Genomic DNA, 230,686 nt, shown 5'->3' with positions numbered 1-230,686 from the left:
GGCGCGCGATCGCCGGATGGCACGAGCGCGACAAGGAGCATCTCGTCGAGTCGGCAAAAGATGGACCGGCCTGAGGTCTGATGACGCGCAGCTTCCCGGTTCGTTGACACCATGGCGTGAAATCTTTTAGATAATACACGCAAAGCGAGAACATTACCAACCGGAGAGGGCGCTCATGTCGAGACGATCGATCCTGTCCATCTGCCTGGCGGCACCACTCGTCGCGTTGTTTTCCATGGCCGGACCGGCGGCTTCCGATCCTGCCTATGATCGGCGCGACATCGCCGAGTTCTTCGTCAAGTCCGCCAATGAGGTGAAGGGCCTCGGCAAGTCGCGCTCCATGCGGATGGCGGGAACGCGGGGCATCTGCGTCGGCCTCGAATCCGAGTGTGGAAAGGCCGAGCCACGTCCTACCGGCTGGGATCTTCTGATCAACTTCGACTACGATTCGGCCATGCTGACGCCAACGGCGCGGGAGAACCTTCGGGAGATGGCTGCGGCGCTGACCGATCAGAGGCTGCGCGCGGTCCAGTTCGTCATCGAGGGGCATACCGATGCTCGCGGCGCCGACTGGTACAATCAGGACCTGTCGCGCCGCCGCGCCGAATCCGTCCGTGCCTATCTTCTGGCTCACGGGATAGAGCCGGGCAAGATCTCGGCGCTCGGCCTCGGCGAGCGCGTGCCGCGGGTTTCGAACCCTTTCGATCCCGTCAATCGGCGCGTCGAGATGCGCGTTAGCGTTCAGTAATCGCGCACACAATCATCGAAACCAGCGAGGCGCGGGATGGTCGATCAGGCGGCATTGCTCGAACCCCTGTTTGACGACGAGCCTTGCGGTCCCGATCTCGTCGCAGCCGGAGACCCTGATTTTCTGACGTTTCGCGACCGGATCGAAGCGCTCTTGCCGACCAGCTTTCCGGGCGGCCTGTTGACGCGCGATGACGGTCGCGCCTTCGAGCCACGAGAGATCAAGCTGCGCGACGGGCGCGAGGCGATCGCAGCCCTCCTGTCTCGCTCCCGCGATCTGCGCTTCGTGCTGTTGGAGGCGCGGCTCCTGCTCCTGACCGGAAATATCGGGGGCTTTGCCGGCGCGATCGAACTTTCCGCAAAGCTCCTCGAAGCCCGCTGGAACGACGTTCACCCACGCGCGCCCTCGCAGCGGCGGGCCGAGTACGAGGCTTTCGATCCGCCTGCCTTCGGCCCCATCCCCCTGCAATTCGTGCCGCTTGTGACCGACCGGCGTGCCGGCGTCATCCGCTTTCGCGACTTCCTGATCGCGATCGGGGAAGCGCGTGCTCGCGCGGACGAGACGACGCTCGATGAAACGAGGATCCGCGCCGTCCTCGCCGATGCTCAAAACCTGAAGGCGGTCGAAGCGCTTCGCGGGTACGTCACGACGATCAAGGACAGCCTCGAAGCGATCAAGGCGACCTTCGTCGCCAATGGCGAGGCTGGCGAGGCACCGCAGATGAAGGCTTTTCTCGGCACGGTCGCGCGTATCGCGGCGCTGCTCGACGAAGCCTCAGGCAAGACGCCCGATGCCAGCGAAGACGCCGCGAGCGTCGCGGCTGGCGCAGTTTCGAGCTCGCCGCAGCCGCCTCCCGGACTTTCGGCGCTGGCGACGATCCCGATCGGCCATCACGGCGAAGCCCGCCTGGCTCTCATCGGGGCCGAACATTACTTTGCCGGATCGGAGCCGTCGTCCCCGGCCCTTCTCCTCGTCCATCAGGCCCGCATGCTGCTCGGACGACCGCTGATCGAAGCCTTGCAGATTCTGGCACCGCAGCTGATCGGCTCGGCCACGCTGACGATCGACGGCCCGCCGGGGCTCGCGCTCGATCTTGAACGGCTGCAGGCCTTGAACGACAGCGCGATCTCTGCGGCAGACATGACGGCCTCCGCGACAGCGACGCCTGCGGCACCGGCCGACCCGCGCTTCGTGGCCAAAAACCGGGACGGCGCCGCATCGCTGATCGCCAGCGTCGAGGCCTATGTCCGGCTCGCCGAGCCCTCCAGCCCGGTCCCGATCCTGCTCGCCCGCGCGCGCGGTCTCATCGGCAGCGACTTCCTCGCCCTGATGCCGCATCTGTTCCCGTCATCGTTCCCGAAAGGCGAATGAGACCGACACGAACGGCGCAGGAAAACCCTTATAGGTTTTGTTTGACTTTCTTATACAACTCTGGCTTGCTTTCAGATATCGCAACGTCAGGGAGCAACGTCCATGGCCTCCGATTCCGCTCAGGACTTCATCGGGCGCAACCGCCGTCCGCGCGTGCATATCTCCTACGAGGATCCGCACGATGCCAACCGCCGGGTCGAACTGCCCTTCGTCATGGGTGTGATGGCGGACCTTTCAGGAAACGCGCCAGAAGTCGAGAAGCCGCCGGTGGGCGAGCGCAAACTCGAACAGGTCGACATGGAAACCTTCGACGAATTCATGGGCATGGTGAAGCCAGGCGTGCGCTTCGCCGTCGAGAACAAGCTGGGTGAAGGGGGCAGCGACCGCCTCTCCGTCAAGCTCGACTTCCGCTCCATGGACGACTTCAGCCCGGCGAAGATCGCGAAGAACGTCGAGGCTCTGAACCGTCTTCTCGAAGCGCGCCAGCAGCTCTCGAACTTGCGCAGCTACATGACTGGCCGCGTCGAGGCAGAGAACCTTTTGCGGAAGCTTCTGTCCGATCCCGCGCTGATGGCGACGATCAAGGACCGCCGCGTCACCGGCTGGACGGCGGCTGGCAACGGCCACGCCGCCGAGAGCGACCAGTCCGGCGACGGCGCCTGAACCGATGCGACCAGAGGAGAATGGGCAATGAGCGATACCCAGTCCACCGCGATCGAGATCGAGGCCGAGACCGCCTATCTGGAGGAAAGCGAGGGCGACGCCTTTGCCGAGCTCTTGAAGCAGAGCATCAATCCGACGAAGTCCGAGGCGAGGGAAAAGGAGGTCGATCGCGCCTTCGACACCCTGATCGCGGAGGCTCTGGAGCACGCCGACCTCGTCGATTCCGACGTCTACAAGACGCTCGACGATCTGATTTCCCGTCTCGACAAGACACTGTCCGCGCAGGTGAACGCGATCATCCATCACCCCACTTTTCAGGAGATCGAGAGCGCCTGGCGGGGTCTGGAATATCTCGTCACCAACTCCGAGACCGACGCGAGCCTGAAGATCAAGGTGATGAATGTCGGCAAGACGGAGCTCTACAACGAGCTGGAAAGCTATCGCTACGGCCGCTGGGACCAGAGCCCGCTCTTCATGGAAATCTACGAGGCGGAGTTCGGCCAGCTCGGCGGCCAGCCCTTCGGCGCGATCATCTGCGACTACTATTTCGAGAAGTCACCGACCGACATCGCGCTTCTGCGCCATCTCGGCAAGATCGCTGCGGCTTCCCACTGCCCCTTCATCGCCTCCGCCGGCCCCGCCCTCCTCGACATGGAAAGCTGGAACGAGCTCGGCAAGCCGCGAGACATCTCGACCCTCATCGACAGGCCGGACTTCGCCGACTGGAAATCCCTACGGGCCTCCGAGAACTCCCGCTATCTCGGCCTTTGCATGCCGCGCGTCCTGTCCCGCGAACCATACGGCGCGAAATCGATACCCGTCGAGGCCTTCGGCTTCGAAGAGGAGACCGACGGCCATACCGGCCAGAAATATGCGTGGATGAACGCTGCCTACGCCTATGGAGCCAACATCAACAGGGCCTTCAAGGAATATGGCTGGACGGTCCAGATCATGGGCGTCAATTCCGGCGGCGAAGTCTCGGATCTTCCCACCCATGCCTTTGCGACCAGCGATCCGACGGGGAGTTCGGGCAAGATGCTCGACCTCAAATGTCCGACCGAAGTCGCAATTCCCGACCGCCGCGAGGCGGAGCTCAACGCCGCCGGGCTGCTGCCGCTGGTTCATCGCAAGAACACCGACAGGGCTGCCTTCATCGGTGCTCAGTCGCTGTATCAACCGAAACTCTACGAAAACGACGCCGACGCCACCGCCTCGGACAAGCTGTCCTCCCGGCTCACCTACATGTTCGCGGTGTCGCGGTTCGCCCATTACCTCAAGCAGATGGTCCGCGACCACATCGGCACCTACAAGGAACAGGAGAAGCTGCAGAACTGGCTGCAGACCTGGATCTACCAGTATGTCGACGGCGACCCGCGGAATTCCACGGATGCGGCCAAGGCCAAGCGGCCGCTCGCGGAGGCGCGGGTCGACGTTTTCCCCGACGAGGAAAACCCCGGCCATTACGGCGCGAAATTCTATCTGCGCCCGCATTTCCAGCTCGAATCCGTCGATATCGGCCTCAGCCTCGTTTCGAAGCTGCCCAAGAGCGACTCGGCCTGAGGCCTTCGCGACCTGAACCTTTGCACGGCATCGCCCGGCCGAATTCCAGCGGTGACGCCGCGCAAGGGACGAAGCCAGTCAGACATCGCTATCGCTGGACGGACTGTCCGAGCACCACTGGAGACGCGAAATGGCCGTCGACATTTTTCTGAAGATCGAGGGTATTCCCGGAGAATCCCAAGACGCCACGCATGCGGGCGAGATCCGAATTCTCGCCTGGAGCTGGGGGCTCGCCCAGAGCGGCACGACTCACATGGGCCCCGGCGCCGGCTCGGGCAAGGTCGCGGTGCAGGACATCACCTTCACCAAGAACTGCGACAAGGCGACGACGAACATCCTGCGGTTCTGCTCCAACGGCAAGCACATTCCCCAGGCGCTCCTGACCATCCGCAAGGCAGGCGGCGACGCGCCGGTCGAGTATTTCAAGCTGATGATGACCGACCTCATCATCTCGTCCTACGCTACCGGCGGGTCGGCCGACGGGCTCGATCAGCTCCAGGAAACGGTGACGCTGAACTTCCGCAAATTCACCGTCACCTATACCGAACAGACCCGGCAGGGCACGCCCGGCGCAGCGACCGAGGCGACGTGGGACATCGCCGCCAATGTCGGCCACTGACAGAAAGGCGGCTACGCGAAGCACCGTCAACGCCGCCATCCCGCGCGCCGATACCCGTACCCGCCGATACCCTTACCCGATGAGATCTTTCTGAAGTCACGGCCATGCCGGAGATGCCCGATGCCGCCCCGATCCCCGCAGGACCGCTACCAGGCCCCGCTGATGCTGGTCTTCGCAAAGCCGCATCAGGGCAAGCACGAACGGCAGCCCGGCCGCGTGAACCAGCGTGAGCGCGGTGCGAGCGAACCGGACAGGCTCACGGCGCCAGGACGCACCGCGACCCGGCAGGACATTCTCAGGAGCTTCGTCGCCGGCCTCGACGCCCTCGTCAACACCGTCGATCTCGCATCTTGCGTCGATCTCTCCGACCATCCCCGGACCGCCGCCTCGATCCTCAATTACGGTCTTGCGGACATCACCCGCCTGAGCGCGGAGCCGGGCGCGCTCGACGAGCTTGCCGTCAGTCTGCGGCGGGCGCTTCTGCGGCACGAGCCACGGCTGATCGCAGACAGCCTCGTGGTCGCCGCGTCCCACAGCGCCAATCCGGCCGATGCCGGCGGTTACGAGGACGTCTCGCGGCGGCTGCGCCTCGATGTTTCCGGCGAGATCGCCTTCATGCCGCAGCCCATCGCCGTCGCCTTCCATGCCGATCTCGACGTGACTGCCGGCAGGGTTCGCATCGACGCCCCTGCGCTTTCGCCCTGAGCCCTGCCATGGACGACCAGCTGCTTTCATCCTTCGAAGAAGAACTCGCCATCCTCTACGAGCGGGCCGCCGATTTCGCGGCGGAGTTTCCAGGCGTCGCCGAACGGCTGGGCGGCCTCAACCGCGAAACCGCCGATCCCGGCATCAAGGCGCTGCTCGAAGGCGCCGCTTTCATGGCGGCCCGGGTGCAGTTGCAGCTCAAGGCCGAGTTCGCGACCTTCACGAACGAGCTCCTCGACCAGCTTCTGCCCGGCCATCTGGAGCCGGTGCCCTCCTGCGCCCTCGTCGAGGCGGAGCCACTGCCTGGCGGTGACGCCTCCTCCGGGCCGCGCATTGCCCCGGCCGGCGCGATCATGGAGAGCACGCATCGCGACGCCAAGCGCGGCGTCGCCTGCAGGTTTCGGCTGGCGAGCCCGATCAGCCGCTGGCCTCTCGCGCTCGAGGCGGCCGCTTATCTGCCCTCCACGGCGTCGATGCAGGCCCTGCACGCCGGCGCCGGACCGAGCGTCATGGCGGGCCTGAAGATCACGCTGCAGCGCCTTGATTCCTCGGGATCGCAGGTCGGCGGCAAGAAAGGGTTCGCCGCTCTCGGAATCGACGATCTCACCTTCCACATAGTCGGGGCACGCGCTGAGCGCGACGCGATCTACGAACAGCTCTTTGCAAGGCTCGAGGGGATCGCGATCCGTCACGTCGACGACAATGGCGATCCGCGCTTTTCTCGTCTGCCGTTGACCGCAATCGAGCCGATCGGCTTTTCCCGCGACGAGAGCCTCTTTCCCGCCGACGATCGCGTTTCGCCGGGGCTTGCGCTGCTGCGCGAATTCTTCGCCTTTCCAGACAAGTATCTCGCCTTCCGCCTGACCGGGCTTTCGTGGGCTCTCAAGGGGGTCTCGTCCAGCGAAATCGACCTCGTCTTCGAGTTCTCGGACGTCGATCCGACGCTTGCCGCGCGGGTGTCGGAGCGAAGTTTCCGACTTTACGCAGCGCCGGCGGTCAATCTCTTCGAGAAGCACTGCGATCGCATCCGCCTGTCTCCGGAGCGTTTCGAGCACCAGGTGGTGCCGGATCGAAGCGCGCTTCTGGAATACGAGCCGCACCGGGTGACAAGGGTCTCCGCGATCTACGCAGGCAAGGCCGAGGGCGCCGCCGTCCTGCCGCTGCATGCGCCCGCCGCCGCGCCCGACGTCGCAAGCGAAAGGGCAGCGCCCGCGTCGGGCGGGCCTTCTGGTGCGGCGTTGACCTTCACCACCCGGCGCCTGCCGCGGCGACTGACCGACCAGGAGCGCCGACACGGTTCGGGACCGGTCTATCGCGGAACCGATCTGTTCCTGATGCTGGGCGAGAGCTCCACCCTTGAAGCCGATCGTGCCCCGCGGGAACTCGCCGTCACCGCGCTCTGCTCCAACCGCCACCTCGCCGGCGAGCTGTCGCGCCTGCCCGATGGCGGCCAGATGCGGCTCTACGGCGACAGCGAGACGCCGCTTCGAGCCATCGTCGGGCCGACCGAGCCACGCCGGTCGATCGTCGCGCATCCGCAGCCGGGCGGCGGGCCCGAGCGCGGCGAAAGCCTGTGGCGGCTGATCGGTTTTCTGTCGTTTTCCCACAGCGGCCTCGCCAGCCATGACCCGGCAGCCGGTGCCGAGGCACTGCGTGCGGTCCTGTCGCTTTATGCCGACCTGTCAGAGGCGGCCACCGAGCGCCGGCTGCGCGGTATTCTGGCGCTTTCCTGCCAGCCGGTGACCCGGCGGCTGCGCCGGCCGGACGGCTTTCACGGCGCACGCGGCATCGCAGTGACGCTGCGGCTCGACGACGCCGCCTTCGAAGGCGTCGGAGTGATGCTGTTCGGCGCCGTCATGGAGCGGTTCTTCGCCGATCTTTCCAGCGTGAATTCCTTCACCGAGACGGTGATCACGACACCCGCCCGAGGCGTCGTCAAACGCTGGCCTCCACGCTCGGGAACCGGGGCGGTGTTTTGAGCGAGCCGCCCCCCGTCCCGCCCCTTTCGCCGGAGCCGGCGGAGACAGCGCCCGGCGAGGCCATCGCACCGCCAGACGGTTCGCTCGCGGCACGCGCCCGCAAAAATCCCGACGCCATCGATCTCATCGTGCTTTTGCGCGCCATCGAACGCGGCGCCGGCGCATTGCCCCGGATCGGAAAGAGCCGCACGATCCGCGAGGACTGCGTGACGCTCGGCCAGGAGCCTTACGTCGAATTTCCCCTCGGAAATCTGGCTTCCATCGAGGATCACGCCGGCCGCCCGCATGTGATGACGCGATTTCTCGGCTTCTTCGGGCCGCAGGGGGCGCTGCCGCTTTCGACGACGCTGGAAGCGATTGCCTGGCGGGATGCGCAGGATCCGTCCTTCCTGCGCTTTTCCGAGATCGTCTCGAACCGCTTCCTGCAGCTTTTCTTCCGGGCCTTCGCCGATGCCCGCGCGATCACCCAGAACGACCGGCCGACCGAGGATCGCTTCGGCTTCTACCTGGCGAGCCTTTCGGGCGGCGCAGCCGAAGACGGCCGTGCCTCGCCCATGAGCAAGGCGGCGCGCCTCGGCTTTGCCGGCCTTTTGTCGAAGCGGGCAAAGACGCCCGCGCAGCTTTCGCAGCTTCTGTCCGGCGCGCTCGGCATCAGGGCGACCATCGTCGAGCGGGTGCCGAGCTGGCTGATCTTCGAGCCGGACGAACAGACGGCGCTCGGTGTCGGACGATCGAGCCTTGGGCGCGACACGGCGATCGGGACGCGCCAGCTCTCCCTCGCCGACAAGATAGCGATCGAGATCCGGGCGACAAATCTCGCCGAATATCGCGCGCTTCTGCCCGGCGGGCGGCTGGCCGGCGCGCTGGCCGAGCTCGTCTTCCTCGCCCTCGGCCGGCGCGTCGAGGCGGAAGTCCGCCTTGGCATCCCCGCCGGGCTGACGCCGCCGATGTGCCTCGGCAAGTCCGGCGAACTCGGCCTCACCGGCTGGGTCGGGCCGCCGCCCGATCCGGCCGCCGGGACCCGGGACGACGCGCCCTATCGCTTCGACGCCCGCTACGTCCCCGCCCTGAAAGCCACCGCTTGCAGCATCGGCCCGAAGATCGGAATCGATTTTCGGAAAGCACGATGCGGAGATTCAATGGTTTAGAGCGTCCTTTGTGCCTCCCGTCGGACACACGGCGCTCTAAGGCAAGGAGAATCCGGCATGACCGAGATCAGCTATGCCGACCTGTTGGGGCGCCTTTCGTCCCCCGCCCGCAAGGCGTTCGAGGACGGTTACAATCACGCCAAGAATGCCGGCCACAGGGACGCCGAGCCGGAGCACTGGTTCTATCACCTGCTGGCGGAGGATCTCACCGATGTCAGCCTCAGTCTCGATGAAATAGGCATCGATCGCGATCTGGTCCTGAAAGAGCTGGCCGAAGCGATCGGCGACCTGCGGGCAAACATCACCCGCAAGCCATCCGTCGGCACGGCACTGAATGCCGGCCTGCGCGCCGGCTGGCTCTATGCGTCCCTTCTCTTCGACGAAACGGTGCTGAGAAGCGGTCATGTCCTGATCGGCATGCTGAAGGACGAAGCTCTGAGAAAGGCCCTGCGGCGGTGTTCGCCATCTCTCGGCGATCTCGATCCCGACGCCCTGCTCCGGATTGCCGAGCGGACATGGCCACGCTCGGCCGAAGCCGTGAGCGATCGGGCGGCGCCGAGGGGAGCAACGTCGACAGCACCCAGATCCCGGCCGTCGGGAGATTCGGCCCTTGCCCGCTTCGCCACCGATCTGACTGGGGAAGCCGAGAGCGGCCGAATGGACCCCGTTGTCGGCCGCGACCACGAGATCCGCCAGATCGTCGACGTCCTCCTGCGACGGCGCCAGAACAATCCGTTGCTCACCGGCGAGGCCGGCGTCGGCAAGACCGCCGTCGTCGAAGGATTTGCCCAACGGATCGCGAGCGGCGACGTGCCGCCCGTCCTTCGCGGTGTCCGGCTGTTTTCCCTCGACGTCGGACTGATGCAGGCGGGCGCCGGGGTTAAGGGCGATTTCGAAACGCGTCTGCGGGCGCTGATCGATGAGGTGCAGGGCTCGCCGGAGCCGATCATCCTCTTCATCGACGAGGTCCACACGCTGATCGGCGCCGGCGGCGCCAAGGGCACCGGCGATGCCGCCAATCTCCTCAAGCCGGCGCTGGCGCGTGGCACGCTGCGAACCATCGGCGCAACGACATTTGCCGAATATCGTGCCCATATCGAGAGCGACCCGGCCCTGACGAGACGGTTCCAGCCGATCGAGATCGGCGAGCCGGACATCGCCCGCGCCGCGATCATGCTGCGCGGGCTGGCTGTGCCGATGGAACGCCATCACAAGGTGCGCATTCTGGACGAGGCCGTCACCGCCGCCGTGGCGCTCTCGGCCCGCTATATTCCCGCCCGCCAGCTTCCCGACAAGGCCGTCAGCCTTCTCGATACCGCCGCCGCCCGCGTTGCGATCAGCCAGTCGACGACACCGGCGGCGATCGCCGATCTTTCTGCCGCCATCGAAGCCCTGGACGCCGAGAGGCACGCGCTCGGCCGGGAGGCCGCTATCCGGCCCGTGAGCGAAAGGCCCGTCGCCATCGAAGCTGCGATTGCCGAAAAGACGGCGCTTCGCGCCGATCTTGTCGCCGCGCATGAAGAGGAGGCCGAGCTGGTCGGACGCATCACTGCGCTGACCGGCAGGCTGGCCGTCCAGACCGACCAAGCTCCTTCGACCAATGCACCGGCGTCCGAGCCGGGCGAAGCGCCACAGGCTTCAGCAGACATCCGGGCGGCAGAAGAAGAGCTCGACGAAGCCCTGCGCGCCCTCGCCGCCATCGATCCCGACCGGCGGATGATCCACGCTCATGTCGATGCCGACGCCGTCGCCTCCGTCGTTTCCGACTGGACCGGCATTCCGGTCGGCCGGATGATGCGCGACGAGATCGCGACCGTGCTCGGCCTCGCCGACCTTCTGAAAAAGCGCGTCGTCGGCCAGGATCACGGGCTCGAAACCATTGCACGGCGGATAGAGACGAGCCGCGCCGGCCTCGACGATCCGAGCAAGCCCGTCGGCGTCTTCCTGCTTTGCGGCCCCTCGGGTGTCGGCAAGACGGAGACGGCGCTGGCGCTGGCCGAAACGCTCCATGGCGGCGAGCAGAACCTCGTCACCATCAACATGTCGGAGTTTCAGGAGGCCCACACAGTCTCGCTTCTGAAAGGCGCGCCGCCCGGCTATGTCGGCTATGGCGAGGGCGGGCGGCTGACCGAGGCGGTGCGGCGGCGGCCCTATTGCGTCGTCCTGCTCGACGAGGTCGAAAAGGCCCATCCCGACGTCCACGAACTGTTCTTCCAGGTCTTCGACAAGGGCTGGATGGAGGACGGAACCGGCCGGCGCATCGACTTTCGCAACACGCTGATCATCCTCACCTCCAATGTCGGCACCGAGGTGATCATGCAGGCGAGCGACGCGGGCCTGCGCGACGTCCCGGCCGAAAGCCTAGACGAGATGCTTCGGCCGGAGCTTCTGACCGTCTTCCCCCCGGCCCTGATCGGCCGGATGGTGACGGTGCCCTACCGACCGCTGTCGCCGAGCATGCTGGAGGAGATCGTGCGGCTGCAGCTCGCCCGCATCGTCAGGCGGGTCGAGGAAAGCCGGGGCGCGGCGCTCACAATCGACGACATCGTGGTCACCGCCATCGTCGAGCGCTGCCGCGATCCGCAGTCCGGCGGCCGGATGATCGACCGGATCATCACCCAGACCCTGTTGCCGGAGCTGTCGCGAAAATTCCTCGACCGTATGGTGTCCGGCGATAAGGCGAAAACGGCGCGCGTGGGGCTCGGCGAGGACGGGGCATTTGTGGTGGAGGTGGAGTGACGCGGAGCTGGATCTCAACGCCTTTGCGGCGCAGTGGGCCCACGTAATCGCAGGCTACGAGGACGAAGAGGCGCCGTCTGCCTTCACTCCGCGAGAGGAGGCATCTCCGTCGATGTCGCACGAGGCATGCCAACAATAGACATCACCGGAATTCGCCTCCTCTGGCAGCTCCCGCAGATAGGCGGCGATCACCTCCGCCGGCTTCCTCTCGCCGAACACCCACCGATGGCTTTCGCCCAGCGACACGTCGAAGCCGGCAAAGCCGAGCCGCCGGGCCTCCTCCAGCGCGCGCAAGGCCGGCACGCGGTCCATGGTGACGAATTCGAAGGAGAGCGCCCGTGGCGCATTTTCGCGCGAAAGCCCGGCCAGCACTTCGGCCTCGAAACCCTCGACGTCGATCTTGACGAAAGCCGGTCTGCCGAAGCGGGCCGCAAGATCGTCGAGCGTCGTGGAATCGACCGCGATCGTCTCGTCCCAGACCTGCCCCTGCCAGCCGCCGCTCCCGGCGCTCGCCGCAGCGACGAAGCTGGACGAGGCCGAGGCGACGGTCGGGTTTTTGGTGTTGAGCCGGAGCGTCAGCCTGCCCTCTTCTCGCCCGACGGCGGCGGCCACGACCGTCACCCGTGGGTTGCGCCGGAACTGCCAGCGCAAGAGGCTGGCAAGCCTTGGCTGCGCCTCCACGGCTATGACCCGCGCGCCGAGCCTGGCGAAAGCTGAGGTACGGTCGCCGACATGGGCGCCGATGTCGAAGACGAGGTCATCGGGGCCGACGATGTCTTCGGCGAAGCGTTGCAGACTGCCGCGATGCCGGCGGTCGAGGCGGTAGGTGGCCAGGCTGCGCGCGATCCCCAGCCAGGCCGCGAGCCGTCCGGCAAGGCTCACGCCCCCTCGCCTTCCGCCATCAGGCGCTTGTCGGCGGAGGCCGCCAGCGGGCCGGCCTCGCTCGCGCGCCGAAGCGGCCGGCGCCAGCGTCGCGCCGCCATCGGCACGACGCCACGCAGCACCGGCGGAAGCACCGTCTCCTCGGGAATGGCAAAGAGCCCAAGGCGCGCCGTCAGCCGCCCGAAGCCGGGCGCTGCGGTGGCGACCGTGAAGGGCACGGCGAGAACGAGGCCAGACAGAAAGGGCAGCGCCAGTAGAACCGCCGAAAGATTCGCGCCCAAGAGAAGCGCCAATGCGAGCCCGAGGCCGAGAAGCGTCTGCGGGACCAGGGCCACAAGCGCGGTTCTCCATGGGATGCCGAGCCGATCGCGGTTCTGGCCGTTCCAAAGCACCGTCTTGCCGAAGAAGAGCCCGGCGAGAAACACCGAGACATAGACCGCAACGAGCGGCGCCAGCAGCATGGAGGCGAGAAGCTCGAGCATTGCCGAGACGAGGAAGCGCAGCGCGCCGCCATAGGACCTCACCGCACCCGGCGTCGCCAGGACATCGAGAACGCCGGCGATCTTCGGCGCGACAGACATGACGAACAGAAGGACGAAGAGCCCCATGCCGAGCTGAAGCATCGCGGGATCGTAGCCACCGGTCAGCGCTTTCGCCGTCGCAGCCATCGTCATCAGGATCCAGGCGAGCGGCGCGACATACATCAGGATCGCCTGCAGGATCTGGAACCGGCTGACCGGCCTCAGGCCCTTTTCGAACAGAAAACGCCAATACTGCATGTTGCCCTGGCACCAGCGCAGGTCGCGCTTTTGAAACTCGAGCAGCGTCGGCGGATTGGTCTCGTAGCTGCGGGTCTCGATCGGAATGACGCGCACCTCGAAGCCGGCACGGCGCATGAAGACCGCCTCGAGCTGATCATGGGAGAGCACATGGCCCCCCAGCGGCGCCTTGCCCGGCAGGACGGGAAGCTCGCAGGATTCGACGAAGGGCTGCGTGCGGATCAGCGCGTTGTGGCCCCAATAAGGACCGCAATCGGCACTCCACCAGGCCGACCCCATGGTGAAGGCTCGCATGCCATGGCGCATGCCGAACTGGAACAGCCGGGCAAATCCGCTTTCCGCCGGCATGCCGACGACGAGGCTTTGGAGGATTCCGATCCGCGGGTTCGCCTCCATCGCCTCGACCATCGCGACGATCACCGCACCACCCATGACGCTGTCGGAATCGAGCGGCAGAAAGAAGTCGGCCTCGCCCTGCCGCGAAAGCAGGAAGTCGCGCAGGTTGCCGGCCTTGAAACCGGCATTGTCGCTGCGGCGCCGGTAGACCGGCTTTTCGGTTTCCGGCCGGTGTTCATAAAGATGGGCGAAGCGATCGAATTCCCGGCGCTCTTCGGCCGCGACCATCAGATCGGATGTGTCCGAAAGGACCGCGAAGCGGAAATGGTGTGATTTTCCCGTCGATTCGAGACTGCGGCGCATGGCCTCGAGGCGGGCGAAGATCGGCGCCGGGTCTTCGTTGCGCAGGAAGAGAAGGAGATCGGTCCGGCTGGCGAGCGCCCGGCCACCCGGCCGCGCACCGGCCATCGGGTTGGGTGCCTCGAAATAGGGGTGGACGCTGTTTTCCGGGCGGCCGAAATGGATGACGCAAAAGCCGATGACGGCGTTCCAGAAGCCGAGCACGGTCCAGGGTGTGGCCAGGAGAAAGCCGACGAAGATCACCCAGTCGATCGCCCCGATCCCGTTGCTGCCGAGGACCGTCAGGACGGCCGCTGCGAGCCCGGAGATCGTCACGGCGTTGAGGCCGAGAACGAGAAACCTTCGCAGCGTGACCGGCAGTCCCTGTCCCCGACGTTCGGCCGGCCGTTGCGCCACCACGCCGGGCGCACCGGTGGCGGGTCGATCGACGTCAGTCGCTCGGTATGGGGTGATCGGGGCGGATGGGGGGCCGAACATCGACGGTCTCCAGAGACTGAAACTATTCGCAACATAGGTACAAGCCTGCGGCGTGCATCGTCCGTTGCTACACGTTCCAGATCACTTCGTAAGTGATCACCATCACAGCCGAATGGGCAAAGCGAGCGCCGGCCCTAACGCCCCCTGCATCAGCCGTCAATTCGCCGGGCCCTGGGCGCAAGCGACATTCAGTTCGGCGAAGACGCCGCCGGGTTCGACTGCGCCGTCGTCTCCGGCAATTGCGGCTCTGGCCGATCGGCATCGGGATACCAGTAGCGGGCGGCGTCGGCGCCCCGTTCGATCAGGACGAAGTTGTCAGCGAAGACCCGGTAGGGGTGGCTCCACTCCCCGTCCGGCCACTGCACACGGATCTCCGCCCGCTCGGCGGTGCCGAGGCCGACATGGACGAAGCCCGACGTCCCCGAGGCATGTCCGCCGCCGAGCTGGATCGTGCGGTTCAGCGTCGCCGCGCCGATCTTGACCGCGAGTTTGGCGCCGATGGCATCGCGGTTGCCGCCCTTTTGCGTGAGCTTCACCTCGACGAAGTTGCCCAGTGGCCGTGTGCCGAAAGCCGCCTTGCCGCCGAGATTGCGGAAAAGGCTCGCCTTCTGGCCGCGATTGACGACGACAAGGTCCATGGCTCCGTCGAGATTGAAGTCGGCAATGAGTGCCCCGCGGCCCTTGGTCGGCAGAGCTATGCCGGCCTGATCGCCGACTTCGGTGAAGCGACCGCCGAAGCCGCCCATCAGAAGGTTGTCGGGATCATAGGCCGCGAAATCCGGCATCGCCTCGACATTGCCCTTGGCGATGAAAAGGTCGAGGGCGGTGTCGTTGTTGAAGTCGGCGAAGCCCGCATGCCAGCCGGTGGAGGGCTTGCCGGCATCGTGGACGTAAGGGCGGTGGGCCGTCGCGCCGCGCTGATAGGCCTCGTCGCGATAGGTCGGCGCGTCCTCGAATTCCCGGTCGAGGAACTGCAGCTTGGTGTCGCCCATGGAGGTCAGGGCGTAGTCGGGATAGCCGTCATTGTCGACGTCGCCCTCGGCGATCCCCATGCCCCAGATCGACAGATGCTGCCAGCCGTCGGCCTTGCGATAGGGCCGCGGCGCCCGGCCTGGCTCGACCCGCCAGAGCTGCTCCTCGCCGCCGCGATAATATTGCCGGTCATTGGTGATGCGGAGCGACGGCTCGCCCGAGCGGTTCCAGTCGGTGAACAGCATCGAAAGCGCGCAATAGCCCGGCGACAGAGCGAAGGGCTCGGAATAGTCGGGGCGGCCGTCCTCGCCCGACTTCGGCCGGATCAGCACGTTGTCGGCGCAGGTGCCCCAGGGCGACCCCGGCGCGGCGCGATCGACATAATTGCCGAAGGCAAGCGTCGGATAGGCCGCGCCCGGCTCGAAGATCGCGGAGAACGCCGTGGTCCAGGCCCGGCCGCCATCGAATTGCCAGGAAAAGTTCGCCTTCTCGAAGCGGCATTGCGGCAGCCCCTTCAACAGGATGTTGCCGCCGACGCGCAGAAGAACGAGGTCCTGCCGGCCGTCCTGATCGATATCGAGCGGATAGGCGCCGGTGACGTTCTGAAGGTCCTTGGGATCAAGATCCTGCGCCACTTCTTCGAAGGCGAGCCGCCCGCCGGCCTGGGATCGATTGACGTAGAAGGTTCCCGCATTCTTGCCGCCAGCGAGAAAAACGTCCGGAAAGCGGTCGTCGTTGCAGTCGAAGGCCGCACCACCGCCGCCGACGAAGAACTCCCATGGGCCGCCATAGACGTGGTCGATGCCGGCGGCTTGGGCCTCTTCGTGCATGAGTGGGATGTCCCCGGCGAAGGGTTTGGGCGCGGGGTCGGCGGCGAGGGCCGGGGTGGAGAGCTGGGCCACCCATACCATGAGTGCTGCAAGCGGCATCAAAGCCGATCGAGGACTGGCCGCAACTTTTCCCCTGACGTCATCCTCGGGCTTGTCCCGAGGATCTCCTGTCGGATGTGAGATATGATGCCTTTGCGGAAGCACGTTCCGTGAAACGCTTTTGAGCTTCGATGGCAGTAGATCCTCGGGACAAGCCCGAGGATGACGGCGCGTCGCGGTTTGTGCCCGTACTTCTCCCGGAATTGATGTCGCTGGATGAAAGGACGTCTCCGTTCGACTCATGGGGTGGGCGGAACACCGCGGCGGCCCGGCGCGCGGCGCGCCCCCCTCTGTCCTGCCGGACATCTCCCCCACAAGGGGGGAGATCGGCTGCTGCGGCCTATGGCAACGGCTCGTCGTCGGTTGCGCAATATTATGGCCTTGGGGAATGGCCGAGTCGTTTCCGCGAGATAGATCTCCCCCTTTGTGGGGGAGATGTCCGGCAGGACAGAGGGGGGTCCGCGACTTATCCACCCGCACACGGCCGAAAATATTAACCATCCCCCTCACTCCCCGACCTTCAGCGTCTTCAGCCAGGCGATCAGCGCCGAGCGGTCGGCATCCGGCAAGGCCGCATAGGCCCGGCCGCTCTTTTCGGCCTCCGCGCCATGGGCGCGGATGACCTCGTCGAGGGTCGTCATGTCGCCGCGATGGCCGTAGGGCGCCGTGTCGGCGAGGCCCCAGAGCTCGGCGGTGACGAAGACGTCGCGTTCGACGAAGCGCTGGGCGAGCGTCTCGTTGCCGAGCGCGGGGGTGCGGCTGTCGGCGATGCGGTGGCGCTTCAGATCGCCGAAGAGCGGCACCAGCACCTCGCCCTCGTCGTTGCGCGGCAGCCGCTTTGCCCATTCCAGCGTCGCGAGATCGTACACCGCCGGCACCTCGACGTCGGCGTCCCGCAGCGTCCCCGCCATGTCGAGCGGGCCGGGATCCTCGAAGGACAGGCTTTTCAGCGGCAGCGCCGGGCGGTGGCAGCTTTCGCAGCCGAGCTCGGTGAAGATCGCCCGTCCCCGTTGCGCGGCCTCGGCCCAGGCTTCGTCCGCCGGCCGCTTCTCGCGCGGCGGCGCCAGCGTCGCCTGAAAGGCGACAAGCGCCGAGACCTCGCCGGCGCCGAGTTCGTCGGCGTGGTCGTCACCGTCGAAATCGGCCGTCCCGGTCCAGCGTGCACCAAAGCGCTCATCGGCCTGCATGCCGTGATGCTGGTTCATGGCGTTGACGGTGAACTGGCGCAGCGACGTCATCACGCCTTTCTGGGTGAACGGACGCAGCACGAGATCGTCGTCGACGCCGTCCAGTTCGGAGAGGTCGACAGAGCCGTCCGGCAAGGCGGTGATCCGACCGAAGTCGACGCCCTTGGAGGACAAGCTTGCGCGAACCGGCTCTCCCGTGTCTCGCGCCTGCCGGAGCGCCGCGCGCCGCTCGGCCTTCAATTCGGCCGCCATCTCCCTCGCCAGAAGCTCGACCAGCCCGGCGCCGAAAAGATGGTTCGTCCCGCGCTCGTTGGAGAACTGCGCGTCGAGCGTGTCGAAATGGGCGCTTTCGAAGCCCTCGGAGACGAAGGCGTTGACGACGAAGCCGCCGGCCCCGCCGGTCACCGGCTCATTGTGGCAGGACGAACAGGCATTGGCGTCGGGCCCGGCAAGCCGTTGGAATGCGGCTTCGGCGGGACGGCGGGGCGCGGTCGGGACGATGGCCTGGGTGGCGTTCGGCCGCCCGGCTCCGTCGAGCACGGTAAAGCGCGCCTCGAACAGGTCTTTGCCCTGTTGCGCCAGCTTTTCGAGCGCTGCGCCCGCAATCCTGCCCGAAACGCTCTGCGGGTCGATCCGCTGCTTGATCGCCTTCTCGCTCCAGAGCGGCTCTGCGGCATATGCCGTCGTGGCGAGCACCACGCCGAGTGCCGCCGAAATCGCGAAGGGTTTCAGAACTACCGTCGTCATGCCGCTTCCGTCGCCTCCACTGCCGAGCGCGAAAACTCGCCATCGAGGGCGGCAAGTCCGTATGCCGTCCCCGCGTCGTAGACCAGCGCATCGGTGTCTTCCATCAGGATCAGCGGCGCATCCGCCCCGAGCCCATCGACCGCGCTTTCGCGGATGCCGTTTCTGATCGCCGGCTCGAGAAGGTCGATCGCCCGTGCGCCGGAGCCGGTCATCACGATCGGCAGGGGATCGATCATGGTGAAGACTCGTCCGAGACCGTAGCCGATGGCGTTGCCCGCCTCCTCGAAGGCCGTCCGCGCGGCTTCATCCCCCTGGCGCGCAGCATCGCCGAGCCGCAGCATGGTCTCGTCGGCGATCCGGTGCGCCGGAATCTCGTCGCTGCCCGTCGCGCGCCGCAAGATGGCGTAGTCGCCGGCATAGGCCTCGACGCAGCCGCGATTTCCGCAGCGGCAGAGCGCGCCGCCGGGAAGGTGGTTGATGTGTCCGAACTCGACCGCCGAGGAGTGCTTGCCCTGAAAGGTCGAGCCGTTGAGTCTCAGCCCCATGCCGACACCGAAGCCGACGAACAGCGTGGCGAAGTCCAGACCGATGAAATCGGGCCGCCAGCGGAAGGCCTCGGGCATCAGGGAACAATCGTTGAGGACGCTGACATCGGCGAGAAGCCGCTCAGAAAGCGGCGCCGCGATACCGATGTTCCAGTGCTTGAGAGCCGGTGACCAGACGATGCCGGACAGGTCGCTGTGGGTCTTGCCCTGGATGGCGACGACGACCTTGTCGATCTTCATGGGAGCGTCGCCGGCCCCGCCTTCCCCTGTCCCCGGCTCGATGGTGCGTGCTAGAAGGTCTTCGGCGAGGTCGCCAAGAAGCACGACCAGCGTGTCGCCGGTCTGGCCAGAAATATCCACCTCGCGCCGCGCTTCGGCCAGCGGTGCGCCGGCGTAATCGCTGATCCTGCCGCTGATCTCGCCGACGGCGATCTTCAATGCCGCGACCCGCGCGGCGCCGCCTCGAAAGGCCAGGCTCTTGCCCGGCCGGCCCCGGCGGATGGAGCGGCCGTCTTCCTCGACCTCTTCCAGAAGACCGCTTCGCAGAAGGGTTCCACAGATCGCGGAGGCCGCGGAAACCGAAAGACCGGTCGCCTCGCTGACGGCCTTGCGCGTCGTCACGCCGACCCGTCTCAAATGATCGAGCACCGCGAGCCGATTGTGCACACGCACCATGTCGGCGTCGGTCTTCGCCAGCCTGCTCAACGCGTTTCTCCTCCCTTCCGTCCCCACGCTCTCTGGCGTGTTTGGCCGGGTATGCTCAGACACGTTGACATGGATCAGAATTGCTGTCACCATTTTTTACGAGGCTTGGAAAAAGTCTTGACCGGCGCCACGTCGCCGGGCTCCGTGACGCGAGGGCGCCATGGGCGCCATGGGAGGAAATTCATGACGATTTTGAAATTCGCGCTTGCCGGCGCGATGTTCTCGATGGCTGCGATCGGCAGCGGATCTGCCTTCGCGCAGGACGGCAAGGACATCACGGTTGGTGTGTCCTGGTCGAACTTCCAGGAGGAGCGCTGGAAGACCGACGAGGCCGCCATCAAGAAGGCGCTCGACGCGGTCGGCGCCAAGTATATCTCGGCCGACGCCCAGTCGTCCGCCGCCAAGCAGCTGACCGACGTCGAATCGCTGATCAGCCAGGGCGCCAACGCCCTCATCATCCTCGCCCAGGATTCGGCCGCCATCGGCCCGGCTGTCCAGACCGCCGTCAACAACGGCATTCCCGTTGTCGGCTACGATCGCCTGATCGAGAATCCGGACGCCTTCTACATCACCTTCGACAACAAGGAAGTCGGCCGCATCCAGGCCCGCGAAGTCGAGAAGGTGGCGCCGGAAGGCAACTACGCCTTCATCAAGGGCTCGTCCGCCGATCCGAACGCCGATTTCCTGTTCTCCGGCCAGATGGAAGTGCTCAAGCCCGCCATCGACGCCGGCAAGATCAAGAATGTCGGCGAGGCCTATACCGATGGCTGGCTTCCGGCCAACGCCCAGCAGAACATGGAACAGATCCTGACCGCCAACAACAACGACGTCGATGCTGTCGTCGCCTCGAACGACGGCACGGCGGGCGGCGCCATCGCAGCGCTCGCGGCTCAGGGTCTTGCCGGTTCCGTCCCGGTCTCCGGCCAGGACGCCGACCAGGCGGCGCTCAACCGCATCGCACTCGGCACCCAGACCGTGTCGGTGTGGAAGGACTCGCGCGAGCTCGGCAAGCGCGCTGCCGAAATCGCCGTCGAGCTCGCCGGCGGCAAGAAAATGAACGAAATCGAAGGCGTCGAGGAATTCGACAGCCCGAACGGCATGAAGCTCGAATCGATCTTCCTCACCCCGATCGCGATCACCAAGGACAATCTGGACAAGGTCATCGATGCCGGCTGGGTGTCGAAGGAGACCGTCTGCCAGGGCGTCAAGGAAGGCACGGTTCCGGTCTGCGGCTGATTTCGCGGAACGGCTGACAAACATGGCCGCGGCGCATTGCTGCGGCCATTTTTCGAAAGCGCCGCTCTCGACCGACGGGAGCAACTGATCCATTCTGCCATTCAAGATGCAGCGATGGTCGAAAACACAGGCCGGTGAAACGGCTTCAAGAAAACACGACCCCGCGAGACCTGCCCGGACGGCCATGCCCTCCTAGCGCCTCTCGCGACCAGGGAGGCGGAATTGAGCGAGGCGACCTCGGATTCGTCCAGGGCGACATCCACCCCGACGCTGAGCGCGGGTGGCGGTTTCAAGGGATTTTTGCGCGCGACCGAAATCGACACGCGCATGCTCGGCATGATCGGCGCGTTGGCGGTCATCTGGATCGGCTTCCACATCCTGTCGGGCGGCACGTTTCTGACGCCGCGGAACCTGTGGAACCTGTCGGTTCAGACCGCCTCGGTCGGCGTCATGGCGACCGGCATGGTGCTGGTCATCGTCACCCGCAACATCGATCTTTCGGTCGGCTCGATCCTCGGCGTCACCGGCATGGTGATGGCCGTCGCGCAGACCCAGTACATCACGCCGGCCCTCGGCTATGATTCCGGCCTCGTCTGGATCCTGACCCTCGCCGTCGGCATCGTCTGCGGTCTGGCGATCGGCGGGTTGCAGGGCTTCGTCATCGCCTATCTCGGCGTTCCCGCCTTCATCGTCACGCTCGGCGGCCTGCTCGTGTGGCGCGGCGCGGCCTGGTGGGTCGCCTCGGGTCGAACGATCCCGCTTACCGACGACAACTTCAAGCTCATCGGCGGCGGCAGCGACGGCTCGATCGGCGCCACCTGGAGCTGGGTGGTCGCCGCCGTCGCCATCGCGTTCCTGCTTCTCGCCGCCTTCAGCGCGAGGAAGCAGCGCAAGAAGTTCAACTTCGCAGTCAAGCCGATGTGGGCCGAGGCCGTGACCGTCGGTCTTGCGGTCGTCGCCGTCGTCGCAGCGACGCTGATCGTCAACGCGTACCTCCTGCCCGGCCCCCTCGCCCGCCGCTATGCGGAGGCCAACGGCATCGCGGTGCCGGACGGCGGCCTGGAGATCTCCTTCGGCTATGCGATCCCGGTGCTTCTCTTCATCGCCGTCGGCATCGTGATGACCTTCATCGCGCGGCGCACCCGCTTCGGCCGCTACGTCTTCGCCATCGGCGGCAATCCGGAGGCGGCGGAACTTGCCGGCATCAACACCAAACGCGTGACGCTGATGGTCTTCGCGCTGATGGGCATGCTCGCGGCCATCGCCGCGGCGATCTCCACCGCCCGACTGTCCTCGGCGACGAACGCGCAGGGAACGCTGGACGAGCTCTACACAATCGCCGCGGCCGTCATCGGCGGCACGTCGCTGGCCGGCGGCGCCGGCACCATCTTCGGCGCCATGCTCGGCGCCCTCGTGATGCAGTCGCTTCAGTCAGGCATGGTGCTTCTCGGCCTCGACACGCCGCTGCAGAACATCGTCGTCGGCGCCGTCCTCGTCGTCGCCGTCTGGCTTGATACCCTCTACCGCAGGAGGTCCGCATGAGCACCACGATGGACGAAATCACCGATCACGGCCCTGCCCATCACCACTCGACCGTCGACCGCTCGGGCACGGCGCTCATCGACATGCGCGACATCTCGATCGCGTTTGGCGGCATCCACGCCGTCGACGGTGCCTCGATCGATCTCTATCCGGGCGAAGTCGTCGCCCTGCTCGGCCATAACGGCGCCGGCAAGTCGACGCTGATCAAGATCCTGTCGGGCGCCTACAAGCGCGATTCCGGCGAGATCTACGTGCGCGGCGACAAGGCCTCGATCGGAAATCCGCGCGACGCGAAAGCCTACGGCATCGAGACGATCTACCAGACCTTGGCCCTTGCGGATAACGTCGATGCCGCCGCCAACCTCTTCCTCGGCCGCGAGATCATGACCCCCTGGGGCACCCTCGACGACGCGGCGATGGAGGCTGAAGCGCGCAAGGTGATGGGGCGCCTCAACCCCAATTTCCGCCGTTTCAAGGAGCCGGTGAAGGCGCTGTCCGGCGGCCAGCGCCAGTCGGTCGCCATCGCCCGGGCGATCCTCTTCAACGCCAAGATCCTGATCATGGACGAGCCGACCGCAGCCCTCGGCCCGCAGGAGACCGCCCAGGTCGCCGATCTGATCAAGGAGCTGAAGAAGGACGACATCGGCATCTTCCTGATCAGCCACGACATCCACGACGTCTTCGACCTCGCCGACCGGGTGGTGGTGATGAAGAACGGCCAGGTGGTCGGCGGGGCGAAGACCGAAGACGTCACCAAGGACGAGGTCCTCGGCATGATCATCCTCGGCAAATGCCCGCCCGGCGCGACGCCGGGTCCGGGGGCGATGAAGGAGTAGCCCTCCGCGGCCTCAGTCTGCCGCGAGCCGCTTCACCAGCCGCTCGCGGCCGATCAACGGCAAGAGCGGCCCGAGTTCCGGTCCGTGATCCAGCCCGGTGATCGCCCGGCGCAGCGGCAGGAACAGCGCCTTGCCCTTGGCGCCGGTTTCCGCCTTGATCGCTGACGTCCAGGCCTTGAAGGTCCCGGGGCCGATCTCGCCGTCCGGCAGCAGTCGAAGCGCGGCGGCCCGGAATGCCGCCTCGGCATCATCCTCGGGCGCGGGCACGGCGATCTCCCCGAAGACGACGTCGGCCCAGCCTCCGGCGTCCGGCACCTTGTCGCAATTGGCCCGCACGGCCAGCCAGAAGTCCTCGGCTTCCTCGCCCGCGATGCCCATCGCCGCCAGCCGATCGGCGGCTGCATTGTAAGACAGCCCGTGGACGATCTCGCGGTTCAGCCGGCCGAGTTCGGCGGGGTCGAACTTCGAGGCCGAATTCGAAACCACCGCAAAATCCAGCCGCTCGCCCAGCGCGCCGAGATCGGCCATCGGCTCGATCGATCCCGCCATGCCGACGAGGACGGCCAGCGAAGCGGCCGCCATCGGCTCGATGCCCTCCTCGCGCAGGCTCTGCAGCGACAGAGCGCCGGAGCGCTTCGACAGCCCCTCCCCGCCAACAGTCGTCAGGAGATTGTGATGGCCGAAGCGCGGCATCGCGGCTCCCAGCGCCGCGAAGATCGCCGCCTGCACCGCCGTGTTGGTGACGTGGTCGTCGCCGCGGATGACGTGGGTGACGCCTGTCTGCGCATCGTCCACCACCGAGGGCAGCGTGTAGAGATAGCTGCCGTCCTCGCGGATCAGCACGGGATCCGACAAAGAAGCGAGATCGATCGTCGTCGGCCCGCGGATCAGGTCGTCGAACGAAAGCTCCGTCCGCTTCGGCGTGAAGGGATCGGCGTCGAAATTCGGCAGGAGGAAGCGCCAATGCGGCTTGCGCCCCTCGGCCTCCAGCGCCGCCCGCTCGTCCTCGGACAGTTTCAGCGCCTCGCGGCCATAGACCGGCGGCAGCCCCCGCGCGGCAAGACGCTTCCTTTTGCGGTCGAGTTCGTCCGGCGTCTCGTAGCAGGGATAGAGCAGCCCGACCGCCTTCAGCGTCTCGGCCGCAGCGTCGTAGAGCGCGATCCGCTCGGACTGGCGGATGGTCCGGTGCGGCGCGATGCCGATCCAGGCAAGATCGGCGGCGATTCCGTCGGCGAATTCCCGCGTCGAGCGCTCGCGGTCGGTATCGTCGAAGCGCAGCACGAACTGCCCGCCCTGCCGGGCCGCGAACAGCCAGTTGAACAGCGCGGTGCGCAAGTTTCCGATGTGAAGCCGGCCGGTGGGCGACGGGGCGAAGCGGAGGATCGTGGTCATAGGCTCGCCCTACACCAAAGCGGCGGGGGCCGGAAGGCTGGGGCGGCCGCCCTCGCCGCCGCGGCGTCGTTCTCGGGCCTGCACGGCCGCTGGTGGAGGCACCGCCCTCCCCACTTCATCGTAATCGGGTGTCCCCATGTTGCAGGCGCCGCCCTCATCACTTCGTCGTTCTCGGGCCCCGTCCCGAGAACCCAGGGGCGGTTGCAGCAGATGCTGGATCACGGGACGTACGATGGACGCCGGCGCCCGACGACGCCTGGATTCTCGGCACGGGGGCCGAGAATGACGACGCGTCGGGGACGGCGCCTGCTTTCTTCAGCGCATCGATCCAAGGCCGAGAGACACTCATATGGCCGAGATCGATGCCCACCCCACGGCTCGTTTGCGCCACCGCGAGCGGCGTGTCGCCCCGCCCTCAGCGGTCGTGAACCTGCGGATCGACCCGGTCGATGCCGCGTTCGGCGAGCCCCGCCGTCGCCGCGCTCGCCCTGTCCACCGCGCGCTGGCGGAGGGCCACCAGCGCCATCACCACCGAGATTCCCATGCAGTAGAGCCCCATCGTGCCGATCTGCAGCGGATAGGAGACCTGCCAGTCGATGAGGACGCCGGTCACCCCCGGCCCGAGCGCCGAGGCGAGCACCATCAGCGCCACCGTCACCGAGCGCACCGAGCCGAGATGCTTGGTCCCGTAAAGCTCCGGCCAGAGCGCACCGAGCAGCGTCGAGGAAAAGCCGTTGGAAATCCCGAGCAGCACCATGAAGACGAAGATCGCCGCGACGGCGGAAAAGCCTCCGATGACGAAACAGGCGAGCGCCATCGGGATCAGGAAGAAGGGCAACAGCCGCACCGCCGAAAACCGGTCGACCAGCGAGCCGCAGAGGAGCGCGAAGACCACCGTCGTCGCCGACATCACCGCGAAACCCGAGGCGAAGACCTCGATCGGCCACCCCCTGAGCTCCGTCAGATAGACCTGGTGGAAGAAGATCGTCGTGCCGATGAAAGGCGGCGCGAGGACGGCGGAAGCAACCAGCCAGAAGGTCGGCGAAGCGACGACTTCCTTGAGCGTCCAGTCCCGCACCGCCGGCCGCTCGCGCGTCTTCGGCTCCGATTGCGGGTCGCGGTCCCTGTAGGTCGTCCAGGCGACGACCGGCAGGGCGACGACGAGGAGAACCGCGCCGCAGGCGAGCCACGTCCCCCGCCAGCCAAGCCAAGCCGCGACGACGACGAAGACCAGCGGGAACAGCCCGGTGCCGATGTGAAAGCCGAGCGAGATCAGCGCCATCGCCCGCCCGCGATTGGCGGCGAACCAGCGCCCGGTCGCCGTCATCGCCGTCTCGGTCATCATCCCCTGGCCGAACAGCCGCAGCATGTAGAGCGCAAGGACGAGCAGCGGCAGGCTGGCGGCGAGCGACATCACCGCCGTCGCCAGCGAAAGGCACAGCACCGTCGCCGCCGCCACCTGCCAGGCCTTGAACCGGTCCAGCGTCCAGCCGAGCGCCGGCAACGTCGCCGCGCTCGCCAGCGTCGCCGCCATGTAGATCAGCCCGAAATCGCCATTCGACAGATCGAACTCGCGGCGAATGTCGCCGTTGGAGAGCGAGATGTAGAAGGTCTGCCCGAAGGACGAGAAGAAGCAGAGCAGGAACCCGCCGGCGAGCCAGCGGGCGTTCCGGCCCATGAAGGTGAGGAATTGCATTATGAGGTCCGGTGGGGCGCAGGGCGCCGACAGGAGAGGATTGGTTTGAGTAGCATCGAATGAAGGAGACGTGAAGCTGGCGCGGACCGAGGATCGTGATGCCGTGTGAAGGCAGAAGCCCCTAATCCTGAGGTGCCGCCGCACGCGGCCTCGAAGGACAAGGGGTGCTTCAGCTCAACCGTTTCGTCTGGATATGTTCCATTTCCTCCTAAAATTGAAATGTGTAAAATTCCCCTTAGATAAGGGATCGGTCGTATTCGCGCATTCCTGCCGCTTTGAATGAAGCAGCAGACGAAGGAAATGGGACATATGTCAGAGAACTTCAATTATATCTCGTTCGGTAATTGGGACCGTGTCGAGGGGAATATCGATCGCATCACAATAAGCCGGGGTCGAATGTTCGAATATACGCCGGCCGACACGGAGAAGCGACTTGAAAGCCTAGATCAAAAATCGGTCGCCTTTCTTGAGACCCTGCCAACGTTTCTGTGCAGCGAGATCAGTACGGACAGAGACGGCTCCTCCATGCTCATCAAATATGGCCGGATCTCCGACATCACCTCCGATCGAAGGGAGGTCTCGGCGATATTCGAGCTGCAAATCGACTTTGGCGAAGTTAGGTTCGACGACATTGAACTGGCCGGTTCGGTATTCGGCGCGGATCGTTTCCAGCTTTACCGAACGCACTGGGCAGTCCGGGAAGGCGATGCGCAAGACGTTTTAGGCCGGCTCGTCGAGCTTAAGCCCGATCTTGCTCATTTCATCCCGGAACCAGGAACACATGCCGATGACAGTTCAGAGGTAGAGCCCCCCCTGCGCGACAAGAAAATCCTTGGCGTCGCAGACAGCGTCGAATCGTTCCTCAAACTGCTCTACAATTCACCGGCTGGGGCATCGACCGAAACCTTTTTTCGGGGTCATAGCGATGCCCGGTATGAACTTACGCCATCCCTGCTCCGCAAATGGGACAACGGCGACTGGCAATTTATGCCGAGTGAGGACCGTTTATGCAAGGAACTGCTCATCGCGCATCATGATGAGTTCCAGGTTGATCAGTATTGCTTTGATCGCCTTGTGCGAATGCAGCACTACGGCCTACCGACTCGGCTGCTGGACATCTCCGGAAACCCGCTAATAGCGCTCTTTTTTGCGTGCTCGTGGAAGCCTGATCAACCTGCCATAGACGGCGAAGTAATTGTATTTCAGGTCTCATCGAACCGGGTGAAATACTACGATTCTGATACGGTCAGCTGCATTTCTAATCTCTCTAACCTGACCTATGCGCAAAAAAACGAAATTGACCTCAGAATGGAGATAGACACCTTCAATGGAACTGACGTAGCAGGAAAGTTGCTTCATCACATCAAGTCAGAAAAGGGCTTTTTCGAGAAGCGCATCATCCCAGATGATCTTGGGTCGATCGTTTGCGTGAAGGCAAAGCGTACCAACACGCGTATCAGATCGCAATCTGGCGCCTTCTTGCTGTTCGGGCAAGAGGCAGCGTTGCCCGATGCCGGCCAAGACGGGATCGAAATCAGCAGGGTCACTATACAGAACAAAGCGCACATCATCGCTCAGTTGAACCGCATAAACATAAACGGTACGACAGTCTATCCTAGTATTGACCAAACTGCGGTTCACCTCCGGGATCAATACAAGTCGCCGCCGACTATCAGGAGGTCATCCGCCACTGCAGCCGACGAAACTGCAATGTGACGGCGGAACGACCTTGGACATCCTGAGGCCTCTCGACAAAATTCAGCCGTAAAGCAAAATTAAGATTTATCCTCCCTCACCCTATCACGCCCCATCCCGAAACCGGTTCGTGATCGGATACCGCCGATCCCGCCCGAAATTCTTCTTCGTAACCTTCACGCCCGGCGCCGACTGCCGACGCTTGTATTCCGCGATGTAGAGGAGCTTTTCGATGTGGGCGACGGTCTCGCGGTCGAAGCCCTGATCCACCAGCTCGTCGATGCCGCCGTCATCGTCCACCAGATGCTGGAGGATGGCATCCAGCACGTCATAGGGCGGCAGGGAATCCTCGTCCTTCTGGTCTTCGCGCAGTTCCGCCGAGGGGGGCTTCACGATGATGCGCTCGGGGATGACCTCGCCTGAGGGGCCGAGGAGGCCGGCGGGGTGGTTCTGGTTACGCCAGCGGGCGAGGCGGAAGACTTCGGTCTTGTAGAGGTCCTTGATCGGGTTGAAGCCGCCATTCATGTCGCCGTAGAGCGTCGCGTAGCCGACGCTCATCTCGCTCTTGTTGCCGGTCGTGACCACCATCGCGCCGAACTTGTTGGAGATCGCCATCAGGATGACGCCGCGGGTGCGGCTCTGGAGGTTTTCCTCGGTGATGCCCGACGGCGTGCCCTCGAACATCGGCTTAAGCGCGCTCAAAAAACCCTCGACGGGCTCGGCGATGGGAACCGTATCGTAGCGCACGCCGAGCGCCTTGGCGCAGGCGGCGGCGTCCTCGAGGCTGTCCGACGCGGTGTAGCGATAGGGCAGCATCACGCAGTGGACGCGGTCGGCGCCCAGCGCATCGACGGCCATCGCCGCACAGACCGCCGAATCGATGCCGCCGGACAAGCCGAGGACGACCGACTTGAAGCCGTTCTTGTTGACGTAGTCGGCCAGGCCGAGGACGCAGGCGCGCCACACCGCCTCGTCGTCGCCGGGGATCTCGGCGACGTCATGGCTGTCGCAATGCCAGCCCTCGCCGCTCCTCACCCAGTCCGACAGGAAGACGCCGGTCTCGAACTGCGGAACCTGGAACGCCATCGAGCGATCGGCATTGAAGGCAAAGGAGGCGCCGTCGAAGAGGAGGTCGTCCTGGCCGCCCACCTTGTTGGCATAGACCATCGGCAGATCGGTCTCGATCACCTGCCGCAGCACCACCTGGTGGCGCACGTCCAGCTTGCCGCGATAGAAGGGCGAGCCGTTCGGCACGATGAGGAGTCCGGCGCCCGATTCCGCCAGCGTCTCGCAGACCCCGAGATCGCCCCAGATGTCCTCGCAGACCGGAATGCCGAGGCGGAGGCCGCGATAGTTCACCGGACCGGGCATCGGCCCCGGCTGGAACACCCGCTTTTCGTCGAACTCACCATAGTTCGGCAGGTCGACCTTCGAGCGCCAGGTGACGATCTCGCCGCCGTCGAGGACGGCGACGGCGTTGTGCAGCCCCTCTTCCGTCCTCAGCGGACAGCCGATGACGACGCCCGGCCCGCCATCGGCGGTGTCTTTGGCGAAATCGGCCACCGCCGCCATGCAGGCGGAAACGAAGGCGGGCTTCAGGACGAGGTCTTCCGGCGGATAGCCGGCGATGAAGAGTTCGGTGTAAAGGACGAGATCGGCGCCCTTCGCCGCGGCCTCCGCCCGCGCCTCGCGCGCCCGGCGCAGATTGCCGGAAACGTCGCCGACGGTCGCGTCGAGCTGGGCGACGGCAAGCCGGAAACGATCGTTCAACTGGGCCATCGGACCACCTTTGCGGCTCAACGCCGTCTGCTGCTGCACCGGGCACCGGATCGACGTCCGGCAGGCACGATGCGGAAAATCAGGAATCAAGGAGCGCTTGCGCCACGTCCTAGACGACGCGCGACGCCCTATCTAGGCATACGGTTTCAAACCCCGCACCGGGAGAGATAGCAAGACCACCGCCTGCTATCGAGACCCGATCCCATCAAGACGGACAGAACGATGCCAAGCCATTCCCCTGAAGACGGCGCTGAGCGCTGGTTCGGACGGTCGGCGGAGACGCTGCAGCCGCGCGAAAGACGCATTCTGGAACTGATCGGCCTGCGCCGACCGATCTCGGCGGAGCTGAAGCCGCATCCGGCCGATCGGGCGACACTCGGCGACCGGCTGGCCGACCGGATCGCCGAGATCGGCGGCTCATGGGGCTTCATCGTCTCGTTTCTCCTGTTCCTTCTGGCCTGGGCCGGAATCAACACGGTGATCCTGAGAAGCGCAGCTTTCGATCCCTATCCTTTCATCTTCCTCAACCTCGTCCTGTCGATGCTGGCCGCGATCCAGGCGCCGATCATCATGATGTCGCAGAACCGCGCCGCTGCCCGCGACCGCCGCGAGGCCAGCCGCGACTATGCCGTCAATCTGAAGGCGGAAATCGAGATCATCGCCCTCCACGACAAACTCGATCGGTTGCGGGACCTTGAAATCGTCGAGGTGAAGCGCCTTCTTGGCGAGATCGCCGGGCGGCTTGACCGGCTGGAAGTCCCGGGCCGCCGAACCGAAACGTGATCGATCTTGGGAGATCCGTGGCCGCAATGCCGATACGGCAAACATATCGCCACTTTCTTGTGCCGCAAAGTTCTGAAACAAAGCGCATGGCGAAAGAACCCGCGGTTCCATCTCGGGGAAATCCCGAGGATGATCCGATCATCGCGGAAAACGACCAGCCAGCGGATTGCGAGAATACGTGTACGAAATCCTGTCCCTGATCGCCCAGTTCGGCCCGGTCATCGTTCTGGCCGGGACGTTTTTCGAAGGCGAGGTCTTCGCGATCATCGGCGGGTTCCTGGCCTATCGGGGCTCCTATCCGTTCGAGATGATGATCGCGCTCGCCTTCACCGGATCCTTCTGCGGCGATCTCGCAGTGTTCCTGTTCGCGCGGTTTTCCTCGAACCATCGCTGGGTGCGCGCCTGGCGCGAAAAGCCGCGTTTTGCCAAGGCGCTTTCCCTCGTCGAGCGCTATCAGGCGTATTTCGTCATCGTGAACCGCTATGTCTACGGGCTGAGGATGCCCGGCCTCGTGGCGCTCGGCATGTCGCGGATCTCGCTGTTGCGCTTCACGATACTGAACCTCTTCGGGGCGGCGCTTTGGGCGTCGATCTTCACGACGATCGGCTTCGTCTTCGGTTACTCGATCTGGTCGGTGTTCGAGAACCTGCAGGTGTTCGAGCAGGGTGCGCTCTACGTCCTGTGCGTTGCGGCTGTTCTGATCGCAATCTATTTCGGCTGGCGCCAGTGGGGCCCGATCCTCGTGTCCTGGTGGCGGCGCCCGCTCAGCGACGAGGACGGAACGCGCGCGCCGCGCCCCGGCCTGCTGCGCCGTATCGGCCTCATGATTCGAGGGCCGCGTCTCCGCGATCAAGGATCAGAGGAATGATCAGGTCCTCCTCGTCGCCGAGGTGACGCAGGAGCCGCTTCAGCAACCGTTCGCTGGCCTCCGAATAGGCGTCCCGCGCCCGCTTCGAGGCGTCGGAAGACGCATCGCCCCCAGACGTCGCCTCGAGAAAGGCATTGGCCGTCTCGGCAACCCGCTCGAGATCGTCGTGGATCGTCACGTGATCGGCGTCAAGCAGCTCGAAACCGCGCGCCAAGCGCGGTTCGGCCCGCTGATAGGCGGGAAAGTAGTGCATGTCTTCGATCTGGTGATGGCCGTTCAGCTCGTTGAGAAAGAAGCCGAGCCGCGGCACGAACCATTGCTTGAATGGTTCGATCGCCACCTGCCCTTCCCGCTCCTGCCGCAGAGCCTCGCTCAATGCGCGCCCCAGCTCGCGAAACATGTCGTGACGCGAGAGCCAGAAACGGGCCGTCCCCTCGATATTGGCGTGGCCGTCCCAGGTCTCGCGCGGGTATTTTTCCAAAAGCCGTTTCAGGTCTTCGGGCAGCCCCGGCCGCAAATCGAGGTCGAACGTCGCGTCCATGATATCCTTTCGATTGGTCCCGGGACTTTCAGATCGAGGCTTCAGGCCGCTTTGAGGAACGCGAAGGTTTCCATTGCGAGAACCCCGAAGTCCCGGCTTTGATGGAGCATTGCCGCCGATGCCTGACGGCCCGCAGCGCCCAGCGCCACGTAGAGCGGCATCAAATGCTCGTCGGTCGGATGGTTCTCGCGAGCAAAGGACGCCTGCCGCCGGTAGTCGAGCAAGGCATCGACGTCACCCGCCGCCAGTCGCTCGCGGATCCATGTTGCGAAGGCCTCGACCCACTCGGGCACATCCACGGAGCGCCGACCGGCGCGAAGGTTGGGGAAGGCCTCGCGCAGATTGTGCGTCAGAGACCCCGATCCTATCACGAGAACGTCGCGCTCCGGCAGTCCAGCCAGAGCCTCTCCGAGGCGATAGTGATAGGCCGCGTCCTTCGCCGGGTCGATGGAGACCTCGATCACCGGAATATCGGCCTGCGGAAAGGCGAGGATCAGCGGCACCCAGGCGCCGTGATCGAACCCCCGCCCCGTCGCCATGCCGGACGAAAAGCCCGCCGCCTTCAGCGCCGAAACGATCTCTGACGCCAGCGCCGGATCACCGGGCGCCCGATAGCGCATCTCGTAGAGCGCGGGCGAGAAGCCGCCGAAATCGTGGATCGTCTCCGGCTTTGCGTCACCCGTCACATAGACACCGCCCTCAGCCTCGAAATGCGCGCTGGCAACGACGATCGCCCGCGGCCGGGGCAGGCTTGCGGCGAGGCCTCGCAGAAACGTCGTCGCCGGCGTCTCGGCGATGGCGATGTCGGGAGACCCGTGCGAAATGAACAGTGCAGGCAGCATGGCGACCCTCCGGGGCAACAGTATCCCGGAAGAATAAGCGCTGAGGGTCGATGCGTCATGCCGCCCTGGCCCGACGCATCGTTCACCGATCGGACGATCCGATCGCCTCGATGTGAAGGCGAAGGCTCAACCTGTCGCCCGCATCCTGGCGTTGGCAGCGCCGGCATCCTTCTTCAGAAGCTCGGCCACGAGGAAGGCCAGCTCCAACGCCTGGTTTGCGTTGAGGCGCGGATCGCAATGGGTGTGGTAGCGATCCGAGAGATCCTCGGCGAGGATCGGGCGCGCACCGCCGGTGCATTCGGTCACGTCCTTGCCGGTCATCTCGACATGGATCCCGCCCGGATGGGTGCCTTCGGCCCGGTGGACGTCGAAGAAGGCCTGGACCTCGGCGAGGATCCGCTCGAAGGGGCGGGTCTTGTAATGGTTGAGCGTGATAGTGTTGCCATGCATCGGATCGCAGGACCAGACGACCTTCCGGCCCTCGCGCTCGACGGCCCGGATCAGCTTCGGCAGGCATTCCTCGACCTTCTCGTGGCCGAAGCGGGTGATCAGCGTGAGCCGGCCGGGGGTGTTGTCCGGGTTGAGCTTGTCGATCAGCCGCAAGAGCTCGTCGGGCTCGGAGGTCGGGCCGCATTTCAGGCCGAGCGGGTTCTTGATGCCGCTGCAGAATTCGATGTGGGCATGATCGAGCTGGCGGGTGCGGTCGCCGATCCAGATCATGTGGCCGGAGGTCGCGTACCAGTCGCCGGAGGTCGAATCGACCCGGGTCATCGCTTCCTCATAGCCCAGAAGCAAGGCCTCGTGGCTGGTGAAGAAGTCGGTCTCGCGCAGCGAGGGGTGGCTGTCGGATTCGATGCCGATCGCGCGCATGAAGGCGATGGTCTCGGAAATCTTGTCGGCCAGCGCCTGATAACGCTCCGCCTCGGGGCTGCCGGCGACGAAGCCGAGCATCCACTGATGGACGTTGTCGAGATTGGCGTAGCCGCCCTGGGCAAAGGCGCGCAAAAGGTTCAGCGTCGCCGCGGACTGCCGATAGGCCATGATCTGGCGCTCGGGATTGGGAATGCGCGAGGCCGCGTCGAACTCGATACCATTGACGATGTCGCCGCGATAGGCCGGCAGAGTCTGGCCGTTCTTGGTCTCCGAGCCCGATGAACGCGGCTTGGCGAACTGGCCAGCGATGCGGCCGACCTTTACCACCGGCTGGGCGCCGGCGAAGGTCAGGACGATCGCCATCTGCAGGAAGGCGCGGAAGAAGTCGCGGATGTTGTCGGCGCCATGCTCGGCGAAGCTCTCGGCGCAGTCGCCGCCCTGCAGGAGGAACGAGCGGCCGTTGGCGACTTCGGCCAAGGAGCGCGTCAGCTTGCGCGCCTCACCGGCAAAGACCAGCGGCGGATAGCTGGCGAGCCGCCTCTCGGTTTCGGCGAGCGCGGCGGGATCGGGATAGTCGGGCATCTGCAGGACAGGCTTGTTGCGCCAGCTCGACGGTGTCCATTCCTTCGCCATGACATTCTCCCCTGACCGGGCCAGCCGGTCATTCCTCGCCTCGGTTTCTGCTTGATTTTCTCGCGCAAAGAGCGGCGCTCGAGCTGCTTTTGCCACGTGTGAGCGGCCTTTAAGCACTTATCAACCGCTTTGTCATCACCGCCGCAAGGCGAGCTCACGGGGCCGTCCCACGACCGGTCCCATGATGCGTCCGCAAGACGACCCGTTCGCTCGTCCCTCTTCGGGGCTCAGCCTGTGATCTCGTCCGTCCAGACTTCGAAGCCGTTCAGCGTGTTCGGTCCGAAGGTGTGGGTGAGCGGCACGTCGGCGGCATCCCGCCCCTGGGCGATCAGGACACGGCCGATCCGCGGCTTGTTGTTGCGCGGATCGAAGGTCCACCAGCGACCGCCGAGATAGACCTCCATCCAGGCGGCGAAGTCCATCGCGCCGAAGGGCGGCGTCTCGCCGATGTCGCTGATATAGCCGGTGCAATAGCGGGTCGGGATGTTCATCGCCCGGCAGAAGGCGACGGCGAGATGGGTGAAGTCCCGGCAGACGCCGCGCCCTTCCGAATAGGCTTCGGCGGCGGTCTTGGTCGGCCGCGAATATTCGTAGCCGAAGGTGATGTGGTTGTGGACGAAATCGCAGATCGCCTGCACCCGCGCCCACCCTTCCGGCGTCTGGCCGAAAAGCCGCCAGGCCTCGTTCGAGAGGACGTCGCTTTCGCAATAGCGGCTCGGCAGCAGGAACAGGATCGTTTCCGCCGGCAGGTCCTCGACCCGGTGCTGCATCGCGCCGAAACCCTGCTCGTCGGCAAGGCCAGCGTCGTGGATCACCGTGTCGGTGCCCATCACGAAATGGCCCGCCGGCGCGACCAGCCGGTTGCACCAGTTGCCGAACGAGTCGCGATAGCTTTCGACGGGAACGTGCGGGGTCGTATCGAGATGGTCCGGCCGCTCCAGCTGGCCGACGCGGGAATAGTGGACGTTGAGGATGACGATCATCGGCGTCGGCGCGGGAAAGTCGTAGGTCAGCCGGCAACCCAGTCGAATGCGCATCAAAAAGGGCTTTCTCGGGCTTTCATGCCCGCATCGAGGGAGCCAGCCCAATGCTGCGCCGAGCCGACGTCAGCCAGTTGGCCGAATGTAAGGTCGCACGACCTTCGATGCGACAATGACAGAGCCGGGCGCGAATGACGATAGGGGAATGACGGCCGCCGGCACCGCCAGGGGCGGCACCCCGCCGCGATGCCGGGGGTTTGGTCCGGTCAGATCGGAATGGTCTTCACGCCCCGCGCGGCAACCAGCTGGTCGAACAGCTCGGCCTCTCCCGTATCGAGCGCCACCGGCCGCGCGTAGCGGGGCACGGCGCGATCGGCCGAAAGCTTCGTCTCGAAGCCCTCCGTCTCCCTGATGAAGCGCTGCAGTCCCTCGTCGCCGTAAAGCGCGCGAAAGCCCTGCATGACCGCGTCGAGATAGCTTTGCAGGATCGCCGACTGGCGATCCTCCGCCGTGGCCGCCCCCGCCTCGGCTTCGTAGATATAGACGGGAATATCGACGATCGGCGGATTCTCGATCGCAAGGCGGGACAGATCGACGATGCGCCGGGCATAGCCCGCCTCGCGCTCGTCGACCGCCGGCAGATGATCGGCCAGATCGTAGACGACGACGCCGTGAACCGTCGCCGCCTCGTCGCGCTTCACGGAAAGAAGCGACATTTCCTCGTTTTCGCTTCGCGGCAGCCAGACGCGTCGCCAGCCGGCGGCCTGGGCGCGCCTGATTCCGAGAAACTTCGTGCGCAGCGTGCGCGGATTCACCAGCGAACCATAGCCGAAATACGCAACGACGCGGCCCTCGGCTGCGAGATCTGCAAGGTCTGGATGGTCGTCATGGATTTTCATGGGCCTGCCATACCGCAAGATCGCGGCCAATCAAGATACCAGGGAGCGAAGCTGAGGGTCTTTCGCGGGAAGCTGCGGACCGGCGGGGCGATCTCCATCCGATAGCGGAGGCAACACCACGAAGCAGGTCGCTGCTAGGATCATGACGTCCCGGCAACGGCTTGACGTGGACGTAAGCGTCAGCCAGCATTCGCACCGTGCCAGATTTCACCCATCGTCCCGGCGCCACCGCCCAGGCCCCTTTCTTTCCGGTCTCCCAGCGCGAGCTTGCGATCGAGACCGAGGACGGCGTGCGATTGCCCGCGACACTCTTCACCGGCGAAGGCCCCTCCCCGGCGGTTCTGGTCTCGGCTGCCGCCGCCGTCGAGCAGCGGTTCTACCGGGCTTTTGCCAACGATCTCGTCGAACAGGGCGCGCGGGCTGTCCTCACCTACGACTATCGCGGCGTCGGCGCGGCGGCCAAGACCGCCGAGGCGAAGCGCTATCGCATGAAGGATTGGGGCGTGCGCGATCTTCCGGCCGCCCTCGCAACGCTCGAACGGGAAGGCGGCAAGGGCCCCGTCGTCGGCATCGGCCACTCTTTCGGCGGCGTCGCCCTCGGCCTTTGCGGCGTCGCCGACCGCTTCGAGCGCTACTGCCTCGTCGCCTCGCTCAACGGTTACTTCCGCCGCACGTCAGAGCCGCTCACCGTCTTTGCCCGCATGAACGTCGCCGGCCTCGCCGCCGGCCGGCTCTTCGGCTACATCCCCGCCTCGATCGGTCTTGGAACAGCGCTTGCCGGCCCGATCTTCCGCGACTGGGCGAGCTGGTGCCGGACGCCGGATTTCTTCTTTTCCGACCCAGCCGTCCCCGAATCGAACCGCTTCGCCGACGTCCGCCTGCCGCTCCTGTCGATCGGCATCACCGACGATCCCTGGGGCACCCGCGAGGCCGTCGCAGCCCTCATCAGATACTTCCCCAACGCGGACATCGAGGACCTCTGGCTGACGCCCGAGGAGGCAGGCGATGCGATCGGCCATATGGGCTTCTTCCGCCGCGAAATGCAGGATACGCTCTGGCCCGTCGCCAAGGCGTTTCTGCTGGAAGGCAAGTCCGGCCGGCAAGGCCTCGAAAACCGCCAGATGCTATGAGCGGCGCCGGCTCGCCGAGGCGTCAGGCTTCAGCGTTTCGTTCCCCTCGGCTCGGCTCGCCCAGGACGAGCACGGCCGATCCAGCGATCAGCATGATCCCGCCAAAGCCGAGAATGCCCGGCGTTTCATTGAAGAGGAGGGCACTCCAGAGCGTGGCGAAGGCGAGATAGGCATTGTCGAAAACGCCGACAACCGGCGACGGCGCCGCCTGATACGCCTTTGCGACCGCCGTTGCGATGATCGCCATAAACACGCCTAGAACGACGATCCAGGCGGCGTCCATGATGCTCAGTCCAGGCCAGACGGACAGGACGAAGGAAGACCGCCCCGCCCCGGTGGTCACCGGCGCGAACAGGACGAGGCCCGCGATCGCAACCGCCGCGGCGAGCGCAAGGACCAGGTTGAGATTGAGCGCCATCGCGAGCGGTGCCTCGCGGGCGCAACGGCTCCGCGTCACGATTGCGGCCAGCGCGTAGCAGGCTGCCGCAAAAAACGGCAGCAAGGCCGTTAGCGAAAGGTTCGTGGCGTCCGGCCTGAGAACAAGGAACACACCACAGAGGCCGCCTGCGAGTGCCAGAAAACCTCGCCGTCCGATCGGCTCACGAAGCAGGCAGGCAGAGAACAAGGCCATCATCACGGGTGCGGTGTAGAGCGCTGCAGCCGCCAGCGCGAGCGGCATTGCGGGGAGCGAACCATAGTAGCTGGCCCACATGCCGGCCAGCAGGAGGCTTCGAACCGTCACCCACACCGGACGGTGCAGCCGCCACCCTTTCGCACCGAAGATGCCGGTCGCGCACATCAGCATGCCCGCGGCGATGAGGGAGCGCAGGAAGATCAGTTGCGCGAGGCCGAAGCGATCGCTCGCGAGCTTCACCAGCGCATCAGACAAAGACAGGAGGAACACCGCCAGCAGGATGGCGGCTATGCCGATGCCAGGAGACGCTTGCCCCGAGCACCGCAGAGGGGCGTAATGGATCAATTTCATGAGGTCATTCAAAACGTCGGCGATCCGTGCGACAAATGGCCTTTCCTTTGATTTGCATGAGCTGACGTCATGAAACGATCGCGCCGCACGCTGCCGCCGCTTTCGGCGCTCCGCCCTTTCGAAGCGGCGGCCCGCCATCAAAGCTTCACGCTCGCAGCCGACGAACTCGCCCTGACGCAGACGGCCGTGAGCAAGCAGATCCGCATTCTCGAAGACGATCTCGGCACCCGGCTTTTCGTGCGGCGAAACCGGGCCGTGTTCCTGACGGAGGACGGGCGTCGTTTTGCCCAGGTGGTGGCAGCCGCCCTCGGCGACGTGTCGGCCGAGGCTGCCCGTCTTCGCGGCGCGTCCCGCGCTGACGAGGTCGTCCTGTTCTGCCAGCTCTGTGAGGCCTTCTACTGGCTGACGCCGCGGCTCTCCCGCTTTCACGCCGCCCATCCCGAGATCGCCGTGCGGCTGCAATCCTCGGTCCAGCCGCTGACGGAAAGCCGGGAATCCTTCGATGTCGCCATTCAGACCGCGGGCCGTGCCTCCGGTGCCCATGCCCTCGCGCTTGCAGTCGGTGACGAGGTGTTTCCGGTCTGCAGCCCGTCGCTCTTGAAGGGCTTGGATACGCCCCTTCCCCTCGCAAAACTGCCGCACTACCCGCTGCTCTCCCACCGCCCGACACAGCAGGATTGGCTCGACTGGGACGATTTCTTCGCTCTGGCCGGCGGAAAACGTCGCGGCGGGATCGGCGCCAGAGCGTTCGACAGCTATCCGTTGGTCCTCCAGGCCGCGATTGCAGGTCAGGGAATCGCACTGGGATGGCGCCGCACGGTCGAGCGGCTGATCGCCGACGGCGCGCTTGTCCGTCCCTGCGGCGAGAGCCTGAAGCGACCTGGCGAGTTCTGCGTCTATGTCAGCCCGGCGAGCCGCGACCGTGCCGAAACCCTCGCGCTCGTCGACTGGCTGGCACAGGAACTCGGCGAATGAGGCCCCGCCGCGAGACATTTTGGCATCACGTGCCGCAATTATGCCGTTTCGTTCGCGTTGATTACATTGACAGTTGCTGGAGGGGTTCAGCGCTCAAACCTTATGATGGTCGAAATGCAGCCGGTTCGCTTGTCGATCAAGCGGCTGCATTTCGCCTCTTAATCGCCGGTTCGGCCGAGGCCCGACCGACCTTTCGGCCTGGCATAGTCGGGCCGAAATAAACCTGAAGCGCGGATCGGCAGACCATTGCCGATAAGTCTGGATGACAGGAAGTTCGTCGGACGAAAGGAATTGGTTACCAAGATTCGCAGATGATGCACGAAACGATCGGCGCGTCGGCAGGGGTTGTCGACGGATGGCTTGGGGGCCTTCGCCGATCATCGAGACGAAGAGCGAATGGGGGACGCGGTTGACCGCAGAGAACTTTCAGGGGGTATGCCCCGAGGGGTGCCAGCCATCGCGCATGTCGCGAGGTGCCAGCCGTCGAGCATTATGGACAGGCGCCGTCGCCCTGTCGGCAACGGCAGCGATCGTCGCGACATCGATGCTCGATCTGTCGGGCGCGGCAACAGGCCCGGTGGCGCAATCCGGACAGGCAGCGAGGCAGGACGGGCCGTTGAGGCTTGCCGCTCTCGACCAGCGCTCCAGCCGACATTCGGCCGAGGACGATCGCACGTCCCGGCTGTTCACGCTGGCGCTCTCAGGCTCGCCACAGTCGAAAGCGCCCGTCCTTGCAGGACACGAACTGGCGGAGCGGGGCGGCCGGCTTTTCCATATGGCAACCGCAACGGCAAAGCCCGGCAAGACAGGTTTCGACGTCGCGGCCCTGACGAAGCAGCCCGAACGTTCGGCTGACGCACGTCTGCGCTCCATCCCGAAAGCCATTGAAGCGGAGGTCGCGGCAGACACGGACAGGACCGGCTCGATCGCCGTCAAACCCTCCGTGCCGCCGGTCAGATCGTCCGATTCCGAGCCGAGCCAGAACGCGCTTGCCCGCCTCGCCTCCTTCGATCCGCAGCCCTCGAGCCGCGCGGCGCTCGCCGGCACCGGTGTGGCCGCCTATCAGGCATCGCCCGATGTCCCGCGCCCGTCGCTGCGGCCGGAGATCGAAGCCGAGATCGCGACCGAGGCCGCCGAACCGGCACAGGCGGATGTGATAGCCTCCGTTCCGCTCCCCGTGTCGCGGCCCGAAACCCAGCCCGGCCGTGAGGTTCGAGTCGCCAGCCTCGAACCGGATGACATGCCCGGCCCGCTTGGCACGGCCACGGAGGAGATGACGGAGCTGGCCGTGCCGCTGCCCGAGCGCCGGCCGAATTACCAGCCGCCGGTCGTGGCCAGCCCGCAGGCCCAGCCGCAGCAGGCCACGCGCCCGGCTGAACGCCAGGCTCCGGCGGTCGCAAGCACGCCGCCGAGCGCGCCGGGCCGCGATGTCGATACCGGCGGCAGCTTCTTCGAAAGACTGTTCGGAGGCGGCGGCACGGCAAAGCTCCCTCCGGCTCATCTCGGTGTCGCCGTCTACGATATCTCCGCTCAGACGGTCTATCTACCCGGCGAGGGCAAGCTCGAGGCGCATTCCGGCCTTGGCCACATGCAGGACAAGCCGCGCTACGTCGCCCAGAAGAACCGCGGCCCGACGCCGCCCAACGTCTACAATCTGCGGATGCGCGAAGCCCGCTTCCACGGCGCCGAGGCGATCCGCCTTCTGCCGGCGGACGGCCGCAAGAAGTACAATCGCGACGGCCTCCTCGCCCATCCCTACATGTATATCGGCGGTGGCGATCGCTCCCAGTCCAACGGCTGCGTCGTCTTCAAGCACTACGATCGCTTCCTCGCCGCCTTCAAGCGCGGCCGCATCAAGAAGATGATCGTCGTTCCCAGCCTCGACGAACTGCCGACCTACATGGCGGCACTTTAGGGCCTTCTGCGTCCTTCCGGACGCAGACCCCGGCTCCCCCTCACTGGGGGGAGCCCGCCCCGTTCCGACGGGCGCGCCGCCCCGGACCGATGCCTCATCACCGGGCGTCCGCGGCGCATATTCCGGCACAATTTCGCGGCCAAACTTGATTGGACGCACAATACGTTCTAAGCTCACCGATATATCATATATCGATGCCGTCCAATTTGCGTTCGCCGCGCCGGCGGGCCCAAAAGCAACCGTCAGTCGTGAGTGTTTTTGTTGCTCAGTTTTACGCTTCGACAGATCCTGCTTTCCATTTGCGTTCTTGTATCAGCAATCACCATCATCTTCTGCCTGATATATCTCGTGCCGGGCGATCCGGCGACGATTGCTCTGGGCCCCCGCGCCAGCGAGGCGCAGAAAGTCGCCTTTCGCCAGGAGATGGGGCTCGATCAGTCACTGCTGGTCCAGGGATGGCATTTCGCCGGCAATGTCCTTCGCGGTGATCTCGGCACCGACCTCCTGACCCGCCAGCCGGTGCTGCAGCTGGTGATGAGCGCGCTGCCGCACACCGCCATTCTTGCTCTTACCGGTCTCGGCTGGGCGGTTATTCTCGGCATTCCGCTCGGCTGCCTGTCGACGATCAAACCCAATGGCTGGCTCGATCGGCTGATCGGCCTCTTCTCGACCAGCGTCATCGCGATGCCGGCCTTTCTCCTGGCGATCTACGCGCTGATCATCTTCTCGGTGACGCTGCGATGGTTGCCGGCGATGGGCGCCGGCGACGGCGGTGATCTCGGCGACCGGCTGATGCATCTGATTCTCCCGGCACTCGCCGTCGGGCTCGCCTGGGTCGGCTATATCGCCCGGCTCGTGCGAGCTTCGCTGCTCGAGACCCTGCAGGAAAATCACGTCCGCACCTACCGGGCCTTCGGCATTTCCAATTTCCGCATAGCGCTCCGGTTCGCCCTGCCGATCGCGATGATCCCGGTGGTGGCGGTCATCGGCGTCGGCCTCGGCAATCTTCTGTCCGGCGCGGTGCTGGTGGAGGTGGTGTTCGCCCGCCCCGGCCTCGGCTCGCTGGCTCAGGATGCGGTCGTCCAGCGCAATTTTCCGGTGCTGCTCGGTACGGTCGTCGTCACCACGGCGCTTTATGTGATCGCCAACTTCACCACCGACATGATCGCCGCCTTGATCGACCCGCGCATCCGGAAGGAGAGCTGATCGATGGCGATCGCCGAAGACAGGGCAGCACCGCCCGAAACCCGCCGCCCCCTTGCCGAAAGCCCGTTCGCCAAAGGCTTCCAGCGGATGGTTTCGAGCCCCCAGGGCGCGATCGCCTTTGCCGTCGTCGCGCTCCTCGTTCTTGGAGCGGTCTTCGCCCCGCTCATCGCCCCCTATGATCCCATCGCGATCGCGCCGCGGATCCGCTTCGAGGGTCCGAGCTGGGCGCATCTCCTCGGCACCGACCAGATCGGCCGCGACCTCTTCTCCCGCGTCCTTTACGGCGCCCGCGTCGCGCTGAAGGTTTCGCTCTTCGGCACGACGGCGGCGCTCAGCCTCGGCGCCATGCTGGGGATCATCGCGGGGCTCGGGCCGCGCTGGATCGACAGCGTCCTCGTCATCTTCTGCGATTCGGTGCGCTCGCTGCCGATGATCCTCTTCGCCCTCGCCGTCGTCGCGATCTACGGTCCGAGCATGAACACGCTGATCGGCGTCATCGCCTTTTCCATGGCGCCCGGCTATTTCCGCGTGGTGCGCAATCAGGTGCTGGTCTTGCGCGAGACGGATTTCGTCACCGCCGCCAACGCCATGGGCGCCTCCAGGCTGAGGGTCGCGCTGACCCATCTCGTTCCCAATCTGATCGGCCCGCTGATCGTCCTCATCGCCATGGACATCCCGGCGGTGATCGGCATCGAATCCGGCCTGTCCTTTCTCGGCCAGGGCATCCAGCCGCCGGACGCCAGCTGGGGCACCATGCTGTCCGATGGCTACAGCTACATTCGCAAGGCGCCCCACATCGCCGTCGCCGCCGGCCTTCCGGTGATCGTCGCCACCGTGGCCTTCACCTTTCTCGGCGAAGCGCTGCGCGACGTGTTCGATCCCAAGAGCGGAAAGGGGCGATAGCGGATGGAAGACGTCGTGAAGATCGAGAATGTCTCGATCACCTATGCCGGCGACAAGGAACCCGTGCCCGCGGTGCGCGACATCGATCTTGCGGTCGGGCGCGAGCGCATTCTCGGTCTCGTCGGGGAATCGGGCTCGGGCAAATCCTCGCTCGTCGGTGCGATGCTGTCGCTTCTGCCGGCCTCCAGCCGGATCGACGGCCACATCCTCATCGACGGGGCCGACCTCTACGGGCTGACGCCGAAAGAGCGACGGGCCATGCGCGGGCGAACCGTGGCGACCGTCTCGCAGGACCCGTTCACGGCTCTCAATCCGGTCGTCAGCATCGGCCGCCAGCTTCTCGAATTCCAGCACCGGCTTGCCGGCTCGCGGCGTGAAAAGCTGGAGAACGCCAAGAAGATGCTGGAACAGGTCGGCATTGCCGACGCCGACGTGCGGATGAAGCAATATCCGCATCAGCTCTCCGGCGGGCTGCGCCAGCGCGTCGCCATCGCCGCCGCGCTTCTCGTGCGGCCGCGGCTTCTCATCGCCGACGAGCCGACGACGGCGCTCGATGCCACCACCGAGGCGGAGGTGATCGAGATCATCCGCGACATGCGCGGCGCCGTCGACGGGTCGATCGTCTTCGTCACCCACGACATGGGCGTCGTCTCGCGGCTCTGCGACGACGTGGCGGTCATGTATGCCGGCGAGCTGGTCGAATCCGGTCCGGTGGCCGAGGTGATGGAGCGGCCGCGCCATCCCTATACCGCCGCGCTGCTCGCCTGCGATCCGAGCCGCATCAAGACGACCTCCGGCGATCTTCCGACCATTCCGGGAACGGTACCGAAGCCCACGGACCTGCCCCCGGGCTGCATCTTTTCGCCCCGCTGCCCGAAGGTCTTCGCCCGGTGCCGGCGCGAAGCCCCCGCACTGACCGCCGCCGGCCCTTCACGTGTCGCCTGCCATCTGATCGAGGAAGCCGATGCCGCTGCTTGAGGTGAAGGATCTGGTCGTGCGTTACCCGTCGGGAACCATTTTCGACCGGCTGAAGGGCGCGCCGGGCGAGGTCACCGTTCTCGATGGCGTCAGCATCGCGGTCGAGGCCGGCGAAACACTCGGCCTCGTCGGCGAATCGGGTTCGGGCAAGACGACGCTCGGGCGAGCGATCGCCGGGCTTGCTCCTCTGTCGGGCGGCAAGATCGCGCTTGCCGGCGACACGGTGACGAGCCGGCGGGACCGGGCCTGGAAGACGCTGCGCCGCAATGTCGGCTTCATGTTCCAGGATCCCGTCGCCGCCCTCGATCCGCGCATGCGCCTCTCCTCGGCCATCACCGAACCCCTCGCCGTCGATGCCGGCCTGCTCCACCCGATCTCCGGTCGCAAACGGCGACGGCGGGCCCGCGAGCTTCTCGCCGAGGTCGGTCTGACAAGCGATTTCGCCGATCGCTTTCCCCATCAGGTTTCCGGCGGTCAGGCGCGGCGCGTGACGGTGGCGCGCGCCCTCGCCATGCGGCCGAAGCTCGTAATCGCCGACGAGCCGACCGCCGGCCTCGACCTTTCGGTCCAGGGCGAGCTCTTGAATCTTCTCAATGCCATCCAGGCGGCCGACGACATCAGCTTCCTGTTCATCACCCACAATCTCGCCGTTGCGCGGCACGTCACCCACCGGGTGGCGGTGATGTATCTCGGCAGGATCGTCGAGACCGCGCCGACGAAGACGCTGTTTTCCGATCCGGCGCATCCCTACACCCACGCGCTGTTGAACGCCCATTCGCCCGGCAAGCCGGCGACCCGGCTGAAGGGCGAGGCGCCGAGCCTGAAGATTCGGCCGACGGGCTGCGAGTTTCACACGCGCTGCCCGATCGCCCGCGACATCTGCCGGCGCGAGGCTCCGCCCGCCCGTGAGCTCGGCGCGAGCCACACCGTGCGCTGCCATTTCCCGCGCGGCCACGAAGACCTCCATGTCGAGCGCGAGGCGAAAGCCGCCTGACTTTCGCCCCGCGCTCACCAAACCCGAACGACCCTTACGGAGACTTGATGACTTTCACCCCGATGAACCGCCGCACGATCCTGAAAAGCCTTGCCATCGGCACCGCCGGCCTGATCGGCGCCGACATGCTCGGCCCGAAGGCCGCCTTTGCGATCGAAGGCAAGACGCTGAAGATCCGCAATGACGGCGACATCCGAAACATCGATCCGGCAATGCGCTCCGGCTGGTACGACGAGACGATCATGTTCGCGATCTTCTCCAGCCTGATCCAGTACAAGGCCGGCAAGGAATGGGAATACGAGCTCGACGCCGCCGAGAGCTTCGACGCGTCCGATCCGATGGCGATCAAGTTCTCGCTGAAGCCCGGCATGAAATGGACCAACGGCCATGGCGACGTGACCGCCGAGGACGTGAAATACTCGTTCGAGCGGTTCAAGGACGAGAAGCTCGATGCGATCTATGGATCCGACTGGGCAGCCCTCGACCATGTCGAGGTGACGGATGAGCTTTCGGGCATCATTCACATGACGAAGCCCTTCGCCCCGCTCCTGGCCAGCACCCTGCCCCGCGCTTCAGGCATCATCGTGTGCAAGAAGGCGCTGGAGGAAAATGGCGGCAAGATCGAGACCGATCCTTTCGCGACCTCCGGCCCCTACACCTTTGCCGACTGGCAGCCGCGCCAGCGCATCACGCTGAAGCGCAATCCCGATTTCGTCGGGCCTCAGCCCTATTTCGAGGAGATCCAGCTCTTCCCGATCCAGGACAAGATCGCGGCCGAAACCGCCTTCGACGCCGGCGACCTCGATTGCACCCAGATCCAGATCTCCTCGATCGCCGATCGCAAGGGCGGCAAGGCGACACTGACGGTTCGTCCGGCGCTCGCCTACACCTGGCTCGGCATGAATGTCGAAAATCCCAAGCTTTCAGACGTCAAGGTGCGCCGCGCGATCCAGCGAGCGGTGAATGTGCCGGAAGTCGTCTCGGCCACCTTCGGCGACGCCATCGAGCCGGCTCACGGCCTCGTTCCGCCGCCACTGCTCGGCGCGCGCGACAAGGTGCTTTATCCGTTCGACCAGGCGGAGGCGAAGAAGCTTCTCGCCGAGGCCGGCGCCGAGGGCCTGTCGCTGACCTGCGTGCTCGGCATGGATTCCGACCAGCTGATCGCCGCCCAGGTAATCCAGGCGCAGCTCGCGGCGGTCGGCATCAATCTGAAGGTCCGCCAGATGGACGACGCCACCATGGACGCCCAGATGCAGGACAAGAACGGCGGCTGGAAGACCAGCGAAGTTTGGATCGACACCTTCACGACGGCACCCGACCCCAGCTGGGTGACGGAGTGGTTCACCTGTGGCCAGGTCGGCGAATGGAATTTCCAGCGTACCTGCGACGAGAGCTGGGACGCGGAAAACGCCAAGGCCGTCGAGGAGACCGACGAGACGAAGCGCGCGAAGATGTATCGCGACCTTCAGGACAAGCTCGAAGAGACCGGCGCCTATGTGCCGCTCTATCACGGCGTCAACGCCTGGATCTCGGCCCCCGAGCTGACGCCGGCCTTCACGCCGGACGGCCAGTGGCCGGTGCTGCGCGAGATGGCCGTGAAGAGCTGATCGGCATCGGCTGACAGACCCAGCCGCCGCGACGCGTCATGCGCCGCGGCGGCGCTCTTCCTTTTCAGGACGAAACCCTATCCTGCCCGGTGTCCCGGCCAGTGCTTGCCGCTGACGGCGGCGCCGGCGACCGCTCGCTCAAAAGACGCTTTCCATGGAAAACACCCATTCGGGCCAATCGCCCGCGCCCTTTCGCCAGATCGTGATCCCGCTCTCGGACGGCACGCGGCTGACCGCGCGGCTCTGGCTGCCGGAGCTTCAGCCCGGCCGGACGGCGCCGGTGGTGATGGAGTGGATCCCCTATCGCCAGTCGGATCTGACGGCCATCTGGGATTCGATGATGCACGGCTATTTCGCTGAGAACGGCATCGCCGCGATCCGCGTCGATCTGCGCGGTTCGGGCAATTCCGAGGGGCTGCTGCGCGACGAATATCTGCGCCAGGAGCAGGACGATGCCCTGGAAGTCATCGCCTGGCTCGCCGGGCAGGACTGGTGCAACGGCAATGTCGGGATGATCGGCATTTCCTGGGGCGGCTTCGCCGGCCTGCAGATCGCGGCGCGTCGCCCGCCGGCGCTGAAAGCCATCGTCACCTGCTGCTCCACCGACGACCGCTACAGCGACGACGTTCACTTCATGGGCGGCGGCCTCCTCATCGACGGCATCCAATGGGGCGCCGGCCTGTTCAGCCAGCTCGGCCGGCCGGCCGACCCCGCCCATGTCGGCGATCGCTGGCGCGAGATCTGGCAGAACCGCCTCGATCATCTCGAACCGCCACTGGCAGGCTGGCTCGCCCATATGGAGCGGGACGAATTCTGGAAGCACGGCTCGATCTGCGAGAACTATGCCGACATCGAATGCGCCGTCTACGCCGCCACCGGCTGGACCGACGGCTATTCGGACCCGGTGCTGCGGCTGATGGAAAACCTCTCCTGCCCGCGAAAGGGCCTGATCGGCCCGTGGACCCACATCTATCCCAACTGGGGCATCCCCGGCCCGAAGATCGGCTTCCTCGACGAATGCCTGCGCTGGTGGAAGCACTGGCTCTGCGGCGAAGACACCGGCATCATGGACGAGCCGCGCCTCAGGCTGTGGATGGGGGAGGATCTCGTTCCGCATCCGCGCAGGCCGGAGATCGGCGGCGGCTTCGTTGCCGTGTCCGGCTGGCCGGCCGAGGGCGAACCGGCGGTGTTTCACGTCGCCGACGGCCGGCTGACGTCCGCCGCGGCCGCCGAAACCGACCCGATCCGCATCGACACGCCCCAGACCCTCGGCGCTCTCGGCGGCGAATGGTGCCCCCTCGATGGCGGCGGCGACGGGCCGGAGTTTCAGAGCGACGGCCGGATGGACGACGCGCTGTCGGTCTGTTTCGACACCGAAAGGTTGGCGCGCCCGCTCGAAGCGTTCGGAATTCCCCGCCTCCGGCTCGATCTTGCCATGGACGGCGACAAGGCGACGGTGATCGTCCGGCTGAACGAGATCCACGAAAGCGGCCGCTCGGCGCGCGTCACCTTCGCCATTCGTCGCATCACCCGGCCCGAGGGCATCGCCGCGGGCGAACGGTTCTCCGCCGAGATTCCTTTGAAGGGCGTTGCCTATCGCTTCGGTGAGGGCCGGCGAATGCGGGTGGCGATCTCGACCAGCTACTGGCCGATGGTCTGGCCGGAGCTGAAAGCCGGCGCCGTGACGCTTTACCCTGACGCGACGTCGCTGCTTCTGCCCTCGCGGCCGGATGACGCGGTCGAAGAGAACGCCCCCTTCGGCCCGCCGGTATCGGCAGCGCCGATCGCCAGCGAGACGATCGAGGCCGGCGCGATCAGGAGAACGGTCACGATCGAAGCCGAGACCGGCCGCACGACGGTGGAGCAGAAAGGCGGGCCGAAGCTTTGGCGACAGGAGGGGCTGACCCTCGGCGACGTCACCAATCACGGCTACACGATCCTGCCGGACGATCCGACCTCGGCGCGGGCCTATTTCGAGAGCATCCAGCGGTTCGAACGGCCGGGATGGGCAGTGAGGCTCGAGGCCCTGACGGAAGTCTCCGTGATCGAAGGCCGGCTGCATCTCAAATCCAGCTACGACGCCTTCGAGAACGACAAGCCGGTCTTCTCCAAGACCTGGCACCACGAATTCGACTATTGAGCGAAGGCCAGCATCCGATGAGCACGCCCCCCATCGTCACCACCGTCAAGGCCCGCACCGGCGGCAGCGTTGCCCTGAAGGCCGGCGACCATGTCAGCGTCGTCAACGTCCATGGCGGCCAGGTGGTCGATAGCTGGGCCTTCCCGACCAGCGGCGAGGACCCTTATGAATACATGTCGATGGAGCATTCGCGCATCCATCACTACCGGCTGATGTTTCGGCCCGGCGACGCGCTGGTCACGAACCGTCTGCGCGAGATCCTGACCTTCGTCGCCGACACCTCGCCGGGTGTCCACGACACCCAGTGCCCCGCCTGCTGCGACCGAAGCTACCGGCTGTATTACGAAACGACCGACTATCACGCCAATTGCAGCGACAATCTGCGTGCGGTGATGAAGGCCAACGGCCGAGAGCTCGCCCACGTGCCGACGCCGTGGAACCTCTTCATGCACACGGTGGTCGAGGACAATGCCGTCTTCAAGGACTATCCGAGCAAGGCCGAGCCCGGCGCTGCCGTCACCCTGCGCGCCGAGATCGACTGTCTGTTCGCCGTCTCCGCCTGCCCGCAGGACATCATCGCCATCAATGGCGACGACGCCGTTCCGCGCGACATCGAACTCCACCATTTTCCCGCGGCCTAAAGGGAACGCTGACGATCAGGCGGTCTTGGACGGCCGGCCGGCGGCCCTTGCAACGCCTCTTCTAGACCCGGTTGCCGTCCTTCAGGCGATAGCTCGGCTGGTACATCGTCACCAGCTCCTCGGCCGCCGTCGGATGCACCGCCATCGTGGCGTCGAACTGGTCCTTGGTCAGCTCCGCCTTCACGGCGATGGCGAGCACCTGGGCCAGTTCGCCGGCGTCGGCGCCAAGGACATGGGCGCCGAGAACCCGGCGGCTCTCACCATCGACGACGAGCTTCATCAGCATTCGTTCGCTGCGGCCGGAAAGCGTCGCCTTCATCGGCCGGAAGGAGGCCCGATAGATCTCCACGTCCGCGAAGCGCTTGGCGGCTTCCTGCTCGCTCAAGCCGACGACGCCGAGTTCCGGCTGGGAGAAGACGGCCGTCGCGATTGCGCCGTAATCCGGGCTTGTCGGCTTGTCGCGATAGAGCGTGTCGATCAGGCACATCGCCTCGTGGATCGCGACGGGCGTCAGCTGCACACGGTGGGTGACGTCGCCGATGGCGTAGATGTTTTCGGCCGAGGTGCGGGAATGCTCGTCGACGATCACCGCGCCGCGCTCGTCGAGTTCGACGCCGGCCTTTTCGCAGCCGAGATTTTCCGTATTCGCCGTGCGGCCGATCGCCAGCATCACCTGATCGACGATCATCACCTCGCCGCTCTTGCAGGTGGCCGCGAGCGTGCCGTCGCCGCGCATCTCGACCTTTTCGAACGTGTCGCAGCAGTGGACGCGCAGCCCCTTGCGCTCCATCGCCTCGTGCAGCTCATGGCGCAGATCGTCGTCGAAGCCCTGGAGGATTTCCTTGCCGCGATAGACGAGCACCGTCTCGACGCCGAGGCCATGGAAAATGTTGGCAAATTCCACCGCGATGTAGCCGCCGCCGAGGACGGCGATCCGCTTCGGCAGCTCGGGCAGGTGAAACGCCTCCTCGGAGGTGATGCAATGCTCGGCGCCCGGCATGGCGGGAAAGCGGTTCGGCCGCCCCCCGGTGGCGATCAGGATCTTGTCGGCGGTGACCGTTCGACCCGAGCCGACGAGGCGGATCTCGTGCGGACCTTCCAGAACCGCACGGTCGGTGATCGTTTCGGCACCCGCCTTGCCGGCATTGGTCTGATAGAGACCTTCCAGCCGCTCGATTTCCTTGTCCTTGGCCGCCATCAGCTTCGACCAGTCGAAGCGGCTCTCCCCGACCGACCAGCCAAAGCCCTTGGCGTCTTCGAAATGCTCGGGGAACTGCGAGGCATAGACGAACAGCTTCTTCGGCACGCAGCCTCGGATCACGCAGGTGCCGCCGAAGCGGTATTCCTCGGCAATCGCCACCCTCTTTCCGAGCGATGCGGCGACACGCGCCGCGCGCACGCCGCCCGAGCCACCACCGATGACGAAGAGATCGTAGTCATATGCGGGCATGGTTTGCCGTTCCGCTCGCTGGCCCGCAAATGTCGCGCGGGCAAAGAAACACTGCCCAAAAGGGCGGGACTATCACCGGATCACGGGAGCCAGCACCGACGAATCCGTTCAGCGCCTGCATGCTGGCGCGCCCCTGAGACGACAGGCGACCGGGCCTTGCCTCATGCGACGCACCGGCAGATCGCCGTCAAAGCCGGAGCCGTCCCCACCGCGCGGCCCGCGTCCCGGCGAACCGTCAGTTCTGGCCGCCCGCAGAGCCATCGGCCGCGGGCGCCTCGCCACCGTTCATCTCGCGGAACCCGTCGAAGGCGGTCTGGCGCAGATCGCGCACGATGCCCCGGCTCCAGACCTCGGCCGCGCGCAGCATGCTGCGGGTCGCCTGCGGTCCCTGCTCGAGAAGCTTCTTTCCGGGCTCGGAGGTGTAGAAGCTGGCAATGCTCTTCAGCTCGTCCTCGGTGAACATGCGGGCGTAGATCCGGGCGATCTCCGTTTCGAGGTCGGCACGCCGGCTCGCCAGCTTGAGGGCGGCGTCATCGACCATGTCGGAGATCTTCGCGTCCATGTCGGGACGGTTGGCGATCAGCTCGGACTTGATCTGGGTGGCCGCGTTCGGAAGGATCTCGTCGAACTGGTCGGTCGCGTGGATCGCCGTGATGGCGGCCCGTGCGGCGTTGAGGTGGCTTTCGCTGATGTTCTCGTCGGCGGCGTCCTGCCCGGCAGGCGTCTGGGCTGCGGGTTCCTGGGCGACGGCTGCGGCCGGGACGAGAATGAGCGCGGTTGCGGCGGCAAGAATGCCGCGCCGCATCGACTGACTGAAGATCATCGGTTTCGTTCACTCCGTTGGTTGATCTCTACCCGGATGCCGGCGGGTGCTTCGCCGAATGCGGCCAGATCCGTTCAGTCCATGAAAGGATCCGGTGCGCCGCCCTGAATCGAAGGGCACGCCGCGCATGTGGACCCCGCTGCTTTCCCGCGCGACGTAGCGGCTTCGCCCGGCCCGTGCAAGCCACCGCCGGCTCGTCGGCCCTGTCGAGACCCAGGCGACGAGCCTCAGGCCGTCAGATGGCGAACACCGCTCGCCGTCGCAACGAGCGCTTCATCGGCAAGGCCTAGAAACAGACCATGTTCGACGACGCCCGGCACCTTCAGAAGCGCGTTTGACAGCGCATGTGGATCGGGAATGCGGCCAAAGGATGCATCGAGGATCAAATGGCCACTGTCGGTGATGAAAGGCTCCGGTCCCCTCCGCCGCAAAATCAGTTCGCAGGAAAGGCCGAGCTCGCCCACCGCCTCCTGGATCGCAAGATAGGTGGCGATCATGCCGAAGCCGTTGATCTCGATCGGCAGGGGAAAGGCGCCGAGCGTCTCCACGAGCTTCGCTTCGTCGGCGATGACGAGCATCTTCCTGGATGCCACGGCCACGATCTTCTCGCGCAGAAGCGCGCCGCCGCCGCCCTTGACGAGCCGAAGCGACTGATCGATCTCGTCGGCTCCGTCGATGGTCAGATCGAGCTTCGGCAGTTCCTCGAGCGTTGCCATGGGGATCGAGAGTTCGCGGCACAGCCGTTCGGTGCGCTCGGAGGTCGCGACGCCCGTGACCTGCAGCCCGTCACGGACCTTGTCGGCGAGGAGACGGATGAAGGCTTCCGTCGTCGTCCCCGTCCCGATGCCGAGGTTCATGCCGTCCTCGACGTGAGAAAGCGCCGCCTCGCCCGCTGCCCGCTTCAATTCGTCCGCCGTCGCCATGCCGCCCGATCCTTTCGCGTTTTGCGATTTCGTCTAGCAGGCTCGCCGCCCCGCCGATAGGTCGGGCGGTCGGCCTTTCCCGACACGATCGACTAAAAAAGGCCCTCAAAGGGGCCTTCGAAGAGCGCGGGCGGACATCGGGGAGAAAGGCCGCGGTAACGGCCTTTCGTCAGTTTCCATAAGATCGGACTGGCCGACCGAGCCGTGATAGGCCACGGCCGACCTCACGCCTTCGTCAGGCCACGAGTTTTGCGGCGATCTCGGCGATGTGTTTGCCCTGGAACTTCGCGCCGTCGAGCTCGATCTGGCTCGGCATGCGCGAGCCGTCGCCCTTCGCCATCGTCGTCGCGCCATAGGGCGAGCCGCCGACGATCTCGTCCATGTTCATCTGGCCAGCGAAAGCATAGGGCAGACCGACGACCACCAGACCGTGGTGGAGCAGCGTCTTGTGGGCGGAGAGCAGCGTCGCCTCGTTGCCGCCATGCTGGGTGGCGGAGGAAGCGAAGGCGCCGCCGACCTTGCCGATCAGGGCGCCGTTTGCCCACAGCGGTCCGGTGCGGTCCCAGAATGCCTGCATCTGCGAGGCCATGTTGCCGTAGCGGGTCGGCACGCCGATGATGATGGCGTCGTAGTTCGGCAGCTCCATTGGATCGCATTCGGGATAGGGATGATCGGTCTTGAAATGGGCGGCCTCGACCACTTCCTGCGGCGCCGTTTCGGGGACGCGCTTGATGTCGACGGTCGCGCCGGCGCTCTCGGCGCCCTCGCCGACGGCCTTCGCCATGGTCTCGATGTGGCCGTAGCTGGAATAATAAAGGACGAGAACCTTCGCCATCGCATGAGCTCCTTTGCTGGTTTTGCGGGTCGCCGCCCCGGCGGCGGACTGACCATGCACATAGGAGACCGAGGGTCGCATGGCTCGTCGATTTCTTGCGACGCACCGTCACGTCAGTAGCAACAGTGGCACCTTGCGTCGCACCCTCTTGCTTTCCGCCGAGCCCTCACGCCTATTCAAGGCGATTATTGCCGGAGAAACCGCAGAATGCCGAATGAAACCGCCACGGCCGCGATGCTCGCCATCGGCGACGAACTCTTGTCAGGCCGGACGAAGGACAAGAACATCGCCCATCTCGCCGAGGTGATGACGCTTCTCGGCATCGACCTGAAGGAAGTGCGCATCGTCGGCGACGAGCCGCACATGATCGCCGACACGCTGAATACGCTGCGGCGGAGCTACGACCTCGTCTTCACCTCGGGCGGTATCGGCCCGACCCATGACGACATCACGGCCGATGCCGTCGCGGCGGCTTTCGGCCTGCCGGTGATCGAGCACCCGGACGCGGTGGCACGGCTCGAGACCTATTATGCCGGCCGCCAGATGGAATTCACGCCGGCCCGGCGGCGCATGACACGCACGCCGAAGGGTGCGAGCCTGATCGACAATTCGGTCTCGGTGGCGCCGGGTTTCAGGATCGACAATGTCTTCGTCATGGCCGGCGTACCGGGCGTCTTTCAGGCGATGCTGTCGAGCCTTCTCGACGTCCTGCCCGCCGGGGAACCTTTGAAGTCGAGGGCCGTCCCCTGCCCGTTCGGCGAAGGCGACATCGGCGATGCGCTCGGCGCCATCGCCAAGCAGCACCCGAATGTCGTGATCGGCTCCTACCCGAAATTCGACGGGGAACGCTATTCCACCGAGATCGTCATCCGCTCGCGCGACGAAGCCGCGCTCGATGCCGCGGCCCTGGCGGTCGGGGAGATGCTGGAGACGATCGCGCGGTCGCGGGGCGACTAAGTGGTGAGCCTCGGGCCGGCGGCTCGGGCGGAGCTTTGGGTCAGGCCCGCCGGCCCGAATGGCTGCTGCGGCGTTACGAACGCCCCTTGCGCGCCGCGTCGATGCTCGAGGCGCCGGCGCCAGTGAAAACCAAGAGCAGGAAGACGAAGCAGTAAAGGATCGCCGCATCGCCGCCATTGTTGACGGGGAACGGGTTTTGCGGGGCGTGAGCCATCCAGTAGGCGACGGCCATTTCGCCCGAACAGACGAACGCGGCAAGCCGGGTGAATAGCCCGAGGGCGATGAGCAGCCCGCCGACGAGTTCGATGGCGCCGGCAGCGCCGAACAGCGACATGAGCGCCACGCCGGCATGTTCGCCGGCCGGGAAGCTCAGAAGCTTCTGCGTGCCATGCTCCATGAAGATCAGACCCGCGACGATGCGCAGGAGCGACAGGGCATAAGGCTGATAACGGTCGAGATTCACGGGTCACGTTTCCTTTACGGATTGGAACGACGGGAATCGATAGCGGGCTAAAGAACCCGCTTCCAGCACCTGGACGTTGACAAGCTGTCGCCGCCCTGCGGACGCGGCCGGGTCGAGAGTCTTTGGATGACCGCTGATCGCGATCGGGTCGAAACTTGCGCTCTTGGGCGATTTCGATCTATCGGGACGCGTCAGTTCCTGCCAAGCGAAAGAGCGCGATGTCGATGGTGGAAAAGTCCTTCCCCGTTTCCTGGGACCAGTTTCACCGCGACGCGCGGGCGCTTGCATGGCGGTTGGCGGGCGTGCGCGAAGAATGGCGAGCGATCGTCTGCATCACCCGGGGCGGCCTCGTTCCGGCCGCGATCATTTCTCGCGAACTTTCGATCCGCCTCATCGAGACGGTGTGCGTCGCCTCGTATCACGAGTATTCCGAGCAGGGGGAGCTGAAGGTCCTGAAGGAAATCAGCCCGGAACTCCTGACCGACGACGGCGACGGCGTTTTGATCGTCGACGACCTGACCGATACGGGCAAGACCGCCGGCGTCGTGCGCGCGATGCTGCCGAAGGCGCATTTCGCCACCGTCTATGCCAAGCCGAAAGGGCGTCCGCTCGTCGATACCTTCATCACCGAGGTCAGCCAGGACACGTGGATCTTCTTCCCGTGGGATCTCGGCCTGACCTTTCAGGCGCCCATCGGCAAGGGGTCTGCCGGCTGATACCGGCAAGCGAACCGGCCATCGTCCCCGCATCCGGTCTCGGCCCGGGCAATCCGCAGGCCGGCGGCCAGGCTGGCGGTCCGACCGGCACTCAGGCAGGCACGGCGCCGAGCTGGACGCTTGCCGTGAATATGAGCCCTCCAGGCGTCAGCTCTCGCGACATCTGGCCACGCATCTGGCGCAGGACAAGCGTCTCGAGCAGTTCCGTTCCAAAACCGTAGTCGCCCTCCTCACGCCCCTGGCGCGGCGTCGGGCCGCCGCCGAACCATTCCTCCCAATGAAAGGTCAATGCTCTTCGGGCGTCCAGCTCGCGGGTCTCCCAGCGCATGGAAACCCCGCCCCTTCCGCGGAGCGCCAGCGCACCATGCTTGGAAGCATTGGTGGCGAGCTCGTGAATGATCATCGAGATGGAGACCGCGTCGTCCTTGCCGACGAGCAGCTCCGGCCCGTCGATCCAGACATTCGTGCCGATGCCGAAATGCTGGAGTTCCGCGGCGGCGATGTCGGCGAACATCGCGCCCTTGCCATCGCGATCGGCGAGAAGCGACTGCGTCTTGGCGAGCGAGGCCACGCGCTCCAGGAGATCGGCCCTGATCTCGGAAGCGCTCTGTCCATCGCGCACCGACAAGAGGATGATCGCCTGAACCGTCGACAACGAGTTCTTGATCCGGTGCTCCATCTCCCGCGACATCAGGAAGGATCGCTGCTCCAAATTCTGGCGCAGCTTGACCTCCTGGCGCAGAGCGAATTCGCCGGCCAGAACCGCAAGGAGTTCCTCCAGAATGTCCCGATTCTCGGACGACCAGTCGCGGCGGTTCTCGTCGATCGCGAAGAAGGCTCCCACGACCGTGCCGTCGGGCAAACTCACGGGCAGGCCGAGACATGCGCCGATCCGCAGCGACTTGACGATCTGGCAGCCTGCAAAGCGCGGATCGGCCGCGACATCGGCGATTGCCAGAGGCTCACCGGTCTCTGCCACGAAACGGCTGATCGAACCGGGTTCGAACGACAATCGCAGGCCAGCCTCGTCTCGCGTGGCCGCCGGGGGAAGGCCAGCCTCGCTCTTGAAGGTCTCTTTGTCGGGGTCGACGATCACGATGAAACTGGCCGAAACGCCGAGAAGTCGCTTCGCCAACCGCGTGACGCGATCGATTGCCTCCTCTACACCGGCGGCGAGTAGATCCGCAGGGGCGAGCGTCCACGTCGAATGCTCAGGCCGAGACAAACACGGTCCTTCCAAAATAACCGGCACCGGCAAACCTGATTCGAAAATCTCGATGGTTCGCCAGCATGACCGACCCGCGATCTCGCGCGGCGGAATGCATAAAAAAGAACGTAAGGTGCTCAGGCGCCGATTTTCAAGGCTTTGAGCCGTCCCAACGGAAGTTTGTACACAGTTTGTCCACGCAGGCCCGGCCCGGACTGTGACCGCGGCGCAATTGACGCTCGCCCCGGACTCACCCTAGCCTGCGGTCGGCGAGAGGCCCTGCCCGGGTCGCAGATGCGAACGGGAATCAGTCGCGCCCTAAAGGCTCCGGTGAATCCCGTTGATAACTCACCGACTTCGATAAAAATCCGACAGTTTAAGCTTCGCTTAACCCTCGCCAGACACTATATATAGGGTCACCCGACGCCATCGCCACTAGATGCAGGTCGGACGCGTAATTCATGGAGTGCTGAGGGAGTGCGTCGCCGACTGGCGTCCATGCCTCGCGCTCCAGTCTGAGACAATCAATCGAGGATGGGTTTTTCGATGGGCATGAAGTTCGAGCGCCGCTACACCAAGGCCGGCGAGAGCCCCTACGCCACGATCGCCTTTCGCAAGGCGACGAGCGAGATCAAGAACCCGGACGGCTCGATCGTCTTCCGGCTCGAGGGAATCGACGTTCCCGAGCAGTTCAGTCAGGTGGCGTCGGACATCCTCGCGCAGAAATATTTCCGCAAGGCAGGCGTCCCGGCCCGGCTGATGAAGATCGAGGAGCACGACGTGCCCTCCTTCCTCTGGCGCTCAGTCGCCGACGAGAAGGCGCTCGCCGAGCTTCCCGAGGACGAGCGCTATGGCTCGGAGATGGATGGCCGGCAGGTCTTTGACCGGCTCGCCGGCACCTGGACCTATTGGGGCTGGAAGGGCGGCTATTTCGAAACGGAAGAGGACGCCTCCGCCTTCCGTGACGAGCTGGTCTTCATGCTCGCCACCCAGAAGGTCGCGCCGAACTCGCCGCAGTGGTTCAACACCGGCCTGCACTGGGCCTATGGCATCGATGGCCCGAGCCAGGGCCACTACTATGTCGACTACCGCTCCGGCCAGCTGACCCGCTCGGCGACCTCCTACGAGCATCCGCAGCCGCATGCCTGCTTCATCCAGTCCGTCGCTGACGACCTCGTCAATGACGGCGGTATCATGGATCTGTGGGTGCGCGAGGCGCGGCTGTTCAAATACGGCTCGGGCACCGGCTCGAACTTCTCCTTCCTGCGCGGCGAGGGCGAAAAACTCGCCGGTGGCGGCAAGTCGTCGGGCCTGATGTCCTTCCTCAAGATCGGCGACCGGGCGGCCGGAGCCATCAAGTCCGGCGGCACGACCCGGCGCGCGGCCAAGATGGTCGTCGTCGACATCGACCATCCGGACATCGAGGCCTACATCAACTGGAAGGTCCGCGAGGAGGAGAAGGTCGCCGCCCTCGTCACCGGTTCGAAGACCGTCGCCAAGCACATGAAGGCGATCCTGTCGGCCTGCGTGAACTGCGAGGGCCCCGGTGACGACTGCTTCGATCCGATGAAGAACCCGGCGCTGAAGCGCGCCGTGCGCGACGCCAAGAAGGCGCAGGTTCCCGAAAACTATGCCAAGCGTGTCATCCAGTTTGCAAAGCAGGGCTACACCCAGATCGAATTCCCGGTCTACGACACCGACTGGGACAGCGAGGCATACCTCACCGTATCCGGACAGAACTCCAACAACTCCGTCTCGCTGACGGACGACTTCCTGCGCGCCGTGGAAAACGACGAGGAGTGGAACCTCATCCGCCGCACCGACGGCAAGGTTCACAAGACCGTCAAGGCGCGCGAATTGTGGGAGCAGATCGGCTACGCCGCCTGGGCGTCGGCCGATCCGGGCCTGCACTTCAACACCACGATGAACGACTGGCACACCTGCCCCGAGGCCGGCTCGATCCGCGCATCGAACCCGTGCTCGGAATACATGTTCCTCGACGACACGGCCTGCAATCTCGCCTCCTTGAACCTCATCCAGTTCCAGGAAGCGGTGAAGGGCGAAGCCGGCAAGAAGGACACCAAACGTTTCGACACGGCCGCCTTCGAGCATGCCGTGCGCATCTGGACCGTCGTCCTCGAAATCTCCGTCCTGATGGCGCAGTTCCCGTCGAAGGAGATCGCCCAGCGCTCCTACGACTACCGCACCCTCGGCCTCGGATTCGCCAATATCGGCGGTCTGTTGATGACCTCCGGCATTCCCTATGATTCCAAGGAAGGCCGGGCGATCTGCGGCGCCATCTCGGCGCTGATGACGGGCGTCGCCTACAAGACCTCGGCCGAGATGGCCGGCGTCCTGTCGCCCTTCCCGGACTATGAGCGCAATGCCGAGCCGATGCTGCGCGTCATGCGCAACCACGCCCGCGCCGCCCATGGCATCGCCAATGGCTACGAGGCACTGGCCGTCGATCCTGTGCCCCTCGACCATGCCTCGCTGACCGACAAGCGCCTGTCCGGCCGGGCCAAGGTCGCCTGGACGGAGGCCGTCGAGCTCGGCTCGAAGAACGGCTTCCGCAACGCCCAGGTCTCGGTCATCGCGCCCACCGGCACGATCGGCCTCGTCATGGACTGCGACACCACCGGCATCGAGCCCGACTTCGCGCTCGTGAAGTTCAAGAAGCTTGCCGGCGGCGGCTATTTCAAGATCATCAACCGCGCCGTGCCGGACGCCCTGCGTACCCTTGGGTATTCGGAAGCCGACATCGCCGAGATCGAGGCCTATGCCGTCGGCCACGGCAATCTCAACCAGGCCCCGGCGATCAATCCGGGTTCACTTAAGGCCAAGGGCTTCGGCGACGACCAGATCGCTGCTCTCAACGCCGCCATGGGCTCGGCCTTCGACATCAAGTTCGTCTTCAACAAGTTCACGCTGGGCGAAGACTTCTGCAAGACCGTCCTCGGCTTCACAGACGAGCAGCTGAACGACTTCACCTTCGAGATGCTGCCGGCTCTGGGCTTCTCGCGCAAGGACATCGACGCCGCCAACATCCATGTCTGCGGCGCGATGACGCTGGAGGGCGCCCCGCATCTGAAGGACGAGCATCTGCCGGTCTTCGACTGCGCCAATCCCTGCGGGCGAATCGGCAAGCGCTATCTCTCGGTGGACAGCCACATCCGCATGATGGCGGCGGCGCAGCCCTTCATCTCGGGGGCGATCTCCAAGACCATCAACATGCCGAACGACGCGACGGTCGAGGATTGCACGGCGGCCTACATGCTGTCCTGGAAGCTAGCCCTGAAGGCCAACGCGCTCTACCGCGACGGCTCCAAGCTCTCCCAGCCGCTCAACGCCTCGCTGATCGCCGACGAGGAAGACGAGGACGAGACGGTGGAAGAGGTCGCCGCCGCGCTGATGGCCTCGCCACCCGCCGCCCAGGCGACGCAGGTCGCCGAGCGGATCGTCGAGCGCATCGTCGAGAAGGTGGTGCGCGACCGTGAGAAGCTGCCGAACCGGCGCAAGGGCTACACCCAGAAGGCAATCGTCGGCGGCCACAAGGTGTATCTCAGGACCGGCGAATTCGACGACGGCCGCCTCGGCGAGATCTTCATCGACATGCACAAGGAGGGCGCCGCCTTCCGTGCGATGATGAACAACTTCGCCATCGCCATCTCGCTTGGCCTGCAGTTCGGCGTGCCGCTGGAGGAATATGTCGACGCCTTCACCTTCACCCGTTTCGAGCCGGCGGGCATGGTGCAGGGCAACGAGGCGATCAAGAACGCCACCTCGATCCTCGACTATGTCTTCCGGGAGCTCGCCGTCTCCTATCTCGACCGGCACGATCTCGCCCATGTCCAGCCGGAGGATTTCGGCGGCTCGACCATCGGCCGCGGCGTCGCCGGCGACAAGCCTGCCCCGCTGCCGATCTCGTCGGGCATGGTGCGCGGCCAGACGGCCAAGTTCCGCCTCGTCTCCTCGGCCGAGCCGCAGGGCGCGGCCAAGGTCGAGGCCCCGGCCAAGCCCGCCCCTGTGACGGCAGCGGCCCGCCCGGCCGCCGCCAACGCCCCGGCCAAGGCCGCCGCCGCTCAGACCCCGGCCGCGCGCTCCGGCGCCACGGTCACCGCCCTCGGCGGCGCCCAGGCCACGGCCTTCAAGCGCGACTACGAGACGGCGCCCCTCGACATCGAGCCCCTGGACGCCCCCGCCCCGACCACCGACGCCTCGCCGGCGCAAGGACTGTTCGACCAGCCGCTGGCCTATGAGGCGACGGCGAAGGACAACGCCAACGTCTCGCAGGCCCCGCAGGCAACGAGCGCCGAACGCCGCTCCATCGCAATGATGAAGGGCTACACCGGCGAAAGCTGCTCGGAATGCGGGAATTTCACGATGGTGCGGAATGGCACGTGTTTGAAGTGTGACACGTGTGGATCGACGAGCGGGTGTAGCTGAGGGGTAGCTGCCGACGTTCCGGCGCAAAAGGGACGGCTCATGCGGCTAGTGCAGCATGAGCCGCCAGCGTTAGGCGATACAGCCACCGACACGACTCTAAAAGGATTATTAAAACTTTCAGTTGTCTTCGCTGCACCTGAGCTATAGAAAAGATACTGTCAATAATGTGTCTCACAAAAGGGATTAAAGCCGTGCCAACGATTTTACCGACCTTCGGAGAGATACGGATTGGTGAGCCAGACGCAAACGCGGAGCATTTTAACGCCCTCCGCGCCAAGGAAAATCCCGTTTTTTTGGATGCCTTCTTTTCGCTGCCAAGCTTTCCTTTTCAGGATTTTGAGAAGGGTCAGAAGTTCCTTGTATACGGTCAAAAGGGCACCGGAAAAACAACCGTGATGCGCTATTTGGAGAATAGCCTCAAGGAAAATTTTACTACTCATTTTCTTCTGTTCAAGAGAACATTTATCGAGGAGAGCGACCTTCAAGACATCAGTAACGTCCCTCTTATGCTTGACGAAAGAAGCATCGAAAAATTCAGACATTATATGCACTCTATAAAAAGGATTCTTTTATTTATATTAATAAAGCAAAGTTACATTGATACCGAATCCACTGACTCCGAGATTCCGCCTCTTGAGAAGTCGTGGATTGAAAAACTGCGATCATCGTCTATTGGAGATGCAATCGGTATTGGATTTGATTCTCTGAGGTCGATCTGGTCTTCAGCAGGCGTCGACACAAAAAAAATTACAAATGATGCACTCGTATTGAACGCCGGTCGGGCGGTTAAACGTAGCAATGATGACCTATTGAAATTTTTTATTAAGCGCGCGCGGCGAGTAGGCCTAAAGAGCTGTATTTTCGTTGACGAAATACATTTCGCGTATCGCAGCAAAGAAGCCCTACAGCAGGATGCGATGCTAGTCCGGGATTGCATCCTTGCAATACAAACACTGAACGATCGATTCTCGGAAGAAGCGGTAGATGTGAGAATTTATTCCGCCGTGCGTTCCGAATATCTCGAACACCCTATCATCGCATCGGCAGATATAAATCATTCAGTCGAAAGTATCGGACACGGCCTAGTATGGTCAACATATCCACATAATAGAGAACACCCATTATTCCAACTTTTGTTTAAAAGATTTCAACTTAGTATGGGCTCTGACGTCAAGTTTCGTGACTTTTTCGGGACATACTTTAAGAATATGCCAGCAGAAATGTTTCTGAGTAGAACTTGGGCGAAACCGCGAGACTTCATCCGTTTTTTTAAGTGCGCAAAAGATCTGTACCCTCAAAAATCGCAGCTTTCTCAGTCTGAGCAAAATGCATTGTGGAGGCGATATTCAGAAGTCTCATGGAATGAACTAAAATCCGCAGCAAGCGCCTTTCTCAACCCTCCGGCGATCGAGACATTGGAAACGATTTTTAAAAAAAATATTCCTCTGATCATCGACAAACACGTAAAATATAATCAACCTGAATTCCGCGCGGTATTAAGACCTGTATACAATTCATCAAAGGGAGACCATACAAATTTCTACAGCGAGGACCATTTTATGGAGTTAATGTATATCTTGGGTGTATTTGGCACGCGCCGAGCTTCCGCTCACGGCGGTGACGTAATTCAAACTTACCATAGAGGTAATCGGACATTCCATAGGGATGGAATAGTTCATGTTCATCCATCAATTCTGAAGGCTTTTGGATGACGCAACATATGTGGCCGAACACACGACAATTCGTGAAAATCTATAATCTTCCGCACTAGCTTTAGAAGCAATCGAAATATATATCGCTGTAATGAGATTTGTTGCTACTCCTGGTCGTTATCCTCGTGCGCGAGCACGGGGATCCATGCCAAAACGGCGACGCGACAGTCAGGCGCCGGAAATGCGCCCATCCTGAACCCAACCGCCAGCGGCACCGCAGAGGCATGGATCCCCGACCCTGCGGGCGGAGGATGACGAAGCGTCGAGGTCGCGGCCAATAGCGATCATTCCCGGGCTGCTGGGCCTCCGGCACGGACGCCCTCTCTCCCCCTTGTGGGAGAGAGTGAAGAGCGCTCCGAGAAGCGGATGAAAAGCGACGCTTTTCAAGCGATGAACGCCCGGAGCGCGAGCGGAGGGCCATTCCAAGGAGTTGGACCGAGCGCAGCGAGGACCAAACCTTGAGAATGACAAGAGAGGGGTTTTACCGCTGACGCTGACGCGCACGTTGACGAAGCGAGCGATGCGAAAGCCGCAACGCCGCCGGACAGCGCGGCCCCGGTGAAATCCCTTGCGATTTCCATCACGTGGCTTCGCCAAGACGATGAAATCGCTTTCTCTCCCACAAAGGGGAGAGAGGGCGCCTAGATTTCTGCCGCCCAGCGTGTAGCGGACGGCATGGCGCGGCACCCCAGGCCGGTCGTCATCCTCGTGCGCGAGCACGGGGATCCATGCCGAAACGGCGACGCGACAGTCCGGCGCCGGAAGTGCGCCCCGCCTGAACCCAAACGGCAGCGGCGCCACAGAGGCATGGATCCCCGACCCTGCGGGCCGAGGATGACGAAGCGTCGAGGTCGGCATCCCATCATCGAGCGGCGTTGCGTGAGACGGGGTTGCCATTCGCATGCCGATTGCCATCCTCCTGCCTTCGACGTTGTCGAAATCCGGATTGGCGAGTACCAATTCGACGTTCATGGAGCGTGCCATGCCCGAGACGACTGTCGATCGGAGCTTTCTTGCCAAGCAGGTCCAGACCCTGATCGAGGAGAACCGTCATCTGCGCAAGGATGTCGCCGAGCTGCGGCAACTGACGTTGCAGAGCTTCGAATTCACGCGCCGCGTCGAACGTCGGCAGGCGGAACTGCGCGACGATCTGGAAATCACCATCAAGATGGAATTTGGCGGTGGCTTCGCAAATTTTCAGACTGCGGTGGAAGCGTCGCTTGGGCGGATCGAAGGGAAAATCTGATCCGATTGGGTTCGGGGAATTTGGCCCGCTTCCCAAAGCGACTGGCAGCCTGAATCCAAGATTCACCCGGCGACCGCCTTCTGCTGCTTGAGCGCCGTTGCCCCCTGTCGGGGGTTCCGCTGCTTCCATGTCGATCAGCCTCGCATCGCTCACGCGAGCACCCGCAAGTCGGCCTGGTTGCGGAGGAGAGAGCTCTCCGACATCGTGCGAAAGGCCAGAGCTGCCGTTACCATGGCCCAGGACATGACGAGGAGGACGCAACGATGACCGACCACAGCCACGATCACGACCAGGCGGGCGAACCTCGCTGGAAGCACGACGGCGTGCGCGTCATCAAGGGCGACGCGCTCGATGCCAATACCGCCCAGACGCCCGGCATGTTCCGCCAGGCCGCGATCAATCACGCCCGAGTGGGCGCGCAAAAAATCTGGGCGGGAACGGTGACGATCGAGCCGGACGCCAAGACCGGCGTCCATCACCATGGCGAACTCGAAAGCGTCATCTTCGTGCTTCGCGGCAAGGCGCGGATGCGCTGGGGCGAGCGGCTGGAGTTCACCGCCGAGGCGGGGCCCGGCGACTTCATCTTCGTGCCGCCCTTCGTGCCCCATCAGGAGATCAACGCCGATCCCTCAGCGCCGCTCGAATGCGTTTTGGTGCGCTCCGACAACGAGGCGGTGGTGGTCAACATCACCGATGTCGATCCGGTCGAAAAGCCCGAAAGCGTCTATTGGGTCGATCCGATCCACCAGCAGCCGGAGTAGCCGGCCGCTGGCGCGCCAAGCGTTCGACACAGCGCGAAAGGACGCGCTACCTCACTTCGATCCGCGCTCTGGGACTCGGTCGCATTTGCGGGAGCGCCGGCGCACAAGGCGCCGGGGCGGTCATTCCCACTCGATGGTGCCGGGCGGCTTCGAGGTCACGTCGTAGACGACGCGGTTGATGCCCTTGACCTCGTTGATGATCCGCGTCGCGGCCGCGCCGAGGAAGTCCATGTCGAAGGGATAGAAATCGGCCGTCATGCCGTCGACGGAGGTGACGGCTCTCAGCGCGCAGACGAATTCGTAGGTGCGCCCGTCGCCCATGACGCCGACGGTCTGGACAGGCAGGAGAACGGCGAAAGCCTGCCAGATCGCGTCGTAGAGCCCGGCCTTGCGAATTTCCTCCAGATAGATCGCGTCGGCCTCGCGCAGGATCCGCAGCTTGTCGCGGGTGATGCCGCCCGGACAGCGGATGGCAAGACCCGGGCCCGGAAAGGGCTGGCGGCCGACGAACTGGTCGGGCAGGCCGAGCTCCTTGCCGAGAATGCGCACCTCGTCCTTGAAGAGCTCGCGCAGCGGCTCGACGAGCTTCATGTTCATGCGCTCGGGAAGGCCGCCGACATTGTGGTGGGACTTGATCGTCACCGACGGCCCGCCGGTGAAGGAGACGCTTTCGATGACGTCCGGATAGAGCGTGCCCTGGGCGAGGAAATCGGCGCCGCCGATCTTCTTGGCTTCCGCCTCGAAGGTCTCGATGAACAGCCGGCCGATGGTCTTGCGCTTGACCTCCGGATCCATCTCGCCTTCCAGCGCGTCGATGAAGGTATCCTGCGCCTGCACGTGGACGAGCGGGATGTTGTAGTGGTCACGGAACATCGAGACCACTTCCTCGGCCTCGTTCATCCGCAGCAGACCGTGGTCGACGAAGATGCAGGTCAGCTGGTCGCCGATCGCCTCGTGGATCAGGACGGCCGCGACGGAGGAATCGACGCCCCCCGAGAGGCCGCAGATCACCTTGCCGTCGCCGACCTGGGCGCGAATGTCCGCGATCGCCTTTTCGCGGAAGGCGGCCATCGTCCAGTCGCCCTTCAGACCGGCCACGCGGTGGACGAAGTTCGACAGAAGCTTGCCGCCGTCGGGCGTGTGGACCACCTCCGGGTGGAACATGATGCCGTACATGCGCCGCTCCTCGCTGCCGAAGACGGCATAGGGCGCGCCGGGCGAGCGGGCGAAGATCTCGAAGCCCTCCGGCATGTCGATCACCCGGTCGCCGTGGCTCATCCAGACCTGATGGCGGGTGCCCTCAGGCCAGATACCCTCGAACAGGGGGCAGTTCTTGTCGATCTCGATGAAGGCCCGGCCGTATTCGCGATGCGTCGAGGGCTCGGCGCGACCGCCCATCTGAACGCACATGGTCATCTGGCCGTAGCAGATGCCGAGAACGGGAATGCCGGCTTCGAAGATCGCCTGGGGGGCGCGCGGCGCGTCGATGTCGCCGGTCGAGGCTGGAGAGCCGGACAGGATCACCGCCTTCGGCTTGAGGCGCTGAAAGCCCTCTTCCGCCGACTGGAACGGCACGATTTCGGAATAGACGCCGGCCTCGCGCACGCGCCGAGCAATCAGCTGCGTGACCTGGGAGCCGAAGTCGATGATGAGGACGGTGTCGGGGTGCGCTGTCATGGCGGACTGATAATGAAATCCGCCCTGCTTGAAAAGGATTTTTGCAATGCAGCGTCAAATGCCCGGAAGCAGAGCCGTTTTCGGCGGCGTCAAACGGCAAGACGCCCCGAATCGACAGCGGCGGCCAGCCGGTCGATCGCCTCGGCGAGCTTCGCGTCGATCACATGCAGAAGCGTCGCCCAGTCGTCATAATGATGCAGGTCGGCCGCGCCGTCCGAGATGCCGCGCAGGCCGACGAGTGGCACATTGAAGCGCTGGCAGGCGCGCAGGACAGCGAAGGTCTCCATATCGACCATGTCGGCATCGATCGCATCATAGGCGGCGCCCGAGACGATGTCGGAGCCGGTGGCAAGCCGCGCAGATGGAACGCCCGCGATCGGTGTCGGCATCATGGTTTCGACCGGATGGTCGAGGAACGGCGTCACGCCCTTGGTAAAGCCCAGTGGCGAGGCGTCGATGTCGCGCCAGGAGACCGAGGCGACCTGATAGACCGCGCCCTGCTCCAGCGTCCGCGAGCCGGCCGAGCCGAGCGAGATGACGAGGTCGGGACGTGTCCCGCGATGCTCAAGATCGCTAAGCGCGATCCCTGTGTGCAGCGCCGCCTCGATCGGGCCGACGCCGGTCATCAGCGGGCGGATGCGCGCCTTCAGCCTGTCGCCATATTCCGCCTGTGCGGCCATGACGAACAGCACCCGTTTGCCGCCGAGCGTCTCCAGCGCGAAACCGAGCTTGCCCGGGTCGAAATCGGTCATGATGCGCTCCGGCTGAACATTCCGCCTCCCCCTAATTCAACCACCAGAGAGCGGCGTTGAGAAGGCTCGCATAGGCGACCCAGGCGAGATAGGGGAGGAACAACAGCGCCGAGGGCCGCTCTCGCTGCCATGTCTGCGCGATGAAGAGAGTGATCGCGGCGATCAGCGCCAGAATGACGACGAGGCCGACCCCGAGACGATGGGCCGCAAAGAAGATCGGCGGCCAGACGAAGTTCAGCGCCAGCTGCGCCCACCAGAGCGTCTGGGCTTTTCCCTCGCCCGCCCGCCAGACCCGCCAGCCGGCAATGCCGATCAGGATGTAGAGCGTGCCCCAGACCGGACCGAACACCCAGTCCGGCGGATTGAAGCTCGGCTTGGCGAGCGCCGCATACCAGCCGCCGGTCTCGACCGAGAGCCCGATGAGCCCGCCGCCGCCAACGGTGACCAGCAGGAACAGCGCGAGGGCGAGCTTGGAGTTCATCGCTTTTCCAGCATGGCAAAGAAGAAGCCGTCGGTGCCGGTCAGACGCGGCGTCATGGTGATCACCGTTCCCCCGGAAAGTTCGCCGACGCGGCATTGACCGGCCGCGTCCGGCAGGAGGTCGGCCCAGCGCGCTCCGGCATCGGCGACGCCGAACCCCTTGCCCGCCTGGCGATCCAGAAACGCCGCGATGCGCCCGGCGTTTTCCTCGGCAATGAGCGAGCAGGTGACGTAGGCGAGCCGGCCGCCGGGCTTGACGAAGCGGGCGGCGCGATCGAGCACCGCGTCCTGCTCGGCCATGCGCTTATCAAGCGCCGCCTGCGACAGCCGCCATTTGGCGTCCGGCCGCCGGCGCCAGGTGCCGGAGCCCGTGCAGGGTGCGTCGACGAGAGTGAGATCCATCGTGCCGAAGAGACCCGCCATGTCCTCGCGCGGATCGTGGATCTGGACGTTGCGGGCGCCGGCCCGCGCCAGGCGCTCGTGGATCGGCGCGAGGCGATGGCGGTCGCTATCGGCAGCGTGGATCTGGCCGGTATTGTCCATCTGGGCCGCCAAAGCCAGCGACTTGCCGCCGGCCCCGGCGCACAGATCGAGCACCTGCTCGCCGGGGCGAGCCCCCGACAGAAGCGCGGCGAGCTGCGAGCCCTCGTCCTGGATCTCGAACCAGCCCTTCTGAAAGCCCGCCTCGATCTGGACGTTCGGATGGCGCCCCGCGCCGGCGATGGCGGCAATGCGCACCGCCTGCGGCGCAAGCTTGCCCGGCTGCGCATCGAAAGGCGCGAGCGCCCTGATCACCTTGTCCCGATCGGCCTTCAGCGTGTTGGCCCGAAGATCGAGCGGCGGGCGGGACGACAGTTCCGCCGCCTCGGCGATCCAGTCGTCGCCGAGCGCGGCTTCAAGATGCGGCGCCAGCCAGTCCGGCACGTCGGCGGCGACGGCATCGGGCGCCTCGGCGAGATCGGCGGCGCGGAAATGCTCCAGCCGCTCCGCCGCCGGCATCTCCGGCGCGAACCTGTCGCCGTCGAGCGCCGCCCGCAGCTCCTCCGGCGCCATGGCGAGCCCGTCGATCACGGCCGCGAAGGCAAGATCGGCCGGGCCCTCGCCTCCCATGCGAAAGCCGTAGGAGCGCTTCCTGCGCAGGGCGTCATAGACGATGTTGCCGATGGCGCCGCGGTCGCCCGAGCCGGCGAAGCGATGGGCAAGACCCCAGTCCTTCAAAGCATCGGCCACCGGCCGGCGCCGCGCCTCGATGTCCTGCAACACCTCGATCGCCGCCGCGAGCCGCCCGCCTAGACGCATGGGTTTGTCTCGCTGTTGGGGAATGCGGTCATGAAGGTCCTGCCGGTCGTGCTGCAACGGAAGCGGCAGGCTGTATCATCTGCGGGGCGGAAGCGGCAACTTCGCCGCTGGCGCGGCCGTATAAACCGGAAGCAGCAGCCGCTGCCGTGTTTTCGGACGGTCCAGGGCAAGCTGTGATCGAGATACCTGCGGGGACCGAAAGAAGCGCCCTCTCTCCCCTTTGTGGGAGAGAAAGCGATTTCATCGTCTTGGCGAAGCCAAGTGATAGAAATCGCAAGAGAGGGGTTTCACCGTGTCCGTCTTGGTTGCGGTGACGAACGTCTCTTTTTCGGTGTGGAGGCCGATCAACGGTTGCGGCGGCCGACACGGTGAAACCCCTCTCTTGTCATTCTCAAGGTTTGGACCTCGGCAAGCCGAGTCCCAACTCCTTGGAATGACTTTCTCTCCCACAAGGGGGGAGAGAGGGCGCCTAATTCTGAAACGGTGCCTCACAGTTGCAATCAGTGCGGTTTCGCGGTGGACTGGCCTCCATGGCAACGCACGCGCCGATCAAGCCCGGACAACGGCGTTTCGCAAAGGCGATGCGGCGCGATCCGACGCCGACGGAGCGGATGTTCTGGCATGGCGTCAGGGCCGGCCGGCTCGATGGGATGAAGTTCCGGCGGCAGGTCCCGATGCTCGGCTTCATCGCCGACTTCGTCTGTCACGACGCGAAGCTGATCGTGGAGATCGACGGCTGGCAGCATGGTGGAACTGTGGCGGGGCGATCCCGCGATGGGCGGCGGAACAAAGCATTCGCGCAGGCTGGCTTTATGACGCTGCGGTTTGCGAATGAGGCGGTCGCAGAAGACCTCGATGCGGTTCTGGGAGAGGTTCGCGCGGTTGCCCGTTCGCGGATCGAAACGCGCTGATGGCAAAGGCGACGCGCCCTCTCTCCCCTTTGTGGGAGAGAAAGCGATTTCATCGTCTTGGCGAAGCCAAGTGATAGAAATCGCAAGAGAGGGGTTTCACCGCGTCCGATGCGTTGGCTGCCGTTGATGCCGCTCCAGCGATTTGGCCGGCACGGTAAGCGGCAGCTTGAACGGTGAAACCCCTCTCTTGTCATTCTCAAGGTTTGGACCTCGGCAAGCCGAGGCCCAACTCCTTGGAATGACTTTCTCTCCCACAAGGGGGAGAGAGGGCGGCTTTGCCTGACTCTACCCCGCCCGGAACCCCCGATACGTCGCCGTGCCCGGCTCGGCAACCGCCGCCTCCATCGTCGCCATCTCCCCGATGCTTTCATGCAGCGGCGACTTCACGCAGACCGGGTCCGTCGCCGCCGCATCGCCCGTCAGCGCAAGCGCCTGGCAGCGGCAGCCGCCGAGGTCGACGTGTTTGCGCTCACAGGAGAGGCAGGGTTCCTTCATCCAGCCCGTGCCGCGATAGGCCGTGAAGGCGGGGCCGTCGTACCAGGTCTCGGCGAGGGAGTGGTCGCGGACGTTCCAGAAGTCGAGATGGGTGATCGTCTCGGCGGCGTGGCAGGGGAGAACCTTGCCGGCGGGGGTGACGGAGAAGGTGCGGGTGCCCCAGCCGCCGTTGCAGAGCTTGGGATAGCGGGCGTAGTAGTCCGGGAAGACGGCGTCGATGACGAGCGTGCCCTTGAGGCGCTCGCGGGCGGTTTCGACCTCGTGGATCGTGCGATCGACGTCCTCGCGGGCGGGCATCAGCTGGGCGCGGTTCTTCAGCGCCCAGCCGTAATATTGGGTGTGGGCGATCTCGAGGCGCTTGGCGCCGAAGGCGACGGCCTTTTCGATCATGTCCGGCACCTGATGGATGTTCATCCGGTGGATGACGGCGTTGAGCGTCAGCGGCACGCCTCGCTCGACGACGGCGCGGGCAAAGGCCTGCTTCCTCTCGAAGCCGCCTTTATAGCCGCCGACGCGCTCGGTGATCGCCTCGTCGGCGCCCTGCATGGACAGCTGGATGTGATCGCAGCCGGCGTCGATCAGGGCGTCGAGCTTCTCCTCGGAAACGCCGATGCCAGAGGTGATGAGATTGGTGTAGAGGCCGACCTCGGCCGCGTGGCGCATCAATTCGACGATGTCGCGGCGTGCGGTGGGTTCACCGCCGGACATGTGGAGATGGATGACGCCGAGCTCGACGGCTTCCGAGAAGACCCTTTTCCAAGTGTCCGTATCGAGCTCCATCGACTTCGGATCGAGCTGCAGCGGGTTCGAGCAATAGGTGCAGCGCATCGGGCAGCGATGGGTGACCTCGGCGAGGAGGCCGAGCGGCGGCTGCGGGCGCAGCGCGGCAGCCTGATCCGGCGTCGGGCGATGATCGAGAAGGGTCTCGCTCATAGGGTCACCATCTGCTTGTCTTTCAGGTCAAGCAAGAGCGCCTCGACGTCGGGGCGGATGGTCGCCTCGTCGGCGGTGAAGAGTTCTGTGAGCTGGGTGAGCATGCCCTTGAAGGTCGTGACACCGTCGATCCGCTTCAAGATCTCGGTGGCGACGGGATCGGCTTCGAAGATGCGTTCGGGGCCGAGCAGCACGTGGCGCCCCCTCGCCTTGTCCTCGCGAAACTTCACGCCGCGTGGCAGCGCCGGGACCGCCTCGTCGGGGATGGTCGCGGGCCCGGCCATCAGCGCGCCTCCCGGCCGGCATCGGCCTCGCCCGGGCGCCAGGCGTCGGGCGGGGTGAGCGCCGGTTCCACATAGGAAAAGTAGAGCGCGTCGAGCTGCGCCCACAGGACCTGGCACTTGAAGCGCAGGGCATCCATCACGGCCTCCTGCTTTTCGCGGGTATCGGCGTGTTCGAGGCAGTAGTTCAGGGCGAAATCGCTGTCGCGCTTGGCCTGCACCGGGCGCTTGTCGAAATAGGCGAGCGTTTCGGCCGAGATGAAGTCGTAATGGGCGAGCATGCCCCTGGTTCTGACGCCGATGACGTTCGGCGAGAACAATTCGGTGAGCGAAGAGGCGATGGCCTCCAGGAGCGTGCGGTCGCGGACGAAATGAACGTAAGCGTCGACGGCAAAACGCGTGCCCGCGAGGATGCCCTTGCCGGACATGACGTAGTCCCGGTCGAGGCCGACGCCGTCGGTGAGCGCGATCCACTTCTCGATGCCGCCGCGCTCGGTCTCGGACCCATCATGATCGAGGATGCGCTGGCGCCATTCGCGGCGCAGCTCCACCGTGCCGAGGCGGGCGAGGATGATCGCGTCCTTCACGGGGATGTTCGACTGGTAGTAATAACGGTTGAGCGCCCAGGCCTGGACCTGCGCGCGGGTGAGCCGACCCTCCTGCAGCAGCGTCTGAAACGGGTGGAGCGAGTGGTAGCGGGTGGCCCCGATCTCGCGCAGGGCCGCTTCCAGCTCGGCGTGGCTCAACAGGGGGTCGGTGCGACCGGTCATAGCGCGATCTCCATGCCGTCATCGGTGACCGTCCAGCCGGCGGCCTCGACGGTCTGGCGCTCGGCCGATCCGGCGATCAGGATCGGATTGGTGTTGTTGATGTGGATATAGGCTTTGCGGCCAATCTCGAGCCCGTCGAAGGCGGAAAGGCTGCCGCCCTCCCCGGTGATCGGCATGTGGCCCATGCGCCGGCCGGTCTTCACGCCGACGCCGGCGCGCTGCATCTCGTCGTCGACGAAGACCGTGCCGTCGAAAAGGATTGCATCGGCGCCCCTCACCCGGTCCTTCAGGGCTTCGGGGACATGGGCGCAGCCGGGGATGTAATAGGCGGTCCTGCCATGGGCCGAGAGGCGGACACCGACGGTCATCTCGCTCTCCTCGCCGACATCGACCTCGCCTTTCTCCATGAACAGGGGCACCTTGCCGGGAACGGAAAAGATCTCGACGGTAAGCCCCGGCACCGGCTCGAAGCGGGCGCCGAGCGAGACGGGACGCTTGTCGACGAAAGTGGGGTCGAGCACCTGAAACACCGGGCTGCCCTCGATCATGCCGAGGACGCCGGCCGTGCCGTAAAGCGGAAAGCTTTGCTTTTCGCGCAAAGTCAGGAGGCCGGCAATGTGATCGACGTCGCCATTGGTGACGAGAACGGCGGAAATCGGCGTTGCCCGCCTTTCATCCGCACCGGCATTGGCGCTGGGGGCGAGCCGAGGCGATTTCAGGATCTGGTCGCGCAGGTCCGGCGAGGCATTCAGCAGCAGCCAGTTTTGGCCGTCGGCCGTCGCCGCGATCGAGGATTGCGAGCGCGCACTGACGCGTTCGTCGCCCGCCCAGTACAGGCGGCAGACGTCGCAGAGGCAGTTCCACTGGGGCGCTCCGCCGCCGGCGGCCGAGCCCAAAACAAAAAGCCGCAGGCGGTTGTCCCGCCCACGGCCCAGATCGGTTTGCATGGAACCGATTAGAATTCGACGGGCATGTAGCCGTTGATTTCCATCGCCATGCAGATTTCGGTCACGACGGGCTTGTTCCAGGCCATGATGGTCTCTCCCAATTTGCTTTCGCAGCGCATTCGCGTGAGCGGCGACCCCGCAGCACACGATGCGTTCCTACCGCTATCAGGATAGTGGCTCACAAGCGAAAAGAAAGCCTCTGTCGCACGATCGGGACGAATCGGGAAGAGTTCCCAGCACGGATCGAGCCCACAACCTGGCACAGCACGTCGTGTGCCATGCGCTCTTGAAGAAGCCCGCCGCAAGCCACTAACGGTTGGCCGAAACTGCCGGGATCGACCGGCCTTTCCACGATGCCCGTCGAGGATCGTTCTGTCGCCTGGCCCTTTCGGGACCGCCCCCTGTCATGCAATGACGCACCGGCGAACTTTCCCCGGTTTGGTGAAATCTTCGGCGACCGGCCTATCATTCGTGCCCAGTCAACATAAGGAAATCCCGATGGCCGCAATCCGGAGCGACACGGCACGCCGTCTCGCCGTGCTGATCGACGCCGACAACGCTTCGCACAAGATCGCGGATGGGCTTTTCGAGGAAATCGCCAAGATCGGCGAAGCGAGCGTGCGGCGTGTCTACGGCGATTTTTCGAGTTCCCGGTCGAAGGGCTGGGTGGATATTCTCGCCCGTCACGCGATCGTGCCGCAGCAGCAATTCGCCTACACGGTCGGCAAGAACGCCTCGGACATCACCCTCGTCATCGACGCGATGGACCTCCTGCACAGCGGACGGTTCGACGGTTTCTGCCTGGTTTCGTCCGACAGCGACTTCACCCGCCTTGCGGCCCGCATCCGCGAGCAGGGCGTCGACGTCTATGGTTTCGGCGAACAGAAGACGCCGGAGAGTTTCCGCCAGGCCTGCCGCCGCTTCATCTACACGGAAAACCTTCTGCCAGAGCGCGCCGATCCCGATCGCGCGAGCAGCAAGACCGCGCCGAAACCCCTCGCCAGACAGGAGGAGGCGACGGCGCTTCTGGTGCGCGTCATCGCCCAGATGGAAAGCGAGGATGGCTGGGTCAATCTCGGTGGCTTCGGCAAGCAGATCCTCAATCTGGCGCCCGATTTCGACCCCCGGACATACGGGTTCAAGAAGCTGAGCGATCTCGTTCGAGCCACCGAGGAATTCGAGGTTCGCGAGCGCGACGGAGGCGGCATCGAAATTCGCGAAGCGCCGAAGAAGCCGAAGGCGCCCCGCCGACGCGGCACCAGACGTTCGGCCGCCAAGGCGGAATGAAGACTGGCGGAGGCTGGCGCGGGGCCAAGTTCACCCTCCGCCGGCTCCGTTCGGGCTCAATCCTTCGGCAGTGTCACCCGGATCTCCCCGGTCCGGGTCCCGCGCCAGTTCCGCAGATCCTTTCGCGCCATTGCCGCAAAGGTCTCGGCAAGGCTGGCATCCTGCTTTTTGAGCGCCGCCGCGATGACGGCGGCCGCAAGCGCCTCGCTGGCTCTGGTCGCGCCGTCGTCGATCTTGAGTGCAAAGCCCAGACCAAGGTCCGGTAGAGCGCCGCAGAAGACGCCCTCGGCGCCGGTCTTGGCGAAGATCTTGCCGGGCGCGGCCTGCATCAGCTTCAGGCAGGCGCGGCCCGTACCCGACATCTCGAAAGGCTCGGCCATGCAAGCGCGCATCAAGGCCTGTCCGGCCTCAGCGCGCTGCGGCTCGACGCCGCGTCCGGAGGCGAGCCGCGCAAAGGCCAGGGCAAAGTCACGCAAGGGCGCGGCATAGGTCGGGATCGAGCAGCCATCCGTGCCGCAGACATCGACATTCAGGCTGCGTCCGATGAGATCCTCGATGACCGCCTTGGCGCGAACCTGCACGGGATGGTTCGGCCCGCTATATCCCGCGGCCTCCTCCCCCCGATGGGCGGCCGTCAGGAGAAAGCCCGCATGTTTGCCGGAACAGTTGTTGTGAAGCTGACAGGGCGTTTCGCCCCGCCTTGCCATGTCGCGGGAAACATCGGCCTCTCCCGGCCAATGCGCGCCGCATTCGAGCGCCTCCATGTCGAGCCCGGCCTTCGCCAGCATGGCCGCCGCCCGTCGGACGTGCTCTGGCTCGCCGGAATGGGAGGCACAGGCGAGCGACAGATCCTTGTCGTCGAGCCCGAAACGCGCGGCAGCGCCGGTCTCGATCAGAGGGATCGCCTGCAGGAGCTTGACCGCCGAGCGGGGGAAAACCGGCCGATCGACGTCGCCGGCGCTCGCGATCGTCTTGCCGTCGCCATCGATAAGGGCAAAGGCGCCGCGATGCGAGCTTTCGACAAGTTGACCGCGGGTGACTTCCACGAGGACGGGATTTTCCATAATGACGACCTGACTGCCCGGTTGATGGTTCGAGTGGCAACCTAGAGCATGATCGCGAAAAGTGGGAACCGGTTTTCGGAAGAGATCATGCCTCGACAAGAGGATAGAGCAGCAGGGTGAGCGAAGCTCATCTCATTCCGCTCGAGTGTTCTTCACGCTCGTTTCTTGCCGGCAGCCAGCACACTGTCAAAAAAGAGGGCCGATGCGGATCCTGAACTTTCTCATCCTCGCCATCGTCGCAATCTTCCTGGTGCCGGCTGCGGCCTCGGCGGCGATCTGGTACTTCGGCGACCATGCCACCTCCTGGCGCACGGCGGACTGGTCGTCGTCGGGCATGCTGCCGCCGGCCAGGGAAGTCGAGGGCGCGCGGGTCTACGTGTTTTCGGCCCGGACCGGCGGCCTCAAGGGCGCGGTGTCCGAGCATTCCTGGATCGTCGTGAAGGAAAAGGGCGCTGAAGAATACGAGCGCTGGGACAAGGTCGGCTGGGGCACGCCGGTGCGCCACAACGGCTATCCCGCCGACGGACGGTGGTATTCGAACGAGCCGCGCGTCGTGTTTTCCGCAGAGGGAGATGCGGCTGAGACGTTGATCCCGAAGCTGCGCGATGCGATTGCGAGCTACCCCTTCGCCATGCGCGGCGGCTATCACATCTTTCCGGGGCCGAACTCCAATTCCTTCGTCGCCCATGTGATGCGGCAGGTGCCCGAGATCGACGTCAGCCTGCCGCCGGTGTCGGTGGGCCGTGACTACCCGACCAATGGGCGCCTCGCCTTCCTGGATCCCGACAGGCGCGATCTGCATCTGTCGCTGTTCGGCTATGCCGGAGTGTCGGCGGGCTGGAAGAGCGGGCTGGAGATCAATCTCTTCGGCCTCGTCGCCGGCATCGATGCCCGGCGGATCGGCATCAAGGTGCCGGCTTTCGGGACGTTTGCGCTGCTCGACGGCTGAACGGAGCGTCCGGCCTTTTGCGACAAGGACGTCAGCAACCGATGCGCGCGCGGATCTCGTCGACTTCCTGCTTTGTCGAGCAAACCGTCTCGCAGGGGATGCCATCCTTGTCGCCGTCTGCGCGGGAATAACCGCCACACCATAGCCGGACCGCCTCCTCGCAGGTCGATACCGACTTGCAGGTCCTTCGCCCTTGCGCGAGAAGCCCGCCCGAATTCTGCACCGCCTCGACTTGCGGGACGAGGTCCTGCTGCGGCCGCGCCTCTCCCTCGCCGATGGCGCCGAAACCGACGATCAGAGCGACGCAAAAGGTGGTCAGGACGCCGTGACGGTGACGGCGTCCGACGAATGGCGTGTCTCGATATGTCATCGTGTCATGTTTACCAAAGATTGCAATAATGACAAGCATTACTCAACCTTTGCGAGAATAATCCCGGCATCAACCGGAATTTCCGGATGACCGGCGATTTCGCCCCTGCCGGTCAGCCGGCAGAGGCTCCCCGATCGCTGGTCTTCCACAGGCTCCAGACAACGCCCGCACCGAGGATCGTGAAGGTCGCGCCGAGGGAGACGAGCGGCGGGATCTTGTCCAGGCCGAGGAGATCGGCCGCGAAGACCTTGGCGCCGATGAAGATCAGGACCAGCGAGAGGGCGACCTTCAGATATTCGAACCGATGGATCATCGCCGCCAGCGCGAAATAAAGGGCGCGCAGGCCGAGGATCGCGAAGATGTTCGAGGTGTAGACGATGAAAGGATCGGTGGTGATGGCGAAGATCGCCGGGACGGAATCGACCGCGAAGATCACGTCGGCGATCTCGATCATGATCAGCGCCATGAACAAAGGCGTCACGAAGCGCACCGGCCTGCCCGTCTTCGGGTCGGCCTGCGTGACGAAGAAGCGCTCGCCATGGTGCTTGTCGGTGACGTTCAGATGGCGCCGCAGGAATTTGACCAGCGGATTGTCGACGAGCGGCTTCTCCTTGTCGCCGACGAGAAGCATCTTGACGCCCGTGGCGATGAGGAAGGCGGCGAAGACGTAGAGCACCCAGGCGAAGTTGTTCACCAGTGCCGTGCCGAAGCCGATCATGATCGCCCGCAAAACGATCACGCCGAGAATGCCCCAGAACAGGACACGGTGCTGGTAGATCCTCGGCACCGCGAAGAACGAGAAGATCATCGCGATGACGAAGACGTTGTCCATCGCCAGCGCCTTCTCGACGACGAAGCCGGTGAAATAGCTGATCGCCGGCTCGCCCCCCTTCAGCCACCAGACGGCGCCGCCGAACAGCAGGCCGAGGGCGATGTAGAAGGCGGACAGTTTCAGGCTCTCGCCGACTTCGATCTCATGGTCCTCCTTGTTGAGGACACCGAGATCGAAGGCGAGTACGAGAAGTACCAGAGCGAAGAAGCCGAGCCACATCCAAAGTGGCGTGCCGAGCCAGGGCGAAATGAGAAAGCCGAGATCCATGGGGCGAAACCTCCAGCCGGCCGTGATGCCGAAAGAAGATCCGACATCACGAGAGCGCCGGCTGCTCTCGCCAGAGGGGCCCGGATCAGGGACTTGGATGGCAGATGGCCGCGGGTTCGCCGCGGTTCAAGCGAGCCGGGCACTTGCAACCGATGACTGGCGAAAATGTGAGCGACGCGTCATCGCGGCAGGACCGCAATGGCCTTCCGGTGTGCTTCGCTTATCTCCTCATGCGGGAGGATTGCCACATGTTCGAACGCACGATGAAATTTGCCCTCGGCGATGACATCGACGCCCTGCGCGACATGGTTCATCGCTTCGCGATGGAGAGGATCGCGCCGAGGGCCGCCGAGATCGATGCCAGCAACGAATTCCCGAACGAACTCTGGCGCGAGATGGGCGAACTCGGCCTGCTCGGGATCACGGTGGAGGAAGAGTTCGGCGGATCAGGGCTTGGCTATGTCGCCCATTGCATCGCCGTGGAGGAGATCTCCCGGGCCTCGGCTTCGGTGGGCCTGTCCTACGGCGCGCACTCGAACCTTTGCGTCAACCAGATCCGCCGCAACGGCACCGACGCGCAGAAGCGCAAATACCTGCCGAAGCTGATTTCCGGCGAGCATGTGGGCTCGCTCGCGATGTCGGAGAGCGGCGCCGGCTCCGACGTCGTTTCAATGAAGCTCCGGGCCGAGCCGAAGAACGACCGCTTCGTCCTCAACGGCACCAAGATGTGGATCACCAACGGACCGGACGCTTCGACCCTCCTTGTCTATGCCAAGACCGATCCCGGCGCCGGGCCGCGCGGCATCACCGCCTTTCTGATCGAGAAGGGCATGGCCGGCTTTTCCACCGCCCAGAAACTCGACAAGCTCGGCATGCGCGGCTCCAACACCTGCGAACTCGTCTTCGAGGATTGCGAGGTGCCCTATGAGAACGTCCTCGGCGAAGTCGGCGGCGGCGTGAAGGTCCTGATGAGCGGGCTCGACTACGAGCGGGTGGTGCTCGCCGCCGGCCCCGTCGGCATCATGGCCGCCTGCCTCGACGTGGTCGTGCCTTACGTCCACGAGCGCAAGCAGTTCGGCCAGGCGATCGGCGAGTTCCAGCTGATGCAGGGCAAGCTCGCCGACATGTATGTCACCACCAATGCCTGCCGGTCCTACGTCTATGCCGTCGCCTCGGCCTGCGACCGCGGCGAGGTCAGCCGCAAGGACGCCGCCGGCTGCATCCTCTACGCCGCCGAAGCCGCGACGCAGATGGCGCTGCAGGCGATCCAGGCGCTGGGCGGCAACGGCTACATCAACGAATATGCCACCGGCCGGCTCCTGCGCGACGCCAAGCTCTACGAAATCGGTGCCGGCACCAGCGAAATCCGCCGCATGCTGATCGGGCGGGAACTGTTCGCGGAGACGGCTTGATGCAACCTACATACCTATGTAGATATTACCTATCTAAGAACTGGAGGTTGTCATGAAGGCCGATCACGAAGCGATGACGAAAATCACTGCCGGCCTTCCGACCAAGGCGGCAAAAATCCGGGCGCTCGACGAGAAGGGTTTCGAGCGCGCCGACATCGCCCGCTTTCTGGGAATCCGATATCAGCATGTGCGCAACACGCTGGAGCGGCCGAAAGCAAAGACGCCGGCCGCGGAAGGACCGGTGCAGACGGACGGCTTCGCCTTCAATGCTGACGCAAACGCATTCACGTCGCTGACACTCGGCGAAGACGGGCGCCTGACCATCCCGGAAGAGCTGCGCGCCTTGATGAAGCTCGGCGGTGACGGAAAGCTGATTGCCCGGATCGACGAGGATGGCGAACTTCGCCTGACCTCTCCCCTGACGGCGATCGACAAGGTTCGCCGCCTGATCGCCGAGAAGGGCTTCAGCGGCCGGTCGCCCGTCGATGAACTGATCGAGGAGCGTCGGGCGGAAGCGCTTCGCGAGGAGGCGGAGACCCTGTTGCACGGGGTGCGATCTTGACGATCGTGCTCGATAGCTCGGCGGTGCTAGCCTATCTCTGGAACGAGCCCGGCAGTGAGACGCTCCGGCCGCACATGCGCGACGGGCGCATTTCCAGTGTCAACGTCGTCGAGGTCGTCAGCAAGCTCATCGACCACGGGCTGACCGGAGACGCCGCCAAGCTGATGCTCGCCGGTCTCGATCTCGCAACCGTGCCCTTCGACCGCAGTCAGGCTCAGCTGGCCGGGACGTTGCGGTCTCAGACGCGCCGGCTCGGACTGTCGCTCGGCGACCGCGCCTGTCTTGCCCTGGCCCTTCTGGAAAAGGCCAGGATCATCACGGCCGATCGCGCATGGTCGAAGGTATCGCTGGGACTTGAAATCGAGGTCATCCGATGACCCTGCGGAGCCATCCATGCCGATCCTGACATCAGCGATCTCGCCGCGCTCCGAGGCCTTTGCGGAAAACCGCAAGGCGATGCAGGCGCAGCTCGATGCCGTCAGCGCGGCGGCCGACATCGCCATGGCCGGCGGCGGCGAGCGGGCGCGCGAGCGGCATCTGTCGCGCGGCAAGATGCTGCCGCGGGACCGAGTGGAGAACCTCCTCGATCCCGGATCGCCCTTTCTCGAGATCGGTCTCTTCGCGGCCCACGACCTTTATGGTGGCGAGGTGCCGGCCGCCGGCGCCATCGCCGGCATCGGCAGGGTCTCGGGGCGAACCGTGATGGTGCTCGCCAACGACGCCACGGTGAAGGGCGGCACCTATTTTCCGCTGACCGTGAAGAAGCACCTGCGCGCCCAGGAGATCGCGGCGGAAAACCGCCTGCCCTGCGTCTATCTCGTCGATTCCGGCGGCGCCAACCTGCCGAACCAGGACGAGGTCTTCCCCGACCGCGACCATTTCGGCCGGATCTTCTACAATCAAGCACAGATGAGCGCCCGTGGCATCGCCCAGATCGCCGTCGTCATGGGCTCCTGCACGGCGGGCGGCGCCTATGTGCCGGCGATGAGCGACGAGACGATCATCGTGCGCGACCAAGGCACGATCTTCCTCGCCGGCCCGCCGCTGGTGAAGGCCGCGACCGGCGAGAGCGTGACGGCGGAAGAACTCGGCGGCGGCGATCTGCACACCCGGCTGTCTGGCGTCGCCGACCATCTTGCCGAGGACGACGCCCATGCGCTCGCCATCGCCCGGCGGATCGCCGGCCATCTCGGCCCGGCCAATCCGGCGCGGATCGCCTTCGCGACGCCCGAGGCCCCGGCCTACGACCCGTCGGAGCTGATGGGCATCATTCCGGCCGATCCGAAGACGCCCTACGACATTCGCGAAGTGATCGCCCGCATCGTCGACGGCTCGCGCTTCGACGAGTTCAAGGCGCGCTTCGGCGAGACGCTGGTTTGCGGCTTCGCCCATCTGAACGGCATCCCGGTCGGCATCCTCGCCAACAACGGCGTCCTGTTCTCCGAAAGCGCGGTCAAAGGCGGGCATTTCGTCGAGCTCTGCTCGCAGCGCAAGATCCCGCTCCTGTTCCTGCAGAACATCACCGGCTTCATGGTCGGCCGCAACGCCGAGGCTGGCGGCATAGCCCGGCACGGTGCAAAGCTCGTCACCGCCGTCTCCACCACTTCGGTGCCGAAGATCACGATGATCGTCGGCGGCTCCTATGGTGCCGGCAATTACGGCATGGCCGGCCGGGCCTATTCGCCGCGCTTTCTCTGGACATGGCCGAACAGCCGCATCGCCGTGATGGGCGGCGAGCAGGCGGCGCGGACGCTCGCCATCGTCAAACGCGAGGCGATGGAGAAGCGCGGTCAAAGCTGGAGCGAAGAGGACGAGGCCGCCTTCCGCAAGCCGACGGAGGAGATGTTTCTGCGCCAGAGCCATCCCCTCTACGCCTCGGCGCGGCTGTGGGACGACGGCATCGTCGACCCGGCCAGGAGCCGCGAGGTGCTGGCGTTGTCGCTCGCTGCCAGCCTCGAAGCACCGATCGAGGAGACGCGGTTCGGGCTGTTTCGGATGTGATGTAGACGATAGAATGTTGCTTGCTTGTCGAAAGGAGATGGAGCAATGGGCGAGATAATCGTCGGGCAACTCGACCAGCAACTGATCGAAGCGGTCGAAAAGTCGGCCGCGGCCAACAATCGATCGATGGAGGCCGAGCTGCGTTCGCTGATCGAGGAACGCTATCGACCGAGTCTTGCAAGCCGGGTCGAGGACGATGGCCGCTCGATCCTCGACTATGTCGGGATTGCTCCCTCGAACCGCACGACGGAAGAAATCGTTGCCGATATTCGCGCCATGCGAGACGAGTGGGGCGACTGATGCGGCTCGCTGGTGAGCGCCTTTATCTGGATTCCAACACGATCATTGGTCTCATCGAAAGGTCAAAGCCTCTAGAGCGTGCTCAGAAAGAGCTGATGACGGCAATCGGCTCGCGATCGACATTTGCTGTCACCAGCGAAATAGCCGTCGCGGAATGTATCGTTCGACCTCTGCGCGATGGAGACGAGAACCTCGTCCACGCCTATTTGCGCTTTATCGATGGCAAGCTGTCGCAAGCTCCGGTCCAGATCGATCGACAGACGATCCTGGCGGCGGCTCGACTCCGGGCAGACACCTCCATGAAACTTCCCGACGCCCTGCACGTCGCCTGCGCCGAAGTCGCCGGCTGTACGGTTTTCGTCAGCGCCGACCAACGTCTTCATGTGCCCGCCCCCATGCGCCGGGTGAGCTTCGACGACATCGGTTTTGCCCCATGACCATGATCACCACCCTCCTCATCGCCAATCGCGGCGAGATCGCCTGCCGGGTCATCCGCACGGCCAGGGCGCTCGGGATCCGCACCGTCGCCGTCTATTCCGACGCGGACCGGGACGCGTTGCATGTCGCAATGGCGGACGAGGCCGTGCGGATCGGCCCGGCCGCCGTCTCGGAAAGCTATCTGAACGGCGCGGCGATCATCGCGGCAGCCAGGGCGGTGGGAGCCGACGCGATCCACCCTGGCTACGGCTTTCTGTCGGAGAATCCCAATTTCGTCGATCAGGTGGAAGCGGCAGGGCTCGTCTTCGTCGGCCCTTCGGCTGCCGCGATCCGGGCCATGGGCCTGAAGGACCGCGCCAAGGCCTTGATGGAGAAGGCCGGCGTTCCCGTCGTGCCCGGCTATCACGGCGAAAGCCAGGACCCGGACTTCCTCGCGGACCAGGCCGAGGCGACCGGCTTTCCCGTGTTGATCAAGGCGCGGGCGGGCGGCGGCGGCAAGGGCATGCGGCTGGTGGAACGGCGCGAGGATTTTGCCGATGCGCTGGAAAGCGCCCGCCGCGAGGGTGAGGCGAGCTTCGGCGATCCGGCCTGCCTTGTCGAAAAATACATCGAGACCCCCCGCCATATCGAGGTGCAGGTCTTCGGCGACACCCATGGCAATGTCGTCCATCTGTTCGAGCGGGACTGCTCGCTGCAGCGCCGGCACCAGAAGGTGATCGAGGAAGCCCCCGCCCCCGGCATGACGCAGGCGATGCGCGCGGCGATGGGAAAGGCGGCGGTCGAAGCGGGCAAGGCGGTCGGCTATGTCGGCGCGGGAACCGTCGAGTTTATCGTGGATGGATCAGATCTTTCGCCCGACGGCTTCTGGTTCATGGAGATGAACACGCGCCTGCAGGTCGAACATCCGGTCACCGAGGCGATCACCGGGCTCGACCTCGTCGCGCTCCAGATCACCGTTGCCGAGGGGCGACCTCTCCCCTTCGCGCAGGACGATCTGACGATCTCAGGACATGCCGTGGAGGCAAGGCTTTATGCTGAGGATCCGGCCTCGGGCTTTCTGCCGGCGACCGGCTGCCTCGCAAAGCTGGCGTTTCCGCCCGAGACCGGCGGCATACGGATCGACACCGGCGTCGCGGCGGGTGACGCGATCACGCCGCATTACGATCCGATGATCGCCAAGATCATCGCCCACGGACCGGACCGGCCGAGCGCCCTGCGCAAACTGACCCGCGCGCTCGATGTGACCATCGTTGCCGGCTGCGTCGTGAACCGGGCGTTTCTTGAAAGGCTGTCGTCCCACCCGGACTTTGCCGACGGAACAGTCGACACCGGACTGATCGGCCGTCATCTAACGGAACTGACGGCGGAGCCGGAACCCGAGGGTCGAGACTATGCACTCGCGGCCCTCACGGCGCTCCTCGAAGACGGGGCGGCGCCGCAGAAGCCCGATCCCTTCGCGGCATATTCGAATTTTCGTCATTTCGGCCCGGCGCGACAGTCGGTCATCTTCGACGGCGCCAGCGGGCCCGTGACGGTGACGGTCGAAACCGATCCCGACGGATCGCGCCGGATTGAAACGCCGGCCGGGATCGTCGAACTCAACAAGGTAGCTCGGGACGGCGATCGGCTGCGCCTCGATGAGGACGGCGCGAAGACCGAGGTGATTGCCTACCGGCATGGCGCTTCCATCTGGCTGCAGCGGCCCGGCAAGTCGTTCCGGTTCCACCGCCACCTGCCCGGAGCCGAGGCCGAGGCGCCGAGCGGCGACGTCGTGCTGGCGCCGATGCCGGGTCTCGTTCGCCTGGTCGCGGCCAGAGCCGGAGACGTCGTCGAGAAAGGCCGACGCCTCGCCGTTCTGGAGGCGATGAAGATGGAGCATGCGCTCGTTGCGCCGCGCGACGGCATCATTGCCGAGGTCATGGCCGCTGAAGGCGACCAGGTGAATCAGGGCGCAATCCTCCTGTCCCTCGAACCGGAAGGCTGAGCGATGGGCGACGCCGTGACGATCGTCGAGATGGCCCCCCGCGACGGGTTGCAGAACGAGACCGCCGTCATCGCAACAGCCGACAAGATCGCCTTCGTCGATCTGTTGTCGGCGACCGGGCTGATGAAAATCGAGGTCGCGAGCTTCGTCTCGCCCAAATGGGTGCCGCAGATGGCCGACGGCGCCGAGGTGATGGCCGGCATCGCCCGACGACCCGGCGTCACCTACGCCGCGCTCACGCCCAATCTCAAGGGCCTGACCGCCGCCATCGCGGCGCGGGCCGACGAGGCGGCAATCTTTGCCAGCGCCTCCGAGAGCTTCAGCCGCAGCAACATAAACTGCTCGATTGCCGAAAGCCTGGAGCGCTTCGCCCCCCTCGCCGCCCGTGCGAAAGAGGCCGGGCTCGCGCTTCGCGGCTATGTCTCCTGCGTCACCGACTGTCCCTATGAGGGCCACATCGCTCCAGATGCCGTCGCCGACGTCGCCTCGGTCCTCCTCGACCTCGGCTGCCATGAGATATCGCTCGGAGACACGATCGGCCAGGGCACGCCGGAGACGATCGAAGCGATGCTTTCGGCCGTACTCGAACGCATTCCGGCGAGCCGGCTCGCCGGGCATTTCCACGACACCGCCGGCCGCGCGATGGACAATATCCGCGTCTCGCTGAAACGTGGCCTTCGCACCTTCGACGCCTCGGCCGGCGGGCTCGGCGGTTGTCCCTACGCGCCCGGCGCAAAAGGCAATGTCGATACCGTTAAGGTGGTCGAGATGCTGGAGGCAGAGGGGCTCGTGACCGGCGTCGATCGCGCCGCACTCGCAAAAGCGGCGCGATTTGCCCGCAGTCTGCGACCATCCCGATGAGCGGAAGCGAAATGGGACCCTATGAAACCCTACGCGTCGAGATGAACGCTCGTGGCATCTGCCATCTCATCTTGGACCGGCCGGAAAAGAAGAACGCGCTTTCTGCTCAGATGATGGATGAACTCACCGTTTTCAGCCATGCGGCGGAGGCGGACGAGGCCATCCGCGTCGTCGTTCTGTCCGGTGGAGCGGGCGTCTTTTGCGCCGGCGGCGATCTGTCCTGGATGATGGCGCAGATCAAGGCGGACAGGGCGACCCGCATCAGGGAGGCGAAACGCCTCGCCTTCATGCTGAAGGCGCTGAACGAGATGCCGGTGCCGCTGATCGCCAGGATCGAGGGTGTCGCCCTCGGCGGTGGTATCGGGATGGCCTCGATCAGCGATGTCGCGATCGCCGCCGATGACACCCGCTTCGGCTTCACCGAGACGCGGCTCGGCATCATTCCGGCGACGATCGGCCCCTATGTGATCGCGAGGATCGGCGAGGGAAAGGCGCGGCAGGTCTTCATGAGCGCAAGGCTGTTCGACGGCCGCGAGGCACAGCGGATCGGCCTTGCGACGAGAGCCGTTCCGGCCGGCGATCTGGATTCCGCGGTGGCGGCAGAGGTCGAGCCCTATCTCGGCCTGCCGCGCGCTGCCGTCGGCCGGGCCAAACGTCTCGCCCGCGCCCTCGGCCCGGTGATCGACGACGCGGTCATCGAAGCGACGATCGAGCAGCTCGCCGACGCCTGGGAGAGCGACGAGGCGCAGGAGGGGATCGCTGCGTTCCTCCAGAAGCGCAAGCCACGCTGGGTCGGGTGATCTTTCAGCCGTTTGCGAAAAGTCCGGGCGAAAGCGGCGTATGGCGAAGCGACAGGTTCAAAGCGCGGCCGTCACGCAGATCCTGGCGCCCGGCCCCTCGCCATGGTCGAGCTCGGCACCGAGGCTCTGGGCCATCGCCTTGATCAGCCGCGTACCAACGCCCGTGCCCTTTGGTCGGGCCGCAAGGTCGAAGCCGGGCCCGTCGTCCTCGACAGAAAGGCTGAAACATTCGCCCTCCTGCGTCAGGCGGATGCGAACCTCGCCGGGCTTGTCGCGATCATAGGCATATTTGCAGGCATTCGAGACGAGTTCCGTGACGATGATGCCGAGCGACACCGCCCGGTCGGTCTTCAGACGAAGCGGATCGGCGGACAGGTTGACCTTGCGCGGCGAAGTCGGCGTCGACCATGTCGCCTGCAGCTCCTCGGTCAGGGGACGCAGATATTCCGCCATGTCGATGGTTGCGATGTCGTCGGAATTATACAGCCGGCGATGCACCTGGGCGATGGCGGCGATCCGCTGCTGTGTGTCCTTGAGGGCGCTCTTCGCCTCGTCGCTGACGGTGGCGGAGGCCTGGATGTTCACGAAGGCCGAGAGAATCTGCAGGCTGTTGGCGACGCGGTGATTGGCTTCCTTGACCATCGCCGCCAACCGCTCGTTCGATGCTCTGAGCGCCTGCTCGGCCTCCTCCTTCGCCTCGACGAGAGCCCGGCGCTCGAGCGACTGGCGGAAGCTCGAGGCCAGGAGATCGAAGAATTCCTCGCCGACGGTCTTGACCACATAGTCCGACGCGCCGGCTTTGAGCGCGGCGACGGCGACCGACGTCTCATCCGAGCCCGTCACGTAGACGACAGGCGGCGGCGAGGCGAGCGCCGCGATCATGGCGAGCGCATCGAGACCGGTCTTGCCCGGCATGTAATGGTCGATGGCGACGAGATCGAAGCCGCCTTCGGCAAGCATCGCAACGCCGCTGTCGGCGTCGGTGGCGGTCTCGACCTCGAAGCCATGACGCCGAAGCCTCCGACTGGTCAGCAGCCGGAGGCCTTCATCGTCGTCAATGTACAAAACGCGCGGCATGGGCCCCGATTTCAGTCTGTCGCAGGGTGGCAGCTCGCAACGAAGATCCGCCGCGATCGCGCACCGCCCGGCCGATTGTCAGTTCAGTCTCTCGACGTGAAGATTCAGCATGTCGATCCGCCAGTGTCAGTCCATGTCGGGATCGGGCACCTGGATCACCGAAAGGAACAGGCCGAGCTGGCGGATCGCCTGCGCAAACGTCTCGTAGTTCACCGGCTTGGTGATGTAGACATTGGCACCGAGATCGTAGCAGCGCTCGATTTCCACCTTGTCGTCGGTGGTGGTCAGAACCACCACGGGTGTGCGCTTCAGGGGGCTGTTGTCGGCCTTCATCCTCTGCAGGATGTCGATGCCGCTCATATCGGGCAGGTTCAGATCGAGAAGAACCAGCGCCGGGCCGTTCTTGGCCGGCCCGTCCGGCGCGTCGAACAGGTGCTTCAGCGCCGCCGTCCCTTCCAGAAAATGCCGGATGGGATTGTTGACGCCCGCCCGGCGGATGTTCTTCTCGATGAGCCGGGCGTGGCCCTCGTCGTCCTCGATCATGACGATGTTGACGGTCTGATGTTGGCTCACGTGTTAGCCCCCTGTTGCGGTGCGAGTGCCGTCGGCAGCGAAAGCCGGAAGGTCGCGCCCTCTCCCAGCGCGGATTCGCAACTTATCGTTCCGCCCAATCGGTAGGCCAGAGCCCGCACATGGGCAAGCCCGATCCCTTCGCCTGGCTGATCTTGGCTGCCCGATCGGCGGAACAGATCGAAAATTCGCTCGTGGTCCCTCGGATCGATGCCACGGCCGTTGTCCTCGACCTCGATCAGCACCCGGCCGAGGTTCTTGCGACCACGGATCGTGATGCGTCCGGGGCGGTCGGGCGCGAGATATTTGAGCGCGTTCTCGACGAGGTTCGAGAGGATTTGTTCGACGGCGAGCCGGTCGGTCACGACCGTCGGCAAGGGCTCCGTCTCCACCGTGACGCCGTTCTCGTCGATCCGGTGCTGAAGACTGTCGACGACTTCGCCGGCGAGCGTGTTCATGTCCACGGCTCCAGGCGACAGCACCCGGCGCCCCTCGCGCGACAGTCTGAGGATCGCATTGATCAGCCGATCCATCTTCTCGGTCGAGGTCCGGATGAAGCCGATCGCTTCTGGCAGATCTTCGCGCACGGCATAGCGCGTCTCCTCGGTTACCAGACCGGGCGCCTGCTCTTCCACCTTGTCGATCAATTCCGACAGCGGCTTGATCGCGGCGTCGAGCTCGGCGGTGAAGCCCATCACGTTGACGAGCGGTGATCTGAGATCATGCGAGACGATGTAGGCGAAACGCTGGATTTCGGCATTGGCGCGCTGCAATTCAGCGGTTCGCGCGGTGACGGCCGATTCCAGATCCTCGTTGAGGGACTGGAGCTCCAGACCGGTCGCGGTCAGCGCCCGCAGGGTACGGCGGGTCGCCCAGATCGTCCCGAAGGCGACCAAAACGAGGAGAAGTGCCGATATCGCTGCCGTGACGGTGGAGATGAGTACGCTCGTCCTCTGGCTGGCCTCACGCGCGATCAGAAGCCGCCGCTCGGCGAGACCCATCTCGTCCGAAAGCTTGCGCAGCTCCTGGACGATGATGATGTCCTCCTCGTCGAGCAGGCTCGCCGCCGTCACGCCGGTGCCCCCCGCCTGCTTGTCGGCGATCGAATCCTTGAGGAGAGAGAGATATCGATCCGTCAGCGCTCGGAACCGCGTGATCCGCTTCACCTGATCGGGATTGTCCGAGGTGAGATCTGCTATCCTGCTGATCTGGACGGGAATCTCGACGGCCGTCTCGTCGAAGGTTTCGAGGAACCGGGGATCGCTCTCCAGAAGATAGCCACGCCTCGCCGCTTCGATCCGCTCATTGAGACGGTTGAGATTGGCGACCGCCGCCTCGACCTCGACCGTATGGGTGACGAGCTCGCTGTAGTCCTGGCTTCGCTCAAACGCCCACACCACAGCACCCGCCGCCACGGCGAGCATGACAAAGCCGGCTGCGACGGCGCTGAAAATTGCGCGGTTGGCGCGGCGCTGGGAATTTAGCATCAGGTCGTTCGGTTCTAGTTGGCGCTTCATCCCGCCGTTTCAGTGGGGCAGAGCGTCGCCGCGAGCGCTCGTTTTCGCAAACGAACGACGCGCATGGGTTCCGCCGCTCTGTAACCCGGCCCTCGCCGCCGCTCAAGCCATTGAACGATCAGGCAGCAAGAGCAATCGCAGCGTCCCACAGATAATCATTTCACGAAAACCTCGGCGCTCGCGGCAGCGCCCGTTCCATCGACGACCGAAATCGAGAGGAAACCGGGCTCCTTCGGCCGGAAGGCGGACTGGCGCAAGCGCTGATCCCGCTCGACGGGAAGACCATCGACATACCAGGTGAAGGGCGGCCGGCCGTTGCGTACCTTGAGGAACAGCGGCATTTCGGCTTCCCGCGCAGCGTCCGCACCGGCAAGGCCCGGCAGTTCGATGCGAGCCTTGTCCGGCGGATAGACGATCTCGGGCCTCAGCCCCGCCTGCCCTCGTTCGGCGGCACGCCCGACCCGCTTAAGTGGCGGCGGCAGCCCGGCGCCGGCTGATGCCAGAATGCCCGGCGGCGGCCCGGCCAGCCGCGTCACCGGACCGATCCGGGCAAAGACGTCGTGCATCACCGGCACGGCCGCATCCTGGCCGACAAGACCCGGCACCGGCGCGCCGTCCGGCCGGCCGAGCCACACGCCGACGACGTGTCTGCCATCATAGCCGATGGTCCAGGCATCGCGATAGCCGAATGAGGTGCCGGTCTTGTGGGCGATCTCGCCGGGCGAGCCCTTGGTCGTGGAAGTGGCGCCGGCCAGGATCGACGTCACGTACCAGGCCGCCTGCTCGGACAGGATGCGCCGCTGCACCAGCGGATCGGCGGACGCCTCGACATGCAGGGGCACGGAAACCCCGCCATTGGCGATGCCGGCATAGAGGCGAACGAGGTCCTCCAGCGTCAGGCCGAGACCGCCAAGGCCGATCGCGAGCCCCGGCAGCGAGCGGTCGCCGAGCTCCGGCCGCGCGCCCGTGCGCCGGATACGCTGCACGAGGCGGCTCGGCCCGACGGCGGATAGAAGCTCGACCGCCGGCAGGTTGCGCGACAGCTGCAGCGCGCGGCGAACGGTGATGATCCCCTCGAACTGATGATCGAAATTCTGCGGCGTATAGCCGGCGAAACCGCCCGGCGAATCGTCGACGAGGCTTTCGGGATGGGCGACGCCGCGCTCGAAGGCGAGCCCGTAGATTAGAGGCTTCAGCGTCGAGCCCGGCGAGCGCAGCGCCTGCGTCAGATCCACGAAGCCCTGCCGCGAGCGGTCGAACATGTCGGGCGAGCCGACCTCTGCCAGGATCTCGCCCGTCCTATGGTCCGCGACGACGAGGGCCAGCGAGAGCGGGCTTTTCAAGCTTTTCGCTTTCTGGCGCGCGTAGGTTTCGAGCTTTTCTTGGAGCCTGGCGTCGATCGTCAGATTGATGCGGCTCTGCTGCGGCCTTGCGGCATGCAGACGCTCGGAGACATGCGCCGCCATCACCGGCATTTCGCGGCGCCCGCGCGGCATCGGCTCACGGCTTGCCCGCTGCACTTGCCGGGCGTCGAGAACATCGAGGTCGGCCATCCGCTGAAGCACCCGGTCGCGCGCCGATTTCGCCCGCTCGGGGAAGCGATCGGGGCGGTAGCGCTCGGGCGATTGCGGCAGGGCGACGAGAAGAGCCGCTTCCCCCGCCGTCAGCCGCCGCGGTTCCTTGCCGAAAAGCGAGAGCGCGGCCGCCCGGATGCCCTCGACATTGCCGCCATAGGGCGCAAGACGCAGATAAAGCGACAGGATCTCCGCCTTGTCGTAGCGCCGCTCCAGCGCCACCGCGGTCAACATCTGCTCGATCTTGGCAAAGACGCTGCCCGTCGGCAGGCCGTCCAGCATCCGCGCCACCTGCATGGTCAGCGTCGAGCCACCGGAGACGATCCGGCCATGGCTGAGGGATTGCCAGGCGGCCCGGGCGAGCGCCCATCCGTCGATGCCGCCATGGTCGAGAAAGCGCTTGTCCTCCCAGGCAAGCAGCATGGTCAGAAAACGCGGATCGACGTCGCCACCATCGGCCGCAAGGCGCCAGCGCCCGTCCGCGACGGGAAACGCCCTCAGCAATCGGCCCTCCCGGTCGACCACCTCGGCGCCGACCTCCGGCGCCGCGAGCGCTGCGACACGGCGAGAGACTGCCCGCTCGAAGGCCGAATAGGACCATAGAGCTGCAATGAGGAGGAGGAGCAGGCAGAACAGCCCTGTCTGGGCAAGGCGGCGACGCGAGGACATTCAGCGCCGCTCCCGACGGAATAGCGCAAGGCGCTCCGGAAAGGGCCGCGACGCCCACCGCTTCGTCATTCTCGGGCCCCGTCCCGAGAATCCAGATCGCTGCGTCAAACGGTTGATTCTAATGAAAGAAATCCATCGCCGCTGGCTTATCCCAGGTTGCAGCTGGATTCTCGGGACGGGGCCCGAGAATGACGCCATTGAAATGGCGGCGCCGGCGATCGCAGACGCCGAGGTGCAAGAAGCTTCCTCTGACCGCCGACTTGCCGAGGCGACGCCAAGGCAGAGCATCACCGGATCGCCCTGCGAGACGCCGAGGCCCATGCCCCTGACCATCCGGAACAACCATGGATCCGCGGAGCAAACACACATGACTGGCGCTGAAGCGAGACGCTGGACATACATGTCCGTCCGTTCAGTTCCGCCGCTCTGCCTCGTCGTCGGCCCTGCGCGCCGATGGAATGTCGCGAGGCGCTCCTGAAAGGGCCGCGACACCCACCGCTTCGTCATTCTCGGGCCCCGTCCCGAGAATCCAGATCGCTGCGTCAAACGGTTGATTTTCATGCAAGAAATCAACCGCCGCTGGCTTATCCCAGGTTGCAACTGGATTCTCGGCACGGGGCCCGAGAATGACGACGTTGAAATGGCGGCGCCGGCGACCGCAGACGCCGAGGTGCAACAGGCTGTCTCCCACCGCCGACTTGCCGAGGCGACGCCAAGACATAGCGTCATCGGATCGCCCCGCGAGACGCCGAGGCCCATGCCCGCCGCCGTGCCTGTCCAAGCTGCCAACGGCCGCCCCCTTCCAACGACCGCGCGCGTCATCGAAGCATCTTCACCGCAGCGGACCGATGACCGTCACCCGGCCGGCATCGGTGCGCCCGCGCCGCGAGGGATCGTACATGTTCTCGACTACGGCCGCCGCGTGCTCGAACTCGCCCGGCGCGACGGCGCGGACGATATAGGCGAAGCGGCGCATGGTGGTGTCGTTCGCGCCCTGATCGATCGCGGCGAGAAAGCGGTCGGAGCGGAACTCGCTGTGGGCCGCCTCGCCGGAGAGCTGCAGCCAGTCGAGCGCCGCGACGTCGCCGGCACGCAGGATCGCCCGATTGTCGATCGCAAAGCCCGCCGGCAGCGGATCGTCGAGCATCAGCCGGGCCGGGCCGGGATCGACCGGCGTCACCTCGTCGACGACGACGAGACGGTCGCCCTGGCCGATCTTCGCCGGATCGGCCGGGGTACCATCGAGGGTGTAGTAGCTGCGGGCGATGGCGTAGCCCTCGCTGGACGCCGGCGGCGCGACCTCGGGAACGCCGGCGATCGTCACCTCCGCCGAAACCGGCGCGGCCGCGCGATTGGCGATGTCGAGGCCGCCGGTCAAATCAGCCTCGCCCAGCGAGGCCGAATAGGGCCCGTCGATAGCCCGCCCGGCAACGCTCAGCTGCGGCGGATTGCGGCCGAGCAAGGCGTGGGCGGCGAGCAGCGACCAGGCGTCCTCCTGGGTGGATGTATGGCGCTGGCGCTGGCGAGCGGCGTTCACCTTGCTGACCAGTTCGTCGAAGGAAACCCCGTCCACCGCCGTCTCGAGGCCGAGCGTCAGGACCGCCGCGTCGTCGCGCAGCGCCGTGCCGTAGTCCGACCGCCCGACATTGGACTGCGGCGCCATGGTGTCGTCGATCGAGGCGCGAAAGACCGTTTCGGCACGAGAGCGATCGCCGTAAAGCGCCAGCGCCGCTCCCATCTGCGCCTTCGACAGCGGCGTCGGGAAGCTGGCAAGCTCGTTGTCGGCGTAATAGCGCAGATCGCCGATCGAGGCCCGGCCGTTCCTTGCCAGGACGTAATAGGCATAGGCGACCGGCCCCCAATCGGGCTTTTCCGGAAGATAGGCGAGGCTGTTCCTGAGATTGTCGACGGCGAGCGTGAAGCCTTCTTCAGGCACGTCAAAGCCCGCCTCGCGCGCCCGCGTCAGGAAGTCGGTGACGTAGGAATCGAGCCACAGATCGCCATAGCCGGGATTCCACAGGCCGAAGGAGCCGTTCGACGCCTGATTGGCAAGAACGCCGGAGATCGCGTCATCCACCCGCTTCTTGACGTCCTCGCCGCCCGAAAGGCCGGCCGACAGGATGGTCTGGTCGAGATAGACCAGCGGCATTGCCCGCGAGGTCAGCTGCTCGGTGCAGCCATAGGGGTAGCGATCGAGCGAACGCACGACACCGGCGACGTCGAACTGCGCCGCCCCGGTGATCGAAACGGTCGCAGACGCGGTGCCGGGCACATAGCCGGCGAAGAGCTGCGGATCGAGGCTGAGCCTGCCGCCATTTCCGGCGATCGTCAGGCGTGTCTTCTCGACCTCCTTCGGTGCGTTCGAACGGACCGGCAGGACGACCGTCTTGCGCAGCGTCTCGCCGGACGGCGACAACAGCGACACCTCGATCGTCGCATCGCCGACCCCCTCGCCGCTCACCGGCACCAGCACCCGCTCGCGGCCGTTTTCGGCAAGGGTCAGCTTGGTCTCTTCGTTGGCGCCGAGCGAGACGATCGCGCCGCCGCCCCGCAGCGACAATGTCGCCTCGCCGGTCGCGCCCTCGACATGGATGACGTCGATCGCCAGCCGCGACGTGTCGCCCGGCGCGAGGAAGGCCGGGCGCGACACGGCAATGACGATCGGATCGCGCACGATCATGTCGCGGCCCGCCTCGCCGACCGCCGATTTCGACCAGGCGATGGCCATGAGCTTGAGGGTGCCGTTGAAATCGGGAATGTCGAGGGCAATCGTCGCGCGGCCTTCGGCGTCCACCGCGACAGGGCCGGAATAGAGCGAGACGAGTTCGTCCATCGGCGGCGGGCTGTCGTAGCTCGCACCCGCATCGCCGCCCGAACGCACGGTGCCCGGCGCGCCGGCCATGCGGTCGATCAGCTTGGAATAAAGGTCGCGGATCTCGACGCCGAGACGGCGCTGGCCGAAATAATAGCCCTTCGGAGACGGAGGCTGGAAGCCGGTGACGTTGAGGATGCCGACATCGACGGCGGCGAGCGTCACATAGGCGGTCTCGCCGGCGGCGATGCCGTCGATCTTGATGCCGAACTCCCGGGTTTGCCGCGGCTCGATCTTGTCCGGCGCGTCGATCGCGACGGACAGCGCCCGGTCGCCCGGCTCGACGGCGACATGGGCAATGCCGATCGCCCGGCCCGGCATGCGCTTCGCGCCGAGATCCATCGGCCGGTAGACGACCGCCGCCACATAGGCGCCCGGCCCCCAGTCGCGGGTGACCTTGAGGCTCACCTCGCCGCCCTCGGCGGGAATGTCGGCCGTCGTCCGCCCGACGATCCGCTCGTCCATGACGAAGATCTCAGCCTTGCCGGCAAAGCGCGGCTCGATCCGCACCTTGGCCGTCTCGCCCACCTTATAGGCGGGCTTGTCGAGCGAGACCTGCGCGACGTCGGGCGTGTCGAGCGAGCCCGCTGCGACGTACCAGCCCGCATCAAACGATACGCTCGCCGGAATCGCATCATTTTCAGGGTCGATGATCGACAGCTCGTACTCGCCCCATTCGACCGGCAGCGAAAGTTCGGCCGTCGCCGTGGCCGACACGGCGAGCGTGCCGTTGGCGATGCGAGTGGAGGTCTTGACCGGCTCGTAATTCCAGGAGCCGGAACTCGAATACCACTGGAAGTCCACCTGGACCTTCTTCAGCTCCCAAGTCAGCCCCTCGGCCGCGATCCGATCACCTCCAGCGTCGATGGCGATCACGTCGAAGCCGGCCTCCGACCCATCGGGCACCGATCCGTCGAAGCGCGGTTTGATGCCGAGCCTGGCGCTGGACGCGGCGACGGGCAGCTCCTTCGTCCGCTCGACCGGCTTGCCGCCGGCGTCGACGACGCGCAGCTGGATTTCGGCGGACAGTGGCCGCGTCGTCGCGGGCGGGTCGAAGGGCGCCATCGTCAGAGCGGCCTTGCCACCCGCACCGGTGCGCACCGCGTCGAAGGGCTGGCGCGTCGCCGTCACCTCGTCGCTGGAAAGACCGAAGGAATAGCCGGGATAGGCCGTAATGCCGGCGGATGCCGTCAGCACCGCCTCGCCATTGACTTCGAGATCGCCGGCCGGCGCGCCGAAGAGATAGCGGGCGTCGACATCGACGGTCGGTGGCGAAGCCGGATCGAGGCTCTCGGCATTCGTCGCAATGTCGAAATCGATCTTTTCCGGCTCGAAATCCTCGACGAGGAAGCTCGTCTCGGCGAGCGCCGGCTGTTTCGGATCGGTGTAGAGCGCGACTTTCCAGAGCCCGCGCATCGCTCCGCCCGGCAGAGCCAGCGGAAAGGCGTAACCGCCGGCCGCGAAGTCCGATACGCTCTCACGGGCATATTCGACGCCGTCCGGCCGCTTGACGATCTCGGTCAGCGACAGGCCGGGCATGGCGCTGCCCGCCGCGTCGCGGGCGAGCGCGTTGAAATGCACCGTGTCGCCAGCCCGGTAAATGCCGCGATCGGCCGTCAGGAACACGTCGATCGGCCCGGCCGGCGCCCGGCCATCGACGCCGCGATCGGTGAGATCGAAGGGCGCGTCGCCGACATTGAGGAAAACGAAGTCGTCGCCCTTCTTGGCGAGCAGAAGCGACGGCCGGTCGCCGCCGGTGCCCCGCATCAAGCCGGCGGGAAGCCGCAGATGGCCGGCCTCGTCGCTGGTTCCCTGTCCAAGGATCTGATTGTTGGCCGCGACCAGCTCGAGCGAAACGCCGGCCAGTGGCGCCGCGCTGCCGAGCGAGCGGGCGACGACGTAGAAGCCGTCCGTCGCCGCGAAGGTCGACAGGCCGATATCGGAGACGACGAACCACTGGGTCGCCATCTGATCCTGATATTGCGGGCCGTTCTTCGCCTTGGCCGAGAGCACGTAGACGCCGGGTTTCATGTCCTTGACGATCTCGTCGACCGGGATCGCGGTCGTCACCTCGGCATTCGTCTCACGCTGGACCGTGACCGTACCGGACCAGACGTCCTCGCCCCGCTGGCTTGAGATTTCGTCGATCTGCCACTGGGACAAGGCCCGCAGGAACCGCTCGCTGGACAGGGCGTCGGCAAGGCCCCGCTCGCCGATCCTCTGCACCTTCGCCTCGACGGTGTCGGCATTGATGGTGACGACCGGGATCGTCGCCTGGCCGCCGGCCGGCAGGACATAGGCGTTGGTGGCAAAGCGCACGGACGGATCGCGGTCACGGACATAGACCGAAATCTCGGCCTGCTTCGCCAGCCTTTCGCCATCGATCGACGTGATGCCGGGCCGCGCCACGATACGGTAGCGCTCGCCATGCTTCACGCCGTCGATGCAGATCTGCGAGCCCTCCGCCGTCACCGGCAGGGTGTCGCCATTCTCGACGCTGACATAGTCGCCGGGATTGTCGGACGCGGTCAGCCTGCGCGACAGCTGATCGGAGAAGGTCAGGCAGATGCGCGGATTGGCGGCGTTGTTGTCGACGGTGTTTTCGAGGATGCGAAAACCGTGGGCCGCGACGACGGTGTCAAGCTTAGCCGCGACTTGTGGGTCGTTTGCGGCCGCGACGCTGCGGCGATAGGCGCGGATCGCCAGCTTCCAGTTCTCTTCCGCCTCGTAGGTCGCGGCGATCGCGGCCAGCGCCACGGCTTTTTCGGCATCGCTGCCCGCCGTGAGATAGGCGCTGATCGCGGCGTTCTTGCGCAGTCGGGCGTTGTCCTGCTGCTCTTGATAGTCGCTCGGCTGGTTGGCGAGTGCCGCATCGGCAAGGCCCTTCCAGGCTGCATGGTCGAGCGGCTCGCGCTTCAACACCTCCCGCCACAGACGGATCGCATCGGGAAAGGTCAGGGCGGATGCCGCCTGCCGCGCGAGGCCGCCCGCGGGGATGGCCGCGAGGTCCCTGTTGCGTTCGGCACCGGCGAGTTCGAGCCGGTAACGGTTCGCCGCCTCGACGCCCGCAGCGGGGATGAAGTCGAGCTCCTTGGCCCGCGCGGCGAGACTGGCCTCGTCGAGGGCCGGCGGCGCGACGACTTCGCCGGACGTGGCGCCCGCGACGCGCCGCAGCTCGCCCACCCCGTCCTTCAGGAAACACCAGCGCGTGCGCTCGTTGAGGGTGAAGGCCTTGCAGCGATCGTCGGCCTTGCAGGCGGCGATGCAGGCGTCCACGTCGACGTTCTTGAGGATGTCGTAGTCGCGGCCGAAATAATCGGCATTGCGGGTGACGACGACGGTCCTTTCGCCGTTGGCCTGGGCGAAAGCACTGGTCGCGATGGCGCCGCAGGCCCAAAAAAGGACCAGAATTGTCAGACCAAGCCTGCCGAACCTTTGCACGGATCGACCTCCCGTATCAGCCTTGCCCCGGAGAATCCTTACGATGAAGCAAGGTTTTCGGCCAGCAAAACATTCAGTGATCGTCGCGGCAAAACCGTCCCGGCAGCGGCGAGCCGGAGCCTCCGCATCATCGCCATTGCGCCGCCTTTCTGGCCCTGGACAGCGCGGAAGCTGACAGGATGCAGATCGCCGCGACCACCGGGTGGCATGGCGGACAGGCCTTTTACCGCGCCGTCTCTTGCGAGCCGAGTTCCCTTTGCCGGGCGCGCGATAGGGCCGGTGTTTCCGACGCCCGGCATGACGGGGCTTTCCGCATGCCGTCCTATTTGCCATACATCACCGATCGGTCGGAATTCGTGGATCAAGGGCGTTCGTGGCGCAAAGGGTGAAATTGTCGACCATCGCGGAGGCGCTTGGCTTGTCCACCGCGACCGTGTCGCTGGCGCTCAGGGACAGTCCGCTCGTCGCCGACGTGACCCGCGACCGGATCAAGGACGCCGCGCGCGAGCTCGGCTATATCTACAATCGCCGCGCCGCCTCCTTGAGAACCTCGCGGTCGGGCATCGTCGGGGTCTGCGTCCACGACGTGATGAACCCGTTTTACGGCGAGATCCTCAAATCAATCGAGAGCGAACTCGACCGTCATCGCCAGACCTTCATCCTGTGCAACCATCACGACGACCTGTCGAAGCAACGCTCCTTCATCGACACGCTTCTGCAGCTCGGGGCCGATGGCCTGATCCTGTCGCCGGCGCTCGGAACGCCGGCTGCCGACATCAGGCTTGCCGAGGAAAACGATCTGCCGGTCATCCTGATCGCCCGCACGATCGAGGGCGCTGGCGTGCGCGGATTTCGCGGCGACGATGCCTATGGAATGGGCCTCGCCGTCGATCACCTCGTCGAGCTCGGCCATCGCTCCATCGCGATGATCGGCGGAACGAGAGCGACGTCCACCGGCCGTGAACGCGAGGCCGGCTACCTCGACGGGCTCAAGCGCGCCGGCATCGAGTTTCGTCCGCACTGGCGGATAGAAGGTCCCCGCGAGCGATTGTCGGGATTTGAATCGGCCGGGGCCTTCCTCGCGATCGACACGCCGCCGACGGCCATTGTCTGCTTCTCCGATCTCGTCGCGCTCGGGCTGATGTACGGTCTCTCGCGTGGCGGCGTTCGCCCCGGCGTCGATGTCGCCATCGTCGGCTATGACGACATCGAGGAAGCCGCCATCGCGACGCCGCCGCTGACGACGGTCTCGAATGGCCAGAGCGAGGTCGGAGAGCGGGCCGCAAGCGCACTCCTCGAACGGCTGCAAGGCACCGAGGCGGCGGAACACACGACCCTGATCGAGCCGAGCCTCAAGGTCCGCCTGTCCTGCGGGGCAAAGTCGTCGGGCTGATCGGCCGCGCAGCGAACCGCCATCCGACCGGCGAGACGCCCCTCACCCGAGCGATGGCCAGGCGATGACATGAAGCTCCGGACTTGCTGCCGACGCCGGCCGAAACGCCGTGAGACGCCGCGAGACGCCGATCCTCTCGCCGAATTGATAACGAAATCTGACGAACGCGGCGTACCGTCAACGTTCGCTTAAGGTTTCAGAGACGATAATCGGGTTCAGGCAATTTTAACGGATTTCCAGATCCATGAACTTCACGGCCACTGTTCTTGCCACCGCGACCGCCGCGCTGCTCGTGATCGCAAAACTGCAATCGGCACCGGAGCCCGGCGCCGATCTCGACAACGTCGTGTCACTCGATCAACAGACGGTCGGGTCCATCCGGCCAGCCGATACGGCAAACGGCGCAGTGCGGGTGATCGATCTGCGGTCGGGTTCGAGCTGCAAGGTCACGGCGGGCCGTCCGAGCGCCGGTGCCTTCAAGCCCGCACCGCTCGGGCGCGACTGCGCCACCTCGCCGGACCTGTCACGTGTTGCGCAGTGGCGCTCGACGGGCGACGGCTCTCTGGTGATGGCAGACGCACACGGACGCACGGTGATGCGCTTCATGCCGGGCGACGGCGTCCTTTATGAATCCGTCTATCCGTCGGACGCGCTGATCACCATCGTCCCGGCAAAAGGCTGAGCCCACCGGCGCCGACATCGCCCCACAGAACCGACGATCGGCCCTTTTTCGAAGCCACCCGCGACCCGCTGCAGGCGGCGCCGAGTCCTGGACTCGCGCGCCGCACATCTGGATCCGCCATACGCTCGATGGCTCTTGAGGGTTTGCGGCGAACACACGTTCACCCCCAAAACCCTCATCGCTATGTCGAGCAGTATTCTCCGCAGGTCAAAGCCGAACCGGCTTTCACTGGGAGGTGCTTTAGTTGCTCAGCCGCGTCGAGATGGTGGCCGCCGAGTTGGCGGTGCTGAGAACCGGGGAGACGAGGCCGCTGAAGGCATCGAACACCTGCTTGACCGGAACGAACGGCGCCGTTGCCACATAGAGCATGTCGCCGGAGTGGATCTTGAAATCCTGGGCGTAGAGAAGCCCCGACGGTTCGCGCATGTTGAAGCGGTAGATCACTGGGACGTCACCGGAAAGCAGCGCCGCCTGGGGATCGCCCGGCGGCACGCGCTCGAAGGCCGTGCCTTCGTAGCGGGCGAGCATCTCGGCGCCCGGCTCGCGGCGCAGGACGAAGACGCCCATCGGATTGGCGAGATTGGGATTGAGACCGCCGACCCGGGCGAGCGCCTCGGCCAGCGACATCTCGTAGCCCTGCAAGGGCAGCTGGGCGCTCTGCCCCGTCGCGCCGAGCGCCACATAGGTCCGCGGCTGGCGGGTGAGCAGCACGACGTCGCCCGGCCGGACATAGACGTCCTCGTTCGGGTCGTTGACAAGTTCGGAAAACGGCATCTGCACCGTCCGCCCACCACGGGTCAGCGACACGGCGGTCTCGAAGATCGGGGTCCTGGGCCCACCGGCCCTGGCGATCAGCTGAAGGATCTTCAGCCCCGAGGTCGGGATCGGCACGGACATGCCGGCGATCGCATCGCCGGTCACGGTGACGGCGGTCGAATTGCCCTCGGCGATCGAAACGACTGCCTGCGGCTCGATGGCGCGGTCCTTGAGGGCGGCGACGATCCGCCGCTCGATGGTCGCCGTCGTCGAGCCGGCGACTCGAATGCGCCCGGCATAGGGAATGGTGATCGTGCCGTCACGCGCCACCTGCTGCGGCGGCAGGGCGACCGAGGACGAGCCCTGACCGCCGGCATTCAGCGAGGAGAACAACCCGCCGACGCCGGCCTCGAACAGCGTCACCTGAACGACGTCACCGATGCCGACGCCGGTGTCCGCAGGCAGGGCAAGGCTGGCGAGGCCGCGAAAGCTCGGCCTGGGCTCTTCGTGCTGATAGGCCAGAACGTTATTGCTGACGGGAACGAGCAGATAGCCGTTGCGCCACTGGACGGCCGTCTCGTCGACGTCGCCGACAAAGGCCCCCGCCGTCGGCCCGGAAGCCGGCAGCGCTGCGCAGCCCGACAGCAGCCCCGCCATGACAATCGACAGGACGACGCCCGCCCGACGGCCTGCTACACCATATTCATTGCCGTGATTGACCGGCTCGGACGGACTGGCCATCCGAGCAATTTGCGTCTTCCGCGCCGTCTCGGCCGTCATTCAATTCCCCCTCGAAGTCGGGACATGCCGCAGCAACAGTTCGACTGTTGCCGTTTGCAGATGCCCCGCCCGAAACCAGACACGTTCCCCAACGCATCGGTTTCGTCTGCCCGCCATATGGCCTTGCGGAAGCTTCTATCACACCGCATGCCCGAAACACCGGCTCGAAGCGGCTGATGACCGGCAGAACCAGATGATTGGGCGGCCGGTGTTGAGGATATGTCACAAGCCGCCTCCCCAAACCCCGATCCGTCCTCGCAGATCACGCCCACACGATATGCACGGCGCCGACCATCTGCTATGCATGTTGCATAGCAGCAATTTGGGGTTGCGCCTGCGCAATCATGCTTTTCGACGCTAGGGAAGTTGTCAGTCAAACTGGTCTTCCCTTAGAAACAGGCTATCGTCGATGACAACGGAAGAGCCCGCCTTGTATCTGTCAGACCTGATCGAGACCGCTCTACTGGGCGGTGCGGAAATCCTGAAGATCTACGGGACGCCGTTTGAAGCCGCCACGAAGGCGGATGCCTCGCCGGTCACGGAAGCCGACCTCAGATGCGAGGCGACGATGAAACCGTTGCTTGCCAAGATCGCTTCAGACGTCGTCATCGTCGCCGAGGAGGCCGTCTCGGCCGGTGCGGCACCCGCCGAGGCGCGGCGTCTGTTTTTCGTCGACCCCCTCGACGGCACCAAGGAATTCATCAATCGCAACGGCGACTTCACCGTGAACATCGCTCTCGTCGAGGATGGCGCTCCGGTCGCCGGCGTCGTCTATGCCCCGGCGATCGGTCGCCTGTGGGCGGGCGCAGTCGGCGAAGGCGCCTTTCGCGCCGAGGTGAAGGACGATGTTCTGGGAGAGCGCAGCCCCATCAGGGTGCGCCCGCGGCCGGAGCGTCTCGTCGCCGTCGGCAGCCGATCTCACGGTTCGGCCGCGACCGACGAGTGGCTGAAGCGATACGACGTCGAGCGTTTCGTATCGCGTGGATCCTCGTTGAAGTTCTGCCTTCTCGCCGAGGCCGAGGCAGACATCTATCCACGCCTTGGCCGCACCATGGAATGGGACACGGCGGCCGGCGATGCGGTTCTGCGCGCGGCTGGAGGCATCGTCACGACCCTCGACGGGCAGCCATTCCTCTACGACAAACGAAAGCAGGCGGGTGACGTCGATTTCGCCAATCCGCATTTCGTTGCTTTTGCCGACCCCGCACTGGCCAAGGAACTGGTGCGAAAGACCGACCAAAGCCTGCATTAATCGTCACCATTGTAGCAAACATCGCAAGTACAGCGTTCCGCTGCCGGAAGGAAGGACTGATCGACCCATGTCGGCATCGTTAGCCATTGAGGCTCCAGAACTCACCCATTTGCAGCGCCTCGAGGCGGAATCCATCCATATCATGCGCGAGGTGGCGGCCGAGTTCCGCAATCCGGTGATGCTCTATTCGATCGGCAAGGATTCGTCGGTCATGCTGCACCTGGCGAAGAAGGCCTTCTACCCTTCGCCGCCGCCCTTCCCGCTCTTGCATGTCGATACGACGTGGAAGTTCCGCGAAATGATCGCCTTCCGTGATCAGGCCGCCAAGGACGCGCGGATGGATCTCATCGTCCACACCAATCAGGAGGGCGTGAAGCAGGGCGTGACGCCCTTCACCCACGGCGCATCGGTCTACACCAACATCATGAAGACCGACGCCTTGAAGGAAGCGCTGACGAAATACGGCTTCGACGCCGCCTTCGGGGGTGCGCGCCGAGACGAGGAAAAGAGCCGCGCCAAGGAGCGCATCTTCTCGTTTCGCACGGAAAATCATGGCTGGGACCCCAAGAACCAGCGTCCGGAGCTTTGGAACGTCTACAACGCCCGTGTCCGCAAGGGGGAGTCGATCCGCGCCTTCCCGCTTTCCAACTGGACCGAGCTCGACATCTGGCAGTACATCTTGAAGGAATCGATTCCGATCGTGCCGCTTTATCTCGCCGCGAAGCGCCCTGTCGTCCATCGCGACGGACAGCTGATCATGGTGGATGACGACCGGATGCCTTTGAATGAAGGCGAAAAGCCCGAGATGCGCCTCGTCCGGTTCCGGACGCTCGGCTGCTACCCGCTTACGGCGGCAATGGAATCGCCGGCGGCATCGCTTCCCGAGATCGTCCACGAGATGCTGATCGCCCGCACGTCCGAGCGTTCCGGCAGACTGATCGACCACGACGAAGCCGGATCGATGGAAAAGAAGAAGCGCGAGGGTTATTTCTGATGGACAATTTCGACCCCGCGGCCTTCGCCGAATATCTCTCCCGCCAGGAGCGCAAGGACCTGTTGCGCTTTCTGACCTGCGGCTCCGTCGACGACGGCAAGTCGACGCTGATCGGTCGTCTGCTCTACGACACCAAGCTTCTCTTCGAGGACCAGCTGGCGACCCTGCAGAAGGATTCGACCAAGCACGGCACGGTTGGCGAGGACATCGACTTCGCCCTTCTCGTCGACGGGCTCGAAGCCGAGCGCGAACAGGGCATCACCATCGATGTCGCCTACCGCTTCTTCGCGACCGAAAAGCGCAAGTTCATCGTCGCCGATACGCCCGGCCACGAGCAGTATACGCGCAACATGGCGACGGGCGCCTCCAACGCCGATCTCGCCATCATCCTGATCGACGCGCGCAAGGGCGTTCTGACCCAGACCCGGCGCCATTCCTACATCGCCTCCCTCCTCGGCATCAGAAACGTCGTCCTGGCGATCAACAAGATCGACCTCGTCGATTATTCCAAGGATGTCTTCGAGACGATCCTGGCGGACTACAACTCCTTCTCGAGCGACCTGGCGTTCGAGACCATCCAGCCGATCCCGATGTCCGCCCGATTCGGCGACAACGTCACCCAGCGGGGCGACAAGCTTACCTGGTACGACGGTCCGACGCTGCTCGAGCATCTCGAGACGGTGGATGTGCGCAGCGACCAGATCGAGCGGCCGCTCCGGTTTCCGGTCCAGTGGGTCAACCGTCCCAATCTCGATTTCCGCGGCTATTCCGGCACCGTCGCCTCGGGCACGGTTTCCGTCGGCGAAGAACTCGTCGTCGCCGCGTCGGGCCGTACCAGCACGGTGAAGTCGATCGTCACCTATGACGGCGAGAAGGAGAGCGCCATCGCCGGCGAGGCGGTGACGGTGACGCTCGCGGACGAGATCGACATCTCGCGAGGCGATCTCCTCTGCGACGCCAGTCAGCGGCCCGAGGTCGCCGACCAGTTCTCGGCCCATCTCATCTGGATGCATGACGAACCGCTCGTGCCCGGCCGAAGCTACCAGTTCAAGATCGGCACCAAATCCGTCTCCGGATCGGTCACCGACATCAAGTACAATGTCGACGTCAACACGTTCCAGCATCTCGCCGCCAAGAAGGTCGGGCTGAACGAGGTGTCCGTCGTCAATCTCTCGTTCCGCGAGCCGATCGCCTTCGATCCCTATGTTGACAATCCCGCCACCGGCGGCTTCATCGTCATCGATCGGCTGAGCAACCTCACGGTGGGTGCCGGAATGATCGACTTCGCGTTGCGTCGGGCGGCCAACATTCACTGGCAGGCCGTGGACCTCGACAAGCAGCGTCGCGGCGAAGCGCTCGGCCAGCGCCCGGCGGTCATCTGGCTCACGGGCCTGTCCGGCGCCGGCAAGTCGACCGTCTCGAACCTCGTCGAGAAGCGGCTCTTCTCCATGGGCAAGCACACCTATCTCCTCGACGGCGACAATGTCCGCCATGGCCTGAACCGCGATCTCGGATTCACCGAAGCCGATCGTGTCGAGAACATCCGGCGCGTCGCGGAGACGGCCCGGCTCTTCGTCGATGCCGGCCTCATCGTCCTGTGCTCGTTCATTTCCCCGTTCCGGTCGGAACGGCGGATGGCCCGCGATATTCTGGATCCGGGCGAGTTCGTCGAGGTCTTCGTCGATACGCCGCTCCACGTCGCCGAAAAGCGCGATCCGAAGGGCCTCTACAAGAAGGCGCGTCTCGGCCAGATCAAGAACTTCACCGGTATCGACAGCCCGTATGAGCGGCCGGAAAACCCGGAAATCACGCTGGCCGGCGCGACGACCTCACCAGAGGTCCTCGCCGATCAGGTCGTCGAATATCTGCGGGAAAACGGCTACATCTGACCAAACGAAAGGGCCGCCCATCGGGCGGCCCTTTCATCGTTCGATACCGCGATCTTCGGCGCGAAAACAGGTCATCCCATGCCGTGCAAAACGGCAGACCGGGTCTCGTATGCTCCGGGGGAAAGAGGCTCCATTGCCGCGGAAGCATTGCGACCGTGCTCCCCGGCCAGCGGCCCGTCAGTGGTCGGCGTTACGCTCGAAGCAATGCGCCTGGGCGCCTGGACAGGGTTTCCACACGCGGTTGCCTCCAGGCCGGGACAAGGCCCCGTTCGCGCGCCGGTTCAATCCTTGTTGCTGAATTCGGACGGATCGAACTCGTAGTTCGTGCCGCAGAACTCGCAGGTGACCTTGATCGTGTCGTCCTCGATGCTCTCCGCGATCTCCTCGGCGGAAAAATTCGAGAGCACTTCGCTGATCCGCTCGCGCGAGCAGGAGCAGTCGTCGATCACGCGGTCGGCGGGAAAGACCCGCACGCCGCGCTCGTGGAACAGCCGGAACAGAAGCCGCTCGACGCCGACCTCCGGATCGGCGAGTTCGGACGCCTCGATCGTATCGACCAGTGCCCGCACTTCCAGCCATGCGTCGTCGAACTCGTCCCCCTCTTCGAATTCGTCGGTGCCTTCGGGAAGGTCGCCGCCGGGAAGATCGGGCATGCGCATGCGATCGGGCGATTCCGGCAGGAACTGGGCGATCACGCCGCCGGCCCGCCAGCTCTCGACGAAGCCGTTGTCGCCGCGCCGGGCAATCTTGGCGACAGCGAGCTTCACGGTCGTCGGGATCTGCTCGGACTGGCGGAAATAGGTCTCGGCGACGGCCTCGATGCCCTCGCCGTTGAGTTCGACGATGCCCTGATAGCGCTGGGAGTAGGAGCCCTGATCGACTGTCAGCGCGAGGGTGCCGTGGCCCAGAAGCTCCTCCGAGCTCGTCGCGCCGCTCTTTTCCGCCTGTTCCAGGACCTCCTCGTCATAGCGCGCATAGGCACGCACGCTTGAAGGCGTCGCGAAATCGACGACGAGAAGATCGACCGGGCCGTCGGTCTGGGTCTGAACGATGAACTTGCCCTCGAACTTCAGCGAGGTTCCCAGAAGCACGGTGAGGACGATCATCTCGGCGAGCAGCCGCGACACCGGCTCGGGATAGTCGTGCCGGGCAAGGATCTGGTCGAGCATCGGCCCGAGCTGGACCCCGCGGCCCCGCGCATCCAGCGCCTCGACCGCGAAGGGCACGACGGCATCGTCCCCGGCGAGATCGTCGGAGGTGAGAATACGCTCGTTCTCAGCCATGGGAGGAGAGCCCGCCGGTCGCCTCGCCAAAGCACCAGGCAAGGATCGCCTTTTGCGCATGCAGCCGATTTTCGGCCTCGTCAAAGACGACGGATTGCGGTCCGTCGATCACCGCATCCGTCACTTCCTCGCCGCGATGCGCCGGCAGGCAATGCATGAACAGGGCCTCGGGCTTGGCCGCCGCCATCAGCCTTTCATTGACCTGATAGGGCATGAAGACGTTGTGTCCGCGCGCCCGGTCCTCGCGGCCCATCGACACCCATGTATCGGTCACGACGCAATCCGCGCCGGACACCGCCTCCAGGGGATCGGTGGTGGTGGTGATACTGGCGCCCTCGCCGCGCGCCCATTCGATGAAGCGGCCATCGAGGTCCGAGCCCTGCGGCGTCGCGATCCTCAGCTCGAAATCGAAACGCGCGGACGCCTCGGCAAAGGAGGCAAGCACGTTGTTGCCGTCGCCCGTCCAGGCAAAGACCTTGCCCTTCACCGGGCCGCGCTTTTCCTCGAAGGTCATCAGGTCGGCCATGATCTGGCACGGATGCGTATCGTCGGTCAGGCCGTTGATCACCGGCACGGTGGCATATTCGGCCATTTCCAGAAGACGATCATGCGTCGTCGTGCGGATCATGATCGCATCGACATAGCGTGACAGGACGCGGGCCGTATCGGCGATCGTCTCGGACCGGCCGAGCTGCATCTCGGCGCCGGACAGAAACAGCGTCTCGCCGCCGAGCTGGCGCATCGCGACGTCGAAGGAGACGCGCGTGCGGGTCGACGGCTTGTCGAAGATCATCGCAAGCATCTTGCCGGCAAGCGGCTTGTCGCCCGCCGGCAGAAGCTGCTTGCGCCGCGTGGCGTCCTCGATGATCAGCCTGAGATCGGTCTGCGCCACCTCGGAGATATCGAGGAAATGCCGCGGGTTTCCGGTAGAATTCTGTGTCATCGTCATCTCATGCACTGGCGCGCTGCGCGGGCGTCGATAGTGCGGCAGCTGCCGCCTCGATGCGCTCCATGGCGGCGCGGATCTCGTCCTCGGTGATGATCAGCGGCGGCAGCAATCGCACGACGTTGTCGCCGGCAGGCGCCGCAACGACGCCCTCGGCGCGCAACGCTCCGATCATCTCGTAATTCGGCACTTGCATCTTGAGGCCGATCAGCAATCCCTCGCCGCGGATCGTCTCGACCACGTCCGGATAGCGGTCGGCGAGCGAAGCAAGCGACTGCTTGAAGAACAGGGCCTTGCGGCGAACCTCCTTGAGGAAGCCATCCTCCAGGACCACGTCGAGCACGGCGTTGCTGACGGCCATGGCAAGTGGATTGCCGCCATAGGTCGTGCCGTGGGTCCCCGGCGTCATGCCCTTGGCCGCCTCGTCGGTGGCAAGGCACACGCCCATCGGAAAGCCGCCACCGATCCCCTTGGCCGAGGCCATGATGTCGGGTGCGGCGCCGGAATGCTCATAGGAGTAGAAGCGGCCCGTGCGTCCGACGCCGGTCTGAACCTCGTCATAGATCAGGAGCAGCCCGTGCTCGTCGCAGAGCTCGCGCAAGCCCACGAGGCACTGGGGCGGAACGGAACGGATACCACCCTCGCCCTGGATCGGCTCGATCAGGATCGCCGCCACCTCGGGCCCGGCCGCCGCCTCACGCAGCGCTTCGTGGTCGCCGAAGGCGAGCTGATCGAACCCTTCGACCTTGGGGCCGAAGCCTTCGAGATACTTCGCCTGCCCCCCGGCGGCGATCGTCGCCAGCGTCCGGCCGTGGAAAGCGCCTTCGAAGGTGATGATCCGGTAGCGTTCCGGATGGCCGGAGACATGGTGATAGCGCCGCGCCGTCTTGATCGCGCATTCCAGCGCCTCGGCGCCCGAATTGGTGAAGAAGGCCCTGTCCGCGAAAGTGTTAGCGGCAAGCCGCTCGGCCAGCCGGCGCTGCCCGGGGATCTCGTAAAGGTTCGAGGTGTGCCAGAGCTTTTGCGCCTGGTCCGTCAGGGCCGATACGAGATGGGGATGCGCATGGCCGAGAAGGTTGACGGCGATGCCGCCGGCCAGATCCATGAACCGTCGCCCGTCGCGCGTCTCGAGCCACACGCCCTCGCCACGCTCGAAAGCGAGCGGCGCGCGTGCATAGGTCTCGTAGAGCGGCGATTTGTCCTGTGGCGTCTGGTTCATGTGCTCAACTCTTGTGGGAGCCCGTTCGATCGGTCTTCGCGAAAGCTCCTGAAAACGTCAAAGCCTGCCGAAGGGCAGGCTTTGCATGCGGGTCCGATATCTCGGAAGCGCCTGTATAACATGCCGTCTGTGATGGCGCGAGGCAAGGGCCGAGGGATTTTCGCACTGCCGAAGGCGCCTGGATCAAGGGAAGGTGTAATTTCGTCGCCGCAACCCCATATTCGCTGGGGAAAAACATCGGAACGGGCGTTTGACGGGTCACCGACTCTTGTCAGCGAGTCAGCAGATACGGTAAATTCCCCTCCAGATACTAGACTTCGAGCGGCGGACCTAGTCTCACCATACATCTTGTATCCTCATTCGCGCCACGTGCTGCGCGGAGGGTGAGCGGATTCCGGCCGTCGCTTCTATCGAAAGGAGCCACCTTATGGGTTGGACGGACGAACGCGTCGAAATGCTGCGTCAGCTCTGGTCCGAAGGCCATAGTGCCAGCCAGATCGCCGAAAAGCTCGGCGGCGTCAGCCGCAATGCCGTGATAGGCAAGGTTCATCGCCTGAAGCTGGAATCGCGGATGAAGCCGGCGGTCGAGGCAAAGCCGGTGCCCGTCGCCGTCGCCGAGCAGGTCGTTGCGGCCGCGCCGCGCGTCGTCGCGACGCCGGTGGCCGCCCAGGCAGTTCAGCACAGCCGGCCCGTCGCACGGACCATGGGGGCGACGGCGCTCAAGGTCGAGATCCAGGAAGATATGGAAGAAGCGCCGGAGCCGCTCGAGCGCAAGGGCGCGGAAATCGTGCCGATGATGCGCAAGCTCTCGCTCGTGCAACTCACCGAGCGGACCTGCAAATGGCCGATCGGCGATCCGCTGTCGCCGGACTTTCATTTCTGCGGCGATCATTCGGGCGATGGCTCGCCCTATTGCGCATTCCATGCCAAGCTCGCCTTCCAGGCAGTGGAGCGCCGCCGGGCACGCTGAAACGGCGTACGAAACGATCATGCTCAAGACCGAAAGCCCGGGGCGGGACACTGCCACGGGCTTTTCGTTTGGCGTCAAGTGGGCACGATCGGGGCGGGCGCGTTTAACCAAAGCCTGGGGTCTGCTCGGCGGCCTCCTACAGGACGATCAGCCTGCCCTCATCGGCGTCGAGCCTCGCCGGACCGCCAATCCTGACGGCCTCCATGCCATCACCGTGACCGATCGGCAGACCACCCAGCACCGGCACGTCCATATGGCGAAGGTGATCGGTCAAAAGCGCGATGATCGTCGCCTCGGCCTTCGGCGAGGAGCCGGTGAAGCGTCCGATCGCAAAGCCGGCGACGCCGTCGAAACATCCGCCCTTGCGCAGCATCGTCAGCATCCGGTCGACCTCTCCGGGATGCTTGCCGACGGCCTCGAGAAGAACGATCGCTTCCTTGAGAGACGGCAACGCCCAGCCGGCTGCCGTCGCAACGAGATCGAGATTGCCGCCGACGAGGCGCCCCTCGATCTGCCCCGATGTCGTCAGCACAGCGGTCGGCTCGCCCGAGGAACGCGTGACGACCCGCGGCTCGGTTTCCATCAGCGCGGCGCGAACGGAGCCTGCGGCGTCCTTGTGGCTGGCGCTCTCCGCCATGCCGAAAACCGCGCTGTGAACTCCGACGAGCCCGCAGTCGCGCTGCATCGCCAGATGCAGGATCGTATTGTCGCTGAAGCCGACGAACCATTTCGGGTCGCGGCGGAGGGCCACGAAATCGATGTCTCCGGCAATGCGGTAGGAGCCCTTGCCGCCTCGTGTGGCGATCACGGCGCGCACCGTCGGATCGTTGAAGGCATCGTTCAGATCGGCGAGACGTTTCTCGTCCGTCCCGGCGAGAAAGCCGTGCCGGCAAAGGACATGCGTGCCGTGCTGAACCTCGAGTTTCCACGATGTCAGAATCCCAGACAGCCGTGCCAAATAGCCTTCGTCCACGAAACTTGCGGGGGAAACGAGCCTAACGACATCGCCCTCCTGCAGAAGCGGGGGGCGTAGAACCGGCGGCAGAGCCGGCGCCTTCATAGGCTCTGCAGCCTCAGGCCGGATTCTGATAGGTCAGGAACCGGTTCTCCCTGACGTCGAAGATCTTCCCCGTCTCCGTCACGTCGTCATAGGCCAGCGGCACGATCTTCGCCGCCACCTCGCGGGCCGTCGGCAGCGACTTCGGATCCTCGCCGGGCATCGCTTCCGCGCGCATTCTTGTGCGCGTCGCGCCGGGATTGACGGCGTTGATGCGAAGGGCGGTGTTCTCGGTCTCGTTCGCCCAAGAGCGGACCATCGCCTCGCAGGCCGCCTTCGTCGCGGCATAAAGCGACCAGTAGGCCTTGGCCGAATGGGCCGCGCCCGAGGACATGACGATGGCGCGGCCGGCATCAGAAGCGCGCAGCAGCGGATCGACCGAGCGGATGAGGCGCCAGGTCGAGGTGACGTTGATGGCCATCGTCTTTTCGAACACCTTCGCCTCGATATGGCCGATCGGCGACAGGACGCCGAGCATTCCCGCATTTGCGACCATGACGTCGAGCTTGCCCCAGCGCTCCTTGATGGCGCCGCCGAGCCGGTCGATACCGCCCATGTCTGTGAGGTCGAGGGGAACGAGGGTGGTCGTCCCGCCGGCCGACTTGATCTCGTCGTCGAGCTCTTCCAGCCCGCCGACGGTGCGCGCGAGCGCGATGATGTGGGCGCCCTCTGCCGCCATCTGCTTGGCGATCTGATAGCCAATGCCCCGCGAAGCGCCGGTGACCAGCGCGATCTTGCCCTCGAGCCGTTTCGTCATGGCCGTGCCCTCCCCTTGGATCGTTTCCCGTCCCGCCTCGCCCGCTCAGCCCGCGCCGCCGAGCAGCGACAGCTGGCGGACATTGTCCGCCCCGTCCTGGTCGGTCAGCGAGGTCGGATAATCGCCGGTGAAGCAGGCGTCGCAGAACTGCGGAGAAATCTTCGAGCGCTCCGGCTCGCCGCAGGCGCGATAGAGCCCGTCGATCGACAGGAAGGCGAGCGAGTCCACCTGGATGAAATCGGCCATTTCCTGGATCGTCATGCGCGATGCGAGGAGCTTGGCCTTTTCAGGCGTGTCGACGCCGTAGAAACAGGAGGCCGAGGTCGGCGGCGAGGCGATGCGCATATGCACCTCGCTGGCGCCGGCATCGCGGACCATCTGGACGATCTTCTGACTGGTGGTGCCCCGCACGATCGAATCGTCGACGAGCACCACCCGCTTGCCCTTCAGCATCGCGGCATTGGCGTTGTGCTTCAGCTTGACGCCCATGTGGCGGATCGAGTCGCTCGGCTGGATGAAGGTACGGCCGACATAGTGGTTGCGGATGATCCCGAGCTCGAAGGGAACCTCGGCTTCCTGGGAATAGCCGATCGCGGCGGGAACGCCGGAATCGGGCACCGGGACGATCAGATCCGCCTCGACATTGCTCTCGCGAGCGAGCTCCATGCCGATCTTCTTGCGGATGTCATAGACATTGCGGCCTTCGACGTTGGAATCGGGCCGGGCGAAATAGACGTATTCGAAGATGCAGAAGCGCGCCCGGCGGGCCTGGAAGGGAAAGACACTTTCGATGCCGCTCTCGGAAATGACGACCATTTCGCCCGGCTCGATGTCGCGAATGAAGTCAGCGCCGATGATGTCGAGAGCGCAGGTCTCGGAGGCGAGGATCAGCGAGCCCTCCAATTCCCCGAGAACGAGCGGCCGGATGCCCAGCGGATCGCGCACCCCAATCAGCAAATTGGCCGACAGGCCGACGAGCGAGAAGGCGCCCTCGAGCCGGGACAGCGCGTCGATCAGCTTGTCGACGAAGGCCCGCGCGCCGCTGGTCGCCACGAGATGCAGGATGGTCTCGGTGTCGGAGGTCGACGAGAAGATCGAGCCGCGGCGCTGCAGTTCGCGCTGAACGGTCATGGCATTGGTGATGTTGCCGTTGTGCGCGACCGCAAAGCCGCCCGCCGAAAGCTCGGCAAAGAAGGGCTGAACGTTGCGAAGGCCGCCCCCGCCGGTGGTGGCGTAGCGCGTATGGCCGATCGCCGATTGCCCCGGCAGCCGCTCCAGAACCGACGCCTTCGTGAAGGTGTCGCCGATCAGACCGGCATGTCGCTCGACGTGGAACTGGGTGCCGTCATGCGACACGATCCCGGCCGCCTCCTGGCCCCGGTGCTGCAGCGCGTGCAGCCCCAGCGTCACGACGGCGGCCGCGTCCGCCCTGTGGAAAATGCCGAAAACGCCGCATTCTTCATGCAGCGTGTCGTCGCCGAATGGCGTCTCGTCCATGGCTTACTTAGATTCCGCTGGCTGGTGTTCGGATGTCGGACATATAGCGCCTGCGGGCGAAAGGTGCGAGTCGCAAGTCCCGCACGGCCCGTTCACGCTCTGAACGCTCAATTTGCCGCGCCGTTGTCGCTGTCAGGCTCAGGGCTCGTCGGCTCGGCGCCCTGAATAACGCCATCGACCGATGTCGGTTCGTCGCCGGAAGGCACGGCTCCCTCGCCGGCCTCGCCTTCGCCGTCTTTCAGCTTGTTGATCTGATCCATGACCAAGCCCTCGGGATTGTCCGGAAGGGCCGCGACGAGCTGCTTTCCGAGATCGTCGAGATAGGGCTTCGATGCGGCGTTGGCGATCCAGGTCGGCTGGTTTTCGGGCGCCAGCCAGTTGAAGAACAACATGGCCACGACGACGAGCAGCAGGCCGCGCACCGCGCCGAAGATGAAGCCGAGCACCCGGTCCAACGCGCCGATCCGGCTGTCGATGATGAAATCGGCGATCTTCAGCGTGATGAAGGAGACGATGATCAGGGTGACGATGAAGATCGCCGCCGCCGATGCCGCCATCGCGACCGTGCGCGAGGAGATGTACTGTTCGGCATAGGGCGTGAGGTCGGCATAGAACAGGAAAGCGACGATCGCCGCGACAGCCCAGGCGACGATCGACAGAACCTCGCGTGAGAAACCGCGCACCATCGCAAGGAGCGCGGAAACCAGCATGATCGCAACGAGAATCGCGTCGAGGAGAGTGACGGGCATGAATTACGCCTTCGGAACCTTGCGAGGATTGGCTCAGTCGCGCTGAGCGCGCGACACCCCATTACCGTTTTGCGACGGGATTTTCACTAAAAGATTCAGGAAAGAATTAAGGGCGCGGATTCACGCGGGCGATCAATCCCATTCGCCGGCCTCTTCACCGACCTCTCCGCCGGCCCGCGCGATCACCCCGGAAGCGACCCTTGCGACGAGATCGGGCAGCGCCTCGACCTCGGCAACGCTCATGCCTGTCGATTTCGGCAGATCCGCGCTCGCCACCGGCAGAACGGCGCTGGCAAAGCCGAGTTTCTCGGCCTCTTTGAGCCGCTGCGTCGCATGGGCGACGGGGCGGACGGCGCCTGAAAGGCTGATCTCGCCGAAATAGACGCCATCAGCCGGCAAAGGCGCGCCCGACAGCGAGGAGACCAGCGCGGCCGCCACCGCCAAATCGGCGGCGGGCTCGGAGATGCGGAACCCGCCGGCGACATTGAGATAGACGTCGTGCTGGCCGAGCCTGACGCCGCAATGGGCGTCGAGGACGGCGAGCACCATGGCGAGCCGCGGCTGGTCCCAGCCGACCACGGCGCGGCGCGGCGTGCCGAGCGCAGACGGCGCGACCAGCGCCTGGATCTCCACCAGCACGGGCCGCGTGCCCTCCATTCCGGCAAAGACGGCGGCGCCCGGCGATTTGGCGTTGCGCTCGCCGAGAAAGAGCTCCGACGGGTTGGCGACCTCGCGCAGGCCCTCCCCGCCCATCTCGAAGACGCCGATCTCGTCGGTCGGGCCGAAGCGGTTCTTCACGGTTCTGAGGATGCGGAAGTGATGGCCGCCCTCGCCTTCGAAATAAAGCACGGCGTCGACCATGTGCTCGACGACGCGGGGGCCGGCGATCTGGCCGTCCTTGGTGACATGGCCGACGAGGATGACGGCAGAGCCCGAAGACTTGGCGTATTTCACCAGCGCCTGAACGCCGGCGCGGACTTGGGTGACGGTCCCCGGCGCCGATTCGGCGAAGTCGGACCACAGGGTCTGGATCGAATCGATGATGAGCAGATCGGGACGCTTGGCCTCGGCGAGCGTCGCGAGGATGTCCTCCACATTGGTCTCGGCCATCAGCTGGACGTCGGTATCGGCCGCCTTCAGCCGCTGGGCCCTCAGCCGCACCTGCGCCACTGCCTCCTCGCCCGAGACATAGACGACCGAACTGCCGCGCCGCGCCAGCGCCGCCGCCGCCTGCATCAGAAGCGTCGACTTGCCGATGCCGGGATCGCCACCAATCAGGATCGCCGAGCCCCGCACGATGCCGCCGCCCGTGGCGCGATCGAGCTCGGCGATGCCGGATATGATCCGCGGTGCCTCCTCGATCTCGCCCGACAGCGGCAGCAGCGCAGAGGGCCGACCCTTGCGCTTGGAGCCCCGCTGCGGCCCGCCGCCGATGCCGCCCGAGGCGTTCTCCTCGACGATGGTGTTCCACTCGCCGCAGGCGTCGCACTTGCCCTGCCAGCGCGTGTAGACCGCGCCGCAGGCCTGGCAGATGAAGGTGAGCTTGGTTTTGGCCATGAGGCGGGATTAGCGGATGGCGGGCGGGGACGGAAGGGCAGCACGCCAATTGGAAATGACGATTATAAATTGCATTTGGGTTGACGCAGCGCGCTCTCAATGTTTTCTTACGTAAGGAAATATAGCGAGAATCTCACATGAACGCGCTCATTGATCTGATTTCGCTGACATTGACAGTGCTCCTGCCCATTGCACCGGCATATCTTCTGTACAAGACTCTGCCGAGTAGCGGTAATGTAAACGGAAATCTTCACAATATCCGGTTTAAGCTAGGAGGAGGCGCCGCGGGATATCTTACAATACTGCTGATCGTAATAAATTTTATGCGCCCGATGGAAATAAGCGCGCCAAGATATGAGATGGTTGAGATGCAAGGAAATGTAAAGATTGCGGGCATCCCTCATAGCAATATAGATCTTCGACAGTTTAAAATTGGAATAACACCCAGAAAATGGGACCAAGAGGGTTTTTCTGGAGCAAGTCAAATCAAGTGGAATGCGTCCATCCCAAAGAAGATAGATGCTAAGAATTCATCTCCTTGGTTCTTTACACACTTTGTCATCTCATATCCAGATCATAATACTATAAATATAGCTTTACAAGATGGGAAATATGACGAGAGACTTAAACTGGTAAATTTTGAAACTATGACGTTAGATCCTAGCCCGTCTGAAACATTAGACGCCGTAATTGTGCTTTCAACCGAGCAGTGAGAAAAATGATCAATTTTTTATATCCCCGCGTAGCGATTTTTTCGTCGACGCTATTATTTTCGTCTTTTGCGAACGCTGAAGGCGTTTTCGGCCAACTTGTTTCGATGGACGTTCTCGATCCAGAGGAACGCGCGAAAATAATTTCGAGAGGGCATCACGCAAGCCTATACGATTTCGCCGAAGCTGAAAGTATAGAATCCGAAGTTCCTATATCAGACCAATCGATCAAGATATGCACAGATAAAGGTGAGTGCAAAGAAGTCGTCACGAACAACAAAGGTTATTTTCAGTTCGACTATATCCCTAGTGGTAATTATGAAGTCAAAACTATCGGCCCGGATGGGCAATTGTTGTCAGCAAAAATTATAGTTAAGGCTGGCGAAAGAAAAGGTGTAAAATTAATCACGCCCAGCGCTCATTCCAATCTATTGAAATAGTCGAGGTCCTTAACGGCCATTCTTGCTACACGCCTCCCCAAACCCGTCAACAACTCATACGCGATCGTCCCCGCCGCGTCCGCGACGTCGTCGATCGCGACGTTCGGCCCGAAAAACTCCGCCCGCACTCCCGGTTCGACCAGATCGGCCGGAACCTCCGTGACGTCGAGCAGCGTCAGGTCCATCGACACGCGGCCTAGCACCGGCACGTGATGGCCGGCGACGAAAGCCATGGCCCCCGGCCGCGTCTCGCGGAGCGGGACGCCTGCCCCGGAGGCGGCGCGCAGATAGCCGTCGGCATAGCCGAGGCCGACGGTGGCGATGCGGGTGTCGCGGGAAAGCTTGGCCGCCGCGCCGTAGCCGGCGGCTTCGCCGGCCTTGGCGGTGCGCACCTGCAGGACGGCCGCAGTGAGGGTCGCGACGGGTTTCAGCTGGCCGTCGGATGGTTCGCCGGCGCGGCCGCCATAGAGCGCGATGCCGGGGCGCACGAGGTCGAAGGCGAAGTCCGGACCGAGAAAGCTGCCGGCCGAGTTGGACAGCGAGCGCTCGATGCCGGGGAAGGCTTCGGTGAGAGCGAGGAATTCGGCGTGCTGGGCCTTGCGCTGCACGGTGCCTTCGTCGGCGCTGGCAAGATGGCTCATGATCAGACGGACATCGAGGGTGCCACCTGCTATTGCCGCCTTGACGATCGAAAGTTCGCCGGCATCGATGCCGAGGCGGTTCATCCCGGTCTCGAACTGCAGGGCTGCGGCGGCTCGGGCGTCCGCCCGCTCCAGCCCTTCGCACCAGTTCGCGATCTCGGCGAGATTGGACAGGACCGGGATCAGCCGGGCGGCGAGGCAGGCGGGGACATCTGCAAGGTACACGCCCTGGAGGACATAGATCCGCGCGTCGCCATATCCTGCCGCATTGAGACCTTCGCGGAGCGAGACGCCCTCTTCCACCCAGGCGACGAAAAAGTCCCGGCAGCCCGCTTCGAACAGCGCCTTTGCGACGCGGGTTGCACCGAGGCCGTAGCCGTCAGCCTTCACCGCAGCGCCGGTGCGGGCCCTGCCGCTGAGGGCATCGAGGGTGCGCCAATTGGCCTTGAGGGCTTCAGTGTCGATGGTGACCCACGGCATGCGGGACGTGGGAGAAACGGATTCGCTCGAACGCGCTGCGGGCATGATTGCTTTCTCGTCTTCAAGGCCAACCGGTCCGGCCCCCCACCCGGTCCGCGCGGAACCTATCAGACAATCGCCGCGCCCCGCCAATCCGCAGCAACGCAAATTTTCTGGTGAACGCGCTACGGAGCCCGCAGGGCGGGAGACGCTACTGGTAGGTGATCGTCACCACCACGGTGTCGGAATAGTTTCCCGGCGCCGCCGACTGCGGTGGAACGATGCCATAGACCGGTACGGTCTCCTCGCCGACACCCGTTCCCCCAAGCGTATCGGAACTCGTGCCATCACCCCAGGCGACGGCTCCACCGCTGTCGTTATAAAGCCCGTAGGACACATAATCGCCCGCCGTCGATCGCATGCGCCGGGTGCTTCCATCAGAATAGAGTCCCGCCCCCATCGCGATGGCATAGCTGGCGCCCGGCGTGCAGGTGACGTCGAGGTCGGCCTCGGCCGAAATGTCCGCGTCGATGAGCCCTGCCGTTCCGAAGTCGAGGTCCTGCGCAACGACGAGGCAGTTTGCGGCGACGTTGGCCGAGACTGTCAGGCTACCCGTGGCAGTGCTCGCGGAAGCGGGCGAGGCGCAATCGAGGTCGCTGCCTTCGGCATAGGCGAGCGTCACCGTGACGAGGGAGCTGTAGGCTCCGGTCGAGGCGCTGGTCTGGCTTCCCGGCACCCGGCCATAGACCGTCATCTCGGCCGAAGCCGAGCCGTCGGAGGTGGCAAGTGTCACGCCTTGCGGCTCTCCGAGGCCCGCCGCGTCGTTCGCGCCCCATCCCGTCGTCAATCCGGAGTCGGCATAGAGCCCGTAGGAGAGCGTCGTATCGCCGTTGGACAAGAGCCGGTAGCCGGCATCGCTCCCGCCCGTTCCCGCCCCCAGACCGACGCAGACCCTGACGGAGGCGGCGCTGGCGTCGCTGCAGCTGATCGACAGATCGCCGTCGGCGGATGTCGGCGAGGCCGCGAGCGTATCGACCGCACCGAAAGCCAACGTCCCGCCGGTGACCGAGCAGGTCGCGGCGGCGGCCGGGCGCACCGGCATCACCGCCGAGGCGAGGAGAAGGACGAACGCCCCGAGGGCGGAAACCAAAATCAGACGCATGCGTGCCCTCATTGCGCGAGGCAGGGAATGTCGGAAATCACCACCTGGTCGCCGTCCGCCGGGCGGTAGCCGAAGGTGGCGTGGCAGGTCGTTTCGTCGGGAAGGTGGAGCACCACTAGGTTCTCGCTGGTCAGTCCCTTGACGTAGGCCTGGCCGTCATAGCCGACGACGAAGGGTTCGTCGTCGCCACTCTCGGAAACGCTGCCGGTCGTGCCGACCGGCAGAAACGCGCCGGCCCCGTCGCGGAAGCTGACCAGTGCGGCTCCCCCCGCAGCCTGGCGGCCGAAGGTGACGACGCCGCCGCTCCGGTCGGCCGGGATGATCGTCGCCCTGGTCCTTTCGACATCAGCGTCGAGGGGCATTCCGGTGGGATCGATGCCGAGGCGGTTGCGCTCGTAGGAACGAAGGTCGGTCACCAAGAGCTTGCCGTTGGCGCCGGTGATGCCGACCGGGCGGTTCTCGCGAAGCACCGTCACGCCCGGCCCGCCGGCATCGACAACCGCGAAGGCGTCGTCGATCGGATCGGCGAGAAAGACGCTGTCGTCGAGCACCGCCACCGCCCCCGACACGCTGGCATTCGCCCAGGTCGCGGACCCGGACTGGCGCACTTGGCCGCGCATCTCGCCAATGCCGGTCCTGACCCCGGCACTGGCGTTGGCGCGGGTGGTGTCGCCGGTTTGCGCCTGAATCTGCCAGGCGACATTGCCGACCTCGTCCTTGCCCGGGTGGCTGAGGGCGATCGATACGCCGCTGGCGGGGTCGCTGCCATAGGCCGTGCTGCTCGCCGTCGTGCCGCCACCGATCGGCATGGAGAAACTGGTGAAGGCGCTGAGCCCTCCGTCTTGGAGGTCGGCGGAAGCCGTCGCCGTGAAGGAGCCCCCGAACAGCGGGCGGCCGAAGGACAGGCTGGCGATCTTGCCGCTCTCGCCATCGCTCTCGGTCACAGCCGTGTAGCTCAGGCTGACGCTGCCTTTCGCCGCAGGAAAGGACAAGGTGACCTGGTCGATGGCTCGGGCCACCCCGCCGGAAAAATCCAGGCCGTCGTCATGGTCGTCATGGTCGTCGTCACCGCAGTCGCAGGCGGAGACGGCGGCGATGTCCGCGAAATCGCCGAAGCTGCGTTGGACATGTCCGCGCAGCTTGAAGTGCCCCAACTGCGTCTCGGCGGAAGCGTCGAGGAGAAAGCCTGTGCCGAGGGCGCTGGAACTGGCTGCCCCGGCGACCGATCCGGCGCCCCAGGCACCGAGCGGCGCGGAGAGGCCGATGCCGGCCTCTGCGAGATCGGCTCCGAACTCGCCGTGGCCTTCCAGCGTCAGCCGGTCGCTTGCGCCCCAGCGCAGGCTCGCCGAACCGTAAGGATCGGCATCGTAGCGGTCGTAATCGGTGCCGAAGCCGGTCCGCGGCACGCCGATCTCGGCGGAATAGTCGACAAGGCCGGCGCGCAGCAGCCGGTCCGAGACGAAGTAGTCGCTCTCCGTCACCGTCTCGTTGCCGTTTTCATCACGGACGACCAGCCGGGCCGTCCCTGCCCCGGTGATGATCGGAAGGTCATCGATCTCGAATGGTCCCGCATCGACCTTCTGTGAAAAACGGCGGGAGTTGTCGACGAAGACCTCTGCGGTCGAGGGCACCGCGGCGGTCCCCGCGACGCTGGGGATCGGAATGGTGACGAGACCGGACCGGAGGCCGAAATTGCGCTGCACCTGAAAGCCGAGGAGCCGGGTCGGCCGCGTCCAGCTCAAGCCTCCGGTGATGAGATCACCGGCGACGTAGCGCCGCAGCGACTGCGGATCCGAATAGGACCAGGAGGAATTCAGGCGCCGGAGTTCGCCCCTCGCCAGGAGATAGGACTGCTCGGCCACCCCCAGCGCCCCGAAGGCCCGCCCGTCGAAGCTGCCTGAAATGCCGTCATAGACGAACTCGTGGTTGTCGAACCCGTATGTGGTGTTCGCATTGAGCGTATAGTTCAGGACGGCGCCGGGACTGCTGACGACGGCATTGCGCGGGTCGCCGGCGTCGAGCGGGTCGATGCGGGCCGCTCGACCCGAAAGTTGCTTCGGCAGCCTTGCCGAATCCGGCGCTGTGAACGACAGGGTCTGTGCCGAAGGGTCGAAGTCGACGACGACACCGGCCAGCCGCGCCAGCGCGATGCGGCCGTCGGCCATCGCCGCCGACGGCTCGGGCCGAATCCCGACATTGCCGAGCTGGTCCCGATCCATGGTCAACGTGCCGTCCGGCTCTTCGTGGACCTCCGCGACCAAGCCGGTCGGCGCCCCGTTAACGAAGACCTCGAGCTGCAGATCGACCGGCGCCAACGTCCCGGCAGCAGGAGCCGCCGGCCCCGGCGTGTCGAGAACCGACATGTCGAGGCCGGTCGCATCGGCCAGCCCCGCCGCCGACAGAAGCAGGGCGGCGGACAGCACGAGGCTGGCCGCCGCTCTGTCATTTGAAGATGACGGCAATCGCATGGCGAACGAGGATGCGAACCGTTCCCGGCCGGTCGTGGGACCTGTCGGGGATCTGGTCGACGATCAGGCGATAGGCCTCGCGCCCCTCCACGGGCCGGTTGCTCGTCCGCACGATGCGGATCACATTCTCCGCCCCCGGTGCGAGCGTGGCGATCGGCGGACTGACAACGACATCCCGCGTCGGCGACAAGATGTCCTTGCCGCCCTTGCGGGTCCAGCGGAAGATCCGCGCCTGCACCGTGACCGGCTGGCGGTCGTTGTTCCAGACCCGGACCGACGAAGCCTTCGTGCCATGCGGCAGGTCGAGGCTGATCGGCGAGACGCGCAGGCTCGCCGCGTTGCCGGAACCGACGGCCAGCATCAGGGACACTGCGATGCCGACGGCCAGGCTAAAGCGTCGAAACCCCATGCTGCGATCAGTCTTCACCGGTGATGCTGTCACCGTACCAGACAGTCGCGGTGATCGTGTCGCTGTAGCTGCCGGCGGGAACGTTCTGGCCGGTGGCCACCTCGCCGTAGACCGTCAGGGCGTCGCCGCTGCTACCGGCGGCCGAGCTGACATAGACGGTGTTGGTGCCCTGGGTGTCGCCCCAGACCGTTGCGTGAGCCGAGTCCTGATAGAGATTGTAATCCACAGTGTTGGTGCCGTCGGTGAGCAGACGCTGGGAGACGGTGGCTCCCGTCGTCGTGCCGGCACTCAAGCCGAGCTGGAACGGCGAGGCCTGCGTGCAGGTCACGGTGACCGTTCCCTCGGCATCGATGGCGCTGTCGATCAGGCCGGTCGATCCGAAGCTGAGATCGCCCGATGCGACAGTGCATTCCGAAGTGACCGTCAGGCTGACACCCATGGTGTCGGTTGCGGTCTGTGCCATCGCCGGGGCGACGCCCAAGCCAAGAGACGTTATGGCGGCTGCACATACGATACCGTATTTCATGTGGTTCCCCTTTTGGACTAATCCCGGCGGCCATCCAACCGCCGCACGAAGACCATTTGGCCTGATGTTTAGGCGCCTACGTATACTTACCGAACGCGCCGTCGCGTCGAATTCGTCGCGCTGCTCTCCGAAATCAGAATGTACGAAAGCGCTTGTCTTCGAACGACTATTTATCCGTACGCCAACATATTTGAACGATCAAATGAATGCATGCAGACGATCGATTGCATGGCCCGACAATACATTTTATTACAGCGCAATTTTGAAGAATTATATTTGAGCGAAGAAAGTTTTTATCAAAAACATTGAGGTTAACTGGCGTTAACGAATGAGGTTGTGCAGGCTGCCTTTCGCAACGGAAAAGCGTCTTCGGGCTCCCAACCAAGAATCTAAGCTTATGTGACGTTCTGTTAAAGTTATTATCGGCACGGTCCCCAACGTCTGCGTGCGTATTCCGCCCCTGCGGCATCAAGGAGGATGCACTGCCGCACGCCACGCGTGCTAACCACAGGGCAGGTCGATGAAGTGATTTTTTAAAACTTCGCACTGCTTCAAAATTGCAACAGTACGGGCAAGCCGCGGGATCCAAATACAAAACGGCCGTTCGGGACACCCGGTGACGGCCAGGCATCTGCATCGGACCGGCCGGCTGTCGTACGGCATATCGCCGCCGGGGCTACGGCCTCGGGTTGTTTCCGGCAGTCGCATCTCGGCAGTCGTGCCCAGCATGGCCGGACACGGCCTCCACGCCGCGTCACCATGACGGTGCGACATATCCTTTCGGATCAGGCCTAATGTGACGCGAACCGCCTACTCGAACCGTTCCGGCAGATAGTCCTCGTCGGCGAGGTCGCCGAAGCGGGTGAACTCGGCCTGGAAGGCGAGCGGCACGGTGGCGGTCGGGCCGTGGCGCTGCTTGGCGATGATCACCTCGGCCTTGCCTCTGGCGTCGTTCAGCGCCTGCTCCCATTTCAGATGCTCGTCGGTGCCGGGCTTGGGCTCGCGATTGGCGAGGTAGTATTCGTCACGATAGACGAACATGACGACGTCGGCGTCCTGCTCGATCGAGCCGGATTCGCGCAAGTCCGAAAGCTGCGGGCGCTTGTCCTCGCGCGATTCGACCTGACGCGAGAGCTGCGACAGGGCGATGATCGGGACGGCGAGCTCTTTCGCAAGAGCCTTCAGGCCGGTGGTGATCTCGGTGATCTCCTGGACGCGATTCTGGGCCGAGGCCTTGGACGAGCCCTGCATCAGCTGGACGTAGTCGATCACCATCATGTCGAGCCCGCGTTGACGCTTCAGCCGGCGGGCACGGGCCGCAAGCTGGGCGATCGAAATGCCACCGGTCTGGTCGATATAGAGCGGCAGGCGCTGCATCATCTCCGAACAGCCGATCAGCTTGGTCAGCTCCTGGTCGTTGATCTGACCGCGGCGGATCTTCGATGAGGAGATCTCGGTCTGCTCGGAAATGATGCGGGTCGCCAGCTGCTCGGCCGACATTTCGAGCGAAAAGAAACCGACGACACCACCGTTCTTGGCCTTGTAGGTACCGTCGGACTGGTCGGCCGGCTCGTAGGCGGCGGCGATGTTGAAGGCGATATTGGTGGCGAGCGAGGTCTTGCCCATCGCGGGACGGCCGGCGAGGATGATCAGATCCGACGGCTGCAATCCGCCGAGCAGCCGGTCCATCGCCATGATCCCGGTCGAGATGCCCGACAGCCCGCCATCGCGGTCCTTGGCCGCCGTCGCCATATGCACCGCGGCGGTGACCGCATCGGTGAAGGACTGGAAGCCGCCGTCGTAACGGCCCGTCTCGGCGAGGGAGAAGAGCCGGCGCTCGGCCTCCTCGATCTGCACCTTCGGCTCCATGTCGAGCGGCGCGTCGAAGGCGAGGTTCACCATTTCCTCGCCGATGCCAATCAGCGAGCGGCGCAGCGCCAGATCATAGACCGCGCGGCCGTAGTCGAGGGTGTTGATGATCGTCGTCGCTTCGGCCGTCAGCCGCGCCAGATACTGGGCGACTGTCATGTCGCCGATCTTGTCCTTGGCGGCGAGGAAGGTCTTGATCGTCACCGGATTGGCGATCTTGCCCATCCGGATCATCTCCGAGGTCTTTTCGAAGATCTCCTTGTGGATCGGCTCGAAGAAGTGATCGGGCTTCAGGAAGTCGTGGACAACGTAATAGGCGTCGTTGTTGACGAGAATCGCGCCGATCAGCGCCTGCTCGGCCTCGATGTTGTTGGGCGCCTCGCGATAGAGCGCCGCCTCTTCCTCGAATTTGCGCGCAGGCTCCGCCATCGCCGTAGCACCCCTCGTCGTCATGATCGCACGAAAGTGCATGACCTACACCAAGGCGCGATTCGCCACAAAGGAAACGAGCGGCTGACCGCCAACCACGACGTCGCCTTCTGGAAATGTGGATAAGGTGGGGATGGTAACGGGGATGACGGGCTACAGCATCGGCCCGAAAATCGAAATCGATTTTCGGAAAGCACGATGCGGTGATTCGATAAGTTAGAGCGTCCTTTGTGCGTCCATTCGGACGCACGGCGCTCGAAGGCGGCGCATAAACTTCGCCACCTTTTCGAAGACGCCAACTTTCCCCGTGACCTCATCCTGAGGTGCCCGGCCGCGCGCAGAGCGGTCGGGCCTCGAAGGGCGAGGCCTCACAGCCAAAGCGATTGTCCGCTTTTGTGGTGGCTGGGTCTGCGAGGTATCCGCCGACAGCGCTCCGCCTCGCCCTTCGAAGCCGCCTGCGGCGGCGCCTCAGGATGAGGGGACTGGGGCGATTGCGCCGTTTTTTTTTCGGAAGAATACCCGTCGTCGCGTTCTCACGAGCCGCTAGACGGGTCTGGCGCTGCCGTGATGGAGACGATCAGGCGCCGCCCTGCTCTGCCGTCGCGTCCGCCGGCTTGGCCTCGGCCGCACCCGCTTTCGGACCGCCCTTGGAAACGCCGACCATGGCCGGCCGCAAAACCCGTTCCCCGATCGCGTAGCCGGCCTGAACGACCTGCAGCACCGTGCCGTTGGGCACGTTCGGATTGGGGATTTCGAACATCGCCTGATGGAAGTTCGGATCGAAGCGCTGGCCTTCCGGATCGAGCTTGCGGACGCCATGCTTCTCAAGCGTCGAAATCAGGCCTTTCTCGGTCATCTCGACGCCTTCGATCAGCGCCTTGAGGCCGGAGGACTCGTCCGAGCGATGCTCTTCGGGCACCGCGTCGAGGGCCCGCGAAAGATTGTCGGCGACCGACAGCATCTCGCGCGCAAAGCCTGTCACCGCATAGGTACGGGCGTCCTTGATCTCGCGCTCGGTGCGCCGGCGCAGATTCTCCATGTCGGCGGCAAGCCGCAACAGGCGGTCCTTGACGTCGGCATTTTCGGCTTCCAGCGCGGCGACCCGCTCGGGGTCGATGCCTTCATCCATCTCCCCGGCATCGCCGGCCGCCTCTTCATAGGCCGCGGCCCCCGCGCCCCAGTGCGAGGCCTGCGCCGTGGCCGTGCCGGAGGCGGCGTCGCTCTCGGCGGCGGCGTTCTCGGTGGCTTCGGTCTCGTGGCTCTCGCCCTCATTCCTGCCGGTCTCGCTCATCATCCCTCCTTCGTCCCGTTCGTCTTAAGGGCGCCTTGTGACCTGTCGGTTACCGGCGCCGGTTGTCAGCCGCACGAAAGACACGGCCGCTGTCCCTTTCAGGAACCGCGGCGCCGAGCCTTTGCGCAAATGCGTTATCGCAGCGGGATATCGAATTGAATGCCCAAGAAATCAAGCCTCGCCGTCGCCGGACCTGTTCTGAAGGAGCCTCGATACGATCCGAGCCGTATAGTCGACCATGGGAACGACGCGGCGATAATTCAGCCGCGTCGGCCCGATGACGCCGACCGCGCCGACGACGCTCTCGGTGCCGCCTCCGCCCTTGTAGGGCGCGACGATGAGCGAGGAGCCGGACAGGGAAAACAGCTTGTTCTCCGATCCGATGAAGATCCTGACGCCATTGCCGGCTTCCGCAAGGCCGAGCAGCTCGATCATGCCGTTCTTGGTCTCGAGGTCGTCGAAGAGAAGGCGCAGCCGTTCGATGTCCTCGGATGCGGAAATGTTTTCCAGAAGATTCGCCCTGCCGCGCACGATCAACTGCGCCGGCTGTCCCGCAGAGGCGCCGGACCAGATCGCGAGGCCCTGGTCGACCAGTGCCTGGGACAGAAGGTCGAGCGCGCTCGACGTCTCGTCCTTCAAAGCGGCGATTCGCGCCTGCGCCTCGCCGAGCGTCCGGCCCACCACATGGGCGTTGAGGAAATTCGCCGCCTCGACGAGCTGCGATGCGGTGACGCCGGCCGGCAGGTCGAAGATGCGGTTTTCCACCTCGCCGTTTTCGCCGACGAGAACGGCGAGACCCTTGGTGGGCTCCAGCCGGATGAACTCGACATGCTTGAGGCGAAGGTCGGACTTCGTCGTCACCACGATGCCGGCGCCGCGCGACAGGCCGGACAGAAGATTGCTCGCTTCGGTGAGAAGGTTTTCCACCCCGCGCCCGTCGCCGACGAGCCGCACCTTCTCCTCGATCTCGTCACGTTCGGAGGCGGCGAGATCGCCGACTTCCAGAAAGGCGTCGACGAAAAACCGGAGACCGATCTCGGTCGGCATCCGACCGGCCGAGACATGCGGCGAATAGATCAGCCCGAGCGCTTCGAGATCGCTCATCACGTTTCGCACCGAGGCCGGCGACAGCGACGAGGTCAAAAGCTTCGACAGCATGCGCGAACCAACCGGCTCGCCCTGATCGAGATAGCTCTCGACGATCAGCCGGAAGATCTCGCGGCCGCGATCGTCGAGCGGTGGAACCTGAATTCTGGCCAGGTCACTGACGGACATCAAAAACCCAAAAGGCCGGGGTGAAACATGGTCATACTATAGGGATGCGGCGCGACGGATGAAAGACGCGCCCGATCGTCGCTGCGCCCGCCGCGCTGCGTTTGCGCCCTGCCAAGGTCAGGACAGACGTGCTGGAGACAAGGCTTCCATCACCGGATCAGCTCTTCCCGCCATCAGATCGGCCAGCAGCACGCCGGTCGTCGGTCCGAGCGTGAACCCCTGATGGCCATGGCCGAAATCGAACCAGAGCCCGTCATGCCTGGGGGCTTTGCCGACGACTGGCAGCATGTCCGGCATGCAGGGCCGCGTGCCATGCCAGGGGCGGTTCTCCACCGGGCCGCCAAAATCCAGCACCTTACGGGCTCCCTCTTCCGCCTCGTGCAGCTGGCGAAGGTTCTGCGTCGCCTGCATGGCCGTCAGCTCGGCGCCGGTGGTGATGCGCATCCCCGCTTTCATCGGCACGAACACCGCGCCGACGGAAGCGTCCATCAGCGGCTTGTCGAGCGGGTTGTTCTGGAAATGCTGATGATAGCCGCGCTTGCGCACCATCGGGATCTTGTAGCCGAAACGCGTCAACAGCTTGGGAGACCAAGCGCCGAGGCAGATCAGAGCGTCCTTCGCGGTGATCACGCCGTCATGGGTGTCGATCCGCCAGCCGGTCTTGTCCTGTGCCAGCGTCTCGGCATCGCCATCGAGCAGCTTGCCACCGCGCTTCAGGAAAAGTTCGCCATAAGCGCGCGTCAGATCGCCGGGGCTGGAGCAGCACCAGGAATCGGTCCAGTGGATTGCGCCGGCAAAGCCGGGCTTCAGAGCCGGCTCGGCCGCCATCAGCCTCTCGCCGTCGAGCGCGGTGAAGCCGACACCGAAAACCTCGTTGATCCGTTCGGCCTTTTTTACCGCCGCCGCGAGCTTCGCCCCGTCCCGGTAGGCCTGATGGAAGCCGTCCCTGCGGATCAGTGCGTCGGCTCCGGCCGCCTCGATCAGGGGGGCATGATCCTCGCGCGAGCGGCGGATCAGCTTGCCGTATGTCGCGGAGATGGTCTTCAGCCGGCCGGGCTGGGAATTGCGGAAATAGGCAAGAAGGCTGCGCAGCTCGGCCAGGATGGGCTCGACATGCCACTCGACGTCGTTGGTGCGCTTCAGGGCGATGGCCAGCAGAGAAGGAATATCCGTCGGCATGGCATAGGGCTCGACCGCCTCCGCCTGAATGATCCCCGCATTGCCGTAACTCGCCTCGCCTGCAAAGCTCGCCTTGCGATCGACGATCACGACGTCCTTGCCCTGCGCCTGCAACGCCAGCGCGGCGCCGACCCCCGCCATGCCGGCGCCGAGAACGATCACGTCGGTCATTGGCAGTCCTGTCCTGTTGTTACGCTGTTTTGCCGAGAGGTTAGTCGGCTGGAAGCCGAGAGCAAGCGGATTTTGCGGCGCAAAAGAACGGGTCGTACCGTTTTGAGGCGTGATCCGGCAGCAAACGCGGACTGCTCAGCGGGGCGTCGGCCCGTCAACCAGCCGCAGCGACGGGCCCGGCGCGGGATCGAGCGTCGCATAGATCTCGGCGACGGCCAGCGATCCGCCGATCTCGGGAAGCGGAATGGTCTCATCCAGGACGCCATACTTCTCGACGCGCCACCTGCCCTCAATATCCCGTCTGTAGAGCTTGAGAGACAGGACGTCGGGATCGACGAACAGGATGAGCCGGACATCCGGGTGCGACTGGTATTCGTCGAGCTTGTCGGTGGCATCGATCGCCGAGGTGCCCGGAGAGGCCACTTCCACCACCATCGCCGGGCACGACGCCTCGATCGCGTCCGGGTCGGACGGTCCGCAATCGACCACGACATCAGGATAGCGGATTCCGGCGGCCGAGGTTCTCACGGCCGTATCGCTGGCGGTGGTGCGGCAGCCGCCTCGCCGCGCCTGCGGCAGGAGCGCCGCTACGATGTTGGCGGTGACGACGTTGTGGCTTTGCTTGGCGCCGGTCATCATCCGGACGATACGGCCGTCGACGAGTTCGAACCGCTCTTCCCGGGTTGCGGCCCACGCAAGAAACGCGTCTGCCGAAATCCGAGCCTCTTCCTGAAGAGCCATGGCACTATTTCCAGAATTGTCGCCTGCCGACCATATGGTCGCAACCGCAGCAGGGCAACGCAGGTGGCGGCAAAGCACCCGCGATTGACGCCGGCAACGCTATCCCCTCGATCTCGCCAAATTGCCAGCAACGCGATCGCCACCCGGCTCGTCATCCCGGGCCTGACCCGGGATCCATTCCTCGGCGGCGAAGCGATAATCCGTTGTTGAACGGGTCCCTCTCTCCGTCTTTTCAGTCGGAACCGGCCGCCAAAACTTCCTGAAAACGACTTTATAGCGGATCGGCAGAGGCATGGATCCCGGGTCAAGCCCGGGATGACGAGGTGGAGGGGGCAGCGCTTCAGCTTGCGTCCCTCGCAGCGGGACAGGCGGCACTGCGCCCACGATGACGCCCCCGCTGAAATCGCTTGCGCTTCGCACCGCCGAACCCTTTGCGCGCAGCGCCCTTTCCCGATACAAGCCCGGCGCAATAACACGCCATTAACCATGACAATTCGAAGCAAAAGCGAGACATCCGCCATGCGCCCTTCCAAACGCCCCAATGACGCCATGCGCGACGTCTCGATGGATACCGGCGTCTCGCGCCATGCCGAGGGCTCCTGCCTCGTCAGATTCGGCAATACCGAAGTTCTGTGCATGGCAAGCCTCGAAGAGCGCGTGCCGCCGTTTCTGAAGAACACCGGCAAGGGCTGGGTGACGGCCGAATATGGCATGCTGCCCCGCGCCACCGGGGACCGGATGCGCCGCGAGGCGGCCCAGGGCAAGCAGTCCGGCCGCACCCAGGAGATCCAGCGGCTGATCGGCCGTTCGCTGCGCTCCATCGTCGATCTGCAGGCGCTCGGCGAGCGCCAGATCACCGTCGACTGCGACGTGCTGCAGGCCGATGGCGGCACGCGCACCGCCGCGATCACCGGCGGCTTCGTGGCGCTGTCCGAGTGTTTGAAGTGGATGGAGGAGCGCTCGATGGTGAAGCGCCACGACGTCCTTCTCGGCCATGTCGCCGCCGTCTCCTGCGGCATCTACAAGAACGAGCCTGTGCTCGATCTCGACTATGCCGAGGATTCCACCGCCGAGACCGACGCCAATTTCGTCATGACAGGGGCCGGCGGGATCGTCGAGATCCAGGGCACCGCCGAGGGCGCGCCCTTCTCGGAAGACGAGTTCCTCAACCTGTTGAAGCTCGCACGCAAGGGCATCGGCGAGCTGGTCGAGACCCAGCGCCAGGTGCTCGGAGATCACTGATGGCGCTCTTGACCCCGGAAGACGGCCCCCTGCTCGTCGCCAGCCACAACAAGGGCAAGATCTGGGAAATCCGCGAGCTGATGGAGCCCTTCGGCTTTCAGGTGACGTCCGCCGCCGACAAGGGCCTCGACGACCCCGAAGAGACCGGAAACACCTTCGAGGAAAACGCCGCGATCAAGGCGCTCGCCGCCCTGAAGGCGACGGGTCTCGCCTCGCTGTCGGACGACAGCGGTATCGCAATTGAAGCCTTGAACGGCGATCCCGGCATCTATTCGGCGCGCTGGGGCGGCCCGGACCGCGACTTCGCCATGGCGATGCGCAATGTCGAGGAGAAGCTCCAGGCGGCCGGCGCCACCACGCCAGACAAGCGCAAGGCCACCTTCGTCGCCGTTCTCTGTCTGGCGCGCCCCGGCCATGAGCCGGAGTTCTTTCGCGGCGAGGTCGACGGGACGGTCGTCTGGCCGCCGGTCGGCGACAAGGGCTTCGGCTACGATCCGATCTTCCTGCCCGAAGGCGAGAGCCGCACCTTCGGCGAGATGATGTCGGCGGAAAAGCATGCGTGGACGCCGGGCCAGAAAAAACCACCGCTGTCGCACAGAGCCCGGGCCTTCCAGAAATTCGCGCAACACGCCCTCGGGGTGGAATGACGGGGACGAGATGAACGTGATGTCGCCGCACAAGACCGCCGGAATTCTGCCCTTCGCCAAAGTGCCGGCCGCTCCAGGCTTCGGGGTCTACATCCATTGGCCGTTCTGCGCGGCCAAGTGCCCCTATTGCGACTTCAACAGCCATGTGCGGCGCTCGCCCGTCGATCAGCCCCGCTATGTCGCGGCCTTCGAGCGCGAGCTGAAGGAGGCGGCGCGGCGCTCGGCCGGCGAAACGGTGACCTCGATCTTCTTCGGCGGCGGCACGCCGAGCCTGATGGCGCCCGAGACCGTCGGCGCATTGATGGACGCCGTCGCAGCGAACTGGACGATCGCCCCCGAAGCGGAAGTGACGCTGGAGGCAAACCCGTCCAGCGTCGAGGCCTCGCGTTTCCGGGGCTACCGTGCGGCGGGCGTCAATCGCGTTTCGCTCGGCGTCCAGGCGCTGAACGATCCTGATCTCAGACGCCTCGGCCGGCTGCACGACGTCAAGACGGCGCTCGAAGCCATCCGCCTCGCCCGCGAGATCTTCCCGCGCCTGTCCTTCGATCTGATCTATGCCCGGCCGAACCAGACGGTCGAAACCTGGGAAGCCGAACTCAACCAGGCGATCGATCTCGCTGCCGATCATCTGTCGCTCTACCAGCTGACCATCGAGATGGGCACGCCCTTCTTCGATCTCCACAAGGCCGGCAAGCTGATCGTCCCGGACGGCGAACTTTCTGCCGAACTCTACGAGACGACGCAGCAGATCACGGCCGCGCGCGGCCTGCCGGCCTACGAGATTTCCAACCATGCCGTCCCCGGTGCCGAATCGCGGCACAACCTCAGCTACTGGCGCTACGGCTATTATGCCGGTGTCGGCCCCGGCGCCCATGGCCGTCTCAAGGGCGAAAACGGCCAACGCCACGCCATCGCCAACGAGCCGCTGCCGGAGACCTGGCTGAAAATGGTTGAAAGCTGGGATTCAGGCGCTCTGACCGACGAGGCCTTGAGCCTCGAAGAACAGGCCGACGAACTCCTGCTCATGGGGCTGCGCCTGACAGAAGGGATCGACCTTGCTCGCTGGCGCAAGCTCGCCGGCCGCGACATCGACCGGGCGAGTGAAAACGATCTGGCCAGCCACGGGATGATCGAACGCCTCGGCCCGGACCGGATCCGGGCGACGCCGGCGGGGATGATGGTGCTGGACGCGGTGGTGGCGGATCTGGCGTGAGCTAATCCAAAACCACGTCAAGCATTCTCAATTAATGACTGCGAGCGGCGATTGCGCGTCCCCCCTTGGCGCCGGTCAAAGGCAGGGGGCCGACGGTACAAGACCCACGCTTCCAAAACCCAACTAGACGGGTTATACTGTCTGGATGGTCACAGTGCTGCGATCCGGTCCGTTCCGCATCGTCGTCTTCAAGGACGATCACCTGCCGGCACATGTCCATGTGTTCGGCGACGGTGAGGCGAAGATCGACATCTCCGGCTTGGCGCCGCGCCTGATCCTGAACACGATGCGAAAGGGCGAATTGCGCAAGGCAACTGAGCTGATCGCTGAGCAGCAGGTGTTCCTGCTTGAGAAGTGGAGAGAAATCCATGGCTGAATTCGAGTTCTCCGCAAGCGAAGTCGAAGCCGCCACCCGCGCCACTGACGATGATCTTGCCTCGCGCCCACAGCCGAAAAGCGCGCGCTATGACGCTGATTCCGGCCGAATCGTCGTCGAGTTCACGAACGGCTCGGCATTCATGGTGCCGGCGCGGTCACTCCAGGACCTGCAGCAGGCCAGCGACGAAGACCTGGCGGAGGTCGAGCTTCTCGGCAACACCGGGCTCCATTGGGAAAAGCTCGACGTCGACTTCACGATCACCGGCCTGATGTCCGGCATCTTCGGCACCGCCCGCTTCATGCGCGAAGTACAGTCCAAAGGCGGCAGGTCGCAGTCGGCAGCCAAGGCGGCGGCCGCCCGCGCGAACGGCAAGAAAGGTGGACGACCGCGCAAGTCGGCTTGATTTCGGGCGACCGAGACCATGGTGCCCCGCTGTGAACGCACCAATACCGGTGCAGCATAGCGCAACGGACAGGCGGCGTTGACGGGACGGTTGGATCGGCGACTGCGGGATGCGCTTCGGACGTGACCATATCGGCATCGCCGGTGGAACGACGGTTCTGCGATATCCATGCTCGTCCGGCAGGCTGGCAAGGAGCAGCGGCAGGGGCGATCCCGCTGACGCTTGCCTCAGTCACCATGGCCGGACAGAGGCGGAAGGCCGCTCGACAGTCGCTGCATCAGACATCCCGTGCCTGGAGGACGTTAGCCGCGACTATATTTATGGCTGAACTGCAACTTTCATTATCGTAAGCTTTCATTTGCATCATGGGTTGACGCCCTTCGAGACCGGCGTTGCCTCTATCGTTCAAGCCTTACAAACGCTTACTCTGCATGTTTTTCGGTTTTCTGCCTCCATCCCATTTCGTGAACAACCTCAACGGATTGGCGCCCGACTTCGATCCCGCCATGCTTGACAGGCTGGCTCTCGATTGCGGCTGGTCGAGGGAAACTCACGGCGGCGTTTCCGTGCTCGTCGCCGGAAGCAATCCCGAAAAATACGCGGCCTTGGCGCTGCGTCTCGGGGCTGCGAGCGTGCATATGCTGGCTCCCAAAAGCGTTTCCGACGCCCGGGTGCGCGTCATGGCCGAGCGTTTGGGGATCCCGTTCGTCCGCTCGATTGGCGGTCCTCGACAGATCGCCGACATGCCGCCGAGCTTCGTCGTCGTGATGAGCGATCCATCATGGCTCGGCAAGACCGAGCCGCTTATGACGGAGCGGCTGAAGGCCTGCCTGAAGGTCATGCGCGGACGAGTCTTCGTGCGCTGCGATCGCGCACGCCCGGCGCTTCTGGCGGGACGGATCTTCCGCACCTCGCTGACCAAAAGCGCCCGGGCGGTGGAATGCGGCGAGATCCTCGCGCGCCTGTTTCACAACGTCCTGATGGTTCGCCGGCCGACGCCGAACGCGGGCGATATCTGGTATCGCGCGGAGGTCTCCCGTGAGGCGGCGCGCGTTCTGTCGGCGATCAAACACGCGACCCCGCTCGACATCGGCTTGTCGAAAGGGCTGAACTACATTGAGCTCGTCTCGGTCGCCGGCGAGTTGAAGGCGCTCAAGGTCGTGCCGAGGGACAGCCCGATCGCGCGGCTGGACGACGCGACCTTCGACCAGCTGATGCAGACCCTCTCTGGTGTCGAGCCGTCGATCCTGTCACGGCCGGAGCCGATCGGGCCGCACTATCGCGGCCGGGGCCTCGACGGCCTGGCGCGGCTGCTGGTGCCTTATATCGACATCGATGACACCTCGAAGATCGACGATGCGACGGTTCTCGAATGCCTGTTGAAACTTCGGCAGGTCCTGCGCGCGGCGCAAGAGAGCCATGTGCACGGGCTGCGCGAGGTGTCCGACCGCATCCCGCCCTTCTCGCTCGACGAGATCACCGATCAGGCCCGGCAAACGTTCGAGGGGCTGGGACTTGCCGAGATCTGCCGTGCGGCCGCGATCAGGATGGCGGATTACGACCGGTCGCTCGAGGATTGCGTGATCCATGGCGATCCTCACTGGGGCAACATCGTCAAGGACAAGAGCGGCCGTTACCAGTTCATCGACCTCGATCTGATGCGCACGGGAACGGCATTCTCCGATCTCCTGATGGGTGCGGCGACGCTTGACGGGCCGATCGAAGCGATGGCCGACGCGCTTCTGCGTCTTGAGGAAGAGGAAGGCAGACTAGCCACCCGCTTCGATTTCGACTTCACCATCATGCAGTTCGTCGGCTGGCTCGTCGTCGACAAATACCAGGGCTGGGACACTGCTCCGGACAAGTTGCGAACCGTCAGCGAGGCGATCCGCAAACTCGATCTTCTGGCGCAAACGCGTGCCGGCGATCCGCTTGACGGCGGCCGGTGAGACGACGGCCCGAAATCGAGCGAACGACTGTCGGAAAGCGGCAGCCCTTCGTGTAGACCAGCGCCATGACAGATCAGCCCGCCCCCTCGCCCCGCTTCACCCTCTTTAGCCAAAGCCGCGCGGCCCCGAAGCCCGAGCCGGCGCTCTATCTCGTGGCAACGCCGATCGGCAATCTCGGTGACATAACCTTGCGGGCGCTGGAGATCATTGCCGGCGCCGATCGTCTCGCCTGCGAGGATACCAGGGTGACGGGCAAGCTGCTCCAGCGCTTTGCCATCGAGCGACGGATGACGCCCTATCACGAGCACAACGCCGAAACGGCCGGTCCGCAGCTGATCGAGGCGGTTCAGACCGGCCTTTCCGTCGCGCTCGTCTCCGATGCCGGCACGCCGCTGGTCTCCGATCCGGGCTACCGGCTGGTGCGCGAGGCGCTGGAGGCGGGCTTAAGGGTCGTGCCGATCCCGGGCGCCTCGGCGGTGATCACCGCGCTCGCCGCCTCCGGCCTTCCATCCGACGCGTTCTTCTTCGCCGGTTTCCTGTCCCAGAAGGCAAAGGCACGGGCAGAGCGGCTGGAGACGCTCGGCCGTGTGCCCGGCACGCTGATCTTCTTCGAGGCCCCGCACCGAATCGCCGCGAGCCTTGCCGCCATGGCTGAGGCCTATCCGGCGCGCGAGGGGGCCGTCTGCCGGGAGCTGACCAAGCTGCACGAGACGATCTATCGCGGGCCGCTGCCGCAGCTTGCCGGTGAGTTCGCGGCCATGGAGGAGATCCGCGGCGAGATCGTCGTGTGCATTTCGCCGCCGCCCGAAGAGGCCACCGCAAGCGCGGAGGATGCCGACGCAATCCTCGCCGGCCTGCTGGGCGAGATGAAGCCGACGAAAGCTGCCCAGGAAGCAGCGCGGCTGACCGGGCTTCCCCGGCGCGATCTCTATCAGCGCGCGCTGGAACTGAAAGGGAAATGAGCAGCCGCACTCCGAAGAAGACGCAGGCAGGCAGCCGCGAACAAGACCGGCGCCGCCGCCATCTCTTCCGGGGGCATCGCGGCGAGACGCTGGCCGCATGGGCGTTGCGCCTGAAGGGTTATCGGATTGTCGCCCGGCAATATCGCACCAGGCTCGGCGAGATCGACATCATTGCGAGGCGCGGCGATCTCGTCGCCATCGTCGAGGTGAAGGCCCGGCCGACGCTGACGGGCGCCATGGATGCGGTCGGCCCGCAATCCCAGCGCCGGATCGAGGCAGCGTCGGATCTTTGGCTGGCAAAGCAGAAGGACCATGCCCGCCTATCGATCCGCTTCGACATCGTCGCCGTCCTGCCGCGCCGCTGGCCGGTGCATGTTAAGGATGCCTGGCGGGGCACGCCCTGAGCCCGGTGAGCGATGAAAATGGCGGCGGCGGCAACTCGTCAAACCCCAGCCGCAGCGCGTCCGCTTTTCAGACCACCCGCCGCACCGGCTCGCCCTCGACGAATTTGTCGATACTCTCGACCACCTGGCGCCAGACCTCGCCCATCGCCTCGTTGCTCGCCCAGGCGACATGGGGCGTGACGATGACGTTCGGCCGGCCGAGCACCTGCAGGAGCGGATTGTCGGGCGCCGGCGGCTCCTTGGTCAGAACGTCGAAGCCGAAGCCAGCGATCAGCCCCTCTTCCAGAGCCTGGACGAGATCGGCCTCGTCGACGAGGCCGCCGCGCGAGGTGTTGATGATCAATGGCTTCTTCTTCATCCGCCGGAATTCGGGCATGGCGAGCACATTGCGCGTCTTTGGCGTCAGCGGTGCGTGGAGGGTGATGACGTCGGCGGTCTCGATCACCTCGTCAAAGGGCGTATAGAGCGGGCCCAATCCCTCGACGCCCTTGTGGGCGGCGAACATGATCTTCATGCCGAACGCCTCGGCGCGTTTCGCGACCCCCTGGCCGATGACGCCCTCGCCGATGATCCCGAGCCTGCGGCCGGCGAGATCGAAGATCGGATGGTTGAAGAAGCAGAACTGGCCGGCCTTCTGCCATTCACCGTCGATGACGTCCTGCCGATAGCCGGGCAGCGAACGCGACAGCAAAAGGATCAGCGCCATCGCGTGGTCGGGCACGGTGTTCTCGGCATAGCCGCGCACGTTGGAGACGGCGATGCCGCGCTCGCGGCAGGCCTCGATGTCGATGACGTCGTAGCCCGTCGCCGCGACGGTGACGAATTTCAGATCCGGCAGCTTTTCAAGGCTCTCGCGGCGGATCGGCACCTTGTTCGTCACCGCGATCGTCGCGCCCTGCAGCCGCTCGACCACCTCCTCGGCCCTGGTCGAGGCATGCTCGACCCATTCGTGCGTCGCCGAAGGCTTGGTCAGCGCGATGTCCGGCCCGATGGTGTCGCGGTCGAGGAAGACGATTTTGGTCATGGGCGAAAATCTCCGGTCGCGTGGTGCCACTGCCGATTGTTAAGCAGGACTGCGACGGGTCTGTCCACGCCGGATGCACCCGCAGCCCGCCTCAAGCGCTCGCGGCGGCGGTTTAGCGGCCCGTTCACCTCTTGTTGCGATGATGCCTCCTGATTGCCTGTCCTCATGTCGACAAGGCTCGCCAGCTTCGAGCGCGAAGCGGTGTGTTCGATCGAGGGCTTGCGGCGCGACGAAACCGGGGCGGTGAGATGAAAGGCTGGCTTCGACCGGGTCTGGCCGGTCACCAGAAGACTGCGACCGGTGCGACGCGCAGAAGCGGCAGGGCCGAACACGGCATCGCCCGCGCAGATGTGTCCCCTGCCGGTCGCCTCGTCGCCCTCCTCTGCCTTTGCGTCGTCTTTGCCGCTTCCGCCCGCGCCGGGCCGCTGGAAGCGACCACCGCCGACGGCATCAAGGTGGCCGTTCTCGGCTGCGATGCGCATTGTCTTCATTTCGCAGGCGACGGGGTTCTCGTCACGATCGGCGATGACCGTGTGGTCATTCGCAATGATATGATCGCTCTCAACGGCGAGGAGCAGGCAGTCCGGGAATTCAGCAGAATAGCGATCGACGCGACCGGCTGGGGCCTCGCCATTTCGGCCGACGACGAGCCGGTGGCGAGCGTCGCTGCGATGGACGGCCTTCGCGCGGCGGCCAAGGCCGGCAATCCGAGCGCCCTCAACGATCTGGCGCTGCACTTCGTCACCGGTATCGGCGCCCCGCGCGATACCCGTCGTGCCGCCGAACTCTATCGCCGGGCTGCCGAAGCCGGCCTTTCGGTCGCCGCACGCAATCTGGGTTTCCTCCTGTGGGACGGCGAGAAATCGATCCAGGACAGGACGCAGGCGCTCCGCTGGTTCCAGGAGGCGGCGGAAGCGGGCGACGTCACCGCGCAGAAAATGCTCGCCCACGCTCATGAGGACGGCATCGGCACGTCGAAAAACCTGGTCGAGGCGCGGCGATGGTACGAGGCCGCCGCCAGGGCGGGCGATGCGGCCGCGATGAACAATCTCGGCAATCTTCTCAAGTCCGGCACGCCAGAGGACAGGCGCCGCGCCGCCGCCCTGCATCGCGCGGCCGCCGACAAGGGCCTTGCGGTCGCCGCTTTCAACACCGGTTTCGATCTGTGGGAGGGCGACGGTGTCGAACAGGATCGTGCCGCCGCGCTCGACTGGTTCGAGCGGGCGGCAAGAGCGGGCTCGACCGAGGCTGCACGGATGCTTGACGCAATACGCGATACGGGTGTTGCCGCTCAGCTGGACTCCGCCCGCAAAAAGCCCCGCGCCGCAACGGCGCGAGGCTCCTGAAGATCATAGGGCAGAGCGGCCATCGGGCCTACTGGCGGCCGTTGACCCAGTCGTCGATCTGGCGGTGAGCCTCTTCCTTCTCGATGCCATACTGTTCCTGGATCTTGCCGGCCAGGATGTCCTTGTTGCCGTCGATCTGGTCGAGGTCGTCGTCGGTCAACTTGCCCCACTGTTGCTTGGCATTGCCGCGAAACTGCTTCCACTTACCTTCGATCTGATCCCAATTCATTGGTTCAATTCTCCCGTTTGTGTTCCAAGGGACAACGGGCCTCTTCGCTTTGCAGTTCCGTGAAAGTTTCGCGACCGAACGAAAATCGGGCCGTCAGCTCCCGAGAAGAGCGCGGATCAGACGGTCTTGAGCATGCCTCCATCGACGAAATAGGTGGAGCCGACGCTGTAGCTCGCCTTGTCGGAGCACAGGAACACGAAGAAATGCGCGACCTCTTCCGGCGTCGCAAAGCGCTTGATATCGGCGTGCACGTCGGCGACCGTCTGCAGATGTCCTTCCCAGTCGCCGCCGGTATCGGCGGTCAGCTGTCGTGCCGTCTTCTTCCAGTCCGGCGTGAGCACGAGACCGGGATTGATGCAGTTCACCCGGATCTTGTCGCCGATCACCTCGGTGGCGAGGTTCTTGGAAAACATCATCAGCGCCGCCTTGGTGACATTGTAGATCGGCTCGTAGGACAGCGGCTGGACGGCGCAGATCGAGGCGTTGTTGAGGACGACACCGCCGCCCTTCGCCTTCATGTGCGGGACGAGGCCGCGGGACAGCCGTACCGCCGCCATGACGTGGAGATCGAAGTAGGACTGCCATTTCTCGTCCGGGGCCTCCATGATCGTCTCGTTGGAGCCGGTGCCGGCATTGTTGACGAGGATGTCCGCGCCACCGAAAGCCTTGGTGGCCTCGATGATGGTCTGCGTTCCTTCGGCCGTCGCGACATCGGCCGCAACGGCGACCGCGCGAACGCCGTTGGCAGCGGCGATCCGGGCAGCCTCGGCCTCGGCGCGCTCCTGTCCCCGCGCGACGATGACGACATCGGCGCCTTCAGCCGCGAGCCCCTCGGCGACGGCAAGTCCGATGCCGATCGAACCGCCCGTCACGACGGCGATTTTGCCCGTCAGTCCAAGATCCATGACGTGTCTTCCTCCCTCTTTGATCTGTCGTTGTCTGCGCGATCATTCCGCCTCGTCCTCATATCCGACGAGATGCAGGGGCCGCGCCCGCAGCTGCCTCAGCTCGCACCAGCGCACCAGCGCCTCCTCGCGGCCATGGGTCACCCAGAGCTCCTGCGGCGAAAGCTCGCTCACGGTGTCGGTGAGTTCGTCCCAGTCGCAATGGTCGGAGACGATCAGCGGCAGTTCGACGCCGCGCTGGCGCGCCCTCTGTCGCACCTGCATCCATCCCGACGCAAAGCTCGCCACCGGATCGGGAAACCGGCGCGCCCACTTGTCGGCGAAGGCGGAGGGCGGCCCGACGATGACCGCGCCGGCGAAATCGCCCTTCTTCCCCCCCTCGACGGTCGCGGGCCGCAGATCGCCGAGATCGATGCCCTCGCTTTGATAATAGTCGCAGAGCTTCTTCAGGGCGCCGTGGATAAAGATCGGCTGGTCGTAGCCGGCATCCCGCAGGTGCCTGATCACCCGCTGTGCCTTGCCCAGCGCATAGGCGCCGACAAGATGCGCCCGGTCGGGAAAATTCTTCAGCGAGGTGAGAAGCTTGCCGATCTCGGCCCGCGTCGGCGGATGGCGGAAGACGGGCAGCGCAAAGGTCGCCTCCGTGATGAAGACGTCGCAGGGGACCGGCTCGAAACCAAGGCAGGTCGGATCTGCGCGCCGCTTGTAGTCCCCCGAGGCGACGATCCTCAGGCCCCTCCACTCGACGGCGATCTGGGCGGAGCCGAGGACGTGCCCGGCCGGATGGAACGAAACCTCCACCTCACCGATCCGCGCCGTCTCCCCGAGCTTTGCCGTCTGTCGCTCCCTGGCGAAGTCCTCGCCATATCGAAGCGCCATGATGTCGAGCGTCTCTCGCGTCGCCATCACCCGCGCGTTGCCCGGCCGCGCGTGATCGGCATGGCCGTGGGTCACGAGGGCACGATCGACGGGGCGGACCGGATCGATGAAGAATCCGCCCGGCGGGCAGTACAATCCCTCGCGGGTCGGGCGGAGCAGATCTTCGGGCTTGATCATAGGCCGGGCAGTTAGGGCGGCAGTGGCCCGCAGACAGCGTCCGCTGCAAGGCACGTCTGCGCACGAGCCACTTCCCCTCACGCAGTCGGCGCGCTAGCGTTGGACTATTGCAGTGCAGCATCCATCGGAGCGTCGCCCATGAGCCAGTCCGTCGAGACCCGAGACGAAACCGCGGCGACGCGGAGGTCCCGCTTCGGCGACTGGTCATCGACGGCGACGCATCACACGCCGGCCGAAGATGCCCAGGCGATCCTCACGGGCGTTCTGCTCGCCGGCCTCGGCCTGTCGATCCTCGCCCATCTGAAGTTCCTGACCGGGGGCGTCGCCGGGCTGGCACTGATCGTCTCCTACGTCTTCGGGATCAATGTCGGCCTCGCCTTCTTCCTGATCAACATTCCCTTCTACGCCCTCGCCGTCGGACGGATGGGACGCGCCTTCACGATCAAGACCTTCATCGCAATCGGGCTGTTGTCGCTGGTATCCTGGTGGCTGCCGCTGGTCTTTTCGATCGATCATATCGATCCGCTGGCGGGAGCCGTCATCGGCGGTCTGCTGATCGGCTTTGCGCTTCTGGCGTTGTTTCGTCACCGGGCAAGTCTTGGCGGCGCCGGGATCCTGGCGATCTATCTGCAGGACCGGTTCGGGTTTCGCGCGGGGCTGGTTCAGCTCTCCTTCGATCTCGCGATCCTGACCGTCGCGCTGTTCGTCGTCGACTTCACCTCGGTGATCTTCTCGCTGATCGGCGCGGTCGTCCTCAACGGCTTTCTTGCCATCAACCACCGGCCCGATCGCTATCTGGCGACGTGACGATCCGTCAGCCGGCCTCCTCCTTCTTGCGGGCACCAAATTCGCCGACGATAACCTCGCGCTCACGCGGCAGGTAGGAGGGCCGCTCGGCCGGCGTCTGCGAATACTCGCCCTCGAGCCTGACGGCCGCCTTCAGCATTTCCTCGCGCAGCCGGCAGTGCATCGACCAGCCGGTCGAGGGGTCTTCGGCAGCGGCGAGGAAACGCACCTCCATGCCGGTCGCGTCCTGCCCGACGACCTGCACCTTGCTCTCGTCCTTGTCGACGATGTCCTCCGCCTCGTCGACGAATTGTCGAAAGGCCTCGCGCAGCTTGTCGACGTCGGCGCGATGATCGAGCTTCAGGGACACCATCTTGGTGAGCTGCTCGTCCTGCTTGGACCAGTTTTCGAACGGCTTGGACACGAAGTCGCTGACCGGCACGATCAGCCGGCGATTGTCCCAGGATCTCAGCTGCACATAGGTGAAGTTGATCTTCTCGACGTAGCACCATTGATCCTCGAACAGCACCGCATCGCCGATGCGCGCGGTCTTCGCCAGCGCGATCTGGAGGCTGGCCATGATGTTGGCGAGGATGGCACGCGCGGCGAAGGCGAAGACGAGGCCGAGGACGCCGGCCGAGGCGAGCAGCGAAAAGCCGAGCGTCTGGAATGCGTTGATCTGGAGGAGGACGAGCGCCGTACCGACGATGAAGGCAAGGACGATCGCCACCCGCCGGGCCGCCGAAATATTGGTGTAGAGGTCGCGTTCCGTCGCCGAGCCGGATTCGGTCAGCTCGTCCATATTCTGGCGCACGACGCGATCGAGGATCGCATCGACGATCCGCACGGCGATCAGCGCGAGCGCAATGACGAACAACGCCGACTGCAAAGGCCCGAGAAACATGTTCACCACGCCGGAGAAGGTGAAGAGCATCGTCTTGACCAGCGCGAACGTTCCGACACAGACCATCAGAGCTACCGGCATCTTGATCATGTCGATGATCCGCGCGCCGATGCGCTTGGGCTGTCGCCTCTGCGCCTCGCTGAGGCCGCGATAGGCGAAGGCCGCGGCGACCACTGCGGCGATCAGGATCAGCGGCAGGGCGATGACCTCCCACACGGCCAGCGTCCAGAACGCGCGCTGCTGCAGGAAGACCGGCAGGGCCTTTTCGAAAGAGGTCGGACCATAGACCTCGTGCATGGCCATGATGTTGGCCACGGTCTGGCTGGAAAACACCCAGACGGGATCGTCCTCCCCCTGCTTGACGCGGGTGATGCGGATCGAAACGGGCCGGTCGCCGAGGTCGAGCAGCGCCAGGCGGATGTCGCGGCGCGGCTCGCCCGCCATGGGGTTCTTGTTCGAGGCATTGACGATCAGCGCATCCGGCCGGTCCGGCAGATCGTTCCAGTCGAGCCACATCGACCGCTCGATCACCTCATAGAGCCGCTTGGCGAGAACCGGGCCCATCTTCGCGCGGATATCCGTCTCGATCTTAGACAGATCGAGCGCATAGGCCGCGGTGTTCCAGTCCTTGCCACGCGCGGCGAAGATGAAGGTCTCCATCATTGTCTGCGGTGTCTCGAGAGAGACATAGCCATGCGCGGGTTCTAGACCCTCATGGATGGAGCTGGACTTGTAGAAGCTGCCGGCGTCAGAATCCTGAGCCTTTGCCGATGTCGCCGTCCACAAGAGCATCAGCGGGCACAAAAGGAGCAGCGGGATCAGAAGCAGGGCCGGCCGAATTCGCACTTGGTCGTGTCGCTCTTCTCATCAAATTCCTGTGCCTCGAGGCAGATAGGACACGACACGCAAAGGAACACCGCCGCAACGCCGCGTTGGCTCGAAGCGAAACGGTCGCGGCTGCCGATATCGAAGGGGGAACCCGCCCCGCGGCAAGGCGCACAGACTGGCGCTTTCGCGAAGACGGTCTCAGCCCGGCAGGGCGATGGGCCGCAAGTCGGCATCGAGCGCCAGACACTCGGCCCTGTGACGCCCCGGTGCGATCTGAGGGGCGGGCAACCCCATCGCCTGATGCGGCGTATCGCTCGCCATCGCGATCGCCTCCTCCGGATCGAGGCCGACGTCGCGGATGAGATGGCGCAGGCTCGTCACCATGTCGACATGCGCCCCGGCAAGCGCCCCATCGGCATTGACGAGCTTGCCGTCCCGCAGCTCGATCCGCTCGCCATAGAGCGTGAAATGATCGGGCCCGCCGATCGTCGCCATGGCGTCGGAGACGAGGAACATGCGGCGCGGGCGGGGACGGGCGCGGCATGCAAGAGCGATCATCTCCCAGGCGACGTGATGGCCGTCGGCGATGATGCCGGCATAGGCTTCGGACCCGATCGCGGCGGCTATCACCCCCGGCGCACGCGACTGCATCTGCGGCATGGCGTTGTAAAGGTGGGTGAAGCAGGACACCCCGGCGGCAAGGCCTGCTCGGGCTTCTTCGGCGGTGGCGTCTGTATGCCCCGCAGACAGGACGACGCCCATGTCGTGAAGCCGGGCGATCGTCTGCGCCGGAACGCATTCCGGCGCCAGGGTCAGCATGACCGGGATGCCGGCCTCGCGCAGCCGCGCCAGGATGGGGATCATATCAGGCTCGAACGGGCGGATGAAGGCGGCGCGGTGCGTGCCCTTCCGGGCAAGGCTGAGATAGGGCCCCTCGAAATGCAGCCCGAGCAGGCCCGGCATCCCCCAGGCGGCGATCACGGCATCGGCGGCCTGCTCCATCAGGTCGAGGGTCGTCGTGATGAGGGTCGGCAGGACCCAGCCGGTGCCGCGCGCGCGTTGGGCCGTCACGATGGCCGCCAGCGCCTCCGGGCTCGGATCGGAATTCAGCATGACGCCGCCAGAGCCGTTCACCTGAAGGTCGGTGCAGGCCGGCATCAGGATGTGAGGGCACGCGTCGGCTCGATCGTCCGGCTCGGCAAGGCGAAGCCCGGTCACCCCAGACCCGTCCCATTCGACGGCGAAGCCCTTTTGCAGCGTGCCCTGATGCCAGAGAAGATCAGGCAGGATCAGTGTCATGGCGAACCGTCATCCCGGAAAAAAGCACCAAGGGCGAGAAGGGCCATGCCGCGCACGCCGGAGCTGTCACCATGACGGGCGAGACGCAAAGCTGGCGGCGGCTTCATGCCGAGTTGCAGCGCTGCGAGCGCCGGTTCGAGCCGTTCGATGATGCGGGGCATCTTCGAGGCGCCGCCGCCGATCACGATACAGTCGGGATCAAGGGTGATCTGGATCGTCAGCAGGCACTCGCCGACCAGCGCGAGCCAGGCGTCGAGAACGGCCTTTGCCGGGCCGTCCCCAGCATCGGCCCGCGCCGCGATCGCCGCTCCGTCGATACGCTCACCGGTCATGAAATCGGACAGGCGCGACAAGGCCGAGCCCGCGACATAACATTCGATGCAGCCAAGCTTGCCACAGCCGCAGCGCCAGAGCGGCAGACCGTTTGCTGCAAGCGCTCTTGCAGGCATGCCGACATGGCCGATCTCGAGCGCCGTCGCCTCGACAGGGTTGAAAGTGAGATCACAGACCCCGCCACCGACACCGGTTCCCAGAACCAGACCGACAACACGTTGGAACCCCTCTCCCGCCCCGCCCATCGCCTCCGAATAGGCGAAGGCCTTGCCGTCCTGGGCCAGGGTGAAACGACGGCCGAACCGTTCTGACAAAGCCGGCGCCAGGTGCCGCCCCGAAATCGGCAGGTTGGAGCTGAAACATTCGCCCGTCGTCTCGTCGAGGAGACCGGGGATCGCAAGGCCGATGGGCAGACGAGGGTCGGACGCCGTTTCCATGAGCCAGGCGATCTCGCCGCTCAGGCCCTCGACGAGCGCCTCGAAACTCTCGGTCGGCGTGGCTTTGCGGCGCAGCTCCAGCGTTTGAAGATCGGGGCCGAAGAGCCGGGTCTCGATCTTGGTTCCGCCGAGGTCGATCGCTCCACTTCGAATGCGGGCGCTCATCGTCGACATCGTGCCCATGAGGGATCTGCGGTGCACCGCCGAAGCGGCGCGACGTTCCATGAAAGAGCCCGGATCACCATTGCGAGGCTTTCGATCAGACGGTCTCGGTGACCTTTTTCAAGTGCCGCGGCGCGTCGGGATCGGTGCCGCGCTCGGCACTCAGCCGTTCCACCATCGCATAAAAGCTCGCGATCAGCGTGACGCAATCGGTGAAGGGATGCGCGGTGCGGACCGATCGCAGCGACATCGCCTTTGCGACGGCTCCGGTGGTCGCGAAGACCTTTCCGCCCATTGCGGCGATGTCGTCGGCGACTTTCGCGATACCGGTCTCGGCCGCATCGCCGGTGGCAAGGCAGAGAACGGGAAACCCCTTTTCCACAAGGGCCACCGGCCCATGCATGACCTCGGCCGAGGAGTAGCTCTCCGCCTGCATCTGGCAGACCTCCTTGAACTTCAGTGCCGCTTCGCTGGCGATCGCCATCGAAGGCCCGCGGCCGAGCAGGAACAGCGACGAAGCCCCCACCGTCGCGTCCCGGAACTCCGGCCAGTCTTCCGCGACCGCTGCTTCGAGCGCTGCCGGCAGAGCCTTCAGAGCCCGGCGCAGTTCTTCGTCGCGCCCCCACTCCGCCAAGAGCAGCAGCGAGGCGACCACCGAGGCGACATAGGTCTTGGTCGCGGCGACGCTCAGTTCCGGCCCCGCCATCATGTCGATCGGATGGTCGGCGGCGTCGGCAAGCGGCGACGCCGGCGTATTGGTGATGGCGGCGCTCAGCGCTCCACCGCGGCGGGCGGCGCGCGCCAGCTCGACGATGTCGGGGCTCTTGCCCGATTGCGAGATCGACAGGCACAGCCCTTTCGAAAGCCGCAAGGGCGCGTTGTAGACCGAGGCGATCGACGGACCCAGCGAAGCGACGGGCAGGCCAAGCGAGATTTCGGCGGCATATTTGAACAGCAGGCAGGCGTGGTCGGAGCTTCCGCGCGCCACGGTGACGACGAAGCTCGGATCCGCCTCCCGCACGGCCTCGGCGGCCTTGACGATCCGGCCCGCGCCCTCGCTCAGCAGCCGATCGACCGTCGCCGGTATTTCGCGGATTTCCTGATACATGCGGCTGCACGACTTTGTCATGGATGTCTCCGGCAGCTTTCCGGCTGCGCTGCGGTGGGCATGAAGATGCGGTCAGGCAAGAGCGGTGTTTCGTCTCGCAAAGGCCGTTCCGTCAGGCCGGAACAGATGCGCCTTGTCGGGATGAAAACCGAGTTCGAACTTCTGGCCCTGCGTGATCGGCTCGGCCCCGCCGACCACGGCGCAGATGGGCTCCCCCGCCATGTCCGCGCCATGGATCACGCTCTGGTTTCCGAGCCGCTCGACGACCTCGGGGATCATCTCGAAACGCGCCGCGCCTTCGGCGATGACGAGATCGTCCGGGCGGATCCCGAGCGTCAGATCATCGCCCTGCCTTGCCGCCCCCTCGACCGGCATCGTCACGACGGAGCCAGTTTCCAGACGGAGCTGGACGCCATCGCCGGTCTCCCCGAGGCAGGAGGCTTTGAGAAAGTTCATGGTCGGGTTGCCGATGAAGCCGGCAACGAAGCGGTTGACGGGACGATGGAACAGTTCGAGCGGCGTGCCGACCTGCTCGATATGGCCATCGCGCAGGACGACGATCTTCGTCGCCATGGTCATGGCTTCCACCTGATCATGGGTGACGTAGATCATCGTGTTGCCGAGCGAGTTGTGCAGCCGTGAAAGCTCCACGCGCATCTCCGTGCGCAAGGCGGCATCGAGATTGGACAGCGGTTCGTCGAACAGGAAGACCTGCGGCTCGCGGACGATGGCGCGCCCGATCGCGACGCGCTGGCGCTGGCCGCCGGACAGCTCGGCGGGCTTGTGGTCGAGACGGTTCTCCAGCTTGAGGATTGCGGCGGCCCGCCGGACCCGGCTCTCGATCTCCTTGCGCGGGAGTTTCGCCACCCGCAGCGGAAAGGCGATGTTCTCGAAGACGCTCATATGCGGATAAAGCGCATAGGTCTGGAACACCATGGCGACGCCGCGCTCCACCGGAGCGACGTCGTTCACCACCCGCCCGTCGATGACGATATCGCCCGACGTCAGCTCCTCCAGGCCCGCGATCATCCGCAAGAGCGTCGATTTTCCGCAGCCGGAAGGACCGACGAAGACGACGAACTCCCCTTCCGTGATCTCCAGATCCGTCGGCTGGATCACCTCGGCCTTGCCGAAGCTCTTCGTCACGCCGGCGAGTTGCAACTGTCCCATCGTGGCTTCCGTCTTGTCGCGGGCTCACCGGCCTGTCGTTTCCATCGGCGGCGGCTCGTGCCGCCCTTCAAGCTGCGCTCGCGCCCGCTTCGTCCTCAGGCTCGCCCGCGAGCGCGGCGTCGAAGCGCGTCCAGATATCTGCAAGCTCGACGACCCGACCCTCGTTGCGCGCAACGTCCATCGCGATCGCGGTCACGCCAGCCTCGAGCGCGTCGACCACATCGAGCGGCAGGTCTGGAAGATCGCCTTTGACATGGGCGAGAATGTCCGCCGCCATCGCGGCATCGGCGCCATAGTGCCCGTGTTCGGAGCCCGAGCCGATAGCGGCGCGGTCGGTCACCACCTCGCCATTGTCGGACAGCGTCACCCGGAAGGTGTTGCGGATGAAATCACCCTCCGCCATCCCGTCGACGCCGATCACCGCGAAGCGCCGGAACTGGTCCGGGACATTGAGATTGGTGTGGAAGCTGAGGCTGGCCCCCGTCGCATATTCGACGATCGCCGTCTGGTAGTCGATGATGTCGGCCGCGCCTGAAAAGGCGTCGTTGATTCCGCCCCAGCGCGGCAGCTTGGCGGCGAGATAGGCCGGCTCCCTGGCGGGCCTGCGTTCGGGGAGATACTTCTTGCGGCCGCCGAAGCTTGCGACCCGCATCGCCCGCGCACCGACGGCGCCCTGATAAAGATCGATGTCGTGGCAGCATTTCTCCAGCATGAAACCGCCGGACATCTGCGTGCTGCGCCGCCAGTCGCGCATGAAGAACGAGCCGTGAAACGGCGCGATGTGCTCGCTGGCCTCGATCGACATGACCTCGCCGATCTGCCCCGCCGCCTGGGCCGCCCGCAGCCCGCGATAGAGCGCCGAATAGCGCAGGACGAGGCCGATCATCAGCCGCTTGCGACCGTCATGGCGGGCGATCAGACGGGCCAGCTCCATGGTCTCATCGATCGAGACGACCACCGGTTTCTCGGCGAAGATGAACGGGGCGTCGGAGGCGAGAGCCAGCCGCAGATGCTCCAGATGCATGGCATTGGGCGAGCCGATCATCAAAATGTCGAAGCTGTGCGCGGCCAGCATCTCGGTCGGATCCTCGTAGCACTGCGGGCTATCGCCGAGCTGCTGAAGAACCCGCAGGCGCGTCTGCGTCGGGTCGCTAACGGCGACGAATTGAATGCTGGAATCCGCTGCCTTGAACTCCTTGGCAAGGGTGGCGATCCGCTCCCCGAGCCCGATCACTCCGATTTTCATGGGTTGTCCTTTGAATGGTTTCGCCGGTCTGCGGCGGGCGCTCGGCCGGGCCGTTTCGGCGTTCGACGACATGTGCCTTCTTGCGAAGGGCTGGCCGGGCTCGTCTCTACTTGGACGCGCCGGCGGTCAGCCCTTCGATGAACTTTCGCTGGAAGATCAGGTAGACGATGATGATCGGCGCGATCACCAGTACCGCGCCGGCGGTGAGCACCGGCGTGTTGACCGTGTAGCGCCCCTGGAAGAACAGCATCCCGAGCGGCATCGTGCGATAGACGTCGTCATTGACGAGGATCAGCGGGATCAGGAACTCGTTCCACGTCCAGATGAAGAGGAAGAGGCCGAGCGAGGAGATCGACGGCTTCATCAGCGGCACGATGACCTTGCGCAGGATCATGCCGCGCGGCGCCCCGTCGAGCATCGCCGCTTCCAGGATGTCCTTGGGCAACTGCTGCATGGCGCTCGCCATGAACAGGGTGGCGAAAGGCACCGACATGGCGATCTGCGGCAGGATCATCGCCGCATAGGAGTTGATCAGCCCGAGATAGCGCATCTCGTAATAGAGCGGGATGATGAAGGCCTCGGTCGGCACCATCATGCCGATCGTCAGGAGGACGAAGATCAGCTTCTTTCCCGGAAAGCTCAGAAAGGCGAAGGCGAAGCCGGTCAGAAGCCCGAGCACGATGCTGATCGCCACGACCGGGACGACGACGATGATCGAGTTCCAGAAGTAGATGCCGAAGTGACCGTCCACCCAGGCGCTGACATAGTTCTCGAAATGGGGGTAGTCCGGCAGCGCGAAGGCGCCGCGGAAGAGGTCCTGCTTGCTCTTGACGGAGGTCAGTAGAAGCAGGCCGAAGGGGATGATCGTCATCAGGGCGAAGAGCCACATGACGATGCGAAACGACAGCGCCTTGACCGCTGTGGTGCTCGAGGTCGAGGCCATCAGCGGGCTCCTGTGCCGGCGGGACGCACGAAGCGGTGGACGGCGTAGTTCACCGCGAAGATGAGGATGGCGCCGACGATGGCGACCGACGCGGCATAGCCGTAGCGGTTCAGCTGAAAGCCCAGCTCATACATGTAGATGTTGGGAACCAGCGTCGCATTGGCCGGCCCGCCCCGCGTCATGGTGAAGATCAGGTCGAAGCTCTTGATTGAGGCGATGATCGTCAGAAGAAGGACGATGCGGATTTCCGGCAGGAGCAACGGCAGGGTGATGCGGCCAAAGGTGTACCAGGGCTTGGCGCCGTCGATGCGGGCCGCCTCGAAGATCGAGGGATCGATCCGTTGCAGGCCGGTCAGGAAGATGACCATGCAGAAACCGAAATAATACCAGGTCGCGACCAGCCCGACGGCGGGGAGAACCAGATCGAAATCCCCGAGCCAGGGCATTGCCAGCGCGCCGAGGCCGACACCCCGCAGGATCTGGTTGATCGGGCCAAAAGCCGGATTGTAGAGCCACTGCCAGATGATGCCGAGCACCGCCGAGGGCATGATGTAGGGCATGAACAGCAAGGTGCGCAGCGCCAGCTGCTCGCTCTTCCTGACCCGGCTGACGATCGCGGCGAGCGCGACGCCGATCAAGAGCGGCAGCAAGCAGTAGAAGACGATCAGAACCGCATTGTTGCGCAGGGACTTCAAAAAGAACTCGTCGCCGAACAGCTGGAGGTAGTTACCGAAGCCCGCGAGCTCGGGCCGGCCGAGACCGTCCCATTTGGTAAAGCTCAGGACCACGGCCGCAATAATCGGTCCGAGCACGAAGGCGACGTAGATGATCAGCCCCGGCAGAACGAAGGGCAGGTTCTTGCGCAAAGGAGCGTCGAGGACGGAGCTTTTCATCAAAAATACTCGAACGGGGGCCGCGACCGCCGGTGGCGGTCGCGGAAAGGACGGATCGTCGTCGGTGTCACTTACTGGCGAGATAGGACGAATAGTCCGCGTCGAGCTTGTCGACGAAAGCCGCAGGCGTCTGCTGGCCCGCCAGGAGCAGCGGCATGTTGTCGTCGATGGTCTTCAGCATCGTCGGGGTCGACCAGTCGGGATAATGGCCGATGGCGTCGTTGGCGTTGAGGCTCTTCCACATCTCAAGCCCCTCGGAGAGAAGTGGCGATACGTCGAGATCGGCATCCTTCGGCAGGGCGGTCGACGGCAGATAGCCAGCCTTCGCCCATTCGACCGCGGCTTCAGGCGAAACCATGTAGTCGATGTAACTGCCGGCGAGATCCTTCATCTTGTCGTTCTTCGCCTGCGAGGTGATCGCCCAGGCCAGATCGACACCGCCCACCGACAACGGATGGTTGACGCCCTTCGGCGCAGGGATCGCCATGAAGTGAATATTGGGGTTGGCCTGCATATCGCCGAAATACCAGGTTCCTGAGACAAGGAAGGCTCCCTGACCGGCGATGAACAATTGCACGGCATCGTCGCCGGATATTCCCTGGAAGCCATTGTAAAAATAGCCGTCTTCCGCCCAATGCTGCATCAGCTTGGCGGACTCCAGATTGCCGTCGGTCTTCCAGCTTCCGCCGCGACCATAGATGAGATCGTCGATCTGCTTGCGGCTCTTGGCATCGATATGGGCCTGACTGATGCCAGCCAAGAGATGCAGCGCCAGGTGGTTCTTCGCCGTTCCCATTGCAATCGGCGGCTGGCCGGCTTCCTTGACCTTGTCGAGAGCGGCGAGAAAGTCGTCGAAGGTCTTCAGCGGCAGTTCGACGCCGGCGTCCTTGAGCACCTGCTCGTTGTAGTAAAGCCCAACGATCTCGGCGAGGCCGGAAATGCCGTAGATCGGGCCCTCGCCGAACTGGCCGTCCTTCGACCAGCGATCGCGGGCGAGCAGTGATTCCGACTGACGGGCCGGCCAGTCATATTTCTTGCTGAATTCGTCGAGGGGCAGGAGCAGCTTCTTCTGCGCCATCGCGCCCATGTCCTTGGCGCCCTGGTTGACCTTCGTCACGACGGGGCCGTCGCCAGCCGAGACTGCGAGCCGAAGCGTCAGGCCGAGATCCTCGAAGGTGCGCTGCGTCCGCTTGATGGTCACATCCGGATGGGCCGCCTCGAATTTCTTGTCGAGCGCTTCGATCACCGCTGTCTGGGCGGCATAGGAGTAGTCGTCCCAGACCGGGAGATCGGTTGCGGATGCCGGCTGCGCGAATGTCACTGCGGAAACGACGGCGAGCGAAACCAGCCCGATCAGGCTTTTGCGCCGGAGCGCTCCGGTCTTGCGTGAGTGTCGATGCATCATTCATTCCCCTTCGAGGTTCGGTCCTGGTCCATCATGCGCGGGTCCCCCGCCAATGATCGCGCGTGGTTCGCCACGTTGCGCGGCGCTGCGAGTGGCGACGCGATCTGGCGACGGTTCACAAAAGACGGCGCTGCCCCGGCGCCTGAAAAAGACGATTGCGTCGCCCGCCAATTCGTTCGACAAGTTGCCGAACAAATCACGGGCACAGATGTCGGGCTAGGGTTCCCGGCCGCGACAGCGACACGCAAGAAAGGTTCCGATCGATGAACGCCCCTTCTCCCGGCCTTGCCATTCGCCCGGCCGTCGATGCCGACACGCCGGCGCTCCATGACGTCTGCCTTCGAACGGCGGATGCGGGAAAGGACGGCACGGCGCTTTTCAGCGACGCGCAAATCCCCGGCTATATCTGGTCGGTCCCCTATGCGAGATTCGAACCCGATTTCGCCTTCGTCCTCGACAACGGCGAGCGTGCCATCGGCTACGTCGTCGCCGCCCCCGACACGAAAGCCTTCCTTCGCCGCCTCGACGCCGAATGGTGGCCCAAGGTTCGGCAAACGGTCGCCGATCTGAAGCCGTCTCGCCCCCTCGATGCGATGGCGCTGTCGCGGATCGCGCATCCCGAGCCCGCGAAGGACTGGCTGACGCACGAGTATCCGGCCCATCTGCACATCAACGTCCTGCCCGATGCCCAGTCCTCCGGATGGGGCAAGCGGATGATCGAGACCGAACTTGCCACACTGCGGGACCACGGTGTGCCGGGCGTTCACCTCGGTGTCAGCCCGACCAACGAGCGAGCCATGGGCTTCTACAGCCATCTCGGCTTCGAGCGGATCGACCGTGACGGCCACGTCGTGTTCACGATGAAACTGCGCGGCCGGTGAGATCGCGGCGGACGCGATATCCGGCCGAGCCTCGAGCCCGTCGAGCCCAGGCTGGGCAGCCGTGATGTGTGTCACCGTCATAGTCATTGACAGTCTGTTCCCCCGAGCGATGGGTGAAGTTAGAAACCGGCGGCATCATTTGTCAAGCCTCTAGACAAATGCGATCCTGAAGTGCGAAGGAACGCTCGAAAGCGCCCGCCATCCACCGCGAGTGCAGGGCTTTCGACCTCAGCTTCCAGTTGCCCGAATTGGTCCCGAGCGCCTACCGATGCCACGATCAGACTTCACGCTGCCGGCTCTAGACGGGGACCGGTCAGCCGCAATCCAGGCCGCCATCGACGCGGACCGACCCACTCGGCGCGTTATTCTGGAGGCGGGCCGGCACCTTTGCGGCGGCCTGCGCCTGCGCTCCGGCACGGAGCTTCATCTGGCCGAGGGGGCGGAGCTCGTCTTCCAACCGAACTACGAGGCCTACGCCCGGAACCGCGTCGGCGTGATCGCGGAGGACAGCGACCGCGCGATGATCGTCGCCAGCGATGCCACCGACGTCGCCATCACCGGCAGCGGGCAGATTCTCGGCGGCGGTGAGCACTATCATCACGGTGAAGACAAGGGCATGGGCACCCTTCATCCTCATGCGCTTCGGCCAAGGGTGCTCGTTTTCGAAAATTGCAGAAAAGTGCACCTGCACGGATTTCGGGTGGCAAACTCGCCGATGTGGACCCTCCATCTCGTGGATTGCGACGGCGTGAGCGTCGAGACGATTTTCGTCGACAACGACCGCCGCATGCCCAACACCGACGGCCTCGTGCTCGATGGCTGCCGGGATGTGAGCGTCGATCGCTCGATCATCAGAACCGCCGATGACGGCGTCGTCCTGAAGACCTCGCTGCGCTCCGGCGCGGGCACGACGGGCGCCTGCGAACGGATCGCCGTGCGCAACTCGACCATCGAGAGCCGGTCCTGCGCCCTGAAGATCGGCACGGAATCCCATGCCGACTTCCGCGACATCGTGTTCGAGGACTGCAGGATCGAGACTTCGAACCGGGGCCTCGGCATCTTCTCGCGCGACGGCGGGATGATCGAGGGCGTGCGGTTTTCGCGCATCGAACTGGACTGCCGTGAAACGCCGGACGGCTACTGGGGATCGGGCGAAGGCCTGACGCTGAACGTCGTCGATCGCCGTCCGGCCGAACGCCCGGCGGGGCCCATCCGCGACATCGTCATCGAGGACATTTCCGGCCGGATGGACGGTGCGATCAACCTTTATGCCGAAAGGGCCGGCGGCATCGAGGGCGTCGCCTTGAAACGCATCGCCCTTCGCCATCAAGCCGGGCCGCTCGGCACCGCCCAGCGTTACGATCTGCGACCAACGCCAGCCGATCTGGAACCGGTCGCGGCGGACGGCGGACGCAAGAATGCCTGGCGCAAGCACAGCGACGGCCATGTCGTTGGCACGATCGCATATCCGGGCGGAATGCCGAGCCTGTTTGCCCGCGGGGTCCGCGAGTTGTCGATGAGCGATGTCGACATCGAGCGCCCTGCCCCGTTGCCCGATCGATGGAACCCGCGCTCCATCGTCATCATGCCCCACGACGATCCATGAGATTGAAGGAAGGAGCGGGCGGCCAGTAGCCCCAGAGCATTCCGGTTGCCAAAGTCGATGGCGGCGGACTAATTAGTTCGTCAACTAGCCGAACAAAGGATCTTCGATATTGCCGACGGAGCCTTGCAACGTCCCCATGATCTGTCGCCTGCCATGACAAACACTGGCTCGCACGCTCACGCACAGGCAATCGGCCTCGATCTTGGCGGCACCAAGCTGCACGCCGGAACGACCACGAAGGACGGGATGTCCGGCCTCCAGATCGTCGAACCGACCGATGCCGCGTCGGAGGAGCTGGTCCTGGCGCAGATCGTTTCGATGGTCGAGGCGCTCCGGGACGACCGCCGAAAGGCTTCGATCGTTCTGGGGGCGCCTGGCGCCGTCGATCAGACGAAGGGCACGATCGATCTGTCGCCCAACATTCCGTTCTCGTCGGGCCGACCGATCGCAAACGAGCTGAGCGCCGCCCTCGGAGAGACCGTTCTCGTCGAAAACGACGTCAATCTCGCCACCCTTGCCGAAGCGCGACTTGGAGCCGGACGAGGCCTTGGCATCGTCTGCTTCCTGTCGTTTGGAACCGGCGTCGGCGCCGGCATCGTGCGAGACGGCCACATCATGCGCGGCGCCAACGGGCGCGCCGGCGAGATCAGCTACCTGCCTCTGGGCAGCGATCCGATCGCGGCCGCGGCCCGGTCGACGGCGGGCCAGTTCGAGGATCGCGTCGGCACCAACGCCATCCGCACCCTCTATGGCCGGGACATGCCCGACGTGCGCACCTTGTTTGCGAGGGCCGACGCAGGCGACGCGGCCGCAGCCCGGGCCATCGAAGCCACGGCAAGCGCCGCGGCGTCGGGCCTTGCCAGCCTTCAGCTCCTGCTCGATCCCGATCTGGTCGTCATCGGTGGCGGCATCGGAACGCAGCCCCGGTTCTTCGACAGGCTGTGCGAAGACGCGGCAAAGCTTCTGGACTTTCCGCTGGCGGTCGCCCCTGCCGCTCTGGGGCAGGCGGCGGGCATGCTAGGCGCGCTCGTCCTTGCCGCAGACCACGCCGGATTGCCGACCGTCGGGCTCGACATGACGCCGCCGCCCCACACCATGACGCCGCCCGCCTGAAGCCTACCGGAGAAGACAGCCGTGACCGAATTTGCAAATCTGCCGCTCCAACCCCAGGCTGACGGAACGCTTCTCGCGCCAAAGCCTGTCCTGTTCCCATTCATGGCGCCGCGCCTTCAGGGCGATCTCCATCCCGATGGCCGCCTGACCTTGTCGGTCTGGGGCGCGGGACATCTGTCCACGCTGTCCTTCGCCCTTCCCCAAGGCCCCTGCACCTATGTTCCGAACCTTGCCGAGTGGGACGGCGGCGGGCTCTATGTGGCGCAGTCCAGACCGGTCGTCCTCGTCACCGGAGCAGCGCTTCGCCGCTCCGCGCCGGCCCGGCGTAGCGCCTGGTGGTCGCAGCCCGAACCCGCCCGGAAGATCGAACGACGGGGGGACCGGCAGATCGTGCGGACCGATTGGGGGACCACGATCATCGAGCGCTCGGGCACGAGCGTGCGGATCGCGGCCGGCGACACGCTGGAGGAAGCCAGAAGCGGCCTCGAACTCTCCGACGACGATATCCGCAAGGAGGCCCGCGACTATGCGGCCTCCTGCGACGCCGCTGCAGGCGCCGAGCCGCTGATCCGCACGATGGTATCGCAGGGGCTGCATGCCGGCCTGTCGAGCATTCGCCGCGACGCTTCGGGCGATTTCGCGGGGCTTGCCGCCGGTCAGTCCTACTCGGCGCCGGCGCGGACCTATTATCGCGACGGCTACTGGACCCTCCAGATCCTGCTCGATCGCGCCCCCGAGGCCGTCAGAGGTCAGATCGAACTCCTCGCCCGCGGCCTGCAGCCCGATGGCGAGGCGCCGAGCGGCGTGATCCTGACCGGCGACGAACAGTCGAAGCGCTGGGAGATCGTGCGCCAGAACCACGCGATCGTCTCCGAAGAGCATCTGCGCCCCGGTGACTGGTGGTCGGACCATTTCGACAGCCCATTGTTCTTCGTCCTGACCATCGCCGACTACACGGACGCGACGAAGGACCGCCTTCCCCTCGAACGTCACTGGCCGATGATCGCCGCGATCTATCGCCGTTACCGAGGGTTCGACAAACACGGCAACGGGCTACCCTACAAACCGCGCAACGACAGGGACTGGGCCGACAACGTCTATCGCCACGGCTATGTCAGCTACGACGTCGGCCTGTGGATCGGCGCGCTCGACGCGATCGCGAGGCTTGGCAGGACGATCGACCCGGCACTCGCCGAAGAAGCGTCAGAGACAGCGCGCCGAGCGCGCGCCAGCCTCGACACCGAGCTGTTGACCGAAGCGGGATATTACGCCGACTACGGCGACCGGCGAGACTTTCGCGAGGAACATCTGACGCTCGACAGCCTCACCCTCCTGCGCTACCGCGCCACCACGGCGGAGCGGGCAAAGACGGTCCTTGAACGGGCGAGGCAGAGCCTCGAGACGCGGCACAACGAGACGCAGCCCTATGGCGACTGGGGGGTGATGTGCGCCTTTCCGCCCTTCGCCCGGCGCGGCGACACGCGGCAGAAGACGGCCTTTCCCTATCGCTACCACAACGGTTCCGACTGGCCCTATCTGACGGGCCTTTACGCCGAGCAGCTCGTCGACCACGAGGCGGGCGATCCGACATACGCCCTCACCCGCTGGTGGCGCACATGCCTCGAAAACGGCTGGTGCGGGGCGGTGGAATATTTCGCGCCGCCCTGGGGGCGGGGCTCGCTGCTGCAGGGCTGGTCGGCGATGCCGGCCCATGTCTACCTGTCGCGCCTCTCGCGCTGATCGCTCACGCCGCCCGGGTCATGCGTCACGCCGCCCGTTCGTCGGTCGGCCAGGGAAGATCGAGCCACTGGCGCTCGAGTTTGGGCGAAAACATCTGGGTGAACATGCCGGTCAGAGCGAGATAGGTCGCGCCGGTGACCGTCGCCTGAAGGCCCAGCGCGCCCCGTCTCAGGGCCATCTTGCGCCGCGTCCGGCGCGCAACCTCCTCGCACAGCGCTTCGAAGACCGGCGGCGCCAGCCCCAGAACGCCGCCGACGACGATCACCTCCGGATCGAACATCGCCTGAACCGAGAGGACCAGCATCGCGCCGAGTTCGCCGATCCGCTGGCGCGCGGCCAGGGCTTTCGGGTCCCCGGCACCGAGCGCTTCGCGAAAAGCCTCGATGGTCGCGGCCGCACCGCCGGTCGGGACGGTGAAGTCGGCGAGAACGCCGCCGATGCCGAGCGAGCGCTCCAGCGCGCCGCGATCGATCGATTCGGGATCGAGCGTGTCGTGACCGATCGGCAGATAGGACACCTCGCCGGCCGCTCCCGTCGCCCCGCGCATCAGGCGACCGCCGGAAACGATGCCGAGCCCGACGCCTGTGCCCAAGGCGACATAGGCCGCGTGCTCCGTCGCGCGTGCCTCGCCCTGCCAGCGCTCGCCGACGATCGCGGCATTCACGTCGTTTTCGACGATCACATCGCATTCGAGCCCCTTGCGCAGGGCCCCGGTCAGATCGAGACCCGTCAGAGCCGGCAGGTTCGGGGCCATGGTCAAACGTCCGGTCTCGGGATTGATGACCCCCGGCGTCGCCAGACAGGTAAACCGCAAGGGGCGGCCCTCCGCCACCTCGGATACGAACTCCCTCGCCCGTGTCACGATCTCGTCGACGAGGCGCTCGAAGTTCAGACTTGCGGTTGCCAGTTCCCGCGCGGCGAGCGGCGCGCCCCTCACGTCGCTCAGCGCCAGCTTGAACCGGCTCGCGCCGATGTCGAGGCCGAGGACGACCCCGGCTTTGCCGTTGATCTCGTAGAGAATTGCCGAGCGGCCAAGCCGGCCCGTGGTCGTCCCGACCTCGCGCACCCAGCCGGATGTTTCCAGCGTTCGGATGACATCCGACATGGTCTGCTTCGACAGGCCGGTGTCCGTGGCGAGATCGGCGCGCGAACGGGGCCCCTTCACGAGGATCTTCATCACCGACTGGATCGAAATCTGCCGAAGGATCGGTGGCGACTTTGTTTCCGGAACCATCGTCTGTTGCTGACTCGAAGCGGTGCGTGACGAATTCCGGCCATGCCGAGCTGGGACAAATCTCCGGACAGGCCGGGGAAAGCGTCCCGCAGCAAGCCGAAACACTGAAATGGCGTCCAGTCTATTTCCAGAAGAGGGAATTGGCTACGGGAGAGCGCCGCCGACCTTCGCCGCGATGTCGCGGAACGGCACACGGATGGGCGCGACGAAGGACGTTCGGGAAGGCGGAAGCGCGTCGGCGCCGCTAGGCGCGTCGCTATCTGCGGGCGGCCAGGATCATGTCCGAGCCCTTCTCGCCGATCGCCATGCTGATCGCGTTGAGATTGGCGCTCGGGATCTGCGGAATGATCGAACTGTCGACGACCCGCAGCCCTTCGACCCCATGAACCCTGAGTTCCGGATCGACCACAGCCGCCGGATCGACGCCCATTCGGCAGGTACCGCAGGCATGATAGACATGGCCCGCCACGCGGCGCGTGTAACGCTCCCAGTCCTGATCGGTCTCGACTTCGGGGCCGGGCGCGAACTCGCGCACGAGATAGGGCGCGAAGGCTTTCGTCTTCAACGCGTTGCGGGCAATCCGCGTGCCGGCGACGAGGGTCTCGACGTCGTGCGGATCGCCCAGAAGGTTCATCTGGATCTCGGGCGTGTCCAAGGGATCGCTCGAGCGGAGCTTCACGGTGCCGCGGCTGCGCGGCCGGTTCACGTTCGGCTGAAGCGTCACCGCCGGCACGTCGAGCATCCGAAATCCGGCATCCGTCAGCTCGTAGCCATAGGCGCCGAAGTGAAACTGGATGTCGGGATATTCCAGTTCCGGCCGCGACTTCACGAAGGCGACGGCCGATTGGACGAAGGTCGCGGGCCCTCCCCGCGTTGCAAGGAAAGTCAGCCCGTGCCTGAGCCGCCCGAAAACACCCAGTTCCTGGTTGGTCGTGCGCTGGTTGACCAGCGCCTTGACGTAGCTCGCCGGATGATCGTGCAGGTTCTTGCCGACGCCCGGGCTGTCATGCAGCACCTCGATGCCGAGATCCTGAAGATCGCCGGCCGGCCCGATGCCAGACAGCATCAGGAGTTTCGGGGAATTGAAGGTGCTGGCGGAAAGGATCACCTCGCCGTCGCAGGCCTCGGTCCGCAATTCGCCCCGATGTTCGAACTCGACACCCGCGGCGCGCTTTCCCTGAAACAGGATGCGCCGCGCGTTGGCGCCGGTGAGAATGGTCAGGTTCTTGCGGCTGCGAACGGGGTGGAGATAACCCCGCGCCGCGCTCCAGCGCAGGCCCTTGTGATGCGTCGCATGGGCGATCGAGACCCCGTCGGAGGGCTCGCCGTTGTAGGACCGGTTCTTGCGGACGCCGATCTCGGCCATCGCCTCGACGAAGACGCGGGTCATCGGCGGGACGCCGCGCAACTCGCCGACGACCACGGGGCCCGACTTGCCGTAGGTATCCGAAGAGCCGTCCCGGTTGCCCTCGATCCTGCGGAAATAGCCGAGCATCGTGTCGTAGTCCCAGCCGCGATTGCCGAGCTGGGCCCAATGGTCGTAGTCGCCGCGATTGCCCCGCACATAGACGATGCCGTTGATCGAGCTCGACCCGCCGAGGACCTTGCCGCGCGACAGGACGTCCTTTCGCCCCTCGCGGCTCGGATCGGGCTCGGACTGAAAGGCCCAGTCGGCGTCCGGATGCCCCATGCAGGAGACACAGAGCGCGGGGAGCTTGTAGCGGATGTGGCTGTCGCTTCCCCCCGCCTCCAACAAAAGCACCTGGTTGCGCGGGTCGGCGCTCAGGCGGTTTGCGAGGACCGAACCGGCCGAGCCGGAGCCGATGACGATGTAGTCCCAGTTCATTGTGGCATCCCGTTTTGGGCCTTTGCCCGGCGATGCCGAGCTTCCCTGCAAGCCGGCGCCGGCCGGCCGATCTGTGCGCCGGAACGACGCTCGCGGGGCGGTCGTTGCCGGCGTCTCAGCGGTTGTAGCGGCGCTCCAGCGCATCGCCGATCACGGCGAAGCTGAAGACGGTGAGAGAGATCGCGATTCCCGGAAACACGGACGTCCACCACTGGCCGAGCACGATGTCGTTGGCACCGGTGGCGATCATCAGCCCCCATTCCGGCGTCGGCGGGCGAACGCCGGCACCGACGAAGGAAAGGCCGGCGGTGAGGAGAATGGCAAAGCCGATCGTCACCGAACTCTGGACCAGCGCCGGCCCCATGGAGTTGGGCAGGATGTGCTTGATCGCGATGTTCAGTTCGCTCTGCCCGATGGCCCGCGAGGCCTCGACCATCCCCTTGCTCTTCTGGGTCAGAACCTCGGTCCGGGTCAGCCGGACATAGATCGGCGCATAAAGCAGCGACAGCGCCAGGATGACGTTGATGATCGACTGTCCGCCGAGCGCGACGAGGATCATCGCCGAGATGAAGACCGGAAATGATTGCAGCACGTCCGAGACCCGCATCATGAGTTCGGTCAAGGGGTTTCGGAACGAGCCGGCGATCAGGCCGAACGGAATCCCGATCAGCAAGGCGAAGGCGTTGGAGGCAAGAGCGATCGAAAGGTCGATGCGCGGCGCGCACAGGACGCGCGAGAAGACGTCGAAGCCCGAGGAGTCGGTTCCGAACCAGTGGATCGGTTCGGTCTGCGAACCGGTGACGAGGGACCATAGCAGCCCCGGAACCTCGCTCAGGGCGGGCGGCGGCATGCTCGGCATGAAGGCGCTGTCGGTCGGATCGAAGGGGACGACATAGCCGCCGAACGCCGCCATGAAGATCGCCCCGCCGGCAAAGACGACGGCAAAGCCGAGCAGCCACGGAATGGCAGGGCGACGACTGCGGCGACGGGCGGGAACGGCCGCGGACAATGGCGGAACCTGCGTCATGAATAGACCACCCGCGGATCGATGAGAGCGTAGAGGATGTCGAGAGCGAGATAGATGAGCAGCGAGATCGCCGTGATGACGAGGACGATGCCCTGGATCGACGGGTAGTCGAAGGCGAGCACCGAGCGCACCGCATATTGCCCGATGCCGCCGAGCGCGAAGACGTTTTCGACGAGGACGGCGCCTCCGAGCATGACGCCGTACAAGATGCCGACGAGCGTCAGCGTCGGCGCGATCGCGGCGCGGAGCGCGTAATTGGTCAGCGTTCCCCGGCGCAGGCCGATGGCGGTTCCATAAAGCACGAAATCGGACGCATGGGCCTGGATCATGCTCTGGCGCACCATCTTGATGACCGGGCCGGAGAGCACGAAGACCATGGTCAGGACCGGCAGCATCAGATGGTGGAGGATATCGGCAAACGCCGCGAAATCCCCTGCGATCAGAGCGTCCAGCGTATAGAATCCGGTGACCCGCGGTGGCGGCAGCATCAGGGGATCGATCATGCCGAGCGGCGCCGGGGCGACACCGAGCGTCGAGAAGAAGATCAGGACGAAGAGAAGGCCCCACCAGAATTCCGGCTGCGATCCGCCGAACAGGCCGTAGATGAACACGGCCTTGTCGACCAGCTTGCCGGGATTGGCGGCGCTCATGACGCCGATGGGCACGGCAACGATCAAGGTGACGAGGAAGCTGTAGGTGAGAAGCTCCAGGGTGATCGGCAAGGACATCCCGATCTCCTGCACGACCGGCGTGTTGGTCAGCCACGAGACCCCGAGATCGCCCTGCAAGAGGCCCGATTTCGAGCCCAGTCCGAGATAGTTGAGAAGCTGCGTGAATACCGGCTGGTCGAGGCCGAGGCTGCGCTGCGCCTGGGCATAGGCCTCGGGCGAAGCATTCATGCCGACGAGCCGCGAGACGGGATCGGCGGGCAGGAGCCGCACCAGAAAGAACACCGCCAGTGTCAGCGCGAACATCTGAACGGCGCTGGTGAGGATGCGGCGAAGGAGAAAACGCGTCAGCATGGACCCTGTCCCTTGGCGGACGAAGGGCGCTCCCGGTCTGAGAGCGCCCTCGTTCGGCTCAGTAATGCAGGTCGTAGAGCAGCAGCGAGTTGCCGGGGTTCCAGGTGAAGCCCTTCAGCTTGTCGCTGTGCGCCCACTGCGTCTTGAACTCGACGACGGGAAGCCAGACGACATCGCGCATCAGGATATTCTGCATCTGTGCGAGGATCTCGTCCCGCTTTGCGGTATCGGGCTCGACGCGAGCCTTCGCCCACATGGCGTCCAGTTTCGGATTGTCGTAGTTCACCATGTTGTTGATGCCGCCGGCGGCCTTGGAGACGAAGAACAGCTGCATCGCGTAGCCGGTATCGACACCGATCGGCTTTTCCTGATCGTTGATCGCGAAGGCCAGATCCTTCTTGACGATCTGACGGTCGCCATACTGGGCCTGCGGGATCGGATCGAGGGTCACCGGCAGACCGACGGCCGCGAGCGCTGAACGGATCTGGTTGACGACGGGGCCGAGGGTCGTTTCCTTTTCGCTCACATAGGTCAGCTTGAACTGGTCGGCATATTTCTCCAGCCCCTTTCCGCCCGGATATCCGGCTTCCGCCAGAAGCTGCTTGGCCTTTTCCGGATCGTAGGTGTAGGGCGGCTCGTGCGCGACGAAGCCCGGATAGGTCGAGGGAACGACGCTCTCCCACTTCTTCGCCTGACCGCCGTAACCGACCTGGATGACCCGGTCGTAGGGCATGGCATAGGCGATCGCCTGGCGCAGCTTGATGTTGTCGAAGGGCGGGTTCTTGAAGTTCATGACCACGAACAGCCCTTCATTGCCGTAGACGCCGCTGACGGAAAGGCCCGGCATCTTGCGGATGCTGTCATACTGGTTCGGCGTCATGCCCTGGATCAGCTGCGCCTGACCGGACCGCAGGATGCTGATCCGGTTGCCGCCCTGCGGCACCTTCTTGATGATCACGTGTTCGATCGGGGCCTTGCCGCGATAGTAGTTCGGGTTGGCCTTGAACCGGATTTCCGAGTTCTTCGTCCAGCTTTCGAGGCAGTACGGCCCGAAGGAGGGAAGGTTGACGTTGTTGGCGTAGTTGTAGCTCCAGGGGTCGTCGGCCGTTGCGTGCTCCTTCATGGCCTTGGAATCGAAGACCCCCTGGGAGATCGTCACCGCGATGTTGACGAGGAAAAGCGGGTTCGGCTCCGTCTGCGTCACCTCGACCGTATAGTCGTCGACCTTGCGCACGCCGTCGCCGAGCGTCTTGGCTTTTTTCGCCACCTCGGGATCAGAGCTGAAGACGTCGGTCGAGAACCCCTTCACGCTCGCCATGTTCAGAAGGAACCAGGCGTTCGGCACCGCTCCGCCCACGTTGAGAGCGCGGGCATAGGTGTAAAGGAGGTCGTCGGCGGTGAACTCGTTGCCCGCACAGCTCTTGACGCCATGACGAAGCTTGAGCGTCCAGGTCAGCGTGCCCGGATCGTAGCTCCAGCTTTCCAGAAGCCGTCCGACCGGCTTGCTAAAGTCCGGCATCTTCACCCCGTCCTCGTTGGGCGAGGCCTTGTCGGCATAAGCGATCAGGGGCTCCAGCAGCTGCACCATGCCGAGCTGGGTCGTCGGAATGGCGATCGAGGGGCCGTCGGGGTCGAGGCCGGAGGGGACGTCCTCTGCCAGGAAGAGAAGCGAGCTGTCCGCCGCTTCGGCAGCCGGCAGAAAAGCGGTCAATCCCAGCATGGCGCCCGCCGCAAGCGCCAACGCTCGCGCTCGACGTCTTCTGCGGTTCGGCGACACTTTGGCATCCGTAGACGAAAAGCGCATGACTGTCCCCCAGGTGACTTTGAATGCGAATTCAATCATCGATGACCGCTACTCGTTGTCAAGCGCATTTATTGGCGTGTTTTGCCCAATATTGCGGCATAAATGCCGATAAGAAGTGCATCGCAGCGCCAAAACACGGTTGACAACGATACGTCAGATCGCCGTGAATGCGAATTCAGATATGCCTTGGAACACGCTCTTGCGGCCTGTGCCGAGGCGTGACGGACGGGGAAACGAATATGGCGGCTGGTCACGATCCATCGGCAAGCGGTGCTCCCCTCCTGGACGTTCGCGACCTCACCGTCGCGTTCAATGGCAGAGCGGCGATCGACGGGATCAGCTTTTCCGTCGGCCCGGGCGAGATCGTCGGCCTTTTGGGTGAAAGCGGGAGCGGCAAGTCGACGGCGGCCTACGCCATGCTCGGCCTCGTCAAGGCACCGGGCGAGATCGTCGCCGGCGAAGTGCGCCTCGAGGGACAGGATCTCCTGTCGATGCCCGCCCATCAGCTTCGGGACGTGCGCGGCGGGAACATCGGGCTGATCGTTCAAAATCCGCGCTCCGCGCTGCATCCGATGCTGCGGGTCGGCCGGCAGATCGGCGAAGCCTGGCGCGCGCACAACGAAGGCACCGGCAGCGATGCCCGCCGCCGCGCGCTCGAGATGCTGCAGCTGGTCGGCATCAACGACCCCGAGCGCCGGCTGGACGCCTTCGCCCATGAACTCTCCGGCGGCATGGCGCAGCGCGTCCTGATCGCGATGGCGCTGTCCTCGATGCCCAAGCTGCTCGTGGCGGACGAGCCGACGAGCGGCCTCGACGTGACGATCCAGGCGCAGTTTCTCGACCAGATGTGGCAGACGGTTCGAAGCACGAACTCATCGGTGCTTCTCGTCACCCAGGACGACGGCGTCATCGCCAATTACTGCGACCGAGTCATCGTCCTCGAAAACGGTCGTATCGTCGATCAGGACGACACCAGAAGCTATTTCGCACGGACGCGAAACAGGCAGACGGAAACGAAGGCCCGCGGATCGGGAACCGAAGCGACGCCGCGCGGCGACACGGCTCCGCTGCTGGAGGTTTCGGGCCTCAGCAAGCATTTTGCGATCGCCAATTCCGACAAGAAGGTTCATGCCGTCAGCGACTTCGACCTCAAGGTCATGCCGGGAGAAACGCTCGGTCTCGTCGGCGAGAGCGGTTCCGGCAAGTCGACCGTCGGCCGGTCGATCATCCGCCTGTTCGAGGTGAGTTCCGGCAGCGTGGTGTTCGACCGCAAGGACGTTCACGCGCTGAGGCCGGCCGAGCTAAAGGCCCTTCGCGCGCGCATGCAGATCGTTCTTCAGGATCCATACGACAGCGTCGATCTGCGCTGGACGATCGAGAAGATCCTGTCGGAACCGCTCGACGTCCACCGGAACCTGTCGAAGGCCGAAAAGCGCGCCCGCGTAGAAGAATTGATGGCGCTGGTCGATCTCGATCCGGGCATGTTGGAGAGGCGCCCGCGTGATCTGGGCGCCGGGGCGCTGCAACGGGTCAACATCGCCCGCTCGCTCGCCACCGACCCGGAATTCGTCATTCTCGACGAGCCGACCTCGGTGCTCGCGCCGGCGGCCCGCAGCGGCCTGATCGCGCTTCTGCGCCGCCTGCAGAGCGAACTCGGCCTCGCTTTCCTGTTCATCTCGCACGATCTGACGACGGTCAGCGAGGTCTGTGACCGCGTGGTCGTCATGTATCTCAGCCAGATCGTCGAGATCGGCACCACCGAAGAGGTGTTCGGCGATCCCAAACACCCCTACACCAAAGCGCTGATCGCCTCCCATCTGTCGCCGGACGTGACGAACCGCCGCGTCGATCGGGTCAATCAGGATACGCTCGCCGGCGAAATTCCAAGCCCGATCGACCTGCCGAAAGGCTGCTATCTCTACAGCCGCTGCACCTATCGGCTGGATCGCTGCGTGAGCGAGCCGCAGAAGCTCCTGCCCGACGGCGAAGGCCGCATGATCCGCTGCTGGCGGGCCCGCGAGGACGCCCGGCTTCAGCCACTCGCAGAAGCCAAGACCCCGAGTTACGCCTGACCGGGAACGGCTGCGGCCGGGCTGGAAGTCGCCTCGATCTGGCGTGCCGGCGCGGGCCTGCCCAGCATCATGTCGGCCGCTTTTTCAGCGATCATCATCGTCGGCGCGGAGGTGTTTCCGCTGACGATCGCCGGCATGATCGACGCATCGGCGACGCGCAATCCGGCAATGCCCCGAACCTTCAGCTCCGCATCCACGACCGCCCCCCCGTCCGCGCCCATCCGGCAGGTGCCGGTCGGATGAAACACGGTGCCGCCGTTCTGGCGAACCCAGGCGTCGATCGCGTCGTCGCTCGCCAGATCCGCCTCGACCGGCGAGATGGCACTGGCCTTGTAGCGCGACAGCCTGGGGTTTTCGGCGATGCGGCGAACCAGCTTCAGGCCATCGCGCATGACCTGCCGATCGTGCTCGGCACTGAGATAGGCCGGATCCATGAGCGGGGCGACGGACGGATCCGGCGAGGTGATCGTGACCTGTCCCCGGCTCTCCGGCCGCAGCTGATAGTAGCTGACGATGTAGCCATGGCGCCCCTGGCCGGCCCGCGTCGTCTCCAGATTGAGGCCGGGCACGAAGGTGACGTGAATATCGGGCTCGTCGAGCGTCGGGCGCGTCTTCAGAAAGCCGCCGGCTTCGAGCGGCACCGCCGTGGCCGGCCCGCTGCCGAAAACATAGGCGCGGAACAGGCTCGCGGCGGCGCGATCGGGACGGAACAGCGAGTAGAGCGTGATCGGCTGGTTGGCGGCATATTTGAGATAAACGCCCATGTGATCCTGCAGATTGCGCCCCACCTCCGGCACGTCGAAGAGCGGCTCCACGCCGGCGTTTTTCAGCATCTCCGGCGCGCCGATCCCCGACAATTGCAGCAGGGCGGGCGAATTGATCGCCCCGCAGCTCAGCACGATCTCGCGCTTGGCGGTCACGGTCTGCGGCATACCTTTGCGTACGACATCGAGACCGACCGCGCGACCGTCCTTCAGAAGCACGCGGCGGGCCATCGTCTTCGTCCAGACGGTCAGGTTGCGACGCCCCTCGGCTGGCCTCAGATAGGCCGTCGCGCTGGAAACACGCCGGCCCCCGGCGATGTTGAAGTCGTAGCGGCCAAGCCCCTCCTGCCGGGCGCCGTTGAAATCGTCGTTGCGGCGGAAACCCTCGTCGTAGCCCGCCTCGAGGAAGGCCTGATAGAGCGGGTTCGCCGCCTTCGCCTTTTCCACATGCAAGGGGCCGCCCACGCCGTGAAAGGGATCGTCCGGTCGCTCGGGATTGTTCTCGGCACGAATGAAATACGGCAGGACGTCGTCATAGCCCCAGCCGGCAAGGCCCATCTGCCGCCAGACGTCATAGTCGGCCCGGGTGCCGCGCATGTACATCATGCCGTTGATCGACGAGCAACCGCCGAGCAGCTTGCCGCGCGGCCACACGACGGAGCGCCCGTCGAGGCCCTTCTGCGGCGTGGTCGCATAGTTCCAGTTGCTGGATTTCCAGAAATAGGCGGCGCCGGCCAGAAGCGGAATCGAGAACACCGGGTGGCGGTCCGATCCCCCCGCCTCGATCAGAAGAACGGAATGCGTGCCATCCTCCGAAAGGCGATTGGCGAGAACGCAGCCGGCAGACCCGGCACCGACGACGATGAAATCGAAACTGTGCATTACGCTTGGCCAGCCGTGACTTGAATACGCATTCAAGCATCCTTGCACGGCAGGCCGCAGCCGATCAAGGCCGACACACTTGCGAAGGTTCGCGACGCCGGAACCGGGAACATGATCGATCCGCCAACACGGCCGATGGACAGCCGTGCCCTGCAACAGATCGATGGCCGCGTGAGCCGGCGCCAGGTTCCGGCGGCCGAGCGGGGGCTGCAAATTCGCCGGCAGGTCCCGGCGCGGCTGATCACGCGCGGCGCGTCTTTCAGCCGGCGTCGCCGACGTCGGCGATCTTTCGCAAGGTGTGGATGAGCGCCAGCCGTTCTCCGTGGTTAAGGGGGCCGAGCGTGTCCTCGCTCGACGCGATCGCGCAGGGCGTCATCGCGCGAAGCGCCGCCCTGCCCTCTTCGGTGATCGCGATGATCACCTTGCGGCCGTCACCGGGATCCTTGGAGAGCGCGATGAGATCTCTGGCCTTCAGCCGCTCCACGATACCGCGGATCGTCGCCTGGTCGACGCCGGTCGCCTTCACCAGTTCGGCCTGCGAGCGGCTTCCGCCCTCGTCCAGCGCGCAAAGCGTCGAAAACTGAACGGCCGTCAGGTTCTCGATCGCGGCATTGTTCTGGAAGATCGACAGATGCCGCTGATAGGCACGGCGCAACAGATAGCCGACCTGTTCGGTGAAGACGTAGTCCATACTGGCCGTCACCGAGGACGCGGAACCGCCGGCATCGCCTCCTCCGGACACGGGCCCGCGTGGCACGTTTTGATGGCGCGGCGGGTGATCTTCCGCCGCCGGGTCGTCTGTCGCCGAAGGTGCCTGCTCGCGTCGCTCGGTCATGCCCATCTCCGCACCGTCAGACAGCGTTCAAGACGCGGTTGCTGCAAGTCTCACGCACTCAGCCGGCTTTCGCGCGGGCCCCGGACGGAAATCATGGCGACGGCCGCTGCCGCCGCCACGATGCCGAGCGCCGAAACGATGTAGCTCGGCGTGAACATCAGCAGCCCGCCGGCGATCATCAAAACGCGCTCGTGGCCCCGCATCCGCCGTCGCAGGAAGCCCTCGGCCCCGATGGCCAGGAAAACCGTGCCGAGGCACACGGTGGTGATCTGAACGACGGTATTCAGCTCAAAAGCAGGATTGAGGATGCTGGGTGCGTAGACGAAGGCAAAGGGCAGCACGAAGGCGGCGAGCGAAAGCTTGCACGCGCTGAGCGCGATGCCGATCGGATTGGCGTCGGAGATCGCTGCGGCCGCATAGGCTGCGACGGCGACGGGCGGCGTCATGGCCGACAGAACCGCGAAATACATCAAGAAGAGATGGGCGTTCAAAAGCGGGATCTGGAACTCGTTGACGAGGGTCGGCCCGATCAGGACGGCGGCGAGAACATAGGCGCTCGGCGTCGGCATCCCAAGGCCGAGGAGGATTGTCACCACCGCGCTCAGAACGAGCCCCATCGCCATGCTGTCGCCCGCGAGAGCGAAGGTGATGTAGGAGAACTTCATCGCAAGGCCGGTCATGGTGATGCCGCCGATGACGAGGCCGGCCGCGGCGCAGGCGCCCGTGACGCCCAGCATGCGTATCGTCGTTGCCGCAAGCCCGTCATAGATGCCGGCCGGGCCGAGCCGGTGCCCGGGCCGGAACCACGAGGCGACGACGACGGAGGCCGTGGCAAAGACCGCGACCAGCGTCGGCGAATAGCCTTGCACGAGCGCAACGACGAGAACGATGAGCGGCAGGATGTAGACCCAGCCCTCGCGCAGCGTCTTATAAAGCGGCGGCACTTCCTCGCGGCCGAGACCCTGCAGAGCGAGGTTCTCGGAGCGCAGGTGAACCTGCATCATGATGCAGGCATAGTAGAGGATCGCCGGAATGATCGAGGCGATCACGATGGTGATGTAGCTGATGCCGGTATACTCGGCCATGATGAAGGCAGCCGAGCCCATGACCGGCGGCAGGATGCTGCCGCCCGTCGAAGCGGCGACCTCGACGGCCGAGGCCAGCCGCGGCGAATAGTTCAACCGCTTCATCATCGGGATGGTGATCGCGCCGGTCGTCACCACGTCGGAGGTCGGGCTGCCGGACATGGTGCCGAACAGCGCCGACGAGATCACGGCGATCTTCGCCGGCCCGCCATGGGAACGCCCTGCAATGGCCGCGGCGACACGGAAGAAGAACTCACCTCCGCCGGCTTTTTCCAGAAAGGTGCCGAAGGTCACGAAGAGAAAGACGTATGTCGCCGCCACGCGCACCGGCACGCCGAACAGGCCGTCCCCGGTGAAGACGTTGACGTCGAGAAAGTGGTTGAGGCTGATATAGCCATGGCCGAGCGGGCCGGTGATCAGATGGCCGAAGAGATTGTAGGCCGTGAAGGCGACGACGATCAGCATCAGGAAGACACCGACGGTGCGCCGGGTGATCTCCAGCGCAAGCAGAACGATCGACAGCGAGGCGATGGTCTGGACGGTCGTCAGCGGCAGGAACAGGCTGATCCGCGTCGCGATGACTTCGGTCATCGACACGAAGTAACCGGCCGTCGCGAGGCTGACTGCGACCAGAATCCAGTCGTACCAGGGCACACGCGTCGCGCTCGCCGAAGAACTCGCCCTGACCAGAATGAAGGACGGCGGCAGCATCAGGCACAGAAAGACCGCGGTTGCGGCAAGCGCGTCGATCCGCGCGAAGGTCGTCTCCCACAGCACCCACAAGCCGGCGGCAGCGGCATAGGCCTTGACGACGGTTGCAAGCGGGCCGGCGAGTTCACGCCGCCCGCCGACATTGAAAAGGCCGTTGATGAAACCCATCACTGCGGTCGACTCCGAGTAACGCCGCGCTCAGCGCTTGATGTGCGGACATGCCGGCGTGAGGACTGCACAAGTTTGCGAACGGCGGCGCTTCGATGCCGCCGTCCGGAGGTTCTTCGGGAGCGACTACTGGCCGTAAGCCTGAAGTGCGCCCGGGTGATAGGGCAGGTTCTTCGCCGACTGCATGATCTCGGGCGTCAGCGCCTTCATCGAGGAATGGACGTTCTGCAGCTCGGCGATATGGTCGAGCAGCGCCCTGGTCAGTTTCTCGACCATTTGCGTGGAATCCGACTTCGGCACGATCAGCGCGGCCTGCGCGCCGAACGTCTTGATGTCCTGCTTCTGCCAGTCGTAGCTGCCCGCCGGGATGGTGTAGGGGACGGATCCGTAGGTCTCGCTCATATAGCGGATGACAGCATCTGGAACCGACAATAGCCGCAGATCGACGCTTTCGGCGATCGAACCGATCGAACCGGTGCCGATGAACATGGCGTTGGTCCAGATATCCCCGCGCCCGTCCTTCATCAGTTCTTCAGCCGTCTGCGAGCCCTGATACTGGATCGAACCACCGCTCTTCTCGATCCCGGAAAAATCGATGCCGACCTTTTTCAGCGCGGCTTCCGCCAGGATGCTGGGAAGGATACCGCGCTTGTTGACGATCAGATCGACCGGGGCGCCCTTCATGTCGGCGATGGACGAGATATTGTGCTCTGCGGCGAATTTTTCGTTCATCAGCCACTGCATCGGTGCCCAGTTGTAGAGGACGGCGACGACGGCAAAATCGGTCATCGGCTCCTGGAACGGCGCCTCGCCCTTGGAGGCGATCACGGCCTCGCCGAGATGAACGATGGCCATGTCGCAATTGCCCTGGGCCATCTGAACGATATTGGCAAAGCCGCCGCTCGAGGTCTGGTAGGTCACGGCCGAGCCCGGCTCTTCCTTCTTCACCGCCGCATCGATCCCCGCGCCGAGGAGAGCCCAGAGGCCACCGGGGCTCGCCCCGCACAGGGTATAGTTTTCCGCCTTTGCCGCGCTGGCCGTGAAGCTCGCCGCGGCAATGCCTGCGGCCACGACCGCTGATTTCAGAAAGGAGTTTGGCATGTCGATGTGACTTCCCTGTTCTCAAGAGACGACGCGACGAGACGGGTCGCGAGAGGTCCGAAGCGGCAAGAAGAGCCGCTGCATCTCGTCAGGTCGCGGTCGGGGCTTGCGAGACCTCCCGCGGATGAAATCGGTGTCGGCTCGATGGCGTATCCGGCGATGAAAGCGTGATGCCGGTCTGTTCGCGAGCCTCGCTTGCGGCGCGTTCGAGACAGGCGATGTCGCTGGCATGAATGGTGTAGAGCGGCTCGCCTGCGCCAACCGCCTGGCCGGTGGCCGCCACGAGATTAACGCCGGCCGACTTGTCGTGAGGCGCCCCGGCGCGCCGGGCGATGCCGGCAACGTGCCAGCCGTCGACGCGCCCGATCGTGCCGTCCGCGGGAGCCTCGACCACATGGGTGAACCGCCCCGGCAATACCGGCTCGCACTTGCCCTGCGCTTCGGCGATCTCTTCGAGCTTCTTCTTCGCGCGTCCCGAGCGCAGGATTTCCTCCGCCGTCGCGCGGGCCTTTGCGCGGTTCGCATGGTCGGGCGAAAAGGAGAGGATCTCGGTTGCGAAGAACAGGGCCTTCTCGCGAAGATCGGCCGGCGCATCCGGCGCGCCGTCGAGGATCTTCATCACGTCACGCAATTCCAGCGCCGGCCCGATGCCGTTTCCGATGGCGTTGCCACCATCGGTCGCAAAGGCCCGAACCGTCATCCCGAGGCCGGCCCCGACCCGCTCGAAAATCCGGCCAAGGTCGCGCGCCTGCTCGAGGGTCTTCAACTTGGCGTTCGGCCCGAAGGGCATGTCGATGACCACATGGGTCGAGCCTGCGGTCCACTTCTTCGACAGGATGGACGCGACCGACCAGGTATTGCTGTCGAGCGCCAGCGGCCGCGTGATGGCATTGACCACGTCGTCGAGGACGGAGTGGTTCAACCGCCCGTTCCATGCGACGCATCCACCGGTCGCGCGGACCACGCGAGCGACCTCGCAGGCATCGAGATCGATCCGGCACAGGGCCTCCATCACATCGGCCGTTCCCGCCGCCGAGGTGATGGCGCGCGACGACGTCTTGGGCATCATCAGGCCGGCGGCAGCGACGATCGGCACGACGATCAGCGTGATGCGGCTGCCCGGAATCCCGCCGAGCGAGTGCTTGTCGACGACGATGTCCGGGCCCCAGTCGATGCGCCGGCCGAAGCGGCATCTCGCCTTGGCGACGGCGATCGCCTCGTCGGCATCGAGCGACTGGATCGCCTTGAGGAGGAAGGCGGCGGTCTCGCCGTCGGGATAGCGCCCCTCGACGATGTCACCGAAGAGGGTTTCGTATGAGCCGGCGTCGAGCCGCTCGCCGGCGATCTTGCGCCGCAGGATCGTCCGGCTTTTCGGGGATGGCGTACGGGCGATCGAGACAAGCGCCCCGGCCGGCAGACCGAGCGCCTCGAACGCCTCGCGCGACAGGCCGATCTCGTCAGGACGAAGGAGCTTCGACGGCTCCACGAGAGCAACGTCGGCGCGAACGCTGCAATCGTCCCGGGTGATGTCGATCCGCCCGGCGCCGGCGAAGGCCGGCGCATCGACGATGGCGCTGTCCTGCCGCAGATAGGCGGTGTGTCTCGGCGCCGAGACGATCGGCATGCGCCTTAAGGCAAGACGCGTTGCGTAGCGGTCGAGGATCGAGACCAGCCGGGTCACGGCCTCTTCGAGGCTGGTGTCGTTGACGAGGCTCGCGACATCCCTGTCCTGCGGCAAAGGATGAACCGCGCGGGCCAGTCGCCGCTCGATCTCGTCCGGCGTCTCGCGGCCGCGGGCAAGAAGACGCTCGCGCACGACGTCCGCCGGCGCGGTGATCTCGACGATGACGAAGCGATCGACGGTTCCGGCAAGATCGGGAATGGCGCCCCGCGAACCGTTGGCGAGAACGTTGCGCCCGGCTTCCAGCTCACCGACGATCTCGATCGGCAGGCCGTAGTGAAGATCATGGGCCTGCCAATGATGCAGGAAACGCCCTTCCTGCCGCAACGCCTCGAAGGCCTCGACGCTGACCGGTTCATGATCCTCGCCGACCCCGGCAGGCCGGGTAATCAGCCGACGGGCCTGCACGTAGCGACCGGACGGACCGAGCGTCTTCATGGCCTCATCGATCAGCGTGTCCTTGCCGACACCGCTCGGACCGACGACGTAAAAGAGAGTTCCGGCCTGCATCGCGCCCCCCCTTCCTTGCCGCGCTCAGGCCGCGTCGTCGAGACCGATATCGACGGCCGGAGCCGACTGGAACGGCCGGCTCGTCGAGACGAAGTCGACCCCGGTTTCGGCCTTGCCGGCAATCGTGTCCAGCCGGATTCCGCCCGAAGCTTCCAGAAGCGCCCGGCCGGCGACATAGTCGACCGCCTCGGCCATGGCGGCGTTTTCCATGTTGTCGAGCATGATGACGTCGGCCCCGGCCTGAAGCGCTTCTCGAACCTGCTCGATCCGGTCGCACTCGACCTCGATCTTGGTCAACGCCGGCACCTGCTTGCGCGCCATTTCCACGGCCTTGGCGATGCTGCCGCAGACGGAAATGTGATTGTCCTTGAGCATCACGCCGCTGTCGAGGCCGAGGCGATGGTTCAGGGCGCCGCCGCAGGTGGCGGCATGCTTTTCCAGCATGCGCAGGCCGGGCGTCGTCTTGCGGGTGTCGAGCAGCCGCGCCTTGGTGTGGGCGATCGCATCGACATATCTGGCGGTTTCGGTGGCGATGCCGGAAAGCCGCTGGGCGATGTTGAGAGCGGTGCGCTCTGCCGTCAGAAGAGCCTGACCCGGGCCCGAGACGACGAGGAGCACGGCCCCCTTTTCCACCCGCTCGCCATCGAAGGCCCGCATTTCGACCTTCGAGGACGGCTCGTAGTGACGAAACACCTCTGCCGCGACCTCGATCCCGGCCAGGGTCATCGGCTCACGGGCATTCATGTAGAAGGTTGCCTCAGAGGCGGGATCGACCATCAGCTGGGCGGTCAGATCGAAGCAGCCAATGTCTTCGATCAACCACTGATCGATCAGCTTTCGCGCGACAAAACGATCATACATGGAAGCATCCCCCGATATTCATTCGACGTGACAGAGCAACTCTTCTTCCGCCCGCACGACAACGGACGGAAGACCGGCGCCAAAGGCACCCGATCACTGCGCTCTCGGCAATCGCCAGCCCCGGCAGCGAGGCAAGAACCAGATGTCGTGACCGACAGGTCGCCGGAAAGATCATGATTACAGTGAAATTCTCGAGATCGACCATGATGCGGACAGTTTGCACTGCCGAATATCAAAGGCCGGGCTCGCTTCACTGGCGAACACCCGGCACACCGTCGCGAAACGATGCGTAAGGCGTCGCTATTTAAAGCGTCTACACTATTAATTCATAGAGAGTTCCCGCCTGCAAGCGGAAGTTTTGATCATTTGGCAAGATCATTCTGTTCTATTTGTAGTCTGTACGCTTATTTTGGCAGCAGACACCATCTATGACTGTGAAATGAGCCCCCCCTGCCCCGGACATCCAAGGCCCTGTCAGCCGGCCACTTTTCCGCAGCGCCGCACATCCACGAAGCGGTCACAGGATCTTCGTATCGCTAGGCTGGCCACCGGCCGGAAAAATCGGCAGATCGGTATGTGAGCTGCCGATGTTTATCGCCGGGCAATTGGCATTTCTGACCAAGTGGGCCTACCCATGCCCGCGGATCGGCGAATGATGCATCGCCTGACCGCATGGGTCGCCGCCTATGTCTGTCTTCGTTGGAAAGGATCGCCATGCAGACCGTCGTCATTCGAAGCTGGTCGGAGCTGCAGGACCAGCTGTTCGGCGACATGTGGAATCGCGACTTGCGACGCTTCCGCTCGCCCTTCCTGTTTCGCGGGGTCGGCCAGGCCGATTTCGATCTCATTCCGTCCCTGAAGCGCCTCGGCGGATCCTATTGGGACCTTGAGCGTCACGTCCTCAGAAATTTCCGCAAATACGCCCATCGCAGCACCGTTCCCCACGATGACGACTGGAACTGGCTGGCGCTCGGCCAGCATCACGGTCTGCCGACGCGGCTTCTGGACTGGACCTATTCCCCCTATGTCGCCCTGCATTTCGCGACTGCCGAGATCTCGTCCTACGACCGCGACGGCGCGATCATCATGGCGAACTATCGGCAGATGGCGCAGTCGCTTCCCGAAGGCCTGCAGAACCCGCTGACGCGCAACGGCTCGCATGTCCTGACGGCCGAACTTCTTCGCGAATATGCCGGGTCGCTCGAAGAGCTCGACGAAAAGTCGGCGGCCCATGGCGAGGAATGGGTCTGCTTCTTCGAGCCGCCTTCCCTCGACGACCGGATCACCAACCAGTTCGCCGTGTTTTCGATGACGTCCCACGCCCGGCTCGACCTCTCCAGATGGTTCGCCGAGCGGCCGGACTTTGCCCGCAAACTCGTCATCGACCACGCCCTGAAATGGGAGATCCGCGACAAGCTCGATCAGGCGAACGTCACCGAGCGGGTGCTCTTTCCGGGCCTGGACGGCCTCAGCCGATGGCTCGCGCGCCACTATATGAGCCCCGAGGGCGCCCATTTGCGGGCCAAAGATTCGGGCTGGAGCGCCCAGCAGGAAATCCCGCCCGTTCAGGAATGATTGCTGAAGGGCCGGCCGCGCCCCGAGGCGCGTCGAGCAGACCGCTCCTGCCAGCGCGGGCGCAGGCTTGCTCTGTCCGCTCACGGCCATGATCGCGGGAACCACAATTTCCCTAACGTCAAGCGATGATGCGCGATTGTCATGCCCGCCCGCCAGCTCACGGCGCTCCGGCGTCAAGCGTCGATCGCACCGGGCGACGAAAGGAAGTCGCGCAGCAGATGCTCGGTCTCCTTGATATCGGCTTCCATGGCCTGTCGGAAGGCAAGCGGATCTCCGGCCCTGAGAGCATCAAGCATCTCGGCATGATGCAGCACGAAGCCTTCCTTGTACTCGGACTTCAGGAGGGCGGCCATTTTGTCCGAGAGAAAGCGCACATACGGCCCGGAGCGCAGCCAGAGGTTCTCGATCTGGCTCATCAGGACCGGGCTGCCGGCGCGGTCATAGATGTAGAAGTGGAACCCCCGATTGGCGGCGACCATCGCGGTGATGTCGCCGGTCGTCCCGGTGGCGACGTGTATGGCGAGGATCCGTTCGAGTTCGGCGATGTCTGCCTGCCCCATCCGGGCCGCCGCGATTTCCGCGGTGGCGCCCTCGATGATCACCCGGGCGCGGGTGATGTCGGCAAGTTCGGCAAGCGTGATGTCAGGCACGAAGGCGGTGCCCTGGGTGGCGATTCGCAGGGCGCTCTCCGAAGCCAGCCGCCTCAGCGCCTCCCGGACGGGCATATGGGACGTCTGGAATCGATCCGCGAGGGACGCGATGGTGAACGTCGCGCGGGCCTCGAACGCGCCGGACATCAGAGCATCGCGGAGCTGATCGTAGACCTGATCCTGCACGGTCTTTCTCGATCCGACCGGCTTCAGCAAGCTCGACCTGAGCAAGTCACTGGCCATCGTCTATCCTTGCCTCACCTCAGTTTGGGATCGATCCGGTCACGCAGCCGGCCCGCGAACACGCTCACCCCTACCAGGAGTAGAACTAAGACCAGGCCTGGAAAGATCACAATCCACCGCTCACCGCAAAAGAGGAAGCGGTAACCGACCTCGAGCGACGTGCCAAGCGAAGCTTCGCCGCGCGGCATCCTGGATCCTCGAACGGACAGCGTCGCTTCGGCCATGATGGCGAAGGTGATGGATGGTCGGATCATGGCAGCCGTGGCCCGCTGATCAATCCGGCCTAGCCGGAACCGCGGTGCGACGCCGTCAGCTACACCACGACTGGGGACAAGATCGGTCGAGGTGTCGAACTCCAGAACCCGGCAGGCGCGTCTGATCGATACACCACCATTCCCTGCACGTCTCCGTCACCAGCTCGCGTTTGCGACCAGGCCTCAAAGTTTTCGGCGGATGACGTCCTGAAGCATCTCCTTGTCCAGCGACAGGTCCGCGACCAACTTGCGGAGCTTGCCTTTTTCATCCTCGAGCTGTTTCAGTCGCTTCAGCTCCGTCGGCAGCAGGCCTTGTTACTTCCTTTTCCAGATGAAGTAGGTCGCCTGATTGATCCCAGCTCGCCGACAGATCTCCGCCACCGGCATGGCATCTGTTCCCTGCTTCATAATGAACGCCTTCTGAGCGTCCGAAAACTGCGATGCCTTGATCGTTCTTCGCTCCTTCCCGGCCAGAGGATGCTACCGCCGAAAACTGCAGTTCAGAACGATCCAGTTTCAAGAGAGAGAGAGAGAGATCACCCGCAAGGCACAGCAAGCGACCATTTCCGGGTCCAGAAGGCGATGCCAAAAATCGGCATTTTCCGTTCGTTCAAGGCTGGCTTTCGCGCTTCGGGATCAAAGTTGCGACAGGCCAAATTGGTCTGCGTCCGAGGAAGAGTTTGCCAATCATGCAGGAGGTTGAAGCCAGCCTTTACCCAGCGTCGACATTCGCCGTGAACATATAGCCACCGAGCCGGACCGTTTTCAGAAGCACCGGCTCACGCGGGTCGGCCTCGATCTTCTGGCGGACGCGGGACACGTGAACATCGACGCTTCGCTCGACTGGACCCGCCAATCCCGCATGGGTGAGCGTTAAGAGTTCCTCCCGCGTCAGGATCTTGCCCGGATTGCGACAGAACGCGAGGAGCAGATCGAACTCCGCCGTCGTCATCGAGATCCGGGTGTTTTCGGGGTCGTGCAGTTGACGGCGCAGCGGATCGATGCGCCAGCCTTCGAAGCGCAAGGGGCGCATGCGCTCGGCTCCCGCCTTCGAAAAGTAAGCGCGCCTCAAAAGACCGCGGATCCGCGCCAGAACCTCGCGGGTGCTGAACGGCTTGGTGATATAGTCGTCGGCGCCGATCTCGATACCGAGAATGCGGTCGACCTCCTCGCCTAGCGCCGTCAGCATGATGATGGGAACACTGGTTTCGGACCGCAGACGGCGGCACAGGCTGAGGCCGTCCTCCCCCGGCAGCATGACGTCGAGAATGACGAGATCGAAGGCGCCGGCAAGCAACCGGTCATCCATCTCGCGCCCGCTGGTCGCCACCTCCGCATGCATTCCGTTTTTCGATAATGCGTCTCGCAGCATCGCCCCGATCTCGGCATCGTCCTCTACGATCAGGATGCGGGGCGTCGTAGAGGAATGGTTCAAATCGGACGGCATGAATGTCGGTTTCCGTTCAAACGAAGGCGTTGCAGGGCCTGTGGCGGCGACACACTGGCGGCACGTCAGGTAAACTTCGAAGCTGTGCGGGTCACTCCGGCAACTCCACCCGCGCGATCAGTCCGCAGGGCCGATTTTCCAGAAGAGTGAGGCGCCCGCGATGTGCGGCGACGATCTCCGAGACGATCGACAGACCGAGACCGAAGCCGTCCTTGCGGTCTCGATCGGTGCGGGTCGGGACCGCCTTGAAGAACGGTTCCATGACACGGTCCCGGAGTTCGCGCGGGATGCCCGGCCCGTCGTCCACAACGTCGATGCGAAGCATGCCCTCGACGCGTGAGAGAACGATGATGACCCGGCTGCCGAATTTGAGGCCGTTGCCGCAGAGATTGGTGATGGCGCGCAGCATCGCACTCGGCCTGATCATCGCAGCGAGATGGTCGGGGCCGTCATAGCGAATGTCCGAGCCGAGATCGGCGAAATCGGCCTGGATGGTCTGCAGGAGGCTCGCCACGTCTACCCGCTCGGCCTCCTCGCCGGCAGCATCCGCCCGCAGATAGTCAAGCGTTTCGTCGATCAGCCTGTCGATCTGCTCGACATCGGCCAGCATTTTTCGCTGCTCCTGGTCGTCGTCCAACCGCTCGATGCGCTGACGCAGCCGTGTCAAAGGCGTGCGCAGATCGTGGCTGACGCCGCGCAGCATGCGGGCGCGCGTGTCGAGAAGGCCACGGACACGGGTCCGCATCTGGTTAAGCGCTTCGGTCAATGCGAGGACTTCCGGGGCGCCCTGCCCACTTGCGAGCCGACCTTCCTCGGTCCCGTTCGAGCGCTTCACCTCGTCGGAAATTCGCGCCAGCGGGCCGAGAAACGCCCAGCGCGAATAGCGCCCGAAGAGAACCAGAAGCGTTGCGAAAGCGAGAACATAGTAGCTGAGAGGGCCGAGCACATCGTTGCTGACCAGTGGCCGCGCCGGACCATAGGCGGCGAGGACAGAGGTTTCGTCGAGCGGCACCAGGATCAACGTCGCAGCAGGCAGAGAGAACAATCGGCTCCCTGCCGGCAATTCGTCGTCGGGTGGAAAGAGCATTTCGACCGCTTGGATAATCCAATTCGGGGCGTTGGCGTCCTTTGCGAGCCGCTCCGCCTCGGCCGGATCGACGATCGCAAGGTCGAGATCGCTCGCCGCCATCAGAGAAGCCAGATCGTCCTGCTGCGCGGCCGATAACTTTCCCATGAGAGGGCCTATCGCCGCGATCTGCTCGAAGAAGGACTCGAAGGCGTAGACGCCGAGAAACTGGCTGTGACGCACGATGCCGCCGACGCGCCCAAGGGCGACCACCAGCACGACGGAGAGCAGGATAATCGCCGCGATCTGACCGGAAACGCTGCGGGGTATCATTCGCCTGAACACGCTCATCTCGCTATGCGATCCATGCAAGTCTGGCCACTTTCACCCTGAGGGTCACAGACATTTTCGCATCCGACCATCGATGATACCGCTCCACCGTACCGGCTTAGCGCCCTTTCTGCCGCGCTTTGCCCGGCAAGGCGAGGCCTTCAGCGGTTTCCGCGTTCAAGAATGGACGAAAGAAGCGGCCGCAAACATCGCCGAGATCGGCGAGCAGCCAGCGCAACGAAGGCACGACGACGAGCGAGAGTACGGTAGAGGCGGCAAGGCCGCCAATGACCGCGACCGCCATCGGGGCCCGGAATTCGCCACCCTCCCCCGTTCCGATCGCGGCAGGCAGCATCCCCGCGATCATTGCGAGTGTCGTCATCAGGATCGGCCGCAGTCGCTGGCTGGCCGCCTCGATGATCGCCTCGCGCCTTGCCAGACCGTGGGCCTCGCGTTCAATAGCGAACTCCACCACCATGATCGCGTTCTTGGTGACGATGCCCATCAGCATCAGGATGCCGATGACTACCGGCAGCGACAGCGCGTCGCCGGTGAGGCTCAAAGCGGCGACGACACCGCAGATCGACAAAGGCAGGGTCACGAGGATCGTCAAGGGCGTAAGAGCGCTGCCGAAGAGAAGAATGAGGACGACCAGCACCATCGCGATCCCGGCGGTCATAGATGTGCCGAAGGCGGCGAAGACCTCGCCCTCATCGTCGGAGTCGCCGGTTGCAAGGACGCGCACCTCTGGCGACAGAGACCTCACGGCATCGAGCGACAGGACACGGGCGAGCGCCTCGCCCGGCGAGATCCCGGCAGGCACGTCGAAGCCGATATCGATGCGTCTCTCGTGATCGAGCCGCTCGATGATCGACACCTCGTCGGTAAAATCGATGTCGGCGATCTGCGAGAGGGCGACCGACCCGCCCGACAGAGTCGGGATGGATAGCGCCCGCAGTGTCGCCAGATCGTCGCGCGCAGTGTCCGCCAATTGCAGCCGGATCGGAATACGGCGGGTATCGTCGATGAATATCGGCAGGTCTTTGCGGGAGGCGCCTACCGTCGAGACACGAAGGGTCTCGGCGATGACACGTGCGGAGACACCGGCATCGGCCGCTCGATCGGGATCGATTTGCATCGCGAGGATGGGCCGGTGCGCGTTGCCGTTCGAGGTCGTGTCCCGAGCGACGCCTGTCTCGGCAAGTTCACTCAGAATCTGATCGGCCGCCCTGCTCGCTGCTTTGCCGTCACGGCCAAGCACCGAGAACGACACGTCGCGGCCGCCGCGATCGTTGAGAATTTCGAAACGGATATCCGGAACATCCAGCAGTTCATCCGCCACGAGCGGCTCGATCTCGAAAAGGCTCCGCTCGCGAACCGACGCACGCCCGATATCGAGCGAGACGGCCATGCGGCGAACGTCGCGCTTGCCGTACGCGTCGGCACCGCCCTGGACGAAGACCGTTCTGACGTCCGGCACTGCCGCCAGACGATCGGACACGACAGCGCCGATGCGCCGCGTTTCGTCAAGGGTCGATCCTTCCGGCAGTTCGACCGAAGCGACGATCTTGCCGGTGTCCTCGGCAGGCAAAAAGCCGCTCGGAAGCCTCGTCAGGCCGACGACGGCGGCTCCAAAGAGGGCGAAAGCGGCGATCACCACTAGCCAGCGCGCCCGCAGCGTGTGCCGCAACAGCCAGCAATAGGGCACCCTCATCCACTGCCCGTCGGCGTGACCGCCGGCTTTCTCCCGCATCAGATAGGCCGCAAGAACCGGTGTGATCAGCCGAGCCACAAGAAGCGAGAAGAAGACGGCGACCGCCACCGTCAGGCCGAACTGGCTGAAATAACGCCCGACCATACCAGGCATGAAGCCGACAGGCACGAACACGGCGATGATCGTCGCTGAGATGGCCATGACGGCGAGGCCGATCTCGTCCGAGGCATCGAGTGCCGCCCGGAACGGCGGTTTGCCCATCTGCCCGTGCCGGACGATGTTCTCAATCTCAACGATTGCATCGTCGACGAGGACGCCGGTGACGAGCGTAATAGCGAGAAGGCTGAGGATGTTCAGCGAGAAGCCGAGAAGATCGATGACGAAGAATGTCGGGATCGCAGCGAGCGGTAGGGCGAGCGCGGCAATTAGCGTCGCGCGCCAATCCCGAAGGAAGAGAAAGACAACGAGGACCGTCAGGATTGCACCCTCGATCAGCGTGTGGAGAGCCGCGTCGTAATTGCCGAGCGTGCGATGAACGCTGGTGTCGATCAGCTCGAAGGAAAGATTGTCGTTTGCTGCGGCAAATTCCCGGAGCGTCTCTGCGACCTCGTCCGCGACCGTCACGTCGCTCGCACCCCGGGCGCGGTAAATCGCAATCGTGACGACGGGCGCCCCTTCAAGGAGAGCGAAGGCTTTCTGTTCGGCTGTAGCGTCGGTAACCGTGCCGAGATCCGATAAGCGCAGCGCCGGTGCGTTGGGAAGCGCGATCGGCATCTCGGCAAGGTCGGCGACCGAGCTCGCGGTGGCGAGTGTGGTGATCGCCCGCTCGCGCCCATCGGCGCGGCTGGTGCCGCCGGAAACATCGAGATTGCTCGACTTGAGCTCGTCGGTGATTGCAGCCGCCGTTATGCCGAAGGTTTCGAGGCGATCGAGATCGAGCTTCACCGCGATCTCCCGGTCGACGCCGCCGACCCGTTCTACCCGCCCCATGCCGGGAAGACCGCTAAGCTTACGGATCACCACATCATCGACGTACCAGGACAATTCTTCGGCCGTCATAGTCTGGTCGATGGCGGCATAGGTCGCGACACTTTCGGGTTCGATCGCGTTGCGTCCGACAACGGGTTCGTCCACCGTAGCCGGGAGGTCGGAGCGAATGGCGGAAATAGCATTTTCCACGTCAGCAACCGCTCGGTCGACGGGAATCCCGAGTTCGAATTCGACTGTCGTATCGGACTGGCCTTCGCTGACCGTCGATTTGATCTCCTTGACGCCCACGAGAGCCGCAACGGCGTCCTCGATCGGTTTGGTGACCTCGGTTTCCATCTGCGAGGGTGCTACCCCGCTATCGCTGACGGCGATCGTCACTTCCGGAACGTCGATCAAGGGAAAGTAAGTGATCGGCAGCGACCGGAAGCTAAATAGGCCGAGACCCGTCAGGACGACGAACAGGAGGATGCACGGGACCGGATTACGGATCGCCCAGGCTGATGCGTTGCTGCTCATCACTGGCTGTCCAGAGCGAGCTCGAGGGGACGATCCGCGATGGACTCTCCGTAGGTGATCAAGAAGGGGCGGACGCGATCGCCGGGCTCGAGGAAGCTTCCGGCCTTGAGGACGATCGTCTCGCCGGCCTCGACGCCGGAGACGATTTCGACGAGGTTGTTCACTCGCATGCCGATAACGGCCGACTGCGTTGCCACGACGCCATCCCTGACGACATGGATCTCGGCCCGCCCCTCCGTCGTTTCGACCGCCGAAGCCGGCAGCAGAACGGAACTGCGGCGATCGACCTCGACCTCGCCGCGAACGAAGGCACCCGTCGGCAGGGGTATGCCGGCATCACGGGTGATGGCGATGCGCAAAAGGCCCTGGCGGCCGGTGGCTTGCATCTCCGGCTCCATCAGGCGCACGACGCCGGTAAGGGACTTTTCGAGGCCCGGGACGGTCATCGAGACGCTGGCGCCTTGTGGGATATCCAGAAAATCCATCTGCGGAACTTCGGCCGCTACTTCGACCTCGCCCTTCTCAGCGATCGCGAAAAGCTCGGCGCTGCCCGAGCCGACCAGCGCCCCGATCTTAGCCGCGCGTCTCAAAATCCGGCCCGTGGCCGGAGCGCGGACGAGGGTACGGGCAAGGCGAGCCTCGATGTCGCGACGCTCGGTCGACAGGATGGCGCGGTCTGCCTCGGCGAGGGCAAGGGCATATCGTGCAATGTCGAGGGTCGTGGCAGCCCGGCTTGCCGCGTATGTCAGTCTTTCCAGAACATCGGCGGCGGTAATGCCCCTGTCCTTGAGCGTGCGGCCTCGCTCCAGGGAGGATGTCGCCTCTTCCTGTGCGACGGCGGCATCGGTGACCTGGGCCTCCGCCTGTCGGATCGCCGCTTCGGCGCGAGCGAGCTTGGCTGTGTTCACGTCGCGCTCGATGCGGACGGCCGTATCGTCGAGACGGGCGAGAACGTCTCCTTCGACGACCTCGTCTCCGACTTCGCCGATTACCTCGACGACCCGCAAGGCACGATCGAGATCCACCGTCACCAGGCTTTCGTGCCGGGCAATCAGCGATCCTGTGAGCCGGATCCGGCGGGCGATCTCTCCTCTTCGAGCCGACACGACGCTGACCGCTGGCAGGGGTGCGGACTCCATGGCCTCGGCCGCGGTTCCCGGGCGAGAGGGCGCGACGAGGATGGCCGAAGCGATCGCGGCACAGATCGGCACCGACGCTAGAAAGAGCCTGGAGAATCTTCGTGAAACCATCGAAGCGATCCCTTGACGAAAGAGTGTCGGGCGCAGCGCGAGGTCGCGGGCAGCGTTCAAAAGCGGTAGCCGACCACGACCAATCCGAAGGGTTGGACCTCGTCCTTGACGATTGGGCTGTCGGCCGCGTCGCCGACCAGAATGCCAACGCCGCCTTCGCCACGCGCGAACCAGTTCTCGGTCACCGCCATCGTCGCGGTCGCAGAGAAATCGACGCGCTTGAAGCCGGATTCGGCCTCGAACTCGCGATAGCCTGAGCGCCGCGATTGACCCGCGTCGATGCCGAAATAGGCTTCCATGTGATTGTCGTCGGCGAAAGTCGCCGAGGCCTTGACACCGAGAAGGAGAGAGGACGTGAAGGCTTGGGTCAGCTCGATGCCAGCGACCGCGAGGAGGCCGTCGCTGCCGCCGATCGTCTTTTCGACCGAACCGAAAAACTCCGCCGGTCCGAACTTCGCCGCGGCCTTGCCTCCCAACGTCACGCCGAAATCGACATCACCGAGGCCGTCGAGTTCGTCCGCATCGCCCTCCTTGCGACCCGTCTCGTAGCCAAGTTTCGCCGAGAAGACGAAAGGCCCTGTCTCGTAGACTTTCGCCTCAATGCCGCCCGGGTCGACGCTCAGCCAGTCACCGAAGGTGGCTGAGATGTAGGGCACCGGGCTGACTTCAAATTCGTCGCTGCCCTCGTATTTCGCCTCTATCATCGCCCCTGCCCCGACAATGACATTCCATTCGTGGAGCTTCTGGCCGATCAGGCCGAACCTAGATGGATCCGGAGCCTGGTAAACTGGGGACGGGGCGGGCTCGGCGATGGCGAAGTCGGCCGCATGGGTCTGCTTGATTGCGGGTACGGCCATCCCGATCAGGGATCCAAAACCGACCATATACCGAAAGGAGCTTCTGAGTAGAGATGAGGACATGAAACACTCCAGCCATGACGGCCTGGCGGGCGGCTCCCGCTATAATCCGTCGCTGCGGAAGCGATCTCTACCGACTGGGGAGAGCCGCAGAATTTGAAGTTGTTAAGAGATGTTGCGGTCACCGCTGCCACGCCGGTTTTCACGAGCCGGAGCCATGGCGGCAACAGCTCAACGTCCCGTTCCAACGACCGGCTAAGGTTGAGCCGCTCCATTCAAAGTTCCGCGTTGCACAGGCAAGCTAAATCTACTGGGCCCGCCAATCTGCGCGTGGCAGGATCAGATGCCGATCTCGCCAGAGCTTTGACAGCGAAGATCTTTGAGCCGTCTTCTTGATCCAGTCATTGGTCAGGATGAGCATCTCGTCCGTGCCCGGTCGGGTTGCTATTGAAGTCGATCGCAGATTATGCCCCTTGTCCCGCCCCGGCAGAGAATACTGTCCGATGACCAGACCAAGTGGATTGAAAGAGCTATGGCCGATTATGAGTGATAGGTTTAATCTGGCTGCGTGTTGATTGGCGTCCTGGACGATTACGACGCCGTCTGTGAATGTGACGCCTGCGACGACCATCGGCAAGCAATTTTCGCCCTTCAGCCGTCGTCAGGTCTTCGAAGCGGCCATGACCAGCTTGAAGACCATGAGCCGGGCGGTCTTGCGAGACAGGGCACCTTTCTTACGCGCGATCCGATGCAAGACGGTGGCAAAGACGCTCTCAATCGGAGGCGCCGTTCTCAGATGGTCCCAATGTTCGGCAGAGAAGTCGAACAAGGCGAGCCGTGTCTAGCGATCCTTCATCAAGCACTCGACAGCCTTCGGATATTTCACGCCATACTTTTCATCGTATACCTTAACGGTAGCTTTCTGTTCAATGAAAGGCGTGAATCAGCGAAAGCCTTTCCGTTCAACAGCCGGGTTTTTCAACGGAATACTGCCCAAACAGGCCATCCCAGATAGTGAAAGCCCGCGCCGTCGCGCCAGGCGTGCCACCTGCCGATACCTCTCAACCGAATGTTCGCGTGATGCCGGAGACCCTGCGACACGTCAGATCATTGGCCAATCGCCGACCAGTCCTGTTCACCACCATCGGCTGCAATGATCGCGTCCATGCGCGAGGCGATCATCTCAGTCAGCGGCAGATCGGCGTCGCCTGCCGCCGCGAGCGCCAACCCCACGTCCTTGCGGCCCAGCCGCATCGGGAACCCTGCCGGCTCGAACCGCTTTTCCGCGATGATCGGGCCGTAGCTCCCGATCAGGCGATTGCCATAGTTCACGTCGAGCAGCAGCGCCGCCATCCGATCAGCGGCGATGCCGTGGGCCGCGACGATGCGGAACTGTTCCGTCAGCATCTGCATGATGGCCGGGATGCCGGCGTTGAGCGCGACCTTCACCGCCGCGGCCATCACCGGGCGGTCCCCGACCCGTTGAGTCCCCGCCCCGATCGCCTCGAACAAGGGCTGTGCGACATCCAGATCCTCCGCCGCGCCCGCCGCGATCACCGACAGCTTGCCGGCCGCCGCCACGTCCGGGCGGCCCAGCACCTGCGCCGACGCGAAACGCTGTCCCGCGTCGGCGTGCGCCGCCGCCAGTCTGGCGGTGAGGTCCACGCTAACCGTGCTGCACGAGATATGGAAGAGGCCGGGACCTGCCGCGAGCAGTCCGCCGTCCCCGAACACGACCGCCTCGACGGCCGCGTCGTCGGCCAGCATCGTCATGGCGGTGCCAGCCCGGGCGGCCGCGGCGAGGTCGGCGGCGACCTTCGCACCCCGAGCGGCGAAGGGCTCGGCCTTGGCCCGGTCCCGGTTCCAGACGGTGACATGGTGACCGGCCGCCACGAGATTGTCGGCCATGCCCGAGCCCATCTGCCCCAGCCCTATAAATGCAACATCCATTTCCATCTCCTCAAGCTCCGAAGGCCCCAGCGGCGAGTGCGATCGCTGCAGGCGACATCGGCGTTGCTCCTTATGCGTCGACCAGATCGGCAACGTGCGCGACAAGGCCGGTTTGGCCCGGCGCAACATGGTCGGCCATGGTATGGCGATCGGGGAAGTCGCCGCCGTTTTGCGACCGGAAGGGAATAGGGTTGTCGGTGAACAGCCCAGCGAGGCGCTCACGCCACGCTGCCTTGATCGTCTCCACTTCCTCCGCCGTGGAAACGTGACCCGCGCCATAGACCGCGTGCGTCGGGAGCACGTCCATGCCGGGGTAGAATAGCGCGCCATGAGTCAGCGGGAACAGCAGTTGCTCGATCGGCCCGTTGATGCCTCGCGGGCCATAGTCGGCCGCCGGGCCGCCTGCCTGCACGTTGACCAGCGCTCGCTTGCCCTTGAGGATGCCCTCGCCAAAGCGGAACTGGTTGGAGCCATTCTGATAGCCGTAGGCAAAACCGAAGGCATAGACCCGCTCGATCCAGCCCTTCAGGATCGCAGGCACGCCGTACCACCAAAGCGGGAATTGCAGGACGACAGCATCGGCCTCAAGCAGCTTCTGCTGCTCGGCGATCACGTCGGGCGTCTGGTGCCCGCTCGCGTAAGCATGGCCCGACTCCATGATGAATGACAGCCGTTCGGGGTTGTCACGGACGGGGAAGTCATCGGCGTCGTACACCGCCTTCCACTTCATGCCATAGAGGTCCGAATGGACCACGGTGTGCCCGGCTGCCGACAACGTCTCAGCGGTCACGTCGACCAGCTGCCGTGTCAGCGAAGTGGGTTCAGGATGCGCATAAACAACGAGAACTTTCATGATCATCTCTTCTTGATAGTTGTCTTTGCCGGCGAGCATGACGCGATCATCGTTGGCGTGACATGCCGACGGTCGCCGCTGCAGACGAAGCCAAGGTTGGTGGCGATTGGACCGGCCGCCCCAGGTAAGAAACTGGGATCAGAGGCCCGCCCCGCCTCGCCCGCCGGGCAGCGCGGCGTTGAGCGAAGGCGGGGTCTTTTTGGCGGCAATCGTGCCCGCTTTGATGGGATGCGAGCAGCCAATCCAACAGCTCCCTTCGGCGCGAAGCGGAACCGCTCGATTTGGCCGGAGTCGACAATTCCATGTCGGCCGGCGCGAGCGCAAAACCTGCCGTTTGAGGGCCTGCCGTTGCGATCAACTGGGCGCAGGCACGGCACCGATCTGCTGCATCAACCCGAGGAGATCAGGCTGACCGCGCTCGCCGACGATCTTGCCGTTGGCCATGGCATAAAAGTTCATGGTTTGGATGGCGATCTTTTTTCCGGTCGCCGGCACTCCGAAGAAGGTGCCTTCGTGTGTGCCACGCATCGTGTACCTCGCGGCGATCTTCTCACCTTCGACGACCAACTCCTCGAGCGTCCACTGGACGTCCGGGAAGCCGCCGCGCATCACCTCGACGGCTTTCAGCCAGCCCCTCGGCCCGACGAGCGGTTCGCTTTGGAAAGGAACGTAAAACTCCGCATTCGGCGCGATGAGCTCCTCTCCAAGCTTTTCGTCGGCAGTGTTGATGAACTGCACGAAGCGACGCATGAAAGTGTTGCCTAGGTCAGACATTATATTCTCCTGAATGGTATGGGTGGTGCCTATCGGGCGCGGTTAACCGTGGGTTGCCAGATCTTGGACTGGGGGATTTCGAATAGGCTGGCGGCGTTCGTCCGGATGGTCGCCTCGATCCCAGCCTTCCGATTGAGGGCCTACGCCCCTGCAACTTGCTTGCGGTCCTCATATAAAGCCGCATGTTGCGGTGTTGAAATCGAACCTTCTGCCTGCTGCTATCCAGCGAATGGATACCAAGAACCCCGGTCTCGGACGTCTCGTGACGCTTGGCCGACTTGGGCGAGGTACAAGCACGCGGATGGCGGTCGGTCCGGGTTCGTTGGGATGAGGGAGGCCACCAGCGTCAGGCCGTCGAGCCTTTGGCGCGGACAAGCCTCAATAGCCTTCATGCGGGTGCTCCCCGGCTGCGTGAGGGCAGCCATTGCAGGACGGTGGCGATTGCCGAGACGACCAGGACGGCGCCGAGATAAGCCTCCGTCGTGCTCACGAAGCCGCTGAGCGGAACCGCGAAGCCGGCAGCGATGGGCGGGACGCTCAGGGACAGATAGGTGACCAGGAAGATCGCCGCGAAGAGTTCCGCACGCTCGTGGACAGGGGTGAGCGGCACGAGCGATTGGATAAGGCCGCTGAACGACGCGCCCAGCCCGGCGCCGGCGACCGCGCCGCCGACGAAGAACAACGCCAGTGCTTCGGTACCGATCGATACGAGCAGGAGGCCAACCCCGGTGGTTACCGCCGCCATCCCCACGACGGCCATGCGCCCGGGCGACAGCCCGCGCAACAGCAGCGGTGACACGGCGCCGGCGCCGCACAGCACGGCGACGATGGCGCCGTTGAGCAATCCGCTGCTGACGCCAAAGACGGCGCGCAGCAGCGACGGCCCGAGCGCGGCCACGAAGCCGCACAGCGCCCAGATCGACAGGAGCAACGGCAGCCCGCGCCTGAAGCCGTCGCGCGCTGAACGGGTGACATGCACGCTCGGCACCATGGAACGAAGCAGGCCCGGCACCGGGCTCGCCGTCTCGGGAATCAGCAGAACGATCGCAGCGCCAAGGCAGAACAGCGCCCCGAGGGACCCGAACGCCCAGACATCCGCTTTGTCCGTCACTGCGAGCAAGGCTCCGGTGGCGAAGGCGCCCGCCGCCAGTCCCGCAAGCGGCGAGATGCTGGTCAGCAGGCTGCCGAGTGCCTTGCGGGCCGGCGGCGCCGCCTCGATCACCGCGGCGGACAGGGCGCCGTTGACCAAGCCCATGGACAGGCCCTGGACGATCCGGGCGGCCAGCAACCCGCCGATGCCGTCTGCCGTCAAGAACAACGCAATGGACGCGACCTGTATCGCCAGCGCCGCGACGATCACCGGTTTGCGTCCCAGGTGATCCGAAAGCGAGCCGGCAACGAGCAGGGTGACGAGGAGCGCCAGGGAGTAGATGCTGAACGCGACCGTCAGCATGCCAGCGGAGAAGCCCCACCGCCCCTGGAAGACGACGAACAAGGGCGCGGGCACGCAGGCCGACACGAAGAACAGGAACAGGATGGCCGCGAGCAGCGGGAACGCGATCAGCGAAGGGCGATGCGGTTCGAGGGCGAGGGTTTCGGGCAATCTGCTATCCGCGTTGTCGATGGAGGCTCCAGGATTTGAGGCTCGTTCGGCATATTGCGCGTCACGCCGCGGTGTTGAAATCGAACCTTTTGTCTGCTGTTATCGACCGGATGGATACCAAAAACCTCGATCTCGGCCTGCTCGTCACGCTCGAAGCCCTTTTGGCGGAAGGGAACGTCACGCGTGCCGCCCGGCGCTTGAACCTCAGCCAGCCTGCCTTGTCGGCCCGGCTGGCGCGGCTTCGCGACGCCCTCGGCGATCCCCTGCTCATTCCGGCACAGCGCGGGATGGTTCTGACCCAGCGCGCAGTCGAGCTTCGGCAACCGTTGCATGAAGCGCTGGAGGGCGTCCGCAGGGTCGTCACAGAGGGAATGCCGTTCGACCCGGCGACCATGGAGGCCACTCTGGTGATCGCCGGGACCGACTACCAGCAGTATGCGCTGCTCACCCGGTTCTCCGTCGCGCTCAGGACCGAGGCGCCCATGGTCCGCATCGCCTGGCGTTCCCTGGACGTGTTGGCGCTTGCCACGCAGCTGGAGCGCGGCGAAGTCGACCTGGCCCTGGCAACTCCGGACCATGCACCGGCGGCCATGCGCCAGCGTCAGCTCTATCGTGAGGATTACACGGTGATCGCCCGACCGGGGCATCCGGCCGTACAGGGATATCTCAGCCTGGACGTGTTTTGCGCTTTGGAGCACGTTGTGGTCTCCCCCGAGGGCGGCGGATTCTCGGGACCTGCCGACGCGGCACTGGAGGCCCTCGGCCGCCGCCGCACCGTAGCCTTGTCCACGTCGGGGTTTTTGGTCGTGCCGGAGGTCGTGTCGCGGTCCGACATGATTGCGCTGGTTCCTCGGCGGATCGCCGATGGCTGGTCGGATCGCCTGCAGGTGCTGGACCCGCCGCTCACCATCCCTGGCTTTGCCATCGTGAGTGTCTGGCACGACCGGACCACCAACCATCCGGCACAACGCTGGCTGCGTGAACGCCTGACGACGTTGGCCGCCGAAGGGTAAGACCGACTTAATTTTGCGCGGTAGGCCGGACGACGATGCTCCCGATCTCGACGTCGTCGGGCTGCTCGATGGCAAAGGCGATGGCACGCGCGATCGCGTCCTGAGAAATGGCGAGTTTCCGCTTTTGCCGGCCAACTGCTTCCCGAACGACGGGATCGGTCACGGAGGAATCAACGAACGTCGTGTCGATGAACCCCGGAGACACCTCTGTGACCCGGAGACCCGGCACGCATTCCTGCCGAAGAGCCTCGGTTGCGGTCCGCAGCGCATTTTTGGTCGCTGCGTAGACGCCCATGGTGGGAACAATTTTCAGTCCGGCGGTCGAGACGACGTTCACCACATGGCCGCTACGCTGTTCGTTGAAGATCGGCAGCACCGCCGCAATCCCATAAAGCGCGCCCTTCAGGTTGACGTCGATCATCGCGTCCCAGTCCTTAACCCGTAGTGCGTCGAACCGGGAGATAGGGCCGATCCCGGCGTTGTTGACGATCACGTCCAGTCGGCCGAACCGCTCACGGGCCAGGCCAGCAAGGGCCTCAAGGTCCGCGCGGCGGGTTACGTCCACCCTTCGAAAGGCGACGAAGCGCCATGCCCTCATACGCTCGCGAAGAAGCGGCAGTTCGACCGCATTCGTCGGGTCGGCCGCACGCATCATAATGGTCTCGAAGGGAGCGAGATCGTTGACGACGGATGACAAATGTCCGTTCCCGTCCTGCACCATAACCGACGCAAGCCCGCAGCGGCCAGTCTGCTTCGTGCACGGCGCGCGACGGGACTGTCCACGCCTTCAAAGCGGAAGTGGACGCGGCTACTCGCCGGCATTCCGCTGCCGGGAGCAAAATCTTCTATTCGAAGCCGACAGATCGCGATCGGCCAGGCGTCACTTACGACATTCAGGGGCGCGTGACCGCGGCGGACCTCCTCAAGCTCAATGCCGGACCTGAGGCGCAAGACATGATCTGCGAGTCAATGCGCTTCACTGCCGAGCTTCGCGAGGGTCTGCAAAAGCCAGGCGGTTCGGCTCAATCACATCCATTTCGAGGCGTTCGGCCCCGTCGGCTGACCGCGCCCCAGCGCTCTCCGAAGGTTTCGAATGTAACGCGATCGATCCCTGGCGCGTAAATGCCCGCGTACGAAGTCTGATGACCCCATGCGTGGAGATCGGTTGTGATACTCAACGAAGCCGCCGCGTCCGATATTCCCGGGCTCGTTGCGCTCGTCAATTCGGCCTATCGATCGCCCCGGGCCATGGCAGGTTGGACCGACGAGAGGGGTTCTCTGGAAGGGCCAAGGACCGGGAAGCAGGCGATCCTGACGGCGCTTGGCAAAAGCCGAATGAAGGTCGCACGGCCATCTTCCGGCACCAACCCTGTCCCCTGCATTCATATCGCCCTGGGAGAAGACCGTGACTGGTATCTGTCTTTACTCGCGGTGGCTCCCGATCAGCAAGGCAAGGGAGTCGGCGGCGCACTCCTTGAAGATGTGGCACGACAGGCGTCAGAATCCGGCATTCGCCATCTTCGGATAACTGCGATCAGGCAGAGCCGGGATCTGATCGCCTGGTACGAGGCCCGCGGCTTTCGGTCGACCGGCGAGACCGTCTGCTTCCCCTATGACGATCCCTCCGTCGGGCGCCCCCTGCGCAATGATCTCGAATTGATCGCCCTGGAGCGGCTTCTGCCTTCTAGAAGCGCGGCGAGCGACCGGCGGGCCATTTTTGCAAAGAAACGAATTCACGACGGTCCGCCCGATGACCGTGAGGGCAGAACGTTGATGGGAATAGGCGAAGCATGACAACCAGCACCTACGTTCTTGGACACGATCCATACGAGATCCGACGGCTTACCATTCAGAGCCAAGTATTTGCCGGGGGTACTGAGCGCATTCTCCGGGCTGCAGGCTTGGGAGCGGGTCACTCCGTCCTCGATATCGGTACAGGTGCCGGCGATGTCGCCATGATGGCGGCTGAACTGACCGGTGTCACCGGAGACGTGCTTGGGATCGACCAATCGCCGGCCATTGTCGACGTCGCCCGAGAGCGAGCCGGGCGGACACGGCATCCCCATCTCCGATTCCAGGCCGCTTCCCTGGATTCGTTTTCCGCAAGCGCGTCGTTCGACCTCGTGGTCGGACGGTACGTTCTGGTCCATCAGCAGGATCCGGCGGCTTTCGTCAGGCAGGCCGCAAAGTTCGTTCGTCCCGGCGGGGCGATCCTGTTCATCGAGCCCAACGTCGCAGAACTGACGCGCCCGGACGAAGCTCTGCGTGAGACTTGGTCGAATCCACCAGTCACCTTGTACGATGAAACCGCCAAACAGGTCGTTCTGGGTTTCAGTCTGGCCGGGGTGGCTCTTTCCTGCGGCGGTCGTCTCGTCGACGTCTTCCAAGCAGCTGGTTTGTCGGAGCCCTCTCTGCTTTGCGAGATGCCGATGGCAGGACCGCAGTCCGACTTCGCCGAGCTGATGACCCTCACACTGCGCAGCCTTCTTCCCGCCTTGGAGCACCATGCAGCCGAATTGGCCGCCGACATCGAGATCGAGACACTGCACACCCGTTTGCGGAATGCGCTGCTAGCGACACGCAGTCAGCTCCGTTTTGCCGATCTGGTCGGTGCCTGGACGACGGTGACGGGGTAGTTTGCCGACGAACGGTCAGTCGACGGACTTTTCCGGATCACTCGCGGCATGTCGGCGGCCAGGCTGGGATGGTTGCTGTTGACCTAGCTTGGCCGGCTTCGGGAGTGGAAAGAAATCTCTTATCGCGCTGTAATAGTCCGGTTCCACCCAGCGTAGTCATCCTCAGACGAAGCCTCCATCGCCGGTGAGTTGGCGATCTTCTGGGAGACCTCTGATGACCAGATCGATGCGAAAGGGTCGCAGTGACCATGCATGGCCGCTCGGTCTTGCAGTGGCGGCCTTCTTGACAGGCGAAGTGCTGGCCCTTCCCGCAGAGGCGGCCAGCCGGCCGGTGACGGTCGTGGAACTCTTCACCAGCCAGGGCTGCAGTTCGGTCCCGCCCGCCAATCGCAACGTGATGAATCTCGAGAAGAAGCCCGACCTTCTGCCGCTGAGCTTCAGCGTCACCTACTGGGACCAGCTCGGCTGGAAGGACACGTTCGGCGCCGAGGCCTTCACCACCCGCCAGCGGGACTACGAAGCCGGCCTCGGACGCAATGGCCCCTTCACGCCGCAGGTCGTCGTCAACGGACGTTACGACAGCGTCGGCAACAAGGCGGATGCCCTGCGCGCCATGGTGGCGGGAGCCAAGCCCCCCGCAGACGTCGCGATCGACATCAGCGGGAATGTGGTGAAGATCGGTACCGGCGCGGCGCCTTCGTTCGGGGCCGACGTCTGGCTCGTGCGCTACAGGCCGGGCGTTCAGAGCGTCGCCATCGCGGCCGGCGAGAATGCCGGCACCACCCTCCCCGTGCCGAACGTCGTCACCGGCATCAAGCATGTCGGGCGGTGGCTCGGCGTTGGGATGTCGTTCTCGGCGCCCGCTTCCGAAGACGGGGAGAAAACGGCGGTGATTGTCCAGAAACCCGGCGGGCCGATCCTTTCGGCTGCGACCGACTGAGCCCTGTCACACCTTAGACCGGCCTGAGCAATCGCGACGAAGCCGGGCCGATTCAAAAGAGATGCCGCGCTCTTCAGCCAGGTCATGCGTGTGAATGACCGGCCGATATGGCAATTTAAGGTTGAATTTCGCTATGAAGAACCTGGTGGAAGTCTGGGATCAGCATCTCGGTGCAGAGCTGTCTGCCAAAGATGTTGATATGACGATGGCGACGATGGTCGATGAGCCTCACGTCAATCACGTTCCAACGATGACCGGTGGGGTCGGCGCCAGCGAAGTGCGACGCTTCTATGCGCACCACTTCATTACGGTACAGCCCGACGACCTGGAGTTGATCCCGGTCAGCCGCACTATCGGCCAGGAGACGATCGTCGACGAAATGGTCGTCCGGTTCACGCACGAGCGCCGGATGGATTATTTCCTGCCGGGTGTCGCACCGACCAATCGGCGGATCGAGATCGCCGTCGTCGTCGTCGCCTCCTTCCGGGACGGCAAGCTGGCGCATGAGCACATCTACTGGGATCAGGCCTGCGTCCTCGTCCAGGCGGGACTGCTCGAGCGAGGCGACCTGCCGGTCGCAGGCGTCGAAGCGACCCATAAGGTTCTCGATCCGACCTTGCCGAGCAATCACCTCATGCGCCGCGAATGGGCCGAAAGCGAAGGACGCCGGTAGCCCATTGCAAGCAGTGCCTCGGCGTCTGTTTCTTGCGACGACCGAAAGAGCTTGAGCAGAGCGGGACGCAGCGAGCCCGACGCCGAGAACTCTGCCACTCAGATGCCGCGCCCGTCGGCCGGCTTTACCGGAAGCGACCTGAAGAAACGGGGCTTCCTCTTTCAGGAGTAGTGACATGACCAGATCCTCCAGCCGCTTCGTGCTGCCGCTCGGCGCTGCGCTGATTGCCGCAAGCGCTGCCTTCGTGCCGGCGGCCTTCGCCCAGGATGCGATGCGGCCCCATAGTGACGACGCCATGCAGCCGGATGCGATGGCGCCGGACGCCATGACCCCCGATACGACGACGTCCAACGCGATGAAGGCCGAAGACAACATGAGGCCGGAAGACTCGATGAAGCCCGACGATGCGATGGCCCCCGACGGAGCCATGCAGGCGGACGACGCGATGACGCCTGATGCCATGACCCCGGATGAGATGAAGCCGAAGAAGTAACGGCGAAACTGGAGCGTCCGGGCGGTCTCGCCCGGGCGCATCCCCCAATGAGGATCGCGGACATGACTGATACCGGCTTCGGCGTCGATGGAACCGTTCAAGATGATGTAAAACCTGCAGGCCCGGCGGTCGTTTACCGGCATCGTCTGGCTACGCGGGTCTGGCATTGGACGAATGTCGTCACGCTCTTCATCATGCTGATGAGCGGGCTGACCATCTTCAACGCCCATCCTCGCCTCTATTGGGGACAGTACGGCGCGAACCATGATCACGCCTGGCTGCAGATCGGATCGGCGGACAACCGCGGCTATCTGCGCGTCGGCGAGGCGACCGTCGATACGACAGGGGTGCTCGGGCGCTGGACGAACGCGTCCGGCAACACGGTCAACCGGGCCTTTCCCTACTGGGCGACGATCCCGTCGAGCTACAATCTCGCGGTGGCGCGCCACTGGCATCTGTTCTTCGCATGGATCTTCGCCGCCGGCATTCTGCTTTACGCGCTCTGGAGCCTTTTCAGCCGGCACCTGACACGGGATCTTCTGCCGACGCGCAAGGAGATTGCGCCGGCCCATATCATCCACGATGTCGCACAGCATGCCCGCCTGCGTTTCCCGAAGGGGGAAGCGGCGCGGCGCTACAACGTCCTCCAGAAGCTTTCCTATTGCGGCGTGCTGCTCGTGCTTCTGCCGGCGGTCGTCCTGACGGGGCTTACAATGTCGCCGGCCATGAACGCCGCCTGGCCATTTCTCCTGGAGATCTTCGGCGGCCGGCAATCGGCGCGCTCCATCCACTTCATCGCCGCGACGCTTCTCGTGCTGTTCATCCTGGTTCACGTGGCGATGGTCGTGCTCGCCGGCCCGATCAACGAGATCCGCTCGATGATCACCGGCCGCTATCGTCTTCCCAAGGAGTGACCCCGATGGTTTTCTCTCCCACCCGCCGCGGCTTCCTCACTGCCGGGCTCCTCGGTGCCGCGCCACTCGTTCTCTCAGGCTGCGACGTTTTCGGCCTCGCCCAGTCGCAAACGGTGAATGACGCGCTCGGCTCTTCCGAGGATCTGGCCAGGCACGTGCAGCGCTTGCTCGGTGGCGAGGCTCTCGCGCCAGAGTTCGAGGAAGCCGAGATGTCGCCACTGTTTCGCACGAACGGCAACATAATGCCCGCCGACCCGGCCTATCAGGCACTGGCCCAGCGCAACTTCGCCGGCTTTTCGCTTGCCGTGGACGGGCTCGTCGAACGGCCGATGCAATTTACGCTCGCCGAAATCATGGCGATGCCGTCACGGACCCAGATCACCCGGCACGACTGCGTCGAGGGCTGGAGCGCGATCGGCAAGTGGACCGGCGTGCCACTCTCCAGATTGCTCGGCCAGGCAGGTCTAAAGCCGAATGCGCGGTATGTCGTCTTCCACTGCGCTGACGATTTCAGCGGCTCGAAATACTACGAGAGCATCGATCTTGACGCTGCGCATCATCCCCAGACGATCCTTGCCTACGGGATGAACAATGCACCGCTTCCGATCCCGCATGGTGCGCCGCTGCGCCTGCGAGTGGAACGGCAACTCGGTTACAAGCAGGCGAAGTTCGTGACTCGGATCGAGTCCGTCGCAAGTCTTGACGGACTGGGCGGAGGCCGGGGCGGCTACTGGGAGGATGCGATCGGATACGACTGGTACGCAGGCATTTGATCGGCAGTGTCCACGTCCGGACGAGTGCTCGCGTCGCTCGCGCCGATAGGCTGGATCCCATCATGACGGATTTTCAATGCAGAATGTGACGGCGTTCGGCAGGTTTGCGTTCGGACTGAGCCAATCATCAATCGAAAAAGAGGCTCGACGGCTCGTCGGCCTCGCGAGGCGGAAACCTCCAGAGTCGGGCGTGACTTTTCGATGACCCATCCTCGCGAGCAGCAATGGTCCGTCTGGATGGCGGCCGCGTTGAAGGGCGACGAAGTCGCCTACCGCCATTTTCTCGAGGCGGTGACCCCGCATCTGCGGATGCTGGCCAGACGGCGGATGGCGGCGTACGGGGATGACAATCAGGACCACGAGGATGTCGTGCAGGAAGCGCTTCTCGCCGTCCATCTGAAACGCGGCACCTGGGACCCGCGTCGGCCGATCGGACCATGGCTGTCGGTCATCCTGCGCAACAAGATCATCGACGCACTTCGCCGGCGCGGGCACCGGGTGACAGTGCCGATAGACGACGTCATCGAGGTCATCGCGGACGAACGGTCGGGCACACCCACCGATGGACAGGACATCAGCCGGATGATGGAAACTCTCAAGCCGGTTCAGCAGGACATCGTCCGCTCCATCTCGCTGGAAGGTTTCAGCGTCCGTGATACGGCTGTACGGCTTTGCATGACCGAGAACGCGGTGCGTGTCGCGTTGCACCGGGCGCTTCGGAGCCTGGCCGCGATCTACCGCGGAGGGACGCGATGATGTCCGACGACGACAGCGGCCGCGGCCCGGCCTTCGGAACCGACCGCCTGATCGGCATGAAGGCACGGCATGACCGAAAACGCGGTGCATGTCGCGTTGCATCGGGCGGTTCGGAGCCTGGCCGCGATCTACCGAGGAGGAAGACGATGATGTCCGACGACGACAGCAGCCGCGGCCCGACCTCCGGAACCGACCGCCTGATCGAGATTCTGGCAAAGGACGCTGGTGCCTGGCACCGTTTCGGCACGGTACTGCTGAAAGCGGTGGTGATCGGCGTTTTTGCTGCGGCGGTTGTCTTCATCGTCCTGATGAACCCTCGCCCCGATCTGGAACAGGTCATCCAGACGGCCCGGGTGCTCTTCAAATTCATCGTCACGGTGCCGCTTGCCGTCGCCATGATCGGGCTTCTCGACCGTATTGGCCGACCGGCCGCACCGCTTGGACCCTGGCCGTGGCTGCTTGGCGGCGTCGGTGCGATCCTCGTGGTCGGCGTCGGCGTCGAACTGGCCATGGTGCCGTCGTCCGAATGGGCCGCAAGCCTCATCGGAACCTATGCGCGCTACTGCCTGATGTTCATTCCGTTGATCGCCATCGGCCCGCTCGTCTGTTTCATCGTCGCGCTGCGCCAGGGAATGCCGACCAATCCGGGCCTCGCCGGCGCCGCGGCAGGTGTCGCATCGGGCGCGATCGCGGCGATCTTCTACGCAACCCACTGCCCGGACGACAGTCCGCTCTTCGTCGCCACCTGGTACACGCTCGCCACCTGCATCGTCGCCATCTGTGGCTACTTCGCAGGCAGGCGGTTTCTCTGACGAAAAAGGTCATGCGGAGCGAGTACTCGCCGTACTGCCTGTTGATCCGATGCAACGACGGACCGTCAGCCGGCTCGTTTCATCCGGCAGACGGCATCCGTCCGCGATCACAACGCGTTTTTCTACCACGGAGGCATTTCATGCCGATCGATCCGAACGCTCTCATCACAATTACAGCCTACGACTGGGTTCCGGATGCCGGACGGGGGCTGGTGCGAGACATACGCGTCCGCTGGGCTTTGGAGGAGGTCGGACAGAACTACGCCGTCCGGCTTCTGTCGATCGGCCAACAGAAGGAGCCGGCCCACCGCGCTCGTCAGCCATTTGGTCAGTTGCCGACTTTTGAGGAGGGCGAACACACGTTGTTCGAAAGCGGCGCGATCGTCTGGCATATTGCGGAGCGCTTTCCAGGCTTGATGCCGGACAATCCGCGCGAACGGGCAAAGGCGCTGGAATGGGTGTTCGCCGCCCTCAACACGGTCGAGCTGCCGGTGGTCGAATACGTCGCGACAACACTCTACGATGCCTCGGAAGTTTGGTTCGAACCGCGGATTCTCGCGATCGAGAGGCGGGTCGACGAGCGGCTTCAGGAGGTTTCCGACCGTCTCGGAGACAGCGAATGGTATGGCAAAGACTTCACCGCCGGCGACTTGATGATGGTGGCTATTCTACGACCTCTCAAAGGCTTCGGGCTTCTGGAGACGTTCCCGAAGCTGGTCGACTACGTGGAACGCGGTACGGCGCGGCCGGCCTTCCGGCAGGCCCTCAGCGACCATATGGCGAACTTCACCGGCTCGCCGCCCCTGGCTGAGACGGCTGGCTGAAAGCGAAGGCGCGACAGCACGACGGTCAACCTGCAACATGTTCAGAATGTCGCGGACTTCGCCGCTGGTCTGGATGAAGGCGGGAGCGGTGGCAATATCGTCTGCCCGCCTCCCCGCGGAGCGGCTCCCCGTCTGATCCTGTTCTCATCAACGGATATCTCTTCGAAAGCGGGCACGGTGGCGGGATTCCCCAAGCTACCGGTTCGTTTGACCGAACGACGGACCGGTTGATCAGCGCCGTCTGATATCGCGTCGCCCCCGACAAGATCGGCGATTTTCGCCGCTCGTCCCGCCCGAAAAAGGCGGAACAGGCTCATCCCGCGGTCACAAGAACCGCCGGGCGAGCAACCATCCGTATCCCAACACCGAGAGATCCCCATGCCACAGACCGACACAAGACCCGGGTTTCCGATCGGGCTCTATGAGCGAATGGGCGAACCTTTGACGCAGGCCTTTGCCACCTTGCTGCTCGACAGGTTGATGCCGCTGGCCGACCGTTCGCTGATCGACATCGCTGCCGGCACGGGCGGACTGGCCCTCGCAGCCATCGAACGCGGGGCGCGCGTTCTGGCAACGGACATCAATCCCGCGATGGTTGGGCGAGCCTCCGAGCGGCTGCGCTCGGTTGGAGCGGGCGATGCAAAGATCATGGATTTTACGGCGCTGGACGTCAGCCATGACAGGTTCGATGTGGCGCTGTCGAATTTCGGCATACTTGGCTTTCCGACCTGGCCGGCAGGCCTTGCGGAGATGGTGAGGGTCACGAGGCCCGGCGGCCGCATCGGGTTGACGATGTGGACCCATGAAGACGACTGTTCGCCGGCACACGTGATGCGCCGGGTCTTCAATCGCCTGTTCCCGGGCGGAAATGCATGGCCGGCCGACCTCTTTCCCCTGTTTTCGGAACGCTCGATTTCAGAACATCTGAGGGATGCCGGAGGCGTGGATGTGACCATCGAAGTCGCTCAAGCGGAGTGGACGTCGCTCTCATCCGCCGACGTCGTCCGAGACTTCGACCCGGTGTTCAAATTCTTCCCCGGATACGACGCCCTCGACGCCGACAAAATACGACGGCTGCATTCCGCCCTGCAGCTCGCCTTCAACGCATATGCCGGCTCCGACGGAACGATACGCCTGCCGACCAGAGCGTTTCTCGCAACAGCTCGCAAAGCCGGCTGATCGGACCCAAACAGCACAGGACGTCGATATGATCTGGATCGGTTTCGCGGCCGCTTTGTCGGTCATGCTGCTGCTCGTCGCCCTTCGTGCCTGGCTTCAGCGTGCCGTATCGCAACGCCGAAGGCTCCTCCGTCGCTCATGGGTCGAGGAGACGGCTTTCTGGACGATCGGCGGCATAGAGCAGGCCGTGCAATTTCGCGGCGAAGATGAGAAAAATCCGCTGCTCGTTTACCTGCATGGTGGCCCCGGCCTTCCCGTCATGCCCTTTGCCCATGCCTTCCAGCGCGAATGGGAGAGGCGCTATACGGTTGTTCACTGGGATCAGAGGAATGCCGGAAAGACGTTGGCCAAAAACGGCCCCGAAGATGGCCTGACCCTGCAGCATTACGTCGATGACGGGCTGGAGCTTGTCCGCCTGTTGCGACAGCGGTTCCCGCATGCGCCGATTGTCCTCCTCGGTCACTCCTGGGGCACGGCTATCGCTGTCGAGATGTTACTGGCGCAGCCCGACGCCTTCGCTGCTTATGTGGCGATCGGGCAGGTTTCGGATTTCCTGATGGCCGAACGATACGGCTACGAGACCGTTCTCGATGAAGCCCGCCGCCGGAGGGACGCCTCGGTTCTCAAAGCCCTTTCGCGCTATCCCGACTATGCGAGAGACCGTTCCCCGTGCCCCGCGGCGACGAAAGTGGTCCGCGCGGCCCAGATGAAGCTCGGCTTTGGCCATCATACCGACAAACGCGCCTTCCTGAAGCTGTTCGGGCTTGCCTTCAGATCACCGGACTATTCCTGGCGCGAGCTTCTGTCGTTAGCCAATGGAAAGGCCCAGGCGTACTCCTTGGCGCTGGCTTTGAGAGAATTGCCCGACTTTGCCGGTCGGGTCCGAGGCGCGAAACTGAAATCTCCAATCATCATGATCGGCGGAAGCTACGACCTCTTCACGCCAACTCCGATGGCGAGGACGTTTTTCGACACGTTCGACGCGCCATTCAAGGAATTCATCGAAATTCCGACGATCGCGCATTTCGGCCCGCTGGAAGATCCGGCCGCGATCAGCACGATCTTGATCGATCAGCTGTGGCCGAGGGTCCGCCAACGCCCCTCGGAATGATCTTGCAGCGCATGTCCGCCGACGGCTTGGAACGAACAAGCTGCTCGGCAAATGTGATGTTGCCTCGCTCAGCATTCTCGTCATTTCACAGGAGCCGACGTCGTGAGACAGCTGACCAGGACGCCGAACGTCCATCTCATCGTGGAGCTGACTGCGCTCGAGGGCAAAGCTGCCGAGCTTGGTCAGCATATCGCCGCGCTGGCGCGCGCGTCGCGTGGGGAGGACGGCGTCATCAGGTACGATGTCGTGCAAAGTGCCGCTGACGAGAACGTCTTCCGGTTCATCGAGTGCTGGCGCGACGAAGCCGCCCTGACCGCGCATCAAGCGACAGCGCACGTCGTAACCTTCGGGCAGAATGCTCTGCCTCTTCTCGCCAGGCCCTATACGATCATGGCGGGCAAGCTTTTGGACGAGTGACGCGAGCCAGTTGCCGCTGCGCCCGTCTGGGCGCAGGGAGCGGCCCTCGGCATAAACGACCCGATCGTCCATTCTGGCCTGCTTGCCTCCCGCACGGAAGGGAAGAACGTCGGCGAAGTCTATGAGCGTCTACGCCGCAACCGCATCGAGCATGCCCGGACCATGTTGCCGGAGAAGCGACCGGTCAGAACGTAATGATGATCGTCACTCCAACGTACTGCCTACCGAGCCCCGACGCATGGCTTGGTCCCGGGCGATAGGGCCGAGCCGGCGCGAGCTTCAATCCGCACTATCACCAGACTGAACGAGAGGAGCTCGTTATGGACGATCGCGAAAGTCAGTCATCGGACATGTCGGAACCCACCTGGATCCCCTGCTTGGGTGCAAGCGGCACCCATCCTCATCAGACCGACGACTTCGCCCGCGTCTACGAACGGACGGCAAACCGAAATACCGGTCAGATCGCTGCGACGGCGCTCGACCGGATTTCCAATATCCACTTTGGTACGCGGATTCTCGATATTGCCGCCGGCGCTGGCGCGCTGAGTGTGCCTGCAGCGCTCGCTGGCGCATCGGTGCTCGCTGTCGACAATGCGCCTGGCATGGTGAAGCTGCTCTCCGAGCGGCTCGCCCCGTTCCCATCATCCAGCGCTCGTCTGATGGATGGTCAGGCGCTTGCCCTCGAGGATGCGAGCTTCGACGCAACGTTCTCTTTGCTCGGTGCCAGTCTCTTTTCTGATTGGCGGCAAGGGCTCATGGAGCAGACCCGCGTCACCCGTTCCGGAGGCAAGGCTTGTGTTGCGACCTGGCCCAAGCTGCCTGGCGGCGGGCCTTTCCTCGTCATGGCCGAAGCGCTCCGTGCGACATTCCCGGATATGGCACCGCCGGCGCCTCCGCCGGGCGCCATCGCGCTTGCCGACCCGGACCGCCTTCGCGCGGAACTTGAGGAGACCGGACTGACCGCAGTTCAGATCGAGGAATTCGAGATCGCCTGGGAGGGACCTGCGGGGGAAGCCTATCTCGAGGACGTCGGCGAACTGCACCGCAATATGGCTGTCTATGCCGCATTGAGCAAAGAAGATCAGCGCCGCGTCGACGAGGCGATCCTCTCGATCGTCGATCGTATCAGGACCGGCGATCGGGTCATTCTCCGCTCTCCCGTTCTTCTGGCTGTCGGAACGCCTCGGTGAGCCGGTTTCGTCAAGATGCGGCACGCAGGTGAACATCCCCGACATTACGACAACGGCGGTACGTGGGCCCTCGATCAATCCGCGCCCCCGAGACGCGACCATCCGGAAAGGTTTCGGCTGCGTGGCAGCGTTCCAGTGGTCTCTGGGGCCCGGAGATCACGGCCGTCAGCCGGTCTCGTTGCCGCGCATTTCCTCGTCACAAGCGCTCTGCCGATTTGATCCGCCTCACGGGCCAATATCGCCCTCGCGTTCTCGAGGCGCGGCATCCAACACGCAACCACATCGCCGCGCGATCGCAGTGCTGTCTGCCCTGCGTGACCGGTAACTGCAAACGACAATCGAAACAGTGAAAGGTTGTTTACGATGACTCACTTCCACCCGGACTCCGACGCCGTCCAATCCCTCGACCAGCTCAAGCTCGTCTGGCAGATGTGCGTTAAAGAGCGCGGCACCGGCGACGTTCGCGATGAGCCGGATCTCATGATCCGTTGGGCGGACAACGCCTTCCCGTTCTGGAATACGCTGGCGCTTCAGGATGTCGGAGCGGACCGCGAGCGCCTCGCGCACTCCCTGGGCAAAGCCGCCCGTTACATGCGCTCGCAGAGCCAAGCGGGCTTCCTCTGGATCTTCGAGGATCTGCTTGCAGCCGATGCCCGCGGGTCGTTGCCGGAAGCCGCCAGGCAGGCGGGTCTCCAGTTCGGCTTTGGCGGCTTCGGCATGGCGGCCGATATCTTGCCGCTTGCCGAGGAGCCTCGCCATCCCGACCTTGAATTCGTCCGCGTCAGCACCGACGAACATCTCGCCGCCTATGCCGATCTGAACTGTCGCGCCTATGGCTTCCCGAAACAGGGCGCCGAGGAAGGGTTCGCAGGATCCCAAATCTGGAAGAACCAGATCCATGCCTATCTCGGCCTTCTGGACGGCGTTCCGGTCTCGGCCGCGGGGGCCGTGGCGGCGGACGACTGCCTGTTCGTCATTCTCGTCGCGACCGCCCCCGAACACGAGCGCAAGGGCTACGGCGGCGCGACGACGCGCAAGGCGCTTTACGAAGGAGGAAAGGCCACTGGCCTCAAACGGGCGACGCTGCACGCCACTGCGGCCGGCATGCCGGTCTACGAACGGATCGGCTTCCGGAAGGTCGCCGCGGTGAGCTTTTACGCCTTGGAGACCTGATCCGCAGCCCTTGCGGCAGACCGCGTTCCCGGGCGGGTCGGAGCCTTTCAGTCAAAGTCGTGACGCTTACTTAAGACGGCGCAGAAGAAAGGAACGGCGCCAAAAGCACGGCGATCTAGGCCGCCCGCCCGACGGACAGATGGGCGACCTGACGGTTCGCACCGAGGCTGGTGCCGAGGCACGCGCAAAGGTCCTCGTGGCCGCGATGGGGTGCATTCCACCGTGCGGCGGCTGCTCTTCGAAGGCGGGTCGCCGGCCTCGGCCCGACTGGCATCGGCGAGTTGGCGTTTCATGGCGCCGACCCCCGGCGTCGGCGCCTGGACGGTGTGGACTGACGCGCACGCAACGGCGCTTCTAATCCCTGTCGATCACGACGAAGTCTACGGCTGGGCAGCGGCGACCGGAAAGCAGCATCCGCAAAGTGATCTGTCCGATCTCCGACACCTTATCGGCCGCTTTCCAACCGAGCTTGCCAACGCCAGAGAACGAATTCATCGTCTGATGACGCCGGTTGAAACGGGTATACAGCATCGGGCGATAACTTCGCATCGCCCGATGCTGTATATTCTCGCTGGCGCGCCGACTTTTCGAAAAACCGGATTCCACTTTTTCGCCCGGCGCTCTAACGCACGTGAGCGATCCCGACTTCGCTGGGAGGCTTCAGAACGCACAGAAAGATCGCGACATCGCGGTCGCGTGACTTGATCGGCTGAAGAGGAGGTTCAACGGGAAGACGGAGATCACTGCGGAGCGTGTCGTGCAATTCGCCCAGTTCATGAAGGAGCGCGTTCGGAACGGCGAGATCCCCTACCGCAAGTCATACATCAGATCCGTTATGGACCGAATCATCGTCGAGGGCGAACGGATCATGATCAAAGGCCGGACCGACGTTCTACAGAACCGCATCGCGCAGCCCGCGACTGACGGCACACAAGTGCCCACTGCTATTCCGAACTGGTGTAGCGCGACACATAGTTTGCATTCGGCCCGATCCAAGAGGGCCGGAAACGCGGGTTTTCGCAGGGGCGTGCGACACATAGATCGCTTCCCGCGACACAACAGACTGAAATTTAAATTCCAGAAGATCTGTTGGGCAATGGAAATTCCGTTTCCCATCCACCATATCGACCACCGGCTCTGTATCTGGGCGAAGATCGCGTTGGCGCGCTCGATCGCACGTCGTTCCAGGCGCGTTCATTATAGCCTCGTCATCGCGCTCCTTGCGAACATACTCTGGTGTTCGGATTATCTTGAGCAGCATGCTCGAAACCGCGAGGTCGTCCGCGTCCTCTTCGTTCTCGACGCTTGTGATCGCGAAACCATCGCCTGGCTCGCCGTCGCCAACGCGGGCACCTCCGGCGAGATGGTGCGCGACCTGATGGTCGCTTCGGTCGAGAGGCGGTTCGGCGGAACGAAGACGCCTTATCCGGTCGACTGGCTATCGGACAACGGAAACGGCTACATCGCGGCAGAGACCGCCGATACCGCGACGGCCCTCGGCCTCAAGCAACTCTTCACGCCGGTTCGCAGCCCAGAGTCGAACGGCACTGCCGGAAGCTTTCGTGAAACCTTGAAGCGAGACTATTCCCGCGTCACGATCCTGCCGGATGCCGAGACCATCAAGGCCTTGCTGCCGGGATGGATCGGCGATCATTGCCAAATTGCCCCTCACTCAGGACTGAAGTTCCGATCGCCTCGGAAGTTCATCCGCTTCAGTGCTTGAACCCGTTCGCCGACTGTCCGGCAAAACAGGGTCCACTTCAAAAACCCAGTAGATTAACGCAGTTTTCCACAGGTTCTGCACATTCAGTCAATGGTATTATTTTACGGTTGCATTCTCGCGAAGCGCTGACCTGCAGGGTTTTAGGCGACATTACAGATGGTTCTATCGCTCTTTTTCAACAGGTTAATATCGGATACTCCTTCTGACTTGTCGCGTTCAGGTCGTATATTATCTCGCAATGGCCCCTGATGGGGACAGCGATGAGCCAAAAGGACAAACGATGGCAGAGCGGCACGTTGGGATTGTAGCGTCAGGTGAAAAGATCACTATTGTCGATTTGGAGGTTCCTGACGACGGTCCTGCAACATTGAACCTCGACGACAACTGGAAGCTGCAGGAGGACGATCGGGAAGGCGCATATGCGACGCTTTTCGCCCAGCTCACGAATTACCTTCGCGAGCACGGGATCCAGAAGGTTGTCGTCAAGGCGAGCGACTCGTCAAAAGGCATGGGTTTGAGCCATCTCAAGTCGGCTGAAGTTCGAGGCGTTGTAATCGCGGCCGCCTCCACAGTGTGCCCCACCAAGGCGGTCGCCAAATCCGTTCTTAGTCGGACATTTGGTGAGCGGAAGGTTGACGCATACCTCGACGACAAAGACTTTTGGGAAGGGAAGATTGCCGGTCGTGAGATGAAAAAGGGAAGTCGCGAGGCTGTCTTCATGGTCTTGGCGGATCAAAACAAATGAGTAATCAGGTATCGAGGATTCAGATCGGCAACAAAATCGGCGAAGGCCATTTTGGGGAGGTCTTCCTCGCCGAAGACGAGGTTCATGGCGATGTCGCCGTGAAGCGGCTATCGCGAATGGAGATCGACCCCGAAACCGGCCAACGCGAAACGGACGAGAAATGGGAGAAACGGCGAGAAGGACTCGTCAAAGAAGCCCAGTTTCTTGCAAAGGCCACCCACCCAAATATCGCACAGGTACACTACGCTGTTAGAGGAGATGACGGCGAGAGCGTTCAATTCGTTATGGCGTTGTGCCGAGCAGGTTCGCTTTCCGGGCCCTACAAGCGCGGGCCTATGCAGACAAAGGCGGTACGCAAGATTGCCACGGAAGTCTCATTCGGGCTTCAGGCTTTGCACCAGAGAGGGATGATACATAGGGACATAAAACCGGCGAATATCCTTCTCGATGATCGAGGTTGCGCCCGGATTAGTGATTTCGGTCTTGTCACCGACGAGATCGTGGAAGGCTATGCACGTCGAGGAGGCTACCTCGACCACCTCGCGATCGAGGCTTGGTATGATCCTCTCACTAGCGTGAAGACGGACATCTGGGCGTTCGGCATGACCCTATATCGCTTACTTCATGGTCATACCTGGTACTCGCGCATGGCTAGACCCGCGACGGAGATACCTTCCGGAGGATTCGCTACGAAGTTGAAGTGGCTTCCGCACATACCAGATCGATGGAGGCGCTTTATCCGTCAGACCATGAATGACGACACGGAGAGACGTTATGGCTCTTGTGAAAGCGTGATCCGTGGGCTCGCCTTGCTACCGGTTTCCAATTGGGATTGCGACGTCGCAGAAAAGTCTGTGACCTGGAAACGATCGACGAAAGGACGCATACATCACGTTCTGTGGTCTCAAGATGCTCCTCGATCTCACTCGTGGCGCGCATGGTCGGAACCAATGGGAACTGGCCGGAAAATGTCTATAGGCGGATCGCAGGGCAACCTCGCACCGTCCAAATGCGTGCGTGAACTGGAAGACTTTTTCGCCCGCCAGCGCTAGCGTTTCCGGGCGAAGCTCATGTCGATGTACGGACCTTTGACGCTTCCAAGGTCCAACGGTGCCTGATTAAATGCTCTACGTGCCTTCGCACGCCTAGAAGAACTACAACACGGACCAAACGTCGACGATGCCACCTCACCCTCGCGAAGAACGCGCGGGGTGCCACAGCCCTTGCATACTGGGCTGACGACGAGATCAGACAGCTTAAGACGCGGCATACGGTGGCTCCTTGTCATGAGAACATAGAGTGAATCACCTAACCTCGCAAATTCAAAAGATTTCTTATTTCTCCCGCAGGAGGAAAACTTTTCCGACGGGATATCAAGCGCGACGTTCACCCCCCCCTTGAAGAACGTGCGATTTCTAGATGTTAAATGAAAGAATTCTCACATCGATAGCGCGGATCGAACCTCCGACAAACTCACCCTCGCAAACGTCCTCCCGTTCGCCGGGTGGATGACTGAGCGCTGACTGATCTTGCCTTGCGCGATGAGAGCCCGGATGGTCCGAGGACGGGTCCGAACGATCTCCGCGGCTTCCTTCACTGGCATATCGTCTGGCGGACCGTTTTCGGACACGGGCGCCATGACGCCGAGAAGCTCCTTGCGCCGGAAGATTAGGCCGGAGAGATCGTGGGTGGATGGCAGAACGCCGCGCCACACGATGCGTCCACCGTCGATATGATCAACGAGCGCCGGAAATGGCAGATGCAGATGTCGAGCGGCAGTTTCGATGCCGACGTGATCCTTGTCAGGGTTGGTGATTTCCTCGGCTCCCCCGATCAGCCGATCACGAAGGCATTCGAGCTTGTGTCGGTCGTAGATGCGCCAGTCTCGCGACCCTTCTCGGCGAACGTCGTCTCGCCGAAGCGAGTCGAAATTCAACAGGTACTTCTGCCCCACTCCGAGGAATTCCGCCGCTTCGCCAATCGTCATTATCGGTGCGCCTGGATCGACACGTGACGACTGCCCCTTGCGGGGACGCAAACGGTCAAGGGCCTCCTTCGAAGGTAAAAGCTCAGCCGCGAAGGTGATCTTATCCGGCGTTAGCCCATCCATGTCGTAGGGGATCAATCCAGCGGTTCGCAGGCATGCCCGCATCACCTTCCAGCTCATGCCGGTCTCTTCGGATGCCGACATGATAGAGTGAACCTGTCGGCGCGGAGCCCTGCGTTGGTAGAAGTGCCCGGTTACGGAAAGCGGAAGCTTCTGAAACGCGACCACGCACGCCGCATCCTTGACGCCGTCGTAGGCAGGGTCGTCGATCTCGTCCAACGTCTCGCCCACATCGCCGAGAATCGACTGTAGACCAAAACCTCGCGTTGGATCGTTCCTCGCATCCTCGATCATGCGATCGACCCAAGCTTGGAGCCCCACGCGTCCTTCTCGCAGGATCTCGAAGCCCCGATCCGCAATCAGGTTGTCCTTGTCCGAGAGCATCGTTTCCTTCTTCCGGATCTGACCAGGATAAAGGTCCGAGTGCCCGACGAGTGAGCAAAGGCGCGCCGCCGCATACCAAGGCATCTCGTCGAGAATGTCGATCCTCAGCCGCTCGACGCAGAGCAGTCGCGACCTCAGATAGGCCTGCCTATCGAAAAACGCGCAGGTCTCCGGCTCAATCGGGGGCGTGTCATGGCGTGCAACGTACCAACGAAACCATTGGCGTACGTCGATCGCGTGGAGCTGCCTCGCGGGCTTCAACTCGTGAAGCCGGACCTGATGGCGGGCACAGGCCGTGATCGGTCTCAACTTCCAGTCTAGCCGTTCGCGAACCCGTTCCTCTTCCTTGAGCCAATCCGGCCCTTGAAGATCGTCACGAAGGCAAGCAGGACAAAAGGTGATGGTTCGGCCGCGGATATCGTTCAACGCCAGGATTTGCCCGCGAATCTCCACGCGTGAGCCTGGAAGCTGCCGAATAGAGTTCGCCTGCAGCATACCCGTTGGGACATCGCCCGCACGGGCCAGCCGCTCGATTCCCTCTTCCCTGCCGCGTGACAGGTCGGCCGGACGGGTCTCCAAGAAACTGCAAACGCTCCAGATTGACGCGAAGCCGTTCGCGCCTCCGAGACGTGAGGCGAAACTCAGGGGCGTTTCCGTCTCATCGAAGGGCGGCCTGATCGTCCAAGACATGGATCAGGACCTCTTCCGCTTCAGACTGTCGCCTTCCGCCACCTTCCTGGCCTTCGATCCACGCTCGTCGTCGTTGACCAGGATGTCATCCTCGGCGACGTAAGTCTCCAGCTCCGGATCACTGATCCAGTGCCGCACCAACTCGAAGCGTGGCGCCAGGAAGGTGTTGTGGTCATCGTCGCATCCGGTTCGCTCCCGCAAGGCTTCGGCAAAATCGGAGACTTGAATCGTGTCGCGGCGATTGATGAGGGCCGACTCGATTGCGATCCGGATCAGCTTTTGGCAGCGACCGAACTGACAACCGCCGGCGTAGATCAGACGATGGGTGAAGTGATCACCCATTTCGCCGATCGAAAGCTCGCCCGCTGTCAACATTTCGGCCAAGAGCTTCTCGACGAACGGATCGTCATTGCCAACCTTCAGATCAGGCATCAGGAAGGTCGTGTTACGGCCCTTGACCTCATTGTCAGTGACCACGAAGCGCTCGAAGATCGGAATTCCGACGAACACGAAGGACACCGGCCATTCGTCGTCCTCGGCGAGGATCTTGATCGCGTCTCTGACGTCCTTGGAATGCGAGGGATCGGAATGACGGAGGGCATGCTGCGCTTCGTCGATCACGATGAGGGCCGTGCGCGATCGCGGAAGGTGGTTTCTAACGATCTGCCAAGTGTGGTTCGGGTCGAGCTTTGAATCGGTCGCCATCTTCACCTTCCTCAGAATCGAGATGGCGAGCTGTCCACTCGTAAACGGCCGCGGCCCTTGGATGCGGATCGCAGGCCGTAGTGTTCGGCCTGGCAGCTCGATCGGATCGAAGAGCCCAGTCTTTTCCATGATGCGCCGGGTCATTGTCGTCTTCCCCGATCCGGAGCTGCCGAGGACGGTGAGGTACTCTCCGGCGCTCTTCGTCTTGCCTCCCACCTGCGCCTTCGCCGCGGTCAGCCGCTTCGCAAAATGCTTCTTGAACTTGCCGTCACGCTTGGCGTGGCCGATGTACACCCCCTTCGCTGCCGCCAGGCGACGCTCGTAGTCTTGTGGGAGCGCATCGAGGCTGGCCAAGGCATTGTCGAGCGCGGCCAAAACGGCAGCCTCGTCTTCCAACGCTTCCTCGGGCGTGATTTCGAGATCCCACTTCGGCATTTTACTCGCTCCAGAACTCGTTGGGTTCGTCGGTCGAAGATGACAAGCCGCCACCTTGCTGATGCGGGGTGTCTGCGTCGGCGGGCGGCGCTGCGCTTTCCGTCTCTTCACCACCCACGACGATCTCGCTCAGATCTGACGCTGGCTCGGAGCGGAACGGGGAGGCCACGGGATCAGTGTAGATGTCGGTTCCAGCCGAGTTCTGGCGGTCGAGCCATGCCAGCGTCGCCCTGAAGGCGTCCGCCTTGATCCTGGCGATCTGCATTTCGAGTGTCTTCGCGTCCACGAGGCCGGCACGTGCCGCCGAACGGCGCACCAGATCGGTGATGTCCTGCAGCGCTTCGTCCCTTCGCTTCGTGATCTCGACCGGGTCGTCGATGTCGAATGCCGGAAGCCCAGCCTCCACAAGGGCGGCGAAGCTCGTCGCAAGGCGCTCAATCGACACGGCCTGTTCGATCCCGCCGACAGCAGTTGCGGTCTTCCAGGTCCCCGGCGCGACTTCGACAGAGATCTCAGTGACGTCTCGGTCGTCCACTCGCAGCTGGAGCTTGGTGCCCTGCTTCTTCATCCAGATCTGGACGAGATCCTCGCACTGGTAGAACGTTCCGAGGAGACGGATGCCCTTCTTGCCCACGGTCCGCTCGAAAGGGACGCCAAAGACTTCCCGCATCTCCTGCTTGCCCGGGACGATCTCCTGACCATGCAGCGCGACGAGACGATTCCATTCTTGTGCGGGGCTACGCCCGCCGAGGCCGCCGTGCGGTGTGGAATGGTAGACGTCGCAGATGTAGCGAATGAGCGCCCTGTTCAGCTCTTCGCACGTGATGGACGCACACTTCTCGGACTCGTAGTCCCCCTTATCGAGGACGTTGGAGAACGTCCGTCCCTCGAAGCGGGAGACCAGTCCCTGGTCAAGTGACCGGAAGAGTCGCTCGATCTTGCCGCGGAACTGCGCCAATCCGGCGTTCGGCTTCAATGTGCCGATGCCGAGCGATAGAGCCGCCACCTTGAACTCGTTCGACTTGAAGCCCGCCCCCTTGTCGGTGAAGAGGTTCTCCGGCTTTCCGTGACAAGGCCACCAGTTTTGAGCCCCAACCTCCCGGCGCAGGCTCTCCTTGTCCGTCATGATCCACCGCAAGCCCTCCAGGGCGCTACGCGCCGAGGGTGCCTCCGTCGTCAGGTAGACCGACAGAATGCAGCGCGTCGCGCAGTCGATCGCGGCCGTGAGCCAGCAGCGCGTGCGCTTGACCCCTCGCCGCTGCTCTTCGCTCATGGTCGCCCAGAGCCCGGCATCTTCACACAGCGTCATCAGGTTCACGCGCCACTCGTCCATCTCGACCCGCTCAAGCGGCCTTGTGGCCGTCGGGCCTTCGTAGGCAGGGGTGTAATTTCGACGTGCCCAGGCAGCGCCATGTCGGCCCGCCATCTTTTCGAAATCGTCGATCCTGGCGATCGCCCGCTCGAGGGTCCGCTTGGAGGGGACGACGTAACTGGTCGCCCGCTTCCTGTTCGAGTAGTTCAGGATGCGGACCAGCCGTTCGTAGAGCTGCTGGACGGATGGCTTCGTCGGCACGCAGTAACGCGCAGCCATCCCTTCGACGAGGCGCCGGACTACGGGGTCCAGGCGCGGCAGCCGATTGCCGCTCCTGGCGTAGTCAGGATTGAGGACGATCGGGTCTTCGCCGGCTGCGTGGTATTCTCGCACCCAGCGGCCGAGCTGGCTCGGCGACGGATCGTCGAAACCGGTCCGAGGTGCCGCGCCTCGCTTCGCACGGGTGCGAGGCTCCCGATCAGCTTCATCTTCATCCGAAAGAAGCTTTCCGACGAGCGGGATGGCCTCTACGAGCCGCTTCGGCGACTTCTTCACGATGCCCTTCTTGTACAGGTCGTCGAAAGTCTCGACCCACTTCAGGCGATGCATCACGATGGCGAGCTGCTCGGGCTCGAGGTCCGACAGTCGCGAGACGTTGCGCGCCCGCCGTCGCACGGAGTCGAGGGAGAAGTAGCCACGATCGACCTGGATCTTCTCCAGGTGGAGGTCTCGTTCGAACTCCTCGTACGAGACCTCCCGCGTCACCCCTGCCTCGACGTTCCGAAGAACGTACGCCAACTCGTTCGTCTCGATCCAACGGTGCTGAAGACCGTCGATCAGGATGCGATCGTCGGCGCCCAGGCGGTACCGGTTGACCGGCCGGAACGACCGGCCGATCGGCTGATGGATGGTCATCGGCGGACCTCCTTTTCTGCAGCTTCCACGAAGGCATCGGTGTCGAGGAGAGCCCTGTGAGGCATCACGACCTTGCCGTGGGCGACGAGCCGGGCCACGGCAGAAAGGCAGCGGTGTCCCAGCTTGGTCCTCAGGTAGATGTCGACGACCTGGATCGGTCCCTCGGCAGCCGCGATGCAGTCCATTGCGACCTGGTCCGCCTCGTCATCGGTGAGAGCGAGAGCGCGGTTGATCAGCTTCGCCCGGTGGATCTGCCAAGGGGCAAGATGATCCTCGTTGACCGCATAGAGATGAGCCGACGCCAGCCGTTGGTCATCCCGTTGAAGAAGCTTCAGGATCTCCAGAAGCCCCTGATAGCGAGACGATCGACGCGGCTTCACCGCGAACAGATGCAGCCCGTTCGACCGCCAGACGCCGGCGTCGAAGAAGTGTCGGCGACGCTGATCGCCGTGGCCGTAGAAGAACGGACCGAGCTGGACTGCGACACCGCTGACGTCAGGCCGAGCGACGGCGATCGTCAGGTTGCCGATCTCCATGTTACTGTCGATGTCCAACACGGTTCCCTCCATCACGGCCGCCCTTCCCTTGACGGAACTATCCGACGATGCCGCGGTCATGCGGCCCGGCTCCCGGATGCTTTTTTGAATGCGGCAGCGCGGAACGCTGCTCTATGTCCCCTCCGTCCTCCGGTCGTGACGACCTTGTTCCCGGCGTTCACGCTCGCCGCCTTCTTCAGCAGCGAGCTGGAACCGAAGGACATTTCTTGTTCATCGAAATTGATGGCATCGAACATCTGAAAGACCCCTGAAAGTTGTAGGTAAAGACAAGGTTCTTCCGTCCTCGGGCCGCGCTCAGGCGTGCCGAAGGCTCCTTGAAGACCTACGGGGCTGTCCGGAAGTAAGGCCGCATGGGGCCATACGACTTTTCAGCCACGTATTTGGGGGCAGGCTTTCTTGATGATCATGGACGAACTCCGGACACAGCATGAGGCGGCGACGGAACGCGACTTGGCGCCCGGCGTGGTTATTGCGGTGATGCTGGTCCGAAGTGCTGGTGGCTGCGTTAGCCGGCCGGAGCGAAGCTCGCCCGGACAAACGCCGTCAACATACGGTCGGACCGTAATATCGCTGAGGGTTTGGGGAATCGGGCAAACATTGAAGAGCGTCTTCTCCGGTTAAATGCTCCAGAAGTCGGAGCGACCTCACTTTGCAGCGAGGGGAAATTAGGATCCCACGGAACTACTTCGGTCCCGTTAATTCATTAGGCCAAATTGTGTCTCGGAACGCAGAAAGTGTTGCTCGGCCGAGGACTTGCCTCTCCAGAGCCAGTTCCGCCAGCGTTTCGATGGCGTAACGATCGCGCATCGCAGCGAGAAGGGCATCCGCATAGGCGATCCGCAGCCGACGCTCGACCACAGCCTCGTCGATCTTCTCGACTAGACCCAGGCGCGTCCCGAGTCCGTACCGGCCCTCGATCATCGCCACCAGCTGGGTCGCCTTTCCGAGATCCGACATCTGTGGGCCGCCTGCACCAGCCGAGACCGATCCGAGAACGACTTCCTCGGCCGCCCGGCCGGCAAGGCCGATCGCCAACTGCGCGTGGAGGTCCTCGAGAAGAAATTCAGAGACAGGAACGTCGTGAACGACCTCGCCCCCGTTTGCGGCCACGATTGAGAGGCTGCGCGGGACCTGCCCTTGGCGGAGAATGGCCACTGCATGACCCGCTTCGTGGACGGCGACACGGCGGCGCAGACCCGCCGGTCGATCATCGACAGGAAGCGCGACCTTCAGAAGATCGGAGCCAGAGGGTTCGCGGCCCTCGCTTCGTGCCAGCTGTCGAACGTCTCTTGCGATACGTGCCGCATCGGCGCCGCTCGTCGATCCCGCTAGCGTGACAGCGGCCGGCTGGATCTCGTCTTCAGGAACCGTCGGGAGGTGGTGCGCGAGGATCTTTGCGAGATCGTCTTCGTTCGGCAGCCCGATATGGAAACGCCGGTCCAGGCGTCCGGAACGGACCAATGCCGGATCGAGATTGCGATCGTCGTTGCAAGCCGCCAGGACGATGACGCCTTCGCGGCGGCCGGTGCCGTCCAGGCATTCGAGAAGATTGTTCACGATCGTCCGCCACCAGTCGTCGTGTCGCGTCGTGGCGCCTCGAGTGGGAATCGTGTCGATCTCGTCGATGAAGACGATGCATGGCGACTGTGAAGCCGCCTCGGAGAACGTCTTCCGGATCGATCTGGTCACATCGCCGAGGTGGCCTTCTCCCGTGCCCTGCCAGGCCGAGTACGACGTCGGGATGAAGGCGACGCCGCACGACCGGGCAAGCGCCGAGGCAAGCAGCGTCTTGCCGGTGCCAGGCGGGCCGACGAAGAGAGCGCCGGCGTCGACGTCGATCCACGATCGCGTACCAGCCCGATATTCTCGCAGGGCATCGACGAGCCGCAGCCCCCAGACGCGGGCCGGCCCATAGCCGTAGAGGCTTTCAAGCATCGGCACGGCCGTTTCCGTCGCCGGACGGCGGTGCGCCGCGGCGATCAGTCGGACCGCTTCCTCTGCGGTCGACGACCGCCCGATCGCGAGATCCAGCCACTGGGGATCGACGTCGGAAACACCCAGGTCGGCCGGCCAAGAGGCGTTTGAATCCGGGAAAGCCGAGGCGACGGCTCCCGCAAGGTCTGCAACGTCGATCCGGATGACGTCGACGGTCATGTGGGCGATCGCCGCGACCGCGGGATCGAGGTCCTCTCCGGCGACGAGGCCGACGATGGTGATACCCGACGAGAGCATCGACATGACAAGCTCAGTCCGTTCGCGCTGGCCCTTCCGTTGCCACGAACGGCTCGCGATCTCGTCCGCCGGCACATAGTGGGGCCGCGAAAAGACGATCTCCTCGGTCCGGACCGCGTCCTCGAGTGCTGCGACGATCGCGTCGTAGGCGGGCCGGCGCCAGCCATGCGCGGCGACGTGAACGACGACGAGAGCGGGCTTTGCCGCCTCCAGGCGCCGCTTCAGACCGTCAGGGACGAGCGGCCGCACCCGGTCGAAGATCATTCTCGTCGACGGAGACATCCGCTTCAATCTCTCGTCGACTGCCTCGGCGATGGCGTCCTGCATCCCCATGTCGATCCCGGAGTTGGCGGCGGCCGGCTCGACCGAGGACTTCCTAAGCCGGGCGAGCTTCCTGACCTTCGATGTCATCGGACGATCTCCACCCGGCTATCCGGTGCAAGCCGGCGTTCCCGCCAATCGATCCGGACGATCCGTTGCAGGGCGAGCGCGATGACGGCGCCGACGGGTTCCCGCGACTCCTGCATGCCGGATGCGGCGTCGACGAGCGTCGCCGATCCAACATCCTCAAGGTAGGCCAGCAGCCGGATGCGGTCGCCGAGGGGCACGTTGCGCCGGGCGTAGCGAAGCATCTCGCGGGCATTGGAGAGCGCCGGCTCGATCCGGATCTCGGCTTCGCAGACCGCGGTGTAGGCGAATTCAGCATCCACCGGCACGGCGTCGATGCCGCCGGCGTCGAGGAAGACCTCGCATCCGCATGCGTAACGGACGAGAAAGTCTGGGATATGCTGGACGATGACGCCGTCGGGGCCGGCAAAGTCCAGCGCCTTCGGCAGGCATTGCCAAGCTTCCACCTGGTCATCGAGATCAAGAAGGACGCCAAGGTCGCGTGCGAGTGCCGACCGGAAGATCGGAATGCCGACGCAGCGCATGATCCCGGCCGGCGCATAGTGGCGTCGGGAAGCCTTGCGGCGGGTCGCGGCGAGATTGCCTTCGGCATGAAGGGGCGCGTCGCTCCCTTCCGGAAGACGCAGGATCGATGGGGATGTCATGGAGGTCGCTCCGGTGCCGCGGGATAGCGGCGAACGCTGTCAGCGCCGGAGGACGGAAGGACCGTCTAGCCCCGGCGGGTGAAAGGGGCCGCGGGTTTCGCGGCCGACAGCGTTATGAGCGAGAGGATCAACATGTCGCGAACATATGCGGAACAAAAGACGGTTGGCAAGTGGTCGTTCTGATAAGTTCGCCGATGGTTAATTTCCACTCGATCGCCAAGACGACCTGCACCGCTTCGTTGCAGACAGCCTAAGCGAGTGTTCTAATCGCTGCCAGTCGTAGCGAACCGATTCTGCGGCTTCGAGTAGTTGCCGGGCGAAGGCGAGGAAATGGAAGCTTTAATCGGGCTGCTGATATTGGTTGGGACCGCCTGGGTCATTTCTCGAGCCATCAAAGAGGGGCGTGCGCGGCGCAAATCCAGGTCTGAAGCTCGCCGGAAGAAACGATCGGCAGATTCTTCTTCACCAGCGAAGCGATCTAATCAAACTAAATCCCCGCCCTCTCGGCAAAGAACAAGCAACGGTCCAGCTTTTTCACCTTCGTCGATGTCGATCACCGCGCCAGCTCGGAAGGCTTTGACCGTTCCCAAAACGCGCTGGATACAACCGGGAGAAACCATTTCGATCAGCCGGCACCTCATCACTTCGGGTATGATCTTCGTCGGTGAGAGGGGAAGTTCGGGGCAATTCCGCCAGTTCGACAACTGCGTAATCGACCCTTCGCTTTCTATATCTAAGTCCACTTCGGACAAAGCCGGTGCTTCAATGCCCTATTGGCCGGCTTATTCTGAAATTGGGCCGGACCAGCGGCGAGCGTATGTGGATTGGCTCGCCGAAGGAAGAAACGATCCCGAAGTTGGAATCGGCTACGTCTTTCTTTTCTTCTATGGTCTTGAGCGCCGACTATTCCACGATCTCGTGGTCGAGGAAGCGAGCGCCTTTGTTACTGAAGTCAGGCGACTTCTGCATATCTACGGGTCGAACAACTCTTTCAAGAATTACGCCCGCCGATTCATCGACACGGCTGAGGCGGTGACTGGTGATCTCGACCGCTTCCATATCGAGCCAAGTCTCGACTTGGGCGGATACGACATGCCGCTAACCGTCCGCCTTTACCTCGGCCGCTGCCTTCAGCGAGGAACACCGCTCACTGAAGACGAGGCTCTTGTCTGGGTGTTATCGCATCCCGAAACACAATTGCGAACACCGGCCAGGCGCTGCTTCGACGAGCTTCGTGCCCTGTGGCGTCATCGTTTTTCGGCTCAGTACCCAACGGGGTTCAACGTCAAGCTGCCGAAGGCCCGGCTCCGTCTGCAATATCGACCAGCCAGCAGTTCGTTCGAATGCGATCTTCCCATCGGCAACGACGAAATTCCCGACGTTCTGGCGTTGAAGGCTCGCACCACGCGGCTGCAGGATCTCCTTGAAGCATGCACCAGCCAGCTCGACACATATAGCCGATTTATCGGAAAGAATCCGGCGTCTCGTGGTTCACTCGAGGCTGCTTCCTCGCTTCCCCGGGAAATCATGATGGAAGCGGGGGGCAAACGACTTGCGGCGATCCGGAAACAACTCGATCTGCAATTTGCGGAGAAGGCGCACCTCGTGATGCGGGTGCCAAGACTTCTCGAGGCATTGCAGATTAAGGTCGATGCGAAGGCCAAGCTTTCAGCAGGAGCCGCGAACCAGATCGCCTCCATCCTGGATCGGCTCGATGTCGGACATGAACCGGATCGTCGTCACGGGGCCTCGACGCCCACTGTGGATGGTCGGCTCGTCTTGTTTCGCGCCATCGGTGGAGGGGGCGTTGGCCACGATTCCCTTGCTTTCCGCTCTGCTCGGACGATGGTGGAAATCGGCGCGATCGCGGCGGCGGCCGACGGGAACTCGGCTCCGGAAGAGTTGGAAAGCGTGAAATCCGACCTCTTGGCGATCCCTGATCTGACGTCATCCGAAAAGGAACGTCTAACCGCCCTCGCGGTGCTTCTCCTGAAGGACGCCCCGAGTCAGGCACCGGTCCTCAAGCGCCTCGCGGCTCTTCCCGAAATGGAGAAGCGGCGCGTTACGCAGTCGGCGATATCGGCTGTCCTTGCCGATGGTCATGTCTCACCTGCCGAGGTCAAGTTCATCGAAAAGCTTCACAAGTCGCTGGGCTATCCAGTGGAACACGTCTACGCAGCGCTTCATCGCGGCACGGTTGTCGCCGACGAGCTGCATGTGGTCGCCGTTGCGGAACCGAGCCGCGGCCTTCCAATTCCGGCGCCACCAGATGAACAAAAGCCGGCCAAGCCAGAAATCTCGATCGACCATGCGCGGCTTGAACGTATTCGAAATGAGACCGTGGCTGTTTCCTCGCTCCTCTCGGATATCTTCAGCGAGGACATCCCCGACGAGCCTGCCGAAACGCCCCACGAATATCAGGACCAGCACCAGGATGCGCAGGTCTCGCCCTTTGCTGGGTTGGACGAAGCGCATGCCAATCTGCTCAAGGCCCTTGTCCGCTGGCGCCGGATGTCCCGCAAGCAGTTCGAGGCGTGTTGCCGGGAGCTAAAGCTCCTGCCTGACGGTGCCATCGAGACGATAAACGAGTGGGGCTTCGACCGTTTCGACGAAACCGTTCTTGAAGACGACGGCGACCTGGTGGTCGTCGATCACCTCCTGCCTGAACTTCAGACCATGGAAGACGCAGCATGACCCGACAGCCTGCTATCCGCCCCAAGGAACGCGACACCATCATCCAGGCACTCTCCGCGGGGGTTGTCCCGCGGACTGGGCTCCGGCACGTGCAGGTCGGGCGGGCGGCCGAAGTCGGCGCACTCGTCCGCGATATCGACCGCATCGCGGACGATGGCTCGGCAATTCGCTTCGTCATCGGCGAGTATGGCGCGGGAAAGACGTTCTTCCTCAACCTCGTCCGCCTGATCGCGCTCGAACGTAAGCTCGTCACCCTCCATGCCGACCTCGCCCCCGACCGACGGGTGCACGCTTCGAATGGACAGGCTCGATCGCTCTATGCGGAAGCCGTCCGCAACATGGCGACGAGAACAAGACCGGAGGGCGGCGCGCTCGCCAGCGTCGTGGAGCGCTTTGTCACCGAGTGCGTCAAGGAGGCGGAAGGATTCGGGCGCGACGTCGAGCAAGTCATCGACGCCAAGCTGGCCCAGCTTCAGGAGCATGTCGGCGGCTACGACTACGCGACGGTTCTCAAGGCCTATTGGCGTGGCAGCGAAAACGGCAGCGATGAGACGAAGTCGGCGGCACTGCGATGGCTGCGCGGCGAATACTCGACCAAGACGGAAGCGCGCCAGGCGCTCGGCGTCCGCAACATTATCGATGACGGCGACGTCTACGACGCTCTCAAGCTCCTCTCGGCCTTCGTGCGTCTGGCCGGCTATGACGGCATGCTCGTCGTATTCGACGAGATGGTGAACCTCTACAAGCTTCAGAGTTCGCAGGCGCGGAATCAGAATTTCGAGCAGATCCTGCGAATGCTCAACGACGTCTTGCAAGGCAACGTCGGTGGAATCGGGTTCGTGTTCGGCGGTACTCCCGAGTTTCTCATGGACCCCCGGCGTGGTCTCTACAGCTACCAGGCGCTGCAGTCCCGTCTTGCCGAGAACACCTTCGCAGGCAGCGGCCTAGTCGATCTCTCGGGACCGGTGCTGCGGCTGCAGAACCTGACGCCGGAGGACCTTCTGGTACTGCTCGCGAACATTCGGAGCGTGTTCGCAGGCGGCAATCCCGAGAACCACCTCGTGCCCGACGAAGCGCTTCAGGCGTTCATGGTCCACTGTAGCCAGAAAATCGGAGAAGCGTACTTCCGAACGCCGAGGAACACGATCAAGTCCTTCGTGCAGCTCCTCGCGATCCTCGAGCAGAATCCCGGGACTACGTGGCAAGGTCTTGTCGGAGAAGCCGACGTGACGGTGGACGTCGAGGCCGATGTGGCCGATGGCGACGCGAGCGACACGGGCACCGAAGGCGACGAGCTTGAAACCCTCCGACTCTGAAACTGTGGGAAGTTTCGATCTTCTGCATCCGGAGATCCGACGCTGGATCTGGGAACAGCAGTGGCAGGAGCTGCGTGACGTTCAGGACCGCGCCATTCGTACGATCTTGCAGTCCGAGGCCGACGTCCTCATCGCTGCAGCCACTGCCGCCGGCAAGACCGAAGCTGCGTTCCTCCCCGTGCTCACCGCCATCGCTGGACGGGACGGAGAAGGGTTCGGCGCGATCTACATCAGTCCACTGAAGGCGCTGATCAACGATCAGTTCCGACGGCTGGATCTCCTGTGCGAGCGGATGGAGATCGATGTCGTTCGTTGGCATGGTGACGCACCACAGTCCGCCAAGCAGCGGGCGCGCCGAGATCCCAAGGGAGTGGCTCTCATCACACCGGAGTCGATCGAAGCGATGATGGTGCGACGACCGGCGGATGCGCGGCGTTTGCTTGGCAACGTCGACTTCATCGTCATCGACGAACTGCATGCGTTTCTCCGGGGTCCTCGCGGGCTGCATCTTGCCAGCTTGCTTCAACGGATCGACGTGCTGAATGCGAAGCGCCCCAGACGGATTGGCCTATCGGCGACGATCGGCGATCTGCGCCAAGGAGCCGAATGGCTCGCGCCGGGGCGTGGCGACACGGTGTCCGTGGTCGAGTCGCCCGGCGGATCGCCCGAACTGCGTTTGCAGATCCGAGGGTACGTTCACCCTCCTGAAGTTCGAGGTTCCGCGTCACCGAAGCCCGATGCAATCGATGAGATCGTCGATCATCTCTTCAGCAGTCTTCGCGAAACCAGCAACCTCGTCTTCGCTGGCTCGCGAAAGCGGGTCGAAACGATCGCCGATCGGTTGAGGGTGAAGAGCGAAACCTGCGGCGTGCCGAACGAGTTCTTTCCGCACCATGGCAGCCTTTCGAAAAGCCTTCGCGAGGAACTTGAAGCCCGGCTCAGGGAGGGAGGACTACCGACGACCGCGGTCGCGACGACGACACTCGAGCTTGGCGTCGACATTGGAGCCGTGAAGTCGGTCGCCCAGATAGGTCCGCCCCGATCACTGTCGTCCCTTCGGCAACGGCTTGGTCGAAGCGGCCGTCGCAAAGACACACCGGCCATTCTGCGCATCTATCTGGATGTCCCGTATGTCACGGCCGATTCACCCGCCATCGATCGTCTTCGCCCGGACATCGTCATGAGCGTGGCGGCCATCAATCTGCTAATACGAAAGTTCGTCGAGCCAGCCGGTGAAGACCCTTCCGTGGCTACGGTCGTTCTTCACCAGACGCTTTCGATCATAGCCCAGCGAGGGGGAGAAACGCCTGCGAGGCTCTATGACGCGATCTGTGGTGCTGGCCCCTTGGCCATGCTGTCGAAGGCCGACTATGTAGCCATGCTCCGACATGCAGCGTCGCCGGAAACTGCCCTGATCGAGCAGGCACCAGATGGTAACCTGATGCTGTCGACCGAAGGCGAAAGGATCGTCGAAGGGCGGGATTTCTACGCGATTTTCGAGACCGATGAGGAATGGCGGCTCGTTGCGGCTGGCCGGACGCTTGGAACGATTCCGATTTCAAATGCCGTTGGCGTCGGCACGGTCTTGGCATTCGCAGGACGCAGATGGATCGTGGAAGCGGTCGACGACCGCGCGAAGGTCGTTGAGGTCGTATCCAGCCCCGCGGGCAAGGTGCCCGAGTTCGATAGCCTGTCAGGCGAGGCGATACACTCGGAACTCGCTCGAGAGATGCTGGTGGTCTATGGCCAGAGCGACGTGCCCCGATACCTCGATGAAAGCGCAGGGCGACTTCTTCTGGAGGGCCGGTCGGCATTTCGCGAATTTGACCTCGCTTCAACGCCCTTCGCTTACGAGGGGTCGAACACGTTCGTCGCACTATGGGAAGGAGCCGAAGCGATCTCGCTGACGGCGATTGCCTTCACGATGGCAGGCTACGACTGCGAGCCCGAGGAGATCGGCCTCGTTTTTCGTGGTTGCTCCCCCGATGACGTGCGCGCCGCGGCTTCTAAGATCGCCAATACGCCCTTTACCGTCGCCGACCTTGCATCGTTCGTTAAAAATCTCAGAAATGCAAAGTACGATGATTACGTTTCAGAGAACCTTCTGCGCAACCTCTGGCAAAAGCGACATGAAGGATCGATTTGTCACGTGACCAATATTTTGCGATCCTTGGCATTTTCAGCGTGACATTCTTGACCTTGAACGGGTGGTGCCAACGTCGTCGCAAGAGATTGCGGCTGCTGCGTGCCAAGGCTTGGCGACAGCTTAATGAAGGTTTTGAGCGCAGCTACTCCACCAAGACCCTCAGTCCCGATGTTCAGGTAGAACCGATCGCCTCCTCGTACTGTCCCATAAGTAGCCGTGAAAATCGTCTGGATGCGCAACCCTAGATGCGGCAGAATGGCGATTCGGAGGCATGTCCTAGAAATTTGGGGAGCTATTCATGGATGGTCAGACGATCATCGCAATCATAATCAGCGCTGCTATCATAATAGTTTGGGCAAACATCCACGCCAGCAAGAAGCGGCGCGAATATCTGCTACAGAAATATAGCGATCTGGACATTGTTTCGAAAATAATGTCGAAGAAGATATTTCAAGGAAGGACCGAGGACCAATTGATTGATTCTTGGGGAAAGCCTGCAGCCAGAGATCATAAATTCTACAAGACAAAAGTCGCGGAGACATTCAAATACAACCAAACTGGAAACAATCGATTCCGTAGCAGAGTGATGCTTGAGAATAGAATTGTGGTGGGGTGGAAGCAAACTGGGTAAATATACAATCTTAGCGGCTTGCCGGGCGAACGGGGCGCGACGGACGCGGCTTGTCTCTATACATTTTATCCACGAGACGCCTCCTGACCAGGAGTAGCGTGTCTACAAATCGACCAACCGATATCAACAGCATGAACTGCGTAATGGAGAACGCTTGATGTCCAACCCGTTTGAGCAGCAGCCTTTCAGCGGAGCCGAATTCGTAGACAACCCGGAACCTCGGTGCCCTTGCCTCTTGCTGTTGGACGTATCCGGTTCAATGCGCGGTCAGCCGATCCGCGAACTCAATGATCGGCTGACGCTTTTCCGCGACGAGTTATATGCCGACTCCTTGGCCGCGAAGCGTGTCGAAGTTGGGATCGTCACCTTCGGACCGGTGCAGGTGCTATCCGACTTCACGGGCGTACAAAGTTGGGTTCCGCCGACGCTGTCGGATCAGGGTGATACGCCAATGGGCTCGGCTATCGAGCAGGGCCTGGCGCTTCTGCGTGACCGTAAGAATACCTATAAGTCCAACGGAATTTCCTACTATCGACCGTGGATCTTTTTGATCACCGACGGTGCCCCAACTGATGCTTGGAAAAATGCGGCTGCTCAGGTGAAGCAGGGTGAAGCGGAAAAGGCGTTCAGCTTCTTCGCTATAGGCGTCGAAGGGGCCAGAATGGACATCCTTTCAGAGATCTCCACGCGGCAGCCCCTCGCGCTGAAAGAGCTGCGATTCCGAGAACTGTTCGCTTGGTTGTCGTCGTCCCTGAGTTCTGTCTCCCGTTCGAACCCCGGGGACGCCGTACCGCTATCCAACCCGACCGCACCGGACGGCTGGGCTTCAGTCTGATGAATCGTACGTGGGGATGGGCTCGCGCCCGGTCGGTCGGAACATCCCATCTCAAAACAGGGCTTCCATGCCAGGATTTCGCCCTCTGTATGGAGATGGAAACCATCTCGGGCAGCGTTCTGGCAGCCGTAGTCTCCGACGGCGCTGGCACCGCTAGCCATGCGGAGGCCGGCTCCCGGATGGTCTGCACCGGCTTTCTTCGGGCGGTGTCGAACCACTTCAAGTCGCGCAAGGGAATAGACGAGATCAGGGAAGAGGACATTTTCGACTGGCTCGACGATATACGCGAGCGGGTGAACGTTTTTGCTCGAAGAGCCCGGATACGCCCTCGAGACTGTGCCTCGACCCTTATCGGTCTTCTCGCCGGGCCAGAGAGTGCGCTTGTTGTCCATATCGGCGACGGTGCCGCGGTCGTCAGAGAGCAGGGAACGTCAGAGTGGGTCGTGCCATCCTGGCCATTCCAGGGCGAGTATGCTTCGACGACGGTCTTCATCACGGATGATCCGATGTCTACGCCATCGATCGTCATGCTCCCCGTCCGCCTCGATCGCGTCGCCATCTTCTCTGACGGGATCGAGAGGCTGGTCCTTGATCATGCGAAACGTACAGCGCACGGCCCCTTCTTTGACCGGGTGACGGCCCCAGTCGCCGCTTCGGAGATCTTCGGTCACAACGTCGCCCTCTCGAAACCTCTTCGCGAATATCTCGATAGCAAGGCAATCTGTGACCGGACCGACGACGACAAATCACTGATCCTCGGGGCAAGGCGGTGAAGGAATATCGAACGGGCGCCGGCCGTCAGATCCGTCTGACGTCGGTGCTCGGCAAGGGTGGAGAGGGAACGGTATTCCACGTCGACAGCGACAACGATGTTGCCGCAAAGGTTTATACTGACGGAAATCACCTGGAGCGGCGTGACAAGATCTCCACGATGGTTGCAGATGAGCTTTACAAGCGCTCGGCCCTCGTCGCTTTTCCCATTCAGACACTTTTCGAAGGCAGCGGTGCATTCGTCGGCTTCACCATGCGCAAAGTGGGAGGGGTTAAGCCTATTCACGAACTCTACGCACCGGGAAGCCGAAAGATCGAGTTCCCGAAGGCAGATTTCCGCTTCCTTGCGAGAACCGCAACAAACGTCGCTCGCGCGATTGCGAGCGTTCATCAAACGGGATGCGTGATCGGAGATATAAATCATAGCGGAATACTCGTCAGCGATCAGGCGACCGTAACGCTCATCGACGCTGACTCATTCCAGGTGAGGTCCGGTACGGTCGTGTACAGGTGTCGAGTCGGCGTCGGCGAGTACACTCCCCCCGAGCTACAAGGCGCGGCGCTGGATAAAGTCGATCGCGATCAGTCACACGACGGCTTCGGCCTCGCCGTGATTGCGTTTCAACTTCTCTTTATGGGGCGTCATCCTTTCGCCGGTCGGTACAGCGGGCATGGAGACATGCCGATCGAGAAGGCGATAAAGGAAGGCCGGTTCGCCTACAGCGTTCAGAGGAAATCCGAGACGAGGATGGACCCGCCACCGTTCGCTCCTACGCTCGGCGACCTTACTCCCGATCTCGCGTCTACGTTCGAACGTGCCTTCTCCTCGAACCCACGTTTCTTCCAAAACAGGCCAAACGCTGCCGAATGGATCGCAGCCCTTAGCCGCTTCGAGACCGAGCTTACCCCCTGTCGGGTCAATCCTGCTCATCACCACCCGAAAAACGCTCCGGGATGTCCTTGGTGCCGTCTCGAGAACGGAATGGGGGTCTCGCTCTTCCCCGGAGCTGGATCTTCTTCGGCTTCTGCCACCGCGAGAAACTTCGATCTCACCATGGCGATCGCAGCCATCGATAGGGTGCTCGGTCCAGGACCTGCCCCTGATCCGACCGGGAAAATCCCGCTGCCTCCGAAGATGAAAAGATCTCAAGCCGCAAAGGAGATCCGCCGGAACCATTTCGGTCGTCGCGTCGGCGGTCTGATGTTCGCTGCCCTCTGCGCCTTACTGATGGCTGGTGGCCTGTCGATTGCGTTTCTCGGATTGTTCCTCGCGGCCTACTTGGTCTTCGGCGGGGGAGAAGCCTACCAGCAGCTCCAGAGGGCGAAGACCCTCGCCGAAAATGATTGGTCTGCCGCCCTCCGAGACTGGAATTCTGAGGCAGGCGCCGGACAATTCGAACAAAAGAAGGTGGCGCTCAAGAAGTTGGGGGGAGAGTATCGGGAACTTCCTGCACTCGAGAAGTCACGCCTCGACGACCTCGAGCGCCGCCGTCGTGAGATCCAGCTGCAGCGCTTCCTGGAAGGGCACCTCATCGCTCGCGCAAAGATCTCAGGGATCGGCGACGGCCGAAAGGCAACCCTTGCATCCTACGGGATCGAGGATGCGTTCGACGTGTCTTACCACAAGGTCCTCGCCGTCCCTGGCTTTGGAGATGCCACGACAGGGAAGCTGGTCAGCTGGCGAGCAAGCATCGAACGAAGGTTCGTGTTCAATCCGGCCGCCGGAGCAGACCCAACCGCCGTTCGACAGGTCAAGGACGGCATTGCGCAGCGCCGTGCTGAGATCGAACAGGCATTGACCCGGGGGCCCGTCGAACTTGAGCAGCTTCGCGTCCATGCGATGACTGCTAGGGGTCAGCCGACCCAACGCCTCATTTCTTCTTATCAAGCACTGCAGCAGGCCATATATGATTTGCCATAAATTTGCATGGTTCAACGCGTCTCAACAGACGAGTGCTTTCTACGCCGACAAAAAAATTCTGGCGCCCGACTCACTTGTCCGCCTGATGCCTCGACAATTGCCGATGATCTAGAACTGCAATCAGAAGGAGATTTATACTCGCGAGTCGCGAAAAATGCGATCTTTGGGTGGAAATTCGCAAACTATGTGTCGCGTGTCCGACCCGAGACATAGGTGACGTTTCGTACCGGAGACATGGGTAACACTTTTCGCTTTGCGGGAGGTGTTGATGCCGTGGATGGAAAGGTCCGTTATGGACGAACGTCTGCGCTTCGTGGCCCG

At 64.2% G+C, this 230,686-nt stretch carries 190 protein-coding genes and 3 pseudogenes; 92 read left to right on the top strand and 101 right to left on the bottom strand.

Translation table 11 applies throughout. From position 1 onward, the window contains the following. Window positions 1-175 precede the first annotated feature (175 nt). The 9 genes from J6595_RS10120 to tssH all read left to right on the top strand — a co-directional run bounded on the left by J6595_RS10120 (window position 176) and on the right by tssH (window position 11,532). Window positions 176-748: an OmpA family protein gene (locus J6595_RS10120; RefSeq protein ID WP_245197987.1), complete on the top strand. Its 573-nt coding sequence runs from the start codon at window positions 176-178 to the stop codon at window positions 746-748. A gap of 36 nt (window positions 749-784) precedes the next feature. Then, window positions 785-2,119 carry a type VI secretion system protein TssA gene (locus J6595_RS10115; RefSeq protein WP_209594347.1) on the top strand — a complete coding sequence of 445 codons (1,335 nt, stop codon included), beginning with the start codon at window positions 785-787 and terminating at the stop codon, window positions 2,117-2,119. A gap of 102 nt (window positions 2,120-2,221) precedes the next feature. Then, a complete protein-coding gene (tssB, locus tag J6595_RS10110; protein ID WP_209594346.1) occupies window positions 2,222-2,782 on the top strand; it encodes a type VI secretion system contractile sheath small subunit in 561 nt (186 codons plus the stop codon). Between the two features lie 27 nt (window positions 2,783-2,809). Then, window positions 2,810-4,342 (top strand): type VI secretion system contractile sheath large subunit, encoded by a 1,533-nt coding sequence (gene tssC, locus J6595_RS10105; RefSeq protein ID WP_209594345.1) that lies wholly within the window; start codon window positions 2,810-2,812, stop codon window positions 4,340-4,342. Window positions 4,343-4,472: 130 nt separating this feature from the next. Continuing rightward, window positions 4,473-4,961 (top strand): Hcp family type VI secretion system effector, encoded by a 489-nt coding sequence (locus J6595_RS10100; RefSeq protein ID WP_209594344.1) that lies wholly within the window; start codon window positions 4,473-4,475, stop codon window positions 4,959-4,961. Between the two features lie 120 nt (window positions 4,962-5,081). Then, window positions 5,082-5,666 (top strand): type VI secretion system baseplate subunit TssE, encoded by a 585-nt coding sequence (locus tag J6595_RS10095; RefSeq protein WP_209594343.1) that lies wholly within the window; start codon window positions 5,082-5,084, stop codon window positions 5,664-5,666. A gap of 8 nt (window positions 5,667-5,674) precedes the next feature. Then, entirely contained in the window at window positions 5,675-7,645 is a 1,971-nt protein-coding gene (gene tssF, locus J6595_RS10090) for a type VI secretion system baseplate subunit TssF (RefSeq protein WP_209594342.1), read from the top strand. After that, complete coding sequence (tssG, locus tag J6595_RS10085) at window positions 7,642-8,793, top strand: type VI secretion system baseplate subunit TssG (RefSeq protein ID WP_209594341.1); 1,152 nt, start codon at window positions 7,642-7,644, stop codon at window positions 8,791-8,793. The genes tssF and tssG overlap by 4 nt, the downstream gene beginning before the upstream one ends. A 57-nt stretch (window positions 8,794-8,850) precedes the next feature. After that, window positions 8,851-11,532: a type VI secretion system ATPase TssH gene (gene tssH, locus J6595_RS10080; protein WP_209594340.1), complete on the top strand. Its 2,682-nt coding sequence runs from the start codon at window positions 8,851-8,853 to the stop codon at window positions 11,530-11,532. A gap of 54 nt (window positions 11,533-11,586) precedes the next feature. Here tssH and J6595_RS10075 read toward each other — a convergent pair whose 3' ends face one another. From J6595_RS10075 to J6595_RS10055, 5 genes are all read right to left on the bottom strand, one after another. Beyond that, entirely contained in the window at window positions 11,587-12,414 is an 828-nt protein-coding gene (locus J6595_RS10075) for an FkbM family methyltransferase (RefSeq protein ID WP_209594339.1), read from the bottom strand. Then, window positions 12,411-14,366, bottom strand: a complete 1,956-nt coding sequence (gene mdoH / locus J6595_RS10070) for a glucans biosynthesis glucosyltransferase MdoH (protein WP_209594338.1) — start codon at window positions 14,364-14,366, stop codon at window positions 12,411-12,413. Before mdoH ends, J6595_RS10075 begins: the two co-directional genes overlap by 4 nt. A 188-nt stretch (window positions 14,367-14,554) precedes the next feature. Beyond that, entirely contained in the window at window positions 14,555-16,267 is a 1,713-nt protein-coding gene (locus J6595_RS10065) for a CRTAC1 family protein (protein WP_209594337.1), read from the bottom strand. Window positions 16,268-16,773: 506 nt separating this feature from the next. Further along, entirely contained in the window at window positions 16,774-18,201 is a 1,428-nt protein-coding gene (locus J6595_RS10060) for a di-heme oxidoredictase family protein (RefSeq protein ID WP_209594336.1), read from the bottom strand. Further along, window positions 18,198-19,451, bottom strand: a complete 1,254-nt coding sequence (locus J6595_RS10055; RefSeq protein WP_245197978.1) for an ROK family transcriptional regulator — start codon at window positions 19,449-19,451, stop codon at window positions 18,198-18,200. The genes J6595_RS10060 and J6595_RS10055 overlap by 4 nt, the downstream gene beginning before the upstream one ends. A 216-nt stretch (window positions 19,452-19,667) precedes the next feature. On the opposite strand from J6595_RS10055, the gene xylF reads away from it, so the two are divergent. The 3 genes from xylF to J6595_RS10040 all read left to right on the top strand — a co-directional run bounded on the left by xylF (window position 19,668) and on the right by J6595_RS10040 (window position 23,065). Further along, a complete protein-coding gene (gene xylF, locus J6595_RS10050; RefSeq protein WP_209594521.1) occupies window positions 19,668-20,687 on the top strand; it encodes a D-xylose ABC transporter substrate-binding protein in 1,020 nt (339 codons plus the stop codon). Window positions 20,688-20,909: 222 nt separating this feature from the next. Next, the gene (locus tag J6595_RS10045) at window positions 20,910-22,229 is read left to right on the top strand and encodes a sugar ABC transporter permease (RefSeq protein WP_425342138.1); all 1,320 of its coding nucleotides are present in this window, start codon (window positions 20,910-20,912) and stop codon (window positions 22,227-22,229) included. A gap of 8 nt (window positions 22,230-22,237) precedes the next feature. Then, window positions 22,238-23,065: an ATP-binding cassette domain-containing protein gene (locus J6595_RS10040; protein ID WP_209594517.1), complete on the top strand. Its 828-nt coding sequence runs from the start codon at window positions 22,238-22,240 to the stop codon at window positions 23,063-23,065. Window positions 23,066-23,077: 12 nt separating this feature from the next. On the opposite strand, the gene gltX is transcribed toward J6595_RS10040, so the two are convergent. Both gltX and J6595_RS10030 read right to left on the bottom strand, forming a co-directional pair. After that, window positions 23,078-24,457 (bottom strand): glutamate--tRNA ligase, encoded by a 1,380-nt coding sequence (gltX, locus tag J6595_RS10035; RefSeq protein ID WP_209594334.1) that lies wholly within the window; start codon window positions 24,455-24,457, stop codon window positions 23,078-23,080. A 415-nt stretch (window positions 24,458-24,872) separates the two neighbouring features. Further along, window positions 24,873-26,153, bottom strand: coding sequence for an MFS transporter (locus tag J6595_RS10030; RefSeq protein WP_209594333.1), 1,281 nt, complete (start codon window positions 26,151-26,153; stop codon window positions 24,873-24,875). Window positions 26,154-26,462: 309 nt separating this feature from the next. Here J6595_RS10030 and J6595_RS10025 point away from each other — a divergent pair, with 309 nt between their 5' ends. Continuing rightward, on the top strand, window positions 26,463-27,869 hold the full coding sequence (locus J6595_RS10025) for an FRG domain-containing protein (protein ID WP_245197976.1): 1,407 nt from the start codon (window positions 26,463-26,465) through the stop codon (window positions 27,867-27,869). 84 nt (window positions 27,870-27,953) lie between these two features. On the opposite strand, the gene J6595_RS10020 is transcribed toward J6595_RS10025, so the two are convergent. Beyond that, the gene (locus J6595_RS10020; protein WP_209594332.1) at window positions 27,954-29,627 is read right to left on the bottom strand and encodes an NAD+ synthase; all 1,674 of its coding nucleotides are present in this window, start codon (window positions 29,625-29,627) and stop codon (window positions 27,954-27,956) included. A gap of 222 nt (window positions 29,628-29,849) precedes the next feature. Here J6595_RS10020 and J6595_RS10015 point away from each other — a divergent pair, with 222 nt between their 5' ends. Further along, complete coding sequence (locus J6595_RS10015) at window positions 29,850-30,410, top strand: DUF1003 domain-containing protein (RefSeq protein WP_209594331.1); 561 nt, start codon at window positions 29,850-29,852, stop codon at window positions 30,408-30,410. 166 nt (window positions 30,411-30,576) lie between these two features. Next, window positions 30,577-31,278: a DedA family protein gene (locus J6595_RS10010; protein WP_245197966.1), complete on the top strand. Its 702-nt coding sequence runs from the start codon at window positions 30,577-30,579 to the stop codon at window positions 31,276-31,278. Here the strand turns inward: J6595_RS10010 and J6595_RS10005 are convergent. The 5 genes from J6595_RS10005 to J6595_RS09985 form a co-directional block, all read right to left on the bottom strand. After that, window positions 31,232-31,819: a hemerythrin domain-containing protein gene (locus J6595_RS10005; protein WP_209594330.1), complete on the bottom strand. Its 588-nt coding sequence runs from the start codon at window positions 31,817-31,819 to the stop codon at window positions 31,232-31,234. The two genes, J6595_RS10010 and J6595_RS10005, sit on opposite strands and share 47 nt — an antisense overlap. 41 nt (window positions 31,820-31,860) lie before the next feature. Continuing rightward, window positions 31,861-32,661 carry a DODA-type extradiol aromatic ring-opening family dioxygenase gene (locus J6595_RS10000; protein WP_209594329.1) on the bottom strand — a complete coding sequence of 267 codons (801 nt, stop codon included), beginning with the start codon at window positions 32,659-32,661 and terminating at the stop codon, window positions 31,861-31,863. A 126-nt stretch (window positions 32,662-32,787) separates the two neighbouring features. Beyond that, window positions 32,788-34,167, bottom strand: coding sequence for a class II 3-deoxy-7-phosphoheptulonate synthase (locus J6595_RS09995; RefSeq protein WP_209594328.1), 1,380 nt, complete (start codon window positions 34,165-34,167; stop codon window positions 32,788-32,790). 227 nt (window positions 34,168-34,394) lie between these two features. Then, window positions 34,395-35,204, bottom strand: a complete 810-nt coding sequence (locus J6595_RS09990; RefSeq protein WP_209594327.1) for a transglutaminase-like domain-containing protein — start codon at window positions 35,202-35,204, stop codon at window positions 34,395-34,397. 209 nt (window positions 35,205-35,413) lie between these two features. Further along, window positions 35,414-36,046 carry a gamma-glutamylcyclotransferase family protein gene (locus J6595_RS09985; RefSeq protein ID WP_209594326.1) on the bottom strand — a complete coding sequence of 211 codons (633 nt, stop codon included), beginning with the start codon at window positions 36,044-36,046 and terminating at the stop codon, window positions 35,414-35,416. Window positions 36,047-36,243: 197 nt separating this feature from the next. Between J6595_RS09985 and J6595_RS09980 the strand changes: the two genes are divergently transcribed. Further along, window positions 36,244-37,176: an alpha/beta hydrolase family protein gene (locus J6595_RS09980; protein ID WP_209594325.1), complete on the top strand. Its 933-nt coding sequence runs from the start codon at window positions 36,244-36,246 to the stop codon at window positions 37,174-37,176. 22 nt (window positions 37,177-37,198) lie between these two features. Here the strand turns inward: J6595_RS09980 and J6595_RS09975 are convergent, their stop codons facing one another. Beyond that, window positions 37,199-38,161, bottom strand: a complete 963-nt coding sequence (locus J6595_RS09975; RefSeq protein WP_209594324.1) for a DMT family transporter — start codon at window positions 38,159-38,161, stop codon at window positions 37,199-37,201. Between the two features lie 69 nt (window positions 38,162-38,230). On the opposite strand from J6595_RS09975, the gene J6595_RS09970 reads away from it, so the two are divergent. The 9 genes from J6595_RS09970 (at window position 38,231) to J6595_RS09930 (ending at window position 49,520) form a co-directional block, all read left to right on the top strand. Then, window positions 38,231-39,136: a LysR substrate-binding domain-containing protein gene (locus J6595_RS09970; RefSeq protein ID WP_209594323.1), complete on the top strand. Its 906-nt coding sequence runs from the start codon at window positions 38,231-38,233 to the stop codon at window positions 39,134-39,136. Between the two features lie 544 nt (window positions 39,137-39,680). Continuing rightward, window positions 39,681-41,051, top strand: coding sequence for a DUF2778 domain-containing protein (locus J6595_RS09965; protein WP_245197964.1), 1,371 nt, complete (start codon window positions 39,681-39,683; stop codon window positions 41,049-41,051). 252 nt (window positions 41,052-41,303) lie between these two features. Further along, on the top strand, window positions 41,304-42,257 hold the full coding sequence (locus tag J6595_RS09960; protein WP_342453148.1) for an ABC transporter permease: 954 nt from the start codon (window positions 41,304-41,306) through the stop codon (window positions 42,255-42,257). Between the two features lie 3 nt (window positions 42,258-42,260). After that, the gene (locus J6595_RS09955; protein ID WP_209594321.1) at window positions 42,261-43,160 is read left to right on the top strand and encodes an ABC transporter permease; all 900 of its coding nucleotides are present in this window, start codon (window positions 42,261-42,263) and stop codon (window positions 43,158-43,160) included. Window positions 43,161-43,163: 3 nt separating this feature from the next. Continuing rightward, window positions 43,164-44,138, top strand: coding sequence for an ABC transporter ATP-binding protein (locus J6595_RS09950; protein WP_209594320.1), 975 nt, complete (start codon window positions 43,164-43,166; stop codon window positions 44,136-44,138). Further along, window positions 44,125-45,132, top strand: coding sequence for an oligopeptide/dipeptide ABC transporter ATP-binding protein (locus tag J6595_RS09945; RefSeq protein ID WP_209594319.1), 1,008 nt, complete (start codon window positions 44,125-44,127; stop codon window positions 45,130-45,132). Before J6595_RS09950 ends, J6595_RS09945 begins: the two co-directional genes overlap by 14 nt. 47 nt (window positions 45,133-45,179) lie before the next feature. Further along, window positions 45,180-46,739: an ABC transporter substrate-binding protein gene (locus tag J6595_RS09940; protein WP_209594318.1), complete on the top strand. Its 1,560-nt coding sequence runs from the start codon at window positions 45,180-45,182 to the stop codon at window positions 46,737-46,739. 154 nt (window positions 46,740-46,893) lie between these two features. After that, the gene (locus J6595_RS09935) at window positions 46,894-48,879 is read left to right on the top strand and encodes a CocE/NonD family hydrolase (protein WP_209594317.1); all 1,986 of its coding nucleotides are present in this window, start codon (window positions 46,894-46,896) and stop codon (window positions 48,877-48,879) included. A 17-nt stretch (window positions 48,880-48,896) separates the two neighbouring features. Further along, window positions 48,897-49,520, top strand: a complete 624-nt coding sequence (locus tag J6595_RS09930) for a DUF1989 domain-containing protein (RefSeq protein ID WP_209594316.1) — start codon at window positions 48,897-48,899, stop codon at window positions 49,518-49,520. 61 nt (window positions 49,521-49,581) lie between these two features. Here J6595_RS09930 and gor read toward each other — a convergent pair whose 3' ends face one another. The 4 genes from gor to wrbA form a co-directional block, all read right to left on the bottom strand. Further along, on the bottom strand, window positions 49,582-50,970 hold the full coding sequence (gene gor / locus J6595_RS09925; protein ID WP_209594315.1) for a glutathione-disulfide reductase: 1,389 nt from the start codon (window positions 50,968-50,970) through the stop codon (window positions 49,582-49,584). Window positions 50,971-51,205: 235 nt separating this feature from the next. Next, on the bottom strand, window positions 51,206-51,793 hold the full coding sequence (locus tag J6595_RS09920; RefSeq protein ID WP_209594314.1) for a DUF2059 domain-containing protein: 588 nt from the start codon (window positions 51,791-51,793) through the stop codon (window positions 51,206-51,208). Between the two features lie 227 nt (window positions 51,794-52,020). Then, window positions 52,021-52,716 (bottom strand): ribose-5-phosphate isomerase RpiA, encoded by a 696-nt coding sequence (rpiA, locus tag J6595_RS09915; RefSeq protein WP_209594313.1) that lies wholly within the window; start codon window positions 52,714-52,716, stop codon window positions 52,021-52,023. Between the two features lie 235 nt (window positions 52,717-52,951). Then, complete coding sequence (wrbA, locus tag J6595_RS09910; RefSeq protein WP_209594312.1) at window positions 52,952-53,551, bottom strand: NAD(P)H:quinone oxidoreductase; 600 nt, start codon at window positions 53,549-53,551, stop codon at window positions 52,952-52,954. A 207-nt stretch (window positions 53,552-53,758) separates the two neighbouring features. Here wrbA and J6595_RS09905 point away from each other — a divergent pair, with 207 nt between their 5' ends. Continuing rightward, window positions 53,759-54,508 carry a competence/damage-inducible protein A gene (locus J6595_RS09905; RefSeq protein WP_245197961.1) on the top strand — a complete coding sequence of 250 codons (750 nt, stop codon included), beginning with the start codon at window positions 53,759-53,761 and terminating at the stop codon, window positions 54,506-54,508. Window positions 54,509-54,581: 73 nt separating this feature from the next. Here the strand turns inward: J6595_RS09905 and J6595_RS09900 are convergent, their stop codons facing one another. Continuing rightward, entirely contained in the window at window positions 54,582-54,971 is a 390-nt protein-coding gene (locus J6595_RS09900; protein WP_342453147.1) for a DoxX family protein, read from the bottom strand. 218 nt (window positions 54,972-55,189) lie between these two features. Between J6595_RS09900 and gpt the strand changes: the two genes are divergently transcribed. Continuing rightward, window positions 55,190-55,687: a xanthine phosphoribosyltransferase gene (gpt, locus tag J6595_RS09895; RefSeq protein WP_209594311.1), complete on the top strand. Its 498-nt coding sequence runs from the start codon at window positions 55,190-55,192 to the stop codon at window positions 55,685-55,687. A gap of 91 nt (window positions 55,688-55,778) precedes the next feature. On the opposite strand, the gene J6595_RS09890 is transcribed toward gpt, so the two are convergent. Then, the gene (locus tag J6595_RS09890) at window positions 55,779-56,912 is read right to left on the bottom strand and encodes a sensor histidine kinase (protein WP_209594310.1); all 1,134 of its coding nucleotides are present in this window, start codon (window positions 56,910-56,912) and stop codon (window positions 55,779-55,781) included. Between the two features lie 534 nt (window positions 56,913-57,446). Here J6595_RS09890 and J6595_RS09885 point away from each other — a divergent pair. The 4 genes from J6595_RS09885 to J6595_RS09870 all read left to right on the top strand — a co-directional run bounded on the left by J6595_RS09885 (window position 57,447) and on the right by J6595_RS09870 (window position 65,059). Next, window positions 57,447-61,340: a vitamin B12-dependent ribonucleotide reductase gene (locus J6595_RS09885; RefSeq protein WP_209594507.1), complete on the top strand. Its 3,894-nt coding sequence runs from the start codon at window positions 57,447-57,449 to the stop codon at window positions 61,338-61,340. A gap of 191 nt (window positions 61,341-61,531) precedes the next feature. After that, a complete protein-coding gene (locus J6595_RS09880; protein WP_209594309.1) occupies window positions 61,532-63,052 on the top strand; it encodes a P-loop ATPase, Sll1717 family in 1,521 nt (506 codons plus the stop codon). A 982-nt stretch (window positions 63,053-64,034) separates the two neighbouring features. Continuing rightward, a complete protein-coding gene (locus J6595_RS09875; protein ID WP_209594308.1) occupies window positions 64,035-64,298 on the top strand; it encodes a hypothetical protein in 264 nt (87 codons plus the stop codon). 263 nt (window positions 64,299-64,561) lie between these two features. Then, complete coding sequence (locus J6595_RS09870; protein WP_209594307.1) at window positions 64,562-65,059, top strand: cupin domain-containing protein; 498 nt, start codon at window positions 64,562-64,564, stop codon at window positions 65,057-65,059. 120 nt (window positions 65,060-65,179) lie between these two features. Here the strand turns inward: J6595_RS09870 and guaA are convergent, their stop codons facing one another. From guaA to J6595_RS09850, 4 genes are all read right to left on the bottom strand, one after another. Beyond that, a complete protein-coding gene (guaA, locus tag J6595_RS09865; RefSeq protein WP_209594306.1) occupies window positions 65,180-66,736 on the bottom strand; it encodes a glutamine-hydrolyzing GMP synthase in 1,557 nt (518 codons plus the stop codon). An 89-nt stretch (window positions 66,737-66,825) separates the two neighbouring features. Continuing rightward, the gene (locus tag J6595_RS09860; protein WP_209594305.1) at window positions 66,826-67,488 is read right to left on the bottom strand and encodes a 5'-methylthioadenosine/S-adenosylhomocysteine nucleosidase; all 663 of its coding nucleotides are present in this window, start codon (window positions 67,486-67,488) and stop codon (window positions 66,826-66,828) included. A gap of 31 nt (window positions 67,489-67,519) precedes the next feature. Beyond that, window positions 67,520-67,969 (bottom strand): TspO/MBR family protein, encoded by a 450-nt coding sequence (locus J6595_RS09855; RefSeq protein WP_209594304.1) that lies wholly within the window; start codon window positions 67,967-67,969, stop codon window positions 67,520-67,522. Further along, window positions 67,966-69,267, bottom strand: a complete 1,302-nt coding sequence (locus tag J6595_RS09850) for an RsmB/NOP family class I SAM-dependent RNA methyltransferase (RefSeq protein WP_209594303.1) — start codon at window positions 69,265-69,267, stop codon at window positions 67,966-67,968. Before J6595_RS09850 ends, J6595_RS09855 begins: the two co-directional genes overlap by 4 nt. Before the next feature lie 530 nt (window positions 69,268-69,797). On the opposite strand from J6595_RS09850, the gene J6595_RS09845 reads away from it, so the two are divergent. Then, entirely contained in the window at window positions 69,798-70,178 is a 381-nt protein-coding gene (locus J6595_RS09845; RefSeq protein WP_209594302.1) for an endonuclease domain-containing protein, read from the top strand. A 285-nt stretch (window positions 70,179-70,463) separates the two neighbouring features. On the opposite strand, the gene pqqE is transcribed toward J6595_RS09845, so the two are convergent. From pqqE to pqqA, 4 genes and pseudogenes are all read right to left on the bottom strand, one after another. Next, the gene (pqqE, locus tag J6595_RS09840; protein ID WP_209594301.1) at window positions 70,464-71,606 is read right to left on the bottom strand and encodes a pyrroloquinoline quinone biosynthesis protein PqqE; all 1,143 of its coding nucleotides are present in this window, start codon (window positions 71,604-71,606) and stop codon (window positions 70,464-70,466) included. Further along, window positions 71,603-72,657, bottom strand: a pseudogene (gene pqqC / locus J6595_RS09830) (pyrroloquinoline-quinone synthase PqqC). Before pqqC ends, pqqE begins: the two are co-directional and overlap by 4 nt. Beyond that, the gene (gene pqqB, locus J6595_RS09825; RefSeq protein ID WP_209594505.1) at window positions 72,654-73,568 is read right to left on the bottom strand and encodes a pyrroloquinoline quinone biosynthesis protein PqqB; all 915 of its coding nucleotides are present in this window, start codon (window positions 73,566-73,568) and stop codon (window positions 72,654-72,656) included. The pseudogene pqqC and the gene pqqB overlap by 4 nt, the downstream one beginning before the upstream one ends. A 44-nt stretch (window positions 73,569-73,612) precedes the next feature. Then, window positions 73,613-73,705, bottom strand: a complete 93-nt coding sequence (gene pqqA / locus J6595_RS09820; protein ID WP_209594298.1) for a pyrroloquinoline quinone precursor peptide PqqA — start codon at window positions 73,703-73,705, stop codon at window positions 73,613-73,615. A gap of 397 nt (window positions 73,706-74,102) precedes the next feature. Between pqqA and J6595_RS09815 the strand changes: the two genes are divergently transcribed. Further along, entirely contained in the window at window positions 74,103-74,891 is a 789-nt protein-coding gene (locus J6595_RS09815; RefSeq protein WP_245197950.1) for an NYN domain-containing protein, read from the top strand. Between the two features lie 56 nt (window positions 74,892-74,947). On the opposite strand, the gene J6595_RS09810 is transcribed toward J6595_RS09815, so the two are convergent. Next, window positions 74,948-75,955, bottom strand: coding sequence for an asparaginase (locus tag J6595_RS09810; RefSeq protein WP_209594297.1), 1,008 nt, complete (start codon window positions 75,953-75,955; stop codon window positions 74,948-74,950). A 202-nt stretch (window positions 75,956-76,157) separates the two neighbouring features. On the opposite strand from J6595_RS09810, the gene J6595_RS09805 reads away from it, so the two are divergent. Beyond that, window positions 76,158-76,904, top strand: a complete 747-nt coding sequence (locus J6595_RS09805; protein WP_209594296.1) for a DUF3750 domain-containing protein — start codon at window positions 76,158-76,160, stop codon at window positions 76,902-76,904. 31 nt (window positions 76,905-76,935) lie between these two features. Here J6595_RS09805 and J6595_RS09800 read toward each other — a convergent pair whose 3' ends face one another. Continuing rightward, entirely contained in the window at window positions 76,936-77,274 is a 339-nt protein-coding gene (locus tag J6595_RS09800) for an excalibur calcium-binding domain-containing protein (protein ID WP_209594295.1), read from the bottom strand. A gap of 112 nt (window positions 77,275-77,386) precedes the next feature. Beyond that, the gene (locus J6595_RS09795) at window positions 77,387-78,373 is read right to left on the bottom strand and encodes a TerC family protein (protein WP_209594294.1); all 987 of its coding nucleotides are present in this window, start codon (window positions 78,371-78,373) and stop codon (window positions 77,387-77,389) included. 248 nt (window positions 78,374-78,621) lie between these two features. Between J6595_RS09795 and J6595_RS09790 the strand changes: the two genes are divergently transcribed. The 9 genes from J6595_RS09790 to J6595_RS09750 are packed head-to-tail and all read left to right on the top strand — an operon-like array spanning window position 78,622 to window position 86,731. Beyond that, window positions 78,622-79,785 carry an isovaleryl-CoA dehydrogenase gene (locus J6595_RS09790; RefSeq protein WP_209594293.1) on the top strand — a complete coding sequence of 388 codons (1,164 nt, stop codon included), beginning with the start codon at window positions 78,622-78,624 and terminating at the stop codon, window positions 79,783-79,785. A 52-nt stretch (window positions 79,786-79,837) separates the two neighbouring features. Continuing rightward, a complete protein-coding gene (locus tag J6595_RS09785) occupies window positions 79,838-80,347 on the top strand; it encodes a hypothetical protein (protein WP_209594292.1) in 510 nt (169 codons plus the stop codon). A 5-nt stretch (window positions 80,348-80,352) separates the two neighbouring features. Next, window positions 80,353-80,724: a type II toxin-antitoxin system VapC family toxin gene (locus tag J6595_RS09780; RefSeq protein WP_342453155.1), complete on the top strand. Its 372-nt coding sequence runs from the start codon at window positions 80,353-80,355 to the stop codon at window positions 80,722-80,724. Window positions 80,725-80,740: 16 nt separating this feature from the next. Continuing rightward, a complete protein-coding gene (locus J6595_RS09775; RefSeq protein WP_209594290.1) occupies window positions 80,741-82,348 on the top strand; it encodes a carboxyl transferase domain-containing protein in 1,608 nt (535 codons plus the stop codon). 45 nt (window positions 82,349-82,393) lie between these two features. Then, window positions 82,394-82,648: a FitA-like ribbon-helix-helix domain-containing protein gene (locus J6595_RS09770; protein ID WP_209594289.1), complete on the top strand. Its 255-nt coding sequence runs from the start codon at window positions 82,394-82,396 to the stop codon at window positions 82,646-82,648. Then, window positions 82,648-83,085, top strand: coding sequence for a type II toxin-antitoxin system VapC family toxin (locus J6595_RS09765; RefSeq protein WP_209594288.1), 438 nt, complete (start codon window positions 82,648-82,650; stop codon window positions 83,083-83,085). The genes J6595_RS09770 and J6595_RS09765 overlap by 1 nt, the downstream gene beginning before the upstream one ends. A gap of 2 nt (window positions 83,086-83,087) precedes the next feature. Beyond that, on the top strand, window positions 83,088-85,070 hold the full coding sequence (locus J6595_RS09760; protein WP_209594501.1) for an acetyl-CoA carboxylase biotin carboxylase subunit: 1,983 nt from the start codon (window positions 83,088-83,090) through the stop codon (window positions 85,068-85,070). Between the two features lie 3 nt (window positions 85,071-85,073). Beyond that, a complete protein-coding gene (locus J6595_RS09755; protein ID WP_209594287.1) occupies window positions 85,074-85,931 on the top strand; it encodes a hydroxymethylglutaryl-CoA lyase in 858 nt (285 codons plus the stop codon). A gap of 11 nt (window positions 85,932-85,942) precedes the next feature. After that, on the top strand, window positions 85,943-86,731 hold the full coding sequence (locus J6595_RS09750; RefSeq protein WP_209594286.1) for a crotonase/enoyl-CoA hydratase family protein: 789 nt from the start codon (window positions 85,943-85,945) through the stop codon (window positions 86,729-86,731). A gap of 57 nt (window positions 86,732-86,788) precedes the next feature. Here the strand turns inward: J6595_RS09750 and J6595_RS09745 are convergent, their stop codons facing one another. The 5 genes from J6595_RS09745 to J6595_RS09725 all read right to left on the bottom strand — a co-directional run bounded on the left by J6595_RS09745 (window position 86,789) and on the right by J6595_RS09725 (window position 98,451). Further along, complete coding sequence (locus tag J6595_RS09745) at window positions 86,789-87,808, bottom strand: histidine kinase dimerization/phosphoacceptor domain -containing protein (protein ID WP_209594285.1); 1,020 nt, start codon at window positions 87,806-87,808, stop codon at window positions 86,789-86,791. A 126-nt stretch (window positions 87,809-87,934) separates the two neighbouring features. Next, a complete protein-coding gene (locus J6595_RS09740) occupies window positions 87,935-88,351 on the bottom strand; it encodes a response regulator (RefSeq protein ID WP_209594499.1) in 417 nt (138 codons plus the stop codon). A 26-nt stretch (window positions 88,352-88,377) separates the two neighbouring features. Beyond that, a complete protein-coding gene (locus tag J6595_RS09735; RefSeq protein ID WP_209594284.1) occupies window positions 88,378-89,895 on the bottom strand; it encodes a sensor histidine kinase in 1,518 nt (505 codons plus the stop codon). A 155-nt stretch (window positions 89,896-90,050) separates the two neighbouring features. Continuing rightward, a complete protein-coding gene (gene pbpC / locus J6595_RS09730) occupies window positions 90,051-92,138 on the bottom strand; it encodes a penicillin-binding protein 1C (protein WP_209594283.1) in 2,088 nt (695 codons plus the stop codon). A gap of 832 nt (window positions 92,139-92,970) precedes the next feature. Further along, window positions 92,971-98,451, bottom strand: coding sequence for an alpha-2-macroglobulin family protein (locus J6595_RS09725; protein WP_342453143.1), 5,481 nt, complete (start codon window positions 98,449-98,451; stop codon window positions 92,971-92,973). A 373-nt stretch (window positions 98,452-98,824) separates the two neighbouring features. On the opposite strand from J6595_RS09725, the gene J6595_RS09720 reads away from it, so the two are divergent. Continuing rightward, a complete protein-coding gene (locus J6595_RS09720; protein ID WP_209594281.1) occupies window positions 98,825-99,844 on the top strand; it encodes a LacI family DNA-binding transcriptional regulator in 1,020 nt (339 codons plus the stop codon). A 244-nt stretch (window positions 99,845-100,088) separates the two neighbouring features. Next, window positions 100,089-100,526, top strand: a complete 438-nt coding sequence (locus J6595_RS09715) for a hypothetical protein (protein ID WP_209594280.1) — start codon at window positions 100,089-100,091, stop codon at window positions 100,524-100,526. A 240-nt stretch (window positions 100,527-100,766) separates the two neighbouring features. Here the strand turns inward: J6595_RS09715 and J6595_RS09710 are convergent, their stop codons facing one another. After that, a complete protein-coding gene (locus tag J6595_RS09710) occupies window positions 100,767-102,023 on the bottom strand; it encodes a polysaccharide biosynthesis/export family protein (protein WP_209594279.1) in 1,257 nt (418 codons plus the stop codon). Between the two features lie 448 nt (window positions 102,024-102,471). Here J6595_RS09710 and cysQ point away from each other — a divergent pair, with 448 nt between their 5' ends. From cysQ to cysN, 3 genes are all read left to right on the top strand, one after another. Beyond that, on the top strand, window positions 102,472-103,314 hold the full coding sequence (cysQ, locus tag J6595_RS09705) for a 3'(2'),5'-bisphosphate nucleotidase CysQ (protein WP_209594278.1): 843 nt from the start codon (window positions 102,472-102,474) through the stop codon (window positions 103,312-103,314). A 67-nt stretch (window positions 103,315-103,381) separates the two neighbouring features. Next, window positions 103,382-104,308 (top strand): sulfate adenylyltransferase subunit CysD, encoded by a 927-nt coding sequence (cysD, locus tag J6595_RS09700; protein ID WP_209594277.1) that lies wholly within the window; start codon window positions 103,382-103,384, stop codon window positions 104,306-104,308. Beyond that, window positions 104,308-106,197 carry a sulfate adenylyltransferase subunit CysN gene (gene cysN, locus J6595_RS09695; protein ID WP_209594276.1) on the top strand — a complete coding sequence of 630 codons (1,890 nt, stop codon included), beginning with the start codon at window positions 104,308-104,310 and terminating at the stop codon, window positions 106,195-106,197. The genes cysD and cysN overlap by 1 nt, the downstream gene beginning before the upstream one ends. Window positions 106,198-106,478: 281 nt before the next feature. Here the strand turns inward: cysN and J6595_RS09690 are convergent, their stop codons facing one another. Genes J6595_RS09690 through J6595_RS09680 form a run of 3 tightly spaced genes read right to left on the bottom strand, consistent with a single transcriptional unit; the run spans window position 106,479 to window position 109,645 of the window. Further along, window positions 106,479-107,480, bottom strand: coding sequence for an Hsp33 family molecular chaperone (locus J6595_RS09690; RefSeq protein WP_245197946.1), 1,002 nt, complete (start codon window positions 107,478-107,480; stop codon window positions 106,479-106,481). Further along, a complete protein-coding gene (argF, locus tag J6595_RS09685; protein WP_245197943.1) occupies window positions 107,473-108,423 on the bottom strand; it encodes an ornithine carbamoyltransferase in 951 nt (316 codons plus the stop codon). The genes J6595_RS09690 and argF overlap by 8 nt, the downstream gene beginning before the upstream one ends. Before the next feature lie 7 nt (window positions 108,424-108,430). After that, entirely contained in the window at window positions 108,431-109,645 is a 1,215-nt protein-coding gene (locus J6595_RS09680; RefSeq protein WP_209594273.1) for an aspartate aminotransferase family protein, read from the bottom strand. 427 nt (window positions 109,646-110,072) lie between these two features. On the opposite strand from J6595_RS09680, the gene J6595_RS09675 reads away from it, so the two are divergent. Further along, on the top strand, window positions 110,073-110,615 hold the full coding sequence (locus J6595_RS09675; RefSeq protein WP_209594272.1) for a GcrA family cell cycle regulator: 543 nt from the start codon (window positions 110,073-110,075) through the stop codon (window positions 110,613-110,615). Window positions 110,616-110,751: 136 nt separating this feature from the next. On the opposite strand, the gene J6595_RS09670 is transcribed toward J6595_RS09675, so the two are convergent. The 5 genes from J6595_RS09670 to radA all read right to left on the bottom strand — a co-directional run bounded on the left by J6595_RS09670 (window position 110,752) and on the right by radA (window position 116,232). Further along, on the bottom strand, window positions 110,752-111,675 hold the full coding sequence (locus J6595_RS09670) for a S66 peptidase family protein (RefSeq protein ID WP_280890697.1): 924 nt from the start codon (window positions 111,673-111,675) through the stop codon (window positions 110,752-110,754). Window positions 111,676-111,688: 13 nt separating this feature from the next. Beyond that, entirely contained in the window at window positions 111,689-112,429 is a 741-nt protein-coding gene (locus J6595_RS09665) for an SDR family NAD(P)-dependent oxidoreductase (RefSeq protein WP_209594271.1), read from the bottom strand. 45 nt (window positions 112,430-112,474) lie between these two features. Continuing rightward, window positions 112,475-113,926, bottom strand: coding sequence for an amidophosphoribosyltransferase (gene purF / locus J6595_RS09660; protein WP_209594270.1), 1,452 nt, complete (start codon window positions 113,924-113,926; stop codon window positions 112,475-112,477). A 107-nt stretch (window positions 113,927-114,033) separates the two neighbouring features. Then, window positions 114,034-114,675 (bottom strand): CvpA family protein, encoded by a 642-nt coding sequence (locus J6595_RS09655; protein ID WP_209594269.1) that lies wholly within the window; start codon window positions 114,673-114,675, stop codon window positions 114,034-114,036. Between the two features lie 132 nt (window positions 114,676-114,807). Further along, on the bottom strand, window positions 114,808-116,232 hold the full coding sequence (gene radA / locus J6595_RS09650; RefSeq protein WP_209594268.1) for a DNA repair protein RadA: 1,425 nt from the start codon (window positions 116,230-116,232) through the stop codon (window positions 114,808-114,810). A 137-nt stretch (window positions 116,233-116,369) separates the two neighbouring features. On the opposite strand from radA, the gene J6595_RS09645 reads away from it, so the two are divergent. Together J6595_RS09645 and J6595_RS09640 are read left to right on the top strand one after the other, a co-directional pair. Further along, window positions 116,370-116,945, top strand: a complete 576-nt coding sequence (locus tag J6595_RS09645) for a hypothetical protein (RefSeq protein ID WP_209594267.1) — start codon at window positions 116,370-116,372, stop codon at window positions 116,943-116,945. 5 nt (window positions 116,946-116,950) lie between these two features. Further along, on the top strand, window positions 116,951-117,382 hold the full coding sequence (locus tag J6595_RS09640) for a hypothetical protein (protein ID WP_209594266.1): 432 nt from the start codon (window positions 116,951-116,953) through the stop codon (window positions 117,380-117,382). On the opposite strand, the gene alr is transcribed toward J6595_RS09640, so the two are convergent. The 10 genes from alr to J6595_RS09590 form a co-directional block, all read right to left on the bottom strand. Then, window positions 117,361-118,548, bottom strand: coding sequence for an alanine racemase (alr, locus tag J6595_RS09635; RefSeq protein WP_209594265.1), 1,188 nt, complete (start codon window positions 118,546-118,548; stop codon window positions 117,361-117,363). The genes J6595_RS09640 and alr overlap by 22 nt on opposite strands. Window positions 118,549-118,693: 145 nt before the next feature. Continuing rightward, a complete protein-coding gene (locus tag J6595_RS09630; RefSeq protein WP_209594264.1) occupies window positions 118,694-119,644 on the bottom strand; it encodes a Csu type fimbrial protein in 951 nt (316 codons plus the stop codon). A gap of 8 nt (window positions 119,645-119,652) precedes the next feature. After that, window positions 119,653-122,067 (bottom strand): fimbria/pilus outer membrane usher protein, encoded by a 2,415-nt coding sequence (locus J6595_RS09625; RefSeq protein ID WP_209594263.1) that lies wholly within the window; start codon window positions 122,065-122,067, stop codon window positions 119,653-119,655. A 19-nt stretch (window positions 122,068-122,086) separates the two neighbouring features. Further along, entirely contained in the window at window positions 122,087-122,521 is a 435-nt protein-coding gene (locus tag J6595_RS09620; RefSeq protein WP_209594262.1) for a fimbrial biogenesis chaperone, read from the bottom strand. 7 nt (window positions 122,522-122,528) lie between these two features. Next, on the bottom strand, window positions 122,529-122,984 hold the full coding sequence (locus J6595_RS09615) for a Csu type fimbrial protein (RefSeq protein ID WP_209594261.1): 456 nt from the start codon (window positions 122,982-122,984) through the stop codon (window positions 122,529-122,531). An 873-nt stretch (window positions 122,985-123,857) separates the two neighbouring features. Then, window positions 123,858-125,345, bottom strand: coding sequence for a replicative DNA helicase (locus J6595_RS09610; protein WP_209594260.1), 1,488 nt, complete (start codon window positions 125,343-125,345; stop codon window positions 123,858-123,860). A gap of 577 nt (window positions 125,346-125,922) precedes the next feature. Beyond that, the gene (grpE, locus tag J6595_RS09605; RefSeq protein WP_209594259.1) at window positions 125,923-126,639 is read right to left on the bottom strand and encodes a nucleotide exchange factor GrpE; all 717 of its coding nucleotides are present in this window, start codon (window positions 126,637-126,639) and stop codon (window positions 125,923-125,925) included. A gap of 168 nt (window positions 126,640-126,807) precedes the next feature. After that, on the bottom strand, window positions 126,808-127,911 hold the full coding sequence (gene hrcA, locus J6595_RS09600) for a heat-inducible transcriptional repressor HrcA (RefSeq protein ID WP_209594258.1): 1,104 nt from the start codon (window positions 127,909-127,911) through the stop codon (window positions 126,808-126,810). Between the two features lie 117 nt (window positions 127,912-128,028). Next, complete coding sequence (locus J6595_RS09595) at window positions 128,029-129,261, bottom strand: NAD(P)/FAD-dependent oxidoreductase (protein ID WP_209594257.1); 1,233 nt, start codon at window positions 129,259-129,261, stop codon at window positions 128,029-128,031. Window positions 129,262-129,396: 135 nt separating this feature from the next. Continuing rightward, window positions 129,397-130,002, bottom strand: a complete 606-nt coding sequence (locus J6595_RS09590) for a Uma2 family endonuclease (protein ID WP_209594256.1) — start codon at window positions 130,000-130,002, stop codon at window positions 129,397-129,399. 519 nt (window positions 130,003-130,521) lie between these two features. On the opposite strand from J6595_RS09590, the gene rph reads away from it, so the two are divergent. The 8 genes from rph (at window position 130,522) to J6595_RS09550 (ending at window position 137,201) form a co-directional block, all read left to right on the top strand. Further along, a complete protein-coding gene (gene rph / locus J6595_RS09585; protein ID WP_209594255.1) occupies window positions 130,522-131,244 on the top strand; it encodes a ribonuclease PH in 723 nt (240 codons plus the stop codon). Further along, window positions 131,244-131,891, top strand: coding sequence for an RdgB/HAM1 family non-canonical purine NTP pyrophosphatase (rdgB, locus tag J6595_RS09580; protein ID WP_209594254.1), 648 nt, complete (start codon window positions 131,244-131,246; stop codon window positions 131,889-131,891). The genes rph and rdgB overlap by 1 nt, the downstream gene beginning before the upstream one ends. A gap of 19 nt (window positions 131,892-131,910) precedes the next feature. Continuing rightward, on the top strand, window positions 131,911-133,104 hold the full coding sequence (gene hemW / locus J6595_RS09575) for a radical SAM family heme chaperone HemW (protein ID WP_209594496.1): 1,194 nt from the start codon (window positions 131,911-131,913) through the stop codon (window positions 133,102-133,104). 145 nt (window positions 133,105-133,249) lie between these two features. After that, window positions 133,250-133,480, top strand: a complete 231-nt coding sequence (locus tag J6595_RS09570) for a DUF4160 domain-containing protein (RefSeq protein ID WP_209594253.1) — start codon at window positions 133,250-133,252, stop codon at window positions 133,478-133,480. Then, window positions 133,473-133,886, top strand: a complete 414-nt coding sequence (locus J6595_RS09565; RefSeq protein ID WP_209594252.1) for a DUF2442 domain-containing protein — start codon at window positions 133,473-133,475, stop codon at window positions 133,884-133,886. The genes J6595_RS09570 and J6595_RS09565 overlap by 8 nt, the downstream gene beginning before the upstream one ends. 431 nt (window positions 133,887-134,317) lie before the next feature. Then, complete coding sequence (locus J6595_RS09560; protein WP_209594251.1) at window positions 134,318-135,835, top strand: phosphotransferase; 1,518 nt, start codon at window positions 134,318-134,320, stop codon at window positions 135,833-135,835. A gap of 65 nt (window positions 135,836-135,900) precedes the next feature. Beyond that, window positions 135,901-136,797 (top strand): 16S rRNA (cytidine(1402)-2'-O)-methyltransferase, encoded by an 897-nt coding sequence (rsmI, locus tag J6595_RS09555; protein ID WP_209594250.1) that lies wholly within the window; start codon window positions 135,901-135,903, stop codon window positions 136,795-136,797. Further along, complete coding sequence (locus tag J6595_RS09550) at window positions 136,794-137,201, top strand: YraN family protein (protein WP_209594249.1); 408 nt, start codon at window positions 136,794-136,796, stop codon at window positions 137,199-137,201. Before rsmI ends, J6595_RS09550 begins: the two co-directional genes overlap by 4 nt. Window positions 137,202-137,268: 67 nt before the next feature. On the opposite strand, the gene J6595_RS09545 is transcribed toward J6595_RS09550, so the two are convergent. After that, window positions 137,269-138,225, bottom strand: coding sequence for a D-2-hydroxyacid dehydrogenase (locus J6595_RS09545; protein WP_209594248.1), 957 nt, complete (start codon window positions 138,223-138,225; stop codon window positions 137,269-137,271). A 248-nt stretch (window positions 138,226-138,473) separates the two neighbouring features. On the opposite strand from J6595_RS09545, the gene J6595_RS09540 reads away from it, so the two are divergent. Further along, entirely contained in the window at window positions 138,474-139,571 is a 1,098-nt protein-coding gene (locus J6595_RS09540; protein WP_209594247.1) for a tetratricopeptide repeat protein, read from the top strand. Window positions 139,572-139,599: 28 nt separating this feature from the next. On the opposite strand, the gene J6595_RS09535 is transcribed toward J6595_RS09540, so the two are convergent. The 3 genes from J6595_RS09535 to J6595_RS09525 form a co-directional block, all read right to left on the bottom strand. Continuing rightward, window positions 139,600-139,800, bottom strand: a complete 201-nt coding sequence (locus J6595_RS09535) for a CsbD family protein (protein WP_209594246.1) — start codon at window positions 139,798-139,800, stop codon at window positions 139,600-139,602. Between the two features lie 116 nt (window positions 139,801-139,916). Then, the gene (locus J6595_RS09530) at window positions 139,917-140,705 is read right to left on the bottom strand and encodes an SDR family NAD(P)-dependent oxidoreductase (RefSeq protein WP_209594245.1); all 789 of its coding nucleotides are present in this window, start codon (window positions 140,703-140,705) and stop codon (window positions 139,917-139,919) included. A 42-nt stretch (window positions 140,706-140,747) separates the two neighbouring features. Continuing rightward, a complete protein-coding gene (locus J6595_RS09525; protein ID WP_209594244.1) occupies window positions 140,748-141,761 on the bottom strand; it encodes a ligase-associated DNA damage response exonuclease in 1,014 nt (337 codons plus the stop codon). Window positions 141,762-141,899: 138 nt separating this feature from the next. Between J6595_RS09525 and J6595_RS09520 the strand changes: the two genes are divergently transcribed. Then, window positions 141,900-142,568, top strand: coding sequence for a YitT family protein (locus J6595_RS09520; RefSeq protein ID WP_209594243.1), 669 nt, complete (start codon window positions 141,900-141,902; stop codon window positions 142,566-142,568). Window positions 142,569-142,575: 7 nt separating this feature from the next. Here J6595_RS09520 and J6595_RS09515 read toward each other — a convergent pair whose 3' ends face one another. The 9 genes from J6595_RS09515 to J6595_RS09475 form a co-directional block, all read right to left on the bottom strand. Further along, window positions 142,576-144,297 (bottom strand): mechanosensitive ion channel family protein, encoded by a 1,722-nt coding sequence (locus tag J6595_RS09515; RefSeq protein WP_342453142.1) that lies wholly within the window; start codon window positions 144,295-144,297, stop codon window positions 142,576-142,578. 180 nt (window positions 144,298-144,477) lie between these two features. Then, a complete protein-coding gene (locus J6595_RS09510; RefSeq protein ID WP_209594242.1) occupies window positions 144,478-145,578 on the bottom strand; it encodes an N-acetylglucosamine-6-phosphate deacetylase in 1,101 nt (366 codons plus the stop codon). Then, window positions 145,575-146,513, bottom strand: coding sequence for an ROK family protein (locus J6595_RS09505; protein ID WP_209594241.1), 939 nt, complete (start codon window positions 146,511-146,513; stop codon window positions 145,575-145,577). The genes J6595_RS09510 and J6595_RS09505 overlap by 4 nt, the downstream gene beginning before the upstream one ends. Before the next feature lie 94 nt (window positions 146,514-146,607). Continuing rightward, window positions 146,608-147,639, bottom strand: coding sequence for an SIS domain-containing protein (locus J6595_RS09500; RefSeq protein WP_209594240.1), 1,032 nt, complete (start codon window positions 147,637-147,639; stop codon window positions 146,608-146,610). 51 nt (window positions 147,640-147,690) lie between these two features. Further along, window positions 147,691-148,788 (bottom strand): ABC transporter ATP-binding protein, encoded by a 1,098-nt coding sequence (locus J6595_RS09495; protein WP_209594239.1) that lies wholly within the window; start codon window positions 148,786-148,788, stop codon window positions 147,691-147,693. Window positions 148,789-148,855: 67 nt separating this feature from the next. Next, window positions 148,856-150,034: a Gfo/Idh/MocA family protein gene (locus tag J6595_RS09490; RefSeq protein ID WP_209594238.1), complete on the bottom strand. Its 1,179-nt coding sequence runs from the start codon at window positions 150,032-150,034 to the stop codon at window positions 148,856-148,858. Between the two features lie 106 nt (window positions 150,035-150,140). Beyond that, window positions 150,141-150,977, bottom strand: coding sequence for a carbohydrate ABC transporter permease (locus tag J6595_RS09485; RefSeq protein WP_209594237.1), 837 nt, complete (start codon window positions 150,975-150,977; stop codon window positions 150,141-150,143). Then, window positions 150,977-151,870 (bottom strand): carbohydrate ABC transporter permease, encoded by an 894-nt coding sequence (locus tag J6595_RS09480; protein ID WP_209594236.1) that lies wholly within the window; start codon window positions 151,868-151,870, stop codon window positions 150,977-150,979. Before J6595_RS09480 ends, J6595_RS09485 begins: the two co-directional genes overlap by 1 nt. Before the next feature lie 67 nt (window positions 151,871-151,937). Then, complete coding sequence (locus J6595_RS09475; protein WP_209594235.1) at window positions 151,938-153,272, bottom strand: extracellular solute-binding protein; 1,335 nt, start codon at window positions 153,270-153,272, stop codon at window positions 151,938-151,940. A 266-nt stretch (window positions 153,273-153,538) separates the two neighbouring features. Between J6595_RS09475 and J6595_RS09470 the strand changes: the two genes are divergently transcribed. The 4 genes from J6595_RS09470 to J6595_RS09455 all read left to right on the top strand — a co-directional run bounded on the left by J6595_RS09470 (window position 153,539) and on the right by J6595_RS09455 (window position 158,615). Further along, the gene (locus J6595_RS09470) at window positions 153,539-154,156 is read left to right on the top strand and encodes a GNAT family N-acetyltransferase (protein ID WP_209594234.1); all 618 of its coding nucleotides are present in this window, start codon (window positions 153,539-153,541) and stop codon (window positions 154,154-154,156) included. 268 nt (window positions 154,157-154,424) lie between these two features. After that, entirely contained in the window at window positions 154,425-155,762 is a 1,338-nt protein-coding gene (gene pglB / locus J6595_RS09465; protein WP_209594233.1) for a polygalacturonase PglB, read from the top strand. A 153-nt stretch (window positions 155,763-155,915) separates the two neighbouring features. Beyond that, window positions 155,916-156,875: an ROK family protein gene (locus J6595_RS09460; RefSeq protein WP_209594232.1), complete on the top strand. Its 960-nt coding sequence runs from the start codon at window positions 155,916-155,918 to the stop codon at window positions 156,873-156,875. Window positions 156,876-156,977: 102 nt separating this feature from the next. Beyond that, entirely contained in the window at window positions 156,978-158,615 is a 1,638-nt protein-coding gene (locus J6595_RS09455) for a GH116 family glycosyl hydrolase (protein ID WP_209594492.1), read from the top strand. Window positions 158,616-158,640: 25 nt separating this feature from the next. Here the strand turns inward: J6595_RS09455 and J6595_RS09450 are convergent, their stop codons facing one another. From J6595_RS09450 to J6595_RS09430, 5 genes are all read right to left on the bottom strand, one after another. Further along, entirely contained in the window at window positions 158,641-159,849 is a 1,209-nt protein-coding gene (locus tag J6595_RS09450) for an ROK family protein (protein ID WP_209594231.1), read from the bottom strand. Between the two features lie 256 nt (window positions 159,850-160,105). Further along, a complete protein-coding gene (locus J6595_RS09445; protein ID WP_209594230.1) occupies window positions 160,106-161,695 on the bottom strand; it encodes a GMC family oxidoreductase in 1,590 nt (529 codons plus the stop codon). A 115-nt stretch (window positions 161,696-161,810) separates the two neighbouring features. Continuing rightward, window positions 161,811-162,722: an ABC transporter permease gene (locus tag J6595_RS09440; protein WP_209594229.1), complete on the bottom strand. Its 912-nt coding sequence runs from the start codon at window positions 162,720-162,722 to the stop codon at window positions 161,811-161,813. Continuing rightward, window positions 162,719-163,744: an ABC transporter permease gene (locus tag J6595_RS09435; RefSeq protein ID WP_209594228.1), complete on the bottom strand. Its 1,026-nt coding sequence runs from the start codon at window positions 163,742-163,744 to the stop codon at window positions 162,719-162,721. Before J6595_RS09435 ends, J6595_RS09440 begins: the two co-directional genes overlap by 4 nt. Window positions 163,745-163,802: 58 nt before the next feature. Next, window positions 163,803-165,464 (bottom strand): ABC transporter substrate-binding protein, encoded by a 1,662-nt coding sequence (locus tag J6595_RS09430; RefSeq protein ID WP_209594227.1) that lies wholly within the window; start codon window positions 165,462-165,464, stop codon window positions 163,803-163,805. 323 nt (window positions 165,465-165,787) lie between these two features. Between J6595_RS09430 and J6595_RS09425 the strand changes: the two genes are divergently transcribed. Further along, window positions 165,788-167,620: a dipeptide ABC transporter ATP-binding protein gene (locus J6595_RS09425; protein WP_209594226.1), complete on the top strand. Its 1,833-nt coding sequence runs from the start codon at window positions 165,788-165,790 to the stop codon at window positions 167,618-167,620. Here the strand turns inward: J6595_RS09425 and J6595_RS09420 are convergent. The 6 genes from J6595_RS09420 to nadC form a co-directional block, all read right to left on the bottom strand. After that, window positions 167,611-169,266, bottom strand: a complete 1,656-nt coding sequence (locus tag J6595_RS09420) for a GMC family oxidoreductase (RefSeq protein WP_209594225.1) — start codon at window positions 169,264-169,266, stop codon at window positions 167,611-167,613. The genes J6595_RS09425 and J6595_RS09420 overlap by 10 nt on opposite strands. 259 nt (window positions 169,267-169,525) lie before the next feature. After that, the gene (locus tag J6595_RS09415) at window positions 169,526-169,957 is read right to left on the bottom strand and encodes a MarR family winged helix-turn-helix transcriptional regulator (RefSeq protein WP_209594491.1); all 432 of its coding nucleotides are present in this window, start codon (window positions 169,955-169,957) and stop codon (window positions 169,526-169,528) included. Between the two features lie 194 nt (window positions 169,958-170,151). Continuing rightward, a complete protein-coding gene (locus J6595_RS09410) occupies window positions 170,152-172,065 on the bottom strand; it encodes a TRAP transporter permease (protein ID WP_209594224.1) in 1,914 nt (637 codons plus the stop codon). A gap of 126 nt (window positions 172,066-172,191) precedes the next feature. Next, window positions 172,192-173,166, bottom strand: coding sequence for a TAXI family TRAP transporter solute-binding subunit (locus J6595_RS09405; protein WP_209594223.1), 975 nt, complete (start codon window positions 173,164-173,166; stop codon window positions 172,192-172,194). 88 nt (window positions 173,167-173,254) lie between these two features. Continuing rightward, on the bottom strand, window positions 173,255-175,357 hold the full coding sequence (phnN, locus tag J6595_RS09400; RefSeq protein WP_209594222.1) for a phosphonate metabolism protein/1,5-bisphosphokinase (PRPP-forming) PhnN: 2,103 nt from the start codon (window positions 175,355-175,357) through the stop codon (window positions 173,255-173,257). Window positions 175,358-175,381: 24 nt separating this feature from the next. Continuing rightward, window positions 175,382-176,218, bottom strand: coding sequence for a carboxylating nicotinate-nucleotide diphosphorylase (gene nadC / locus J6595_RS09395; protein WP_209594221.1), 837 nt, complete (start codon window positions 176,216-176,218; stop codon window positions 175,382-175,384). 714 nt (window positions 176,219-176,932) lie between these two features. Between nadC and J6595_RS09390 the strand changes: the two genes are divergently transcribed. Next, window positions 176,933-177,793: an FRG domain-containing protein gene (locus tag J6595_RS09390; protein WP_209594220.1), complete on the top strand. Its 861-nt coding sequence runs from the start codon at window positions 176,933-176,935 to the stop codon at window positions 177,791-177,793. Between the two features lie 173 nt (window positions 177,794-177,966). On the opposite strand, the gene J6595_RS09385 is transcribed toward J6595_RS09390, so the two are convergent. The 13 genes and pseudogenes from J6595_RS09385 to J6595_RS09325 all read right to left on the bottom strand — a co-directional run bounded on the left by J6595_RS09385 (window position 177,967) and on the right by J6595_RS09325 (window position 192,290). After that, window positions 177,967-178,686, bottom strand: a complete 720-nt coding sequence (locus J6595_RS09385) for a GntR family transcriptional regulator (RefSeq protein WP_209594219.1) — start codon at window positions 178,684-178,686, stop codon at window positions 177,967-177,969. A gap of 14 nt (window positions 178,687-178,700) precedes the next feature. Further along, the gene (locus J6595_RS09380; RefSeq protein WP_209594534.1) at window positions 178,701-178,940 is read right to left on the bottom strand and encodes a hypothetical protein; all 240 of its coding nucleotides are present in this window, start codon (window positions 178,938-178,940) and stop codon (window positions 178,701-178,703) included. Window positions 178,941-179,006: 66 nt separating this feature from the next. Continuing rightward, window positions 179,007-179,390: pseudogene (locus J6595_RS09375) on the bottom strand (transposase); the annotation flags it as partial. 262 nt (window positions 179,391-179,652) lie between these two features. Further along, a complete protein-coding gene (locus J6595_RS09370) occupies window positions 179,653-180,387 on the bottom strand; it encodes a response regulator transcription factor (protein ID WP_209594218.1) in 735 nt (244 codons plus the stop codon). Between the two features lie 91 nt (window positions 180,388-180,478). Continuing rightward, complete coding sequence (locus tag J6595_RS09365) at window positions 180,479-181,804, bottom strand: ATP-binding protein (RefSeq protein WP_209594217.1); 1,326 nt, start codon at window positions 181,802-181,804, stop codon at window positions 180,479-180,481. A 97-nt stretch (window positions 181,805-181,901) separates the two neighbouring features. Further along, window positions 181,902-185,003: an efflux RND transporter permease subunit gene (locus J6595_RS09360; protein ID WP_209594216.1), complete on the bottom strand. Its 3,102-nt coding sequence runs from the start codon at window positions 185,001-185,003 to the stop codon at window positions 181,902-181,904. Then, complete coding sequence (locus J6595_RS09355; protein WP_209594215.1) at window positions 185,003-186,253, bottom strand: efflux RND transporter periplasmic adaptor subunit; 1,251 nt, start codon at window positions 186,251-186,253, stop codon at window positions 185,003-185,005. Before J6595_RS09355 ends, J6595_RS09360 begins: the two co-directional genes overlap by 1 nt. 56 nt (window positions 186,254-186,309) lie before the next feature. Beyond that, window positions 186,310-187,110 (bottom strand): MipA/OmpV family protein, encoded by an 801-nt coding sequence (locus J6595_RS09350; RefSeq protein ID WP_245197932.1) that lies wholly within the window; start codon window positions 187,108-187,110, stop codon window positions 186,310-186,312. Between the two features lie 562 nt (window positions 187,111-187,672). After that, a pseudogene (locus J6595_RS09345) lies at window positions 187,673-188,032 on the bottom strand (IS256 family transposase); the annotation flags it as partial. Window positions 188,033-188,217: 185 nt separating this feature from the next. Then, a complete protein-coding gene (locus J6595_RS09340; protein ID WP_209594213.1) occupies window positions 188,218-189,060 on the bottom strand; it encodes an NAD(P)-dependent oxidoreductase in 843 nt (280 codons plus the stop codon). A 70-nt stretch (window positions 189,061-189,130) separates the two neighbouring features. After that, the gene (locus tag J6595_RS09335; protein WP_245197916.1) at window positions 189,131-189,952 is read right to left on the bottom strand and encodes an NAD(P)H-dependent oxidoreductase; all 822 of its coding nucleotides are present in this window, start codon (window positions 189,950-189,952) and stop codon (window positions 189,131-189,133) included. A gap of 315 nt (window positions 189,953-190,267) precedes the next feature. Beyond that, window positions 190,268-190,663 carry an ester cyclase gene (locus J6595_RS09330; RefSeq protein ID WP_245197915.1) on the bottom strand — a complete coding sequence of 132 codons (396 nt, stop codon included), beginning with the start codon at window positions 190,661-190,663 and terminating at the stop codon, window positions 190,268-190,270. Between the two features lie 412 nt (window positions 190,664-191,075). Further along, on the bottom strand, window positions 191,076-192,290 hold the full coding sequence (locus J6595_RS09325) for an MFS transporter (RefSeq protein ID WP_209594211.1): 1,215 nt from the start codon (window positions 192,288-192,290) through the stop codon (window positions 191,076-191,078). A gap of 74 nt (window positions 192,291-192,364) precedes the next feature. Here J6595_RS09325 and J6595_RS09320 point away from each other — a divergent pair, with 74 nt between their 5' ends. Further along, on the top strand, window positions 192,365-193,303 hold the full coding sequence (locus J6595_RS09320) for a LysR family transcriptional regulator (RefSeq protein WP_245197913.1): 939 nt from the start codon (window positions 192,365-192,367) through the stop codon (window positions 193,301-193,303). Between the two features lie 7 nt (window positions 193,304-193,310). Here J6595_RS09320 and J6595_RS09315 read toward each other — a convergent pair whose 3' ends face one another. Further along, window positions 193,311-194,000: an SDR family oxidoreductase gene (locus tag J6595_RS09315; protein WP_245197900.1), complete on the bottom strand. Its 690-nt coding sequence runs from the start codon at window positions 193,998-194,000 to the stop codon at window positions 193,311-193,313. Window positions 194,001-194,470: 470 nt separating this feature from the next. Here J6595_RS09315 and J6595_RS09310 point away from each other — a divergent pair, with 470 nt between their 5' ends. The 15 genes from J6595_RS09310 to J6595_RS09240 all read left to right on the top strand — a co-directional run bounded on the left by J6595_RS09310 (window position 194,471) and on the right by J6595_RS09240 (window position 207,194). Further along, complete coding sequence (locus J6595_RS09310) at window positions 194,471-195,097, top strand: GNAT family N-acetyltransferase (RefSeq protein ID WP_209594209.1); 627 nt, start codon at window positions 194,471-194,473, stop codon at window positions 195,095-195,097. Further along, window positions 195,094-195,939 (top strand): class I SAM-dependent methyltransferase, encoded by an 846-nt coding sequence (locus J6595_RS09305; protein WP_209594208.1) that lies wholly within the window; start codon window positions 195,094-195,096, stop codon window positions 195,937-195,939. The genes J6595_RS09310 and J6595_RS09305 overlap by 4 nt, the downstream gene beginning before the upstream one ends. A gap of 214 nt (window positions 195,940-196,153) precedes the next feature. After that, on the top strand, window positions 196,154-196,879 hold the full coding sequence (locus J6595_RS09300) for a DUF1223 domain-containing protein (RefSeq protein ID WP_209594207.1): 726 nt from the start codon (window positions 196,154-196,156) through the stop codon (window positions 196,877-196,879). A 94-nt stretch (window positions 196,880-196,973) separates the two neighbouring features. Beyond that, entirely contained in the window at window positions 196,974-197,552 is a 579-nt protein-coding gene (locus J6595_RS09295; RefSeq protein WP_209594206.1) for a nuclear transport factor 2 family protein, read from the top strand. 175 nt (window positions 197,553-197,727) lie between these two features. Beyond that, window positions 197,728-198,045: a pentapeptide MXKDX repeat protein gene (locus J6595_RS09290; protein WP_209594205.1), complete on the top strand. Its 318-nt coding sequence runs from the start codon at window positions 197,728-197,730 to the stop codon at window positions 198,043-198,045. A gap of 62 nt (window positions 198,046-198,107) precedes the next feature. Further along, on the top strand, window positions 198,108-198,959 hold the full coding sequence (locus tag J6595_RS09285) for a cytochrome b/b6 domain-containing protein (protein ID WP_209594204.1): 852 nt from the start codon (window positions 198,108-198,110) through the stop codon (window positions 198,957-198,959). A gap of 5 nt (window positions 198,960-198,964) precedes the next feature. Beyond that, window positions 198,965-199,732: a molybdopterin-binding protein gene (locus tag J6595_RS09280; protein WP_209594203.1), complete on the top strand. Its 768-nt coding sequence runs from the start codon at window positions 198,965-198,967 to the stop codon at window positions 199,730-199,732. 201 nt (window positions 199,733-199,933) lie between these two features. Beyond that, window positions 199,934-200,488: a sigma-70 family RNA polymerase sigma factor gene (locus J6595_RS09275; RefSeq protein ID WP_209594202.1), complete on the top strand. Its 555-nt coding sequence runs from the start codon at window positions 199,934-199,936 to the stop codon at window positions 200,486-200,488. 149 nt (window positions 200,489-200,637) lie between these two features. Next, window positions 200,638-201,300 carry an NrsF family protein gene (locus J6595_RS09270; protein ID WP_209594201.1) on the top strand — a complete coding sequence of 221 codons (663 nt, stop codon included), beginning with the start codon at window positions 200,638-200,640 and terminating at the stop codon, window positions 201,298-201,300. Between the two features lie 140 nt (window positions 201,301-201,440). Beyond that, entirely contained in the window at window positions 201,441-202,124 is a 684-nt protein-coding gene (locus J6595_RS09265) for a glutathione S-transferase family protein (RefSeq protein ID WP_209594200.1), read from the top strand. A gap of 378 nt (window positions 202,125-202,502) precedes the next feature. Continuing rightward, window positions 202,503-203,303: a class I SAM-dependent methyltransferase gene (locus tag J6595_RS09260; protein ID WP_209594199.1), complete on the top strand. Its 801-nt coding sequence runs from the start codon at window positions 202,503-202,505 to the stop codon at window positions 203,301-203,303. Between the two features lie 28 nt (window positions 203,304-203,331). Next, on the top strand, window positions 203,332-204,414 hold the full coding sequence (locus J6595_RS09255) for an alpha/beta fold hydrolase (protein WP_209594198.1): 1,083 nt from the start codon (window positions 203,332-203,334) through the stop codon (window positions 204,412-204,414). A gap of 102 nt (window positions 204,415-204,516) precedes the next feature. Beyond that, on the top strand, window positions 204,517-204,831 hold the full coding sequence (locus J6595_RS09250; RefSeq protein WP_209594197.1) for a putative quinol monooxygenase: 315 nt from the start codon (window positions 204,517-204,519) through the stop codon (window positions 204,829-204,831). Window positions 204,832-205,151: 320 nt separating this feature from the next. Next, entirely contained in the window at window positions 205,152-206,021 is an 870-nt protein-coding gene (locus J6595_RS09245) for a class I SAM-dependent methyltransferase (RefSeq protein ID WP_245197893.1), read from the top strand. Between the two features lie 363 nt (window positions 206,022-206,384). Next, window positions 206,385-207,194, top strand: coding sequence for a GNAT family N-acetyltransferase (locus J6595_RS09240; RefSeq protein ID WP_209594196.1), 810 nt, complete (start codon window positions 206,385-206,387; stop codon window positions 207,192-207,194). Window positions 207,195-207,548: 354 nt separating this feature from the next. On the opposite strand, the gene J6595_RS09235 is transcribed toward J6595_RS09240, so the two are convergent. Then, window positions 207,549-207,725 (bottom strand): hypothetical protein, encoded by a 177-nt coding sequence (locus J6595_RS09235; protein WP_209594195.1) that lies wholly within the window; start codon window positions 207,723-207,725, stop codon window positions 207,549-207,551. A 226-nt stretch (window positions 207,726-207,951) separates the two neighbouring features. Here J6595_RS09235 and J6595_RS22945 point away from each other — a divergent pair, with 226 nt between their 5' ends. The 3 genes from J6595_RS22945 to J6595_RS09220 all read left to right on the top strand — a co-directional run bounded on the left by J6595_RS22945 (window position 207,952) and on the right by J6595_RS09220 (window position 210,714). Further along, window positions 207,952-208,917: a DDE-type integrase/transposase/recombinase gene (locus J6595_RS22945; protein ID WP_209594194.1), complete on the top strand. Its 966-nt coding sequence runs from the start codon at window positions 207,952-207,954 to the stop codon at window positions 208,915-208,917. A 280-nt stretch (window positions 208,918-209,197) separates the two neighbouring features. Further along, window positions 209,198-209,662 carry a hypothetical protein gene (locus J6595_RS09225; RefSeq protein ID WP_209594193.1) on the top strand — a complete coding sequence of 155 codons (465 nt, stop codon included), beginning with the start codon at window positions 209,198-209,200 and terminating at the stop codon, window positions 209,660-209,662. Beyond that, a complete protein-coding gene (locus J6595_RS09220) occupies window positions 209,659-210,714 on the top strand; it encodes a serine/threonine-protein kinase (protein ID WP_209594192.1) in 1,056 nt (351 codons plus the stop codon). The genes J6595_RS09225 and J6595_RS09220 overlap by 4 nt, the downstream gene beginning before the upstream one ends. A gap of 386 nt (window positions 210,715-211,100) precedes the next feature. On the opposite strand, the gene J6595_RS09215 is transcribed toward J6595_RS09220, so the two are convergent. The 7 genes from J6595_RS09215 to J6595_RS09185 all read right to left on the bottom strand — a co-directional run bounded on the left by J6595_RS09215 (window position 211,101) and on the right by J6595_RS09185 (window position 219,931). After that, on the bottom strand, window positions 211,101-212,843 hold the full coding sequence (locus tag J6595_RS09215; protein WP_209594191.1) for a TniQ family protein: 1,743 nt from the start codon (window positions 212,841-212,843) through the stop codon (window positions 211,101-211,103). 3 nt (window positions 212,844-212,846) lie between these two features. Further along, window positions 212,847-213,983: an ATP-binding protein gene (locus J6595_RS09210; protein WP_209594190.1), complete on the bottom strand. Its 1,137-nt coding sequence runs from the start codon at window positions 213,981-213,983 to the stop codon at window positions 212,847-212,849. A gap of 1 nt (window position 213,984) precedes the next feature. Then, entirely contained in the window at window positions 213,985-216,210 is a 2,226-nt protein-coding gene (locus J6595_RS09205; RefSeq protein WP_209594189.1) for a Mu transposase C-terminal domain-containing protein, read from the bottom strand. After that, the gene (locus tag J6595_RS09200; RefSeq protein WP_209594188.1) at window positions 216,207-216,764 is read right to left on the bottom strand and encodes a hypothetical protein; all 558 of its coding nucleotides are present in this window, start codon (window positions 216,762-216,764) and stop codon (window positions 216,207-216,209) included. The genes J6595_RS09205 and J6595_RS09200 overlap by 4 nt, the downstream gene beginning before the upstream one ends. Window positions 216,765-216,823: 59 nt before the next feature. Next, a complete protein-coding gene (locus J6595_RS09195) occupies window positions 216,824-217,003 on the bottom strand; it encodes a hypothetical protein (RefSeq protein WP_209594187.1) in 180 nt (59 codons plus the stop codon). A 445-nt stretch (window positions 217,004-217,448) separates the two neighbouring features. Continuing rightward, window positions 217,449-219,410: an AAA family ATPase gene (locus tag J6595_RS09190; protein WP_209594186.1), complete on the bottom strand. Its 1,962-nt coding sequence runs from the start codon at window positions 219,408-219,410 to the stop codon at window positions 217,449-217,451. Further along, a complete protein-coding gene (locus J6595_RS09185; RefSeq protein ID WP_209594185.1) occupies window positions 219,407-219,931 on the bottom strand; it encodes a hypothetical protein in 525 nt (174 codons plus the stop codon). The genes J6595_RS09190 and J6595_RS09185 overlap by 4 nt, the downstream gene beginning before the upstream one ends. Before the next feature lie 450 nt (window positions 219,932-220,381). Here J6595_RS09185 and J6595_RS09180 point away from each other — a divergent pair, with 450 nt between their 5' ends. From J6595_RS09180 to J6595_RS09155, 6 genes are all read left to right on the top strand, one after another. Next, window positions 220,382-222,745 (top strand): tellurite resistance TerB family protein, encoded by a 2,364-nt coding sequence (locus J6595_RS09180; RefSeq protein WP_209594184.1) that lies wholly within the window; start codon window positions 220,382-220,384, stop codon window positions 222,743-222,745. Beyond that, complete coding sequence (locus J6595_RS09175; RefSeq protein WP_209594183.1) at window positions 222,742-224,061, top strand: ATP-binding protein; 1,320 nt, start codon at window positions 222,742-222,744, stop codon at window positions 224,059-224,061. Before J6595_RS09180 ends, J6595_RS09175 begins: the two co-directional genes overlap by 4 nt. After that, window positions 224,042-226,249, top strand: coding sequence for a DEAD/DEAH box helicase (locus J6595_RS09170; protein ID WP_245197890.1), 2,208 nt, complete (start codon window positions 224,042-224,044; stop codon window positions 226,247-226,249). Before J6595_RS09175 ends, J6595_RS09170 begins: the two co-directional genes overlap by 20 nt. Window positions 226,250-226,995: 746 nt before the next feature. Then, on the top strand, window positions 226,996-227,673 hold the full coding sequence (locus J6595_RS09165) for a vWA domain-containing protein (protein ID WP_209594181.1): 678 nt from the start codon (window positions 226,996-226,998) through the stop codon (window positions 227,671-227,673). After that, entirely contained in the window at window positions 227,673-228,446 is a 774-nt protein-coding gene (locus J6595_RS09160) for a PP2C family serine/threonine-protein phosphatase (RefSeq protein WP_209594180.1), read from the top strand. The genes J6595_RS09165 and J6595_RS09160 overlap by 1 nt, the downstream gene beginning before the upstream one ends. Continuing rightward, complete coding sequence (locus J6595_RS09155) at window positions 228,443-230,365, top strand: helix-hairpin-helix domain-containing protein (RefSeq protein ID WP_209594179.1); 1,923 nt, start codon at window positions 228,443-228,445, stop codon at window positions 230,363-230,365. The genes J6595_RS09160 and J6595_RS09155 overlap by 4 nt, the downstream gene beginning before the upstream one ends. Window positions 230,366-230,686 lie beyond the last annotated feature (321 nt).

The organism is Jiella mangrovi, from assembly GCF_017815135.1.
Taxonomy (GTDB): Bacteria; Pseudomonadota; Alphaproteobacteria; order Rhizobiales; family Rhizobiaceae; genus Jiella; species Jiella mangrovi.
This window is presented reverse-complemented; position numbering and strand designations above follow the sequence as displayed.

What these genes read in the sequence shown, in the direction of transcription:
- J6595_RS10120 (WP_245197987.1), top strand. Translation starts at nt 176, where the DNA reads ATGTCGAGACGATCGATCCTGTCCATCTGCCTGGCGGCACCACTCGTC.
- J6595_RS10115 (WP_209594347.1), top strand. Translation starts at nt 785, where the DNA reads ATGGTCGATCAGGCGGCATTGCTCGAACCCCTGTTTGACGACGAGCCT.
- tssB (WP_209594346.1), top strand. Translation starts at nt 2,222, where the DNA reads ATGGCCTCCGATTCCGCTCAGGACTTCATCGGGCGCAACCGCCGTCCG.
- tssC (WP_209594345.1), top strand. Translation starts at nt 2,810, where the DNA reads ATGAGCGATACCCAGTCCACCGCGATCGAGATCGAGGCCGAGACCGCC.
- J6595_RS10100 (WP_209594344.1), top strand. Translation starts at nt 4,473, where the DNA reads ATGGCCGTCGACATTTTTCTGAAGATCGAGGGTATTCCCGGAGAATCC.
- J6595_RS10095 (WP_209594343.1), top strand. Translation starts at nt 5,082, where the DNA reads ATGCCGCCCCGATCCCCGCAGGACCGCTACCAGGCCCCGCTGATGCTG.
- tssF (WP_209594342.1), top strand. Translation starts at nt 5,675, where the DNA reads ATGGACGACCAGCTGCTTTCATCCTTCGAAGAAGAACTCGCCATCCTC.
- tssH (WP_209594340.1), top strand. Translation starts at nt 8,851, where the DNA reads ATGACCGAGATCAGCTATGCCGACCTGTTGGGGCGCCTTTCGTCCCCC.
- mdoH (WP_209594338.1), bottom strand. Translation starts at nt 14,366, where the DNA reads ATGTTCGGCCCCCCATCCGCCCCGATCACCCCATACCGAGCGACTGAC.
- J6595_RS10065 (WP_209594337.1), bottom strand. Translation starts at nt 16,267, where the DNA reads ATGCCGCTTGCAGCACTCATGGTATGGGTGGCCCAGCTCTCCACCCCG.
- J6595_RS10060 (WP_209594336.1), bottom strand. Translation starts at nt 18,201, where the DNA reads ATGACGACGGTAGTTCTGAAACCCTTCGCGATTTCGGCGGCACTCGGC.
- xylF (WP_209594521.1), top strand. Translation starts at nt 19,668, where the DNA reads ATGTTCTCGATGGCTGCGATCGGCAGCGGATCTGCCTTCGCGCAGGAC.
- J6595_RS10040 (WP_209594517.1), top strand. Translation starts at nt 22,238, where the DNA reads ATGGACGAAATCACCGATCACGGCCCTGCCCATCACCACTCGACCGTC.
- gltX (WP_209594334.1), bottom strand. Translation starts at nt 24,457, where the DNA reads ATGACCACGATCCTCCGCTTCGCCCCGTCGCCCACCGGCCGGCTTCAC.
- J6595_RS10030 (WP_209594333.1), bottom strand. Translation starts at nt 26,153, where the DNA reads ATGCAATTCCTCACCTTCATGGGCCGGAACGCCCGCTGGCTCGCCGGC.
- J6595_RS10025 (WP_245197976.1), top strand. Translation starts at nt 26,463, where the DNA reads ATGTCAGAGAACTTCAATTATATCTCGTTCGGTAATTGGGACCGTGTC.
- J6595_RS10020 (WP_209594332.1), bottom strand. Translation starts at nt 29,627, where the DNA reads ATGGCCCAGTTGAACGATCGTTTCCGGCTTGCCGTCGCCCAGCTCGAC.
- J6595_RS10015 (WP_209594331.1), top strand. Translation starts at nt 29,850, where the DNA reads ATGCCAAGCCATTCCCCTGAAGACGGCGCTGAGCGCTGGTTCGGACGG.
- J6595_RS10005 (WP_209594330.1), bottom strand. Translation starts at nt 31,819, where the DNA reads ATGGACGCGACGTTCGACCTCGATTTGCGGCCGGGGCTGCCCGAAGAC.
- J6595_RS10000 (WP_209594329.1), bottom strand. Translation starts at nt 32,661, where the DNA reads ATGCTGCCTGCACTGTTCATTTCGCACGGGTCTCCCGACATCGCCATC.
- J6595_RS09995 (WP_209594328.1), bottom strand. Translation starts at nt 34,167, where the DNA reads ATGGCGAAGGAATGGACACCGTCGAGCTGGCGCAACAAGCCTGTCCTG.
- J6595_RS09990 (WP_209594327.1), bottom strand. Translation starts at nt 35,204, where the DNA reads ATGCGCATTCGACTGGGTTGCCGGCTGACCTACGACTTTCCCGCGCCG.
- J6595_RS09985 (WP_209594326.1), bottom strand. Translation starts at nt 36,046, where the DNA reads ATGAAAATCCATGACGACCATCCAGACCTTGCAGATCTCGCAGCCGAG.
- J6595_RS09975 (WP_209594324.1), bottom strand. Translation starts at nt 38,161, where the DNA reads ATGAAATTGATCCATTACGCCCCTCTGCGGTGCTCGGGGCAAGCGTCT.
- J6595_RS09970 (WP_209594323.1), top strand. Translation starts at nt 38,231, where the DNA reads ATGAAACGATCGCGCCGCACGCTGCCGCCGCTTTCGGCGCTCCGCCCT.
- J6595_RS09965 (WP_245197964.1), top strand. Translation starts at nt 39,681, where the DNA reads ATGCTCGATCTGTCGGGCGCGGCAACAGGCCCGGTGGCGCAATCCGGA.
- J6595_RS09955 (WP_209594321.1), top strand. Translation starts at nt 42,261, where the DNA reads ATGGCGATCGCCGAAGACAGGGCAGCACCGCCCGAAACCCGCCGCCCC.
- J6595_RS09950 (WP_209594320.1), top strand. Translation starts at nt 43,164, where the DNA reads ATGGAAGACGTCGTGAAGATCGAGAATGTCTCGATCACCTATGCCGGC.
- J6595_RS09945 (WP_209594319.1), top strand. Translation starts at nt 44,125, where the DNA reads ATGCCGCTGCTTGAGGTGAAGGATCTGGTCGTGCGTTACCCGTCGGGA.
- J6595_RS09940 (WP_209594318.1), top strand. Translation starts at nt 45,180, where the DNA reads ATGACTTTCACCCCGATGAACCGCCGCACGATCCTGAAAAGCCTTGCC.
- J6595_RS09935 (WP_209594317.1), top strand. Translation starts at nt 46,894, where the DNA reads ATGGAAAACACCCATTCGGGCCAATCGCCCGCGCCCTTTCGCCAGATC.
- J6595_RS09930 (WP_209594316.1), top strand. Translation starts at nt 48,897, where the DNA reads ATGAGCACGCCCCCCATCGTCACCACCGTCAAGGCCCGCACCGGCGGC.
- gor (WP_209594315.1), bottom strand. Translation starts at nt 50,970, where the DNA reads ATGCCCGCATATGACTACGATCTCTTCGTCATCGGTGGTGGCTCGGGC.
- J6595_RS09920 (WP_209594314.1), bottom strand. Translation starts at nt 51,793, where the DNA reads ATGATCTTCAGTCAGTCGATGCGGCGCGGCATTCTTGCCGCCGCAACC.
- rpiA (WP_209594313.1), bottom strand. Translation starts at nt 52,716, where the DNA reads ATGGCGACGGCGGACGAATTGAAGCGGGCAGCGGGCGAGGCGGCGCTT.
- wrbA (WP_209594312.1), bottom strand. Translation starts at nt 53,551, where the DNA reads ATGGCGAAGGTTCTCGTCCTTTATTATTCCAGCTACGGCCACATCGAG.
- J6595_RS09905 (WP_245197961.1), top strand. Translation starts at nt 53,759, where the DNA reads ATGCCGAATGAAACCGCCACGGCCGCGATGCTCGCCATCGGCGACGAA.
- gpt (WP_209594311.1), top strand. Translation starts at nt 55,190, where the DNA reads ATGTCGATGGTGGAAAAGTCCTTCCCCGTTTCCTGGGACCAGTTTCAC.
- J6595_RS09885 (WP_209594507.1), top strand. Translation starts at nt 57,447, where the DNA reads ATGAAGTTCGAGCGCCGCTACACCAAGGCCGGCGAGAGCCCCTACGCC.
- J6595_RS09875 (WP_209594308.1), top strand. Translation starts at nt 64,035, where the DNA reads ATGCCCGAGACGACTGTCGATCGGAGCTTTCTTGCCAAGCAGGTCCAG.
- J6595_RS09870 (WP_209594307.1), top strand. Translation starts at nt 64,562, where the DNA reads ATGACCGACCACAGCCACGATCACGACCAGGCGGGCGAACCTCGCTGG.
- guaA (WP_209594306.1), bottom strand. Translation starts at nt 66,736, where the DNA reads ATGACAGCGCACCCCGACACCGTCCTCATCATCGACTTCGGCTCCCAG.
- J6595_RS09860 (WP_209594305.1), bottom strand. Translation starts at nt 67,488, where the DNA reads ATGACCGATTTCGACCCGGGCAAGCTCGGTTTCGCGCTGGAGACGCTC.
- J6595_RS09855 (WP_209594304.1), bottom strand. Translation starts at nt 67,969, where the DNA reads ATGAACTCCAAGCTCGCCCTCGCGCTGTTCCTGCTGGTCACCGTTGGC.
- J6595_RS09850 (WP_209594303.1), bottom strand. Translation starts at nt 69,267, where the DNA reads ATGCGTCTAGGCGGGCGGCTCGCGGCGGCGATCGAGGTGTTGCAGGAC.
- J6595_RS09845 (WP_209594302.1), top strand. Translation starts at nt 69,798, where the DNA reads ATGGCAACGCACGCGCCGATCAAGCCCGGACAACGGCGTTTCGCAAAG.
- pqqE (WP_209594301.1), bottom strand. Translation starts at nt 71,606, where the DNA reads ATGAGCGAGACCCTTCTCGATCATCGCCCGACGCCGGATCAGGCTGCC.
- J6595_RS09815 (WP_245197950.1), top strand. Translation starts at nt 74,103, where the DNA reads ATGGCCGCAATCCGGAGCGACACGGCACGCCGTCTCGCCGTGCTGATC.
- J6595_RS09810 (WP_209594297.1), bottom strand. Translation starts at nt 75,955, where the DNA reads ATGGAAAATCCCGTCCTCGTGGAAGTCACCCGCGGTCAACTTGTCGAA.
- J6595_RS09805 (WP_209594296.1), top strand. Translation starts at nt 76,158, where the DNA reads ATGCGGATCCTGAACTTTCTCATCCTCGCCATCGTCGCAATCTTCCTG.
- J6595_RS09800 (WP_209594295.1), bottom strand. Translation starts at nt 77,274, where the DNA reads ATGACATATCGAGACACGCCATTCGTCGGACGCCGTCACCGTCACGGC.
- J6595_RS09795 (WP_209594294.1), bottom strand. Translation starts at nt 78,373, where the DNA reads ATGGATCTCGGCTTTCTCATTTCGCCCTGGCTCGGCACGCCACTTTGG.
- J6595_RS09790 (WP_209594293.1), top strand. Translation starts at nt 78,622, where the DNA reads ATGTTCGAACGCACGATGAAATTTGCCCTCGGCGATGACATCGACGCC.
- J6595_RS09785 (WP_209594292.1), top strand. Translation starts at nt 79,838, where the DNA reads ATGAAGGCCGATCACGAAGCGATGACGAAAATCACTGCCGGCCTTCCG.
- J6595_RS09775 (WP_209594290.1), top strand. Translation starts at nt 80,741, where the DNA reads ATGCCGATCCTGACATCAGCGATCTCGCCGCGCTCCGAGGCCTTTGCG.
- J6595_RS09770 (WP_209594289.1), top strand. Translation starts at nt 82,394, where the DNA reads ATGGGCGAGATAATCGTCGGGCAACTCGACCAGCAACTGATCGAAGCG.
- J6595_RS09765 (WP_209594288.1), top strand. Translation starts at nt 82,648, where the DNA reads ATGCGGCTCGCTGGTGAGCGCCTTTATCTGGATTCCAACACGATCATT.
- J6595_RS09760 (WP_209594501.1), top strand. Translation starts at nt 83,088, where the DNA reads ATGATCACCACCCTCCTCATCGCCAATCGCGGCGAGATCGCCTGCCGG.
- J6595_RS09755 (WP_209594287.1), top strand. Translation starts at nt 85,074, where the DNA reads ATGGGCGACGCCGTGACGATCGTCGAGATGGCCCCCCGCGACGGGTTG.
- J6595_RS09750 (WP_209594286.1), top strand. Translation starts at nt 85,943, where the DNA reads ATGGGACCCTATGAAACCCTACGCGTCGAGATGAACGCTCGTGGCATC.
- J6595_RS09745 (WP_209594285.1), bottom strand. Translation starts at nt 87,808, where the DNA reads ATGCCGCGCGTTTTGTACATTGACGACGATGAAGGCCTCCGGCTGCTG.
- J6595_RS09740 (WP_209594499.1), bottom strand. Translation starts at nt 88,351, where the DNA reads ATGATCGAGGACGACGAGGGCCACGCCCGGCTCATCGAGAAGAACATC.
- J6595_RS09735 (WP_209594284.1), bottom strand. Translation starts at nt 89,895, where the DNA reads ATGAAGCGCCAACTAGAACCGAACGACCTGATGCTAAATTCCCAGCGC.
- pbpC (WP_209594283.1), bottom strand. Translation starts at nt 92,138, where the DNA reads ATGTCCTCGCGTCGCCGCCTTGCCCAGACAGGGCTGTTCTGCCTGCTC.
- J6595_RS09715 (WP_209594280.1), top strand. Translation starts at nt 100,089, where the DNA reads ATGAACTTCACGGCCACTGTTCTTGCCACCGCGACCGCCGCGCTGCTC.
- J6595_RS09710 (WP_209594279.1), bottom strand. Translation starts at nt 102,023, where the DNA reads ATGGCCAGTCCGTCCGAGCCGGTCAATCACGGCAATGAATATGGTGTA.
- cysQ (WP_209594278.1), top strand. Translation starts at nt 102,472, where the DNA reads ATGACAACGGAAGAGCCCGCCTTGTATCTGTCAGACCTGATCGAGACC.
- cysD (WP_209594277.1), top strand. Translation starts at nt 103,382, where the DNA reads ATGTCGGCATCGTTAGCCATTGAGGCTCCAGAACTCACCCATTTGCAG.
- cysN (WP_209594276.1), top strand. Translation starts at nt 104,308, where the DNA reads ATGGACAATTTCGACCCCGCGGCCTTCGCCGAATATCTCTCCCGCCAG.
- J6595_RS09690 (WP_245197946.1), bottom strand. Translation starts at nt 107,480, where the DNA reads ATGGCTGAGAACGAGCGTATTCTCACCTCCGACGATCTCGCCGGGGAC.
- argF (WP_245197943.1), bottom strand. Translation starts at nt 108,423, where the DNA reads ATGACACAGAATTCTACCGGAAACCCGCGGCATTTCCTCGATATCTCC.
- J6595_RS09680 (WP_209594273.1), bottom strand. Translation starts at nt 109,645, where the DNA reads ATGAACCAGACGCCACAGGACAAATCGCCGCTCTACGAGACCTATGCA.
- J6595_RS09675 (WP_209594272.1), top strand. Translation starts at nt 110,073, where the DNA reads ATGGGTTGGACGGACGAACGCGTCGAAATGCTGCGTCAGCTCTGGTCC.
- J6595_RS09670 (WP_280890697.1), bottom strand. Translation starts at nt 111,675, where the DNA reads ATGAAGGCGCCGGCTCTGCCGCCGGTTCTACGCCCCCCGCTTCTGCAG.
- J6595_RS09665 (WP_209594271.1), bottom strand. Translation starts at nt 112,429, where the DNA reads ATGACGAAACGGCTCGAGGGCAAGATCGCGCTGGTCACCGGCGCTTCG.
- purF (WP_209594270.1), bottom strand. Translation starts at nt 113,926, where the DNA reads ATGGACGAGACGCCATTCGGCGACGACACGCTGCATGAAGAATGCGGC.
- J6595_RS09655 (WP_209594269.1), bottom strand. Translation starts at nt 114,675, where the DNA reads ATGCCCGTCACTCTCCTCGACGCGATTCTCGTTGCGATCATGCTGGTT.
- radA (WP_209594268.1), bottom strand. Translation starts at nt 116,232, where the DNA reads ATGGCCAAAACCAAGCTCACCTTCATCTGCCAGGCCTGCGGCGCGGTC.
- J6595_RS09645 (WP_209594267.1), top strand. Translation starts at nt 116,370, where the DNA reads ATGAACGCGCTCATTGATCTGATTTCGCTGACATTGACAGTGCTCCTG.
- J6595_RS09640 (WP_209594266.1), top strand. Translation starts at nt 116,951, where the DNA reads ATGATCAATTTTTTATATCCCCGCGTAGCGATTTTTTCGTCGACGCTA.
- alr (WP_209594265.1), bottom strand. Translation starts at nt 118,548, where the DNA reads ATGCCCGCAGCGCGTTCGAGCGAATCCGTTTCTCCCACGTCCCGCATG.
- J6595_RS09630 (WP_209594264.1), bottom strand. Translation starts at nt 119,644, where the DNA reads ATGCGTCTGATTTTGGTTTCCGCCCTCGGGGCGTTCGTCCTTCTCCTC.
- J6595_RS09620 (WP_209594262.1), bottom strand. Translation starts at nt 122,521, where the DNA reads ATGGGGTTTCGACGCTTTAGCCTGGCCGTCGGCATCGCAGTGTCCCTG.
- J6595_RS09615 (WP_209594261.1), bottom strand. Translation starts at nt 122,984, where the DNA reads ATGGCACAGACCGCAACCGACACCATGGGTGTCAGCCTGACGGTCACT.
- J6595_RS09610 (WP_209594260.1), bottom strand. Translation starts at nt 125,345, where the DNA reads ATGGCGGAGCCTGCGCGCAAATTCGAGGAAGAGGCGGCGCTCTATCGC.
- grpE (WP_209594259.1), bottom strand. Translation starts at nt 126,639, where the DNA reads ATGATGAGCGAGACCGGCAGGAATGAGGGCGAGAGCCACGAGACCGAA.
- hrcA (WP_209594258.1), bottom strand. Translation starts at nt 127,911, where the DNA reads ATGTCCGTCAGTGACCTGGCCAGAATTCAGGTTCCACCGCTCGACGAT.
- J6595_RS09595 (WP_209594257.1), bottom strand. Translation starts at nt 129,261, where the DNA reads ATGACCGACGTGATCGTTCTCGGCGCCGGCATGGCGGGGGTCGGCGCC.
- J6595_RS09590 (WP_209594256.1), bottom strand. Translation starts at nt 130,002, where the DNA reads ATGGCTCTTCAGGAAGAGGCTCGGATTTCGGCAGACGCGTTTCTTGCG.
- rph (WP_209594255.1), top strand. Translation starts at nt 130,522, where the DNA reads ATGCGCCCTTCCAAACGCCCCAATGACGCCATGCGCGACGTCTCGATG.
- rdgB (WP_209594254.1), top strand. Translation starts at nt 131,244, where the DNA reads ATGGCGCTCTTGACCCCGGAAGACGGCCCCCTGCTCGTCGCCAGCCAC.
- hemW (WP_209594496.1), top strand. Translation starts at nt 131,911, where the DNA reads ATGTCGCCGCACAAGACCGCCGGAATTCTGCCCTTCGCCAAAGTGCCG.
- J6595_RS09570 (WP_209594253.1), top strand. Translation starts at nt 133,250, where the DNA reads ATGGTCACAGTGCTGCGATCCGGTCCGTTCCGCATCGTCGTCTTCAAG.
- J6595_RS09565 (WP_209594252.1), top strand. Translation starts at nt 133,473, where the DNA reads ATGGCTGAATTCGAGTTCTCCGCAAGCGAAGTCGAAGCCGCCACCCGC.
- J6595_RS09560 (WP_209594251.1), top strand. Translation starts at nt 134,318, where the DNA reads ATGTTTTTCGGTTTTCTGCCTCCATCCCATTTCGTGAACAACCTCAAC.
- rsmI (WP_209594250.1), top strand. Translation starts at nt 135,901, where the DNA reads ATGACAGATCAGCCCGCCCCCTCGCCCCGCTTCACCCTCTTTAGCCAA.
- J6595_RS09550 (WP_209594249.1), top strand. Translation starts at nt 136,794, where the DNA reads ATGAGCAGCCGCACTCCGAAGAAGACGCAGGCAGGCAGCCGCGAACAA.
- J6595_RS09545 (WP_209594248.1), bottom strand. Translation starts at nt 138,225, where the DNA reads ATGACCAAAATCGTCTTCCTCGACCGCGACACCATCGGGCCGGACATC.
- J6595_RS09540 (WP_209594247.1), top strand. Translation starts at nt 138,474, where the DNA reads ATGAAAGGCTGGCTTCGACCGGGTCTGGCCGGTCACCAGAAGACTGCG.
- J6595_RS09535 (WP_209594246.1), bottom strand. Translation starts at nt 139,800, where the DNA reads ATGAATTGGGATCAGATCGAAGGTAAGTGGAAGCAGTTTCGCGGCAAT.
- J6595_RS09530 (WP_209594245.1), bottom strand. Translation starts at nt 140,705, where the DNA reads ATGGATCTTGGACTGACGGGCAAAATCGCCGTCGTGACGGGCGGTTCG.
- J6595_RS09525 (WP_209594244.1), bottom strand. Translation starts at nt 141,761, where the DNA reads ATGATCAAGCCCGAAGATCTGCTCCGCCCGACCCGCGAGGGATTGTAC.
- J6595_RS09520 (WP_209594243.1), top strand. Translation starts at nt 141,900, where the DNA reads ATGAGCCAGTCCGTCGAGACCCGAGACGAAACCGCGGCGACGCGGAGG.
- J6595_RS09510 (WP_209594242.1), bottom strand. Translation starts at nt 145,578, where the DNA reads ATGACACTGATCCTGCCTGATCTTCTCTGGCATCAGGGCACGCTGCAA.
- J6595_RS09505 (WP_209594241.1), bottom strand. Translation starts at nt 146,513, where the DNA reads ATGAGCGCCCGCATTCGAAGTGGAGCGATCGACCTCGGCGGAACCAAG.
- J6595_RS09500 (WP_209594240.1), bottom strand. Translation starts at nt 147,639, where the DNA reads ATGACAAAGTCGTGCAGCCGCATGTATCAGGAAATCCGCGAAATACCG.
- J6595_RS09495 (WP_209594239.1), bottom strand. Translation starts at nt 148,788, where the DNA reads ATGGGACAGTTGCAACTCGCCGGCGTGACGAAGAGCTTCGGCAAGGCC.
- J6595_RS09490 (WP_209594238.1), bottom strand. Translation starts at nt 150,034, where the DNA reads ATGAAAATCGGAGTGATCGGGCTCGGGGAGCGGATCGCCACCCTTGCC.
- J6595_RS09485 (WP_209594237.1), bottom strand. Translation starts at nt 150,977, where the DNA reads ATGGCCTCGACCTCGAGCACCACAGCGGTCAAGGCGCTGTCGTTTCGC.
- J6595_RS09480 (WP_209594236.1), bottom strand. Translation starts at nt 151,870, where the DNA reads ATGAAAAGCTCCGTCCTCGACGCTCCTTTGCGCAAGAACCTGCCCTTC.
- J6595_RS09475 (WP_209594235.1), bottom strand. Translation starts at nt 153,272, where the DNA reads ATGCATCGACACTCACGCAAGACCGGAGCGCTCCGGCGCAAAAGCCTG.
- J6595_RS09470 (WP_209594234.1), top strand. Translation starts at nt 153,539, where the DNA reads ATGAACGCCCCTTCTCCCGGCCTTGCCATTCGCCCGGCCGTCGATGCC.
- pglB (WP_209594233.1), top strand. Translation starts at nt 154,425, where the DNA reads ATGCCACGATCAGACTTCACGCTGCCGGCTCTAGACGGGGACCGGTCA.
- J6595_RS09460 (WP_209594232.1), top strand. Translation starts at nt 155,916, where the DNA reads ATGACAAACACTGGCTCGCACGCTCACGCACAGGCAATCGGCCTCGAT.
- J6595_RS09455 (WP_209594492.1), top strand. Translation starts at nt 156,978, where the DNA reads ATGGCGCCGCGCCTTCAGGGCGATCTCCATCCCGATGGCCGCCTGACC.
- J6595_RS09450 (WP_209594231.1), bottom strand. Translation starts at nt 159,849, where the DNA reads ATGGTTCCGGAAACAAAGTCGCCACCGATCCTTCGGCAGATTTCGATC.
- J6595_RS09445 (WP_209594230.1), bottom strand. Translation starts at nt 161,695, where the DNA reads ATGAACTGGGACTACATCGTCATCGGCTCCGGCTCGGCCGGTTCGGTC.
- J6595_RS09440 (WP_209594229.1), bottom strand. Translation starts at nt 162,722, where the DNA reads ATGACGCAGGTTCCGCCATTGTCCGCGGCCGTTCCCGCCCGTCGCCGC.
- J6595_RS09435 (WP_209594228.1), bottom strand. Translation starts at nt 163,744, where the DNA reads ATGCTGACGCGTTTTCTCCTTCGCCGCATCCTCACCAGCGCCGTTCAG.
- J6595_RS09430 (WP_209594227.1), bottom strand. Translation starts at nt 165,464, where the DNA reads ATGCTGGGATTGACCGCTTTTCTGCCGGCTGCCGAAGCGGCGGACAGC.
- J6595_RS09425 (WP_209594226.1), top strand. Translation starts at nt 165,788, where the DNA reads ATGGCGGCTGGTCACGATCCATCGGCAAGCGGTGCTCCCCTCCTGGAC.
- J6595_RS09420 (WP_209594225.1), bottom strand. Translation starts at nt 169,266, where the DNA reads ATGCACAGTTTCGATTTCATCGTCGTCGGTGCCGGGTCTGCCGGCTGC.
- J6595_RS09415 (WP_209594491.1), bottom strand. Translation starts at nt 169,957, where the DNA reads ATGGACTACGTCTTCACCGAACAGGTCGGCTATCTGTTGCGCCGTGCC.
- J6595_RS09410 (WP_209594224.1), bottom strand. Translation starts at nt 172,065, where the DNA reads ATGGGTTTCATCAACGGCCTTTTCAATGTCGGCGGGCGGCGTGAACTC.
- J6595_RS09405 (WP_209594223.1), bottom strand. Translation starts at nt 173,166, where the DNA reads ATGCCAAACTCCTTTCTGAAATCAGCGGTCGTGGCCGCAGGCATTGCC.
- phnN (WP_209594222.1), bottom strand. Translation starts at nt 175,357, where the DNA reads ATGCAGGCCGGAACTCTCTTTTACGTCGTCGGTCCGAGCGGTGTCGGC.
- nadC (WP_209594221.1), bottom strand. Translation starts at nt 176,218, where the DNA reads ATGTATGATCGTTTTGTCGCGCGAAAGCTGATCGATCAGTGGTTGATC.
- J6595_RS09390 (WP_209594220.1), top strand. Translation starts at nt 176,933, where the DNA reads ATGCAGACCGTCGTCATTCGAAGCTGGTCGGAGCTGCAGGACCAGCTG.
- J6595_RS09385 (WP_209594219.1), bottom strand. Translation starts at nt 178,686, where the DNA reads ATGGCCAGTGACTTGCTCAGGTCGAGCTTGCTGAAGCCGGTCGGATCG.
- J6595_RS09380 (WP_209594534.1), bottom strand. Translation starts at nt 178,940, where the DNA reads ATGATCCGACCATCCATCACCTTCGCCATCATGGCCGAAGCGACGCTG.
- J6595_RS09370 (WP_209594218.1), bottom strand. Translation starts at nt 180,387, where the DNA reads ATGCCGTCCGATTTGAACCATTCCTCTACGACGCCCCGCATCCTGATC.
- J6595_RS09365 (WP_209594217.1), bottom strand. Translation starts at nt 181,804, where the DNA reads ATGAGCGTGTTCAGGCGAATGATACCCCGCAGCGTTTCCGGTCAGATC.
- J6595_RS09360 (WP_209594216.1), bottom strand. Translation starts at nt 185,003, where the DNA reads ATGAGCAGCAACGCATCAGCCTGGGCGATCCGTAATCCGGTCCCGTGC.
- J6595_RS09355 (WP_209594215.1), bottom strand. Translation starts at nt 186,253, where the DNA reads ATGGTTTCACGAAGATTCTCCAGGCTCTTTCTAGCGTCGGTGCCGATC.
- J6595_RS09350 (WP_245197932.1), bottom strand. Translation starts at nt 187,110, where the DNA reads ATGGCCGTACCCGCAATCAAGCAGACCCATGCGGCCGACTTCGCCATC.
- J6595_RS09340 (WP_209594213.1), bottom strand. Translation starts at nt 189,060, where the DNA reads ATGGATGTTGCATTTATAGGGCTGGGGCAGATGGGCTCGGGCATGGCC.
- J6595_RS09335 (WP_245197916.1), bottom strand. Translation starts at nt 189,952, where the DNA reads ATGCTCGCCGGCAAAGACAACTATCAAGAAGAGATGATCATGAAAGTT.
- J6595_RS09330 (WP_245197915.1), bottom strand. Translation starts at nt 190,663, where the DNA reads ATGCGTCGCTTCGTGCAGTTCATCAACACTGCCGACGAAAAGCTTGGA.
- J6595_RS09305 (WP_209594208.1), top strand. Translation starts at nt 195,094, where the DNA reads ATGACAACCAGCACCTACGTTCTTGGACACGATCCATACGAGATCCGA.
- J6595_RS09300 (WP_209594207.1), top strand. Translation starts at nt 196,154, where the DNA reads ATGACCAGATCGATGCGAAAGGGTCGCAGTGACCATGCATGGCCGCTC.
- J6595_RS09295 (WP_209594206.1), top strand. Translation starts at nt 196,974, where the DNA reads ATGACCGGCCGATATGGCAATTTAAGGTTGAATTTCGCTATGAAGAAC.
- J6595_RS09290 (WP_209594205.1), top strand. Translation starts at nt 197,728, where the DNA reads ATGACCAGATCCTCCAGCCGCTTCGTGCTGCCGCTCGGCGCTGCGCTG.
- J6595_RS09285 (WP_209594204.1), top strand. Translation starts at nt 198,108, where the DNA reads ATGACTGATACCGGCTTCGGCGTCGATGGAACCGTTCAAGATGATGTA.
- J6595_RS09280 (WP_209594203.1), top strand. Translation starts at nt 198,965, where the DNA reads ATGGTTTTCTCTCCCACCCGCCGCGGCTTCCTCACTGCCGGGCTCCTC.
- J6595_RS09275 (WP_209594202.1), top strand. Translation starts at nt 199,934, where the DNA reads ATGACCCATCCTCGCGAGCAGCAATGGTCCGTCTGGATGGCGGCCGCG.
- J6595_RS09270 (WP_209594201.1), top strand. Translation starts at nt 200,638, where the DNA reads ATGTCCGACGACGACAGCAGCCGCGGCCCGACCTCCGGAACCGACCGC.
- J6595_RS09265 (WP_209594200.1), top strand. Translation starts at nt 201,441, where the DNA reads ATGCCGATCGATCCGAACGCTCTCATCACAATTACAGCCTACGACTGG.
- J6595_RS09260 (WP_209594199.1), top strand. Translation starts at nt 202,503, where the DNA reads ATGCCACAGACCGACACAAGACCCGGGTTTCCGATCGGGCTCTATGAG.
- J6595_RS09255 (WP_209594198.1), top strand. Translation starts at nt 203,332, where the DNA reads ATGATCTGGATCGGTTTCGCGGCCGCTTTGTCGGTCATGCTGCTGCTC.
- J6595_RS09245 (WP_245197893.1), top strand. Translation starts at nt 205,152, where the DNA reads ATGGACGATCGCGAAAGTCAGTCATCGGACATGTCGGAACCCACCTGG.
- J6595_RS09240 (WP_209594196.1), top strand. Translation starts at nt 206,385, where the DNA reads ATGACTCACTTCCACCCGGACTCCGACGCCGTCCAATCCCTCGACCAG.
- J6595_RS09235 (WP_209594195.1), bottom strand. Translation starts at nt 207,725, where the DNA reads ATGCTGTATACCCGTTTCAACCGGCGTCATCAGACGATGAATTCGTTC.
- J6595_RS09225 (WP_209594193.1), top strand. Translation starts at nt 209,198, where the DNA reads ATGGCAGAGCGGCACGTTGGGATTGTAGCGTCAGGTGAAAAGATCACT.
- J6595_RS09220 (WP_209594192.1), top strand. Translation starts at nt 209,659, where the DNA reads ATGAGTAATCAGGTATCGAGGATTCAGATCGGCAACAAAATCGGCGAA.
- J6595_RS09215 (WP_209594191.1), bottom strand. Translation starts at nt 212,843, where the DNA reads ATGTCTTGGACGATCAGGCCGCCCTTCGATGAGACGGAAACGCCCCTG.
- J6595_RS09210 (WP_209594190.1), bottom strand. Translation starts at nt 213,983, where the DNA reads ATGCCGAAGTGGGATCTCGAAATCACGCCCGAGGAAGCGTTGGAAGAC.
- J6595_RS09205 (WP_209594189.1), bottom strand. Translation starts at nt 216,210, where the DNA reads ATGACCATCCATCAGCCGATCGGCCGGTCGTTCCGGCCGGTCAACCGG.
- J6595_RS09195 (WP_209594187.1), bottom strand. Translation starts at nt 217,003, where the DNA reads ATGTTCGATGCCATCAATTTCGATGAACAAGAAATGTCCTTCGGTTCC.
- J6595_RS09190 (WP_209594186.1), bottom strand. Translation starts at nt 219,410, where the DNA reads ATGACATCGAAGGTCAGGAAGCTCGCCCGGCTTAGGAAGTCCTCGGTC.
- J6595_RS09185 (WP_209594185.1), bottom strand. Translation starts at nt 219,931, where the DNA reads ATGCGCTGCGTCGGCATTCCGATCTTCCGGTCGGCACTCGCACGCGAC.
- J6595_RS09180 (WP_209594184.1), top strand. Translation starts at nt 220,382, where the DNA reads ATGGAAGCTTTAATCGGGCTGCTGATATTGGTTGGGACCGCCTGGGTC.
- J6595_RS09175 (WP_209594183.1), top strand. Translation starts at nt 222,742, where the DNA reads ATGACCCGACAGCCTGCTATCCGCCCCAAGGAACGCGACACCATCATC.
- J6595_RS09165 (WP_209594181.1), top strand. Translation starts at nt 226,996, where the DNA reads ATGTCCAACCCGTTTGAGCAGCAGCCTTTCAGCGGAGCCGAATTCGTA.
- J6595_RS09160 (WP_209594180.1), top strand. Translation starts at nt 227,673, where the DNA reads ATGAATCGTACGTGGGGATGGGCTCGCGCCCGGTCGGTCGGAACATCC.